Source organism: Pseudomonas sp. NFACC42-2 (genome assembly GCF_900116055.1).
GTDB lineage: Bacteria > Pseudomonadota > Gammaproteobacteria > Pseudomonadales > Pseudomonadaceae > Aquipseudomonas > Aquipseudomonas marginalis.
Genome location: NZ_FOZO01000002.1, coordinates 343080 through 571901 on the forward strand (window position 1 = coordinate 343080; position 228822 = coordinate 571901).

211 protein-coding genes and 1 riboswitch (2 of these 212 running past the window's edge) are annotated in these 228822 nt (G+C 62.0%); of the genes, 75 read left to right on the forward strand and 136 right to left on the reverse strand.

The window, feature by feature from the left end; genetic code table 11:
* From BM416_RS05420 to BM416_RS05440, 5 genes are all read right to left on the reverse strand, one after another.
* Positions 1–1515: the 5' portion of an ABC transporter ATP-binding protein gene (locus tag BM416_RS05420; protein ID WP_092486320.1), read on the reverse strand. It extends 288 nt beyond the left edge of the window; 1515 of the gene's 1803 nt are visible here — the first part of the coding sequence; its start codon is at positions 1513–1515; the stop codon falls past the left edge of the window.
* Positions 1508–2110, reverse strand: coding sequence for a DsbA family protein (locus tag BM416_RS05425; RefSeq protein WP_175539041.1), 603 nt, complete (start codon positions 2108–2110; stop codon positions 1508–1510). Before BM416_RS05425 ends, BM416_RS05420 begins: the two co-directional genes overlap by 8 nt.
* Positions 2111–2146: 36 nt before the next feature.
* The gene (locus BM416_RS05430; protein WP_027603959.1) at positions 2147–3088 is read right to left on the reverse strand and encodes an oxygen-dependent tRNA uridine(34) hydroxylase TrhO; all 942 of its coding nucleotides are present in this window, start codon (positions 3086–3088) and stop codon (positions 2147–2149) included.
* Positions 3089–3206: 118 nt separating this feature from the next.
* A complete protein-coding gene (locus BM416_RS05435) occupies positions 3207–3503 on the reverse strand; it encodes a BolA family protein (RefSeq protein WP_065923917.1) in 297 nt (98 codons plus the stop codon).
* A gap of 6 nt (positions 3504–3509) precedes the next feature.
* On the reverse strand, positions 3510–4028 hold the full coding sequence (locus BM416_RS05440) for a DUF2059 domain-containing protein (protein WP_003236690.1): 519 nt from the start codon (positions 4026–4028) through the stop codon (positions 3510–3512).
* Between the two features lie 192 nt (positions 4029–4220).
* Here BM416_RS05440 and BM416_RS05445 point away from each other — a divergent pair, with 192 nt between their 5' ends.
* Positions 4221–5603, forward strand: a complete 1383-nt coding sequence (locus tag BM416_RS05445) for a class II fumarate hydratase (RefSeq protein ID WP_092486323.1) — start codon at positions 4221–4223, stop codon at positions 5601–5603.
* Here the strand turns inward: BM416_RS05445 and BM416_RS05450 are convergent.
* The 3 genes from BM416_RS05450 to pap all read right to left on the reverse strand — a co-directional run bounded on the left by BM416_RS05450 (position 5600) and on the right by pap (position 9779).
* Positions 5600–6556, reverse strand: a complete 957-nt coding sequence (locus BM416_RS05450) for a DMT family transporter (RefSeq protein ID WP_092486326.1) — start codon at positions 6554–6556, stop codon at positions 5600–5602. The two genes, BM416_RS05445 and BM416_RS05450, sit on opposite strands and share 4 nt — an antisense overlap.
* A gap of 115 nt (positions 6557–6671) precedes the next feature.
* Positions 6672–7856 carry a thiolase family protein gene (locus BM416_RS05455; RefSeq protein ID WP_092486329.1) on the reverse strand — a complete coding sequence of 395 codons (1185 nt, stop codon included), beginning with the start codon at positions 7854–7856 and terminating at the stop codon, positions 6672–6674.
* A 408-nt stretch (positions 7857–8264) separates the two neighbouring features.
* Positions 8265–9779 (reverse strand): polyphosphate:AMP phosphotransferase, encoded by a 1515-nt coding sequence (gene pap / locus BM416_RS05460; protein ID WP_092486332.1) that lies wholly within the window; start codon positions 9777–9779, stop codon positions 8265–8267.
* Between the two features lie 141 nt (positions 9780–9920).
* On the opposite strand from pap, the gene mnmC reads away from it, so the two are divergent.
* Complete coding sequence (mnmC, locus tag BM416_RS05465) at positions 9921–11915, forward strand: bifunctional tRNA (5-methylaminomethyl-2-thiouridine)(34)-methyltransferase MnmC2/FAD-dependent 5-carboxymethylaminomethyl-2-thiouridine(34) oxidoreductase MnmC1 (RefSeq protein ID WP_092486335.1); 1995 nt, start codon at positions 9921–9923, stop codon at positions 11913–11915.
* 8 nt (positions 11916–11923) lie between these two features.
* On the opposite strand, the gene BM416_RS05470 is transcribed toward mnmC, so the two are convergent.
* Positions 11924–16744 carry an NEL-type E3 ubiquitin ligase domain-containing protein gene (locus tag BM416_RS05470; RefSeq protein ID WP_092486337.1) on the reverse strand — a complete coding sequence of 1607 codons (4821 nt, stop codon included), beginning with the start codon at positions 16742–16744 and terminating at the stop codon, positions 11924–11926.
* A gap of 310 nt (positions 16745–17054) precedes the next feature.
* Here BM416_RS05470 and BM416_RS05475 point away from each other — a divergent pair, with 310 nt between their 5' ends.
* The 4 genes from BM416_RS05475 (at position 17055) to BM416_RS05490 (ending at position 22141) form a co-directional block, all read left to right on the forward strand.
* Positions 17055–18827, forward strand: a complete 1773-nt coding sequence (locus tag BM416_RS05475) for an N-acetylglutaminylglutamine amidotransferase (protein ID WP_092486340.1) — start codon at positions 17055–17057, stop codon at positions 18825–18827.
* Positions 18828–18830: 3 nt separating this feature from the next.
* Positions 18831–20579: an N-acetylglutaminylglutamine synthetase gene (ngg, locus tag BM416_RS05480; protein WP_092486343.1), complete on the forward strand. Its 1749-nt coding sequence runs from the start codon at positions 18831–18833 to the stop codon at positions 20577–20579.
* Between the two features lie 90 nt (positions 20580–20669).
* Positions 20670–21854 carry an osmoprotectant NAGGN system M42 family peptidase gene (locus BM416_RS05485; RefSeq protein ID WP_027603950.1) on the forward strand — a complete coding sequence of 395 codons (1185 nt, stop codon included), beginning with the start codon at positions 20670–20672 and terminating at the stop codon, positions 21852–21854.
* 59 nt (positions 21855–21913) lie between these two features.
* Positions 21914–22141 carry a YheU family protein gene (locus tag BM416_RS05490; RefSeq protein ID WP_003236706.1) on the forward strand — a complete coding sequence of 76 codons (228 nt, stop codon included), beginning with the start codon at positions 21914–21916 and terminating at the stop codon, positions 22139–22141.
* Position 22142: 1 nt separating this feature from the next.
* Here BM416_RS05490 and csrA read toward each other — a convergent pair whose 3' ends face one another.
* Both csrA and BM416_RS05500 read right to left on the reverse strand, forming a co-directional pair.
* Positions 22143–22340, reverse strand: a complete 198-nt coding sequence (gene csrA, locus BM416_RS05495; protein WP_092486346.1) for a carbon storage regulator CsrA — start codon at positions 22338–22340, stop codon at positions 22143–22145.
* Positions 22341–22467: 127 nt separating this feature from the next.
* On the reverse strand, positions 22468–23283 hold the full coding sequence (locus BM416_RS05500; RefSeq protein WP_027603948.1) for an SDR family oxidoreductase: 816 nt from the start codon (positions 23281–23283) through the stop codon (positions 22468–22470).
* A 329-nt stretch (positions 23284–23612) separates the two neighbouring features.
* Here BM416_RS05500 and BM416_RS05505 point away from each other — a divergent pair, with 329 nt between their 5' ends.
* Entirely contained in the window at positions 23613–23765 is a 153-nt protein-coding gene (locus BM416_RS05505) for a DUF3309 family protein (RefSeq protein WP_015885095.1), read from the forward strand.
* Between the two features lie 69 nt (positions 23766–23834).
* On the opposite strand, the gene BM416_RS05510 is transcribed toward BM416_RS05505, so the two are convergent.
* The 5 genes from BM416_RS05510 to BM416_RS05530 form a co-directional block, all read right to left on the reverse strand.
* Entirely contained in the window at positions 23835–25922 is a 2088-nt protein-coding gene (locus BM416_RS05510) for an LTA synthase family protein (RefSeq protein WP_092486349.1), read from the reverse strand.
* A gap of 346 nt (positions 25923–26268) precedes the next feature.
* Positions 26269–26460, reverse strand: a complete 192-nt coding sequence (locus BM416_RS05515; protein ID WP_003172956.1) for a PLDc N-terminal domain-containing protein — start codon at positions 26458–26460, stop codon at positions 26269–26271.
* Positions 26461–26527: 67 nt separating this feature from the next.
* Positions 26528–27058, reverse strand: coding sequence for a hypothetical protein (locus BM416_RS05520; RefSeq protein ID WP_092486351.1), 531 nt, complete (start codon positions 27056–27058; stop codon positions 26528–26530).
* A gap of 41 nt (positions 27059–27099) precedes the next feature.
* Positions 27100–27615, reverse strand: coding sequence for an ankyrin repeat domain-containing protein (locus BM416_RS05525; protein ID WP_065940496.1), 516 nt, complete (start codon positions 27613–27615; stop codon positions 27100–27102).
* Positions 27616–27711: 96 nt separating this feature from the next.
* Positions 27712–29538, reverse strand: coding sequence for a long-chain-acyl-CoA synthetase (locus BM416_RS05530; RefSeq protein ID WP_092486354.1), 1827 nt, complete (start codon positions 29536–29538; stop codon positions 27712–27714).
* A gap of 394 nt (positions 29539–29932) precedes the next feature.
* On the opposite strand from BM416_RS05530, the gene BM416_RS05535 reads away from it, so the two are divergent.
* Positions 29933–30211, forward strand: a complete 279-nt coding sequence (locus BM416_RS05535; protein ID WP_027603943.1) for a DUF3509 domain-containing protein — start codon at positions 29933–29935, stop codon at positions 30209–30211.
* Positions 30212–30370: 159 nt separating this feature from the next.
* Here BM416_RS05535 and BM416_RS05540 read toward each other — a convergent pair whose 3' ends face one another.
* Entirely contained in the window at positions 30371–31279 is a 909-nt protein-coding gene (locus BM416_RS05540) for a LysR family transcriptional regulator (protein ID WP_092486357.1), read from the reverse strand.
* 126 nt (positions 31280–31405) lie between these two features.
* On the opposite strand from BM416_RS05540, the gene BM416_RS05545 reads away from it, so the two are divergent.
* Positions 31406–32158 (forward strand): SDR family oxidoreductase, encoded by a 753-nt coding sequence (locus BM416_RS05545; RefSeq protein ID WP_092486360.1) that lies wholly within the window; start codon positions 31406–31408, stop codon positions 32156–32158.
* A 178-nt stretch (positions 32159–32336) separates the two neighbouring features.
* Complete coding sequence (locus BM416_RS05550; RefSeq protein ID WP_092486363.1) at positions 32337–33008, forward strand: glutathione S-transferase family protein; 672 nt, start codon at positions 32337–32339, stop codon at positions 33006–33008.
* A 306-nt stretch (positions 33009–33314) separates the two neighbouring features.
* Here the strand turns inward: BM416_RS05550 and BM416_RS05555 are convergent, their stop codons facing one another.
* The 4 genes from BM416_RS05555 to aroC all read right to left on the reverse strand — a co-directional run bounded on the left by BM416_RS05555 (position 33315) and on the right by aroC (position 36584).
* Positions 33315–33584, reverse strand: a complete 270-nt coding sequence (locus BM416_RS05555) for a response regulator transcription factor (protein ID WP_092486366.1) — start codon at positions 33582–33584, stop codon at positions 33315–33317.
* A 210-nt stretch (positions 33585–33794) separates the two neighbouring features.
* The gene (locus BM416_RS05560; protein ID WP_092486369.1) at positions 33795–34325 is read right to left on the reverse strand and encodes a 1,2-dihydroxy-3-keto-5-methylthiopentene dioxygenase; all 531 of its coding nucleotides are present in this window, start codon (positions 34323–34325) and stop codon (positions 33795–33797) included.
* The gene (locus BM416_RS05565) at positions 34322–35482 is read right to left on the reverse strand and encodes an MFS transporter (protein ID WP_092486372.1); all 1161 of its coding nucleotides are present in this window, start codon (positions 35480–35482) and stop codon (positions 34322–34324) included. The genes BM416_RS05560 and BM416_RS05565 overlap by 4 nt, the downstream gene beginning before the upstream one ends.
* A 10-nt stretch (positions 35483–35492) precedes the next feature.
* Entirely contained in the window at positions 35493–36584 is a 1092-nt protein-coding gene (gene aroC, locus BM416_RS05570; protein WP_027603936.1) for a chorismate synthase, read from the reverse strand.
* A gap of 143 nt (positions 36585–36727) precedes the next feature.
* Here aroC and BM416_RS05575 point away from each other — a divergent pair, with 143 nt between their 5' ends.
* Positions 36728–37690 carry an alpha/beta hydrolase gene (locus BM416_RS05575; protein ID WP_092486375.1) on the forward strand — a complete coding sequence of 321 codons (963 nt, stop codon included), beginning with the start codon at positions 36728–36730 and terminating at the stop codon, positions 37688–37690.
* A 99-nt stretch (positions 37691–37789) separates the two neighbouring features.
* Positions 37790–38599, forward strand: coding sequence for a hypothetical protein (locus tag BM416_RS05580; RefSeq protein WP_027603934.1), 810 nt, complete (start codon positions 37790–37792; stop codon positions 38597–38599).
* A 67-nt stretch (positions 38600–38666) separates the two neighbouring features.
* On the opposite strand, the gene prmB is transcribed toward BM416_RS05580, so the two are convergent.
* Positions 38667–39575, reverse strand: a complete 909-nt coding sequence (prmB, locus tag BM416_RS05585) for a 50S ribosomal protein L3 N(5)-glutamine methyltransferase (protein ID WP_065926617.1) — start codon at positions 39573–39575, stop codon at positions 38667–38669.
* 240 nt (positions 39576–39815) lie between these two features.
* Between prmB and BM416_RS05590 the strand changes: the two genes are divergently transcribed.
* From BM416_RS05590 to BM416_RS05600, 3 genes are all read left to right on the forward strand, one after another.
* Entirely contained in the window at positions 39816–40406 is a 591-nt protein-coding gene (locus BM416_RS05590; RefSeq protein ID WP_092486378.1) for a cysteine hydrolase family protein, read from the forward strand.
* A gap of 141 nt (positions 40407–40547) precedes the next feature.
* Positions 40548–40868 carry a hypothetical protein gene (locus BM416_RS05595; protein WP_092486380.1) on the forward strand — a complete coding sequence of 107 codons (321 nt, stop codon included), beginning with the start codon at positions 40548–40550 and terminating at the stop codon, positions 40866–40868.
* Positions 40869–40943: 75 nt separating this feature from the next.
* On the forward strand, positions 40944–41501 hold the full coding sequence (locus BM416_RS05600) for a Smr/MutS family protein (RefSeq protein ID WP_092486383.1): 558 nt from the start codon (positions 40944–40946) through the stop codon (positions 41499–41501).
* Between the two features lie 51 nt (positions 41502–41552).
* Here BM416_RS05600 and BM416_RS05605 read toward each other — a convergent pair whose 3' ends face one another.
* The gene (locus BM416_RS05605; protein WP_092486386.1) at positions 41553–41741 is read right to left on the reverse strand and encodes a hypothetical protein; all 189 of its coding nucleotides are present in this window, start codon (positions 41739–41741) and stop codon (positions 41553–41555) included.
* Positions 41738–42469, reverse strand: coding sequence for a zeta toxin family protein (locus BM416_RS05610; protein ID WP_092486919.1), 732 nt, complete (start codon positions 42467–42469; stop codon positions 41738–41740). The genes BM416_RS05605 and BM416_RS05610 overlap by 4 nt, the downstream gene beginning before the upstream one ends.
* Positions 42470–42645: 176 nt before the next feature.
* Here BM416_RS05610 and folE point away from each other — a divergent pair, with 176 nt between their 5' ends.
* Together folE and BM416_RS05620 are read left to right on the forward strand one after the other, a co-directional pair.
* Positions 42646–43191, forward strand: coding sequence for a GTP cyclohydrolase I FolE (gene folE, locus BM416_RS05615; protein WP_019826593.1), 546 nt, complete (start codon positions 42646–42648; stop codon positions 43189–43191).
* Between the two features lie 101 nt (positions 43192–43292).
* Positions 43293–43664 carry a glutathione S-transferase N-terminal domain-containing protein gene (locus tag BM416_RS05620; RefSeq protein WP_032888027.1) on the forward strand — a complete coding sequence of 124 codons (372 nt, stop codon included), beginning with the start codon at positions 43293–43295 and terminating at the stop codon, positions 43662–43664.
* A gap of 46 nt (positions 43665–43710) precedes the next feature.
* Here the strand turns inward: BM416_RS05620 and BM416_RS05625 are convergent, their stop codons facing one another.
* The 3 genes from BM416_RS05625 to BM416_RS05635 are packed head-to-tail and all read right to left on the reverse strand — an operon-like array spanning position 43711 to position 46647.
* Positions 43711–44031 carry an AtuA-related protein gene (locus BM416_RS05625; RefSeq protein WP_027603929.1) on the reverse strand — a complete coding sequence of 107 codons (321 nt, stop codon included), beginning with the start codon at positions 44029–44031 and terminating at the stop codon, positions 43711–43713.
* The gene (locus tag BM416_RS05630; RefSeq protein ID WP_092486389.1) at positions 44028–45353 is read right to left on the reverse strand and encodes an acyclic terpene utilization AtuA family protein; all 1326 of its coding nucleotides are present in this window, start codon (positions 45351–45353) and stop codon (positions 44028–44030) included. Before BM416_RS05630 ends, BM416_RS05625 begins: the two co-directional genes overlap by 4 nt.
* 1 nt (position 45354) lies before the next feature.
* A complete protein-coding gene (locus BM416_RS05635; protein WP_092486392.1) occupies positions 45355–46647 on the reverse strand; it encodes a CitMHS family transporter in 1293 nt (430 codons plus the stop codon).
* A gap of 127 nt (positions 46648–46774) precedes the next feature.
* On the opposite strand from BM416_RS05635, the gene BM416_RS05640 reads away from it, so the two are divergent.
* Positions 46775–47671, forward strand: a complete 897-nt coding sequence (locus BM416_RS05640; protein ID WP_092486395.1) for a LysR family transcriptional regulator — start codon at positions 46775–46777, stop codon at positions 47669–47671.
* Between the two features lie 60 nt (positions 47672–47731).
* Here BM416_RS05640 and BM416_RS05645 read toward each other — a convergent pair whose 3' ends face one another.
* Both BM416_RS05645 and BM416_RS05650 read right to left on the reverse strand, forming a co-directional pair.
* Positions 47732–48334: a glutathione S-transferase family protein gene (locus BM416_RS05645; protein ID WP_027603925.1), complete on the reverse strand. Its 603-nt coding sequence runs from the start codon at positions 48332–48334 to the stop codon at positions 47732–47734.
* Between the two features lie 10 nt (positions 48335–48344).
* A complete protein-coding gene (locus BM416_RS05650) occupies positions 48345–49511 on the reverse strand; it encodes an aminotransferase-like domain-containing protein (protein WP_092486398.1) in 1167 nt (388 codons plus the stop codon).
* A gap of 81 nt (positions 49512–49592) precedes the next feature.
* Between BM416_RS05650 and BM416_RS05655 the strand changes: the two genes are divergently transcribed.
* The 3 genes from BM416_RS05655 (at position 49593) to BM416_RS05665 (ending at position 52228) form a co-directional block, all read left to right on the forward strand.
* Entirely contained in the window at positions 49593–50027 is a 435-nt protein-coding gene (locus BM416_RS05655) for a MarR family winged helix-turn-helix transcriptional regulator (RefSeq protein ID WP_092486400.1), read from the forward strand.
* Between the two features lie 191 nt (positions 50028–50218).
* Positions 50219–51565, forward strand: a complete 1347-nt coding sequence (locus BM416_RS05660; RefSeq protein ID WP_092486403.1) for an NCS2 family permease — start codon at positions 50219–50221, stop codon at positions 51563–51565.
* Between the two features lie 12 nt (positions 51566–51577).
* On the forward strand, positions 51578–52228 hold the full coding sequence (locus BM416_RS05665; protein ID WP_092486406.1) for a LysE family translocator: 651 nt from the start codon (positions 51578–51580) through the stop codon (positions 52226–52228).
* Here BM416_RS05665 and BM416_RS05670 read toward each other — a convergent pair.
* The gene (locus BM416_RS05670) at positions 52201–57408 is read right to left on the reverse strand and encodes a dermonecrotic toxin domain-containing protein (RefSeq protein WP_092486922.1); all 5208 of its coding nucleotides are present in this window, start codon (positions 57406–57408) and stop codon (positions 52201–52203) included. The two genes, BM416_RS05665 and BM416_RS05670, sit on opposite strands and share 28 nt — an antisense overlap.
* A 153-nt stretch (positions 57409–57561) precedes the next feature.
* On the reverse strand, positions 57562–57915 hold the full coding sequence (gene uraH / locus BM416_RS05675; protein WP_092486409.1) for a hydroxyisourate hydrolase: 354 nt from the start codon (positions 57913–57915) through the stop codon (positions 57562–57564).
* 379 nt (positions 57916–58294) lie between these two features.
* On the opposite strand from uraH, the gene puuE reads away from it, so the two are divergent.
* The 7 genes from puuE to BM416_RS05720 all read left to right on the forward strand — a co-directional run bounded on the left by puuE (position 58295) and on the right by BM416_RS05720 (position 65295).
* The gene (gene puuE, locus BM416_RS05685) at positions 58295–59221 is read left to right on the forward strand and encodes an allantoinase PuuE (protein WP_092486412.1); all 927 of its coding nucleotides are present in this window, start codon (positions 58295–58297) and stop codon (positions 59219–59221) included.
* On the forward strand, positions 59218–59733 hold the full coding sequence (gene uraD / locus BM416_RS05690; protein ID WP_092486415.1) for a 2-oxo-4-hydroxy-4-carboxy-5-ureidoimidazoline decarboxylase: 516 nt from the start codon (positions 59218–59220) through the stop codon (positions 59731–59733). The genes puuE and uraD overlap by 4 nt, the downstream gene beginning before the upstream one ends.
* A gap of 41 nt (positions 59734–59774) precedes the next feature.
* Entirely contained in the window at positions 59775–60770 is a 996-nt protein-coding gene (alc, locus tag BM416_RS05695; protein ID WP_092486418.1) for an allantoicase, read from the forward strand.
* Between the two features lie 146 nt (positions 60771–60916).
* Positions 60917–61420 (forward strand): ureidoglycolate lyase, encoded by a 504-nt coding sequence (locus BM416_RS05705; RefSeq protein ID WP_092486424.1) that lies wholly within the window; start codon positions 60917–60919, stop codon positions 61418–61420.
* A gap of 51 nt (positions 61421–61471) precedes the next feature.
* Positions 61472–62755, forward strand: coding sequence for a urate hydroxylase PuuD (locus BM416_RS05710; RefSeq protein ID WP_092486427.1), 1284 nt, complete (start codon positions 61472–61474; stop codon positions 62753–62755).
* Between the two features lie 174 nt (positions 62756–62929).
* The gene (locus tag BM416_RS05715) at positions 62930–64279 is read left to right on the forward strand and encodes a nucleobase:cation symporter-2 family protein (protein WP_092486429.1); all 1350 of its coding nucleotides are present in this window, start codon (positions 62930–62932) and stop codon (positions 64277–64279) included.
* Between the two features lie 230 nt (positions 64280–64509).
* On the forward strand, positions 64510–65295 hold the full coding sequence (locus BM416_RS05720) for an outer membrane protein OmpK (protein WP_092486432.1): 786 nt from the start codon (positions 64510–64512) through the stop codon (positions 65293–65295).
* 46 nt (positions 65296–65341) lie between these two features.
* Here BM416_RS05720 and BM416_RS05725 read toward each other — a convergent pair whose 3' ends face one another.
* Both BM416_RS05725 and BM416_RS05730 read right to left on the reverse strand, forming a co-directional pair.
* The gene (locus tag BM416_RS05725; RefSeq protein WP_092486435.1) at positions 65342–66490 is read right to left on the reverse strand and encodes a patatin-like phospholipase family protein; all 1149 of its coding nucleotides are present in this window, start codon (positions 66488–66490) and stop codon (positions 65342–65344) included.
* 31 nt (positions 66491–66521) lie between these two features.
* Positions 66522–67457 carry a lipid A biosynthesis lauroyl acyltransferase gene (locus tag BM416_RS05730; RefSeq protein WP_092486438.1) on the reverse strand — a complete coding sequence of 312 codons (936 nt, stop codon included), beginning with the start codon at positions 67455–67457 and terminating at the stop codon, positions 66522–66524.
* A gap of 119 nt (positions 67458–67576) precedes the next feature.
* Here BM416_RS05730 and minC point away from each other — a divergent pair, with 119 nt between their 5' ends.
* From minC to BM416_RS05760, 7 genes are all read left to right on the forward strand, one after another.
* Positions 67577–68314, forward strand: coding sequence for a septum site-determining protein MinC (gene minC / locus BM416_RS05735; protein ID WP_027603909.1), 738 nt, complete (start codon positions 67577–67579; stop codon positions 68312–68314).
* A gap of 201 nt (positions 68315–68515) precedes the next feature.
* Positions 68516–69328 (forward strand): septum site-determining protein MinD, encoded by an 813-nt coding sequence (gene minD, locus BM416_RS05740; protein ID WP_092486440.1) that lies wholly within the window; start codon positions 68516–68518, stop codon positions 69326–69328.
* A 3-nt stretch (positions 69329–69331) separates the two neighbouring features.
* Positions 69332–69586 (forward strand): cell division topological specificity factor MinE, encoded by a 255-nt coding sequence (gene minE, locus BM416_RS05745; RefSeq protein WP_003175252.1) that lies wholly within the window; start codon positions 69332–69334, stop codon positions 69584–69586.
* A gap of 96 nt (positions 69587–69682) precedes the next feature.
* Positions 69683–70318 (forward strand): RluA family pseudouridine synthase, encoded by a 636-nt coding sequence (locus BM416_RS05750; RefSeq protein ID WP_027603908.1) that lies wholly within the window; start codon positions 69683–69685, stop codon positions 70316–70318.
* A gap of 86 nt (positions 70319–70404) precedes the next feature.
* Complete coding sequence (locus tag BM416_RS05755; protein WP_027603907.1) at positions 70405–71694, forward strand: M18 family aminopeptidase; 1290 nt, start codon at positions 70405–70407, stop codon at positions 71692–71694.
* Positions 71695–71852: 158 nt separating this feature from the next.
* Complete coding sequence (locus tag BM416_RS30545; RefSeq protein ID WP_010208820.1) at positions 71853–72029, forward strand: hypothetical protein; 177 nt, start codon at positions 71853–71855, stop codon at positions 72027–72029.
* Positions 72030–72081: 52 nt separating this feature from the next.
* Positions 72082–74247, forward strand: coding sequence for a mechanosensitive ion channel family protein (locus tag BM416_RS05760; protein WP_092486443.1), 2166 nt, complete (start codon positions 72082–72084; stop codon positions 74245–74247).
* Positions 74248–74367: 120 nt separating this feature from the next.
* Here the strand turns inward: BM416_RS05760 and BM416_RS05765 are convergent, their stop codons facing one another.
* The 5 genes from BM416_RS05765 to BM416_RS05785 all read right to left on the reverse strand — a co-directional run bounded on the left by BM416_RS05765 (position 74368) and on the right by BM416_RS05785 (position 79106).
* Positions 74368–74589 (reverse strand): MbtH family protein, encoded by a 222-nt coding sequence (locus BM416_RS05765; RefSeq protein WP_027603905.1) that lies wholly within the window; start codon positions 74587–74589, stop codon positions 74368–74370.
* A gap of 82 nt (positions 74590–74671) precedes the next feature.
* A complete protein-coding gene (locus BM416_RS05770) occupies positions 74672–76066 on the reverse strand; it encodes an aspartate aminotransferase family protein (RefSeq protein ID WP_092486446.1) in 1395 nt (464 codons plus the stop codon).
* Positions 76067–76215: 149 nt separating this feature from the next.
* The gene (locus tag BM416_RS05775) at positions 76216–76983 is read right to left on the reverse strand and encodes an N-acetylmuramoyl-L-alanine amidase (RefSeq protein ID WP_092486449.1); all 768 of its coding nucleotides are present in this window, start codon (positions 76981–76983) and stop codon (positions 76216–76218) included.
* A gap of 123 nt (positions 76984–77106) precedes the next feature.
* Positions 77107–78429, reverse strand: coding sequence for an ATP-binding protein (locus BM416_RS05780; RefSeq protein WP_092486452.1), 1323 nt, complete (start codon positions 78427–78429; stop codon positions 77107–77109).
* Positions 78426–79106, reverse strand: a complete 681-nt coding sequence (locus tag BM416_RS05785) for a response regulator (RefSeq protein WP_027603901.1) — start codon at positions 79104–79106, stop codon at positions 78426–78428. Before BM416_RS05785 ends, BM416_RS05780 begins: the two co-directional genes overlap by 4 nt.
* 176 nt (positions 79107–79282) lie before the next feature.
* Between BM416_RS05785 and dsbD the strand changes: the two genes are divergently transcribed.
* The 4 genes from dsbD to BM416_RS05805 all read left to right on the forward strand — a co-directional run bounded on the left by dsbD (position 79283) and on the right by BM416_RS05805 (position 84088).
* Positions 79283–81010, forward strand: a complete 1728-nt coding sequence (gene dsbD / locus BM416_RS05790; protein ID WP_092486455.1) for a protein-disulfide reductase DsbD — start codon at positions 79283–79285, stop codon at positions 81008–81010.
* Positions 81010–81861 carry a TlpA disulfide reductase family protein gene (locus tag BM416_RS05795; RefSeq protein ID WP_065927226.1) on the forward strand — a complete coding sequence of 284 codons (852 nt, stop codon included), beginning with the start codon at positions 81010–81012 and terminating at the stop codon, positions 81859–81861. Before dsbD ends, BM416_RS05795 begins: the two co-directional genes overlap by 1 nt.
* A complete protein-coding gene (dsbG, locus tag BM416_RS05800) occupies positions 81837–82598 on the forward strand; it encodes a thiol:disulfide interchange protein DsbG (RefSeq protein WP_092486458.1) in 762 nt (253 codons plus the stop codon). Before BM416_RS05795 ends, dsbG begins: the two co-directional genes overlap by 25 nt.
* Before the next feature lie 146 nt (positions 82599–82744).
* Positions 82745–84088 (forward strand): hypothetical protein, encoded by a 1344-nt coding sequence (locus BM416_RS05805; protein WP_092486461.1) that lies wholly within the window; start codon positions 82745–82747, stop codon positions 84086–84088.
* A 155-nt stretch (positions 84089–84243) separates the two neighbouring features.
* Here BM416_RS05805 and BM416_RS05810 read toward each other — a convergent pair whose 3' ends face one another.
* Entirely contained in the window at positions 84244–97140 is a 12897-nt protein-coding gene (locus tag BM416_RS05810) for a non-ribosomal peptide synthetase (RefSeq protein ID WP_092486464.1), read from the reverse strand.
* Positions 97141–97191: 51 nt separating this feature from the next.
* The gene (locus BM416_RS05815; RefSeq protein WP_092486467.1) at positions 97192–97944 is read right to left on the reverse strand and encodes a thioesterase II family protein; all 753 of its coding nucleotides are present in this window, start codon (positions 97942–97944) and stop codon (positions 97192–97194) included.
* A gap of 302 nt (positions 97945–98246) precedes the next feature.
* On the opposite strand from BM416_RS05815, the gene BM416_RS05820 reads away from it, so the two are divergent.
* The gene (locus tag BM416_RS05820; RefSeq protein WP_027603895.1) at positions 98247–98798 is read left to right on the forward strand and encodes an RNA polymerase factor sigma-70; all 552 of its coding nucleotides are present in this window, start codon (positions 98247–98249) and stop codon (positions 98796–98798) included.
* Positions 98799–98800: 2 nt separating this feature from the next.
* Here BM416_RS05820 and BM416_RS05825 read toward each other — a convergent pair whose 3' ends face one another.
* Positions 98801–99589: a substrate-binding periplasmic protein gene (locus tag BM416_RS05825; protein ID WP_092486470.1), complete on the reverse strand. Its 789-nt coding sequence runs from the start codon at positions 99587–99589 to the stop codon at positions 98801–98803.
* A gap of 93 nt (positions 99590–99682) precedes the next feature.
* On the reverse strand, positions 99683–100306 hold the full coding sequence (locus BM416_RS05830) for a TetR/AcrR family transcriptional regulator (RefSeq protein ID WP_065927221.1): 624 nt from the start codon (positions 100304–100306) through the stop codon (positions 99683–99685).
* Between the two features lie 153 nt (positions 100307–100459).
* On the opposite strand from BM416_RS05830, the gene BM416_RS05835 reads away from it, so the two are divergent.
* The 7 genes from BM416_RS05835 (at position 100460) to BM416_RS05865 (ending at position 108920) form a co-directional block, all read left to right on the forward strand.
* The gene (locus BM416_RS05835) at positions 100460–102238 is read left to right on the forward strand and encodes an acyclic terpene utilization AtuA family protein (RefSeq protein WP_092486473.1); all 1779 of its coding nucleotides are present in this window, start codon (positions 100460–100462) and stop codon (positions 102236–102238) included.
* A 101-nt stretch (positions 102239–102339) separates the two neighbouring features.
* A complete protein-coding gene (locus tag BM416_RS05840; protein WP_092486476.1) occupies positions 102340–103956 on the forward strand; it encodes an acyl-CoA carboxylase subunit beta in 1617 nt (538 codons plus the stop codon).
* A gap of 16 nt (positions 103957–103972) precedes the next feature.
* Positions 103973–105130, forward strand: a complete 1158-nt coding sequence (atuD, locus tag BM416_RS05845; RefSeq protein ID WP_092486479.1) for a citronellyl-CoA dehydrogenase — start codon at positions 103973–103975, stop codon at positions 105128–105130.
* On the forward strand, positions 105127–105888 hold the full coding sequence (locus BM416_RS05850; protein ID WP_092486482.1) for an enoyl-CoA hydratase/isomerase family protein: 762 nt from the start codon (positions 105127–105129) through the stop codon (positions 105886–105888). The genes atuD and BM416_RS05850 overlap by 4 nt, the downstream gene beginning before the upstream one ends.
* 182 nt (positions 105889–106070) lie before the next feature.
* The gene (locus tag BM416_RS05855; RefSeq protein WP_092486485.1) at positions 106071–107954 is read left to right on the forward strand and encodes an acetyl-CoA carboxylase biotin carboxylase subunit; all 1884 of its coding nucleotides are present in this window, start codon (positions 106071–106073) and stop codon (positions 107952–107954) included.
* Positions 107955–108028: 74 nt separating this feature from the next.
* Complete coding sequence (locus BM416_RS05860; protein ID WP_065924152.1) at positions 108029–108571, forward strand: 3'-5' exonuclease; 543 nt, start codon at positions 108029–108031, stop codon at positions 108569–108571.
* 64 nt (positions 108572–108635) lie between these two features.
* A complete protein-coding gene (locus tag BM416_RS05865; protein ID WP_027603886.1) occupies positions 108636–108920 on the forward strand; it encodes a pyrimidine/purine nucleoside phosphorylase in 285 nt (94 codons plus the stop codon).
* 62 nt (positions 108921–108982) lie between these two features.
* On the opposite strand, the gene BM416_RS05870 is transcribed toward BM416_RS05865, so the two are convergent.
* Both BM416_RS05870 and BM416_RS05875 read right to left on the reverse strand, forming a co-directional pair.
* Positions 108983–109789 (reverse strand): MOSC domain-containing protein, encoded by an 807-nt coding sequence (locus BM416_RS05870; RefSeq protein WP_092486487.1) that lies wholly within the window; start codon positions 109787–109789, stop codon positions 108983–108985.
* Positions 109790–109828: 39 nt separating this feature from the next.
* Entirely contained in the window at positions 109829–110764 is a 936-nt protein-coding gene (locus BM416_RS05875; RefSeq protein ID WP_027603884.1) for a chemotaxis protein CheV, read from the reverse strand.
* Between the two features lie 29 nt (positions 110765–110793).
* Here BM416_RS05875 and BM416_RS30335 point away from each other — a divergent pair, with 29 nt between their 5' ends.
* The 4 genes from BM416_RS30335 to BM416_RS05890 all read left to right on the forward strand — a co-directional run bounded on the left by BM416_RS30335 (position 110794) and on the right by BM416_RS05890 (position 113669).
* Positions 110794–111027 carry a hypothetical protein gene (locus BM416_RS30335; RefSeq protein ID WP_139237733.1) on the forward strand — a complete coding sequence of 78 codons (234 nt, stop codon included), beginning with the start codon at positions 110794–110796 and terminating at the stop codon, positions 111025–111027.
* A 287-nt stretch (positions 111028–111314) separates the two neighbouring features.
* On the forward strand, positions 111315–111764 hold the full coding sequence (locus BM416_RS05880; protein WP_174562740.1) for a hypothetical protein: 450 nt from the start codon (positions 111315–111317) through the stop codon (positions 111762–111764).
* Positions 111765–112119: 355 nt separating this feature from the next.
* Positions 112120–113013, forward strand: coding sequence for a sensor histidine kinase (locus BM416_RS05885; RefSeq protein ID WP_092486490.1), 894 nt, complete (start codon positions 112120–112122; stop codon positions 113011–113013).
* Positions 113010–113669 (forward strand): response regulator transcription factor, encoded by a 660-nt coding sequence (locus tag BM416_RS05890; protein ID WP_065940544.1) that lies wholly within the window; start codon positions 113010–113012, stop codon positions 113667–113669. Before BM416_RS05885 ends, BM416_RS05890 begins: the two co-directional genes overlap by 4 nt.
* Here BM416_RS05890 and yegS read toward each other — a convergent pair.
* The 54 genes from yegS to BM416_RS06160 form a co-directional block, all read right to left on the reverse strand.
* Complete coding sequence (yegS, locus tag BM416_RS05895) at positions 113628–114548, reverse strand: lipid kinase YegS (RefSeq protein ID WP_092486493.1); 921 nt, start codon at positions 114546–114548, stop codon at positions 113628–113630. The genes BM416_RS05890 and yegS overlap by 42 nt on opposite strands.
* Positions 114549–114644: 96 nt before the next feature.
* Positions 114645–115190, reverse strand: coding sequence for a hypothetical protein (locus tag BM416_RS05900; protein ID WP_092486496.1), 546 nt, complete (start codon positions 115188–115190; stop codon positions 114645–114647).
* Between the two features lie 33 nt (positions 115191–115223).
* The gene (locus BM416_RS05905) at positions 115224–115550 is read right to left on the reverse strand and encodes a hypothetical protein (RefSeq protein ID WP_065940546.1); all 327 of its coding nucleotides are present in this window, start codon (positions 115548–115550) and stop codon (positions 115224–115226) included.
* A 24-nt stretch (positions 115551–115574) separates the two neighbouring features.
* Positions 115575–115883, reverse strand: a complete 309-nt coding sequence (locus tag BM416_RS05910; protein WP_092486499.1) for a hypothetical protein — start codon at positions 115881–115883, stop codon at positions 115575–115577.
* Positions 115884–116316: 433 nt separating this feature from the next.
* Positions 116317–116709 (reverse strand): DUF2802 domain-containing protein, encoded by a 393-nt coding sequence (locus tag BM416_RS05915; RefSeq protein ID WP_065924146.1) that lies wholly within the window; start codon positions 116707–116709, stop codon positions 116317–116319.
* Positions 116710–117192 (reverse strand): chemotaxis protein CheW, encoded by a 483-nt coding sequence (locus BM416_RS05920; RefSeq protein ID WP_005790025.1) that lies wholly within the window; start codon positions 117190–117192, stop codon positions 116710–116712.
* 81 nt (positions 117193–117273) lie between these two features.
* Positions 117274–118068 (reverse strand): CheW domain-containing protein, encoded by a 795-nt coding sequence (locus BM416_RS05925; protein WP_065924145.1) that lies wholly within the window; start codon positions 118066–118068, stop codon positions 117274–117276.
* Between the two features lie 2 nt (positions 118069–118070).
* Positions 118071–118859: a ParA family protein gene (locus BM416_RS05930; protein ID WP_065924144.1), complete on the reverse strand. Its 789-nt coding sequence runs from the start codon at positions 118857–118859 to the stop codon at positions 118071–118073.
* Between the two features lie 51 nt (positions 118860–118910).
* Positions 118911–119798: a flagellar motor protein MotD gene (gene motD, locus BM416_RS05935; RefSeq protein WP_027603873.1), complete on the reverse strand. Its 888-nt coding sequence runs from the start codon at positions 119796–119798 to the stop codon at positions 118911–118913.
* Between the two features lie 15 nt (positions 119799–119813).
* On the reverse strand, positions 119814–120554 hold the full coding sequence (locus tag BM416_RS05940; RefSeq protein ID WP_027603872.1) for a flagellar motor protein: 741 nt from the start codon (positions 120552–120554) through the stop codon (positions 119814–119816).
* Entirely contained in the window at positions 120554–121699 is a 1146-nt protein-coding gene (locus tag BM416_RS05945; RefSeq protein WP_092486502.1) for a protein-glutamate methylesterase/protein-glutamine glutaminase, read from the reverse strand. The genes BM416_RS05940 and BM416_RS05945 overlap by 1 nt, the downstream gene beginning before the upstream one ends.
* A 49-nt stretch (positions 121700–121748) precedes the next feature.
* The gene (locus tag BM416_RS05950; protein WP_092486504.1) at positions 121749–123965 is read right to left on the reverse strand and encodes a chemotaxis protein CheA; all 2217 of its coding nucleotides are present in this window, start codon (positions 123963–123965) and stop codon (positions 121749–121751) included.
* 11 nt (positions 123966–123976) lie between these two features.
* On the reverse strand, positions 123977–124765 hold the full coding sequence (locus tag BM416_RS05955) for a protein phosphatase CheZ (protein ID WP_092486507.1): 789 nt from the start codon (positions 124763–124765) through the stop codon (positions 123977–123979).
* Between the two features lie 18 nt (positions 124766–124783).
* Positions 124784–125158 (reverse strand): chemotaxis response regulator CheY, encoded by a 375-nt coding sequence (locus BM416_RS05960; RefSeq protein ID WP_160385018.1) that lies wholly within the window; start codon positions 125156–125158, stop codon positions 124784–124786.
* Positions 125159–125328: 170 nt separating this feature from the next.
* Positions 125329–126069 carry an RNA polymerase sigma factor FliA gene (gene fliA / locus BM416_RS05965; protein ID WP_065924972.1) on the reverse strand — a complete coding sequence of 247 codons (741 nt, stop codon included), beginning with the start codon at positions 126067–126069 and terminating at the stop codon, positions 125329–125331.
* Positions 126066–126899: a flagellar synthesis regulator FleN gene (gene fleN / locus BM416_RS05970; protein WP_003192912.1), complete on the reverse strand. Its 834-nt coding sequence runs from the start codon at positions 126897–126899 to the stop codon at positions 126066–126068. The genes fliA and fleN overlap by 4 nt, the downstream gene beginning before the upstream one ends.
* 105 nt (positions 126900–127004) lie before the next feature.
* On the reverse strand, positions 127005–128321 hold the full coding sequence (flhF, locus tag BM416_RS05975; protein ID WP_065940552.1) for a flagellar biosynthesis GTPase FlhF: 1317 nt from the start codon (positions 128319–128321) through the stop codon (positions 127005–127007).
* 12 nt (positions 128322–128333) lie between these two features.
* The gene (flhA, locus tag BM416_RS05980) at positions 128334–130448 is read right to left on the reverse strand and encodes a flagellar biosynthesis protein FlhA (RefSeq protein ID WP_371856044.1); all 2115 of its coding nucleotides are present in this window, start codon (positions 130446–130448) and stop codon (positions 128334–128336) included.
* 237 nt (positions 130449–130685) lie between these two features.
* Complete coding sequence (locus BM416_RS05985) at positions 130686–130892, reverse strand: cold-shock protein (protein ID WP_027603866.1); 207 nt, start codon at positions 130890–130892, stop codon at positions 130686–130688.
* A 116-nt stretch (positions 130893–131008) separates the two neighbouring features.
* Positions 131009–132145 carry a flagellar biosynthesis protein FlhB gene (gene flhB, locus BM416_RS05990; RefSeq protein WP_065946824.1) on the reverse strand — a complete coding sequence of 379 codons (1137 nt, stop codon included), beginning with the start codon at positions 132143–132145 and terminating at the stop codon, positions 131009–131011.
* Between the two features lie 3 nt (positions 132146–132148).
* The gene (gene fliR, locus BM416_RS05995) at positions 132149–132934 is read right to left on the reverse strand and encodes a flagellar biosynthetic protein FliR (protein ID WP_092486510.1); all 786 of its coding nucleotides are present in this window, start codon (positions 132932–132934) and stop codon (positions 132149–132151) included.
* Positions 132935–132938: 4 nt separating this feature from the next.
* A complete protein-coding gene (gene fliQ, locus BM416_RS06000) occupies positions 132939–133208 on the reverse strand; it encodes a flagellar biosynthesis protein FliQ (RefSeq protein ID WP_027603863.1) in 270 nt (89 codons plus the stop codon).
* Positions 133209–133226: 18 nt separating this feature from the next.
* Positions 133227–133970, reverse strand: coding sequence for a flagellar type III secretion system pore protein FliP (gene fliP / locus BM416_RS06005; RefSeq protein WP_092486513.1), 744 nt, complete (start codon positions 133968–133970; stop codon positions 133227–133229).
* Positions 133970–134404 (reverse strand): flagellar biosynthetic protein FliO, encoded by a 435-nt coding sequence (gene fliO, locus BM416_RS06010; protein WP_092486516.1) that lies wholly within the window; start codon positions 134402–134404, stop codon positions 133970–133972. Before fliO ends, fliP begins: the two co-directional genes overlap by 1 nt.
* 1 nt (position 134405) lies before the next feature.
* Positions 134406–134873, reverse strand: a complete 468-nt coding sequence (fliN, locus tag BM416_RS06015) for a flagellar motor switch protein FliN (RefSeq protein WP_027603860.1) — start codon at positions 134871–134873, stop codon at positions 134406–134408.
* A 38-nt stretch (positions 134874–134911) separates the two neighbouring features.
* The gene (gene fliM / locus BM416_RS06020; protein ID WP_065924963.1) at positions 134912–135880 is read right to left on the reverse strand and encodes a flagellar motor switch protein FliM; all 969 of its coding nucleotides are present in this window, start codon (positions 135878–135880) and stop codon (positions 134912–134914) included.
* Positions 135881–135889: 9 nt separating this feature from the next.
* Complete coding sequence (gene fliL / locus BM416_RS06025) at positions 135890–136396, reverse strand: flagellar basal body-associated protein FliL (RefSeq protein ID WP_065924962.1); 507 nt, start codon at positions 136394–136396, stop codon at positions 135890–135892.
* A 260-nt stretch (positions 136397–136656) separates the two neighbouring features.
* A complete protein-coding gene (locus tag BM416_RS06030; RefSeq protein ID WP_092486519.1) occupies positions 136657–137997 on the reverse strand; it encodes a flagellar hook-length control protein FliK in 1341 nt (446 codons plus the stop codon).
* Between the two features lie 86 nt (positions 137998–138083).
* Complete coding sequence (locus BM416_RS06035) at positions 138084–138428, reverse strand: Hpt domain-containing protein (RefSeq protein ID WP_065924960.1); 345 nt, start codon at positions 138426–138428, stop codon at positions 138084–138086.
* 30 nt (positions 138429–138458) lie between these two features.
* The gene (locus BM416_RS06040) at positions 138459–140177 is read right to left on the reverse strand and encodes an ATP-binding SpoIIE family protein phosphatase (RefSeq protein WP_092486522.1); all 1719 of its coding nucleotides are present in this window, start codon (positions 140175–140177) and stop codon (positions 138459–138461) included.
* Complete coding sequence (locus tag BM416_RS06045; protein WP_092486525.1) at positions 140174–140479, reverse strand: STAS domain-containing protein; 306 nt, start codon at positions 140477–140479, stop codon at positions 140174–140176. The genes BM416_RS06040 and BM416_RS06045 overlap by 4 nt, the downstream gene beginning before the upstream one ends.
* Positions 140480–140574: 95 nt before the next feature.
* A complete protein-coding gene (gene fliJ / locus BM416_RS06050) occupies positions 140575–141024 on the reverse strand; it encodes a flagellar export protein FliJ (RefSeq protein ID WP_027603853.1) in 450 nt (149 codons plus the stop codon).
* Between the two features lie 3 nt (positions 141025–141027).
* A complete protein-coding gene (gene fliI / locus BM416_RS06055) occupies positions 141028–142386 on the reverse strand; it encodes a flagellar protein export ATPase FliI (protein ID WP_027603852.1) in 1359 nt (452 codons plus the stop codon).
* Positions 142376–143140, reverse strand: a complete 765-nt coding sequence (gene fliH / locus BM416_RS06060) for a flagellar assembly protein FliH (RefSeq protein WP_065940563.1) — start codon at positions 143138–143140, stop codon at positions 142376–142378. Before fliH ends, fliI begins: the two co-directional genes overlap by 11 nt.
* A gap of 10 nt (positions 143141–143150) precedes the next feature.
* Positions 143151–144167, reverse strand: a complete 1017-nt coding sequence (gene fliG, locus BM416_RS06065; protein ID WP_017527617.1) for a flagellar motor switch protein FliG — start codon at positions 144165–144167, stop codon at positions 143151–143153.
* Complete coding sequence (gene fliF / locus BM416_RS06070) at positions 144160–145938, reverse strand: flagellar basal-body MS-ring/collar protein FliF (RefSeq protein ID WP_027603850.1); 1779 nt, start codon at positions 145936–145938, stop codon at positions 144160–144162. Before fliF ends, fliG begins: the two co-directional genes overlap by 8 nt.
* Before the next feature lie 16 nt (positions 145939–145954).
* Positions 145955–146284, reverse strand: coding sequence for a flagellar hook-basal body complex protein FliE (gene fliE, locus BM416_RS06075; protein ID WP_005790083.1), 330 nt, complete (start codon positions 146282–146284; stop codon positions 145955–145957).
* Between the two features lie 128 nt (positions 146285–146412).
* The gene (locus BM416_RS06080) at positions 146413–147789 is read right to left on the reverse strand and encodes a sigma-54-dependent transcriptional regulator (RefSeq protein ID WP_092486528.1); all 1377 of its coding nucleotides are present in this window, start codon (positions 147787–147789) and stop codon (positions 146413–146415) included.
* Positions 147790–147793: 4 nt separating this feature from the next.
* Positions 147794–149005: a sensor histidine kinase gene (locus tag BM416_RS06085; protein WP_092486530.1), complete on the reverse strand. Its 1212-nt coding sequence runs from the start codon at positions 149003–149005 to the stop codon at positions 147794–147796.
* 110 nt (positions 149006–149115) lie between these two features.
* Positions 149116–150591: a sigma-54 dependent transcriptional regulator gene (locus BM416_RS06090; protein ID WP_027603847.1), complete on the reverse strand. Its 1476-nt coding sequence runs from the start codon at positions 150589–150591 to the stop codon at positions 149116–149118.
* Between the two features lie 168 nt (positions 150592–150759).
* Positions 150760–151056, reverse strand: coding sequence for a flagellar protein FliT (gene fliT / locus BM416_RS06095; protein WP_027603846.1), 297 nt, complete (start codon positions 151054–151056; stop codon positions 150760–150762).
* A 41-nt stretch (positions 151057–151097) separates the two neighbouring features.
* The gene (gene fliS / locus BM416_RS06100; protein WP_065924954.1) at positions 151098–151502 is read right to left on the reverse strand and encodes a flagellar export chaperone FliS; all 405 of its coding nucleotides are present in this window, start codon (positions 151500–151502) and stop codon (positions 151098–151100) included.
* Positions 151503–151643: 141 nt separating this feature from the next.
* Complete coding sequence (gene fliD / locus BM416_RS06105; RefSeq protein ID WP_092486533.1) at positions 151644–153035, reverse strand: flagellar filament capping protein FliD; 1392 nt, start codon at positions 153033–153035, stop codon at positions 151644–151646.
* Between the two features lie 80 nt (positions 153036–153115).
* Positions 153116–153469, reverse strand: a complete 354-nt coding sequence (locus BM416_RS06110; RefSeq protein WP_027603843.1) for a flagellar protein FlaG — start codon at positions 153467–153469, stop codon at positions 153116–153118.
* Positions 153470–153543: 74 nt separating this feature from the next.
* The gene (locus tag BM416_RS06115; RefSeq protein ID WP_027603842.1) at positions 153544–154968 is read right to left on the reverse strand and encodes a flagellin N-terminal helical domain-containing protein; all 1425 of its coding nucleotides are present in this window, start codon (positions 154966–154968) and stop codon (positions 153544–153546) included.
* Positions 154969–155232: 264 nt separating this feature from the next.
* Positions 155233–156162 (reverse strand): ketoacyl-ACP synthase III, encoded by a 930-nt coding sequence (locus tag BM416_RS06120; protein WP_092486536.1) that lies wholly within the window; start codon positions 156160–156162, stop codon positions 155233–155235.
* Positions 156163–156436: 274 nt separating this feature from the next.
* The gene (locus BM416_RS06125; protein ID WP_027603840.1) at positions 156437–158038 is read right to left on the reverse strand and encodes a flagellar hook-associated protein 3; all 1602 of its coding nucleotides are present in this window, start codon (positions 158036–158038) and stop codon (positions 156437–156439) included.
* A 14-nt stretch (positions 158039–158052) separates the two neighbouring features.
* A complete protein-coding gene (gene flgK / locus BM416_RS06130) occupies positions 158053–160101 on the reverse strand; it encodes a flagellar hook-associated protein FlgK (protein ID WP_092486539.1) in 2049 nt (682 codons plus the stop codon).
* A 10-nt stretch (positions 160102–160111) separates the two neighbouring features.
* Entirely contained in the window at positions 160112–161380 is a 1269-nt protein-coding gene (flgJ, locus tag BM416_RS06135; RefSeq protein WP_092486542.1) for a flagellar assembly peptidoglycan hydrolase FlgJ, read from the reverse strand.
* A 4-nt stretch (positions 161381–161384) separates the two neighbouring features.
* A complete protein-coding gene (locus BM416_RS06140) occupies positions 161385–162473 on the reverse strand; it encodes a flagellar basal body P-ring protein FlgI (RefSeq protein ID WP_033901075.1) in 1089 nt (362 codons plus the stop codon).
* Positions 162474–162500: 27 nt separating this feature from the next.
* Positions 162501–163196, reverse strand: a complete 696-nt coding sequence (flgH, locus tag BM416_RS06145; protein ID WP_092486545.1) for a flagellar basal body L-ring protein FlgH — start codon at positions 163194–163196, stop codon at positions 162501–162503.
* Positions 163197–163249: 53 nt separating this feature from the next.
* A complete protein-coding gene (gene flgG, locus BM416_RS06150) occupies positions 163250–164035 on the reverse strand; it encodes a flagellar basal-body rod protein FlgG (protein ID WP_027603835.1) in 786 nt (261 codons plus the stop codon).
* Between the two features lie 72 nt (positions 164036–164107).
* Positions 164108–164848, reverse strand: a complete 741-nt coding sequence (locus tag BM416_RS06155) for a flagellar basal body rod protein FlgF (RefSeq protein WP_065924946.1) — start codon at positions 164846–164848, stop codon at positions 164108–164110.
* A gap of 232 nt (positions 164849–165080) precedes the next feature.
* Complete coding sequence (locus BM416_RS06160) at positions 165081–166643, reverse strand: sigma-54-dependent transcriptional regulator (RefSeq protein WP_065946832.1); 1563 nt, start codon at positions 166641–166643, stop codon at positions 165081–165083.
* 257 nt (positions 166644–166900) lie between these two features.
* Here BM416_RS06160 and phhA point away from each other — a divergent pair, with 257 nt between their 5' ends.
* The 3 genes from phhA to BM416_RS06175 all read left to right on the forward strand — a co-directional run bounded on the left by phhA (position 166901) and on the right by BM416_RS06175 (position 169347).
* The gene (phhA, locus tag BM416_RS06165) at positions 166901–167692 is read left to right on the forward strand and encodes a phenylalanine 4-monooxygenase (protein ID WP_092486548.1); all 792 of its coding nucleotides are present in this window, start codon (positions 166901–166903) and stop codon (positions 167690–167692) included.
* A gap of 105 nt (positions 167693–167797) precedes the next feature.
* Positions 167798–168154 carry a 4a-hydroxytetrahydrobiopterin dehydratase gene (locus tag BM416_RS06170; RefSeq protein WP_010208721.1) on the forward strand — a complete coding sequence of 119 codons (357 nt, stop codon included), beginning with the start codon at positions 167798–167800 and terminating at the stop codon, positions 168152–168154.
* Positions 168154–169347 carry an amino acid aminotransferase gene (locus BM416_RS06175; RefSeq protein WP_092486551.1) on the forward strand — a complete coding sequence of 398 codons (1194 nt, stop codon included), beginning with the start codon at positions 168154–168156 and terminating at the stop codon, positions 169345–169347. Before BM416_RS06170 ends, BM416_RS06175 begins: the two co-directional genes overlap by 1 nt.
* Before the next feature lie 65 nt (positions 169348–169412).
* Here BM416_RS06175 and BM416_RS06180 read toward each other — a convergent pair whose 3' ends face one another.
* Positions 169413–170222, reverse strand: a complete 810-nt coding sequence (locus BM416_RS06180) for a UDP-2,3-diacylglucosamine diphosphatase (RefSeq protein WP_027603830.1) — start codon at positions 170220–170222, stop codon at positions 169413–169415.
* 137 nt (positions 170223–170359) lie between these two features.
* On the opposite strand from BM416_RS06180, the gene BM416_RS06185 reads away from it, so the two are divergent.
* From BM416_RS06185 to BM416_RS06195, 3 genes are all read left to right on the forward strand, one after another.
* Complete coding sequence (locus BM416_RS06185; RefSeq protein WP_092486554.1) at positions 170360–171109, forward strand: helix-turn-helix transcriptional regulator; 750 nt, start codon at positions 170360–170362, stop codon at positions 171107–171109.
* Between the two features lie 99 nt (positions 171110–171208).
* Positions 171209–172093, forward strand: a complete 885-nt coding sequence (locus BM416_RS06190; protein WP_092486556.1) for a DMT family transporter — start codon at positions 171209–171211, stop codon at positions 172091–172093.
* A gap of 131 nt (positions 172094–172224) precedes the next feature.
* Positions 172225–172506, forward strand: a complete 282-nt coding sequence (locus BM416_RS06195) for a hypothetical protein (protein WP_092486559.1) — start codon at positions 172225–172227, stop codon at positions 172504–172506.
* Positions 172507–172547: 41 nt separating this feature from the next.
* Here the strand turns inward: BM416_RS06195 and BM416_RS06200 are convergent, their stop codons facing one another.
* Positions 172548–172835: an Rdx family protein gene (locus BM416_RS06200; protein ID WP_065924939.1), complete on the reverse strand. Its 288-nt coding sequence runs from the start codon at positions 172833–172835 to the stop codon at positions 172548–172550.
* An 84-nt stretch (positions 172836–172919) separates the two neighbouring features.
* On the opposite strand from BM416_RS06200, the gene BM416_RS06205 reads away from it, so the two are divergent.
* A complete protein-coding gene (locus BM416_RS06205; protein WP_027603825.1) occupies positions 172920–175109 on the forward strand; it encodes a patatin-like phospholipase family protein in 2190 nt (729 codons plus the stop codon).
* Positions 175110–175129: 20 nt separating this feature from the next.
* Here BM416_RS06205 and BM416_RS06210 read toward each other — a convergent pair whose 3' ends face one another.
* Both BM416_RS06210 and recQ read right to left on the reverse strand, forming a co-directional pair.
* A complete protein-coding gene (locus BM416_RS06210) occupies positions 175130–175564 on the reverse strand; it encodes a MarR family transcriptional regulator (protein WP_092486562.1) in 435 nt (144 codons plus the stop codon).
* Positions 175565–175685: 121 nt separating this feature from the next.
* A complete protein-coding gene (gene recQ / locus BM416_RS06215; RefSeq protein ID WP_092486564.1) occupies positions 175686–177812 on the reverse strand; it encodes a DNA helicase RecQ in 2127 nt (708 codons plus the stop codon).
* A 279-nt stretch (positions 177813–178091) separates the two neighbouring features.
* On the opposite strand from recQ, the gene BM416_RS06220 reads away from it, so the two are divergent.
* The 3 genes from BM416_RS06220 to BM416_RS06230 all read left to right on the forward strand — a co-directional run bounded on the left by BM416_RS06220 (position 178092) and on the right by BM416_RS06230 (position 182673).
* A complete protein-coding gene (locus tag BM416_RS06220) occupies positions 178092–178679 on the forward strand; it encodes a UPF0149 family protein (protein WP_027603822.1) in 588 nt (195 codons plus the stop codon).
* Positions 178680–178699: 20 nt separating this feature from the next.
* Positions 178700–179083, forward strand: a complete 384-nt coding sequence (locus BM416_RS06225) for a YbaN family protein (protein WP_027603821.1) — start codon at positions 178700–178702, stop codon at positions 179081–179083.
* A gap of 119 nt (positions 179084–179202) precedes the next feature.
* Positions 179203–182673, forward strand: a complete 3471-nt coding sequence (locus BM416_RS06230) for a hybrid sensor histidine kinase/response regulator (RefSeq protein ID WP_092486568.1) — start codon at positions 179203–179205, stop codon at positions 182671–182673.
* A 62-nt stretch (positions 182674–182735) separates the two neighbouring features.
* On the opposite strand, the gene rmuC is transcribed toward BM416_RS06230, so the two are convergent.
* Both rmuC and BM416_RS06240 read right to left on the reverse strand, forming a co-directional pair.
* Positions 182736–184100 carry a DNA recombination protein RmuC gene (rmuC, locus tag BM416_RS06235; RefSeq protein WP_174562748.1) on the reverse strand — a complete coding sequence of 455 codons (1365 nt, stop codon included), beginning with the start codon at positions 184098–184100 and terminating at the stop codon, positions 182736–182738.
* A gap of 175 nt (positions 184101–184275) precedes the next feature.
* On the reverse strand, positions 184276–184599 hold the full coding sequence (locus tag BM416_RS06240; RefSeq protein WP_065940585.1) for an SEL1-like repeat protein: 324 nt from the start codon (positions 184597–184599) through the stop codon (positions 184276–184278).
* Between the two features lie 457 nt (positions 184600–185056).
* On the opposite strand from BM416_RS06240, the gene BM416_RS06245 reads away from it, so the two are divergent.
* The 4 genes from BM416_RS06245 (at position 185057) to BM416_RS06265 (ending at position 188219) form a co-directional block, all read left to right on the forward strand.
* A complete protein-coding gene (locus BM416_RS06245) occupies positions 185057–185362 on the forward strand; it encodes a hypothetical protein (protein ID WP_092486571.1) in 306 nt (101 codons plus the stop codon).
* A 443-nt stretch (positions 185363–185805) separates the two neighbouring features.
* Positions 185806–186027: a hypothetical protein gene (locus tag BM416_RS06255; RefSeq protein ID WP_010563939.1), complete on the forward strand. Its 222-nt coding sequence runs from the start codon at positions 185806–185808 to the stop codon at positions 186025–186027.
* A 279-nt stretch (positions 186028–186306) separates the two neighbouring features.
* Positions 186307–186789, forward strand: a complete 483-nt coding sequence (locus BM416_RS06260; RefSeq protein WP_065946840.1) for a hypothetical protein — start codon at positions 186307–186309, stop codon at positions 186787–186789.
* Positions 186790–186935: 146 nt separating this feature from the next.
* Positions 186936–188219, forward strand: coding sequence for an OmpP1/FadL family transporter (locus BM416_RS06265; protein ID WP_092486574.1), 1284 nt, complete (start codon positions 186936–186938; stop codon positions 188217–188219).
* Between the two features lie 65 nt (positions 188220–188284).
* Here BM416_RS06265 and BM416_RS06270 read toward each other — a convergent pair whose 3' ends face one another.
* The 14 genes from BM416_RS06270 to cobO all read right to left on the reverse strand — a co-directional run bounded on the left by BM416_RS06270 (position 188285) and on the right by cobO (position 199638).
* The gene (locus BM416_RS06270) at positions 188285–188836 is read right to left on the reverse strand and encodes a glutathione peroxidase (RefSeq protein ID WP_027603814.1); all 552 of its coding nucleotides are present in this window, start codon (positions 188834–188836) and stop codon (positions 188285–188287) included.
* 35 nt (positions 188837–188871) lie between these two features.
* Complete coding sequence (locus BM416_RS30785) at positions 188872–188994, reverse strand: hypothetical protein (protein WP_256577461.1); 123 nt, start codon at positions 188992–188994, stop codon at positions 188872–188874.
* Positions 188991–190190 (reverse strand): MFS transporter, encoded by a 1200-nt coding sequence (locus tag BM416_RS06275; protein WP_166655305.1) that lies wholly within the window; start codon positions 190188–190190, stop codon positions 188991–188993. The genes BM416_RS30785 and BM416_RS06275 overlap by 4 nt, the downstream gene beginning before the upstream one ends.
* A 63-nt stretch (positions 190191–190253) precedes the next feature.
* Entirely contained in the window at positions 190254–190658 is a 405-nt protein-coding gene (locus BM416_RS06280; protein ID WP_027603812.1) for a MarR family winged helix-turn-helix transcriptional regulator, read from the reverse strand.
* Positions 190659–190700: 42 nt separating this feature from the next.
* Entirely contained in the window at positions 190701–191429 is a 729-nt protein-coding gene (locus tag BM416_RS06285) for an adenosylcobinamide-GDP ribazoletransferase (RefSeq protein ID WP_027603811.1), read from the reverse strand.
* A 2-nt stretch (positions 191430–191431) separates the two neighbouring features.
* Complete coding sequence (cobC, locus tag BM416_RS06290) at positions 191432–192007, reverse strand: alpha-ribazole phosphatase family protein (protein WP_092486577.1); 576 nt, start codon at positions 192005–192007, stop codon at positions 191432–191434.
* Complete coding sequence (cobT, locus tag BM416_RS06295; RefSeq protein WP_092486580.1) at positions 192004–193059, reverse strand: nicotinate-nucleotide--dimethylbenzimidazole phosphoribosyltransferase; 1056 nt, start codon at positions 193057–193059, stop codon at positions 192004–192006. The genes cobC and cobT overlap by 4 nt, the downstream gene beginning before the upstream one ends.
* Positions 193056–193577: a bifunctional adenosylcobinamide kinase/adenosylcobinamide-phosphate guanylyltransferase gene (gene cobU / locus BM416_RS06300; RefSeq protein ID WP_092355238.1), complete on the reverse strand. Its 522-nt coding sequence runs from the start codon at positions 193575–193577 to the stop codon at positions 193056–193058. Before cobU ends, cobT begins: the two co-directional genes overlap by 4 nt.
* A 121-nt stretch (positions 193578–193698) precedes the next feature.
* Positions 193699–195150 carry a cobyric acid synthase gene (locus BM416_RS06305; protein WP_092486582.1) on the reverse strand — a complete coding sequence of 484 codons (1452 nt, stop codon included), beginning with the start codon at positions 195148–195150 and terminating at the stop codon, positions 193699–193701.
* Positions 195147–196136: a threonine-phosphate decarboxylase CobD gene (gene cobD / locus BM416_RS06310; RefSeq protein ID WP_092486585.1), complete on the reverse strand. Its 990-nt coding sequence runs from the start codon at positions 196134–196136 to the stop codon at positions 195147–195149. The genes BM416_RS06305 and cobD overlap by 4 nt, the downstream gene beginning before the upstream one ends.
* On the reverse strand, positions 196129–197037 hold the full coding sequence (gene cbiB, locus BM416_RS06315; RefSeq protein WP_092486588.1) for an adenosylcobinamide-phosphate synthase CbiB: 909 nt from the start codon (positions 197035–197037) through the stop codon (positions 196129–196131). Before cbiB ends, cobD begins: the two co-directional genes overlap by 8 nt.
* Positions 197034–197684 (reverse strand): 5,6-dimethylbenzimidazole synthase, encoded by a 651-nt coding sequence (bluB, locus tag BM416_RS06320; RefSeq protein WP_065946844.1) that lies wholly within the window; start codon positions 197682–197684, stop codon positions 197034–197036. Before bluB ends, cbiB begins: the two co-directional genes overlap by 4 nt.
* Positions 197681–199030: a cobyrinic acid a,c-diamide synthase CobB gene (locus BM416_RS06325; protein WP_092486591.1), complete on the reverse strand. Its 1350-nt coding sequence runs from the start codon at positions 199028–199030 to the stop codon at positions 197681–197683. The genes bluB and BM416_RS06325 overlap by 4 nt, the downstream gene beginning before the upstream one ends.
* The gene (gene cobO / locus BM416_RS06330) at positions 199027–199638 is read right to left on the reverse strand and encodes a cob(I)yrinic acid a,c-diamide adenosyltransferase (protein WP_065924919.1); all 612 of its coding nucleotides are present in this window, start codon (positions 199636–199638) and stop codon (positions 199027–199029) included. The genes BM416_RS06325 and cobO overlap by 4 nt, the downstream gene beginning before the upstream one ends.
* 72 nt (positions 199639–199710) lie before the next feature.
* A riboswitch (cobalamin riboswitch) is annotated at positions 199711–199968 on the reverse strand.
* Between the two features lie 99 nt (positions 199969–200067).
* Here cobO and BM416_RS06335 point away from each other — a divergent pair.
* On the forward strand, positions 200068–201381 hold the full coding sequence (locus tag BM416_RS06335) for a PQQ-dependent sugar dehydrogenase (protein WP_092486594.1): 1314 nt from the start codon (positions 200068–200070) through the stop codon (positions 201379–201381).
* 62 nt (positions 201382–201443) lie between these two features.
* On the opposite strand, the gene BM416_RS06340 is transcribed toward BM416_RS06335, so the two are convergent.
* From BM416_RS06340 to BM416_RS06360, 5 genes are all read right to left on the reverse strand, one after another.
* On the reverse strand, positions 201444–201980 hold the full coding sequence (locus BM416_RS06340) for a C40 family peptidase (protein ID WP_027603800.1): 537 nt from the start codon (positions 201978–201980) through the stop codon (positions 201444–201446).
* A 144-nt stretch (positions 201981–202124) separates the two neighbouring features.
* Positions 202125–202754: a C40 family peptidase gene (locus BM416_RS06345; protein ID WP_027603799.1), complete on the reverse strand. Its 630-nt coding sequence runs from the start codon at positions 202752–202754 to the stop codon at positions 202125–202127.
* A gap of 209 nt (positions 202755–202963) precedes the next feature.
* Positions 202964–203668 (reverse strand): DnaA regulatory inactivator Hda, encoded by a 705-nt coding sequence (gene hda, locus BM416_RS06350; RefSeq protein WP_027603798.1) that lies wholly within the window; start codon positions 203666–203668, stop codon positions 202964–202966.
* A gap of 203 nt (positions 203669–203871) precedes the next feature.
* On the reverse strand, positions 203872–204945 hold the full coding sequence (locus BM416_RS06355; RefSeq protein ID WP_065940599.1) for an AI-2E family transporter: 1074 nt from the start codon (positions 204943–204945) through the stop codon (positions 203872–203874).
* A 42-nt stretch (positions 204946–204987) separates the two neighbouring features.
* Positions 204988–206028, reverse strand: a complete 1041-nt coding sequence (locus tag BM416_RS06360) for a DUF2066 domain-containing protein (RefSeq protein WP_092486597.1) — start codon at positions 206026–206028, stop codon at positions 204988–204990.
* A gap of 357 nt (positions 206029–206385) precedes the next feature.
* Between BM416_RS06360 and purM the strand changes: the two genes are divergently transcribed.
* From purM to BM416_RS06380, 4 genes are all read left to right on the forward strand, one after another.
* Complete coding sequence (gene purM, locus BM416_RS06365; RefSeq protein WP_014719398.1) at positions 206386–207444, forward strand: phosphoribosylformylglycinamidine cyclo-ligase; 1059 nt, start codon at positions 206386–206388, stop codon at positions 207442–207444.
* Positions 207444–208094 carry a phosphoribosylglycinamide formyltransferase gene (purN, locus tag BM416_RS06370; protein WP_092486600.1) on the forward strand — a complete coding sequence of 217 codons (651 nt, stop codon included), beginning with the start codon at positions 207444–207446 and terminating at the stop codon, positions 208092–208094. Before purM ends, purN begins: the two co-directional genes overlap by 1 nt.
* Before the next feature lie 8 nt (positions 208095–208102).
* The gene (locus tag BM416_RS06375; RefSeq protein ID WP_027603794.1) at positions 208103–208816 is read left to right on the forward strand and encodes a DUF3108 domain-containing protein; all 714 of its coding nucleotides are present in this window, start codon (positions 208103–208105) and stop codon (positions 208814–208816) included.
* Positions 208817–209021: 205 nt separating this feature from the next.
* Entirely contained in the window at positions 209022–209210 is a 189-nt protein-coding gene (locus BM416_RS06380; RefSeq protein ID WP_065940603.1) for a hypothetical protein, read from the forward strand.
* 151 nt (positions 209211–209361) lie between these two features.
* Here BM416_RS06380 and BM416_RS06385 read toward each other — a convergent pair whose 3' ends face one another.
* From BM416_RS06385 to BM416_RS06415, 7 genes are all read right to left on the reverse strand, one after another.
* Positions 209362–209907 (reverse strand): DUF2058 domain-containing protein, encoded by a 546-nt coding sequence (locus tag BM416_RS06385; protein ID WP_010208656.1) that lies wholly within the window; start codon positions 209905–209907, stop codon positions 209362–209364.
* 25 nt (positions 209908–209932) lie between these two features.
* The gene (mazG, locus tag BM416_RS06390) at positions 209933–210766 is read right to left on the reverse strand and encodes a nucleoside triphosphate pyrophosphohydrolase (protein ID WP_092486603.1); all 834 of its coding nucleotides are present in this window, start codon (positions 210764–210766) and stop codon (positions 209933–209935) included.
* 66 nt (positions 210767–210832) lie between these two features.
* Positions 210833–213076, reverse strand: a complete 2244-nt coding sequence (gene relA, locus BM416_RS06395) for a GTP diphosphokinase (RefSeq protein WP_027603791.1) — start codon at positions 213074–213076, stop codon at positions 210833–210835.
* Positions 213077–213199: 123 nt separating this feature from the next.
* Positions 213200–214552, reverse strand: coding sequence for a 23S rRNA (uracil(1939)-C(5))-methyltransferase RlmD (rlmD, locus tag BM416_RS06400; RefSeq protein WP_092486606.1), 1353 nt, complete (start codon positions 214550–214552; stop codon positions 213200–213202).
* The gene (gene cysM, locus BM416_RS06405; RefSeq protein WP_015885254.1) at positions 214552–215454 is read right to left on the reverse strand and encodes a cysteine synthase CysM; all 903 of its coding nucleotides are present in this window, start codon (positions 215452–215454) and stop codon (positions 214552–214554) included. Before cysM ends, rlmD begins: the two co-directional genes overlap by 1 nt.
* Positions 215455–215684: 230 nt before the next feature.
* Positions 215685–216290, reverse strand: a complete 606-nt coding sequence (locus tag BM416_RS06410) for a tRNA-uridine aminocarboxypropyltransferase (protein WP_092486609.1) — start codon at positions 216288–216290, stop codon at positions 215685–215687.
* 5 nt (positions 216291–216295) lie between these two features.
* Complete coding sequence (locus BM416_RS06415; protein ID WP_065924693.1) at positions 216296–217189, reverse strand: LysR family transcriptional regulator; 894 nt, start codon at positions 217187–217189, stop codon at positions 216296–216298.
* Between the two features lie 149 nt (positions 217190–217338).
* On the opposite strand from BM416_RS06415, the gene speB reads away from it, so the two are divergent.
* The 4 genes from speB to BM416_RS06435 are packed head-to-tail and all read left to right on the forward strand — an operon-like array spanning position 217339 to position 221654.
* A complete protein-coding gene (speB, locus tag BM416_RS06420; protein ID WP_027603787.1) occupies positions 217339–218289 on the forward strand; it encodes an agmatinase in 951 nt (316 codons plus the stop codon).
* On the forward strand, positions 218289–218711 hold the full coding sequence (locus BM416_RS06425; protein WP_092486612.1) for a YybH family protein: 423 nt from the start codon (positions 218289–218291) through the stop codon (positions 218709–218711). The genes speB and BM416_RS06425 overlap by 1 nt, the downstream gene beginning before the upstream one ends.
* 21 nt (positions 218712–218732) lie before the next feature.
* Entirely contained in the window at positions 218733–220247 is a 1515-nt protein-coding gene (locus BM416_RS06430; RefSeq protein ID WP_092486615.1) for a purine-cytosine permease family protein, read from the forward strand.
* 24 nt (positions 220248–220271) lie between these two features.
* A complete protein-coding gene (locus tag BM416_RS06435; RefSeq protein ID WP_092486618.1) occupies positions 220272–221654 on the forward strand; it encodes a sodium:solute symporter family protein in 1383 nt (460 codons plus the stop codon).
* A gap of 65 nt (positions 221655–221719) precedes the next feature.
* On the opposite strand, the gene BM416_RS06440 is transcribed toward BM416_RS06435, so the two are convergent.
* The 3 genes from BM416_RS06440 to BM416_RS06445 all read right to left on the reverse strand — a co-directional run bounded on the left by BM416_RS06440 (position 221720) and on the right by BM416_RS06445 (position 224913).
* Positions 221720–223327, reverse strand: a complete 1608-nt coding sequence (locus BM416_RS06440; RefSeq protein ID WP_092486622.1) for an NAD(P)-dependent oxidoreductase — start codon at positions 223325–223327, stop codon at positions 221720–221722.
* A 426-nt stretch (positions 223328–223753) separates the two neighbouring features.
* The gene (locus tag BM416_RS30790) at positions 223754–223876 is read right to left on the reverse strand and encodes a PA1414 family protein (RefSeq protein ID WP_003193089.1); all 123 of its coding nucleotides are present in this window, start codon (positions 223874–223876) and stop codon (positions 223754–223756) included.
* 143 nt (positions 223877–224019) lie between these two features.
* Positions 224020–224913: a putrescine utilization regulator PtrR gene (locus BM416_RS06445; protein WP_092486625.1), complete on the reverse strand. Its 894-nt coding sequence runs from the start codon at positions 224911–224913 to the stop codon at positions 224020–224022.
* Between the two features lie 103 nt (positions 224914–225016).
* Between BM416_RS06445 and BM416_RS06450 the strand changes: the two genes are divergently transcribed.
* A complete protein-coding gene (locus BM416_RS06450) occupies positions 225017–226225 on the forward strand; it encodes an MFS transporter (RefSeq protein WP_092486628.1) in 1209 nt (402 codons plus the stop codon).
* Here BM416_RS06450 and BM416_RS06455 read toward each other — a convergent pair.
* The 3 genes from BM416_RS06455 to BM416_RS06465 all read right to left on the reverse strand — a co-directional run.
* Positions 226137–227579, reverse strand: a complete 1443-nt coding sequence (locus BM416_RS06455; RefSeq protein ID WP_027603780.1) for an NCS1 family nucleobase:cation symporter-1 — start codon at positions 227577–227579, stop codon at positions 226137–226139. The genes BM416_RS06450 and BM416_RS06455 overlap by 89 nt on opposite strands.
* A gap of 197 nt (positions 227580–227776) precedes the next feature.
* Positions 227777–228175, reverse strand: coding sequence for a DUF2177 family protein (locus BM416_RS06460; protein WP_092486631.1), 399 nt, complete (start codon positions 228173–228175; stop codon positions 227777–227779).
* 154 nt (positions 228176–228329) lie between these two features.
* Positions 228330–228822, reverse strand: the 3' portion of a protein-coding gene (locus BM416_RS06465; protein ID WP_092486634.1) for a CvfB family protein. Its footprint extends 344 nt past the window's final position; only the last 493 of its 837 coding nucleotides appear in the window; the start codon falls outside the window, past its right edge; the stop codon is at positions 228330–228332.

Here is a 228822-nt window from a genome sequence, read left to right on the forward strand (position 1 = left end):
GCGCTGGCGCTGCCCACCGGAAAAACGCACCCCGGAACGCCCCACCACACTGTCCAGGCCCAAGGGCAGTGCCTTGACGGTAGCATCCAACTGGGCGATTTCCAGTGCCTGCCAACAGGCCTGGTCGCTGCGCTCACGGCCCATGGTCAAGTTGGCGCGCACGGTATCGTTGAACAGCGCCGGGTGTTGCAGCACCACCGCAACGTGCTCGCGAAGGGTCTCCAGGCCAATCTCCTGCTGGGTGGCACCACCAAAACGGATACTGCCCGCCTGGGGCGTGTAGAGCCCGAGCAACAGTTGCACCAGGGTGCTTTTGCCACCGCCGCTGGCGCCGACGATCGCCACCTTTTCACCGGGCGCGATGGCCAGGTTCAACTGGTCGAGTACGAGGTCTTCGCCGTAGCCGAAGTCCAGGCCGCGCACTTCGATGCCCACGGTGTCGCGCCCGATGAACGGATCAGCACCACCGGCGTATTGCGGCTCATCGGCACGCGCCAGCAGTTCGTTGATCCGCGTCAGCGCCCCGCCTGCCGCGTAGTAGGCGTATTGCAGGTTAAGCAGTTGCTCCACCGGGCCGATCATGAACCACAGGTAGCTGAACACCGCGAGCATCTGGCCGATGGACAGGTCGGAAAACAGCACGGTGAGCATCGCCGCCGCACGGAAGATGTCGATACCGAACTGGAACAGCAACCCACTGGCGCGGCTCGAAGCGTCGGTTTTCCATTGCGAGTGAATGGCGTAGTCACGCACTTCCTGGGCCCGCTGGCCGAGGCGCCCGAGGAAAAAGCCCTGGCGGTTGCCGGCGCGCACTTCCTGGATGGCATCCAGGGTTTCGGTCAGGGCCTGGGTAAAGCGCGAGGTGCTGTCGTTTTCCAGCTTCTTCAGGTGCTTGACGCGCTTGCCCAACTGCACCGTGGCGTAGATCACCAACGGGTTGAACAGCAGGATCAGCAGCGCCAGTTGCCAATGCATCCACACCAGGATCGCCGAGGTACCCACCAGGGTCAGCATGGCCACCAGGAAACGGCTGAGGGTTTCACCGACAAACTTGTCCAGCGTATCCAGGTCGGTGACCAGGTGGGTGGTGACGGTCCCGCTGCCCAGGCTTTCGTACTCGCCCAGGGAGATACGCTTGAGCCGCTCGATCAGGCGCACGCGGATGCGGTACACGATGTCCTTGGCCAAGCGCGCAAACAACCGCGCCTGCACCACGTTGAACAGCAGTGCGCCACAACGCAGAAACAGCGTCACCAGGAGCATCAGGCCGATATAGCCGGCCGCCTTCTGCCAACCCAGGGGCAGTGCGTGGTTCATCACCTTGAGCGCGGCATCGCCGCGTCCCAACAGCACTTCATCCACCAGCAACGGCAACAGCAAGGGAATCGGCACGCTGCACAAGGTCGCCAGCACGGCGACGCCATTGGCGATCCACAGGGACTTCTTGTGTCGCAGGGCCAGGCGGCGAATTTCCGCCCAGGTCAGTCGGTCGGTGCGTGGTGACTGGTCATGCACAGGTTGCTCGCTCCAGCCATCGCCCCAACAACGGTGACAGCTCGGACAGCGGCTGGTAGCCGTTAGTCAGCAGCGCCAACTGGCCGTTACGCTCGGCGAGCAAGGTCGGAAACCCGGCGATGCCCAGGTCCTGGACCCAGGTGAAGTCAGCGGCGGTCGCGGCATGCTGCTCGGCACGGTCGAATGCGCCGGCAAACTCAATGCGCGGGATACCCGCCTCTTCAGCCAGTTCCACCAGCACGCTGGCGAGGGTCACGTCGCGGCCCTCGACATAAAACGCGCGCTGGATCAGCCCTAACAACGTCCATGCGCAATCCGGTGCCAGGCTACGCGCAGTAACAATGGCGCGACACGCAGGCTCGGTGTCGTAGACAAAGCCGTCGGGCAACGCGCCATCGCGCTTGAACGGCTGGCCGGTGGCGTCGGTGACCGCCTGCCAGTGCTCGAGGATGTAGCGCCGCGTGGTCGGCTCCAGTGCCGCGCCGCTGCCGGTGCGCAAGCCGCCCACCACCAGGTGCACGTCCACGCCGGCAGCCTGGGCCTGCTCGACCAGCGCCTGCGCCACCGGGGCAAAGCCCCAGCACCAGGAACACATTGGGTCCATCACATAGAGCAGGCGCGCGGGCATGGGTCAGGCCTCGGAAGGGGTTTGCTTGTAGTTGAAGCCAATCGGGTGCGGCATATTGCGGGCCTTGGCCAGCTCAATCTGCTTTTGCCGGTCGATCGCACTGCGACGGGTTTTCTCCGGCAGCTTATCCCAGCAATGGGGGCAGCTGATGCCAGCCACATAGTGTTCGGATGCGCGGTCGGAGGCGCTCACCGGTGTGCGGCAGGCATGACATTGATCGTAGTCGCCTTCGCTCAGGTCGTGGCGCACAGTGACACGATTGTCGAACACAAAGCAGTCGCCCTGCCATTTGGTTTCTGCCTGCGGCACCTCTTCGAGGTACTTCAGGATGCCGCCCTTGAGGTGGTAGACCTCATCGAAACCTTCGCTGAGCATGTAGCTCGACGCCTTCTCGCAACGAATGCCGCCGGTGCAGAACATGGCGACCTTTTTGTGTCTGGCCGGGTCGAAGTTGGCTTTGATATAGGCGGGAAATTCGCGAAAACTGGTGGTTTTCGGGTCGATAGCGCCTTCGAAGGTGCCGATCGACACTTCGTAGTCGTTGCGGGTGTCGATCAACAGCACTTCGGGGTCGCTGATCAGCGCGTTCCAGTCCTGCGGGTCGACATAGGTGCCGACTTTCTTGTTCGGGTCGACGCCTTCGACGCCCAGGGTCACGATCTCTTTCTTGAGCTTGACCTTGGTGCGGTAGAACGGCTGCTCATCGCAGTACGACTCTTTATGGTCGATGTCGTCCATGCGCGGGTCGTTCTTCAGCCAGGCCATCAGGCCATCAATGCCTTCGCGGCTGCCGGAAACGGTGCCGTTGATGCCTTCTTCGGCGATCAGCAAGGTGCCTTTGATGCCGTTGTCGACCATCGCCTGCAGCAAGGGCTCGCGCAGGGCGACGTAATCTTCGAGGGTGACGAACTTATACAGTGCCGCCACGACAATCGGTTGAGTCATGGGTGTTCTCTCCAGGTGGCTACCCTCGTAAGGGGTGAACCGGATGCAAAAAAAACGCGCCGGCTGAGCGGCGCGCTGCGGATTCTAGCAAATGCAGGGTGTCAGAGACACCCGCGTATCAGCTATGCCCGCCGGCGCAGGTCGGCGAGGCCGGGGCTGCGTCGATTTTCGCCCATTCTTCGGGCGTGTAGGTATGCAGCGCCAGCGCATGAAATTCGCTCATCAGGTCACCCAGAGTGGCGTAGACCTTCTGGTGGCGCTTGACGCGGTTAAGCCCCTCGAACTGCTGGCTGACCAGCACGGCCTTGAAGTGGGTCTGCAACCCACGGCTGTGCATATGGCTTTCATCCAGCACGCTCAAGTGCTCCGGGGCCAGGGCGGCGAGCGCCGTCTCGATACGCTGTTGCATGGTCATTCCTGCTTACTTCTTCTTGGCCGGTGCGGCGGCTTTTGGCGTCAGCTCGTTGGTCATGTCTTCCAACAGTTTGTTCACCACCGGCACGGCGCTTTCCAGCTTGGCCTGGGTCATCTGGGCCGATTGCTGGGTCAGCTGCGGCATTTTTTCCAGGACTTTCTTGCCCAGTGGCGACTGGTAGAAAGCAACCAGGTCCTTGAGCTCGGATTCACTGAAGTTGGTGGTGTAGAGCTTGACCATGTCCGGTTTCAGCTTCGGCCAGCCGATGGCCTGGTCCAGGGCGGCGTTGGCCTTGGCCTGGTAGCTGTCCAGTACGGACTGCTTGGCGGCAGGCGCCTTGGTCTGTTCGAAACGCTGGGCGAACATTTGCTGCACTTGCATGTACACCGGGGTACCCAGCTTGTCGGCATGGGCCAGGGTAAGGAAGGCTTCGGCACTGGCGTTGTGGCTGGCGGTATCGGCAAAAACCTGGCCGCTGGCGCAAACCAGAGCAACCGCGGTACAGATGGCACGAAGACGAGTCATCGAGTTTCCTTTTATAGCAGGCGAGGTAAGACCCCAAGGGCGCCCATTCTGCGCCTAAAAAACGCTGCGGCTCAACCCCGGGCCTGACCGGGCGCGGATTGCAGTGAATGAATCCGATGAAAAGTCTTTTAGGGAACCCCCCAGGCCGATCAGGGCCTAAACTGCGCAAACGAACCTGAAGGAGTGTGCCCGATGAGCCGTATCGAAACCGACAGCCTGGGAGAAGTGGAAGTCCCGGATGACGCTTACTGGGGCGCCCAGACCCAACGTTCGCTGGTGAATTTCGCCATCGGCGAACAGCGCATGCCCCTCGCGGTACTGCACGCACTGGCCCTGATCAAGAAGGCCGCCGCCCGCGTCAACGACCGCAACGGCGACCTGCCCGCCGATATCGCCCGCCTGATCGAACAGGCCGCCGACGAAGTGCTCGATGGCCAACATGATGACCAGTTCCCCCTGGTCGTCTGGCAAACCGGCAGCGGCACCCAGAGCAACATGAACGCCAACGAGGTCATCGCCGGCCGCGCCAACGAGCTGTCGGGCAAGCCCCGTGGCGGCAAGAGCCCGGTGCACCCCAACGATCATGTGAACCGCTCCCAAAGCTCCAACGACTGCTTCCCTACGGCCATGAGCATTGCGGCGGTGCAAGCGGTGCACCAGCAGTTGTTGCCGGCGATCAATACGCTGTCCGGCGGCCTCGCGGAGTTGTCGGCGCGGCATGCAAGGCTGGTGAAGACGGGCCGCACCCACATGATGGACGCCACGCCGATCACCTTCGGCCAGGAGATCTCGGCGTTTATCGCCCAGCTCGACTACGCCGAACGGGCGATCCGCAGCGCCCTGCCCCAGGTATGCGAGCTGGCCCAGGGCGGTACGGCGGTGGGCACCGGGCTCAATGCGCCCCATGGTTTCAGCGAAGCAATTGCTTCGGAGTTGGCGGCCTTGTCGGGCCTGCCTTTCGTCACCGCGCCGAACAAATTCGCCGCATTGGCCGGCCATGAACCGATCGTGACCCTGCACGGCGCCCTGAAAACCCTGGCCGTGGCCCTGATGAAAATCGCCAACGACCTGCGCCTGCTGGGCTCCGGCCCGCGTGCCGGCCTGGCGGAGGTGAAACTGCCGGCCAACGAGCCCGGCAGCTCGATCATGCCCGGCAAGGTCAACCCGACCCAGTGCGAGGCGCTGTCGATGCTGGCCTGCCAGGTGCTGGGCAATGACGTGACCATCGGCATCGCGGCGAGCCAGGGGCATTTGCAGTTGAACGTGTACAAGCCGGTGATCATCCACAACTTGCTGGAATCGATCCGCCTGCTGGCCGATGGCTGCAATAACTTCCAGGAGCACTGCATCGCCGGTCTCGAACCCGACGCCGCGAAAATGGCCGAGCACCTGGAGCGCGGGCTGATGCTGGTCACGGCGCTCAACCCGCACATCGGCTATGACAAGTCGGCAGAGATCGCCAAGAAGGCCTACGCCGAAGGCTTGACCCTTCGGGAAGCGGCGCTGGACCTGGGCTACCTCACCGACGCAGAATTCGACCAGTGGGTACGCCCGGAAAACATGCTGGGCGCCTAGGACGCCATGCGTAGCCGCCGGGCCTTGAGCCCGGCGAGCAACGACGGCGCCAGCGCCACCGCCGCCGACCCCAGCACCACCACCAACGCGCCGAAATAGCCCAGGGCATTGATCTCTTCGGCCTGCACATAGTCCGGCCACAGCCACGCCGCCAACGCCACCGCGACAAAGGTCACCAACGGCGTCAGGGCCAGGGTCGCACTCACCCGCGAGGCTTCCCAGTGGGCCAGGGCTTCGGCAAATGCGCCATAGGCCACCAAGGTGTTCATGCAGCACGCCAGCAACAGCCAGCCTTGCAGCGGGCTCAGTTGCAGGGCTTCCAGCGGATGCGCCCACGGCGTCAGCAGCACGGCGCACGACAGGTAGATCACCATCATCACTTGCAGCGAATTCCACACGGTCAGCAACTGCTTCTGGCCCAGGGCATAGAACACCCAGACCGAAGTCGCCAGCAGGATCGTCAGCACGCCGGCGGTGTAGGCGCCAAGGGACGTCAGCAACTCTTCCAGGCGTTGGTTGAAGAACAGCCCGAAGCCGATGATCAACACCACCAGGCCCACGCACTGCCCGACGCTGAAACGCTCCTTGAACACAAACACGCTGGCGATCATCAGGAAGATCGGGCCCATCTGCACCACCAGTTGCGCGGTGCCGGGGCTGAGCAGTTTCAGGCCCACCAGGTACAACACGTAGTTGCCCACCAGGCCGCACACCGCCATCGCCACCAGCCAGCCGCCCCTGGGGCCGAGTACCTTACGACTGGGCAGGCGCCTGGTCGCGGCGAGGTACACGAACAGGCAACTGCCGGCCACCACCAGGCGAAACCAGGTGACCGTGATCGGGTCCATCACCTGCAACACTTGCTTGAGCTTGATCGGCAGAATGCCCCAGAGCAGCGCGGTCAGCAGGGTCAGGAGAAAACCGTAGACCCAGCGGCCGGAAGAGATGTGCATGAGTGCCCCAGAAAATGCCAGAGGTGGAGGAGCGGCCATTCTAGGGGCAAGTGGACCAATTGGGATATGGCGCTGCTTACCTGTTGGAGGGGGCACGCCCCCTCCAACATTTAACTTAGCGCACGGCTTCGAACAGCCCCGTGGCGCCCATGCCGCCACCCACGCACATGGTGACGATGCCATAACGCACATTGCGCCGTTGCAGCTCACGCACCAGGTGCCCCACCTGCCGCGAGCCGGTCATGCCGAACGGGTGACCAATGGAAATCGAGCCACCGTTGACGTTGTACCTGCCGTTATCGATGCCCAGGCGATCGCGCGCATACAGGCACTGCGACGCAAAGGCCTCGTTGAGTTCCCACAGGTCGATGTCCGCCACCTGCAAGCCCCGCGCCTTGAGCAGCTTGGGCACCGAGAACACCGGGCCGATGCCCATCTCATCCGGCTCGCAACCGGCCACGGTGAAACCGCGGAAGAACGCCTTGGGCTTGAGCCCCAGTGCCAGGGCTTTTTCCAGGCTCATCACCAGAGTCATCGAGGCACCGTCGGAGAGCTGCGAGGAGTTACCCGCCGTCACCGAGCCGTCTTCGGCAAACACCGGTTTCAAACCGGACAGGCTGGCCAACGTGGTGTCCGGGCGGTTGCAGTCATCGCGATCAACGACGCCGTCGAGGATTTGTACGGCACCGGTGTTCTTGTCCTCGACCTTGTACTTGACCGCCATCGGCACGATTTCATCATCAAACAAGCCCTCCGCCTGGGCCTGGGCGGTGCGCTGCTGGCTTTGCAGGGCGTAGAGGTCCTGTTCTTCGCGGCTGACGTCATAGCGGCGGGCGACGATTTCCGCGGTCTGGCCCATGGGGAAGTAAATGCCCGGCACCTGCTCCTTGAGCAGCGGATTGATCAGGTTATCGGTGTTGACGCTTTTCATGGTCAGGCTGATGGACTCGACGCCACCGGCAACGATGATGTCGCTGCAACCCGACGCGATCTGGTTGGCCGCAATCGCAATCGCCTGCAAGCCCGACGAGCAGAACCGGTTGAGGGTCATGCCCGCCGTACCGGTGCCCAATTGCGACAGCACGGCCACGTTGCGCCCGATGTTGTAGCCCTGGGCGCCTTCGTTGGAACCGGCGCCGACGATGCAATCCTCGACGCTGGCCGGGTCGAGGCCGTTGCGGGTCAGCAGTGCGTTGACGCAATGGGCCGCCATGTCATCCGGGCGGGTCTGGTTGAACTTGCCGCGAAAGGATTTGGCCAGGCCGGTTCGCACGCTGTCGACGATCACTACTTCACGCATGGGCTACCTCGATCTTGTCGTTGTGGGGAGATGGATCGAGGATAGATCCAGGCCTGCCCCATCGCGACGATCATTCACCCGGCGTATACAAAAGCATGGTGACGGACATAAACCTGTGGTTAGCGGGCTTGTTGTGGTCAGCAGGCCTGTTGTGGTGAGCGGGCTTGCCCCGCGCTGGGCTGCGAAGCGGCCCCAAAACCAGCCAATAAGGTCTGCCTGAAAGAACGCGGCGCCTTGGTCAGGGCCGCTTCGCGCCCCAGCGCGGGGCAAGCCCGCTCACCACAACAAGCCCACTCACCACAACAACCCTGCTCACCACAACAGGCCCGTTTGCCACAACAGGCCTGCTCACCACCACAGGCCCGCTCGCCACAGAGGACTGCATCCTGAACAACACCAGGCCAGTGGTTATTTCTTTTTCTTCTTGTCGTGCTTGTCGGTTTTCGCGAACGCTTCCTCCAGGGCAAGGTTGAGGGTGCGCAACACCTTGACCCGCGCCCAGCGTTTGTCATTGGCCTCCACCAGCGTCCACGGCGAGACCTCGGTGCTGGTGCGGTCGACCATATCGCCCACGGCGGCGCGGTAGTCGTCCCATTTGTCGCGGTTGCGCCAGTCGTCTTCGGTGATCTTGAAGCGCTTGAAGGGGATTTCCTCGCGGGCCTGGAAGCGTTCCAGTTGGGTCTGCTTGTCGATGGCCAGCCAGAACTTGACCACGATCACACCGGCGTCGCGCAGTTGCTCTTCGAAGTCATTGATCTCGCCATAGGCGCGCATCCAGTCGGCCGTGGTACAGAAGCCCTCGATACGCTCCACCAGCACGCGGCCGTACCACGAGCGGTCGAACACGGTGAACTTGCCCCGTGCCGGGATCTTCTGCCAGAACCGCCACAGGTACGGCTGGGCGCGCTCATCCTCGGTGGGCGCGGCAATCGGCACGATGTGGTACTGGCGCGGGTCGAGCGCGGCCGCCACTCGACGGATCGCCCCGCCCTTGCCCGCCGCGTCGTTACCTTCGAAGACCGTCACCAGCGCGTGCTTGCGCATACGTTTGTCGCGCATCAGGCCGGAGAAGCGCGCCTGCTCGGTAATCAGCTGCTCTTCGTAATCGTCCTTGTCCAGGCTCAAGGTCATGTCGAGGCTGTTGAGCAGGCTCATCTGGTCGACGGCCGAGGGCAAGGGTGCCGGGTTCATGCCGCTGGCCTTGCCCTTGGGCAGCTTCAGGGCGTTCTGCAGGCCTTCGAGCAGGATCTTGCCCACGGTGAGGCTGCGGTAGTTGGCGTCGACGCCTTCAATCACATGCCAGGGCGCATAATCGCGGCTGGTACGGCGCAGGATGCGCTCACCGAAATGCACGAACTTGTCGTAGGTCTCGGACTGTTGCCAGTCCAGCGGGCTGATGCGCCAACTGTGCAACGGGTCGTCGGCCAGGGCCTTGAGCCGTGCCTTCATTTGCTTCTTGGACAGGTGGAACCAGAACTTGAAGATCAGCGCGCCTTCATCGCAGAGCATCTTCTCCAGGCGCTCGGCGCCGGCGATGGCCTGGTCGAGCCGCGCATCCTTGATCTCGCCGTGCACCCGGCTTTGCAGCATCTGGCTGTACCAGTTGCCGAAAAAGATGCCCATGCGGCCTTTGGCAGGCAGTTGGCGCCAGTAGCGCCAGGCCGGGGGGCGGGCCAGTTCTTCGTCGGTCTGCTGGTCGAAGGTGCGCACCTCGATCAGGCGCGGGTCCATCCATTCATTCAGCAGTTTGACCGTCTCACCTTTACCGGCGCCTTCGATGCCGTTGATCAGGATGATCACCGGGAAGCGCTTTTGCTGTTGCAACTCGTACTGCACCTCCAGCAAAGCCTCGCGCAGGGCGGGCACTTCGGCCTCAAAGGTGTCTTTGTCGATGGCGTGACCGATTTCGGCAGATTCGAACATGGGCGGCTCCGTTCCAGAAGTGAGCAAGACTAGCGGATTGGGCAACAACGCGCGGGAGGAAATTCCACCTGGGCTTGCCGTGGGTCAATTCAAAGCCTGTTGATCGGCTAGAATGGCCGCCTTGCCTTTACCGAGCCGCCCATGAACCCCGTAACCCACGCCCAGCTCGACTGGGATGATCAAGGTCGCCCGCACTCGCGGGTGTTCGACGATGTGTATTTCTCCGACCAATCGGGCCTGGAAGAAACCCGCTATGTGTTCCTGCAACAGAACCGCTTGCAGGAGCGCTTTGCCGCACTGCCGGCGGGCGGGCGGTTGGTGATTGGCGAAACCGGCTTCGGTACCGGCCTGAATTTCCTCTGTGCCTGGCAGTTGTTCGAGCAACACGCCGTGGCCGGTGCGCGCCTGCATTTTGTCAGCGTGGAAAAGTACCCCCTGAGCCAAGCCGACCTGCAACGCGCCCTCGCCCTCTGGCCCGAGCTCGCGCCGTTCGCCGAGCAATTGCTGGCGCACTATATCGCCATCCACCAAGGCTTCCAGCGCCTGGTGCTGGACAACGGCCGCGTCACCCTCACGCTGCTGATCGGCGATGCCCTGGAACAGTTGCCGCAACTGGATGCGCAGATCGACGCGTGGTTTCTCGACGGCTTCGCCCCGGCGAAAAACCCCGAGATGTGGAGCGCCGAACTGTTCGCTGAGCTGGCCCGCCTGGCGGCCCCGGGCTCGACCATCAGCACCTTCACCAGCACCGGCTGGGTGCGCCGGCTGATCAACGCCGCCGGCTTCAAGATGAAGCGCACACCGGGCATCGGCCACAAGTGGGAAATCCTGCGCGGGGAGTTTCTCGGCTGGCCGGCCGAGACCCCGGCACCCGCCGCCGCCAAGCCCTGGTTCGCCCGCCCACCCGTACACAACGACGAGCGCCGCGCCCTGGTGATCGGCGGCGGCCTGGCCGGCTGCGCCAGCGCGGCCAGCCTGGCGGCGCGGGGCTGGCAGGTCAGCCTGTTGGAGCGCCATGGCGGTCTCGCCCAGGAGGCCTCCGGCAACCCGCAAGGGGTGCTTTATCTCAAGCTGTCGGCACACGGCACGGCGTTGTCGCAGATGGTCGTCAGCGGGTTCGGGTACACCCGGCGCCTGCTGGAGCACCTGCAACGCGGCGTGGATTGGGACGGCTGCGGCGTGCTGCAACTGGCCTTCAATGCCAAGGAGGCCGAACGCCAGGCGCAACTGGCCCAGGCATTCGCACCGCAGTTATTGCATCTGCTGGACAAGGCTCAAGCCCAGGCTCGCGCCGGGGTGGGCCTGGAACAGGGCGGGTTGTTTTTCCCCGAAGGCGGCTGGGTGCATCCCCCCGCGCTGTGCCAATGGCAGGCGCGCCAGCCAGGTATCGAGGTGCTGGCCCATCATGAGGTGCTGGACCTGCGCAAGGTCGACGACCACTGGCAGGCCTGGGACGGTGATCGCCTGCTGGCCAGCGCCCCCGTGGTGGTGCTGGCCGGGGCGGCTGAGGTCAAACGGTTTGCCGCCGGCGCCGAGTTGCCCCTCAAGCGTATTCGCGGGCAGATCACCCGGCTGCCCCAGACCGCCGCCAGCCAGGCCCTGGCCACGGTGGTGTGTGCCGAGGGCTATGTGGCGCCGGCTCGCCTGGGCGAACACACCCTGGGGGCCAGCTTTGACTTCAACAACGATGACCTCGCCCCTACCGCCGCCGAGCACGCCGGTAACCTTGAGCTGCTGCTAGAGATCTCCCCGGACCTGGCCCAGCGCCTGCACGCCGCCGACCTTGCCGCAGAGACCCTGGAAGGCCGCGCCGCCTTCCGCTGCACCAGCCCGGACTACTTGCCGATTGTCGGGCCGCTGGCCGACAGCCTGGCGTTCGCCCAGGCCTACGACGCGCTGCGCAAAGACGCACGCCAGACGCCACAGGCCGCCTGCCCGTGGCTGGACGGCCTGTACATCAACAGCGGCCACGGCTCCCGGGGCCTGATCACCGCGCCGCTGTCCGGCGAGTTGCTGGCGGCATGGCTGGACAACGAACCGCTGCCCCTGCCCCGCAGCGTGGCCGAGGCCTGTCACCCGAATCGCTTTGCGGTGCGTGGGTTGATTCGCAGCAACGCTGCAAAAACGGCCCCGTAGGCGGCGCTTCAACCCGCCGGCGGCAGTTCGCAGGTGCCCTGCTCCTCGAACCTCAACGCTTCCTGGGTCAGGCGTTTGAGCTCGACGAGCTCGGCACTTTCCCGCGCACTCTGGATCGCGCCCATCTGGGTGTGATAGTCAGCGTCACCCAAGGTTTCCCTTTGCGCCCACACCGCTTCCATGCGATCGCCAAAGGGCTGGGTCAGGGTGTCGAACGAACCGCCATGGGTGCGCCTCAGGTAACTGCTCCAGAATGGCAGCTTCACCATATAGTTCACCAGTTGTGGGGAATGCTCGGCCTCCTTCACCTGCGCTTCGGCAACTTCCAGCATGTGCTCGGTCACCCCAGCCAGGCTGGCGAAGCGCATATGCCGGGGCTGCCCGGGCAAATGAAAGCGCTCCACCAGCCCGGTGCGATAAGCCAGGCTGACCTCCAGCGGATCGAGCATCGGATGCTCGACACTGTGCCGGCTGGCCATGGATTCCAGGCGGTCGAGGCGAAACAAGCCCCTGGCCAACCTGAGCAGCGGCTTGGCCGTGACCCTGCCGCCCTCCACCCGCTGTGAGGCCTCGTGGATTTCAACTAGCACCTCCAGGTCACTGAAGCTCACGGCAGCGGCGTCATCACAGTTCAACGGCGTGGCCGCCCGCTCGAAGACCTCGGCACGCAGTCGGGTATCGGCTGCGGCGGCATCCAGCACGCGCCAGATGCGGCGGTTCATGTCCTCGTGCACGTGGGTGGTGTCGGCGGTACCGCCCAGGCCGGCCAGCAATGTGAACAGGCCATCGGAGCCGGGCTCATCCTTGAGCCCCAGCCAGGTCTCGGCCTTTTCGGCGAAGTGTGCCGCGCGCTCATCGCCCAGCCACAGCTGACGCGCGGTCTGCTCGTTGAGTCGCGCAATGTCATCCTCTACGAAGCCCATGCCCACGCCGATGGTGTCCCGGTAACGGTTCAAGGCTTGACGAGTGCCGGCGTCCAAAGGGTTATGCCGCAAGTTGATGACTTCGGTGTGCTCGCGCGGCGCATTGAACAACCACGCAGGCAAACTGGCGATGTCGTTGTCGCGCAGGTCAAGTTGCTCAAGGTACGGAACGCGGGTAAAGCCAGTAGGCAGGCTGGTCAGCCGGCAGTTGCGCAACACCAGGTTGCGCAACTCGAACATCTTGTTGACGATGGGCGGGTCCACCAGGGGATTGTTGCTCAGGTCGAGCACGGCCAGCCCTTTGAGGTCTGCGAGTTTGGTGCGGGTGTACTCGGTCAGTTGCAGTTGGTTATCGGCCATGTACAGTTGCCTGAGCGACGGCATGTGCTGGAGCACTTCCGGCAGCCGTGTCAGCCGATTGCCGTTCAACTCCAGGCTGCGCAGTCCTTTGAAGTGCTTGAGGAAATACGCAACGTCATCGTTGAGTCCCATGCGTTTCAATGACAATTGCCGGACATGCTCGAACTGCACGTGCGCCGGCAAGGTCGGCAACGCCCCGATGGCCATGCCGTCCAGGGACAGGCTCGGCACCTTCTGATGGAGTTCATCCGGCGCCAGCGACGCATATTGCCAGCAGCGCTCGATGGCCCGTGCGGCCTGGTGGCGAGCCAGGCGGTGGTCTCGCAGCGCGATGTCAGAGTATGGCTGCGCCGGTTTGTCCTTGGCCCACAGCCTCAGCGTCCGTTGCAGTGCGTCATATTGCTGTTCAAGGGCGCGTACGGCCCTGGCCCGGGACAGGTGGTCGCTACCCAAGTCCTGCAGGAAGGTCGACAGGCGCCGGTCATCGAATAACGGGAAGAGTTTGCGTGCCTTGCGTACCAGGCCAGCAGGCTGTGGAGGCAGCGCAGGCGGCGCGCCTTGTACACACGACAAGGGGGGCTCCTCAGGCACTGCACGCTCCGGCCACAAGTAGCGACCGATGCGATTGCGTTCGTCCTGCGCCTTGCCAATCAGTGCATGCCGCAACTGGCTGGCCTTGCCGCTCGCGGTCAGGCGCAGCGCGTCGAGTTGGGCGGCAGACAAACTGTTGAGCAACGCCTCATAGAAACCTTCCGGCCCGCCGGCCAGCGCGCCCAACGCCACACCTTGCCCATCGTGGGCGCGAAACCCCTTGGCCGACTGCACCACGATGCGGCTCATATCAGCATCTGGGTTGCCCACTTGGCCCAGGACTGTGCCCCGCACGCTGTCGCGGCGTACCTGCAAAAACAGATCCTCGGGCCAGCCCGGAACCCGTTGCAGCAACCCGGTGGCCACGCGTCGTGTCGCATCGGTGGCCAGCTCCGGCAAGTACAGGCCGGCCAGGGCGTCGTCTTCCTCCAGCGCTTCCAGGGCTTCCCGGGCCCATTGGCCGACCCGCAGCGGCACACGCCCGGTATGGCGCAAGTGCCAGCGCTCCGCCGTGGAGGCCTGGGTCATGACCTCCCAGGCCACTCGGATCGGCAATTGCGGCAAGCGCTGCTTGAGCTGGCCGTGATCGGTCTGATCGATGAAATCGGCATCCATGCGCAGCCGCTCATAGACCGCCTGATGCGTGGCCTTGAGTGAAGCCGTGAGACGCCGCGCCAGTGCCGCTTGCGCTTCATCGGCGTGGAAGGTACCGCCGAGCAATTGCGCGGTTTCTTCGGGGTCAAGCGCGGCCAGCAAGGTGGGCAGGATCTGCCCGTTCCTGAGTTGTTGCGTGGTGAGGTGGATGCTCAAGTCCTCGTAGTCGAACGGCGCAGTGTCTGGATGGCGCTCAAGCAGGTAGCCCTCGTCGTCGAGCAGTTCGAAAAAACGTCCGCGGGGCCACCCGTCCATCAGTGGCAGGGCCAGCATCTGCACACGGGTGGTAGCCGCATCGAGCGGTGCTTGATGCTCCATTTGCCAGATCAGGTCGCGAACCCCCTGGTTCTGCTTGAACCGCAGCGCACAATCGCGCAGCCGCTCCGGCAGCGGCAGGTTCTGCCTGGCCAGTTGCTGCAAGCGCGGCAAGGTCGAGCCGGTGATAGCGGCGATATCCTTCAAGTGTCCGGCCGGTAAGGCGCTGAGACTGGGGTCCAGCCGCCCCAGGATATAGTCAGGGCTGCGCCATTCATCCGCCTGCTCGAACGAGAACTGCCAGCCGCCCTGGTAGTTGTGGGTCAAGGGCGGCCGATAGGCCGAATCCCGCTGCGGATGCCGGGCTCGCCAGCGCCCGGTGCGGGCGTCAAAGACAATCGAATACAGCGCGCCGTCGACATTCACGTAGGACTGGCCATGGAGTTGGTAGACCCCACGGGGGCTGGCCACTGCGCCGTCAAGCGAGACGGTATGACGATACGGCTCGGTACGACTGCGCCATAAGCGCGCGGACTTGTCGGGCAGCCGTACGGCTTTCATGTTGTCGTAGAATCCAGCTGCCGGAGGCGTGGTTCGCCACAGCCGGCCCACCACTTTCGTACCCGCGGCGAACAATGCCATGGCAGCGAGGTTTTCCGCGATGTTCGTCAGGTGCCTGAGGGCGCCAAGCTTGTCATGGTGCAGCCAGTCATCCACTCCCTCGAACACCTCGCCAAGCAATTGCCCAATGGCCACGCCGGTCATCAGTTGGCCCACCACCGGCACCACGAACCCGGCGACGTTGAGCACCGTCAAGCCGACATCCAGGTAATCCTGGATACGCTTGCGACGCGCGTCGTCATCGGCTTGGGCATTGGGAACCGCCAATACCCGCGCATCCAGCTGGGTCTTGCCGACGCAGGCATTGAAAAAGAACGTCGACAGCTTGCCCGTTACCGGGAGCGGCGCCACCCGCACGACGATTGCCTCCTGGTCAAAACGCTCGAAAAAACCGAAACGCTCGGACTCGTCCAGGTAACCCTTGAAGAAATCGCGATAAGTGCTGACGTGAAGCTTGAGGGTGAGGTAGAGCTTGAAATGCTCCAGTGATTCATAGCGGTACCACGGCCGCACAGGCTCGTTGGGCATGTACACCACGATCGGGCCGCTGGAGAACCCTTCGGCCGATGCACTGGAAAACACCAATACACCCCACAGGCAGGCACCGTCGATGTTCAGGCCTTGCCAGGTCAGCGGCTGCTGGTTGAACCACAGTTGCCGGATGTCCCTGGCGGGCATATCCGCCTTGACCAGGCCCAGCAGCAACGCACGGGTCGGCGCATCAATATCGCCCTTGGCATGGGCCAGATGCAGGTCGATCTGCATATCCACGCAGCGGGATTGGCCGACCTGCGCCACCGAAGGGTTGAAGTCCTGGTCGGGCGCCACCAGGTTGAACACTTCGCGCACATGGGTCTGATAGGCCTCTCCCAGGTTCAGTTCGCGGCAATAGCCGATAAAGGTCTGGGCGCTGAGGGTTTGCGCAATTCGGCGCCTGGGGCCGATGCGCACCACGGCAGTGGTCGGCGAGCCGCCAGGCTCGGCAGCCGCCTGGGAGAAATTCTGCATGGCCGCTTGCAGCAGGCTGTGCTTCTCCAGGGTGACGGTCTCGACCACCTGGCCACCCAGGTCCTGGCTGACACCGCTGAACGAGCGCCGGGGGATTTCCAGGGTGTCGTTTTCGATGTCCAGGCCCCCATGTCCCTTGCCGTCCAGGAATGCCTTGAGCCGTTCGGCACAGAATTTATCCAACGGTTGCAGACGGTTCAGCAATCGGTGCAGGGTTTCACGGGGACGCTCGCTGTCGGCATACGCCTGCTCGATGGCCTGCAGTACGTGGGAATCGGCCTTGACCAACCAGGCCGGCAGCGTGTCATGCAAGACCTGCGCTTTATCCAGGTCGCCGGTGATATCCAGCAGCGCCGCCATCAATTGGTCACCGGCCACAGGCGCGAGCGCCTGGGTCAAATCAGTGGTTTGCGTCATTCGCAATGTTCCTTTATCGCGTTGAACAATGACGCCAGACGATAAGCGCTGCGATCGCATAAAAGGGTTCAAATAGCTGCAGGTTCAGCCCGTGTAAGCGTCGATTTTTTGCATCTCACCTCGACTTAATTACCGCCCCTTTCACCCACGCCGCACAGGCTGCAGGGGTGTTCCGAATGGGAGGCGGCGGTTTGCCATATAACTTATTGATCTAAAACTCCGCGTATAGCCTCGGGTCAGTCCCTAGGTACCCGCCGTTTCGGCGCGTGCATTTCTATCCCTCCCCAACGGAAAAACCGGTAAGGAACCTATGTGCGGATTAGCTGGCGAGTTACGTTTCGATCACCAACCTGCGGACCTCGCAGCGGTGGAGCGAATCACCCATCATTTGGCCCCACGCGGCCCTGACGCGTGGGGCTTCCATGCCCAAGGGCCGATTGCCCTGGGCCATCGACGCCTGAAAATCATGGACCTGTCGGACGGCTCCGCCCAACCGATGGTCGACGCCCAACTGGGCCTGTCCCTGGCATTCAATGGCGCGATCTACAACTTCCCGGAATTGCGCCAGGAGCTTGAAGCCCTGGGTTACGCCTTCTATTCCGGCGGCGACACCGAAGTGCTGCTCAAGGGTTACCACGCCTGGGGCGAAGCGCTGCTGCCCAAGCTCAACGGCATGTTTGCCTTTGCCATCTGGGAGCGCGACGCCCAGCGCCTGTTCATCGCCCGTGACCGTCTCGGCGTGAAGCCGTTGTACCTGTCGCGCACCGGCCAACGCCTGCGCTTTGCCTCGGCCTTGCCGGCGCTGCTCAAGGGCGGTGATATCAACCCGATCCTCGACCCGGTGGCGCTCAATCACTACTTGAATTTCCATGCCGTCGTGCCCGCTCCGCGCACCCTGCTGGCGGGCATTGAAAAACTGCCGCCGGCCTCCTGGATGCGCATCGATGCCGAAGGCAACACCGAGCAGAAAACCTGGTGGACCCTGCCCTACGGTCCCCATGAGGACGAGCGCAATCTCACCCTTGAAGACTGGACCGACCGCGTGCTCGACAGCACCCGCGAAGCCGTGGCCATCCGCCAACGGGCCGCGGTGGATGTCGGCGTACTGCTTTCCGGCGGTGTCGACTCGAGCATGCTCGTCGGCCTGCTGCGTGAAGTGGGCGTACAGGACCTGTCGACCTTCTCCATCGGTTTTGAAGACGCCGGCGGCGAGCGCGGCGACGAGTTCCAGTATTCGGACCTGATCGCCAAGCACTACGGCACCCGTCACCATCAACTGCGCATTGCCGAAAGCGAGATCATCGAACAACTGCCGGCGGCGTTCCGCGCCATGAGCGAGCCGATGGTCAGCCATGACTGCGTCGCCTTCTACCTGCTGTCGCGGGAAGTGGCCAAGCATTGCAAGGTGGTGCAGAGCGGCCAGGGCGCCGATGAGTTGTTCGCCGGTTACCACTGGTACCCACAGGTGGATGGCGCCAGCGACCCGTATGCCGCCTACCGCGAAGCATTCTTCGACCGCAGCTACGACGACTACGCCGCCACCGTCGCGCCCAAATGGCTGACCGCCAACGACGCTGCCGGTGACTTCGTACGCGAACATTTTGCGATGCCCGGCGCGGACGCCGCCGTGGACAAGGCCCTGCGCCTGGACAGCACGGTGATGCTGGTGGATGACCCGGTCAAACGCGTCGACAACATGACCATGGCCTGGGGCCTGGAAGCGCGCACGCCGTTCCTCGACTACCGCCTGGTGGAACTGTCGGCCCGCGTGCCGGGCAAATTCAAATTGCCCGACGGTGGCAAGCAAGTGTTGAAAGAAGCGGCACGCCGGGTCATCCCGAGCGAAGTCATCGACCGCAAGAAAGGCTACTTCCCCGTGCCGGGCCTCAAGCATTTGCAGGGCGACACCCTGAATTGGGTGCGCGAACTGCTGCTGGACCCAAGCCAGGATCGCGGCCTGTTCAACCCGGCCATGCTCGACCGCCTGCTCACTGACCCGCAGGGTCAATTGACCCCGTTGCGCGGCTCGAAGCTGTGGCAACTGGCCGCGCTGAACCTGTGGCTCAGCGAACAAGGAATCTGATTGATGAAACCCCATGCAGCGGCTTACAGCCAACGCTTGTTGAAGGGCCAGGCGCCGACCTACGAGCGCCTGCAAGCGCGCCTGGCCGAAGATGGCAGCCCATTGGCCGCCGAGCCGATTGCGGTGCATTGCGGCTGGGGCCGGCTACTGATCGGCCATACCTTTCCGGACCCGGCCAGCCTGGCCCAGGAACTGCTCAACGAACAGCCCGGCGAGCGCGATATCGCGCTGTATGTGGCCGCGCCCCAGCAGATCCTCGGCATAGATCCGCAGCAGTTGTTCCTCGACCCATCCGACACCCTGCGCCTGTGGTTCAGCGACTATCGCCCGTCCACCCGTGTGTTTCGCGGCTTTCGGATTCGCCGGGTGCAGAGCGAGGCCGACTGGCTGGCGGTCAACCAGTTGTATCAAGGCCGCGGCATGTTGCCGGTCGACGCCGAACGCCTGACACCGCGCCATGAAGGCGGCCCGGTGTACTGGCTGGCCGAGGACGAAGACAGTGGCGCGGTGATCGGCAGCGTGATGGGCCTCAATCATCAGAAAGCCTTCCACGACCCGGAAAACGGCTGCAGCCTGTGGTGCCTGGCGGTCGACCCGCTGTGCACACGCCCCGGCGTGGGCGAAGTACTGGTGCGCCACTTGGTGGAGCACTTTATGAGCCGTGGCCTGAGCTATCTCGACCTGTCGGTGCTGCACGATAATCGCCAGGCCAAGAACCTCTACGCCAAGCTCGGCTTCCGTGCGCTGACCACCTTTGCGATCAAGCGCAAGAACGGTATCAACCAGCCGCTGTTCCTCGGCCCCGGCCCCCAGGCGGGGTTCAACCCGTATGCGCGGATCATTGTCGAAGAGGCCCATCGACGCGGCATCGATGTGCAGGTGGATGACGCCGATGCCGGTTTGTTCACCCTCAGCCATGGTGGCCGCCGCGTGCGCTGCCGCGAGTCGCTGAGCGACCTGACCAGCGCGATCAGCATGACCCTGTGCCAGGACAAGAGCCTGACCCACAAGGTGTTGAAAGCGGCGGGCTTGAAACTGCCTGCGCAGCAACTGGCAGGCAGCGCCGATGACAACCTGGAGTTCCTCGACGAACACCAGCGCGTCGTGGTCAAGCCCCTGGATGGCGAGCAAGGCCAGGGCGTGGCGGTGGATCTGCAGAGCATCGAAGAGGTGCAGCAGGCAATCGAAGCCGCGCGCCAGTTCGACAGCCGCGTGTTGCTGGAGAGCTTCCACCAAGGCCTGGACCTGCGCATCCTGGTGATCGGCTTCGAGGTGGTCGCCGCTGCGATCCGCCGCCCTGCCGAAGTGACCGGTGACGGCCAGCATTCCATCGGTGCGCTGATCGAGGCCCAGAGCCGACGGCGGCAGGCGGCCACCGACGGCGAAAGCAAAATCCCCGTGGATGCAGAAACCGAACGCACCCTGCACGCCGCCGGCTACGACTACAGCAGCATCCTGCCTCGGGGCCAGACCCTGGCCGTGCGCCGCACCGCCAACCTGCACACCGGCGGCTGCCTGGAGGACGTCACCGCGATCCTCCATCCCACCCTAGTGGACGCCGCCGTGCGCGCCGCCCGCGCCCTGGACATTCCCATGGTGGGCCTGGACCTGATGGTGGCTGCGGCCGATCAACCCGAGTACGTCTTTATCGAAGCCAACGAACGGGCCGGCCTGGCCAACCATGAACCGCAGCCGACGGCGGAGAAGTTTGTGGACCTGCTATTCCCCCATAGCCAGCCGACCGCTCAATAACCCTGTGGTGAGCGGGCTTGCCACAACAAGCCCCTTGGCCACAACAGCCCCACTGGCCAAAGAATTTCACTTATTTCATCAGGAGTCTTCATGAGCCGAACCATCCCCGAACCGGATCTCAACTACCTGCAAAAAGTCCTGCTGGAAATGCTCGCCATTCCCAGCCCCACCGGGTTTACCGACACCATCGTGCGCTACGTCGCCGAGCGCCTGGAAGAACTCGGTATCCCGTTTGAAATGACCCGGCGCGGCACGATTCGCGCCACCCTTAAGGGCCAGAAAAACAGCCCCGACCGCGCGGTGTCCGCGCACCTGGACACCATTGGCGCCGCCGTGCGCGCGATCAAGGACAATGGCCGCCTGACCCTCGCCCCGGTAGGCTGCTGGTCAAGCCGCTTTGCCGAAGGCAGCCGCGTCAGCCTGTTTACCGACAACGGCGTGATCCGTGGCAGCGTGTTGCCGTTGATGGCCTCCGGGCACGCGTTCAATACCGCCGTGGATGAAATGCCGGTGAGCTGGGACCATGTGGAATTGCGCCTGGATGCCTACTGCGCCACCCGCGCCGATTGCGATTCCCTGGGGATCGGCATCGGCGACTACGTGGCGTTCGACCCGTTGCCCGAGTTCACCGAGAGCGGGCATATCAGTGCCCGTCACCTGGACGACAAAGCCGGCGTCGCCGCGCTGTTGGCTGCGCTCAAGGCCATCGTCGACAGCGGCGAACCGTTGCTGATCGACTGCCACCCGCTGTTCACCATCACCGAAGAAACCGGCAGCGGCGCCGCGGCGGCCCTGCCCTGGGATGTGAGTGAATTTGTCGGTATCGATATCGCCCCGGTCGCCCCCGGCCAGCACTCCAGCGAGCATGCGGTCAGTGTGGCGATGCAGGACTCCGGCGGGCCGTATGACTATCACCTCTCCCGCCACCTGCTGCGCCTGGCCTCGGATAACGACTTGCCCGTGCGCCGCGACCTGTTCCGCTATTACTTCAGCGATGCCCACTCGGCGGTGACTGCCGGTCACGATATCCGCACCGCCCTGCTCGCGTTCGGTTGCGACGCGACCCATGGCTATGAGCGCACCCATATCGACAGCCTGGCTGCGCTGAGTCGGCTGTTGGGCGCGTATATCCTCAGCCCGCCGGTGTTCGCCAGTGATGCGCAACCGGCCCAGGGCTCACTGGACCGGTTCAGCCATCAGATCGAGCACGAAACGCAGATGGAGAGCGACACGCGTGTGCCATCGGTGGACAGCCTGGTCGGCCAGAAGTCCTGACACTGGCAACTGCGGTCCCGGCGCAGTAGGATCGCCGGGATCCATCATCTGAGGCTTGTATGCTGATTCCCTACGACGCACTTGAAGTCGACACCCTGACCCGCCTTATCGAAGACTTCGTGACCCGCGACGGCACCGACAATGGCGACGACACGCCCCTGGAAACCCGCGTGCTGCGGGTGCGCCAGGCGCTGACCAAGGGCCAGGCGCTGATCGTGTTCGACCCGGACAGCGAGCAGTGCCAGTTGATGCTCAAGCACGATGTGCCCAAGCATCTGTTCGACTGACTCAGGGGTTGGTGGTGGGCTGGGATTGGGAGACTTGACGCTTGAGGATCTTTTGGTACACCTCGGCGCGATGGACATGCACCCCGACGGGCGCAACAACACCAAATTTCACCTGATTACCGTTCAGCTCGAGAATGCGCACGGTGATGTCATCACCGATGGCGATGATTTCGCCTACGGCGCGGCTTAAGACCAGCATGGCGGTTGTCCTTATTGAATGACAGGACCCCGACCATGCGCGCTGGGTGTGGGCACAGCAATGCCTCGCGGCAAAATCAGGCAACACCTACATATGCAGGTAAATTGCCTGACAGACTACTGCCTGATCAGCCCTTAACAGCCTGTGCCTTGGCGCGCATCCTGTCGGCCATGGTGGTCATTTCGTCATAGAGCAACTGCGGGTTCTTCTGCTTCAAGGCCCAGGCCATCCGCCCCTGCTCATGGGGCAGGATCATGAACTCGCCCTGCGCCACACGCTGGTAGATGTAGTCGGCAATGTCCGCCGCCGAGATCGGCGAACTCTCCAACAACTTGCCTACCTGCGCCTTCATCGCCGGTGTGGGCCCACGGAACGAGTCCAACAGGTTGGTCTGGAAGAACGACGGGCACACCACGTGCACGCCGACTTCCTGCTGCTTGAGCTCCACCAGCAAACTCTCCGACAGCGCCACCACACCGGCCTTGGCCACGTTGTAGTTGCTCATGGCCGGCCCCTGCATCAAAGCCGCCATCGAGGCGATGTTGATGATGCGGCCCTTGCTCTTTTCCAGCAGCGGCAGGAACGCCTTGCAGCCCTTGACCACGCCCATCAGGTTGATTGCGATCTGCCAGTCCCAGTCCTCCAGCGACAGCTCGGCAAAGAAGCCGCCCGAGGCTACGCCGGCGTTGTTGACGATCACATCGATGCCGCCCAGCTTCACTTCGCAGGCCTGGGCAAACGCCGTGAGCTGGCTGTAGTCGCGCACGTCGCAGCGCTGGATAAAGCCATCGCCACCGGCTTCACGCACGCGCTTCAGGGTGTCCTGCAAGCCTGGCTCGCTGACGTCCGACAAGGCCAACTGCCAACCCTCACGGGCCCAGCGCAGAGCGATTTCACGACCCAGGCCGGACCCGGCGCCAGTGATCATCATGCGATTTTGCATAGGAAGTAGCCTTGTGGTTCACAGAAGAAGTGACCGGCAGTGTAGCGAAGGTTTTTCCTGCACCCACGCACCATCAGATTGATGAATGCCCCAGGCAAACCGTGGGCCGGGTCGGATGCCTGCCGTCCGCCTAAGTTCAATGTTTTTCAACTAATAAGTGCTGGATGAGCGCGAATTAAAAGAAATAAGCAACTGATCGAAATGCTTTAAAAAAACATGGAATTTTCTGCGAAGCACCAGAGTCGGAGTAGTTAAGGCGTCTGTAATTAACTCTGCAGGCCTATCGTTAAACAACCGGTCTTTGCAGAAAGACAATAAGGAAAAAAACCATGAGCCTCATTCTGATCATTATCTTGATCCTCCTGCTGGTCGGCGGCCTGCCGGTATTCCCGCACTCGCGTAATTGGGGTTATGGCCCGTCGGGTATCCTCGGTGTGGTGCTGGTGGTGCTGCTGGTCCTGTTGTTGCTGGGCCGGATATAACCGCCCCGCGGTAATAACGAAGCAAAAAAAAGAGGCCTTGAAAAAGGCCTCTTTTTTATTGCCGGTTAATTAGTCCGGCTTACCGTTTACAACGCCTGCGGTGTTATCCAGCAAACTCTTGGTCGCGGTTTGCAGGAACGCTTCGAGTTTCTGCTTGAGTGCAGCCTCGTCCGGCGATTCGGCAATCACCTTACCGCTCGGGTTGGCGCCCAGTTCGTATTGCCACAGCTTCGGTGGCATTTCCTTGGGCAGTACCAGAATGCGGTCTGCGGTGACCAAGGCCACGGTCTGGTCGCTGCCCGATGGCTTGATCACGCCAAAGCCCTTGTCGCCTTCCGGCAGGTTCAGCAGGTCGCGGCCCCAGCATTGGTGCAGGGTGTCGCCACCCAGGCGGCCCATGATGGTCGGCACGATGTCGATCTGGGTGCCCACGGTGTGGTCACGCTCGCCGAACTTCTCCTGCACGCCCGGTGCAATCATCAGCATGGGTACGTTGAAGCGACCCAGGTCCATCTCGGTGATCTGCTGTTCGTTGCCGAAGCCGTGGTCGCCCACGATCACGAACAGGGTTTCCTTGAAGTACGGCTCCTTGCGGGCCTTTTCAAAGAACTGGCCCAGGGCCCAGTCGGAGTAACGCATGGCCGTCAAATGCTCGTTGAGGCTGCCACGGTCGGTGACTTTCTCCACCGGCAATGGCGTCGGCAACGCGTACGGCGTGTGGTTGGACAGGGTTTGCAGGAGTGCGTAGAACGGCTTGCCGCCTTCGCGGGCCTTCAACTCTTCCAGGCCACGGTTGAACATGTCCTGGTCGGACACGCCCCACGTCGGGTCGGAGAACACCGGGTCGACGAAGTCGTTGCGACCGATGAAGTTGGTCATGCCCTGGTTGCTGAAGAAACCCGACTGGTTGTCCCAGGCGAAGTCGCCGTTATAGACATACACGTCGTTGAAATCACGGGCGCTGAGCAACTGCGGCAGGCCCGATAGCTTGTGGCTGCCTTCCGGGGTCTGCATCAGGTATTCAAAGCCTGGCAGGTTCGGGAAGCAGGCCATGGTGGCGAACATACCCTGGTGGGTATGGGTGCCGTTGGAGAAGAAACGGTCGAACAGCAGGCCTTCCTTGGAGAGTTTGTCGAAGTACGGCGTGATATTGCCGGGACGACCCAAGGCGCCGACCGAGTGACCGGCGAAGCTTTCCATCAGGATCACGACTACGTTCTTGATCGGCAGGGTCTTCTCGGCCGGCGGCGTGTAGTCGCGGCGCACGGCGGCGATGTCGGTATCGACCAGTTTTTCCTGTGGCAGCACCAGCATGTCACGCACGGTCTGGGTGGCCAGCGGCTGGTCCAGGGTCGCCTTCCAGACGTTGGAGCGGTCTTCACCGAACCGGGCCTTGGCCGCCGCGATCAGCGACAAGGTGCCATTGAGGCCCAACTGGTTGGCGAAGTTCGAATCGGTGGTGTACACATCGCCCCAACGCAGCGGCGGGCCCTGGCGCAGGGTGCCACGGGCGGCAACCACGGCGATCAGCAGGCACACGACGAACACCGCGATGCGGCTGTACCACGGCGCCACCTGGCGCGTGCCGATGCTGCCACCACTGAACGGGCCACGTGGGCGCGTCGCGCGGTCGGCGCCTTTGAACGCGATGCTCAGGATCAGCGTGCCCACGGCCCAGGCCAGCAGGTAGCGCACCACCGGGAAACCGTACCAGAGCATGCTCATCACGGTTTTCGGGTCTTCCTTCACATACTGGAAGACCAGGCCGTTGAGGCGCTGGTGGAACTCGCGGTAGAAGTCCATCTCCATCAAGCCCAGGAACAGGGCGATGCTGGACGCAAGGGTCAGCCAGAAGCGGAATAACCCACGCGCAGCCATGGCCCGTACGCTGAACAGTGCCAGCAGCAGCGGGATCAGCAGGTAGACCACCAGGCGGATGTCAAAACGCAGGCCGTTGGCGAACGCTTCAAGGAAGGTCGAGGCCGGCGTGTCGAGGATCATCTCGCGGTTGTAGACCAGCAGCGCCAGGCGCAGCAGGGAGAACATCACCATCATGACCAGTGCGCAGAGCAGCGTGTACGCCAGATGGGATTTGACGGTCGGTTGCAGCAGGCGATTAGAAGCTCGCTGCTGACTCAGGGCGTCCGGGTTTGCCATGTCGTTTCAGGACCCATTGGAAGTTTAAGTGACGAAGTAGTGCAGTGGCGCGAATGGTGCCCGATCAACGGCATCAAGGCTATTAATTACTGAACGAGCACCGCTGCGCCGCCTTTAAAAGCACCTGAGGCAGGGCCTTGGCAGGGAGATAGAGCCGGCGGATTGTCTTGGATAAGATGTGAAAATTGTGTGCAGCGAATATTTCGATACACAAAATGCAGCGAAGAAACGAGCAAGTAACGTAGCAGCAGCCGAGCCTTGGCGAGGCTGCGTGTGCGGTGTGTCTGATATACCGCTGACGCAGCCTCGCCAAGGCTCGGCAGCTGCTACAAGGAGGGAGCGAGGGTCAGATCCGCACGTTGCCGCGCGGCCCGGCGATAGCCCAGATGATCAGGCCCAGTACCGGCAGCAGCAGGATCAACAGGATCCACAACACCTTGGCCCCGGTGCTTGCGCCGCTTTTGAACACATTGATGATCGCCCAGATATCCAGCGCCAGGATGATCAGCCCGATCAGACCGTTGAAAGTGGAACCCATGGTGTCGCTCCTAAGTGAGGGCATGCCCTTGTAGGATAGCCAGCCCTGGCCGGGGTTCCGTTTTATTTCAGACGTGCACGGCAACCTTCAGCGCTTCCAGGGACGGCTCGGCCTGGATGCCGACTTCGGCACACAACGCCAGCACGCGCGGCAGGTCATTGCCGAACACCAGCACCGCCTGGATCTCGTCGTCCAGCAACTGGCTGAAGTTGAGCAGCACATAACCGCCGTCTTCCGGGCTCAGGGCGCTCATCTGGATCTGGATACGGTTCAGGGCGGTGAGGCCGTCAGTCTTGGCCAGTTGCTTGGGTTTGAGGTTGAACGCCACACCCGGGCCGAACGACGCGACGATCTGCGCAAACAGGTCGCCATAGGTATCGGCCTGGAACAGCACGGTATCCGGCAGGCTGCCGACCACCACCCACTCCCCCAGCGGGATCGGAAAGCTGTCGTCGTAGTTGATATCCGGGTTGTCCGCCAGGAAGGCCGCCGGGTCGGCGTAGGCCTGGGCGGCCTCTTCGGCGATGCGCGCCACCTCATCCTCGCCCATGACCCCGGCGCTGATTTTGCTGATAAGTTCGACGAGGGCGGTTTTCATGGGGTGATCCTGTAGCGGGCTGGTTTTTGAGGGCGCACAGCCTACACCAGTTTCTCCAGCTGCGCCGCCGTGTCCTTCGCCCCCATGGTCTGCGCCGCCGCCAGCGCAGTCGCGCCCTGGGCATCGGTGGCCCTGGGGTTGGCGCCTTGGCTGAGCAGGTAGTCGAGCATCTCGACGCGGTTGAACATGGCGGCCATCATCAGCGCGGTACGCCCGTCGGACGAGGCGGCCTCGATCGGCGTGCCCCCTTCAATCAGCGCCTTGACCACCGGCAAGTGGCCCTTGAACGCCGCGCCGGCGATGGGCAGCTGGTTCTTGTCATTGGCGATCAGCGGGTCGGCCTTGAACTCCAGCAGCACTTTTACCGCTTCGGCATGGCCGTGGTAGGCAGACAGCATCAGCAAGGTATCGCCGTTGTGGTTGCGAAAGTTGGCCGGCAAGCCTTTGGCCAGGAGCGCGGCGAGCATGGCGGCGTCGCCTTTGCGGGCGACGTCGAAGACCTGCTCGGCAAATTCGGCGGCTTCGTCTTCAGTCATTTGTTTGGCTTGGTCTGACATGTGGGGGCTCCTTGTCTGGTGCTTTATAGGCCGCCAGTGTCGCGAGGGAGTTCCCCACTGTCATGCCCTTTTTAGCAAAAGCGGCCATAGACAGAATCAATAGCGGAACTGGCCGCCCTGGATCTGCGCCAACAGTTGCCCGGTGACCGGCACATAGCAGTCCGACCCCGGCAACCAGGCATACACCGGGTCATTACCGGCCTTGTCCGGATCAAAGGCTTCTTCCTTGAGCTTGACCTTCTGGTACTTGAAGGTACCGGTGGTTTCCATCTTGACCTTGATCCGCAGGAAGAGCGGCACCGCATAGTGGGGCAACTGGCCGTGGGCGAATTGCAGCAGCTCGCGCATGTCCAGCGAGGCCAGGGATTCACTCGGGGTGATGGCGACCATGCCCGCGCGGCCATTGGTGTTTTCGATCTCGACGCCATAGGCCACTACTTCGGCGATCTGCGGGTGTTGCAGCAGGACGTTCTCGACCTCGGTGGTGGACACGTTTTCACCTTTCCAGCGATAGGTATCCCCCAGGCGATCCACAAATTGCGCATGGCCAAAGCCGATGCTGCGCAACAAATCGCCGGTATTGAAGTAGCGGTCACCTTTTTCAAACACGTCGGTGAGTACCACCCTGCGATTCTTTTCCGGGTCGGTGTAGCCGTCGAAGGGCGATTTTTCATCGATCCTGGCCAGTAACAGGCCCTGACCGCCCGTGGGGACTTTACGCATAAAACCGTCGCTGCCACGCAGCGGCTCGCCGCTGTCATGGGCGTAGTCCACCAGCGCCCAGTGCTGGAGACAGAAACCGATGGTGTTGTCGAAATTCAGCACATTGGTAAAACCGATATTGCCGTCACTGGCCGCGTACAGCTCGCAGATATGCTCCACGCCATAGCGTGCCTTGAACTGCGCCCACACACCGGGGCGCAAGCCATTGCCAACCATCTTGGTCACGCGGTTATCTAGGTCGTGTTCGCCGGGTGGCTGGTCGAGCAGGTAACGACACAACTCACCGACGTAGCCGAGGGTGGTCGCCTTGAATCGGCGCGCATCGTCCCAGAACTGGCTGGCGCTGAACTTGCGGCGAATGGCGAAGCCCGATGCCCCGACAATCGCCGAGCCCCAGCACACACATAGCCCGGTGGCGTGGTACAGCGGCAAGGTGCAATACAGGACATCGTCCGGGCCCATGTCCAGCGCGATGCTGCCGAAGCTGACGGCGGTCTTGGTCCAGCGGCCGTGTTTCATGATGCCGGCCTTGGGCAGGCCGGTGGTGCCGGAGGTGTAGATATAGAAGCAAGGGTCGTTGAAGAAGATCTGCGCAGTGCTGGCCGGGTTGTCCACTGGGCACTCGGCGCTCGCAGCCAACAGGTCGATATAACCCTGCGGCACCAGGCTGGATGGCTGATCGGCGACGAACCAGGTTCGATCAGCCGCGATGGCCACCTGATCGCGCACCGCGTCATAGGGGGCCACCAGTTCCGCGCCGACAATAATGGCTGCCGGGCTCACCAGGGTCAGGCTGTGCACCAGCGCCGCCTGGGTTTGCGCGGTATTGAGCATCGCGCAGATGCCACCCAGCTTGGCCACGGCCAGCACGTTCAAGAGCAATTCGGGGCGGTTTTCGATAAACAGCGCCACCACGTCGCCCTTGCCGATACCCTCGGCTTGCAGGTGATGGGCAATACGGTTGGCGCGCTGGTTGGCGTCGGTGTAGCTGAGCACACGGTCGCCGTACAGCAATGCGTTGCCGTCGGGGTTGCGCAGGGTGGCTTGCTCAAAGTGCCAGCCCAGCCCGCAAGGCTGCGCGGGGTCGGTGACATTGGCGGCACGCATGCCGCGCACTACACGCGGAAGAGCGCGAACGATGGCCGGCACCTTACTCAGCAGCTTGCCCCAGGTGATCATGTCGTTGTGCAGGTGGCTCATGGAGGAACGTCCTTTTTCTTATTCTTCGTCTGATCCCGAAGCACCGACACCTCCGTAAGCGGAAAGCCGAATGCATTGCAGGAAAATACGTCAGCCGTTCTTCGGCTGTACACGCGGGATTTGAAAAGTTTTGTATCCCGTCGGGTGGGTGCTCAAAAAAGGAATTTAGCTGCCCGCGAGTAGTCTTTATCCGTACAGGGGCGCCAACCTCATCCTATCGAGTAACGCAAAATGCAGGATGCATGATGGCCATTCATGCAAATTGCACGAAAGCGAAAATCTACTTTATTTTCAAGCCATTGATTTATAAGTATATTTTTTAAATCATAAGCTGGCACAATCACTGCACCTATCACTCCATGCTTGCCAACTTGAGCCAACGGAGCTGATAGACATGAGCCTGATCCAAGATAAATTCGCTTCAGTATTCTCCAACTACGACGTCACCACCCAGCCACGTCCCGACGGCGGCATTCTGTTGACCCTGCGCAACAGTGACGGCAAGCAGGTCAAGCGTTCGATCTCTTACCAGCAGTTGCACACCGCCGATCAATTGACCTGGGTGATCAGCGCGATTCGTCGCGACCTGGCCGAACAAGCCAGTGAACTGCCGCAAATTTCGATGTTGCAAAGCCAGAACCGCTTTGCCCTGCCGACCTACCATTCGGCGTAAATACCGCAGTCATAACAAGGCCGCGACGCTCTTGAGCGTCGCGGCCTTTTTGTTTGACGATGACTCCAGGCCGGCACTTCGCTGGACTGCGTCTAAGCCCGATACAGCGGGTTTATCAATCACTTAGGCGAGCTCAACATAGGCCGCTGCCGTCTCGTCCTATAGAGTCGGCACAGGGATACCGCCGTTCAAGGCTGGAATCTTTGAAAACACCTCAGCCATAAAATCCATGAACACGATAGCCCGCGTGGGGAGCAGTCTATTGGCGACATAAACCATCTGCACGGGGACAGGGGGAGCCCCATGGTTGGTGAGAATGAACTGTAATCTCCCGCTGTTCAGCCCGCCCTCAAACAGCCACGCAGGTCCATGCGCCACACCCAGGCCCGCCACGACCGCCGCACTCACAGCGTCGGGCGAGTTGACCCTGAGCCTGCCGGTAATCGGAATCTCCGCGTCCCGGAATCGCCAGGTCGCCCCGGACGACAGTAAGGTGTAGATGATGCAATCGTGGTCGCGTAGATCCTCCGGGGTCTGCGGAACGCCGCGTTTAGCCAAGTAGTCCGTGCTGGCGACGAAGACCCGGTCGTACCACCCAAGAGGCCGGGCGCGCAAGGTGCTGTCCTCCAGCTGTCCTATGCGAATGGCGAGTTCGGTGCCTTCATTGACCAGGTCTACGTATCGATCGTTGAGTTGGAGATCCAAGATCAATTGAGGGTAGCGCTCCAGAAAGGCCGGCACATGCGGCAGCACAAACGCGTGTGCGAGAGCTGTCGGACAGGCTACGCGCAAGAGTCCCGATGGATCGACGTTGTTTCTGAAGGACGATTCGGATTCATCCACCGCATCCAGGATGCGCCGGATGTCCGCATAGTAGCGTTCGCCCTCCGGCGTCAACGACAGCTTGCGCGTAGACCGGTGGAGCAAACGCGTCTGCAAATGATCCTCCAGAGCCGCTACATAGCGGCTTACATTCGGTTGCCCCAGCCCTAGATCCCGCCCCGCCGCCGAAAAGCTCCCGGTTTCTACAGCACGCGCGAAGCATGTCATCAACAGAAATCGGTCCACTTCTCCACCTCAATTCATGCTCAATTTGCATGAATTATATGCGAATAAGCAGTCTTATATAGCATGGGGCATGAGCGCATATTCTCCCTGTCGACCGCGGTGGTCGTCATTCACCGGAGAATTCAAATGTCGCGCTTGCAAGGTAAACGTACGCTCATTACTGGCGGCACCAGTGGCATCGGGCTGGAAACGGCAAAGCAGTTCCTGGCCGAGGGTGCTCGCGTGATCGTAACGGGTGTCAACCCCGATTCGATTGCAAAGGCCCAGGCCGAATTGGGCCCGGAAGTGCCGGTGCTGCGCGCCGACTCGGCCAGCGTTGCGGCACAAAAGGAACTGGCACAAGTCATCAAGGAACACTACGGCCAACTCGACGTTGCCTTCCTCAATGCCGGCGTATCCGTCTGGCAGCCCATTGAGGAATGGACGGAAGATATGTTCGACCGCTCTTTCGACATCAACGTCAAAGGGCCGTACTTCCTGATGCAGGCGCTGTTGCCGGTCTTCGCCAATCCTGCTTCGGTCGTGTTGACGACTTCCGTAAGCGCCCATGCAGGCGCAGATCGCTCGTCCGTGTATGCCGCAACGAAGGCCGCATTACTGAACATGTCGAAGACGCTCTCGACCGAATTGCTGGGCCGTGGCATCCGTGTCAACGCAGTGAGCCCTGGCCCCGTCGAGACTCCGCTTTACGACAAGCTGGGTATTCCGGAAGCTTATCGCGCGCAGCTTAACAAAGAGATCGCGGCAACCATTCCGCTTGGGCGCTTCGGTACCTCCGACGAGGTGGCCAAGGCAGTACTGTATCTGGCATCCGACGAGTCGCGCTGGACGGTCGGCTCTGAAATCGTCCTTGACGGCGGCCGCCTGCTGAATGGCTAAGTGCGCAGCTCAAGAATTACGTGAATGCCACATCGCCCGGGCTGAGTTAATCAGGTGCTGAGCGCCGGCCCCAGCACTTAGGGACGAACCAGTCCAATCCAGACTGCGCACACAGCGGTACGCGGGAAACCTCTGCCGCTGTTTGCGCTTGATAAACCATCCAGGGTCACTAAAAGCAATGAACGCTCTTACGCTGATAAGCCACCCACTATGCCCATTCGTACAGCGCGCCGCGATTGTGCTGCTTGAAAAGGGTATCCAATTCGATCGGATAAATGTCGATTTATCAGCCAAGCCAGACTGGTTCCTGGCAGTTTCGCCAACCGGCAAGGTCCCGGTGCTCAAGGTGCGCCGGGACAATGCAAAAGACGCGATCCTATTCGAAAGCATGGTCATCTGCGAGTACCTCGACGAAACCCAAGGCGGCGCGCCGATGTACCCCGTTGATGCGTTAGCTCGCGCACGGAATCGGGCGTGGATCGAGTTCGCGTCGCAGACGCAAGCTGAAGCCTGGCAGTTTCTCCACGCTCCTGACTCTGCGACCGCAGATGCCAAGCGCACCGCATTTCGCGAACGGCTCGGCAAACTGGAATCAGAAATAGGCGTGGGGCCGTTCTTCAATGGCTCGGCCTTTGGAATGGTCGATGCGGTTTATGCCCCGCTTTTCCGTTACTTCGAGAGTATCGACGCAACTGTCGCACACCAGATTTTCGACGGCCTTCCGCGCATTTCGGCTTGGCGTGAGGCGCTTGAGGCGCGCTCCAGCGTAAGGGATGCCGTTGTCGAAGACTATGCCGCTCGTTTCCAGACGCATCTGCGCCAACAAGGAGCGCTGATCGCTGCCGCTTAGCCGACGCGATCAATCAAAAGACTGACGTCGAGCCCAGCGCCACCAATGCGACGTTAGGCATCGAGCCCGCCGAATGTGAATGGGCGACACGATGATGAGGTCAATTGGGTGCAAGGTCGGGGTTATGGCATTACCGTTATTCCGCGTCAGGTACCGCCTCCGCTACGCCCGTTCATTGACACCCTCCGGAACTGGAGCCGAGTCGGTCGCCGAGGACATTCTGAAGGGGCATCCACGTAAGCACGACTTCGTTATGGCTGGACGATGACGCTTCAAACCGATTGCTTCGGTGGCCGAAAGCTGGGGTCAGCATAAACCTTGGCGTGCCGCCTCATTCATCGCCTGCACTCGGTTGGTCACGCCAAATTTGCCGTAGATATTGCGCAGGTGGAATTTCACCGTGGCTTCGGAGGTGGCGCGAATCTGGCTGATTTCCCAGACGGTCTTGCCTTCGGAGGCCCAACGCAGGATTTCCAGTTCCGTAGGGGTCAGCGGTTTTCCGGACAAACTCAAACGCCTCCTGGCGGCGTTGGGCACCGAATGTGGCGCTGGAGACAGTTCCCTTGGGCCTATCATTAGTTTCACTCCCTTTTATTGGCTATCGCCCTATCACCTTCGGATTCCTCCTATTGACAGGTGATATAAACGTTGATGCCGCAAAGAGTTACATAACCAATGACACTAAGGCGCAGGCCCCGCGATAAACAGCCGGGCCTTACAAGAATAAGAGTTTATTCCCACAACAACTTCCAACATGCGGGGGTTGAAGTTTTCGATATGTCGTAATCAGTCATCCAGCCTAGGAAAGCGTCGGGCGATATCGTCACCCGTCAACTCCGGCACTGGGTTTTGCGCCTGATTGAAGAGTCGCAGCGTTATACAGTGGGGGTTCTCCCCCATATCAAACCAATGCGGCATACCGGCGGGCACCACCAGCAGGTCGTTTTTCTCACAACGCACGGCATACACGTAGTCGCCAACATGCAGGTTGAACAAGCCCTGGCCGGCGATGAAAAAACGCACTTCGTCTTCGCTGTAGCGGCGTTCATCCAGGAACCGGGCACGCCATTCGGCTTTTTGCGGGTGGTCGCTGGTGACACTGAGCACCGCCACCGCACCGTAGCCGAGGGCATCGATCTGCGGCTGATAGGCAGCAATCATCTCAGCGTCGCTGGCGCCCCTCTCGATCAGGCCAGGCTGCCAGCGCTCGAACCGCACACCGTGCTCGGCCAGGGTAGCGGCGATGTCGTCGACATGGGTCAGGACCTTGTTCGGGGTATCCGGTGAAGCGACGGGGTAGACGGCGACATAACTCATTGAAGGGTTCCTTGGTTCTGCTCTTGCAATCGAAAACCGATGATAACGGCAGCGGCCAGGGCGGCGACGCTGGCAAGACTAAAGGTGAAGGTCGGCCCCAGCAGGTTCCAGCTGTAGCCGGAATACAGCGCACCCAGCGCACCGCCGGTGCCGGCCAGGGCGGCGTACAGCGCCTGGCCTTGGCCTTGTTGCTTATCGCCAAAGCTGCGCTGCACAAAGGCAATCGCCGCCGCGTGAAAACTGCCGAACGTGGCAGCGTGCATCACCTGCGCCAGCAACAGCACCCACAGCAGTTCGGCAAATGAGCCCAGCAGCAACCAGCGCAGGGCCGCCAGCAGGAAACTGGCCAGCAGCACCCGGCGTACCGAAAAACGTGTGAGGATGCGGCTCATGCCCAGGAACATCAGCACTTCAGCCACCACCCCCAGGGCCCACAGCATGCCGATCATGCCACGGCTGTAGCCGAGGTGTTCCAGGTGCAGGGTCAGGAAGGTGTAATACGGGCCATGGCTCATTTGCATCAGCGCCACACAGACGTAAAACGCCAGTACGCCGGGACTGCGCAACTGTTTTAGGAAACCATCAGCGGCCAGGCGATTGCCGTGGCTGGCGGGCTGCGCATTCGGCACCCACAGGCTGGCACCGATGATGCCGGCCATGATCACCACGACCACCACCGGGTAGATGTCCAGGCTCAGCCAGTCGAACAGGCGGCCCATGATCACGACGGTGAGGATAAAACCGATGGAGCCCCACAGGCGCACCTGGCTATAGCGCGCGGTCTGTTTTTGCAGGTGAGCCAGGGTGATCACTTCGAACTGCGGCAGCACTGCGTGCCAGAAGAACGCATGCAGGGCCATCACCAGGGCCAGCCAGGCGTAGGTGTGACTGACGAAGATCAGGGAAAAACTCAGCAGGGTGCACACCGCGCCGAAGCGCACGATAGCCAGGCGTCGGCCGCTGTAGTCGCCCAGCCAGCCCCACAGGTTGGGGGCCACGCAGCGCATCAGCATGGGGATGGCCACCAGCTCGCCGATGCGCGCGCTGGAGAACCCCAGGTGGTCGAAGTACAACGCCAGGAACGGCGCCGTCGCCCCGAGCAGGGCGAAGTAGAACAGGTAGAAGCTGGAGAGACGCCAGTACGGGAGGGCTGTCACCGCCGCGCCGTCACAGCTGGCCCAGCACCGGGGTACTCACGCGCACATCGGCGTTTTGCCCGCGATTGCGCAACAGGTGGTCCATCAACACGATGGCCATCATCGCTTCGGCAATCGGCGTGGCACGGATGCCCACGCACGGATCGTGACGGCCCTTGGTGATCACGTCCACCGGGTTGCCGTGCACATCGATCGAACGGCCCGGGGTGGTGATGCTCGAGGTGGCCTTGAGTGCCAGGTGCGCAACAATCGGCTGGCCGGAGGAAATACCGCCGAGGATGCCGCCCGCGTTGTTGCTGAGGAAACCTTCCGGCGTCAGTTCATCGCGGTGCTCGGTGCCACGCTGGGACACGCAGGCAAAACCGGCGCCAATCTCCACGCCTTTCACCGCATTGATGCTCATCAGCGCATGGGCCAGTTCGGCGTCGAGGCGGTCGAAAATCGGCTCGCCCAGGCCCGGCTTGACGCCTTCGGCGACTACGGTGATCTTGGCGCCGACCGAATCCTGGTCGCGGCGCAGCTGGTCCATATAGGCTTCCAGTTCCGGCACTTTGTCCGGGTCAGGGCAGAAAAAGGCGTTGTCTTCCACGCTGTCCCAGGTCTTGAACGGGATTTCAATCGGGCCCAACTGGCTCATGTAGCCACGGATGACGATGCCCTGGGTCGCCAGGTATTTCTTGGCGATGGCGCCGGCTGCCACCCGCATCGCGGTTTCGCGCGCCGAGCTGCGGCCGCCGCCACGGTAGTCGCGTTCGCCGTATTTATGGTGGTAGGTGTAGTCGGCGTGGGCCGGACGGAACAAATCCTTGATCGCCGAGTAGTCCTTGGACTTCTGGTCGGTGTTGCGAATCAGCAGGCCGATGGCGCACCCGGTGGTACGGCCTTCGAACACCCCGGAAAGGATCTCGACTTCGTCGGGCTCCTGGCGCTGGGTGGTGTGGCGGCTGGTGCCGGGCTTGCGACGGTCGAGGTCACGCTGCAGGTCTTCCAGGGACAGCTCGAGGCCGGGCGGGCAGCCGTCGACAATGGCGACCAACGCCGGGCCATGGCTTTCGCCCGCGGTGGTGACAGTGAACAGCTTGCCGAAGGTATTGCCGGACATGCAGGGCGCTCCGTGAAATCAGTTGAATCAAGTCAACCGTAATAACTTAAGGCGGCCAGTATACGCAGGCTAACCGACTAGTTCATCCTCGAAACCTTACCGGTAGACCTTGGTCCAACCGGCACCTTCCTCATGATGGCGCGATGATGCTGCGAGTTTTTCTGTTTACCCTGACCCTGTTTACCGCCGTGGCCCACGCCGCCTCCCCTGTCGTACTGCAACGCCCGATCAGCCTGGACACCGGCAGCGGCAAACTGTTTGGCTCACTGCTGCTGCCCCAGTCCGACAAACCGGTGCCGGTGGTGTTGATCATCGCCGGCTCCGGCCCCACCGACCGCAACGGCAACAGCGCCGACGGCGCACGCAATGACAGCCTCAAGCGCCTGGCCTGGGTGCTGGCCCGGCACAACATCGCCAGCGTGCGCTACGACAAGCGCGGTGTGGCCGCCAGCCTCGCCGCCACGCCCGACGAACGCAACCTGACCCTCGATGCCTACGTGGCCGACGCGGTGGCCTGGGGGAAATTGCTCAAGGCCGACACACGCATGGGCCCGCTGATTGTGCTGGGCCACAGCGAAGGCGCGCTGGTGGCTGCACTGGCCGCACCGCAACTCGACCCGGCCGGGGTGATTTCCCTGTCCGGCAGCGCCCGTCCGGTCGACCAGGTCATCCGCCAGCAACTGGCCGATCACCTGCCCCCTGCCCTGCTGCTGCGCAGCAATGAAATCCTTGATCACCTCAAGGCCGGTCAGGTGGATGCCGATGTGCCTGGCCCGTTGCAGGGCATTTTCCGACCCAGCGTGCAGCCGTATCTGATCAGCCTGTTTCGCGCCGACCCTTCGGCGGCCTTTGCGAAACTGCGCATGCCGGCGTTGATCATCCAGGGCAGCAACGATATTCAGGTAGGTGTGGGCGACGCCCAGCAACTCAAAAGGGCGAAGCCCGATGCCGAACTGGCGGTGATCGAAGGCATGAACCACGTGATGCGCATCGTGCCCAACGACGTAAAGCAACAATTGGCCTCCTACAATGACCCGCAATTGCCGCTCGCCGCTGAGCTGGGTAGCCGTCTGGTGCGTTTTATCGACGGACTTCAACCCCGTTAAGCGACAATTTGCCTCCAGTCCTGCAGAAATCGGCCGATAAGCCCAGGGTCGACGGCAAAAAGACGCTCGACTTGCAGGGCTTGGACAGGATCGCACCGCATGACAACCACTGAAGCAACACCGGAACCGACCGCCGACACCCCGGCTGAAAAAACCGAGGCCATCGACACGGCGGCTCCCCTGCCGTGGGCGGATGTTCAGGCCGAGCATTTCAAGATGCTGCGCCTGGCCCCGCTGGCCACCGACCGTGCCACCGGCCTGCGGCCGCTGCGGTTCGTACAGTTCGGCTATGCCGAGCGCCATGACAAACACCACAGCCTGTTGCGCATGGTCATCCAATTGCCGGGGCAGCGGGTGCGCCGCGAGCAGAACCATCTGGATATCTGGGTGGATCACGATAAACACCGCGTGCACTTCGGCCCGGGCAACAGCCTGGAAATCGAACCTGCCAACCGCGGCATCGGTCGCTTCCTGGTGGCCCAGGGCGCCGCGTGGGCGAAGAAAAAATGGTCAAGTTACCGCGTCGACGGCGTGGACCTGGCCAACAAGGACGCACTCAACGAAGCCACACGCCTGCGCCGCGATCACTTCCTGCGCGTCCAGGGTTTCGATGTGGCCTACGCCGATGTGCAGCACCTCAAAGGCAACGTGCAGCCGGGTAAGGTCAGCGATGTACTGGACAGTTGGAACACCGAGAAGGTGCAGTTCGTGGAGATCCTCGAAGCCGCGCAGATGCTGCAACAGGCCGAGCACAACCTGCTGGAGCAGGAAGTGAAGCTGCGCAAGGAAGAAGAAAAGGTCACCAAGTTCAAGCGTGAGGACAGCGGGTTGCGGTTTACCATCACCTGCCTGGTGGCATTTACCGTGTTTCAGGCGGGGCTGTTGATCTGGATTGCCACGCACCGCTAGCCGGCTGGAAAGCCATCGAAATGCGGGAGGGGCTTGCCCCCTCCCACATTTTCTACCCTAAGGTTGGTTAAACCCGAGCGGCGAAGATTGCCTGGTGTTCCCGGCACTGTTCGGCCGTGAGCATGAACACCCCATGCCCACCCCGCTGGAAATCCAGCCAGGCGAAGTCCACTTCCGGGTACAGCGCGTCAACATGCACCTGGCTGTTGCCCACCTCGACAATCAGCAAACCCTTCTCGGTCAGGTGGTCCGCCGCCTCGGCCAGCATGCGCCGCACCAGGTTCAGGCCATCGTCGCCGCAGGCCAGGCCCAGCTCCGGCTCGTGCTGGTATTCGTCCGGCATATCGGCAAAGTCTTCGGCATCCACATACGGCGGGTTCGACACGATCAGGTCAAAGCGCTGGCCCGGCAGGCCGTCGAAACCGTCGCCCTGCACGGTGTACACGCGCTCGTCGACACCATGGCGCTCGATATTCTGGTTGGCCACTTCCAGGGCTTCGAAGGACAGGTCGCCAAGTACCACTTCGGCGTCCTGGAACTCGTAGGCGCAGGCAATGCCGATGCAACCGGAGCCGGTGCACAGATCGAGAATGCGCGCCGGCGGTTGGGCCAGCCAAGGTTCGAAGCGGTTTTCGATCAACTCGCCGATGGGCGAACGCGGGATCAGCACGCGCTCGTCCACGATAAACGACATGCCGCAGAACCACGCCTCTTTCAACAGGTAGGCCGTGGGCACCCGCTCATGGATACGGCGATGCAACAAACGCTGTACGTGAGAGATTTCCTCTTCTTCCAGGTTGCAATCGAGGTAGCTGTCGGCAATTTCCCATGGCAGGTGCAAAGCGCCGAGCACCAACTGCCGGGCTTCGTCCCAGGCATTGTCGGTACCGTGACCAAAAAACAGGTCTTCCCCATGGAAACGGCTGACGGCCCAACGGATGTGGTCGCGCAAGGTGCGCAGGCGGGATGTGATCACGGGGGGCAGACTCCTGGAAAAAACGACTGGCGATTCTAACAGTCTTCGCCTGTACCGACGATGTACGAAAACCTGTTGCCGTACGTCGGATTTCATCCAAATCGCCATCATTCGGTCAAACAAGCTGCCCACTTGACATGGCTGCACGCCAGCAACGGCGTACCTTACGATAGTAGCGATTCACAGAACCGCTCAGCCAGTGGACAATGACGCAAAAGCCCCCCTCACAGGAGCCCCAGAATGTCCGTTCCAAAGACGATGTTTCAACTCAGCGGTCGTGGTTACGCAGCTGCCAACCTTGCCCATGCGACCCTCGTGATCATCGACGCTCAAAAGGAATACCTCAGTGGCCCGCTCGCCCTCTCCGGCATGGACGCGGCAGTCGGCAATATCAAGCAACTGGTCGCCGCCGCGCGCAACGCCGGGCGCCCGATCGTGCACGTGCGCCATCTGGGCACGGTAGGCGGCCTGTTTGACCCCCAGGGCGAGCGCGGTGAATTTATCCCAGGCCTCGAACCTCAAGGTGACGAAACCATCATCGGCAAGTTGCTGCCCAGCGCCTTCCACGGCACCGGCCTGGAAAAATACCTGCAGGACCTCGGTTCCCTGGACCTGATCGTCTGCGGCTTCATGAGCCACTCCAGCGTCAGCACCACCGTGCGTGCCGCGAAGAACCTGGGCTTTCGCTGCACCCTGGTGGAAGACGCCTGTGCCACCCGCGACCTGCCTTACAAAGGTGGCATCCTGAGCGCCGAGCATGTGCAGCAGACCGAGATGGCCATCATGGCTGACAATTTTGCCACTCTCGCACTGACTAAAGACCTGATCTGATCGCCCTTCGGGTGAGCGGTGCGGCCTGTTGAAGGTCCCGCTCATCCGCAAAGCCCTCTCATTTGGCGCATTTACCTCGGGTACAGGAACAACCTGTGTATCTTCCGGTCGAAGGGCCGATACCCTGGAGGAAAGGTCGGAATGAAGATATCCGATGGTTTTGACGCTCGTCGCTTGCGCCCCAAGGGCCCGAGCAACTGGCGTCTGCGCCTGGTGGCCGGCATTGCCGCGCTGCTGGCGGTAGTAGGTTTGCTGTTGACCGGCGCTGGTGGCGCCGGTTTGTCTGGCCACTCGCCGGCCCTTGGCGAACTGAATGCCAGCCCTGGCGGCTCGGCGATTCTGTTGGGGATCGGGCTGCTGGTGCTGTGGCTGGGCGTGTGGCTGTGGCGCCGCAGTCGTCGGAAGATGCGCCAGCCGTTGTCACTGAACATCGCCTCGCACCTGATGAAAAAGCACGACTGATGGCGCTTGGATAGCGTTTCCTGCGCCCCGGCCGCCGCGATTTAGGTAAACTGCCCGCCCTTCGCGGAGGCTGACATGCAAGACGACGATTTTTCCCTGTTCAAAAACGAGCTGCGCGGCGTCAAGCCGATCAAGCACGACCGCGCCGACACCGGCAAACCCAAGGCCGACCGCGCACAGATCGCCAAGCTGCGCCAGGCTGCTACCGTGCGCACCGATGCCACCACCGTGGATGGCCTGTCAGACCAGTTCGTGATCGACGTCGGCCCCGAAGACGAGCTGATGTGGGCCCGCGACGGCGTACAGGAAAGCCAGATGCGCAAGCTCAAGGCCGGTCAGATCCCGTTCGAAGGCAGCCTCGACCTGCACGGCATGAACGTGGAGAAAGCCCGGGAAACCCTGTGGGCCTTCCTCGCCGAAGCCACCAGGTTCGAAATCCGCTGCGTGCGCGTCACCCATGGCAAGGCGGTGCGCTTGGACGGCAAGCGGCCGATGATCAAGAGCCACGTCAACACCTGGCTGCGCCAGCATGCCCAGGTGCTCGGCTTTACCTCGTGCCAGGCCCGTCATGGGGGCGCGGGTGCGGTGTATGTGATGCTCAAGCGCACGATGATGGAAGGGCGCGACGAATAAGAATAAAAAGCCCAGCAATTGAGCTGGGCTATTGTGGTATTGCCAGTAACGTCAGTTGTCGAAAAGCTCTTTCGCTTTTTTCTCTTTCGCCTGCGAGATCACTGCCTTTTGCATGGTGATCGCAGTATCGGCTGCGCTTCTGTAAACAGCACGTTTTTCTTCTACCGAACCACTTCGAAAAAAATCTGACATGGTGGTGGATGAATATTTTTCTACAACTTCCGTAATTTCGCCTTTCATAAGGCTACTCCGGTCAAAATTTGCTCAAGTTGATCAGGATGGTAGGGCTGTATAACGAGTTCGTCAATTTCCTCAGCCGATAGGTCGATGCCGATGTACGACTCCCCGCCATCAGTGTCCTTGATGAGCACATCGACTTGAAGACGCCCCAGAAACTCACGTTTCAATCCGCACACCGTCGTTTTTGATGCATAAAACTGGCGAATGAACTCTTTGCAAGGAATGTTTCGCCCCTCAACAGTCTCCCGTGCCAATACAAATTCCCACGCCAGCTCAGGCTTCTGGTAGACGTAGATAACCTGTGCAGACCGGTTTTCCTTATCAAGGGCGCGCTGGATATTTTTCCGAGCCACGGCAAAGTTGGCCAGCGTTCCGTCCAACAGGAAAGACTGACGCTGCTGATAAACCAGGTCGACGGTCCTCTCCACCATAGCAGTTACGCCACGTTGAAAAAGACTGGAGTTTGCGCCTGTGTAGTCAGGAAAGTATTCCCTGAAGTCATCTGGGTCGATTCGCAATGCACTGGATCCCCCCTCCTCCATCAAGCGAATAAATGATTTGGACACTTCTGTCTTGCCGGCGCCAGGCGAGCCCGCCATAAACACTGAAACCGGATAATTTTCACCTGGGTACTTAGTCAGGCAGGCAAGTTCACGGGCAATGCGGGTCCGATTTGCTTTGGCAAAGATCAGGGCGCGCTCAGAAATACTTCGCTCCAGCGGGGTCATCACGTCCTCCTCAACGGAGGCCGACTCTAACATCGGTATCGTCCGGGAATACAACTGTCGGCGCACCTACGCTACTATGTGCGCCACATCACCCGCCGCTGTCGCGCGCCGGGCAGCGCTTCACATTGGTACAGGCATACACCGTACCGTTCTGAAACCCATACGGAAACAGTCCTGTGACATTGGAACAAAACTACACCGCGATCCTCGGCCAACTCGGCGAGGACGTCTCCCGCGAGGGCCTGCTCGACACGCCCAAGCGCGCCGCCAAGGCGATGCAGTACCTTTGCCGCGGCTATGAACAGACACTCGAAGAAGTCACCAACGGTGCCTTGTTCAGCTCCGACAACAGCGAAATGGTGCTGGTCAAGGACATCGAGTTGTACTCGCTGTGCGAACACCACCTGCTGCCGTTTATCGGCAAGGCGCATGTGGCGTATATCCCGAGCGGCAAGGTGCTGGGCCTGTCGAAGGTCGCGCGGATTGTCGACATGTATGCGCGCCGCCTGCAGATCCAGGAAAACCTCAGCCGCCAGATCGCCGATGCGGTGATGCAAGTGACCGGCGCCCTGGGCGTGGCCGTGGTGATCGAAGCCAAGCACATGTGCATGATGATGCGCGGTGTGGAGAAACAGAATTCGTCGATGATCACCTCGGTGATGCTGGGTGAGTTCCGCGAAAACGCGGCCACCCGCAGTGAATTCCTCAGCCTGATCAAGTAACAGGCTGGGTAGGGAAAAACCGGCGTTCATCGCCGGTTTTTTTTCGCCTGCAGAATTGAGGTAAGCTGCGGCCCCTTCTTCATGGGCAAGAGGTTTCAGCCATGTTCGTCAAAGCACTTCGAGTGGGCCTCGGCCACGTCATCATCGCCGGCGACTTACTTACCCGTCCGCGCAAAAAGCAGCGCCCTGCCGAACAACAGGCGCAGGTGAACGCAGCGGCCAAGGACCTGACCCTGTATCAATTCCACGCCTGCCCGTTCTGCGTGAAGACCCGCCGCACCCTGCACCGCCTGAATGTGCCGGTGGCGCTGAAGGATGCGAAGAACAACGAGCAGGACCGCCAGACCCTGCTGGAGCAAGGCGGCAAGATCAAGGTGCCGTGCCTGCGTATCGAAGAGAATGGCCAGACCACCTGGATGTATGACTCCAAGGTGATCATCGATTACCTGGACAAGCGTTTCGCCGCGATCTGACAGACCTGGGCAGATCCACTGTGGGAGGGGCAAGTCCCTCCCAGAGTTAATCCAGTAGTGCCAAATCGAGATCGAGCAGTGCCGAGCCGAGGCACTTGCCATGGGCATCCAATGCCAGCGAGCGGGTTACGCCGCCGCGCAATATCCCCGGCAGTACGAAGTTCAGCGCTTGCACATTCGGCAGTTCATAGCGCCGCACCGGGGCCGCGTCCGGCTCCAGCAGGCCGGCAAAAAAGTCGGCCACGCGCTCGGCGGTAAGCTGTTCACACAACAGCAGATAATCCTCGGCCCGGTAAGCAATGATCGAAATGTTCGAGGTGTCGCCCTTATCGCCGGTACGGGAATGGGCCAGCGTGTGCAGTTTCATGCTTCGATCCTCGGGTTGACTGCGTCACGGGGCAGCAGCAACGACGCCACCGCTACCACCTGCCGCACGCTCTTGCTGGCACCGCCGCCGCCGGACGGGCCGTTGGTGTAGAGGGTTTCCACCTCATTGCCGACCCGCACCGCTTCGCTGCGTTCTTCACAGCGGGCCGCCACGCGCAGGCGCACTTCCCAGGGCTCTACGCTGCTGCGCGGACCGTGCAGCGAGTCCGTGCCGATCAGTTCGGCGCGTACGTCCTGCATCTTCACCCCCATCAGCTCCAAACGCTTGAGTACGACATCCCGCGCCAGCTGCGCCCGTGCGACCGCGCCGGGACCGCCGTAGGACATTTGCCCTTCGCCAATCCAGCCATCCAGGTAACCGACGCTCACCTTCAACTGCTCGGGCCGTGCACGGCCAGCAGCACCGTGGGCACGCACCCGATCAACGCCCTCCTCGTCAAACCCCACCTGGGAAAAATCGGCGGTCACGTCCGGGGTGAGATACGCCGCGGGATCATGCACTTCGTAGATCAATTGCTCGGTGCAGGTGGCGCGACTGACCCGCCCACCGGAGCCTGCTACCTTGGTGATCACGGCCTCCCCCTCGGCATCGATTTCAGCCAACGGAAAGCCCAGGCGTGCGAGGTCATCCACATCCTTGAAACCGGGATCGGAAAAATAGCCGCCGCTGACCTGCCCGGCACACTCCAGCAGATGCCCGACCAACGTGCCGCGCCCCAGGCGCTGCCAGTCGTCCATCGCCCAGCCGAATTCAAACACCTGCGGGGCGAGGAACAACGACGGGTCGGCCACCCGCCCGGTGATCACCACATCGGCGTCGGCGCGCAAGGCATCAAGAATGCCGTCGACGCCCAGGTAGGCATTCGCGGAAATCAGTCGCGCGCCCAGTGCCCCCACGGTCTGGCCGTTATCCAGCACCTGCTCGGGGTGCAAGACGTCCAGCACGTCATCGCCGACCACCGCCACGACCTTGAGGCCCAGGCCCAGCTCACGGGCAATCCGCCGCACTTCGAGCGCCGCCGACACCGGGTTGGCCGCGCCCATATTGGTGATCACCCGCAGGCGACGGCGCCCTTCATGCTGGCCGACAAAGGGCAACACCCGGCGCATGCGCTCACTGAGCAGCGGGTCATACCCCCCCTGCGGGTCACTGATTCGCGCCTGTTGCGCCAAGGCGATGGTGCGTTCGGCCAGGCACTCGAACACCAGGTAATCCAGGTCGCCCAGCTCGGCCAGTTCCACGGCAGGTTCGATGCGGTCGCCGGAATAGCCGGCGCCGGAACCGATGCGCAAGGTTTTCATTTCAAATCACTCCCAGGAGCAACGCCGTGAGGGTCATCAACACCGACGCGACAAACAGAAAAGGGATGGTGAAGCGCTGGTGATCGGCCAATTCGATCTTGCACAGGCCCACCAACAGGAAGGTCGCCGGGGTCAGCGGGCTGACCGGGAAACCGGTGGTGTGCACACCCAGTAACGACGCCTGGGCCACTTGCAGCGGGTCGACGCCCAGGGCCTTGCCGACTTCGGCGATCACCGGCATTACGCCGAAATAGTAGGAATCGGGGTCGAACAGCATGCTCAGCGGCATGGACAAGAAGCCCACCACCGCCGGAATCAACTTGCCGTGGCCCGCCGGAATCTGCGCTACCGCCACTTCGGCGATGGCCTTGAGCATGCCGGTGCCTTGCATGATGCCGGTGAACACCCCGGCGGCGAGCAGGATACTGGCCATGGTCAGGGCGGTTTTCGCATGGGCATCGATGCGTGCGCGCTGGGCGTCCACGTTCGGGTAGTTGATGCACAGCGCTACCACGGTGCCGAGCATGAACATCACCACCGGGTCGACCCAGCCGGCGATCATCACCACCATGACCAGCACGGTCAGGATCAGGTTGACCCAGAACAGGCGTGGGCGGCGCAGCTTGATGTCGTCGTCGCTGAGCACCCGCTGCGGCACGGCATCCACGCTGGAGCCGGCACCCAGGCCCAGGCGTTTTTCTTCACGTCGGCCCAACCACCAGGCACAGGCAAAGACGAAGATCAGGCCGACGATCTGCACCGGGATCAGTGGCTGGAACAGGTCCGCCACCGGCACGTGCAAGGCCGCCGAAGAGCGCAGCACCGGGCCGGTCCACGGCAGGAAGTTGACCCCGGCCGCCATCGCGCAGACACAGGCGAGGATGCGTTTGTCGATGCCCAGCCGCGTATACAACGGCAGCATCGCCGGCACCGTCACCAGAAAGGTCACGGCACCGGAACCGTCCAGGTGCACCAACAGGGCGAGGGTCGCAGTCCCAACGACAATCCGTGTAGGACGTGTCCCTACCGTGCGCAGGATGCGATCAATGATGGGGTCGAGCATCCCAGCATCGGTCATGATCCCGAAAAACAGGATCGCGAACACAAACATGCCCACCACGGGGGCCACGTTCTTGATGCCGGTAATGATGAAGGCACTGGTTTGCAGGCCGAACCCACCGAGCAGCGCGGCGATGATCGGCAAGGCGATCAGGGCCACCAGTGGCGAAAGGCGTTTGCTCATGACGGCAGCGAGCAGGCACAGGATGGTAATGACACCCAGGGTTGCGAGCATGGGTTACTCCAGAGCGGCCTTGATGGCCGGTTATTGTTTTCCCTGGAGTATTGGAAGCGCGTTACTCTTTGTAAATTGGAATGTTCAGCCAGTCATGTTCGTAAAAACAAAACGCTCGAGAACAACAATGAAAAATTCGATCCAGCACATTCAGGCGTTCCTTGCGGTGGCCCGCACCGGCAGCTTTACCAAGGCCGCCCATGAGCTGCATCTTTCGCCTTCGGCACTCACCGTGCAGGTGCAACAACTCGAAGACTGGCTCGGCGTCGCCCTGCTCGACCGCAGCCCCCGGCATGTGAGCATCACCGCTGCCGGCCAGGACGCGCGCGGGCCGATGGAAAAACTGCTGCTGGACCTGGACAACATCGTCACCGGCTCCCGCGACCTCGCGGCCTTGCGCCGTGGTGTGGTCACCCTCGCGGCTCTGCCGTCGGTCTGCGCCGGCGCCCTGCCCCCGGCCTTGCGCCTGTTTCGCGAGCGTTTTGCCGGGATCGAAGTACGCCTGCAGGACCTAGTGGCCCATCGCATTCATGCCCAGGTGCGCGCAGGCGAAGTGGATTTCGGTATTGGCGTACGGGCGCGGCTAAGCCATGGGCTGGAGTTCACCCCGGTGCTGAATGATCGATTGTGTGCGTTCGTACCGCTGGATCACCCCCTCGCCCACCATCGCCAATTGACCCTGGAGCAACTGGCGGACCAGCCGATCATCCTCACCGGCCGCGACAGCAGCGTACGCGAGCAAGTCGATGGGCTGTTCGATGAGACGCGGTTGACGATGAACGCCGGGATGGAGGCCAACTACATGTCGACGGTGCTGGCGTTGGTGCGTCAGGGGCTGGGGATCAGCGTACTGCCGGAGTCGGCGGCGGACAGCCTGGAGGGGTTGAAGCGCATCCACATCGATCATCCCGGGGTGAACCGCGAGATCGGCTTGATCAGTCGCAGCGGGATGGGATTGAGCCCGGCGGCGCAGCGCTGTTTCGACCTGCTGAACGATGAATTATCTGGCACGGCATCGAGCTGAATGTGGGAGGGGGCAAGTCGAATCGTCGCACCGCCCTCCCACCGTTTTTGACCGTGGTGATCAGTCGAGCATGGCCACATGCCTGGGATGGCTGGCCACGCGCTTCAACCAGGCCTGCACCGCCGGGTAAGGCGTCAGGTCAAACCCACCTTCATGGGCCACATGGGTGTAGGCATACAGCGCAATATCGGCAATCGAATACTGCTCGCCCACCAGGTATGGCGTGGTTTGCAGCTGACGCTCCATGACCTTCAGAGCCTTGTAACCGCGCTTGTGGGTGGTCTTGTATTCCTCCAGGCGATCTTCCGGCATGTTCAGGTAGAACTGGATAAACCGCGCCACCGCAATGTAAGGCTCGTGGCTGTACTGCTCGAAGAACTGCCATTGCAGCACTTGTGTGCGCAGGCGCGGTTCGGTGGGCAGGAATTCGCTGCCATCGGCAAGAAAGTTGAGGATCGCGTTGGACTCCCACAGGCAGGTGCCGTCTTCCAGTTCCAGCACCGGGATCTTGCCGTTGGGGTTCTTGGCTAGGAATTCAGGGGTCTCGGTATCGCCGTTGAGGATGTCGATATCCACCCATTGATACGGGATGCCCAGCAGGTTGAGCATCAATTTGACCTTGTAGCAGTTGCCCGACTTGTAATCGCCATAAACCTTGTACATGGGGCTCCCCTTATGCCGCTTGCGCGTGCTGTGCTTGACGGACCACCGCGGCCAGGCGTTTGAGCCCTTCGTCCAGGCGGGCCGGGTCGATATGGCTGAAATTGAGTCGCAGTGAGCCTAAATGCTGGTCCGGCTCGGAAAAGAACGGTTCACCGGGCATGAACGCGACGTCCTGATCGAGCGCAGGTGCCAACAAGGTGCGGGTATCGAGCGGCTGTTTCAAGGTCAGCCAGAAGAATAATCCGCCCTGGGGCACTTGCCAGTCGGCCAGTTCGCTGAAGTGGCGTTGTAATGCAGCCTGGAATGCGTCGCGGCGCTCACGGTAGAAACTGCGCAGCTCCACCAGGTGCTGCTGGTATTTCTGCGTGCCGATCCACTGCATGGCCTGCCACTGGCCGACGCGATTGGTGTGCAGGTCCGCCGATTGCTTGAGCTTGAGCAGGTGCGGGAACAGGTCCGGGCTGGCGATCAGGTACCCCACGCGCAGGCCGGGCAGCAAGGTCTTGGAGACCGTGCCGGTGTAGATCCAGCTGGCTTTGTTCAAGCGGCCGACGATGGGCTGCGCACTGCCGCCGTCGAAGGTCAGCTCACGGTAGGGTTCGTCTTCGATCAGGGTCACGCCGAACTCATCGAGCAAGGCGGCGACGGCCTCGCGCTTGGCTTCGCTGTAGCGCACGGCCGAAGGGTTCTGGAACGTCGGGATCAGGTAGACGAACGCCGGGCGATGGCGCTCGAGGTTGACGCGCAGGCTGGCCAGATCGGGACCATCGGCTTCCAGTTGCACGCTGAGGCAATCGGCGCCGAACAGCTGGAAGATCTGCAGGGCGGCCAGGTAGGTCGGGCCTTCCAGCAGGATCCTGGTGCCTTTGTCGATATACAGCTTGGCCGCCAGGTCCAGGGTTTGCTGGGAACCGCTGACCACCAGCACCTGGCTGGCCTGGCACGGCACACCCAACCCACGCGCTTCGGCGGCGAGCAGTTCACGTAACTGCGGCTCGCCTTCGCTCATGCCGTATTGGCCGATGTTCAGCGGCATATCATCCCAGTCCAGCGCCGGCAGCATGGCTTCGGCCGGCAGGCCACCGGCGAACGACATCACTTCCGGGCGCTGGGCGGCCGCGAGGATTTCACGGATCAAGGAGCTTTTGAGGCGCGTAACACGTTCAGAGAAGGCCATAAGGTCACCGCTAGCGAAGCCTGTGGGAAATACGTCAAACTGGTTGACCGAAATTACGACAGCTAGAGTGGATACGTCAACATGCTTGACCTTAAAAACCAAAGCAGCCAGCAACAAGCCATGGAAGCGTTCTTCTTCGGTTACCAGGCGTTCACTGCCAAAGCCGATGAAATGCTTGAGCGCCGTGGGCTGAGCCGGGTGCACCAGCGCATCGTGTTTTTTATTGCGCGTTACCCGGCGTTGAGCGTCAAGGAACTGTTGGAATTGCTCGGTGTGAGCAAGCAGGCGCTGAACATGCCGCTGCGCCAATTGCAGGAAATGCACCTGGTGGACAGCGTCGCGTCGGACACCGACAAGCGCAAACGCCTGCTGGAGTTGACCGAGGAAGGCCTGCGTTTCGAGCAATCGCTGCGCCGTGAACAGGTGAAGTTATTGCAGCGCGCCTTCGCCGAAGCGGGCGAAGAAGCGGTAAACGGTTGGCTCGCAGTCAACCAGGCGCTTGCAGGCCAGCCTTGATCCTCGGTGGCGCCCTGGCTTTGCCTTTCATCCTTTTCATGCAGAACATAGAAAACATTATTTGCTTTATTTGTATACAAAAGCATAATTCGCTTCGTGCGAGTTCCTGACCTATTGGTCAACAAAACCCGCCGGTACCTCACAGCGCCCCGCGCTGGACATAACAATAAAATGCTTGAGGAGTACTCGCTGTGGATAGCCGCAAATCCGAAGCCTCGCCGCTGGACCTTGCCCCCTCACAGAACGGATGGCTCGAACGCCTGTTCAAACTGCGCCTGCATGGCACCACAGTGAAGACCGAGCTGATCGCCGGGCTCACCACCTTCATCACCATGGCCTACATCATCTTCGTCAACCCCAATATCATGGCCGACGCCGGTATCGATCATGGCGCAGCGTTCGTCGCCACCTGCATCGCCGCCGCGCTGGGGTGCCTGCTGATGGGGCTGTATGCGAACTGGCCGGTGGGCCTGGCGCCGGGCATGGGCCTGAATGCGTTTTTCACCTACACCGTGGTCGGCACCATGGGCTACCACTGGGAAACCGCGCTGGGTGCGGTGTTTATTTCCGGCGTGCTGTTCATGGGCCTGACACTCTCGCGGGTGCGCGAATGGCTGCTCAACAGCATTCCGGTGAGCCTGCGCCACGCCATGGGCGCCGGCGTCGGATTGTTCCTCGGAGTGATCGGCCTGAAAACCGCCGGCATCATCGTCGACAGCCCGGCCACGCTGATCAAGCTCGGATCGCTGCACGAGCCGGCGCCGCTGCTGGCGGCGGTGTGTTTCCTGCTGATCGCGATCCTCAGCTACCACCGGGTGTTCGGCGCGATCCTCATCAGCATCATCGCCGTGACGCTGGCCGGATGGGGCCTGGACCTGGTCCACTACAACGGCATTCTCTCCACGCCACCGAGCCTGGCGCCGACCTGGATGGCCATGGACATAAAAGGTGTATTCAATATCAGCATGATCAGCGTGGTATTTGCCTTCCTGTTTGTGCACATGTTTGACACTGCGGGTACACTGATGGGCGTTGCGCAACGCGCCGGGTTGGTCAACGCCGACGGCAGGATCGATAACCTGTCCCGCGCCCTCAAGGCCGACAGCGCTTCGAGTGTGTTCGGTGCCATGGTGGGCGTGCCGCCAGTGACCAGCTACGTGGAAAGCGCTGCCGGTGTGGCCGCAGGCGGTCGTACCGGGTTGACGGCGGTCACGGTCGGCGTGTTGTTTGTGGCGGCCATGTTTTTCGCGCCGCTGGCGGGCATGATTCCGGCGTATGCCACCGCAGGTGCGCTGATCTACGTGGCGATGCTGATGATGGCGAGCATGGCCCACATCAATTGGGATGAGGCCACCGACAGCATCCCGGCCATCGTGACTGCGATCATGATGCCCCTGACCTTCTCGGTCGCCGACGGTATCGCCCTGGGCTTTATCACCTACGTGGCGCTCAAGGCGGGCACCGGCAAGTACCGCGAGATTTCCGTAAGCCTGTGGGTGCTGTGCGTGATCTTTATCGCCAAGTTCGTCTTTCTATAAAAGGAGCATGCAATGAGTCTGGAAACCTGGCTGCTGTTCAGCAGCGCTGCGCTGGTGGTGATCCTGATCCCGGGGCCGCTGTCGTTGCTGATGATCAGCAACAGCCTGAACTACGGCCTGCGCCGCTCGTACCCGGCGTTTCTGGGTGGGGTCAGCGCCTCGATCTGCCTGTTGAGCGCCTCGGCCCTGGGCCTGGGCGCCTTGCTGCTGGCTTCGGAACAACTCTTCAGCGCGTTGAAGATCGTCGGCGCGCTCTACCTGTTTTACCTTGCCTGGCAGAGCTGGCAGCAATCGCGCCAGCCGTCCCGCGGCGCGACTGTCCCGGAGGCGGCGCCGGTGCCGCGTTTTCGCGCGCTGTTCGGCCGCGCCTTCGTGCTGGGGGCCAGCAACCCCAAGGACATCCTGTTTTTCGCCGCTTTCCTGCCGCAGTTCCTCAGCAGCCAGCAGCCGTTCCTGCCGCAATTGCTGATCATGATCGCCACCTGGACGCTCCTGGATCTGCTGTGCAAACTGGCCTATGGTCTGAGCGCCCATGGCGCTGCGCGGTATCTGCGCAGTGGTTCGGGCCAGAGCTGGTTCAACCGCGCCAGCGCCACCCTATTCGGCTGCGCCGGCGTTGTCTCACTGATCAAAAGTCAGAGCGGGTTCACTTTGACAAAATAAACGGTGGGCGGAAGGCTCCCCCAACGGGACCATTGAATACCTGAGACGATTCGAACCAGGCGCTGTTCCTCCATTGCACGTTTGACCGCTACTGACAAGACTGAATCGCTGTGTGCCTTGATCGCCACATTGATCCATTTATCAGTGAGCTTTGTCTGGATCATGATGCTTGCACGTTCAACCCACTGATAGTGCAGGTAATACAGACGGTTTGAATGAGGATGAGTGGCTACGCATTCAAGACTGATGGTGCTACCGCGCGTCACTTTCCATTCCTGGAGTCTGAAGCCCTGCCGCTCCAGCACCGTCCTGACGGCCGCTCGCTGCGCAGCATGCCTTTGTGCCGTAACCTGTGCACCACCAGTTCTGAGCCTCGGATCTAACGCATCAACCAGCCTGAAGTCGATACGGGTAAAACCAGGCGCCTTGCCTTCGTAGCCAATGAGTAAACTGTTACCCTTTCTTTGGAAGGGTCGCAACAACCTCAGCAAGTCATCGGTCTGGCCAAGCCTCACAGGGTTTGGGGTCAACCAATCGTCCAGCGTCGCACGTACGTTGAGCAGATGACTGGCCGTTACCGAGCGGGAAGAGTCTGCCAACTCAATCACCCGTGCGACGGCAAATTCCTGGCTTTTCCTCGTCATGCCAGGAAATGCCCGGCCCACTTCCGCCTCCAACGGCCCGTCGAACAGGGGCGCATGAAGCCGCCATTCACCGGTTGACGTGCGAGATACCGGTATCGGCTGCTCGCGCAACGCGTTGCTTGTCCAACGCTCGATATCAACACGAGCCGCTGAAACCAGTGGTTCGTTCCTGGCGATAAACGCGATATCGCTCAACGGAGCGTGATCGCCCTGGTGAAGCACCCTGTAATAGCCAACCCCCGATTGCGTCGCCGTGTCGTACCTGGATCCAATGTAAATGACATCGTAGGGAAATCCTGGAGGCTCCAGATGAACATGGAACACTCCGGAAGCCGACGAAGCCAGAGACTGGTTTTCGGGCACTTGAGCACGCCAATCGAACCAGTAATTGGCCGGCGCCGATGACCGACGAATCCGCTCTTCTGTCGCGCCGCGCACAATGGGCGGCCGCCAGCCTACAGGCTGGGCACGCCCTTGCCAGGGGCTAAGCACACCCGAGCTCGGTCCGGCTGTGGGCGCATCCGCCCCCAACAGCCATTCTCCAGGTGCATGAATCGTCAGGATCAACTCATCCACTCCCGTTGCATCCTTGTTCTTCAGGCGAAAAAACGATTCGTCATCTCGTCGATGTACCGGATAGTGGTGTGTTTGATCCGTGACGAAGTGCTCCCCACGCTTCACATACACCCCTTTTTCGCCCTGCCCCTTCAACACCACGGCATCTTGAGGCACACCCGCGCGCCTGAAATGTTCCAGCGGTTTGAGGCGAGTGACTGCGGAGGACGATTTGGGCACGTGGGAAACCCCGCCAAACGCCGAGACAGCCGAACGACGGATCCGATTCAAGCCGGCACTTATCGAATGTATCGCCGGACGAACCAACGCTCCCACCTTCAATTTGGGGCCAGGAACAAAGGTCAGCATAAGATCTATCGCCAAGAACACCGTACCAAATGCCACATCCACTGCATCGCGAGGGTCACCATAGTGGTGATAACGCCGCGACGTTAGCAGCAACTCATACAACTGGTTGCCCAATCCGAAAAACGTCACGAACATGGACAGCAATGCCCGCGCACGAATTTCACTCTCGCCTTTCAAGCGCTGTTCGCGGTATTTCTCCAGGGTCTTTGCGGAGTTACTGTTTGCCTGCGCCTGCCGGTGCAAATCAAGCACCCGAGCCTGATATAACAGGGCCATGGCATCACTGTGTGAGGTAGACACCAGTGCCAGCCAGTTCAGCGGATCACTGTCAATCTGTTCCAGAATCTGTTTTTCGACTTCCTCGACAGACGCTGCGGGCACCAGGTGTTTGATAGAGAAAGAACGAACGAACTCGGCACCTCGCCAGAGCCCCTGCAACATGGCATAGCCAGGCAGTAAATAGACCGGACTGAATACACGCGTTTCGCCAGGATGATGAGTGATAGCCTCAAACGCCCAACCGGGCGCGACATGTCGCGCCAATGCCGTGACGTTACCCGGCAATGCACCGATACGGTTCAGGTACTCCCGAGCCTGTTGCAGGCTTTCGTATTCACTGATGTTCGGGGCATCCGGTGCGGTGGGCCAATAAATCACACAACGCCGGGAAAGCTGGTCGTGAATCACCAGGATTCCGCCAATGTAGCGATCATGTTGCAGGGTGTAACCCACCAGATGCACCACGTACAACTGCAATTGATGGCCGTGTTCAAGCAAATCCTGGGGAGCGCGTGCCGCCATCGCCGTGCTGAACAGGCTCTGTGCGTCGGCCGTCAACCCTTGTCGAACCGCCGAATACAAATCAGCGTCGTTACCTGCCTGCAAAAGCCGCCTTAACAGTTCCGGGACACGTCCTTCGCTCAACGTATGCCCACCCGCATCGCGTGGGTAAAAAATACTGTCGATCAGCGTTTCATATCGCCCACCGATATCCAGGGAGGACACCATACTGATCAGATAATCTGCGTTCAGTTGCTGCTTCCAGGTGGGTTCCAGGTATCGGGCGTACTTGAAACGCCACCGAGTGGGTTTCATCTGCGGATCGAGGTTGTGCAGTGCCAGTTGCAGCAGACTGAAGCACGTGCGTTCAGGGCTTGGCGTCAAGATCTCCTTGCGATCACCCACCGTACAGACGCTTTCCCAGCCACAGAACCGGCCATCGACACGGTCAGGCATCTCGATAAAGGGTTTGTCGATGTCCAGTTGCGGGTACAGACCGTCCTTACGCAAGCGGGCAATCAACAGGCCGCGCGCGAAGGTGCGCAGATCAGGCAAGCGCTGTTCAAGGCGATCTTCATACGCAAAGGCGCTACCCAGGTAGCGACCCTGCAAGTATTTGAAACGGTTACGTTGAGCCACCGTCGCCTCGGCCAGCCACGCCGGCAACGTGCTCTTCGCGCCCGCAGCCTTTCTCACCAGATCCAGATGCGCCCGTGCTTGAGTCAAAGCATCGCTGGCCGGCGCGCTCAAGTGTTCTTCCAACTCGACAGCCAACAGCAATCGGCTCAGTCGAGCATCCTGGGTTTCACTGAAAACACTGGCGCTGTCATCAATGCCACGCAGCTGGAGCCGGTACCCTTTGACCAGCCTTTTGAGCGCAAGCAAGACAGGGTTGCCTCTAATGGGTTCGTAGCGCACCGCCAAGGTGTTGCTGGTGACATTGCCGCGCACGGCGTTACGGTTTTTTCGATCGATATAGGCCCATAGTACCGATCCATCACGGGCACCGAAGCTGGCCTTGATGCCTTGGGATAACGCATCGAGACTGGCAAATGTCACCACGCCACCTGCTCGTCCGAAAACACACAGCACAACCGGTAGCCGTCGTTGCGGATCATTGACCGCCGCTGTGCGAGTGACGGCAAACAAGCTATGCAGAGGCTTGAAGCCATCGGATTCGCTGCCCACCAGGACTGACAGCACACACGTGTCACTGTCGTGGCGTTTACTGGCCAGTGGCGTGTCCAGCACTTCGATCAGCAGGTCACGATGGCGTGTGCGAATCAACTGGAGCTGGGCTTGCAACTGGACTTCGCAACGCAGCACCGTGGTCCACCCATGGATAATCGAGGCCAGGCGCATTTGTTTACCCGTGGGACGTGCCTTCCAGAAGGCCGCTTCGAACAGCTGCAGTTGCGCATCCTTCAACAGCGTGCGCAATGTGCCCGCCTGGGCCTTGAATCGATTTTCGAAGGTCACGAATTCTCGAAAAGCTTGGGTCTCTTGCGCGGGGTCCTGGGGGTTCAGCAGCGTCATCAAGCCTTTTTCATAACGTTTTACCTGTTGCCGCACCGTGTTCACTGCCAGCCCCGGGGCCGTGCTGGCGAAAATAATTTCCTTGCGCCGCCGATGCTGATCCCACTCCTGTAATTCACGGCGAATACTCCCCAGGCGTGCCTTACCCACCCAGTGTTTTCTGCCGCGTTCGATATAGGTGAGAAAACGCGCAGCATTCATCACTGAAGGTTCACGCCCGCTGGAAAATACCTGCGCGAGGTTGATCGACACTGCGCAAGCCAACTCGTTTTCCCATTGCCCTTCCAGCACCGCCTGGGCGCTGAAGGCCAGCGCATCGCCTTTCAACGCCAGGCCGCGACCAGCCGTCGCGCCCCCCTCTTCGGGGCGGCACACCTCATGCCGGCGACGCAGCGGCAGGCACTGCCACAGATCGTCCAGCAAGGGACCCTTGACCAGGGCCACCAGGCCACAGTGCAATTGGTCGAACGAGGGATACTCGTAGTAATTGCGCTTCACGCCCGGCAAATACATCACATGTGGCGCCCCGGGAGGGTCGTTCTCACGATAAATATGCAATGCACCCGGAATCGGCATCAGCCGCGAGCCCACGCCCGGCCACATCAACTGGCACACCTGGACGCTGGCCCATGCCGTCCCCGCGCGTTGGCGTGCCTCAGCCGTCGGTGCGTCTACCAGCGCCTGGACCATAGTCATTCCTGCACTCGACAACTGGTCCAGTTGCCTCGCCAGGAAGGCCTGATCGGCGAACAGCTGCTTGTGCAGCTCAACCCAGCGCTCCTGGCGTGTCAGCCAGGAATCCGCTGCCAGCGCCTGCCAATATTCGCTTTGCGCACGGGCGAGCCGGCCAAACAGATTCAGCGCAATGACCCGTTGCAATGCCTCCAGCGGAGTAAAAGGCAGACGGCGTGTCGGCTCCTCCTTGAGGCTGATGGCCGTGAACTGATTGAGGTTGATCGGCACCGAAGGCAGCGCCATCAGCCGCAACGCGCGATCGGTCAAGCTGTCGACCTGCCGCACAGTTGCCGGCGGCTTGGGTTCGGTGAAGAGCAGGCTGTCCGGGTCCAGGTCAAAGGCCTTGCGCAGCTCGGCACGAATCACTCGCAGCACCTTGGGCGCATGCAGGATCAGGCGAGACAGGTGTTTTGCCGACTGGGCGCAGCGCAGGTCGGCAACGGTCAGCCAATTGATCAACAGGCTGGGATGGGGGCTGCGGTTGATTGACCGCGTCAGTTGGCTACGCATGGCCTGCAACGCATCGTCGTCAGCCAGATCGGGATCGGTAGGTGAGGTCACGGCGGTATCTTCATCATGGAAAACACCCAGCCTATGCAGCACACCTCCTAAGGAGGCGCTAGATAATTGAATGCTATGGCGCGCAAAAAAAAGCCCGCAGTGTGGGCGGGCGAAAAACCAACGAAGAGCTTGGGGGTGTAACCAGGTGACGACTCAGCTACCGCGATAGGTGGAATAGCTGTAGGGCGAAATCAGCAGGGGCACATGGTAGTGGTCCTGTTCGGCGCTGATACCGAAGCGCAATACCACCACATCCAGGAAGGCCGGCTCCGGCAATTGCACGCCACGGGCGCGGTAGTAATCGCCGGCGCTGAATTGCAATTGATAGACACCGCTGCGGTAGTCATCACCTTGCAGTAACGGCGCGTCACAGCGGCCGTCGCTGTTGGTCAGCGCAGTGGCGACCAGTTCCAGCTGCGCGCCTTCGACGCGGTACAGCTCAACCTGGATGGCACTGCCGGGGCAGCCGTGGGCTGCGTCGAGTACGTGTGTCGTCAGTCGTCCCATGGGGCGGGCTCCCTTGCATGAAGTGAAATAGGCTGCACCTTTACGGGGCATCAAAAAGCCGTTGATGGGCCGATTAAGACACTTTTAATAAAAATTGTACACAATAAAAATCACAAAGTTTCGCACATGCTGCGACGCCTCGATCCTCGGCGGGAATTCCCAGCAAGCCTTGCTTTTAAAAGACCTTTTGTCCGTTTACTGACCAATCGGGCAAGTTTCTTGCAGTGCTGAACGGCGGCAACTCCACGGAAAAAATGCGGAAATACAGGCTTACAAAGTGACCGCTAAGTTGTATACAATCAGCCCATCGCTGTGACGCCACCCAGTCTTTCCGCTGGCCGCCACACACTTGCTACCACGAACAAGAAGGAAGACTGCAGTGAGCGCTGACTACCCACGCGACCTGATCGGTTACGGCAGTAACCCTCCTCACCCCCACTGGCCGGGCAAGGCACGCATTGCGCTGTCTTTCGTACTCAACTACGAAGAAGGCGGCGAACGCAACATTTTGCATGGCGACAAAGAGTCCGAAGCCTTCCTCTCGGAAATGGTCTCGGCCCAGCCGCTGCAGGGCGAGCGCAACATGAGCATGGAGTCGCTGTACGAATACGGCAGCCGGGCCGGCGTGTGGCGCATCCTCAAGTTGTTCAAGGAATTCGACATTCCGCTGACCATCTTCGCCGTGGCCATGGCGGCCCAGCGTCACCCGGATGTGATCCGCGCCATGGTCGAAGCCGGCCACGAGATCTGCAGCCACGGCTACCGCTGGATCGACTACCAATACATGGACGAGGCCCAAGAGCGCGAGCACATGCTCGAAGCCATCCGCATCCTCACCGAACTGACCGGCGAGCGCCCGTTGGGCTGGTACACCGGGCGCACCGGCCCCAACACGCGGCGGCTGGTGATGGAGGAAGGCGGCTTCCTGTACGACTGCGACACCTACGATGACGACCTGCCCTACTGGGAACCCAACACCCCCACCGGCAAGCCGCACCTGGTGATCCCCTACACCCTGGACACCAACGATATGCGCTTCACCCAGGTGCAGGGTTTCAACAAGGGCGATGACTTTTTCGAGTACCTGAAAGACGCGTTCGACGTGCTGTATGCCGAAGGCGCCACGGCACCGAAGATGCTGTCCATCGGCCTGCACTGCCGCCTGATCGGCCGCCCGGCGCGCCTGGCCTCGTTGAAGCGTTTTATCGAATACGCCAAGGGCCATGACCAGGTGTGGTTCACCCGCCGCGTCGACATCGCCCGCCACTGGCATGACGTACACCCTTTTCAGGAAGCGGCCAAATGAGCACCTTCCAGACCTTGAAACCCTCGACCTTGAGCCGCGACGCCTTCGTCCACGCCTTCGCCGACATCTACGAACATTCGCCATGGGTGGCCGAAAAGGCCTTCGACCTGGGCCAGGACGCTTCGATCGACCAGATCGAAACCCTGCACCAGCGCATGAGCGACATCCTGTTGAGCGCCGATCACGCCAGTCAGCTGGCGTTGATCAACGCTCACCCGGACCTGGCCGGCAAAGCGGCCGTCCAGGGCCAACTCACCCAAGCCAGCACCGATGAGCAAGCTGGCGCGGGGATTCACCACTGCACGGCCGAAGAGTTCTCGCGCTTCACCGAGCTGAACGATGCCTACAAGGCCAAGTTCAAGTTTCCCTTCATCATGGCGGTAAAAGGCAGCAACCGGCACCAGATTCTCGCCGCGTTCGAAACCCGCATTCACAACTCGGTGGATGCCGAGTTCAAGTGCGCGCTGGACGAGATCAACAAGATCGCGTTGTTCCGTTTACTGACCCTCTAAACGACCATCCCCAGCCACTCTATTTAAGGCAGACAAGAAGAATGAAAGCTTACGCCGTACCTTTCGAAAAGTTCGTCAACCTGGCCGACGCCCGCCTGGGCACCAAGATCATCTCCGTGACAGATGACTGGTTCGCCGACGCCAACCGCCTGTTCCAGCCGACCCCGGCCGTGTGGAAGGAGGGCGTTTTCGATGACAACGGCAAGTGGATGGACGGCTGGGAGTCACGCCGCAAGCGCTTCGAAGGCTACGACAGCGCAGTGATCCGCCTGGGCGTACCGGGTTCGATCAAGGGCGTGGACATCGACACTTCATTCTTCACCGGCAACTATCCGCCGTCGGCGTCCCTGGAAGCCTGCTTCCTGGCCTCGGGCGAGCCTGACGACAACACCCAATGGGTAGAAGTCCTGTCGGCCGTCGAGCTGCAAGGCAACAGCCACCACTACCACGAGATCAGCAACGACCAGGCGTTCAGCCACCTGCGTTTCAACATCTACCCGGATGGCGGCGTGGCCCGTCTGCGCGTGTACGGCGTGCCGTTCCGCGACTGGTCGGCAGTGGGCGACAACGAACAGATCGACCTGGCTGCCGCATTGAACGGTGGTCGCGCCCTCGCGTGTTCCGACGAGCACTTCGGCCGCATGAGCAACATCCTCAACCCGGGCCGTGGCGTCAACATGGGCGATGGCTGGGAAACCGCCCGCCGTCGCACGCCAGGCAATGACTGGGTGATCGTCGCCCTGGGCCACCCCGGCGAAATCGAGAAGATCATCGTCGACACCCTGCACTTCAAGGGCAACTACCCGGACACCTGCTCGATCCAGGGCGCCTTCGTGAAGGGCGGCACCGACAGCCAGATCGAAACCCAATCGCTGTTCTGGCGCGAGCTGCTGCCGGCGCAGAAACTGGAAATGCACGCCGAACACACCTTTGCCGAGCAGATCAAGGCGCTGGGGCCGATCACCCATATCCGCCTGAACGTGTTCCCGGATGGCGGTGTGAGTCGCCTGCGTGTGCTGGGTAAAGTTTCGAAGTAAGCAGTGAACCCCTGTGGCGAGGGAGCTTGCTCCCGCTGGGTCGCGAAGCGGCCCCAACAGATGGGACTGCTGCGCAGTCCAACGGGAGCAAGCTCCCTCGCCACAAAAGCAGAACAAACAACACAGAATTCGGATAAGAGACAGCCATGCGCACACTGATGATCGAACCCCTGACCAAAGAAGCCTTCGCCCCTTTCGGAGACGTTATCGAAACCGACGGCAGCGATCACTTCATGATCAACAACGGGTCGACCATGCGCTTTCACAAGCTGGCAACGGTAGAAACCGCACAGCCTGAAGACAACGCGATCATCAGCATCTTCCGCGCCGACGCGCTGGATATGCCGCTGACCGTGTGCATGCTGGAGAGACACCCGCTGGGCAGCCAGGCCTTCATTCCGCTGCTCGGCAACCCCTTTCTGATCGTGGTCGCGCCACTTGGCGATGCACCTGTATCAGGCTTGGTCCGCGCCTTCGTCACCAACGGCAGGCAGGGCATCAATTACCATCGCGGCGTCTGGCACCACCCGGTGCTGACGATCGAAAAGCGGGATGACTTCCTGGTGGTTGATCGCAGTGGCACAGGCAATAACTGCGATGAGCATTTTTTCAAAGAGGATGAGCGGTTGATCCTCGTCCCCCACCAATAAGAGAAGGCCGGATCACCCGACAACAAGGGTGACAGGCGAGAGGTAAAGACTGTGGAAGCACATCTGTTGGAATGGCTGAACCTCAGCGTGCGCTGGGTTCACATGATCACTGGCGTCGCCTGGATCGGCGCTTCGTTCTACTTCGTCTGGCTGGAAAACAACCTCAACCGCGTCAATCCCAAGGACGGCCTGTCCGGTGACTTGTGGGCGATCCACGGTGGAGGTATCTACCACCTGGAAAAATACAAGCTGGCCCCGCCGACCATGCCGGACAACCTGCACTGGTTCAAATGGGAAGCCTATTTCACCTGGATGTCGGGCGTCGCGCTGCTGTGCGTGGTGTTCTACCTCAACCCGACGCTGTACCTGCTCGCCCCCGGCAGCAGCCTCACTGGCAGCGAAGGCGTCTTGCTGGGCATCGGCTCATTGTTCGCCGGCTGGTTCATCTACTCCTTCCTCTGCGACTCGGCCCTGGGCAAACACCCTGCCCTGCTCGGCTTGATCCTGTTCGTGCTGTTGATTGCCGCCGCGTACGGCTTCAGCAAAGTGTTCAGCGGCCGGGGTGCGTACCTGCACGTGGGCGCGGTGATCGGCACCATCATGGTCGGTAACGTGTTCCGCATCATCATGCCGGCGCAGCGCGCGTTGGTGGCGGCGATCGCCGAGAACCGCACGCCCGATCCGGCCCTGCCGGCCAAGGGTCTGCTGCGCTCACGGCACAACAACTACTTCACCCTGCCGGTGCTGTTCATCATGATCAGCAACCACTTCCCGAGCACCTACGGCAGCCAATACAACTGGCTGATCCTGGCGGGGATCGCGGTGGCAGCGGTGCTGGTGCGGCACTACTTCAACACGCGGCATAACAGCCAGAAGTATGCGTGGACCTTGCCGGTGGGTGCGTTGGCCATGATTTGCCTGGCGTATGTGACCGGGCCCAAGCCGGCCGAACCGATTGCCAAGGCACCGGCGGCCATTGAGTACCAACCGTTGCCGGAAACCGCATTGGGCGGTGGCCTGAAACCCGCCGCGCCGGCAGCTCCGGCCGCCGCACCTGCGCCGGCCCAGGCGACCATTGATTTCGACAAGGTCCACGGGGTGATCCAGGAGCGTTGCGCCGTGTGTCATTCGGCCAAGCCCACCAGCCCGCTGTTCAGCACTGCCCCGGCCGGCGTGATGTTCGATACCCCGGCGCAGATCCAGCAACAGGCGGCGCGCATCCAGGCGCAGGCCGTGGCAAGCCAGATCATGCCGTTGGGCAACATCACCCAGATGACCCAGCAGGAGCGGGATTTGATTGGCACCTGGATCAATCAGGGGGCGCGTACCAACTGACTGATTCAAACAGTTCCAATGTGGGAGGGGGCTTGCCCCCGATAGCGGTGTGTCATTTAAAACATCAGTGACTGAACCACCGCAATCGGGAGCAAGCCCCCTCCCACAGGGGACTGCAGTGATTTAGAGATGACGTTCTACACAACACAACAATAAAAAGATCCGAGGTGTTGCATGACCGAGTTAGTCGAACCGCAGATTCCTGCCGCACCCGCCATGGTGCGGCTGCCCCTCTTGCAACTGATTCTGGTAGGCCTGCAACACGTCTTGCTGATGTACGGCGGCGCTGTCGCCGTCCCCCTGATCATTGGCCAGGCCGCCGGCCTGAGCCGTGAAGAAATCGCCTTTCTGATCAACGCCGACCTGCTGGTAGCCGGCATCGCCACCCTGGTGCAGTCATTCGGCATCGGCCCGGTGGGCATCCGTATGCCGGTGATGATGGGCGCCAGTTTCGCCGCTGTGGGCAGCATGGTCGCCATGGTCGGCATGCCCGGTATCGGCCTGCAGGGCATCTTCGGCGCCACCATCGCCGCCGGGTTCTTCGGCATGCTGATCGCGCCGTTCATGTCCAGGATCGTGCGCTTTTTTCCGCCGCTGGTGACCGGCACCGTGATCACGGCCATCGGCCTGTCGCTGTTCCCCGTGGCCGTGAACTGGGCCGGTGGCGGCAGCGCGGCGGCCACCTTCGGCTCACCGATTTACCTGGCGATTGCCGCCCTGGTACTGGCCACCATCCTGCTGATCAACCGCTTCATGCGCGGTTTCTGGGTGAATATCTCGGTGCTGATCGGCATGGGCCTGGGTTACGCCTTGTGCGGCATCATCGGCATGGTCGACCTCAGCGGCCTGGCCCGGGCGCCGTGGGTGCAAGTGGTGACGCCGCTGCATTTCGGCATGCCCAAATTCGAGTTGGCGCCGATCCTGTCGATGTGCCTGGTGGTGGTGATCATCTTTGTCGAATCCACCGGGATGTTCCTGGCGCTGGGCAAGATCACCGGCCAGGACGTCACGCCGAAAATGCTGCGCCGTGGCTTGCTGTGTGATGCCGGTGCGTCGTTCTTCGCCGGTTTCTTCAACACCTTCACCCACTCCTCCTTCGCGCAGAACATCGGCCTGGTGCAGATGACCGGCGTGCGCTGCCGCTCGGTGACGATCATGGCCGGTGCCTTTCTGATTGTGCTCAGCCTGCTGCCCAAGGCCGCGTACCTGGTGGCGTCGATTCCCCCGGCGGTGCTCGGCGGGGCGGCGATCGCCATGTTCGGCATGGTGGCGGCCACCGGGATCAAGATCCTCCAGGAGGCCGATATCGCCGACCGCCGCAACCAGTTGCTGGTGGCGGTGAGCATCGGCATGGGCCTGATCCCGGTGGTACGCCCGGAGTTCTTCGCACAGTTGCCAGTATGGATGAGCCCGATCACCCACAGCGGCATCGCCATGGCCACCCTAAGCGCACTGTCGCTGAATATCCTGTTCAACATTCTCGGCGGCGCCGAACGCCCCGTAGTCGACCCCGCCCACACCTGATACATGCCCCATTGTCGCCCTGTGCGCGCTGTAACGGCGCACTTGAGCCCTGACGTGGGAGCCAGTATTCTCCGCGCCCGCTTGAATCGACGGTTGTTTACCGCCTTGGCGCGGGTCTTGCTGTAGCAATAAAGCTGACCATTCAGACCACTTTTGTAACCACCAAAGGCGCCGCACCAGAGCGCTTGTGTAGAAGAAAAACCATAAAACTTTAACTCGGGAGCAACCGAATGAAACCTCTGTTCAAAGGCCTGATGCTGGCGGGATCCCTGCTGGCCGGCGGCCAGGCCGTGGCCGGTGACTTGTTGCAGTGGCAGAACAACAGCCTGACGTATCTGTGGGGCAAGAGCTTTACCGTCAACCCACAGATCCAGCAAACCGTCACGTTCGAACATGCCGACGCCTGGAAGTACGGCGACAACTTCTTCTTCCTCGACCGCATCTTTTACAACGGCAAGGAAGACGGCAATGTCGGCCCGAATACGTATTACGGCGAGTTCAGCCCACGGTTGTCGTTCGGCAAGATTCTCGACAAGGACCTGTCCTTCGGACCGATCAAGGATGTGTTGCTGGCCTTCACGTATGAGTTCGGCGAAGGCGACAACGAGTCGTACCTGCTCGGCCCTGGCTTCGACCTGAACATCCCGGGCTTCGACTACTTCCAGCTGAACTTCTACCAACGCCAGACCGAAGGCAATCGCCCAGGCGACGGTGTATGGCAGATCACCCCGGTATGGTCGTACACCCTGCCGGTGGGCAACTCCGACATCCTGATCGACGGCTTCATGGATTGGGTGGTGGACAACGACAAGAACGCCCGTGGCACTTACCACGCCAACCTGCACTTCAACCCGCAGGTCAAATACGACTTGGGCAAGGCGCTGCATTGGGGCGACAAGCAGTTGTACGTGGGCTTTGAATACGACTACTGGAAGAACAAGTACGGGATCGAGGATTCCGGCGCGTTCAAGACAACCCAGGACACGGCGAGCTTCCTGGTCAAGTATCACTTCTAAAAGCCACTGCAAGACACATGCGGGAGGGACTTGGTCCCTCCCACATTCAGATAGGCGGCAGGCCCAGGAACCGCATGATCTCTTCACGCTTGGCCAGCGCATCCTTCCTGCCCAACTCAATCAACTCGCTGCAATACCCCGCCTCGAACAGCAAGTAACTCAGCACCCCTGCCCCACTCGTCTTGGTCGCCCCCGGCCCACGCAGGAACAGACGCAATGCCGCCGGCAATTCCTGCCGATGCCTTGCGGCGATTTCGTCGATCGGCTGGCTTGGCGCAATGACCAGCACTTCCACCGGCGCCAGGCCACGGGCCGCACTGTCGGCTGGCTGGTGATGGCTGAACTGGTTCAGACGCTCCAGCAGTTCGATATCGCTTTCCAGGCTGTCAATGAACGTGCTGTTGAGCATATGCCCACCGATTTGGGCCAACGTCGGCTCCTGGCCGGTATAGGTGCGTTGCGCCATCGGTTCATTGCCCCGCGGGTTACCGCTGACACCCACCACCAGCACCCGGGTCGCCCCCAGGTGCAGCGCCGGGCTGATGGGCGCCGACTGGCGCACCGCGCCGTCGCCGAAGTATTCCTGGTCGAGCTTCACCGGGGCAAACAGCAAGGGGATCGCCGAACTGGCCAGCAGGTGTTCAACGGTCAGTTGCGTCGGCACACCGATACGCCGATGGCGCAACCAGGCGTCGATGGTGCCGCCGCCCTGATAGAAGGTCACCGCCTGCCCGGATTCATAGCCGAAGGCCGTGACGGCCACGGCGTGCAGATGCTTGTTGCGGATAGCCTCGTCGATGCCGTCCAGGTTCAACCGCTCGTGCAGCAGGTCGCGCAACGGTGAGCTATTGAGCAACGCCACCGGTACCTGGGCGCCGATGCCCAGCAGGCTGTGGATAAGAAAGCGGCTTGCCTGGCGGATCACCCCAGGCCAATCACTGCGCAACACCAGATGGCTGCGAAAGCCCTGCCAGAACGCCGTAAGGCGCCCGATAGCGGCAGTGAAATCCATGGCGCCGCTGGCCAGGGTCACCGCATTGATCGCACCGGCCGACGTGCCGACGATCACCGGAAACGGATTGGGCGCCCCTGGCGGCAACAGCTCGGCAATCGCCGCCAATACCCCCACCTGATACGCCGCTCGCGCCCCGCCGCCGGAAAGAATCAAGCCTGTAACCGGTTCAGCTGCGCGCATTGCATCACTCCACGTGGGGGGAAAGTCGGTCTTAGCGACGACGTTTTTCGTACAGCTTGGGTTCGCCCGGTGGCCGGCTCTTGAAGCGGCGATGGGTCCACAGGTATTGCTCGGGACATTCACGCACCGAGGCTTCGACCCACTGGTTGATGCGCAGGCAGTCGACTTCATCGCTTTCGCCGGGGAAGTCGGTCAACGGCGGGTGGATCACCAGGCGGTAACCGCTGCCGTCCGCCAGGCGCTGCTGGGTGAACGGCACCACCAGCGCCTTGCCCAGCTTGGCGAACTTGCTGGTGGCAGGCACGGTGGCGGCCTGGATGCCGAACAGCGGCACGAAGATACTTTGCTTGGCGCCGTAGTCCTGGTCCGGTGCATACCAGATGGCGCGGCCGGCACGCAGCAGCTTGAGCATGCCGCGCACGTCTTCGCGCTCGACCGCCAGGGAGTCGAGGTTATGCCGCTCACGGCCACGGCGCTGGATATAGTCGAACAGCGGGTTGCCGTGCTCGCGGTACATGCCGTCGATGGTGTGCTTCTGCCCCAGCAGGGCTGCGCCGATTTCCAGGGTGGTGAAGTGCAGGGCCATGAGGATCACGCCCTTGCCATCCAGTTGGGCCTGCTTGAGGTGTTCCAGGCCTTCGACATGGGCCAGGCGCGCCAGGCGCTGGCGCGACCACCACCAGCTCATGGCCATTTCGAAGAAGGCGATGCCGGTGGAGGCGAAGTTTTCCTTGAGCAGCTTCTTGCGCTCTGCGGGGGATTTTTCCGGGAAGCACAGTTCCAGGTTGCGTGCGGCGATGCGGCGACGTTCGCCGGCCACATGGTACATGCCTGCACCCAGCAGGCGACCAATGGTCAGCAGCGCACGGTACGGCAGTTGGGTCACCAGCCACAGCAGGCCGAGTCCCAGCCATAACAGCCAAAAGCGCGGGTGAAAAAATACAGCTCGAAAACGCGGGCGATCCATTACAGATTCCGGGAAAGACAGGGCCGCGCATTCTACAACGGTTCGACTCGGCTTGCGGCCAGTGAGTGTTCTCGTTATAAGTCTCGACACTTTTCGTGACAAGCCGCTTTTTGCCGACCATGAGCCAAACCGAACCGCTAGACCAAGATCCCGTGTTCCAGCTGAAAGGCAGCATGCTCGCCATCACCGTGCTGGAACTGGCCCGCAACGACCTCGACGCCCTGGACCGCCAGCTCGCCGCCAAGGTCGCCCTGGCGCCGAACTTCTTCAACAACGCCCCGCTGGTACTGGCCCTGGACAAACTGCCGGCCGGCCAGGGCAGCATCGACCTGCCCGGACTGATGCGTGTGTGCCGCTCCCACGGCCTGCGAACCCTGGCGATTCGTGCCAGCCGTATCGAAGACATTGCCGCAGCCATCGCCATTGAACTGCCAGTACTGCCACCCTCCGGCGCGCGTGAGCGTCCACTGGAACCTTTGGTCGGCGAAGTGCAGAAAAAACCGGAAAAACCAGCGGAACCTACGATCAAGCCTACAAAGATAATCACCACGCCCGTACGCGGCGGACAGCAGATTTACGCCCAGGGCGGCGACCTGGTGGTGATCTCGTCGGTCAGTCCCGGCGCGGAACTTCTCGCCGATGGCAATATCCATGTATACGGCCCGATGCGCGGACGTGCCCTCGCCGGCATCAAGGGGGATACCAAGGCGCGCATTTTTTGCCAGCAACTGACTGCTGAGCTGGTGTCCATCGCGGGCCAGTACAAGGTTTCGGAAGATTTGCGCCGCGATCCGCTGTGGGGAGCCGCGGTGCAGGTCAGCCTGTCGGGCGATGTGTTGAACATCATCCGTCTTTAACGGATACTGCCGCATTTTCCAAGCATCTCTAGACTCTGATAGCACAGCGAAACTGGCATTACTTGCGTAGGAACATTTGAAGGTTGGCGTTTTTCCTGCGAAAACCCGTCTTTTTTCCTACAAAGGCTGTCCGCCTGCGGCGAGTTCCAAGAGATGTTTTTCAGGGGCTGAAAAGTCCTTTTTCCTTAGGGGTGAAACACCTTGGCCAAGATTCTCGTGGTTACATCCGGCAAGGGTGGTGTGGGTAAGACCACCACCAGCGCCGCTATCGGTACCGGCCTCGCTCTGCGCGGCCACAAGACAGTCATCGTCGACTTCGACGTCGGTTTGCGTAACCTCGACCTGATCATGGGCTGCGAACGCCGCGTGGTGTACGACTTCGTCAACGTGGTGAACGGCGAAGCCAACCTGCAACAGGCCCTGATCAAGGACAAGCGCCTTGAGAACCTGTACGTACTGGCCGCCAGCCAGACCCGCGACAAAGATGCGCTGACCAAGGAAGGCGTAGGCAAGGTTCTCGCTGAACTGAAGGAAACCTTCGAGTACGTGGTCTGCGACTCCCCGGCCGGTATCGAAACCGGTGCTCACCTGGCGATGTACTTCGCCGATGAAGCCATCGTGGTGACTAACCCGGAAGTGTCTTCGGTACGTGACTCGGACCGCATGCTCGGCCTGTTGGCCAGCAAGTCCCAGCGCGCCGAGAAAGGTGAAGACCCGATCAAGGAGCACCTGCTGCTCACCCGCTACAACCCTGAGCGCGTCAGCAATGGCGAAATGCTCGGTGTTGAAGACGTCAAGGACATCCTCGCCGTGACCCTGCTGGGTGTGATCCCGGAATCCCAGGCAGTCCTGAAGGCTTCCAACCAGGGCGTGCCGGTGATTCTCGACGACCAGAGCGACGCCGGCCAGGCGTACAGCGATGCGGTTGATCGCTTGCTGGGCAAGTCCGTGGAACATCGCTTCCTCGATGTAAAGAAGAAGGGATTCTTCGAGCGTATCTTTGGAGGCAACTAAACAATGAAATTTCTCGACTTCTTTCGCGCCAACAAAAAGCCAAGCACCGCGTCGGTCGCGAAAGAGCGTCTACAGATCATCGTGGCGCACGAACGCGGCCAACGCAGTACCCCGGATTACCTGCCGGCCTTGCAGAAGGAGCTGGTGGAGGTGATCCGCAAGTACGTCAATATCGGTAACGATGACGTGCATGTCGCCCTTGAAAACGACGGCAGCTGCTCGATTCTGGAACTCAATATCACCCTGCCTGATCGTTGATCGAACAGGCGGCCGCCACGGCGGCTCGGTCACCTTTATGCCTTTGCGGGCACCGGGTGGTCGAGCCGCCGTTGGCGTTTGTTACGAGGCTGTTTAATGCCGCTGTCCACTATTCATATCCTGCATCAGGACGACGCTGTCCTGGTGGTGAACAAGCCGACCCTGCTGCTCTCGGTGCCTGGCCGCGCCGATGACAACAAGGATTGCCTGATCACCCGCCTGCAGGAGAACGGCTACCCCGAAGCCCGCATCGTCCATCGCCTGGACTGGGAAACCTCGGGGATCATCCTGCTGGCCCGGGACGCCGATACCCACCGCGAACTGTCCCGCCAGTTTCACGACCGCGAAACCGAAAAGGCCTACACCGCGTTGGCCTGGGGCCAGCCGGAACTGGACAGCGGCAGCATCGACCTGCCCTTGCGCTATGACCCGCCGACCAAACCCCGCCATGTGGTGGACCACGAGTTCGGCAAGCACGCGCTGACCTTCTGGAAAGTGCTGGAACGCTGCGGCGACTGGTGCCGCGTCGAGCTGACGCCGATCACCGGGCGCTCGCACCAGTTGCGCGTGCACATGCTGTCCATTGGGCATCCGTTGCTCGGTGACGGCCTGTATGCCCATGAACAGGCCCTGGCCGCCTGGCCGCGCCTGTGCCTGCACGCGAGCATGCTGAGCTTCACTCACCCGCAAAGCGGTGAGCGCTTGCGCTTTGAGTGCCCAGCACCGTTCTAAAGCTGTAAATACAGTAAATGTAGGAGGGGCGGTGCACTTCTCGCCCTCGAACGGTAAACTCCGCGCATTGCTGTCTGGAGCTATTTATGCGCGAAGCGTTGAATCAAGGCCTGATCGACTTCCTCAAGGCCTCCCCTACTCCTTTTCATGCCACCGCCGCCCTGGCCCAGCGCCTGGAAGCGGCCGGTTTCCAGCGCCTCGACGAGCGCGAGACCTGGGCCACCGAAGCCAACGGTCGCTACTACGTGACCCGCAACGATTCCTCGATCATCGCCTTCAAGCTCGGCCGCCACTCGCCGTTGCAAGGCGGGATTCGCCTGGTCGGCGCCCATACCGACAGCCCGTGCCTGCGGGTCAAGCCCCAGCCTGAGCTGCAACGCCAGGGCTTCTGGCAACTCGGCGTGGAAGTCTACGGCGGCGCGCTGCTGGCGCCGTGGTTCGACCGCGACCTGTCCCTGGCCGGCCGCGTCACCTTCCGTCGCGACGGCAAGGTCGAAAGCCAGCTGATCGACTTCAAGCTGCCCATCGCCATCATCCCCAACCTGGCCATTCACCTGAACCGTGAAGCCAACCAGGGCTGGGCGATCAATGCCCAGACCGAATTGCCGCCGATCCTCGCACAATTTGCCGGTGATGAACGCGTGGACTTCCGTGCCGTGCTCACCGAGCAGTTGGCACGGGAGCATGGGCTGAACGCCGATGTGGTGCTCGACTACGAGTTGAGCTTCTATGACACCCAGAGCGCCGCCGTCATCGGCCTCAATGGCGACTTCATCGCCGGCGCGCGCCTCGATAACCTGCTGTCGTGCTACGCCGGCCTGCAAGCCCTGCTCACCAGCGAGAGCGACGAAACCTGCGTGCTGGTGTGCAACGACCACGAGGAAGTCGGCTCCTGCTCGGCCTGCGGTGCCGATGGCCCGATGCTGGAACAGACCCTGCGTCGACTCTTGCCGGAAGGTGATGAATTCGTACGCACCATTCAGAAATCCCTGTTGGTGTCGGCCGACAATGCCCACGGCGTACACCCCAACTACGCCGACAAGCACGACGCCAACCACGGCCCCAAGCTCAATGCCGGCCCGGTGATCAAGGTCAACAGCAACCAGCGCTACGCCACCAACAGCGAAACCGCCGGGTTCTTCCGTCACCTGTGCATGGCCCAGGAAGTGCCGGTGCAGAGCTTCGTGGTGCGCAGCGACATGGGCTGCGGCTCGACCATCGGCCCGATCACCGCCAGCCATCTGGGTGTGCGTACGGTGGATATCGGTTTGCCGACATTTGCCATGCACTCCATTCGTGAACTGTGCGGCAGCCATGACCTGGCGCATCTGGTGAAGGTGTTGGGCGCGTTCTACGCCAGCCACGACCTGCCCTAAGACCAGGACTGGATGTCGTCAACATGTGGGAGGGGCGGTGCAACGATTCGACTTGCCCCCCTACATTTGGTTTACGTCCACCTGATCTGCATCACCTGCATTTCCTGCAATCCGACCTAGACTTGTCAGTATTCCCACTCCGACAAGGCCGTCGCCCCATGATCTCCATGTCCTCCTTCCACGCCATGCTTATCCCTATCCTGATCGGCATGATCATGCTCGCCGTCGGCTTCAACTTCCGCGACAAGCCCCTGGGCGTGTTCGGCATGTGGATCGGCATGCTGCTGATCCTGGGCACCGTGGTGTACAAGATCCTCGCCAAACTGGCCGAATGACGCCTGCACTCGTACACTCGCTCAACCCGTCGTTTCCAAGGTTGACCGCCTCGTGCTTTCCCGTCTGTTTGCCCTGCCCTGCTGTTTCCTGATCGCCCTGCTCACGCTGCTGCCGTTCTCGTCCGCCCAAGCGGTGGGCCTGCCCGGGCTGCTCGGCACCAACAAGACCCAACCCCAAGCCGAAGTGCCGCTGGGGCAGTCCTTGGACGAGGTGATCAAGACCCTGGAAAACGACCAGCAACGCACCCAGTTGCTGAGCGACTTGAAGAAGCTGCGCGCCGCTACCCAGAAGGCCCAGCCCGCCGCCGAGCAAGGCGTGCTCGGGCTGATCGGCAGTACGCTGTCGGGCCTGGAGCAGCAGTTCTCCGGCGCCGACAGCCCGCTGGGGCGCTGGTCGAATGAAATCGACCTGGCCAAGGATGAACTCAGCGCCCTGATGCTGCCGGCCAGCGAATGGCTACCGATCATTTTCGGCTTTGCAGTGATCCTGGCGGTGTGGAGCCTGCTGGCAGCCGCGTTGATCTGGCTCAGCCACCGGGTACGCGAGCGCTTCGGCCTGCCCGAGGAACTGCCGCAACACCCGCGTACCTGGGACATGCTGCGCTTCGCCCTGCGCAAGCTGGGGCCCTGGCTGATCGCACTGGTGATCACGGTTTACCTGAGCTACGCCTTGCCCTCGTCCCTGGGCAAATCCCTGGCAATGGTGCTGGCGTATGCGCTGGTGGTCGGCACCTGCTTCTCGGCGATCTGCGTGATTGCCTTCTCCCTGCTCGACGGCCCGCACCGCCACCGCGCGCTGTATATCCTGCGCCACCAGGCGTTCCGCCCGCTGTGGTGGATCGGCAGCTTTGCCGCCTTCGGTGAAGCCTTGAGCGACCCGCGGCTGGTGGCTGCGCTCGGCCAGCACCTGGCCCATACGGCGGCCACGGTCGCCAATGTGATGGCCGCGCTGTCCACCGGCGTGTTTATCCTGCGTTTCCGTCGGCCGATCGCCCACCTGATCCGCAACCAGCCCCTGTCGCGCCGCCTGACCCGCCGGGCCCTCAGCGATACCATCGAGATTATCGGCACCTTCTGGTACATCCCCGCCCTGTTGTTGGTGGGCATCTCGCTGTTCGCCACGTTCGTCTCCGCCGGCGACACCAGCACCGCCCTGCGCCAGTCGCTGTTGTGCACGGTGTTGCTGGTGTTGTGCATGGTGATCAACGGCCTGGTGCGACGCCATGCGCTCAAGCCCCAACGGGGGCACAAGCGCCATGCGCTGTACTCCGAACGCCTGAAAAGCTTTGTCTACACCCTCGCCCACCTGGTGGTGTGGCTGGTGTTTATCGAACTCGGGCTGCGGGTCTGGGGCCTGTCGCTGATCCGCTTTACCGAAGGCGACGGCCATGAAATCAGCGTCAAGCTGTTCGGCCTGGGCGGCACCCTGCTATTTGCCTGGTTGATCTGGATCCTCAGCGACACCGCCATCCATCACGCTCTCACCCGCTCGCGCAAAGGCCTGGCCAATGCCCGCGCGCAGACCATGATGCCGCTGATCCGCAACGTGCTGTTCGTGACCATCTTCATCATTGCCGCCATTGTCGCCCTGGCAAACATGGGCATGAACGTCACGCCACTGCTGGCCGGTGCCGGTGTGATCGGCCTGGCCATCGGTTTTGGTGCGCAGTCACTGGTGGCCGACTTGATCACCGGCCTGTTCATCATCATCGAAGACTCCCTGGCCATCGATGACTACGTGGACGTCGGCGGCCACCTCGGCACCGTCGAAGGCTTGACCATCCGTACCGTACGCCTGCGCGACATTGACGGCATCGTGCACACCATCCCGTTCAGCGAGATCAAGAGCATCAAGAACTACTCGCGGGAGTTCGGCTACGCGATCTTCCGGGTGGCGATCCCGTACAACATGGAAATCGACGACGCGATCAAGCTGATGCGCGATGTCGGCCAGAAAATGCGCAACGATCCGCTGCAACGCCGCAATATCTGGTCGCCACTGGAGATCCAGGGGGTGGAAAGCTTCGAGTCAGGCAGTGCGATCCTGCGCGCGCGCTTCAAGACGGCGCCGATCAAGCAGTGGGAAGTGTCGCGGGCGTTCAACCTGTCGCTGAAGCGGCATCTGGATGAAGCCGGGCTGGACCTGGCCACGCCGCGCTTGAGTGTGCAGGTGGTGACGGGGGCTGCGGGGGGGTTGGAGAAAGACAAGAACGCGTAAGGTCATGGCGAATGTGGTGAGCATATTGTGGTGAGCGGGCTTGCCCCGCTCACCACAAAAAGCCCGCTTGCCACAACAGGCCCGCCCACCACGACAGGCCGGCCTACTGCAGGTTTTGCGTCAGGCCAGCGTTGCGCCGTCCATCTTCTGGCGCAGGCTCAACGGACGCATATCGGTCCAGGTTTCTTCGATGTAGGCCAGGCACTCTTTCTTCAGGCCGCTCTTGCCCACGGTGCGCCAGCCTTCCGGCACGGCCTTGTAGTCGGGCCAGATGGAATACTGTTCTTCATGGTTGACCACTACCTGAAAAAGGATGTCGTCGCGGTCAAATACTGAGGTCATTGCTGTTCTCCATCGCTCAAAGGCTGGCTGCGCACCACGCGCAGCGCTGATATCTGTAGAAACGTACCAACACGCCAAAAAATTAGAGGCTGGCGACGGCTGCCGCCAGGGCGCGCCCGAAGATCTCGGCCACGCGGTCGATCTCGGCGGCGGTGATCACCAGTGGCGGCAGGAAGCGCACCACGCTGCCATGCCGGCCGCCCAGCTCGAGGATCAGGCCGCGCTTGAGGCATTCGCGCTGTACCAGCGGCGCCAGCTGGCGATGCACCGGCGGGTGGCCCTGGATATCCAGGGCGCCGTCCGGGTCCACCAATTCCACGCCGAGCATCAGCCCGCGCCCGCGAATATCCCCCAGGTGCGGGTAGTCACGCTGCAGGATGCGCAGGTGTTCGCCGAGGCGCTCGCCCATGGCGGTCGCATGGCCGGCCAGGTCGTGCTCCTTGAGGTAGCGCATCACCGCCGAACCGGCCGCCATGGCCATCTGATTGCCACGGAATGTCCCGGCATGGGCGCCCGGCAGCCAGGTGTCGAGCCAGTCGCGATAGACCACCACCGCCAACGGCAGGCTGCCGCCGATGGCCTTGGACATCACCACCACATCCGGAATGATGCCGGCGTGTTCGAAGGCAAACATCTTGCCGGTACGGCCGAAACCGCTCTGGATCTCATCGACGATCAACGCCACGCCGGCCTGCGCGGTGATGCGCCGCAGGCCGCGCAGCCAGTCGAGATCGGCCGGGATCACCCCGCCCTCGCCCTGCACCACTTCGACAATCACCGCCGCCGGCAGCAACACCCCGGCTTCCGGGTCGTTGAGCAGGTTTTCCAGGTAATGCAGGTTGACCCGCACGCCTTCTGCGCCGCCAAGACCGAACGGGCAACGGTAGTCGTAAGGGAACGGCAAAAACTGCACGCCATTGCCGAGCAAGGCACCCAAGGGTTTTTTCGGCCCCAGGCTGCCCATCAGGCTCAACGCGCCCTGGCTCATGCCGTGATAACCGCCCTGGAACGACAGCACCGTGCTGCGCCCCGTGGCAGTGCGCACCAATTTCAACGCCGCTTCCACGGCATCGGTACCGGTGGGGCCGCAGAACTGGATCTTGGCTTCCCGCGCCAACTCCGCCGGCAGCAGGCCGAACAGGTCCTGCACGAACTGGTCCTTGACCGGCGTGGTCAGGTCCAGGGTGTGCAAGGGCAGTTCGTCGCTCAGCACTTGCTGGATGGCCTGGATCACCACCGGGTGGTTGTGCCCCAACGCCAGGGTGCCGGCGCCGGCCAGGCAATCGATGAAGCTGCGGCCTTCCACATCTTCCACGTAGATCCCCTTGGCGCGCTTGAGCGCCAGGGGAATGCGCCGTGGGTAACTGCGGGCGTTGGATTCCTGCTGGCGCTGGCGGGCCAGCAGTGGGCTTTCGTCGAACTGATAAAGCGTTTCATGCACCTGGGTATCTTCGATACGGCTGGTAGCGACTGACATCTCTCGATCCCTCAATACGCGGATGATGGTGACCAAACTGCCGATCCGTTGGCGTCTGGCCCAAGGGCATGCGCACGGATTTCCTGTTCTGGAAACGCACCAGCGAGAAAAGGATTTAGGGGGCAGTGATGGTTGACTGATGGATGAGGTCAAAGTCCGCGGTACTTTTCATTCAGGGCATACAGGATCGCGCAGGTCTCGGCATCCAACACACCACAATAATCCCGCGCCCGAAAGTGCATCTGAAACGCCCGGGTGCGCTGCTCGAACGCCTGGCGATTCTGCGCCGGCTTATAGCCATAGCGCTGAAATGCCCGCTCCACCTCCACTTCAGGCGGCAGCCCGACACAAAACCGGCGCTGGTACATGGCCCGCGTCGACTCGTCGAACCACGCCCCGACTCCCGCTTCGAACAAACCGCGCCACGGCAGGCGCGGTCCCGGGTCGCTCTTGCGCCAGTACGCCACATCCGAGTGCCCGAGGATGTCGGCCGGTCCGATCTGCGGATAACGCCCAAGGATGTCGCGAAGCAATGCAATCAACACCGCCACCTGCTCCTGGCCGTACGCGGGGAAGGTGAAGACGCCACCGTCATCCCGAGCCAGGTTGACAATCTCGATGCCGATCGCCCGACTGTTGAGGTTATCGCGCCCACCCCAGTGGCTCGCCCCGGCATGCCAGGCGCGCTGGTTTTCGTGCACCAGGCGAAACACGCGCAACTCGTCATACCCGGCGGCGCGGTAGCCGGGCTCATGGGGATCTGGCAGCAGGTAATGCGCGCTGACCCCGTTCCGGGTCAGGGTGCGCAAGGAGGAGGCGAACGGCGCCGCGGTGTAATGCAGGATCACCTGCTGCACGGGTTCGCCGTGACGTTCGTTGAAATCCCTGGCGGGGAAACTGGTATCGATGACCAACATAAGAACCGTCCTTTTCAATACAGGCCGAGTCTTTCGGCCCGTTCAAGCGCAAAAAAATTACCGCCATCCTGAAGGCTTGCACTTCAAGCGGGCGGTAATTATTTGGCTTGTGAAAAAACGCGGTCAGCGCCGCAACGGCATGCCCAGGTCAACGCGCAGGCCATCCGCCTGGCTGTCGAACGTCAACGAGCAGGAACAGCGCTGCACGATCGCCTGCACGATCGCCAGGCCCAGGCCACAACCCTCGCTGTTGCCGTTGCGCCAGAAGCGTTGGGTGAGGTATTGCAGGTCTTCGGGGGAGATCTGCTTGCCGTGGTCGCGCACGCGGAAGATCACGTGGTCGGCGGCGGTGAACACAGTGAGCTCCACCCGTGTGTCTGCAGGTGTATGGCGCAGGGCGTTGTCCAGCAGGTTGCGCAGGGCCGCGACCGCCAGGCCCACCGGCATGTCCACCGGGGTTTCGCTGAGGTTATCCGCCAGGTTCAGGTCGATACGCCCATTATCGCCGGCATTCGCATCCTGGATTGCCAGCCGCGCGACTTCCTCGGCGCTGGACTGCAAGCCATCGTCGAATGACAGGCTGCCTTCCACCCGCGCCAACAGCAGCAATTGCTCCAGGGTGCGATGCAAGCGGTCGGCGCCCTCCTCGGCATGGGCCAGGGACTGGTCGCGGGCCGCGCCCTCGGTCATGCGCGCCACTTGCAGGTGGGTCTTGATCGCCGTCAGCGGGCTGCGCAGCTCGTGGGCGGCGTCGCCGGTGAGGCGGCGTTCGCGTTCGATGGTCTTGGCGATGCGTTGCAGCAGTTGATTCTGGGTGTCGAGCAGCGGCTTGAGCTCGCTGGGCAGCGGGTGGATCTGCAACGGTTCGAGGGAATCGGCACTGCGGCGCATCAGCGCGTCACGCATGCGGTTGAGCGGCAGCAGGCTCTGGCCGATACCCAGCCACAACAGGCACAGGCAACCGAGCATCGCCACGCCCACCGGCACCGAGGCGGCGAGCAGGATCGACAGGTTCAGCGCCTCGCGCTCCACCTGGCGGTCGGCGGTAGTGATCAACAGGTCGCCACGGGACAGGGTAAAACTGCGCCAGCCCACGCCGTCGATGACCTGGTCACGAAAGCCGCTCTTGCGCGACTCCAGGCCCTCATCCGGCGTGGTGTGGCTGCGGGCGAGGATTTCCCCGCGCAAGGAGCTGACCTGGCAGGCCATGCCCCCCGGCACATTCAGTTGCTCGGCGCTGAAATGCGCGCCGCCGCTGACACTGGCCAGGCCCGGCATCTGCTCGGTCAGGCCCGCCACCATGCGCGCCGACGCCACCAGACGCTGGTCGAGGGAGAACATCATCTGGTTGCGCAGGTCGTTGAGCATCCAGGCCGCCGCCAGGGCCCAGATCAGTACAAACGCGGCGCCGAGCTTGAACGTCAGGCGCAGGCGCAGGCTTTTCACGAAACGTTCTCGCCATCGTCTGCCGGGCCGAGGCGATAACCCAGGCCGCGCACGGTCTCGACGATGCCATTGCCCAACTTGCGCCGCAGGTGATGGATATGCACGTTGAGGGCGTTGCTTTCCAGTTCATCGTTGAAGCCGTAGACGCTGTCCTTGAGTTGCTCGCTGGACAGAACCCGACCTTTGTTGTGCAGCAAGGCCTGCAACAGTGCCTGTTCACGCCGGGACAGGTCCACCGGCTGGCCGCCCAACAGGGTTTCGCGGCTGCTCGGGTCGTAGGTCAGCCGGCCGTGCTCGATCAGGTTGACGCTGCGCCCCGCCATCCGGCGCAGCAGGGTTTGCAGGCGTGCGGCCAATTCGCGCAGGTCGAAGGGTTTGAGCAGGTAGTCATCGGCACCGGCTTGCAGGCCGTCGACGCGGTTGGTCACCGAATCCCGCGCGGTGAGGATCAGCACCGGAATCTCCAGGCCCTGGCTGCGCAGCTGTTGCAGCAGCTTGAGGCCGTCTTCGTCGGGCAGGCCGAGGTCGAGCACCATGATGTCGAAGGTCGCCGCCTTGAGCATTGCGCGCGCAGCGGCGGCCGTGGCCACGCGCTCGACTGTAAAGCCCTGGGCACCGAGGCCGGCCACGATGCCGCTGGCGATCAGTTCGTCGTCTTCACAGACCAGTACGTGCATGCTGAACCCTTCATGAAAGATGGGGGGATTAAAAGTGCAGCGGATTAAGCGCAGATTATGCCGTGAAAAGATGCAAGCTCAGATAATCCCTACACTTTAGAATAGCGCCCGGTTAATCATCGGTTAATCAACGCCACACATTGTGTGCCTCACTTGCATCGAACTAAGGCTTGACCATGCGGCATCTGTTTACCTTTCTGCTGGTGTTATTCGCGGGGTTCGCCCAGGCCGCGCCGGGCAATCCGTTTGAGACCAAACCTGATTTCCTCCCGGTGGGCAAGGCTTTCACCTTTACCTCCGAACGTCTTGAAAGTGGCGAGACCCAGCTGTATTGGCAGATTGCCGACGGTTATTACCTGTACAAGCAGCGCATGAAGTTCGATGGCCTGGCCGAAAAGCCCGTGCTGCCGCAAGGCGAAGCCCATAGCGACGAGTTCTTTGGCGAGCAGGAAGTGTATCGCCAGGGCCTGGAAGTGAAGATCCCCGCCGGTGTCACCGGCCAGGTCAAGCTCGGCTGGCAGGGCTGCGCCGACGCAGGGCTGTGCTATCCGCCGCAGTCGATCAGCGTGGACCTGGGCGGCAACCCCGCCGTTGCGGCCACTGCCGAAGCCCAGGACCAGAGCCTGGCCAGCGGCCTGCAACAACGCAGCCTGGGCTGGAGCCTGCTGGTATTCTTCGGCCTGGGCCTACTGCTGGCGTTTGCCCCGTGTTCGTTGCCGATGCTGCCGATCCTCGCCGGCCTGGTGGTGGGCAGTGGCGCCAGCCCGCGTCGCGGCTTTGCCCTGGCCGGCAGCTACGTGGTGTGCATGGCGCTGGTGTATGCGGCGCTTGGCGTACTCGCCGCCCTGCTCGGCGCCAACCTCGCGGCGCTGTTGCAAACCCCGTGGATCCTCGGCAGCTTCGCCGCCTTGTTCGTGATCCTCGCCCTGCCGATGTTCGGCTTCTTCGAACTGCAACTGCCCGTGGCCTTGCGCGATCGCCTGGATAACGTCAGCCGCAACCAGAGCGGCGGCAGCCTGGTCGGCGCCGGGGTGCTCGGCGCGTTGTCCGGCCTGCTGGTGGGGCCGTGCATGACCGCGCCCCTGGCCGGTGCATTGCTGTATATCGCCCAGAGCGGCAATGCCCTGCACGGCGGCCTGATCCTGTTCGCCATGGGCATCGGCATTGGCGTGCCGCTGCTGTTGCTGGTGACCGTGGGCAACCGTTTCCTGCCCAAGCCGGGCACCTGGATGAATGTGCTCAAGGGCATCTTCGGCTTCCTGTTCCTGGCCACCGCCGTGCTGATGATTCGCCCGGTGATCGACGAAAGCCTGTGGCTCGGCCTGTGGGGCGTGCTGGCCATGTCCATGGCCTATTGCGGCTGGCGCCTGGCCCAGGATTTCGGGCGGGTCGCCATGCTGTTCGGCGCCGGTTCCGTGGTCGTGGGGGTGTGGGGCGGCCTGCTGCTGGTGGGTGCGGCGGGTGGCAGCGATGACCTGTGGCAACCGTTGAAGGTCTACAGCGGCTCGCGGACCACTGCCGCACCCAGCGCCCACGAAGCCTTCATGACCATCAATGACCCCGGCGTGCTGCAAGGCCAGCTCGACAGCGCCAAGGCCCAGGGCCAATGGGTGCTGCTGGACTACTACGCCGACTGGTGCGTGTCGTGCAAGATCATGGAAAAACAGGTGTTCGGCAAACCCGAAGTGCTCGACGCGCTGAAGGATGTACGCCTGCTGCGCCTCGACGTCACCGCCGACAACGCCGCCAGCCGCGCACTGCTGGGCCGTTACCAGGTGCCGGGGCCGCCCAGCTTCGTGTGGATCGGCCCTGATGGTGAGGAACGCCGCGCCCAGCGCATCACCGGCGAAGTGGATGCCGCCGCTTTCCTGCAACGCTGGACTCAAGCCCGGGACGCCCTCTGATGCTGACCCTGACCATCGGCACCTTCGCCATCGCCCTGAATCACATCCTGCTGATCAGCGCGTTGATTCTCGCCACCCTGGTGGGTTGGCGCGTGGCCAAGCGTGGCGGTGAAAATCCGGAATCGGTGCTGTTCAGCCTGTTCCTGCTGGGCATGCTGGCGGCCCGCGTCAGCTTCGTGCTGATGTACTGGAGTTACTACAGCAATGACTGGCTGCAGATGGTCGACCTGCGCGACGGCGGTTTTCTCGCCTGGCCCGGTATCGTCGCCCTGATCCTCGGTGCACTGCTCTATGGCTGGCGTCGCCCGGCGCTGCGCAAGCCCCTGAGTGCCGGGGTCATCACCGGGCTGGTGTTCTGGGGCATGACCAGCCTGTCCTTGAGCGTGTATGAAAAAGGCACACGCCTGCCGGACATCACCTTGCGCAACGCCAATGGCGAAGTGGTGCAACTGGCGGATTACCAAGGCGGTCCGCTGGTGATCAACCTGTGGGCCACCTGGTGCCCGCCGTGCCGCCGCGAAATGCCGGTGCTGGAAAACGCCCAGCGCATGCGCCCCGACGTGACCTTCCTGTTCGTCAACCAGGCCGAAAGCATGCAAAGCGTCAGCACCTTCCTCGCCACCCAGGGCCTGACCCTCGACAACGTGTTGTTCGACGCCAGCGGCCGCCTCGGCCAGGCCGTGGGCTCCATGGCCTTGCCTACCACGCTGTTCTACCAAGCCGACGGGCGCCTGATCAACAGCCACCTGGGCGAGTTATCCCAGGCCAGCCTGGCCCGTGCCATGGAACCCTTCGACACCGCCCCTGCCGCCACAAGGAAACCGACATGCCTCGCCTCCGCCACCTGCTGACCCTGCTGCCGCTGACGCTGGCGGCCACCCTGGCCCAGGCCGAAGACTGGCCGGCACCGATCAAACAGATCGAGGCCAAGGGCGCCAAAATCCTCGGCAAGTTCGACGCCCCCAGCGGCCTCACCGGCTACGCCGCGCAGTACCAGAACCGCGGCATGGCGCTGTACCTGACCGCCGACGGCAAGAGCGTAATCGCCGGCAACCTGTACGACGCCCAGGGCAATGACCTGAGCAGCGCGCCCCTGGAAAAACTGGTGTACGCGCCGATGGCCAAGGAAGTCTGGGCCAAGATGGAAAAAAGCAGCTGGATCCAGGACGGCGACGTTAAGGCACCGCGCATCGTCTACCTGTTCAGCGACCCCAACTGCCCGTACTGCAATATGTTCTGGGAACAGGCGCGGCCATGGGTAAAAGCCGGCAAGGTGCAGTTGCGCCACATCATGGTCGGCATCATCCGCGAAGACAGCGCCGCCAAGTCGGCCGCCCTGTTCGCCGCCAAGGACCCGCAAAAGGCCCTGGAAGAACACGAAGCCGCCGGCAAGGGCAGCAAATTGCAGGCGCTGGCCAAGATCCCGGCGGACATCGAAGCCAAGCTCGATGCCAATATGAAGTTGATGGATGAGCTGGAACTGTCGGCGACGCCGGCGATTTTCTACCTGGATGACAAGGGCGGCTTGCAGCAACAGCAAGGGGCGCCGTCGCCGGAGAAGTTGGGGAAGATTATGGGGCCTAAATAAGCGCCTATCACGCCAGTTTACTCAGCGAGCAACCGCTGGTCAGAAGATGTAGATTTTTCGCCCTCCACTGTCAAGTCTGACAGTAGACCAGCACTTTTTTCAGGCATTGAATCGTTGGGGCAAGTCGAGCGCTAGAGCCTTTGCCAATGATTGAATACCTTGAAGGAGTGCTGATTATGAGCAGTGGAAAAGCGAAAAAAACAACCGGTACGGCTACTGATGATTTTCTACCCTACCCGATCATCGGAAATACCCAAAACAACAGCCTGCTGTACCCCCTCGATGCGGCTGATGGAACGACCGCAACGATTACTGTCGCCGGAATGGACCACTCACCCATAACGCTGTTTTGGGCCATCAAGGATCACGAGGATCCCGCGTTCACACCCATTGAATGGCCCGGTAGTCCTACCGGGACTGCCCGTATTCCAATTCCATGGCAATGGGTAAGCCTGAGCGTTGGGCATACCGTACTGATTTATTACACTGCCATGGTTGCGGGGGAACTTAAAAAGTCTCACGTGTTGGAGTTGCAAGTGCAACATATCAGGGAAGCGGATTTACACGATTCGCTACCGGTGGTGCTCGAAGCCACGGGCAATCCAAACGACCGGACCCTGGATATGCATACCTTCGAGGGGGACGCGACGCTCCAGATCCAAGCGTGGCCTTTGATTCAGGAAGGTCAACGCCTGTATGTCAACGTTGCCGGAGATCAGCACAAGCCTGAATACCAATACTCGTGGGTTGCCCAAGGCTATATTGTCAACGCCTCGGAAGCCCATGCCGGTCATGTCTTTACATTCAAGATTCCGCGAGGGTGGATGGCCAGACGTGAAGATTATTCGGCGCTGACGTTTCATGTCGGCGTCATATTCGCCGGCTCCGAACCGCAGCCCCCCGCGCCGGTGCCCGATCCCGCCTATGGTTCTCATCTTCCAGAAAACGCGCATGAAATTACCCCTCGCATTACCGTCAGGCTACGGGTCGACCCGACCATAGAACCTATCGTCGAAAGCGATGATTTCAATAACTACCTGACGCAGCAGTTCCTGCGCGTCGGGAGCAGTATCCATACCCGACTGATGAGGCTTGAGTTACCGTTGGGCTCCTATCATGGTATCGGTCTTCATGTGGTCAGGGGAGCAGGAGAGACGGTGCCGGGAATGGTCACTGGAATGTCATTGGCCTTGCGTTGTGGCCACTCGCCAACCGAACAAAGTCAGTATGTGTTTATGCATCTGAAGTGGAAATGCAAGCGGCTGCGCTTTGCTTACTCCTCCACTCAGATTCACCGCCTGTCAGCAACTTTCTACAATGAATACGATAACGAACTGCACCATGTTGCCGTCACTGCGCCCGGCTGGGTCGAGTTCGCCGCCGCCGGGAATGAGTACATTACAAAAGTCAAACTAGTGAGCAGCCATCACGGATGCGTTGACTCATTGACGATCTGGCATGAGGGAGACGAAACCAAAGAACCACGCTGAGTGCTCACTAAGCACCGGATGGCCGAAGCTCGGCCCTGTCTGCTATCCGGTGACTTACAGGCTTCGGGTGGAACGTGCTTTCGCAGGCCCACCGTCACCCGGGTCCGTGACAGCGCAAGCACGCCCTGGCAGTTAAGCGATGTAAGCGCCAGACCTCATAACCCCTCCAACTCCGCCATCAAATCACTCAACCGATCCACCTTCTCCGCACTGATTTCATTGGCCGCCAGCCCCTCGATGTACTCGGCCAACTCCGCCACCGTGCTGCATTCGAACATCGCTCGCAGCGGCACATCCCGCTGCAGGGTCTTCTGCACGCGCGAGGCAATCTGCGTGGCCAGCAACGAGTGGCCGCCCAGTTCGAAGAAGTTGTCCTGTACCCCTACCCGTTCGACTTTGAGCACCTCGGCCCAGATCGCGGCCAAGGTGTTTTCCAGTTCGTTGCGCGGCGCCAGGTAGTCCTGGCTGTGCAACTGGCCGATCTCCAGTTCCGGCAGGGCCTTGCGGTCGAGTTTGCCGTTGGCGTTGAGCGGCAGGCGCTCGAGCCATAACCAGTGCAACGGCACCATGTATTCCGGCAGTTCGGCACGCAGGCGTTGCTTGATGCGGTCCAGGCGTTCGCTTGAACTCAGTGCTTCATCGGCCGCCACCAGGTAGCCGACCAGATGCTTGCCGTTGACGCCGTCCTGCACGCCCACTGCCGCGTCGCGCACTTGCGGTTGTTCATGCAGGCGCGCTTCGATTTCACCCAGCTCGATGCGGTAGCCGCGAATCTTCACCTGATGGTCGATACGCCCGACGTACTCCAGCACACCATCGCTGCGCCGCCGTGCGAGGTCGCCGGTGCGGTACAGGCGCTCGCCCGGTGCACCGAACGGGTTGGGCACAAACACCTGGGCGGTGCGCAGCGGATCGCTGACATACCCGCGGCCCACCCCGGTGCCGGCCACGCACAGCTCACCGACCGCCCCCTGAGGCACCAATTCCAGCGCGCCATCCACCACGTACAAACGGTTATTGTCCGTCGGCGTACCAATCGGCAGGTAAGTGCCACGGGTGGACGCCAGGTCCACGCGGAAGAACGCCACATCGTCCGAACATTCCGCCGGGCCGTAGGCGTTGACCAGGCCGATCTCCGGGTAACGCAACAACCACTGGTGCGCCAGCTCCGGCGGCATCGCTTCACCGGTCGGCAGCATCCAGCGCAAACCGTCCAGGCTGATGCGATCCTGGGCCAGCATGCCCTGGATCAACGACGGCACGCTTTCCAACACCGTGATGCCGTGTGCCTGCACATGGGCCAGCAAGCCCTGCGGATCGTGGGCGATGCTGTTCGGCACGATATCCACCCGTGCGCCGAACAGCGGCGCGGCGAGGAATTGCCACACGGAAATATCGAAGCTTTGCGAGGCGGTCTGGGCGATCACATCCGCTGGCGTCAGGTCCATATACGGCACCTTGCTCAATTGGTTGTTGAGCATGCCGCGCTGTTCGACCATCACGCCTTTGGGCAAGCCGGTGGAGCCCGAGGTGTAGATCACGTAGGCAAGGTTGTCCGGGCCGCTGTAGATGCCCGGATTTTCCCCACGGGCAGGCACGTCCTCCCAGACCAGCAACTGGCAGTCGACGCCGTCCAGCAGCTCGATGGCCTGCTCGCGGCACGCCTCGGTGCAGACCAGCAACGGTGTGCGACTCAGGTCGATGATGCGGCTCAGGCGCTGGCTCGGCAGGCCCGGGTCCAACGGCAGGTAACCGGCACCGGCCTTGAAGCTGCCGATGATCATGCCCAGCAGGTCGAGGTTACGCTCGGCCAGCAACGCCACCGGTTGGTCCAGGCCGACACCCGCCGCAATCAATGCATGACCCAGGCCGTTACTGCGCCGGTTCAGCTCGTCATAGGACCATTGCCGGCCCAGGCAACGGGCGGCGATGCGCTGCGGATGCGCGCTCACCTGGGCTTCGAACAACTCGATATAGCTGCGTTCCAGCGGGTAGGCATGTTCGCTCTGGTTGCAGCCGTCCAACAGGAACGCACGTTCCTGTTCGCCCATCAGTGGCAGGTCGGCCATGTCGCCATGGAAGCCCTGCACCAGCGCCAGCAGCAGGCGCTTGAATTCACCCAGCATGCCCTGCACGGTGGTTTCATCGAAGTAACGCTGGTCGTAGGACAGGTGCAGGCCGAGGTCATCCCCCGGGTAGCACACGGCGGTCAGCGGGAAATTAGTGTGGGTGCGGCCGGAATCCGAGGTGGCATTCAGGCTGTGGGCGCGGTCCAGCACCGAGACTTCCACCGGGGCGTTTTCGAACACGAACAGGCTGTCGAACAGCGGCTGGCCCTTGGGCAGTTCGCTGTGTTCCTGGATCGTCACCAGCGGCAGGTATTCGTACTCGCGCAGTTGCATATTGCTGTCGAGCAACGCGTTCAACCACTGGCGTACGCTGCAACGCTGGTCGTCTTCGGGCAGCTTCACCCGCAGCGCGATGCTGTTGATAAACAGGCCGACGGTGCGTTGCATCTCGGGCATTTCCACCGGGCGCCCGGCCACGGTGACGCCGAACAGCACGTCACGCTCGCCGCTCAAGCGTCGCAGCACCAAGGCCCAGGCCGCCTGGGCAAAGGTGTTGACGGTGAGTTGATGGGCCTGGGCCAGTTCGCGCAGTTGCGCACCGTCACGGGCGTCGAGGCGGGTGTAGCAGTCACCCACCACCATGCCGCCACTGTGGCCGGCATGTTCGCGCAGGAACGGCCGGTCGCTCGGGATCGGCGTGGTGCGCTCGAACCCTTGCAGGTTCTGCTGCCACCACTGGCGTGCTTCGGCCAGGTTCTGGCGTTGCAGCCAGGCGATGTAGTCGCGGTAGCGCGGCGGCGTGGCCAGCTGCGCCTCACGGCCTTCGCCAAGGGCCATGTAGATATCGAAGAAGTCATTCATCAGCAGCGAACGGCACCAGGCATCGATCAGGATGTGGTGGTTGCTCATCATGAACCAGTAGCGCGCTTCGCCGACGCGGATCAGGCGCAGGTGGAACGGCGCCTGGTTGAGCAGATCGAAACCGGCTTCGCGCTCGGCCTTGAGCAGCGCTTGCAGGCGCGGTTCCTGTTCGCTTTCCTGGTCGGCACTCCAGTCCAGGTACTCGATCGGCGTGCTGCCCGGCTTGTGGATCACTTGCAGCATGTCCTCGCCGACGTTCCAGCAGAACGAGGCGCGCAAGGCTTCGTGGCGGGCGATCACCGCTTGCCAGGCCTGGGCGAAACGCTCGGGGTCGAGGGCACTGTTGATGCGGTAGCGGTCCTGCATGTAGTAGAGGCCGGTGCCCGGTTCCAGCAGGGTGTGCAGCAGCAGGCCCTCTTGCATCGGGGTCAGCGGGTACACGTCTTCGATGGCGCTGGCCGGTACCGGCAAGGCATCCAGTTGCGGCTGGGTCAGGCGGGCCAGGGGGAAGTCGGACGGCGTGAGGCCGCCGGCGTTGTCCTCCAGGCAATGGGCGACCAACGCTTGCAGTTCGGCCAGGTAGGCCTGCGCCAGGTCCTGGATGGTCTGTGGGTCGTGGCGTTCGCGGCTGAAGGTCCAGCGCAGCAGCAGTTCGCCGCCGTACACCTGGCTGTCCACGCTCAGCTCGTTGGGCAGCGGTGCGTCCGGGTCATGGGCCAGGCCCGCCGATTCGTCCAGCGGATGGAACAGTGCATCGGCGCCGAAGCTCTGGTCGAACTGGCCGAGGTAGTTGAAGGTGATCTGCGCGCTTGGCAGCGCGGCCAGGCTTTGTTTGCACGCGTCGTCCGCCAGGTAGCGCAGCACGCCATAGCCCAAACCTTTATGGGGCACAGCACGCAGCTGTTCCTTGATCGCCTTGATCGAGTCGCCCTGCCCAGCGTGCGGGGTCAAGCGCAGCGGGTAAGCGCTGGTGAACCAGCCGACGCTGCGGGTCAGGTCGACTTCATCGAACAGGCTTTCGCGGCCATGGCCTTCCAGTTGGATCAGCGCCGAGGCGTGCCCAGTCCAGCGGCACAACACACGGGCCAAGGCAGTCAGCAGCAGGTCGTTGACCTGGGTGCGGTAGGCGCTCGGTGCCTGTTGCAGCAACTGGCGAGTGTGTTCGGCATCCAGGCGCACGCTGACCGTATCGGCATCGCGATTGCGCCGCGAACCGTGCGGGCGGGCCACGGGCAATGCCGCGTCAGGGCCGGCCAACCGGTCCTGCCACAGGCTCAACTCTTCACGCAGGGATTCGCTGCCGGCATACGCCTGCAAGCGCGCGGCCCAATCGCGCAGGGCGCTGGTCTTGGCCGGCAGGCTGACGGACTGGCCGTCGCTGAGCTGGCGGTAAACGTTTTGCAGGTCTTCGAGCAACACGCGCCACGACACACCGTCCACCACCAAGTGATGGATCGCGATCAGCAAGCGTTGCTGACCTTGCGGCCCATCCACCAGCAAGGCGCGCAACAGCGGGCCGTGTTCCAGGTCGAGGCTGCGCTGGGTGTCGGTGAACAGCGCGGTGCACTGCGCCATATCGCGCACTTGCGCCTGCATCAGCACGCCGCCCTGGGGCACGGCCAAGTGTTCGGCATGCCATTGCGCATCGCGCCGGGTAAAGCTCAGGCGCAGGGCGTCGTGGTGTTCGAGTACCGCCAGCAGCGCTTGCTCCAGGCGATGAGGGTCGAGCAGTTGCAGCGGTTTGAGCACCAGCGCCTGGTTCCAGTGCTGACGCGCAGGAATATCGGTGTCGAAGAACCAGTGCTGGATCGGCGTGAGGCCCGAGCGGCCGGTGAGCACACCTTGCTCAGCGATGACCTGCTCGGCGCGCGTGGCGACCGCAGCCAGGGTTTGCACGGTCTGGTGCTGGAACAGGTCACGAGGGCTGAAATGAATCCCCGCCTGCCGTGCGCGGCTGACCACCTGGATCGACAGGATCGAATCACCGCCCAGTTCAAAGAAGTTATCGTCGAGGCCGACCTGCTGCACGTTCAACACCGCGCACCAGATCGCCGCCAAGGTGCTTTCCAGCTCGTTGCGCGGCGCCACGTAGTGTTGGCGATTGGCCTCGGGGTCGGGTTGCGGCAAGGCGCGGCGGTCGAGCTTGCCGTTGGCGGTCAGCGGCATGCTGTCGAGTACGATCAGGTGCGCGGGCACCATGTAGTCCGGCAGTTGTGCCTTGAGATGGGCCTTGAGCGCGTCACGCAAGGTGCCGTGGTCGGCGTCGCTGACCAGGTACGCCACCAGCTGTTTGCCACTCGACGAATCCAGCGCCAGCACCACCGCTTCACGTACGGCGGCGTGCTCCAGCAGGCGGGTTTCGATCTCGCCCAGCTCGATCCGAAAACCGCGAATCTTCACCTGATGGTCGATACGCCCCAGGTACTCCACCAGGCCATCGGCGCGCTGGCGCACTAGGTCGCCGGTGCGATACAGACGACCGCCAGCGGCGGCAAACGGGTCGGCGACAAACCGCTCGGCCGTCATCCCCGGACGTTCGTGGTAACCCTGGGCCAGACCGGCGCCGCCGACATACAACTCGCCGGTCGCGCCTTGAGGCACCAGTGCCAGGTCGGCGTCGAGAATGTAGGCCACACGGTCGCCGATGATGCTGCCGATCGGCACACTGGCGGCGCCCTCCTCCAGTTGCCGGGGCGCGAGGCTGGCCAGGGGCATGACCACGGTTTCGGTCGGCCCATAGGCATTGAAAAATACCTCGGGCTGGAACGCCGCACGGATACGCTGCAGGTGTTCGCCGGTCAGCGCTTCGCCGCCGGTGATGCACATGCGCACCGGCAAGGTCTGGTGCTGGGTCGCCAGCCACTGCGCCAACTGGCTGCCGTAGCTCGGGGTAAAACCGAGGATGTTGATGCCATGGGTACGGATCAGCCCGCAGATTTCCTCGGCATCCCACTGGCCCTGGGCGCGCAGGACCACCTGGGCACCGCTGAGCAGCGGCACCAGCAGACGCTCGGTGGCGGCGTCGAAGTTGATCGAATAGAAATGCAGCTCGCAATCGTCCGGGCGCATGCCGAAGCGCTCGATCACGGCCTGGCAATGCATGGCGATTTCACCGTGGGACACCACCACGCCCTTGGGTTTACCGGTGGAACCGGAGGTGTAGATCAGGTAGGCCTGATGTTGCGGCAAACTGATAAACGGCAGCTCGCCGGCCGGGTAATTGGCCAGCACCGGCAAGTCATCTTCCAGGCACCAGCAGGCCACGCTCGCCGGCAACTCGCCAAGGGCGTCGAACATCGCCGCATCGCTGAGCAACAGGCCGATGCCGCTGTCTTCGATCATGTAGTGCAGGCGGTCCAGCGGGTATTCCGGGTCCAGCGGCACATAGGCGCCACCGGCCTTGAGGATCGCCAGCAGGCCGATGACCATTTCCAGCGAGCGCGGCAGCGCCAGGCCGACCCGCACCTGCGGGCCCACGCCGCGCTCGCGCAGCATCCAGGCCAGGCGGTTGGCGCGGGCGTCGAGTTCAGCGTAGGTGAGGGTCACACCGGCAAAGGTCAGTGCCGGGGCATCGCCACGCTTGAGCGCCTGCTGGCTGAACAGTTGCTGGAGGCACTGGTCAAGACGATGCTCGCCCGCCTCCACGCCCAGGCTGTCCTGCAACGCACGTTGCTCGGTGGCGCTCAGCAATGGCAATTCGCTGAGGCGTTGTTGCGGGTTGGCAATCAACGCTTCGAGCAGGTTGCGCCAATGCTCGGCCATGCGCGCGATGCGCGGTTCATCGAACAAATCGGTGCTGTAGGTCAGGCAGCAACCCAGGCGGTGGTCGAGGTCGGTGACTTCCAGGTTGAGGTCGAACTTGGTCGCGCGGGCATCGTTGGCCAGGTATTCGACGGTCATGCCAGCCAGTTGGCGGCTCTGCTGGAATTCCCAGCGCTGCACGTTGCACATCACCTGGAACAATGGGTTGTACGCCGCGCTGCGCGGCGGTTGCAGGGCTTCCACCAGGTGGTCGAACGGCAGGTCCTGATGGGACTGGCCTTCGATCACGGTGTGACGGACCTGCTCGAACAGCTCCGCGACACTCATCTGCCCCGTGAGCTGGCAACGCAGCACCTGGGTGTTGAGGAACGCGCCGATCAGCCCTTCGCTTTCCGGGCGAATGCGGTTGGCCACCGGCGCGCCGATGCGCAGGTCGGTCTGGCCGCTGTAGCGGTAGAGCAGCACGGCCAGGGTGGCGGTCATGGTAATGAACAGGGTCAGGCCACGTTCGGCGTTGAAGGCACGCACACGGGCGGCGAGATCGTCGCTGAGGTCGAAGCGGTACAGCTCGCCCCGGTGACTTTGCACCGGTGGCCGTGGGCGGTCGCCGGGCAATTCGAGCAGTGGATGTTCGTTGCCCAGTTGCGCGGTCCAGTAGTCCAATTGGCGTTGGCGTTCGCCGGACTCCAGCCACTGGCGTTGCCACACGCTGTAGTCCAGGTACTGCACCGGCAACGGTGCCAGCGGCGACAGGCGCTCATCGATAAAGGCTTCGTACAGCGCGCTGAGTTCACGGGCAAAGATGTCCATGGCCCAGCCTTCGGTGACGATATGGTGCAGGGTCAGCACCAGGTAGTGCTCCCGCTCACCGGCCTTGACCAGGCACGCGCGCAGCAGCGGCCCGGTTTCCAGGTTGAACGGAGTGTGGGCCTCGTGGTCGGCCAGTCGCTGCAAACGCTGCTCGCGCTCGCCTTCGTTCAACGCCGACATATCCTGCCAGTCCATGCGCAGGCCGGTCTGCGCCGACACCTTTTGATAGGCCACGCCGTCGACACTCGGGAAAGTGGTGCGCAGGGTTTCGTGGCGCATGATCAAGGCCTGCAACGCCGCCTCGAAACGCCCCACATCCAGCACGCCACGCAGGCGCGCCATGCCGCCGACGTTGTAGGCCGGGCTGTCCGGTTCCATCTGCCAGAGGAACCACATGCGCTGCTGGGAATACGACAACGGCACCGGCAGGCTGCGGTCGACGGTGGCGATTGCGGTTTGCTGGTTGCGTTGGCCACTGGCCTGGATCAGGCTGACTTGCTCGGCAAACGCCCCCAGCTCGCTGGCCTCGAACAAGGTGCGCAACGGCAACTCGACGTCGCAGGCCTGGCGGGTGCGGGAGATGATTTGCGTGGCCAGCAACGAGTGGCCGCCGAGGGCGAAAAAGTCATCGCGCAGGCCGATTTTCGGCACGCCGAGCACTTCGCGCCAGATCGCTGCAATTTGCTGCTGCAACGGTGTTTCGGGCTCGATGTGTTCGCGGGTTTGCCACACCGGCGCCGGCAATGCGCGACGGTCGAGCTTGCCGCTGGGGCTCAGGGGCATCGCGTCCAGGCGCATCAGTTGCGCGGGCACCATGTACTCCGGCAGCTCGGCGGCCAGGGCGGCTTTGATGTCCTGTTCGTCCAGGGGGGCATGGGCGGTGTAGTAACCGATCAACTGCGCATCGCGCACCAGCACCACGGCCTGGGCGATACCGTCCAGGGCCAGCAGGCGCGCTTCGATCTCTTCCGGTTCCACCCGAAAGCCGCGCAGCTTGACCTGCTGATCGAGACGACCGAGGTATTCGAGCACGCCATCCGCACTCCAGCGTGCACGGTCACCGCTGCGATACAGGCGTGCGCCCGCCTCGCCCAGCGGGTCGGCGACAAAGCGCTCGGCGGTCAAGCCGGCACGCCCAAGGTAGCCACGGGCCAGGCCGATGCCACCGATGCACAGTTCACCCGGCACACCGGCCGGCAAGGGGTTGAGCTGCTCGTCCAGCACGCGGCAGATCACATTGCCCAGCGGCCGGCCAATCGGCGAGCGCTCGCCATCCTCGGCGCGGCACTGCCAGTGGGTGACGTTGATCGCGGTCTCGGTCGGGCCATAGCGGTTGTGCAATTGCACCGTCGGCAACTGCGCCAATACGCGATTGCGCAACTCGGCGGGCAAGGCTTCGCCACCGGAGAACAGGCGACGCAGGCTGGTGCACTCGGGCACCAGCGGTTCGTCGATAAACAGCTGCAACAGCGGCGGTACGAAGTGCAGCGTGGTCACGCCGTACGCCTGCACCAACTGCGCGATGCGGTGCGGGTCACGATGTTCGCCAGGGCCGGCCAGCACCAGGCGGCAGCCGGTGATCAGCGGCCAGAAGCACTCCCACACCGACACGTCGAAACTGATCGGCGCCTTTTGCATCAGCACGTCGCTGTCATTGAGTTGATAGGTGGCCTGCATCCACTGCAAGCGCTCGGCCAGGGCCGCATGGGTATTACCGACGCCCTTGGGCTGGCCGGTGGAGCCGGAGGTGTAGATCACATAGGCGAGGTTGTCGCCATCGAGGTGCAGGCCGGGCGGCTGGGTCGGCCAGCTGTCGAGGTGCAGACTGTCCATGGCAATCACGCACACGCCTTCGGCATTCGGCACGCGGTCCAGCAATGCGGTCTGGGTCAACAGCAGGTGCACGCCGCTGTCCTTGAGCATGTAGGCCAGGCGCTCGGCGGGGTAATCCGGGTCCAGCGGCACATAGGCACCACCGGCCTTGATGATCGCCAGCAGGCCCACCAGCAACTGCGGCGAACGTTCGGCGGCGATGGCTACGCACACGTCCGGGCCGACACCTTTGTCACGCAGGTAATGGGCCAGGCGGTTGGCCTGGGTGTGCAGTTGGGCGAAGGTCAGGCTGCCGTCCTGCCAGACCAGTGCGGTGTTGTCCGAGGTGTGTTGGTTGAGCAGTTCGGGCAGCCATTGTCGAGCGGGCGCGCACGGTGCCTGGCTCCACGCTTGCTGTTCGTCCTGCTGCATCAGCTTGAGGTCGCCGAGGGCGAGTTGCGGTTGCTCGCACACAGCCTGCAGCAGGTGGATGTAGTGCTCGGCCAGGCGCTGGATGGTCGTGCTGTCGAACAGTTCATCGGCGTAGTCGAAGGACAGGCTCAGGCGCCCGTTGCGGTCTTCTTCGCTGTGCAGCTGGAGGTCGAACTTGGCTTCGCGGCTGTGCCAGGGCAGCTCATCGGCAAGCATGCCCGGCAGGCGGCGCAAGGCGCTGAGGTCGCGCTGCTGGTGGTTGAACATGACCTGGAACAGGCCCTGTTCGCGGGCTTGCGGGAAGGCTTCCAACAGTTGCTCGAACGGCAGGTCCTGATGGGCCTGGGCGCCCAATGCAGTGTGGCGGGTGGCGGCCAGCAGCTCATTGAAAGGCAGGCGCCCGTCCAGCTCGGCACGCAGCACCAGGGTGTTGATAAAGAAGCCGATCAGGCCTTGGGTTTCCTGGCGCGGGCGGTTGGCGTTGGGCACGCCGATGCGGATATCGCGCTGGCCGCTGTAGCGGTAGAGCAAGGTCTGGAACGCCGCCAGCAACAGCATGAACGGCGTGGATTCGTGGGCCTGGGCGGTCTGGCGAATCGCCTCGCTGAGGCTGACACTCAGGCGCACACTATGGCGCGATGCGCTGTGGCGTTGCCGGGCTGCACGCGGGTGGTCGGTGGCCAGGCTCAGGGTCGGGTGCTCGTCGCCCAACTGCGCTTTCCAGTACGCCAGTTGGCGCTGGCCTTCACCGTCGGCCAGCCACTGGCGCTGCCAGCTGCCGTAGTCGGCGTACTGCAAGGCCAGTGGCGGCAACGCCAGGGCCTGGCCCTGGCTTGCGGCGGCGTACAGGCGCGAGAACTCGTCGATGAGGATATTCAACGACCAGCCATCGGCGATGATGTGGTGCAGGGTCACCAGCAACTGGTGATCGTCTTCGTCCAGGCGCACCAGGGTCACCCACAGCAGCGGGCCTTTTTCCAAGTCGAACAGGGTGCGGGCTTCGTCCTCACGGATCTGTTGTGCGCGGGCTTCACGCTCGGCGACAGGCAAGTCGCTGAGATCGATGACCTGCAGGTCGAAATCACTGTTGGCCTCCACACGCTGGAAGCCCTGCCCATCGCGCTCATAGAAGCGGGTGCGCAGGGCTTCGTGGCGCTGGATCAGGTGCTGGAAGCTCGAGCGCAGCGCGTCTTCATCCAGTTCGCCACGCAGACGCAGGGCGCCGGGGATGGTGTAGGCGCTGCTTTGCGGGTCCAGTTGCCAGGTGATCCACAGGCGGTTTTGGGCCAGGGATTGGGGCAGTTCATCCTGGCGCGACAACGGGCGGATCGCACCTTGGGCAATGCCGCCGTCCTGTTGCAGTTGCGCCACGCCGGCGGCGAACCCGGACAGCGTCGGCGCCTCGAACAGCAGGCGCAGGTTCAGCTCCAGGCCGAGGGTTTCCCGCAGGCGCGCCACCACCTGAGTGGCGGTGATGGAGTTGCCGCCGAGCAGGAAGAAGTGGTCGTCGGCCGCCACCGTGGCGACCTGCAACTGCTCGCACCAGATCGCGGCGATCCGGCTTTGCAGTTCGGATTCCAGCGCAACAGCGCTCGCCTGGGCATGCAGATCGGGGAACTGCGCGTAGCAGTCGAGGCTGCCGTCGGCCTGCCGAAGCGCGCACGCCGCACGCTGCACCTTGCCGCTGGAGGTCTTGGGCAAGCCGCCGGGATTGAGCAATACCACCACGCACGGCGCCTCTTGATAGGCCTCGGCCACGGCTTGGCGGATGGCTTTGATCAGCGCTTCAGGCGGCAGGATCTTCTGCACGCTGCGGCTGATCTCTGCGGCGATGCCGACGCCTTCCAGGCCGTTGTCATTCACCGCAAACGCCGCGACCCGGCCCTTGCGCACCACTTCCACTTCGCGCTCGATGGTCTGTTCGATGTCCTGGGGGTACAGGTTATGGCCGCGCACGATCAGCAGGTCTTTCAGGCGACCGGTGATGTACACCTCGCCCTCGCGGATAAAGCCCAGGTCACCGGTGCGCAGCCAGGTGCGGCCGGCATGCTGCACGAAGGTCTTGGCGCTGGCCTCCGGGTTGCGCCAGTAGCCGTGGGCGATGCTCGGGCCGCTGGCCCAGAGTTCGCCGACGCAGTTGTCGGCCAGCTCGCTCAGTGTGTGCGGGTCGGCGATCAGCACCGCGTGTTCCGGCTGGGAGGTGCCGCAACTCATGATCGCACTGCCCTGCCCCGGCTCGGCGCGGTTGGCGGCCAGGGCCTGCTCGTCGACGCGCAGCGCCGGGATGCCATGGCCACGCCGGCCGCCGGCGACAAACAGGGTGGCTTCGGCCAGGCCGTAGGAGGCGAAAAAACTATCCGAGGTAAACCCGCAGGCGGCGAACTTCTCGGCGAAGCGCTCGAGGGTGTCGAGGCGGATCGGTTCGGAGCCGGAATAGGCCACGCGCCAGTTGCTCAAGTCCAGGCGTTCCAGGGCCGACTCACTGACCCGCTCGCTGCACAGGCGGTAGGCGAAATCCGGCCCGCCGCTGATGGTGCCGCGGTATTCGCTGATCGCTTCAAGCCAGCGCAATGGCCGGCCGAGGAAATAGGCCGGCGACATCAACACGCACGGCACGCCGCTGAAAATCGGTTGCAGCAGGCCGCCGATCAGGCCCATGTCGTGGTACAGCGGCAGCCAGCTGACGATCACGTCGTCAGGGTTCAGGTCGATGCCAAAGCCGCGCCGGATCAGCACTTCGTTGGCCACCAGGTTGCCGTGGCTGACTTGCACGCCCTTGGGCAACGCGGTGGAGCCGGAGGTGTATTGCAGGAAGGCGATATCGTCGGGGTGCAGGTCGGGGGCATTCCAGGCGCTGGCGACCTGTGCGTCGAGGGTGTCGACACTCAGCACCGGCGGCGCGTTTTCGATCTGCGCGAGGCCATCGGCCAGGCTGGCGATGGTCAGCAGCAGGCGCGGTTCGGCGTCACCGATAATCGACAGCAAACGCTCCTGGTGATGACGGCGGGTGGATTCCGGCGGGTAGGCCGGCACCGCGATCACCCCGGCGTACAGGCAGCCGAAGAACGCCGCGACGTAGTCCGGGCCACTGGGGAACAGCAGCACCGCACGGTCGCCCTGTGCCGCATTGGCCTGGAGGGCGGCGGCGATGGTGCGGGCGCGTTGGTCCAGGTCACGGTAACTGAGTACCACGTTGTGCTCGGCCGACTCGGCGAGGAAACGCAGGGCGACCTGGTCCGGGGCCAGGGCGGCGCGACGTTGAAGGGACTCGACCAGGGTGCGGGGAAGTTCGAAGGCGTCCATCATGGGGTTCCTGCCTGAAATCGGCTTACGGGAAATTCGGGAATGGGAGAGCGATCAGCCGGCGGCCAGTTGCCGCGCCGCGCCATTGCGCCAGCGGGCCAGGTGTTCGTCGGCATAGCGCCGCACGCATCGCAATACGGCGCTTTCGTGCTGGATAAGGAAGAAGTGGTGGCCGTCGAACATGTCCAAGGAAAAACCGCTGGCGGCATCGAGCTGCCAGTCGAGCAACTGGTCGGCGCGCACGCTGTCCTGCTTGCCGCCGAACACATGGATCGGCACGCCCAGCGGCTTGCGCTCGCCGTAGGTGAAGCTGCCGCACAGCAGGAAGTCGGCGCGCAGGATCGGCAGCATCAACTGCATCAGCTCGGGATTGGCCAGGGCTTCTTCGGCAGTGCCTTGCAGTTCGCGCAGGCGGGCGATCAGTTGCGCGTCGGTCTTTTCGATGGCGTATTCGCTGACATCGCGGCGGGCCGGGCCGGCCGTGCCGGAGGCGAACAGCGCCAGCGGCGCAGGGACATTTCGTGCGTTTAACGCGTGGGCCAATTCAAAGGCCAGCAGGCCGCCGAGACTATGGCCGAACAACGCATAAGGGCCGCTCAAGTCGCGACTGATTTCCTCCGCGAGCTGCGCCGCCAAGGCCTTGATATCGCGCTGCAGGGGCTCGTCCATGCGCATGCCCCGCCCAGGCAGTTCCAGCGGGCACACCTGCAACCACTCCGGCAACGTGCGGCGCCAACGTGCGTAAACCATGGCGCTGGCGCCCGAATAGGGCAGGCAGAACAGGCGCAGTCGAGTCGGCGTAGTCATCCAGCGACGACTCCAAACTGAAACACGCTGTGTGCACGATAAAAACCCATCTCGTCCTCCTGCGGGTGCTGATCCTTGGCCGCTTGACTAACGGCCCTGTCACCCAGAAGAACGGACGGCACCGGCAAATAATTAGTCGCCGGGTACCTGCGAGACGTGGTTCACACCAAACAAGAAAGCATAAGATTAGTTCGCCTTCTCATTTGACAATCATTATCATTCAGCATAATTTGTTGCCCGATGTGTAGGAGGCCTCAGCAAGGACGCCCTCCCCTAACCTCTTTTGCGACAAGGTGATTTCCATGACGGAACAAGTATCCACAGGCAGGTGCGACTCACCGCTTCTCCAGGCATTTGTCGACAATCGGCTGATTCTGGTGAAGATTGCGGCACGTATTACCGGGTGCCGCTCCCGTGCCGAAGATGTAGTGCAGGACGCCTACTTCCGCCTGCAATCGGCGCCGACGATCACGTCATCGTTCAAGGCCCAACTGAGTTATCTGTTCCAGATCGTGCGCAACCTGGCGATCGATCACTACCGCAAGCAGGCCCTGGAACTCAAATATTCCGGGACGGAAGAGGAAGGCTTGAATGTGGTCATTCACGGCGCTTCACCGGAAACCTCCCACATCAATTTCAACACCCTGGAAAACATCGCCGACGCCCTGACGGAGTTGCCCCAGCGCACCCGCTACGCGTTCGAGATGTACCGCCTGCACGGTGTGCCGCAAAAGGACATTGCCAAGGAACTGGGGGTTTCACCGACGTTGGTGAACTTCATGATTCGCGATGCGCTGGTGCACTGCCGCAAGGTGTCCGGCAACCATAGCGATACGTTTGCACGGCGGGTGTGACCTCAGGGTACCGCCATCACATCGATGCGGTACGGCTCGAAAATCTTCAGCATCTCGCCGCTGTCGCGCAAGCGCTTGAGCAACGCCGAAAACGCCTCGCCCGTGATCGGCGCCTTGGGCCGCAGCAACGCGTAGTGGTGATAGACCTGGTCGATGCGCTCCGAGACCAGGAACTGCCCGGCCATATCCGCATTGCGCACCATGAAGTCACTCAGGTACGAACGGGTTACCAAGGCGATGTCCGCACGCCCGCGCGCAACCATCAGCAGGTTGCTGTCATGGGAATAGGTCAAGGTGGCGTTGAAGTGCTCGGCCAAGTACTTGGGGTCGGGGTTGAAGTTGGCAAAGGCGTAGTGATAGCCGCTGAACACCGCCAGGCGTTTCCCGGCAAGGTCGGCGAAATAGCCCTGGCCTCGACCGGGCTCACGCTGGGCGACGAAGATTTCCGCATCTTCCAGGCCCATGTCGATGCTGGTGTGGGCGACCTTCTGCCAGCCCCAATCGGGATTTTCGAAGATGGCCATGTCGATACGGCCTTGTTCGAAATCACGAAAACGCCGAGGGATGGAGGTCGGTACCAGCACAAACTGGTAGTCGGTCTGCGAGGCGTTCAGGGCCTCCACCAGTTGCGGCAACAGACCGGTGTCGGCGCCCTGCTCCGGGCGCACGGTGTAGGGCGGAAAATGCGCCGCGCCGATGCGCACCAATTGCGCAGCCGAAGCCGGCAACCACGCTGCGGTGCCGAGTGCCCATAAAGTAAGTCCTGCAGCCAACCGCCATGGCGAAAACATCAAGGCACACACCGTTCAATACATCGATGTCGATAAGCTAGGCGTTTTTGTCCAGCTAGACAACTTTCCACCGGCAAATTAATAGCTTGCGCCTCAATCGGCCTTCAAAACCATCAACAAGGCTTCTTCGGCCAATTGCTCCAGGGTCAGGTTGCCCTCGGCGCGAAACCAGGTGGTGGTCCAGGACAAGGCTCCGGTGAGGAAGCGTCGCGCAATAAACACATCGCCCTTGATGTAACCCGCCGCCTTGGCCTCGCCCAGCACCTGCAGCCAGATGTCTTCGTACACATCGCGCAACGCCAGCACCTGGGCCTGGGCGTCGGCCGAGAGCGAACGCCATTCATACACCAGCACCGCCATGGCCTCGCCGCTGCCGCCCATGATCGACTGCAATTCGCAGCGAATCAGCGCCAGCACACGTTCGCGTACGGTGCTCGCCTCCTCGAGCGAGGCGCGCATCAAGGCGGTGTTGTAGTGGATGGTTTCCTCCATCACCGCGCGCAGGATCTCGTCCTTGCTCTTGAAGTGATGAAAGATGCTGCCGGACTGGATGCCCACGGCACTGGCCAGGTCGCGCACGGTGGTGCGTTCAAAGCCCTTGTTGCGAAACAGGTGCGCCGCGGTTTGCAGCAACTTGCCCCGGGCACTGTCGGGGTCGGTCAATTGGCCGCCGTCGACCATGGTGCGCATCACCCGCAGGGCTTTGTGCTCATCCATGCTGCTCTCCTCTACTTCTACTGACGTCTTGGCCGGCAATTTAGGCCGTGCCAGTCACCCAAGCAAGCGCTTGGGCAAAACTTGTGACCGGAGTTTACAAACCAAGCGCTTGCTTGGTAGTCTCGTTGCCAGCCATTCGAGGAAGGATTTCTCATGAGCAAGACGGTTCGTATCGGCTGCGCCAGCGCCTTCTGGGGTGACACCTGCAGCGCGGCCGCGCAGTTGGTGCACGGCGGCAAGCTGGACTACCTGGTGTTCGACTACCTGGCGGAAGTCACGATGTCGATCCTCGCCGGTGCACGGATGAAAGATCCCCAGGCCGGCTACGCCACGGATTTTGTCGAGGTGCTCACACCGCTGCTGGCCGAGATCCAGCGCCAGGGCATCCGCGTGATCAGCAATGCCGGCGGCATCCACCCCCAGGCCTGCGCCGCCGCCCTGCAAGCTGCCTGCGATAAAGCCCAGGTGCCGTTGAAAATCGCCGTGCTGCTGGGCGATGACCTGCACCCCCGGCTCAAGCACCTGCGCGGCATCACCGACATGTTCAACGGCGCGCCGCTGCCGCCCCTGTGCGTCTCCGCCAATGCCTACCTCGGCGCACCGGGCATTGCCCAGGCGCTGCAACTGGGCGCGGACATCGTCATCACCGGCCGGGTGGTCGACAGCGCGGTGGTCAGCGCGGCGCTGGTGCATGAATTCGTTTGGTCATGGCAGGACTACGACCGCCTGGCCCAGGCCGCGTTGGCCGGGCATATCATCGAATGTGGCGCGCAGTGTACCGGTGGCAACTTCACCGACTGGCGCGACGTGCCCGACTACGAGCACATCGGCTTTCCCATCATCGACGTGAGTGCCGATGGCCAGTTCACGGTCAGTAAAGTCGAGGGCAGCGGTGGCCTGATCAGCGAACTGAGCGTGGCCGAACAGCTGCTGTATGAAATCGGCGACCCACACGCGTATCTGCTGCCCGATGTGATCTGCGATTTCAGCCAGGTGAAGTTGCAGCAGCAAGGCAAAAACTGCGTACGCCTGCACGGCGCCAAGGGGTTGCCGCCAACGCACCAGTACAAGGTCAGCGCCACGTACCCGGAAGGCTTTCGCTGCACCGCCAGTTGCCTGATCGCCGGGATAGACGCGGTGGCCAAGGCCGAGCGGGTCAGCCAGGCGATCATCAACAAGACCTCGGAACTGTTCAGCCAGCGCGGCTGGGCGCCCTACACCGACGTAAATATCGAACTGCTGGGCAGCGAAGCGACGTATGGCCCCCGCGCCCTGCGCCACGACTGCCGCGAGGTGGTGGTCAAGCTGGCGGTGCACCACCCCAGCAAGCCGGCGCTGGTGCTGTTCGCCCGCGAGATCGCCCAGGCTGCCACGGGCATGGCGCCGGGGCTGACCGGGATTGTCGGCGGGCGGCCGACGGTGTACCCGCTGATCCGCTTGTTCTCGTTCCTGATCGATAAGGCCGCCTGCGAGGTGCTAGTCGACTTCCAGGGCCAACGCCACGTCTGCACGCTGCCCATCGCCGACACGCCGATCCTGCCGGCCGCGCCGATGGATCCGCCCCAGCCCCAAGGCCGCGCCGACGCCAGCGTGGCGTTGGTGAAACTCGCCGTGGCACGCTCCGGCGACAAGGGCAACCACAGCAATATCGGGGTCATCGCCCGCGCCCCCGAGTACCTGCCGTGGATTGCCGAAGCGCTGACGCCAGAGGTGCTCGTCGACTGGATGGGCCATGTGCTCGACCCCGTGCACGGTCGCGTTGAACGCTGGTATTTGCCCGGCAGCCACAGCCTCAATTTCCTGCTGGAAAACGCCCTGGGCGGCGGCGGCATCGCCAGCCTGCGCATCGACCCCCAGGGCAAGGCCTTCGCCCAGCAGCTGTTGGAAATCCCCATCGCCGTGCCGCAACACATCGCCGATCAACTCACATAAAGGAGCGTCGCCGTGGCCTTCGACTCGATCTTCAAAGCCGGCCTGTTCCAGGGTCACACCGTGATCGTCAGCGGCCGCGACACAAGGCGGAGCAATAAACCATGCCGCTGATTGACAGCCTGATCGCTCCCCACAGCCCGCAGTTCGCCCAGAACCGCGCCGCCATGCTGGAAGGCATCCAACACCTGCGCCAGTTGGAACAGACCCTGCTGGGCAAGGCCGAGGAGGCCAGGCCCAAGTTCGAAAAACGTGGCCAACTGCTGCCCCGCGAGCGCCTCAACCTGCTGCTGGACCCTGGCGCGCCGTTCCTGGAACTGGCGAGCCTGGCCGGCTACAAGCTGCATGATGACAAGGACGGCAGCGCCGCCGGCGGTGGGCTGATCGCCGGCATCGGCTACGTCAGCGGCGTGCGCATGCTGGTGGTGGCCAATAACAGCGCGATCAAGGGCGGCACCGTTTCGCCCTCCGGCCTGAAAAAATCCCTGCGCCTGCAACAGATCGCCATGGACAACAAACTGCCGGTGGTGACCCTCGCCGAAAGCGGCGGCGCCAACCTCAACTACGCTGCCGAGATTTTCATCGAAGGCGCGCGCAGCTTTGCCAACCAGGCGCGCATGTCCGCCATGGGCTTGCCGCAGATCACCGTGGTGCACGGCTCGGCCACGGCGGGTGGCGCGTACCAGCCAGGGCTGTCGGATTACGTGGTGGTGGTGCGCGGCAAGGCCAAGCTGTTCCTTGCCGGCCCGCCGCTGCTCAAGGCGGCGACCGGTGAAGTCGCCACCGATGAAGAATTAGGCGGCGCCGAAATGCATGCACAGATCGCCGGCACCGCCGAATACCTGGCGGAAAATGACGCCGATGGCGTGCGCATCGTGCGTGAAATCGTCAGCCTGTTGCCCTGGGATGAGCGCCTGCCGCTGGCGCCAAAACGCGCGTATCAGGAACCGCTGTACCCCATCGACGACCTGCTGGGGCTGATCCCCGCTGACCCGAAAAAACCCTACGACGTGCGCGAAATCCTCGCGCGCCTGGCCGACGGTTCGCAGTTCCTCGAGTTCAAGGCAGCGTTCGACGCCCATACCGTCTGCGGCCATCTGCACATCCAGGGCCGCGCGGTCGGCGTGATCGGCAACAACGGCCCGATCACGCCCAAGGGCGCGAGCAAGGCGGCGCAGTTTATCCAGCTGTGTGACCAGAGCCGCACCCCGCTGCTGTTCCTGCACAACACCACCGGCTTCATGGTGGGTACCGAAGCGGAGCAGCAAGGGGTGATCAAGCATGGCGCGAAGATGATCCAGGCGGTGGCCAACGCACGGGTGCCTAAACTCACGGTGGTGGTCGGTGGCTCCTACGGCGCCGGCAACTATGCAATGTGCGGTCGCGGCCTGGACCCGCGGTTTATCTTCGCCTGGCCCAACAGCCGCACGGCGGTGATGGGCGGTGCCCAGGCGGGCAAGGTGCTGCGGATCGTCACCGAGGCCAAGCAGTTGAAGGACGGCCTGGTGCCGGATCCCAAGGTGCTGGACATGCTCGAACAGGTCACCGCGCAAAAACTCGACAGCCAGTCCACCGCCCTCTATGGCAGCGCGAACCTGTGGGATGACGGGCTGATAGACCCACGGGATACCCGTACCTTACTCGGCTTTCTGCTGGATATCTGTCACGAGGCCGACGTCCGCGAGTTGCAACCCAACAGCTTCGGCATCGCGCGCTTCTAACCGGAGAACAAGAACAATGATCTTCACCCAGGAACATCAGGAATTGCGCCGCACCGTCCGTGCCTTCGTCGACCGCGAGATCAACCCTCATGTGGACGCATGGGAAAAGGCCGGGCGCTTCCCCATCCACGACATCTTCCGCAAGGCCGGCGACCTCGGCTTGCTGGGCATTTCCAAACCGGAACAATTCGGCGGTATGGGCCTGGACTACAGCTACTCGATCGTCGCCGCCGAAGAGTTCGGCACCATCCGCTGCGGCGGCATCCCCATGTCCATCGGCGTGCAGACCGATATGTGCACCCCCGCCCTCGCCCGCTTCGGTTCCGATGAATTGCGCGACGAATTTCTGCGCCCGGCCATCAGCGGCGAGCAGGTCGGTTGCATCGGCGTCTCGGAAACCGGCGCCGGCTCCGACGTAGCCGGGTTGAAAACCCATGCGCGCAAGGACGGCGACGACTATGTGATCAACGGCAGCAAAATGTGGATCACCAACTCGCCCAGCGCCGACTTTATCTGCCTGTTGGCCAACACCTCCAATGACAAGCCGCATATCAACAAGTCGCTGATCATGGTGCCGATGAACACCCCAGGGATCAGCGTCAGCCCGCCCCTGGAAAAACTCGGCATGCACAGCTCCGAGACCGCCCAGGTGTTCTTCGACGGCGTGCGCGTGCCCCAGCGCAATCGCATCGGCCACGAAGGCGCGGGGTTCATGATGCAGATGCTGCAGTTCCAGGAAGAACGCCTGTTTGGCGCGGCCAATATGATCAAGGGCCTGGAGTACTGCATCGACAGCACCGTCGAGTACTGCAAGGAGCGCCAGACCTTCGGCAAGGCGCTGATCGAGAACCAGGTGATTCACTTTCGCCTGGCCGAACTGGCCACCGAAATCGAATGCCTGCGTGCACTGGTCTACCAGGCCACCGAACAGTACATCAAGGGCCAGGACGTGACCCGCCTGGCCTCCATGGCCAAGCTCAAGGCCGGGCGCCTCGGCCGTGAAGTCAGCGACAGTTGCCTGCAATACTGGGGCGGCATGGGCTTCATGTGGGACAACCCGGTGGCCCGCGCCTATCGCGACGTGCGCCTGGTGTCGATTGGCGGCGGCGCCGATGAAATCATGCTGGGCATCATCTGCAAGCTGATGGGCACTTTGCCGGGGAAAAAGCCATGAATACCCTGCTGCTCGAACCCCACAACGGCGTGTTGCACATCACCCTCAACCGGCCCGAATGCCGCAATGCCATGAGCCTGGAAATGGTCAACGAACTGCGCGCGGTGCTGGCCGGGTTGGACAGCCAGGTGCGCGCCGTGGTGATCAGCGGCGCAGGCGGGCATTTTTGCGCCGGTGCCGATGTGAAGGACCTGGTCAGCGCCGGCGATCAATTGCAGGCCCTGAACCGGGCCTTCGGCACGTTGCTGCAAGCGGTGGAAGCCGTGTCGCAAGTGGTCATCGTGGTGCTGCAAGGCGCGGTGCTGGGCGGCGGGTTTGGCCTGGCCTGCGTGAGTGACATCGCGATTGCCGATCACCAGGCGCAGTTCGGTTTACCGGAGACCAGCCTGGGGTTGCTGCCGGCACAGATCGCACCGTTTGTGGTCAAGCGTATCGGCCTGACCCAGGCGCGGCGACTGGCGCTGACGGCGGCGCGGTTCGATGGGTTGGAAGCTCAACGGCTGGGGCTGGTGCACTTCACCGAGACCGATCCGCAGGCGTTGGCCGAACGTCTGGATGAGGTACTGGGGCAGGTGCTGCGCTGCGCCCCCGGCGCCAATGCGCGCACCAAGGCGCTGCTGCTGGCCAGCGTGGAGCAGCCCTTGGGGCCGCTGCTGGATCAGGCGGCGCAGTGGTTTGCCGAAGCGGTGACCAGTGCGGAAGGGATCGAGGGGACGCAGGCGTTTGTGCAGAAGAGAAAACCTCGGTGGTGCAAGTGACGCCCGCTGAGCATGGGTATCTACACAATTTTCTGTGGTCTGTGGCGAGGGCGCTTGCTGCCGTGGCGGCCTTCGGGCCGACCATGTCGTTGGCTTTGAGCGAGTACATATCCGTTGCCGCCGTAAGGGCGGAACCATAAGTGGCCGTTACCTAAATAACGGATATGCACACGGAGCAAAAAATGCCGCAGTTCACAAAAATCCTCATCGCCAACCGCGGCGAAATCGCCTGCCGCATCCAGCACACGGCCCAGGCCTTGGGCTACCGCACCGTCGCCGTCTACAGCGACGCCGACGCCCAGGCCCTGCACGTGCAGATGGCCGACGAAGCCGTGTGCATCGGCCCCGCGGCGGTACAACAGTCCTATCTCAACATCCCGGCCATCCTCGAGGCCGCGGAAAAAACCGGCGCCGATGCCATCCATCCCGGCTATGGCTTCCTCTCGGAAAACCCCGGCTTCGCCCGCGCGTGCCAGGACGCCGGCCTGACCTTCATCGGCCCCAGCGCCGAGGCCATCGAACTGATGGGCAGCAAGCGCCGCTCCAAGCTCGCCATGCTCGAGGCCGGCGTGCCTTGCATCGCCGGCTACCAGGGCAGCGCCCAGGACGACACCTGCCTGCAACGTGAAGCCGAGCGCATCGGCTACCCGCTGATGATCAAGGCCAGCGCCGGCGGCGGTGGCCGTGGCATGCGTCTGGTCCACCAGCCGGAGGCGCTGCTGGAAAGCCTGCACAGCGCCCGCTCGGAGGCCAGGCATGCGTTCGGCAGTGACGAACTGATCCTCGAACAGGCGCTGATCGAGCCGCGCCACGTCGAGATCCAGCTGTTCGGCGACCGCCACGGCAACCTGATTTACCTCGGCGAACGGGACTGCTCGATCCAGCGCCGCCATCAAAAAGTCATCGAGGAAGCGCCCTGCCCGGTGATGACGCCCGAACTGCGCCAGGCCATGGGCGAAGCCGCGCTCAAGGCCGGACGCGCGGTGAATTACCTCGGCGCCGGTACCGTGGAATTCCTGCTCGACCGCAACGGCCGGTTCTACTTCCTGGAAATGAACACCCGCCTGCAAGTGGAGCACCCGGTCACCGAGCTGATCACCGGCCTCGACCTGGTAGCCTGGCAACTGCAGGTCGCCGCCGGCCAGCCGCTGCCGCTCGAGCAGGCGCAGGTGAGCCTGAGCGGCCACGCCATGGAAGTGCGCCTCTATGCCGAAGACCCGGCCCAGGGCTTCCTGCCGCAAACCGGTGAGGTGCTGCGCTGGGAACCGGCCGTGGGCGTACGGGTTGACCATGGGCTGTGCGAAGGCGAAACCATCAGCCCGTTCTATGACCCGATGCTCGGCAAGCTCATCGCCCATGGCGCCACCCGCGAAGAAGCGCGGCGCAAACTGCTGCGGGCGGTGGAGGACACGTTGTTGCTGGGGGTGACGACCAATCAGCGCTTGTTGGCTGAATTGCTCAAGCACCCAGGTTTTATCGACGGTGATTTCAGCACCGGCTTTATCGCCGAGCACTTCAGCGAAATACCGCGCCAGGCCGCGACAAGTGATCAACTCGCCCTGGCCGCCGCGCTGTTTTACCAACACAGCGCCGACCAGCATCCCCCCGGCCTCGCGGGATGGCGCAACAACGCCCGGGTTCCCTGCACCTTTCGCCTGGAGGTCGACGGCGAAATCCACACCGTCACCGCCGCCGCCCTGCCACTCAGCACCGATGGCCGTCACGCCACCCTGGTGCTCAACGGCGTTCGCCGTCGCATCGCCTATCACCTTGAGGGCTCCCGGCTGTGGCTGCCTGGCCTTACCGTCACCAACCGCACCCAGCAGGTTGCCGGGCGCCAGACCGACGCCGGCAGCGGCACGATCAAGGCACCGATGGACGGTGCCATCGTCGACGTCCGCGTCAGCACCGGTGAACAGGTGACTAAAGGCCAACTGCTGCTGGTGCTCGAAGCCATGAAAATGGAGCATCCACTCAAGGCCGACAGGGACGGCGTGGTCAAGGCCGTGCAGGTGATGGCGGGCGAACAGGTACGCAATCGCCAGGTTCTGCTGGAGATCGAATAACCCCCTAGTCGGAACTACAAGGCCGGTCTACGCTCTATCCCCAACAGGAAAGGACGAGTACGGGAACCTGCGCGATGCCTCATTGGCTGATTATTGACCTTGAAGCCACAACGGATGAAGGCGGCTGGCCCGTGACGGAGATGGAAGTCATCGAGATCGGCGCGAGCCTGGTGAACCGCCAGGGCCGCGAGCTGGACCACTTCCAGCGCTTTGTGCGGCCGCTGCGCCGCCCCTTGCTCACGCCCTTTTGTCGCCAGCTGACCCATATCACCCAGGCAAACATCGACGGCGCTGCACCGTTCATCGAGGTGTGGCCGCTGTTCGAGCGCTGGCTGGGCCAGCATCAGGCGCGCCTGGAAGGCTGGGCCAGTTGGGGTGACTACGATCGCGTACAGCTGGAGCTCGAGTGGCAGCGCCATGGCCTGACCAGCGCCATGGCCCCCACGCCCCATGTCAACCTCAAGCAACGCTTCGCCAAGGCCCGGCGCCTGGACAAGCCCCTGGGGCTTAATGGCGCCCTGCAATTGGCGGGGATGCAGTTCCAGGGCCAGCAACATCGAGCGCTGGAAGATGCACGCAACACCGCGCGCCTGCTGCCGCTGATTTTGCCGGTCTAGGCAGCTTCCCTGGCCTTGGGCATACTGGCCGACCTTTCCAGACCCTTTTTCCGAGGATTCGCCCATGTTCAAAGTCAACGAGTACTTCGACGGCACCGTCAAGTCGATCGCTTTCGGCACCGCAGAAGGTCCGGCGACCATCGGCGTGATGGCCCCGGGTGAATACGAATTCGGCACCGCCCAGCGTGAAATCATGCACGTGGTGTCCGGCGCCCTGAGCGTCAAGCTGCCCGACGCCAACGACTGGGAAACCTTCGCCGCCGGCAGCCAGTTCAACGTACCGGCCAACAGCAAGTTCCAGCTGAAGGTCGCGGTAGACACCGCTTACCTGTGCGAATACCGCGGCTGATCGCTGCGCCGCAAAAAAATGCCCGTCTCCTGGGAGACGGGCATTTTTTATGGGCCCATGGTTTATTCGAGGATGATCACCGGCATGCCCACTTCCAGGCGGCCCACGCCATCGTTGACCAGGTTCTGGCCAAAAATCGCGCCGTCCTCGGTCTTGCGGTAGGCCTCCAGCGTCACAAAAGGCTCACGGTCGGGACTGCGCTCGCCGGTGTGCGGATCGATGGTGGTGAGAATGCAGCGTGAGCAGGGCTTGACTGCACGGAACTCCACATCCCCGATGCGCAGGCGCTTCCAGCCGTCTTCGGCGAAGGCGTCGCTGCCTTCGATCACCAGGTTGGGACGAAAGCGCAGCATGTCCATGGGACGGCCGACTTTCTGCGAGAGGTCGTCGAGGGACGCTTGCCCGATCACCAGCAACGGATAACCGTCGGCGAACGCGACCTGGTCATCATCGCGGCCATAACCTGCCTGGGTGGTGCGCGCCCGTTCAAGGGGGATCTGCACCAGCCGCGTGGGCTTGCCGATAAAGGCGCTGACCCAGGCGGCGGCTTCGTCGCCGGCGTCCGGCACACGCAAGGTGTCGCGCCAGATGGTCACGCCACGTAGCTCGGCCGTACTGCCGGGCAGCGCCACGTCCAGCGGCGCGTAGCCAGGCGAACTCAGGGTCAGGCCGCCGCTGCTGTTCCACAGCGCCGACAGTTGGCTCATCTTCGCCACGGCGCGCTGGGTGAGGAAACGCCCGCTGGCCTCATCCACCAGCATCCAGCGTCGATCGCCGTCCAACCCCAGTTTATCCAGGCCGACCTGTTGCAGGGTTTCGGCCTTGCCGGACTTCAAGGGGTAACGGTACAACGCGCTGAGACGAAGCATGGGCCAACATTCCTGAGGGGCAAAGCCGTCACCCTAAGGTCAAGCGGACGCTTCGTCCAGCATCAGGCGCTGACGTACCACATCCACCAGCTTGTCCGGCTGGAACTTGGACAGGAAGTTGTCGCAGCCGACCTTCTTCACCATCGAGTCGTTGAAGCTGCCCGACAGCGAGGTATGCAGCACCACGTAGAGCTTGCGCAGGCGCGGGTCGTTGCGGATTTCGGTGGTGAGGCGGTAGCCGTCCATCTCGGGCATTTCGGCGTCGGTGAAGATCATCAGCAGCTTGTCGGTCATCACGTGGCCGGCGTCGGCCCAGGCCTTGAGCATGTTCAGCGCCTTGAGACCGTCGCTGGCGATGTGCATCTTCACGCCCAGTTGGCCGAGGGTGTCGCGCAATTGCGACAGGGCCACGTTGGAGTCGTCCACCAGCAGCACTTCGCGGCCACGGGCGCGTTCCAGCACCGGGTCGTCGAGTTTTTCGCGGGAGACCTTGGCGTTGTACGGCACGATCTCGGCGAGGACTTTTTCCACGTCGATGATCTCCACCAACTGGTCGTCGACCTTGCTGATAGCGGTGAGGTAATGCTGGCGCCCGGCGCTGGTCGGCGGCGGCAGGATGGCTTCCCAGTTCATGTTGACGATGCGGTCCACGCCCCCCACCAGGAACGCCTGCACCGAGCGGTTGTACTCGGTGACGATAATGGTGCTGTTGGGGCCCGGCACCAGCGGACGCATGCCGATGGCCTGGGACAAGTCGATCACCGGCAGGGTCTGGCCCCGCAGGTTGACCACGCCGCACACGAAGGGATGGCGCTGGGGCATCAGGGTCAGCTTGGGCAGTTGCAGGACTTCCTGCACCTTGAACACGTTGATGGCGAACAGCTGCCGCCCGGCCAGGCGGAACATGAGGATCTCCAGGCGATTCTCACCCACCAGTTGCGTGCGTTGGTCTACCGTGTCGAGAATGCCGGCCATTAAGAGCTCCTGGTGTGCGCTGGAAAGTAATGCGCGAAGTGTTTGTGCAGTTAGCTTGTTATCGGCGGCAAATGCCGGACCTTGACCCCGGTAAAATGCCACGTAAATTCATTGATGTCACACTGACATCATGCTTTACTGCTGAGGCCGGTTCATATGGCGGTGCAGCGACGTTGCGCGACATTCAAATCGACGCAAGGTTCCGCTATGTAAGGGATTCCCCTATACACAATCAGGCCCAACCTGATATTCGCAATATCTAATAGCCATTAATGTGACGCCATTCTCATTGCATGAATGGAGTCAGGCTTTTGTTTGCCATCCCCAGCCCTCGTCTTATGGGTTTTCCAGACGTTCACGTGACGGCAACTGAAGGTGTGCAATCGAGCCCGCTCACGGGGGCCACGCACAGCCGTCGCCGTCATTCAAATAAACGTCCTACTGAAAACTCAGAAGCAACCTACAGATTCCCGTTATCTTTCAGCGGTAGTTTTACGCCATTCACCCGGTGCGACCTCTCATCACCCGACCTTATGTTGTGGAGACTTGCATGATGAACGACGGTAACGAGTGGCAAGTTGCACTTCCTGAGTTCCTGCGCGAGGCTGAAAAGCTGCTGACCAAGTCGGAAGAATGCCTGAGCCACCTGCATTTGATCCGCAACGACAGTGACGCCATCGACTGCATGAAAATCAGCCTGATCAAGCTCGCCGAAAAGGCCGATTGCCTGGCCCTGCAAGCGATCAGCGAATTCTCGCGGCATATCCAGGACGTGATCGCCAACGCCGAAAGTCCTTTGCAGTTACATGATCAAGCCCTGGAAGCCCTGCATGACTGCTTGACATTGCTGGCCTGGCAGCTGGAACTGATCGATGCAAAAACAGGCCAGCTGACCCTGGATAAAGAAGAACAGACCAAGTTGATTGACACGGTCACCCTGCACATTCCGCAAAAGGGTTTCAGTTACAATCCGCAACAACGTATGCACCATTTGTCTTGAAGCGTTATCAGGTCGCATTCAAGCACGGGGTTATCTAAAAACGACGACTCCAACTAATCCACTGGAGAAAAATGGCGATTCAATATCAATTAGCCATTAACGATACAAACCCTTTGAAATAATACAACCTCACTTCATTAACTCTGGGATTATCATTCCTCGAGTTGTTGCGCGTTTAAATAGGCCCGCCAGGCACGGCACCTGGCGACCAACGGTAAGAGTGGTGGTACTATGCACCCGCTTGAAGTGACTCAACTTCAGCCTGCTTGAGAACGATTCAAGAACGTATTCCAAACAGAGCCCGGTCAGCCGCGACCGGTCTTCCCGCAGCGAACCTTCATTGGCTCCATCCGCTATGCATGCCAGCCTCAAGACATTCATCGCAAGGTCCGCGTCCCGCAGTAACGCACGCCGTTTGATCCTCGCCCTGTGCCTCGGCTCGCTGCTGCTGAGCCTGTGGGCCTACAGCCGCTCCGCGCCGTTGCCGCTGCTGGTGCTGCTGCTCAACCTGGCCACCTTGGTGGTGGTTGGCCTGCAACAGTGGCGCTCGCGTAAATCCATCAAGTTCCAGCCCCAGGAGTTGGCCGATCGCCTGCTGCAAGTGCAGGAAAACGAACGTCATCGCCTCAGCCGTGAACTGCATGACGATATCGGCCAGTTGCTGACCGCCGCCAAGCTGCAAAGCGAATGGCTCAAGCGCCGCCTGCCGGATGAATTGCAAAGCCAGTGCACTGTGCTGTGCAACACCTTGAACGAGACCCTGGCCAAGGTGCGCGATGTATCCGCCATCCTCAACCCCCGGCAGCTCGCCAGCCTGGGCCTGGAAGCCAGCCTGCGCGCGCACCTGCTCAAGACCCTGGAAAACACCCCGGTGCACTGGAGCCTCGAATGCCAGCAACGACTGACCGGCATCCCTGAAGAAATGGCCGTGGCGGCCTTTCGCATTACCCAAGAAGCCGTGACCAACATGCTGCGCCACGCCCAGGCGCGCAATCTGCTGGTGCGCCTGCAGCGCCTGCCCGAGGGCCTGTCGTTGACCATCTGTGATGACGGCCAGGGCTTTTCGCCCGCCATCAACCCCGGCCTGGAAGGTCAACGGGGCATGGCTGGCATGTCCGAGCGCATTGACCAGCTTGGCGGTTCATTGTCCGTCAGCAGCCAACCAGGCCACGGCACACGGATCGACGCGCTTTTCCCCTGGGCACCCCGCACTCTCGAACGGGCCAGCGCCCCTAAGGTTATCGAGTGACCTGCACATTACTCCTGGTGGATGACCATGCACTGATCAGGGCCGGCGTACGTGCGCTGATCCAGGATATTCCCGGCTACACAGTGACCGGCGAAGCCAGCGATGGCGCGCAGTTGCTGGAGCAGTTCAATACCTTGCTGCCGGATATCGTGCTGTTGGACCTGTCCATGAAGCACACCAGCGGCCTCGATGCGCTACAGCAACTCAAGCGTGCGCACCCCAGGAGCAAGGTGCTGATCCTGTCGATGCACACCGACCCGGAGCTGATCATGTGCGCGCTGGAAGCGGGCGCCCACGGCTACCTGCTCAAGGACACCACCGCCAACGAGCTGGAACACGCGCTGCTGGCCTTGCGCAACAACGAGCGCTACCTGAGCCCGGCGATCGCCCATACCGTGATCAACCAGGCGCTGGTACGCAGCCAGGAACCCGCCACGCCCGCACGCCACAGCCATAACCTCACGGCCCGCCAACTGGAAATCCTGCGCCTGATCGTGCGCGGCAAATCCACCCGCGAGATCGCCCACGGCCTGGGCCTGAGCATCAAGACCGTAGAAGCCCACCGCTCGCAAATCATGAAGCGCCTGCAGATATTCGATGTGGCGGGCCTGGTGTTATTTGCCGTGCGCGAGCAGATCATCAGCCTGGACGACTAGGGGCGAACCCACCGGCAGATGCACGCGCAGGGCCTTGGGCAAGGCCTCGAAGTGCAGGTCGTCACCTTCCAGCGGCTCGCCATCGAGGTTGATGTACAAGCCCTGCGCGACCTTGATGTTGACCCACGGCAGGCGTGCCCGCACGAACATCGCGTCCAGCTCCCAACCGTTACCCATCAGCTCGCGCAAGGTGCCCACCACTTCCTGGGGCGCCGGCAGGATACTGATGTCGAGCAAGCCATCGTCGGCCAACGCGCCAGGGCACAGCACATGCCCACCGCCCGCCTGGCGACCGTTGCCGATGCCCAGGGCGAGCAGCTCGCCTTTCCAGTGGAAATCCGGCCCGTCCAGCTCGGCATAGGCGGCCTTCAACTCGCTGAAGCGCGTCAGGCCGGTGAACAGGTAGGCGGCGCCACCCAGGACTTTCTTCAGGTCTTCGGAGGTATTGGCGGTGACCTGGCTGCCGAAGCCGCCGGTGGCCATATTCAGGAAGATTTGCCCGCCGACCTGGCCGAGGTCGATCGCACGGGGCGGCACATCCAGCAACGCCAGGGCCTGGGCGGGCTCCAATGGCACGCCGGCAGCCTTGGCGAAATCGTTGGCGGTCCCCAGGGGCATCAGCACCAGGCTGGCCTCACCCTTGGCCTGCGCCATGGCCTCGGCCACATCGCGCAAGGTGCCATCGCCGCCGCCGGCAATGATGTGGGTGTAGCCGCCCTCCAAGGCCTCCTTGACCAGGCGCTTTGCGTCACCGCCCTCCCAGGTCACCCGTACCGCCAACTCCCCACCCTGCCTGCGCCGGGCCAGCACGGCGCTGCGCACGTCCTCGTTGAGGGCCTGCTTGCCGTGGAGGATCAACAGTGCCTTGGGGGTGGTCATGGGTGGCTTACTCCTGGATTCAAAGGTGCTTGAAGGATGTGGACCTTGGGCAACCGAAAAAAAGCCATGAATATTGAAAATTAATCCAGCGACTGATTAGAGGTTATCCATCGCGTTGCACATCGACAGCTTGCCCTTGGACGCAGGCTCCACAGCGACCCATTGCTTGGCGCCCGCCGGCAGTTCATGCAACTGGATCGAACAATTGGCATACATGGACGCCTGCACCATGTAATCCACCCCGGGCCGAGGCACGAAGGCCATGCTGGCGGAGCATTGCCGGGAATACTGCAATTGCCCCAGGTAATGAAAGGCGATCGGCGTGTTAGCCGGCACCACCAATTCCGACGACACCGCAGCCGCCCACGAATAAATCGGCCCAGGCATGCCCAGGCTTTCACCGTTGTGATCGGGGAAGCCCGCTTTCGTCGACGCCATCACCCCGGCGCCCGGCACATTCCAGTCCAGGCAATCCCGCCCCGGCACCGCGCGCACCAGACCATCGGTGATCAACCGCACGCGGGCGGTCTCGCCGGTCTGCGGTGCAACGTAGCCGGTGGACAGGGAGCGGATATTCGCCACCTGGCCGCAGCCGGTCAGCAGTACCAGCAACGCCACGGGAACCACACGTAAAAGGCTCATCAGCAGTCAACTCGCAGAGGAATAAAGGGCCGCTTACGGCTGACGGCAATTCTGGTTGACCGACAGCTCTGGCGCCGGCTCGTACTTCACCTGCTGCAAGCCATCGGCGCCCTGGAAGATGAAGTACTTGATCCGGCAGTCCTTGAACATCGGCGAATAACCCTCAGCCCGGAAGCCTTGGCCATCAACTTGCTTGGTCACAGCGTTGTTTCGGCTGACCACCGCGAGCACCTGGGCGTAGCTCTGGCCCATCTTCACCCCCGGCTCGCCGGTGACCGTCATCGACGAGGCGCAACCGCCCAGCCCTGCCACCGCCAATGCCAGCGCGACGCCGTACAGTCCATTGCGTAGATCGTTCATGCCTTGCTTCCTTTTAGTGATGGATCAGCGACGGCCTTCGCACACTGGAGATTCGCCAACGCGGCCAAGCTTGCACAGGTCCAGATTATCCTTGCGGGTAAAGCCAGCGTCCTTCATGCAATAGAAGTGCTTCAGTCTCTCATCGATTGAGCCGCCGCCCGTGCCCGCCACATTCTCGTACCCGCACGCGAGCATACTGCTCTTGACGCCCTCTACAGAGACCCCGCTCTTTTGCCAATCGGTAAAATCCGGCGGCGGCGGTTGGAAGCCCCTGCCCGTGCACCCAATCAATAACACCGCGTAAACACTCAACAGCAGCCCGCTCCTCAACATCGCGTTCCTCCTCATGGTTTGCGTAGACCGCTCACCCGCCAACGCGTCCCTGGCATGGCCCGTGGCTCAACGTGAGGTCAATGCCGCTGGCACCGATGCAACGTCCTTGCAACGGATCATCGACAGGGTTTACTGGACATCTTCAGCCTGATCGCCACTGAGCACGACGAGGTCGATCTTGAAGCACGGCATTTGATTGCGCGGTAAGCGCGGAGGTGGCGACCCAAGACGGCAGCCAAACAGAGGGTTTTGCTCGAGAGGGGATCAACAGGCATTTCGCATCCTTGTGAGTGAAACGTTCTACATGCGTAGCTTGGTCATCACAAACAAGTAAAAGTGCCACGGAGAACCATGGCACGGTGACGCATCCGACACAATCAGCCGCAGCCGGCATTCAACGCATAGCGAGAAGCGCACGGTATACACGGCACAATCAGCTTTTGTGTAATTTACTCATCAACTGCGCCTCAGCCTGGGTCAAGCCACACGACTGGGTCAGTTCATCCACGGTAGCGCCCATGCCCACCAGCTTCGCCGCCTGGGCAAATGACAGGCTGGAAGGGTCACGCTGCTCGATCTGCGCCAGCTTGTCCGGCAACGGCGCGAGAATGGCACGCAGTTCATGCACCTCGTCCCCGACCTTCACCGCACTCTGCTGGAAGTGATCGACCCGCTTGACCAGCTCCAGCACCCGTCGATCACGCACCGCATCGCGCTCGGCCTGCTGCATCGCCAATTCGCGCTGCTGGCGTATGTAGCGCAGCAGAAAACCCAGGGTCCCGGCCCACAACAGGGCCAGGACAATCACCGCGACCTCAAGGAACAATCAGATGCTCTCCAGTTCCGACCATTCTTCTTCGCTCATCATTTTGTCCAGCTCAACCAGAATCAACAGTTCGTTGTTCTTGTTGCACACGCCCTGGATGAACTTGGCCGATTCCTCGTTGCCCACGTTCGGCGCGGTTTCCACTTCCGATTGGCGCAGGTAGACCACTTCCGCGACGCTGTCGACCATGATCCCGACCACTTGCTTGTCGGCTTCGATGATGACGATACGCGTGTTGTCACTGACTTCGACCGTGTCCAGGCCAAAACGCTGGCGGGTGTCGATCACCGTCACCACGTTGCCGCGCAGGTTGATGATGCCCAGCACATAGCTTGGCGCACCGGGAACCGGAGCGATCTCGGTGTAGCGCAGCACTTCCTGCACGCGCATCACGTTAATACCGTAGGTTTCGTTGTCCAGTTTGAAGGTAACCCATTGCAGGATCGGATCATCCAAACCTTGTGCGGACGCTGACTTGTTCATATCTCTGACCCCTTCAAATGCCGATGTAGGCGGCGTGTGTACTTCTTTTGGCCGCACGCTCGCGCGGCCCTTATTGTCCAATCAACTGCGTTTGTTCACCGGCATCGCCTTAACGGCACCGCTGGCGATCAACTCGGCCAGTTCGGCAACGTCCAGCAACGCGCACATGTGTTCGATCACGGTGCCGGCCAGCCAGGGCCGCTGGCCCCGGTGGCTGCGCCATTTGATTTCATTCGGGTCCAGGCGCAGCGAGCGGCTGACTTGATGCACCGCCAGCCCCCATTCGTAGCCCTGCACCGAGATCACGTATTGCAAGCCTTGGCGGAAGTCATCGCGGTAGCGGTCGGGCATCACCCAGCGCGCGGTGTCCAGCACCTTGAGGTTACCGGCCTGACTCGGCAGGATGCCCAGGAACCATTCCGGCTGCCCGAACAATGGCGTCAATTCCTGGCCTTCCAACGAGTAGATCGAGCCCAGGCACACCAACGGCACCGCCAAGGTCAACCCGGCGACGTCGAACAGCAAACATTCAAATGGCTCGGCCGCCCAGGCCGGCCGATCATCGCCGCTCACCGGCGGTGGCGTGATGCTCGGTGGCAGGTGCACTTCCACGACCGGCTCGACCACCACGGGCACGACGGGCGCGACCACCGGGACGCTGACCGGGACGACGAGTGCATCGCGGGCCTGCTCTTCCAATACAGCCAACTGGAACTCATCCAGGCTGCTCGAGGACGGCACTTCGACCGCCGGCTCCAGCACCAGGATAGGCTCCTGTAATTCTTCGGCGGTCGCGTCCTGCAGCAAGGCATCCAGGTAGGATTCCAGTGCCAGTTGCGGGCGGGTCTTGACCTTGAGTTCGACGGGACGGTTCATCATCAGGCCACCTGCGCCACAAGCTGCTGGGACAGCAGGTGCTTGAGCAACGCCCGGTACGCCAGCACGCCACGGCTTTTGCCGTCGAACTGCGACGGCGTGAGCCCGGCACGGCTGGCATCACGCAGGCGGGTGTCCACCGGAATGTAGCCGTTCCAGATGGTCTCCGGGTAGGCATCGCGCAGGACGCGCAAGGTGCCCAGGGACGCCTGGGTACGGCGGTCGAACAGGGTGGGCACGATGCTGTACGGCAACGCCTGTTTGCGCGAACGGTTGATCATCGCCAGGGTGCTGACCATGCGCTCCAGGCCCTTGACCGCCAGATGCTCGGTCTGCACCGGGATCACCAGTTGCTGGCTGGCCGCCAAAGCGTTGACCATCAGCACGCCGAGCAAGGGCGGGCTGTCGATGATCGCGTAGTCGAAGTCCTGCCACAGTTGCGCCAGGGTCTTGGCGATCACCAGGCCCAGGCCGCTCTGCCCCGGCGACTGGCGCTCCAGGGTGGCCAGTGCGGTACTCGACGGCAGCAGGGAAATGCTTTCGTTACTGGTGGGCAGCAGCAATTGCCCGGGCAGGTCGGCCGGTACGTTGCCTTTGTGCAGGAACAGGTCGTAGTTGCTGTGCTCCAGCGCATCCGGGTCGTAGCCGAAATAGCTGGTCATCGAGCCGTGGGGGTCGAGGTCGACCACGACCACACGCTTGCCCGCCTCGGCCAGCAAGCCGGCTAAAGCGATGGAGGTGGTGGTCTTGCCGACTCCACCTTTTTGATTGGCAACTGCCCAGACTCTCATTCGGATGGTTCCTCCCGGTGGGCACACGCGCGACCGAGACATTGCATAAGGTTATTGAGCCGGCGACGGAGAATTGACGGCACTCTGCTGAACCGGCGGCTTTGCAGGGGCCGGTGCAGTTTGTGTGCCAGCGCGCTTCAAGGCCGCATCCGGTGTTGCATTGGCGGTACCGGTGCCGGTCAGGCTACGGCGCACCTCCAGGTTTCGGGACACCACCAGCACCACCCGACGATTGCGTGCGCGGCCTTCGAGCGTGGCGTTATTGGCCACCGGCTGGAACTCGCCATACCCCACCGACGCCAGGCGTCCAGGGTTCACGCCCTGCATCGCGAGCATGCGCACGATGCTCGCGGCACGGGCCGATGACAGCTCCCAGTTGGTCGGGTACTGCGCGGTACTGATCGGCACATTGTCGGTAAAGCCTTCAACGTGGATCGGGTTTTCAAACGGTTTGAGGATCGCCGCCACCTTGTCGATGATGGTGAACGCCTGGTCGCTGGGCAATGCATCGGCACTGGCGAACAGCAGGCTGGAATTGAGCTCGATCTCCACCCACAACTCATTGCCGCGCACGGTCATCTGGTTGGAGCTGATCAGGTCGCCAAACGCGGCACTGATGTCATCGGCGATGCTTTTCAGCGGATCACTGGTGCCGCCCACGCCGGCAGCGGTTTCGTCGCTGTCATTGACCAGCGGCTTGGCCGGGGTCACGGTCCTGGGCCGCTCTTCGCCAATCGGGATCGGCTTGAGCGAACGGTCGGCGTCGTTGAACACACCGATCAACGCCTGGGAAATGACTTTGTACTTGCCTTCGTTGATCGACGAGATGGAGTACATCACCACGAAAAAGGCGAACAGCAAGGTGATGAAGTCCGCATAGGACACCAGCCACCGTTCGTGGTTGACATGTTCTTCAGGCTCGCGACGGCGACGGCTCATTGGCAATACTCCCCATCAATCCATGAAGCCCTGGAGCTTCAATTCGATGGAGCGCGGGTTCTCGCCCTCGGCAATCGACAGGATGCCTTCGAGCAGCATCTCGCGATAGCGCGACTGGCGCATGGCAATCGACTTGAGCTTGCTGGCCACCGGCAACAGCACCAGGTTGGCACTGGCCACCCCGTAGATGGTGGCAACGAACGCCACGGCAATGCCGCTGCCCAGTTGCGACGGATCGGCCAGGTTGCCCATCACGTGGATCAGGCCCATCACCGCGCCGATGATGCCGATGGTCGGCGCATAGCCGCCCATGCTTTCAAACACTTTGGCGGCGTTGATATCGCGGCTTTCCTGGGTGTAGAAATCCACCTCGAGGATGCTGCGGATCGCTTCCGGTTCGGCGCCGTCCACCAGCAATTGCAGGCCTTTGCGCGAATAGCTGTCGGGTTCGGCATCGGCCACGCCTTCGAGGCCCAGCAGGCCTTCCTTGCGTGCGGTGAGGCTCCAGTTGACCACACGATCGATGCCACCGGCCAGGTCGACACGCGGCGGAAAAATGATCCAGATGAGGATTTGCATCGCACGCTTGAACGAACTCATCGGTGACTGCAGCAACGCGGCGCCCACCGTGCCGCCAATCACGATCAGCGCCGCCGGGCCGTTGGCCAGGGCGCCCAGGTGACCGCCTTCGAGGTAGTTGCCGCCAATAATGGCGACAAATGCCAGGATGATGCCGATCAGGCTCAATACATCCATCAGAGGCAGGCCTCCACCAGATGCCTGCCGATGTCGTCCAGGCTGTAGACGGCGTCGGCCAGGTCAGCCTTGACGATGGCCATGGGCATGCCATAGATCACGCAGCTGGCCTCGTCCTGGGCCCAGATCGCACTGCCGCCCTGCTTGAGCAGGCGCGCGCCTTCACGACCGTCGGCGCCCATGCCGGTGAGCACCACCGCCAGAACTTTGTCGCCGTAGGACTTGGCCGCCGAACCGAAGGTGATGTCCACGCACGGCTTGTAGTTGAGGCGCTCATCGCCCGGCAGGATTTTGATCGCGCCCCGGCCGTCGACCATCATCTGCTTGCCGCCCGGGGCCAGCAACGCCAGGCCAGGACGCAGGATGTCGCCATCCTCGGCTTCCTTGACGCTGATGCGGCAGAGCTTGTCCAGGCGCTCGGCAAAGGCCTTGGTGAACGCGGCGGGCATGTGCTGGATCAACACGATCGGCGCCGGGAAGTTGGCCGGCAATTGGGTCAACACGCGCTGCAAGGCGACCGGACCGCCGGTGGAGGTGCCGATGGCGACCAGTTTATAGGCCTTGCGCTTGGGCGCAGGCGAATGGGCAGCCGCCGGTGCCGACGTCCGCACCGGCGGCGCGGCAGGCCGTGCAACCGGCGCAGGCGCCGGGCGGCCAAACGTGGAACCGGCAGGCGCCGCCGGCGCGGCCACCGGCGCGGCCACCGGTGCCGGCGCAGGGGCTGGCGCGCTGAACAGGCTGCGGCGGTTGCTGCGGGAAATACTGTGGACTTTCTCGCACAGCAGTTGCTTGACCTTCTCGGGGTTGCGCGAGATGTCTTCGAAATTCTTCGGCAGGAAGTCCACCGCCCCCGCATCCAGCGCGTCGAGGGTCACTCGGGCGCCTTCGTGGGTCAGCGAGGAGAACATCAATACCGGGGTCGGGCAGCGTTGCATGATGTGCCGGACTGCCGTGATGCCATCCATCATCGGCATCTCGTAGTCCATGGTGATCACGTCCGGCTTCAACGCAATGGCTTGATCAATCGCCTCTTTGCCGTTGGTGGCCGTGCCGACCACCTGGATGCTTGGATCGGCGGAAAGAATTTCCGAGACGCGGCGGCGGAAGAAACCCGAATCGTCCACCACCAGGACCTTGACTGCCATAAACACTCCGTTAGGTGGGGCGGGCAATACCGCCTATGCCCCACCAGAATCAAATACGCCGAGCGGCGTAACGCTTGAGCATGCTCGGAACATCGAGAATCAGCGCGATCCGACCGTCACCGGTGATGGTCGCACCCGACATGCCCGGGGTTCCCTGCAGCATTTTGCCCAAAGGCTTGATGACCACTTCTTCCTGGCCAACCAGTTGATCGACGACAAAGCCGATTCGCTGGGTGCCCACGGAGAGGATCACCACATGGCCTTCGCGCTGCTCTTCATGGGCCGCCGATGCAACCAGCCAGCGCTTGAGGTAGAACAGGGGCAACGCCTTGTCCCGCACGATCACCACTTCCTGACCGTCGACCACGTTGGTGCGCGACAGGTCGAGGTGGAAGATCTCGTTGACGTTGACCAGCGGGAAGGCGAATGCCTGGTTGCCCAGCATCACCATCAGGGTCGGCATGATCGCCAGGGTCAACGGCACCTTGATGACGATCTTGGAGCCCTGGCCCTTGGTCGAGTAGATGTTGATCGAGCCGTTGAGCTGGCTGATCTTGGTCTTCACCACGTCCATGCCCACGCCACGGCCCGACACGTCGGAAATCTCGGTCTTGGTCGAGAAGCCGGGGGCGAAGATCAGGTTGTAGCACTCGGTGTCGGTCAGGCGGTCGGCGGCGTCCTTGTCCATCACGCCACGCTTGACGGCGATACTGCGCAGGATATTCGGGTCCATGCCCTTGCCGTCATCGGTGATGGACAGCAGGATGTGGTCGCCTTCCTGCTCCGCTGCCAGGATCACCTTGCCGCCACGGGACTTGCCCGAGGCTTCGCGTTCTTCCGGGGTTTCGACACCGTGGTCGACAGCGTTGCGCACCAAGTGGACCAGCGGGTCGGCCAGGGCCTCGACAAGGTTCTTGTCGAGGTCGGTTTCTTCACCCACCAGTTCCAGGTTGATCTCTTTCTTCAGCTGGCGCGCGAGGTCGCGAACCAGGCGCGGGAAGCGGCCGAAGACTTTCTTGATCGGCTGCATCCGCGTTTTCATCACGGCGGTCTGCAGGTCGGCGGTGACCACGTCGAGGTTCGACACGGCCTTCTGCATGGCTTCATCGCCACTGCTCAGGCCCAGGCGCACCAGGCGGTTACGCACCAGTACGAGCTCGCCGACCATGTTCATGATGTCGTCCAGCCGCGCGGTATCGACCCGCACGGTGGTTTCGGCTTCACTGGCCGGTTTTTCCGCGACCGGTGCGGCAGCGGCACGCGCTGGAGCCGGGGCAGCAACCGGCGCAGGCGCAGGCTTGGCGGCGGGCGCGGCGGCTTTGGCGGCAACCGGTGCCGCCGTGGCTGCAGCAGCGGCCGGGGCGACTTCGGTAAACTTGCCCTTGCCGTGCAGATCGTCCAGCAGTGCTTCGAATTCGTGATCGGAGATCAACCCATCGTCCGCCGGCTTGGCGCCGGCAGCGGGTGCTGCCGGGGCCGCGGCCGTAGCGGCGACTGCCGGCAAGGCATCGGCCGCGAAGGTGCCCTTGCCATGCAACTGGTCGAGCAACGCTTCGAATTCATCGTCAGTGATGTCGGTGCTGGCAGAAGCGGCAGGCGCATCCGCAGCACCGGCGGCGGCACCGGCAGGCGCCACGGCGTCGGCGGCGAACTGGCCCTTGCCGTGCAATTGATCGAGCAGGGACTCGAACTCAGCGTCGGTAATGTCCTCGCTGGTCGGCGCGGCAGCCGGGGCAGCCGCAGCCGGGGCTTCGGCTTCGGCCTTGACGGCACTGAGGGAACTGAGCAGTTGCTCGAACTCGCTGTCCGTCACATCCGCTTCAGGTTCCGCCACTGGTTCCGGTACGGCTTCGACCACCGGCGCTGCCGAGGTGTCGGCCGGCTCTGCATAGCGCGCCAGGGCGGCCAGCAGTTCCGGAGTGGCTGCGGTGATCGGGGCACGCTCGCGCACTTCGCTGAACATGCCGTTGACCGCATCCAGTGCTTCGAGAATCACGTCCATCAACTCCGAATCAACGTGACGCTCACCCTTGCGCAGGATGTCGAACACGTTCTCGGCGATGTGGCAGCACTCCACCAGCTCATGGAGCTGGAGGAAGCCGGCGCCCCCTTTTACAGTATGAAAACCGCGAAAAATTGCATTGAGCAGGTTCGCATCATCCGGGCGGCTTTCCAGCTCGACCAGTTGTTCGGACAGTTGCTCTAAAATTTCGCCGGCCTCTACAAGGAAATCCTGAAGGATCTCTTCATCGGCGCCGAAGCTCATGTGGGTGCTCCTTAGAAGCCTAAACTGGATAACAGGTCATCTACGTCATCCTGACCTGACACAACGTCTTCACGTTTATCGGCATGAATCTGCGGACCTTCACCCTTGGCGAGATGTTTTTGTGGATCTTTTTCAGAGAGGATCGCTTCGCGGTCATGTTCGATGCCGGCAAAACGGTCGACCTGGCCGGCCATGAGTACCAATTTGAGCAGGTTGCTTTCCACTTCGGTGACCAACTGGGTCACACGCTTGATCACCTGACCGGTCAGGTCCTGGTAATCCTGGGCGAGCAGAATGTCATTGAGGTTGCTGGAAACCATGCGGTTTTCCTGCTCGCTGCGTGACAAAAACCCTTCGACCCGACGGGCCAGCTCACGAAACTCTTCTGCACCGACTTCACGGCGCATGAAGCGGCCCCAGTCAACGCTCAGGGCCTGGGCTTCCGTGGCCATGCCGTTGACCAGGGGCGTGGCGTTTTCCACCAGGTCCATGGTGCGGTTGGCCGCCGCCTCGGTCAGCCTGACCACATAGGACAGGCGCTCGGTGGCGTCGGTGATCTGCGAAATCTCTTCGGCCTGGGGCATGTGCGGGTCAATCTGGAAATTGACGATCGCGCTGTGCAGCTCGCGCGTGAGCTTGCCCACTTCCTGGTACAGGCCTCGGTCACGGGTCTGGTTGAGCTCATGGATCAACTGCACCGCGTCGCCGAACTGGCCTTTTTCAAGGCTGTCAACCAACTGGTGAGCATGCTTTTTCAGGGTCGACTCAAAGTCTCCCTGTGACGTTTCTTTATGCTCCATAGCTCCCCCGCGATGGCATCAGCCGTGGATGCGTTCGAAGATCTTTTCGATCTTCTCTTTCAAGGCCTGTGCAGTGAATGGTTTGACCACGTAACCGTTGACCCCGGCCTGGGCGGCTTCGATGATCTGTTCACGCTTGGCTTCGGCGGTCACCATCAACACGGGAAGGCTGCGCAATTTTTCGTCGGCACGCACGTGGCGCAACAAGTCGATACCGGTCATGCCCGGCATGTTCCAGTCCGTTACCAGAAAGTCGATGCTCCCGCTGTTGAGGATCGGAATCGCCGTCAGGCCGTCATCCGCCTCGACCGTGTTTGTGAACCCAAGGTCACGCAACAGGTTTTTTATGATCCGCCGCATCGTTGAGAAGTCATCAACGATGAGGATTTTCATGTTCTTGTCCAATTCGACCTCCAAGCAGTCTTAAACGCGCCCAGCACCTGGACGCGCCATTTCAATCAACAGGCATTACACAAAAAGGACTGCCGAGGGCACCACGGCCCGAGCCCGCGAAGGCCTATCACCTTCGCGGTATCGCTTTGCAATGCTCCCCACACTGCCTGTCAGCGCGCTCGCCACTCTCCCAGACGCCCCCGCAAGCGGGCCGCGCACTGGCTGTGCAACTGGCTGACACGGGATTCGCTGACCCCCAGGACCTCACCGATTTCCTTGAGGTTCAGCTCTTCGTCGTAGTACAGCGCCAACACCAACCGCTCGCGCTCCGGCAAGTTGGCAATGGCGTCCGCCAACGCCCCCTGGAAACGTTCATCTTCCAGGTCACGCGACGGCTCCATATGCGTGCTCGCGCCGTCCTCATGCAGCCCTTCGTGTTCGCCGTCCTGTAACAGGTCGTCGAAACTGAACAGGCGGCTGCCCAAGGTATCGTTCAAAATCCCGTAATAATCGTCGAGACTCAATTGGAGTTCGGCCGCAACTTCGTGATCTTTAGCGTCGCGACCGGTTTTTGCTTCAATTGCACGAATTGCGTCACTGACCATGCGTGTATTGCGGTGCACCGAACGCGGCGCCCAATCGCCTTTGCGCACTTCGTCGAGCATCGCGCCACGGATGCGGATCCCCGCATACGTCTCGAAGCTCGCGCCCTTGCTCGCGTCGTACTTGGTCGACACTTCGAGCAGGCCGATCATGCCCGCCTGGATCAGGTCTTCGACCTGGACGCTGGCGGGCAGGCGTGCCAGCAGGTGATAGGCGATGCGCTTGACCAGTGGCGCATAGCGCTCGATCAACTCGCCCTGGCTGTCACGGGCAGACTTCTTGTAAGCGTTATAGCCGTTCGCTGTCATAGCACCGGTCCTGCACTCGTCTGATGCACCAATCGCTCGACGAAAAACTCCAGATGCCCCCGAGGGTTGGCAGGCAACGGCCAGGTATCGACCTTCTGGGCAATAGCCTTGAACGCCAATGCGCACTTGGAACGAGGGAACGCTTCGTAGACTGCACGCTGCTTTTGCACAGCCTTGCGTACACACTCGTCGTAGGGAACTGCACCGACGTATTGTAAGGCGACATCGAGAAAGCGATCCGTGACCTTGGTCAACTTGGCGAACAGGTTGCGGCCTTCCTGCGGGCTCTGGGCCATGTTGGCCAGGACGCGGAAGCGGTTCATGCCGTAGTCACGGTTAAGCAGTTTGATCAGGGCGTAGGCGTCGGTGATCGAGGTGGGTTCATCGCAGACCACCAGCAAGACTTCCTGCGCCGCGCGCACGAAGCTGACCACGGACTCGCCGATCCCCGCGGCGGTGTCGATCACCAGCACGTCGAGGTTGTCGCCGATGTCACTGAATGCCTGGATCAGGCCGGCATGCTGCGCCGGGCTCAGGTGCACCATGCTCTGGGTACCGGAGGCGGCCGGCACGATGCGGATCCCGCCAGGGCCCTGGAGCAGCACGTCGCGCAGCTCACAGCGCCCCTCGATCACATCGGCCAGGGTGTGTTTGGGCGTCAGTCCCAGCAGAACGTCGACGTTCGCCAGCCCCAGGTCAGCATCCAGCAGCATGACGCGACGGCCAAGCTCTGCCAGGGCCAGGGACAAATTCACTGACACGTTAGTTTTTCCGACGCCACCTTTGCCGCCGGTCACCGCGATCACCTGTACGGGATGCATGCTGCCCATTTTATTTCTTTACCTTGTCTTGCTTAGACGCAGGCTACATGGCTTGGCCGCGTGAATCGCTTGCAGACCATCGATGTAGGTACATTTCACGGTGTTCATCGCGCCTCAACCCACCCGCTTTGCCGGGTTGTGGTAAAGGTCGGCGAACATATCGGCCATCGCTTCCTCGCTAGGCTCTTCTTGCATTTGCACGCTGACAGCGCGGCTGACCAGCTGATGACGGCGCGGCAGATGCAAATCATCCGGGATCCGCGGGCCGTCGGTCAGGTAGGCAACCGGTAGTTCATGGCTGATAGCCAGGCTCAACACTTCGCCCAGGCTGGCGGTTTCATCCAGTTTAGTCAGGATGCAGCCGGCCAGACCGCAACGCTTGTAGCTATGGTACGCAGCGGTAAGAACCTGTTTCTGGCTGGTGGTTGCAAGCACCAGGTAATTTTTCGACTTGATGCCACGCCCGGCCAGGCTTTCCAGTTGCAGGCGCAACGCCGGATCGCTGGCCTGCAGGCCGGCGGTGTCGATCAGTACCACGCGCTTGCGCAGCAACGGATCGAGCGCGTTGGCCAGGGACTGGCCCGGGTCGACGTGGGTGACCGGCACATTGAGGATACGGCCCAGGGTCTTGAGCTGTTCCTGGGCGCCGATGCGGTAGCTGTCCATGCTCACCAGCGCGATGTTGTTCGCGCCGTACTTGAGCACATAGCGCGCCGCCAGCTTGGCCAGGGTGGTGGTCTTGCCCATGCCGGCAGGGCCGACCATGGCGATCACACCGCCCTCTTCCAGGGGTTCGATTTCCGGGGTGGCGATCATCCGCGCCAGGTGGGCCAGCAACATGCGCCAGGCCTGGCGGGGCTCTTCGATTTCGGTGGTCAGGGCCAGCAGGTCGCGGGACAACGGGCCGGACAGGCCGATGCGTTGCAGGCGGCGCCAGAGGTTGGCCTGGTGCGGTTTGCTGCCTTGCAGTTGGGTCCAGGCCAGCGAACCCAGTTGCACTTCCAGCAATTCGCGCAGGCCGTTGAGTTCAAAACGCATCGAGTCGAAGACGCGCTGGTCGACTGCGGCGGCCGGGGCTGGCGCGGCAGGACGTGGCGGTTCGATGAACGTTGGCTCAACCAGCGGCTCGGCGGCGGTCAGCGGCAGGCCGGCGAACAACTGGCGATTGGTGGAGGCATCGCTGTCGCCACGCATGCTCAGCTCAGCCTGGGCCGAGACGATGCGCGAAGCGGTCTTGCGCAGCTCGTCTTCGAGTTCCATGTTCGGCACACGCGGCGCCAATGCCGAGGGGGTGTAGTCCAGGGCAGCCGTCAGCTCGACACCGCCGGCAATACGACGATTACCGATAATCGCGGCATCGGCGCCCAGCTCATCGCGGACCAGTTTCATGGCCTGACGCATATCGGCGGCGAAAAAACGCTTAACTTGCATAACCCACTACCCTCAGCCGTTGGGCCCTACTGTCGCGACGATAGTCACTTGCTTGTTGTCAGGAATTTCCTGATAAGCCAAAACGTGCAAATTCGGTACTGCCAGACGTCCAAACCGCGACAACATCGCCCGGACCGGTCCCGCCACCAGCAGAATCACCGGTTGGCCCTGCATTTCCTGGCGCTGTGCGGCGTCGATCAACGAACGCTGCAGTTTCTCAGCCATGCTTGGCTCCAGCAGAACGCCCTCTTCCTGGCCTTGTCCTGCCTTCTGAATACTATTGAGCAATATTTGTTCCAACCTTGGTTCCAAGGTGATCACAGGCAGCTCGGAGTCAAGCCCTACAATGCTTTGCACGATTGCGCGGGACAATCCGACACGCACCGCCGCCACCAGCGCGGCAGTATCTTGACTCTTGGCGGCATTGTTGGCGATAGCCTCGGCAATGCTGCGAATGTCGCGTACCGGCACCTGTTCGGCCAGCAGCGCCTGCAGCACCTTGAGCAGTTGCGACAACGACAGCACGCCCGGCACCAGCTCTTCTGCCAGTTTTGGCGAGGCCTTGCCGAGCAAGCCCATCAATTGCTGGACTTCTTCGTGGCCGATCAGCTCGTGGGAGTGCTTGTACAGGATCTGGTTGAGGTGTGTGGCGACCACGGTACTGGCGTCCACCACGGTGTAGCCCAGGGACTGCGCCTGGCTGCGCTGGCTGATTTCGATCCACACCGCCTCCAGGCCAAAAGCCGGATCTTTGGCGGTAATGCCGTTGAGGCTGCCGAACACCTGGCCGGGGTTGATTGCCAGCTCGCGGTCCGGGTAGATCTCGGCTTCGGCCAGGATCACGCCCATCAGGGTCAGGCGGTAGGCACTGGGTGCCAGGTCGAGGTTGTCGCGGATATGCACGGTGGGCATCAGGAAGCCCAGGTCCTGGGACAGCTTCTTGCGCACGCCCTTGATCCGCGCGAGCAACTGGCCGCCCTGGTTGCGGTCCACCAGCGGAATCAAGCGGTAGCCGACTTCCAGGCCGATCATGTCGATCGGGGTCACGTCGTCCCAGCCCAACTCCTTGGTTTCCTGGGCGCGGGCCGGGGACGGCAGCAGTTCCTGCTGGCGCGCAACTTCTTGCAGGGCCTGGACCTTGACCGCATTCTGCTTTTTCCAGAACAGGTAGGCCCCCCCGCCCGCCATGGCTGCCATGCTCAGGAACGACACATGGGGCATGCCCGGCACGATCCCCATGATCGCCATGATGCCGGCCGCCACGGCCAGGGCCTTGGGCGAGGCAAACATCTGGCGGCTGATCTGCTTGCCCATGTCTTCGGAGCCCGAAGCACGGGTCACCATGATGGCGGCAGCTGTAGATAACAACAGTGATGGCAATTGCGCCACTAAACCGTCACCGATGGTCAGCAGGGCGTACACCTTGCCCGCATCGCCGAAGGTCATGCCGTGCTGGAAGATCCCGACCGCCATGCCGCCGATCAGGTTGATGAACAGGATCAGCAGGCCGGCGATGGCGTCACCGCGCACGAATTTGCTGGCACCGTCCATGGAACCGTAGAACTCGGCTTCCTGGGCGACTTCCAAGCGGCGCGTCTTGGCCTGGTTCTGGTCGATCAGGCCGGCGTTGAGGTCGGCGTCGATAGCCATCTGCTTGCCGGGCATGGCGTCGAGGGTAAAGCGTGCGCTCACCTCGGAAATCCGTCCGGCGCCCTTGGTCACCACCACGAAGTTGATGATCATGAGGATCGCGAACACCACGATACCGACCACGTAGTTACCGCCGATCACCACCTCACCGAAAGCCTGGATCACCTTACCGGCAGCGGCGTGACCGTCCTGGCCGTGGAGCATGACCACACGGGTGGACGCCACGTTCAGCGCCAGGCGCAGCAGGGTCGCCACCAGCAGGATCGTCGGGAATACCGCGAAATCCAGCGGCCGCAAGGCGTAGACGCACACCAGCAGCACGACGACGGACAGGGCGATGTTGAAGGTGAAGAACACGTCCAGCAGGAACGGCGGCATCGGCAACATCATCATTGCCAGCATGACCAGCAACAACAACGGCACACCCAGATTGCCCCGCGAGAGGTCAGTCAGGGTGCCACGGGCCGTGCTGAACATTTGAGAGCGATCCACCACCGGTATTCCTCGTTTCCTTGAAGCAAACTTTTGACGCCGGGAGGCGTCCTGGAGGCGGTGTTGCAAGAAGCCTTCCAACTTTGCTTTTGAGGAGGTGGATCGCTACAGCCGCCCCAGTTCTATCGGATGTAAACACTCCAACTGCGGGAGGGGACAAGCCCCCTCCCACAGTCGGTTCTGTGCACATCCATTGCCGACAGCGAAACTAGCGCCCGCGGGCTAGCTCACAGTTTTAACTTCAGTTGCCTGCAGCCCCTTGGGGCCGTTGGCAAGCACGTATTCGACCTTTTGGTTTTCATCCAGGCTTTTGAAACCGCCGGAAACGATCCCCGAGTAATGCACAAATACATCTTCAGAACCATCGTCCGGCTTGATGAAACCAAACCCCTTTTCTGCGTTGAACCACTTTACGATGCCGGTTGCCATTAACCTTCTCCACCCTGCTTGTTTTAAGACCTGAGCCTTATCAAACGCGCTGGAAATAAGATTGACTACTGTCAAAGTTGACAGGTAGACGGCAGTTAGTGACGAGTGGTAAGAGGTCAGGAATCGCGACGCAACTCCGGCGGAATCGGCAGGTCCTTGAGCGGATCCGGGCGTTTCCCCTTACCCGCGCGATATTGGCGAATCTGATAGACATACGCCAACACCTGGGCCACGGCCAGGTACAACCCCGCCGGGATTTCCTGGTCGAGGTCGGTGGAGTAGAAGATCGACCGCGCCAGCTCCGGCGATTCCAGCAGCAGGATGTCGTGGGCCACGGCGATTTCACGGATTTTCAGTGCGGTAAAGTCGCTGCCCTTGGCCAGCAGCATCGGCGCGCCGCCCTTCTCCGGGTCGTACTTGAGGGCCACGGCGTAGTGGGTCGGGTTGGTGATGACCACGTCGGCGTCGGGCACCGAGGCCATCATCTTGCGCTGGGACATTTCCCGCTGCAGCTGGCGGATGCGTTGCTTGACCTCGGGGCGACCTTCCTGGTCCTTGTGCTCGTCGCGCACTTCCTGCTTGGTCATCAGCAGTTTCTTGTGGCTTTCCCACAACTGGATCGGCGCATCCACCGCCGCGATGATGATCAGCCCGGCGGCCATCCACAGCGCACTCCAGCCCACCACCTGCACGCTGTGGATGATCGCCGACTCCAGGGGTTCATGGGCGATGCGCAGCAGGTCGTCGATGTCGGACGACAACACCATCAGCGCCACGAACAAAATCAGGATGAACTTGGCCAGGGCCTTGAGCAGCTCCACCAGGGCCTTGGCGGAAAACATGCGCTTGAGCCCTGCCGCAGGGTTCATGCGGCTGAACTTGGGCGCCATGCTGCCGGCGGCGAACAGCCAGCCGCCGAGGGCGACCGGGCCGATCAGTGCGGCCAGCAGCAGGGTGATCAGGATCGGCTGCACCGCCAATATCGCGATCTTGCCCGAGTGCAGCAGGTATTGGCCCATGGAGCCGGGGTTGAGCAATACATCGCGGGGCAAGGTGAAGTTGTGCTTCATCAGTTCCATCAAGTCCAGCGCCAGGCCGCCGCCATAGATCAGCAAGGCACCGGATCCGGCCATCATGGTCGCAACGGTATTGAGTTCCTTGGAACGGGCAATCTCGCCCTTTTCCCTGGAGTCCTTTTTACGTTTCTCCGTGGGGTCTTCTGTCTTGTCCTGACCACTCTCGCTCTCGGCCATGGCTCAGCGCGCCCGTGCCAGATCACGTAAGAACTGCAGGGCGTCGGTCGCCAGCGGTTGATACTGATTGAGAATGTCGGCCAGGCCGATCCAGAAAATCCCCATGCCCAGCACCAGGGTCAAGGGGAAACCAATGGAGAAAATGTTCAGCTGTGGCGCCGCGCGGGTCATGACGCCAAACGCGATGTTGACCACCAGCAGCGCGGTGATCGCCGGCAATACCAGCAACAGCGAGGCGCCAAGCACCCAGCCGAGGCGCCCGACCACTTCCCAGAAGTGATTGACCACCAGCCCGGAGCCCACCGGTAAGGTGGTAAAGCTTTCGGTCAACACCTCGAACGCCACCAGGTGACCGTTCATGGCCAGGAACAGCAGGGTCACCAGCATGGTCAGGAATTGCCCGATCACCGCCGCCGACACGCCGTTGGTAGGGTCGACCATAGAGGCGAAGCCCATGCCCATCTGGATCGAGATGATTTGCCCGGCAATCACAAACGCCTGGAAGAACAGTTGCAGGGAAAAGCCCAGCATGGCGCCGATCAGGATCTGTTCGGCGATCAGCATCAGGGCGCTGAGGTCCAGGGCATTCACCGGCGGCATGGGCGGCAAGCCCGGCACCAGCACCACGGTAATGGCCACGGCGAAATACAGGCGCACCCGGCGTGGAACCAGGGTCGTGCCGAACACCGGCATGGCCATCAGCATGGCCGTCACCCGGAACAACGGCAGGATGAACGAGGCCACCCACGTGCTGATCTGGGTGTCGGTCAATGCCAGCAAGGACTGCATCGGGTCAGCCGATCAACTGCGGAATACTGCCGTACAGCTGCAGGATGTATTCCATGAAGGTTTGCACCAGCCACGGGCCGGCGACAATCAGGGTGATCAGCATCACCAGCAGGCGCGGCAGGAAACTCAAGGTCTGTTCGTTGATCTGGGTCGCGGCCTGGAACATCGCCACCAGCAGGCCCACCAACAGGCTCGGCACCACCAGCACGGCAACCATCACGGTGGTCAGCCACAGCGCTTCACGGAACAGGTCGACGGCGACTTCTGGGGTCATGCTGCTTCACCTAACACATCACACCCCTCCGAAACTGCCGGCCAACGTGCCGATAATCAGCGCCCAACCGTCCACCAGCACAAACAGCATGATCTTGAACGGCAACGAAATAATCAGCGGCGACAGCATCATCATCCCCATGGCCATCAGCACGCTCGCCACCACCAGGTCGATGATCAGGAACGGGATAAAGATCATGAAGCCGATCTGGAACGCGGTCTTCAGTTCCGAGGTGACGAACGCCGGCACCAGGATGGTCAGCGGCGCCTGGTCCGGGGTCGCGATGTCGGTACGCTTGGACAGGCGCATGAACAGCTCAAGGTCGCTGGAGCGGGTCTGCGACAGCATGAAATCCTTGATCGGCCCTTGCGCCCGGTCAATCGCGACCTGAGCCGTGATGGTCTCGGCCAGGTATGGCTGCAGGGCTTGCCGGTTCACCTTGTCGAACACCGGCGCCATGATGAACATCGTCAAGAACAACGCCATGCCGGTGAGGATCTGGTTCGACGGCGTCTGTTGCAGGCCCAGGGCCTGACGCAGGATCGAGAACACAATGATGATCCGCGTAAAGCTGGTCATCAGCATGACAAACGCCGGGATAAAGCTCAGCGCGGTCATGATCAGCAGGATCTGCAGGCTGACCGAATACTCCTGGGCCCCTGCCGCGTTGGTACCCAGCGTAATCGCCGGGATCGACAACGGGTCGGCGGCCAGCGCCAATGGCGCGGCCAGCAACAGCATGAGCGTCAATAAAACGCGCATTACTTCTTATCCTTCTGATCCTTGCCCAGCAATTCCATCAGGCGCTGGGCGAATTCTGGCGTGGCGGGCTGGGATTGGGTGGTTGGCACCGGGGTCTTGAGCACATGCAGCGGCGTGATTCGGCCGGGGGTAATGCCCAGCAGGATCTGTTCCTCGCCCACTTGCACCAGCACCAGTCGGTCTCGCGGGCCGAGGGCGCGCGAGCCGATCATTTCGATGACCTGGGCATTGCCCGGGCCGATGCTCTGCACGCGCCGCATCAGCCAGGCCAACCCGAAGATCAAGCCGACCACCAGCAACAGGCCCAGCACCAGCTGCGTCAGTTGCCCGCCAACGCTGCCGCCGACGGGTGCAGCGGCAACCTGGGCCGCCGGCTCCGCCGCCCACGCCACCAATGGCAGCGCGGCTAACAGTCCCACCATCAGCCGTTTCATATCAGCGCAACTTCTTGATGCGTTCGCTTGGGCTGATCACGTCGGTCAGGCGGATGCCGAACTTTTCGTTGACCACCACCACTTCGCCGTGGGCGATCAGGGTGCCGTTGACCAGCACGTCCAGCGGCTCACCGGCCAGGCGATCCAGCTCGATCACCGAGCCCTGGTTGAGTTGCAGCAGGTTGCGGATGTTGATGTCGGTGCTGCCCACTTCCATGGAGATCGACACCGGGATGTCGAGGATCACGTCCAGGTTCGGCCCATCGAGGGTCACCGGGTCGTTGTTCTTCGGCACGCTGCCGAACTCTTCCATGGGCAGGCGATTACCTGCTGGTGCTGTGGCGGCATCAGCGGCCAGCAGTGCGTCGATATCGTCCTGGCCAACATCGCCGGTCTCTTCCAGGGCCGCAGCCCACTCGTCAGCCAGGGCCTGGTCTTCGGCGGAAGTGTTTTCGTGTTCGGTAGCCATTACATGTCCTCGGCGGAGCAAACATTCATAAATAGGGATCAGCGACGGTTGATCGGCTCAACCACTTGCAAAGCGAGGTTGCCCTTGTGGGACCCCAGCTTGACCTTGAACGACGGCACGCCGTTGGCGCGCATGATCATTTCGTTCGGCAATTCGACCGGGATAATGTCCCCCGGCTGCATGTGCAAAATATCCCGCAGGCGCAACTGGCGTCGGGCCACGGTAGCGCTCAGCGGCACGTCGACATCCAGCAGGTCTTCGCGCAGGGCCTTGACCCAGCGTTCGTCCTGGTCGTCCAGGTCGGACTGGAAGCCGGCGTCGAGCATTTCGCGCACCGGCTCGATCATCGAGTACGGCATGGTCACGTGCAGGTCGCCACCACCGCCATCGAGCTCGATGTGGAACGTGGACACCACAATGGCCTCGCTCGGCCCGACGATGTTGGCCATGGCCGGGTTCACTTCCGAGTTGATGTACTCGAAATTGACTTCCATGATCGCCTGCCAGGCTTCCTTCAAGTCAATGAAGGCCTGTTCCAGCACCATACGCACCACGCGCAATTCGGTAGGGGTGAATTCACGGCCCTCGATCTTGGCGTGACGGCCGTCACCGCCGAAGAAGTTGTCCACCAGCTTGAACACCAGCTTGGCGTCGAGGATGAACAGCGCGGTACCGCGCAATGGCTTGATCTTGACCAAGTTGAGGCTGGTGGGCACGTACAGCGAGTGCACGTACTCGCCGAACTTCATCACCTGCACGCCACCCACTGCCACGTCCGCCGAGCGGCGCAGCATGTTGAACATGCTGATCCGGGTGTAACGGGCGAAACGTTCGTTGATCATCTCAAGGGTCGGCATGCGTCCACGGACGATGCGATCCTGGCTGGTCAGGTCATAACTTTTGACGCTGCCGGGCTCGGCAGCCATTTCAGTCTGTACCAGACCGTCGTCGACGCCATGCAACAGCGCGTCGATTTCATCCTGGGACAGCAGGTCCTGCACGGCCATGGGGTGATCCTACTGCAATACGAAATTAGTGAAGAGCGCCTGCTCGATCACGACTTTGCCGAGCTCCTTCTGGGCCACTTCCTGCACGCTGGCAGTGACCTTCTGGCGCAGCATTTCCTGGCCCACCGGGGTGGCCAGGGTGTCGAAACTCTGCCCGGAGAACAGCATCACCAGGTTGTTGCGGATCACGGGCATATGCACCTTGAGGGCATCCAGGTCCGACTGGTTACGCGCCAGCAAAGTGATGCTCACCTGCAGGTAGCGTTGACGACCGTTCTGGTTGAAGTTGGCGACAAAGGCCGGAAGCATCGGCTCGAAGATTGCCGGTTGCTTGGCGTTAGTGGCGGTTTCGGCGGCAGGTGCCGGCTTGCTGGCACTGCTGTGCATGATGTACCAGGTGCCGCCCACCGAGGCGCCGATGGCCAGGAGCAGGCCCACGACAATCATCAGGATAAGCTTGAGCTTGCCTTTGCCTGCGGGTGCGGGTGCTTTTGCTGCGTCGTCGCTCTTCGCCATGCCAATAATCCGTCACTATTCGGGGATTCATAGATCTACGGAAAGGCAAGAGCAAGTGTTATGCCAGAGTTGTCTGGCGGGACACAGACAAAGGAACGCCACAAAAAAATGTGGAAGGGGGGGGGTTGCTGTGGTTGATGGGCTTGTCCCTCGACAACGGGACTGCTGCGCAGTCCAGCGCGGGGCAAGCCCGCTCACCACAGCAAGCCCACCCACTACAGTAAGCCCCCTCCCACATTTTTTCCTATGCCAGACTCACATCAGGCGTAGTAATCGACGGCGCTGGAGCCGATCACCGTCGAAGTCACGGGCGCCACGGCTTCGGCCACTTCAATGTGGCTGCCGCTGTCGCTGCTGTCGCCACCCCGCCCGCTGCGACTAACGCCCCCCGTCTGCGCCTGCTGTTGCTGCTGCTCCTGGCCACGGGACTGGTCGGACACGTTCACATCCACCTGCCCCATGCCCTGCTGGGCGAACATCTCGCGCAAGCGACCGGACTGGCTTTCCAGGGCTTCACGCACCACCGGGTGGGCACTCATGAAGTTGACCTGGGCCTGCTGGTCGGCGGTCATGTTGACCTTGATGTCCAGGCGCCCGAGCTCAGCCGGCTGCAACTGGATCTCCGCCGACTTGAGGTTGGCGCTGGAGAGGTACATCACACGGTTGACGATCTCGTCGGTCCAGCCGCTCTGATGCATGGCCAGCGGCGCATTCGTCACCGGCGGCAAGGCATTCGCGGTTTTCGGCGTGGCCGCCTGGGTCAATGCGGCCAGGCGGTTGGCGAAGTCATCGACGCGGGTGTCGCTGCTGGCCTCCTTCAAGTCCTTGAGGCCGCTTTCGATCAAGCCACTGAAGGCCTTGTCGCCGCCCTGGTCCGTACTGTCCTTGGTGGCTTGCTGGTCGACCATGGTGGCCAGGCCGGCGGCAAAGTTCTGGGCGGCGGTAGGCTGGTCCTGGGTGGTCGTCGGTGCGGTTTTGGCCGGTGCCTGGCTGCTGGCCGACACGTGCCCGCCCTGCTCCATTGCCAGGCGTACGGCCGGCATGGCGTCCAGGGGATCGGCCTCAGGGTCGAAGGCCGGCGTGGCGTCCTCGGTCGCTGCGATTGGCGCCGCAACCACGGGTGCAGCCTTGTCATCCTTGGCAGCGGCAACGGGTGCCGGGGTTTCCACCGGCACTGGCACCACCACCACCGGGGTGACCGTGGCAATCAATGCCGGGTCGACCACCGGGTCCACCGCAGGCTGCTGCGCCAGGGCCGGATCCACAGGTGCAGCGTCATCCTTGCTGGCAGTGTCGTCGGACGATGCCGCAGGCTTGGCAGGCAAGGTATTGCCGCTATCGGCAACCGCTGGCGTGGCGGCGGCAGGTTTGTCGTTGCCCGCCGCAGGCTTGGCGCTGGCATCGACAGGCTTGTCCCGCGTGGGCTTGGCCGAGTTGTCATCAGCCTTGACCGTGGGTTTGGAACCCTGGCTGGCGAACACCTGAGCGAAGCCAGGGCCCTTGTCCCGTGGGTCCGCAGCCACTGCCGGTGGATTGACGGCAGGCGCTTGAGGCTTGGCCGCAGGGGCAGCCTGGAGAAGCGAATTCGGGGCGACTGGCATAGGTAAAGGTCTCCACTGCATGGGGATCGGGGATGCAGTATCAGGAGGTAGAGCAAGAGTCGGGCCAGGTTTTCAAACTGATGGAATCAAATCTGGAACCGCTGCCGCTCCGACTCATACATCGGCTTCACCAAGGCAAACTCATGATCGATCTGGTCCACCAGCGCCCCCAGGTCCGCCGCGGCCTCGACCGACTCCGCCTCCAAGCGCTGGCACAGGTACGCCAACCGCACTGCGCCGAGGTTGCCACTGCTGCCCTTGAAGCTATGGGCGATACGCCCCAGTGCCTTGGCGTCGTCCCGTGCCTTGCGCAACGCTTCGACGCGTTTTTGGGAATCATCGAGGAAGGTATCGAGCAGCTTGGGGTACTCGCCTTCCATGACCTCCTGCAAACCCGACAACACGTCCGGGTCCATATGAATCTCAGCCACTTGCTCGCTCCTTGATCAAGAATCGGCGGATTATGCCAGAGCCCCCCAGCAAAACTCTACGCAGACACTGCGCCCGCCGTCGGACCAGAGCACCTCGCTGCTGAGTTGACGCACCAGGCTCAGGCCCCGACCGGACAGGCAATCAATGTCCAGCGGCCGGGCCAGCACCTGCTCCACGTCGAACCCTGGCCCACTGTCTTCAACGCGCAGGGTCATCTTGCCGCCCGCCTCGGTGGGCACCACCTGCACATGCACGCGCACATAACCACTGTTCAACTGCGCCAGGCGGTCATTGCGCTGGCGATAATACTCGGCAAAGCCCTGGGCATCGCGCTTGAGCCGCGAGTCCAGGCCAAGCACGCCATGTTCCAGCGCATTGGAATACAACTCGGCCATGACGCTGTAGAGCGCCCCGCTCTGCTCGCGCAGCCCCTGGATCTCCAGCAGCAGTTGCAGCAGGTAGGGCAAGGGGTTGTAACGCTTGAGGGTTTCGGCACGAAATTCGAAACTCACCGACCAATCCAGCGGGCACGACTGGCCGCTGTCGGCATACAACGGCCCGGTGGCCCGCAGCGGCTGCCCGGGACGCAGTGTGATTTCCACCATGCTCACATCATCCCGCGTCACACCGCGAAAGGCCGCCAGGGCCTGCTCGATGTCGTCGAAGAGCCGGTCGGGATCACGGTTGGCGGCAAAGACCCGCTGCAAGCGCTCGACGCCAAACAGCTGGTCGTTGGCGTCGGCGGTGTCCAGCACGCCATCGGAGAGCAGGAACACGCGGTCACCCAGCGCCATGGGCCAGACCTCGGTGCGATCATCAAACGCCTCAGCCGACAGCACCCCCAACGGCAAATGCCGCGACTGCAGCGGCACGCGCTTGCCGCTGGCAACTTCATGCACATAGCCTTCGGGCATGCCGCCGTTCCACACCTCCACCACCCGTCGCTGCGTGCTCAGGCACAGCAGGGTGGCGCAGCAGAACATATCCACCGGCAGGATGCGCTTGAGCTTGGCATTCATCTCCCGCAGGATCTGCGCCAGGCCGTAGCCCTTGGCAGTCATGCCGTAGAACACCTCCGCCAGGGGCATGGCGCCCACCGCCGCCGGCAGGCCATGGCCGGTGAAATCGCCAAGCAGCACGTGCATGTCGCCCGACGGCGTATATGCCGCCAGCAGCAGATCGCCGTTGAACAGCGCATAGGGCGATTGCAGGTAGCGGATATTCGGCGCCGCGTTGATGCAGCCGGAATGGGCGACTTTATCGAACACCGCCTTGGCCACCCGCTGCTCACGCAACAGGTACTCATGGTGCCTGGCGATCTGGTCACGCTGCTGCAGCATCGTTGCCTGCAGCCGGCGCAGGCGGTCCATGGCGTTGATCTTGGCCGCCAGGATCAGCTGGTTGTAGGGTTTGGGCAGGAAATCATCGCCGCCGGCATCCAGGCACTCGGCCAGGGCGGCACTCTCGCGCAGGGACGTGAGGAAGATGATCGGCACCAACTCCTCCCCCGCCAACTGCTTGATCCACCGCGCGGCGGCCAGGCCATCCATCACGGGCATGATCGCGTCCATCAACACCAGCTGTGGACGCTCGCGCGCGAATAGCTCAACGGCCTCCTCGCCATTGGTTGCAGTGAGCACCTGGTGCCCCTGGCGTCGCACAATGGTCGACAGCAACAGCAGGTCGGCGGCGCTGTCTTCGGCGATCAGGATCGTCAGCGGCTCAACCGCGGGGGCCAGGGCGCTCAATTGATGTCGAACAATTTGTCGAAGTTGGAGATAGCGAGGATCTTGCGCACATCGGGGTTGGTGTTGATCACCTGGACCTCCGACTCCTCGCCGCCGGCATGGTCCCTCAACAGCAGGAGCATGCCCAGGGCCGAACTGTCCATATAAGTGGTTTCCTTCAGGTCGACCACATACGACTCAGGCACCTTGTAGAAACGCTCGTAAGCCTCACGAAACGCCTGGTGGCTGCTGAAATCGAACCGACCCTTGATTGCGATCGTCAACTTCTTCCCGTCCAGGGATACTTCTGACTCAATTGACATGCGACTGCTTCCTTGTCATAGGCATAGACACAAGGTGTAGCAGGCGAATGGGATACCAGCAACACAGCAGATCAAATGTGGCAGGCGGGCAACCGTCAGTATTGTGATTGGCGCGGCAGGCGCTGGGACAATTCGTCGAGCAGTTTCTGCTCGCGCTTGTCTTCCAATGCCCGCGCTTCGTCGATGTAGCGCTGCACCAGTTTGCGCAGGCCCTCGACGCGGGCGAAGGCTTGCTGCCAGCTCTCGCGGGCCTTGTCGAGGTTGTTCTGGTGCCAGGCCAGGCTTTGGCGCTGCTGGCCGACGGCCGTCTCCAGCTGATTGAGAAAGCCCTGGTAACCCATCAGCCATTGCCCCGACACACCTTGCGTGCCGCGTTCGATCCATTGCTGCTGGTACTCGCCACGAAAGCGCTCCAGGTCGCCCAGCTTGCTTTCCGCCAAACGCACTTGCCCCTGGAAATACCCCAGGCGCTGGACCGCGGTTTTCTCGGCTTTTTCGGCCATGTCGACCACCGGGGCCAGGCGCGCAGCGCGGCTGTTGGCCATGGCTTAGCCGCCCGGCGCAGGAGCGAAGATCGAACCCAGGTGCGCTTCGCTTTCACCCATGCTGATCTTGTCGTTGAGGCCCTGGCGCAAGTAGGTCACCAACTGCGGTTGCAGGGCGATCGCCAGGTCGGTGTCGCGGTCGCCGCCGGCCACATAGGCGCCGACGCTGATCAAGTCGCGGCTCTGTTGATAACGCGACCACAGCTGCTTGAACTGCTGCGCGCGGGCCATATGCTCCGGCGTGACCACCGCCGGCATGACCCGGCTGATGGACGCTTCGATGTCGATGGCCGGGTAGTGCCCCTCCTCCGCCAAACGCCGCGACAGCACGATGTGGCCGTCGAGCACGCCCCGCGCCGAGTCGGCGATGGGATCCTGCTGGTCATCGCCTTCGGACAATACGGTGTAGAACGCGGTGATCGAGCCGCCACCGGCCTCGGCATTACCGGCGCGCTCCACCAGTTTGGGCAGCTTGGCGAACACCGACGGCGGATAGCCCTTGGTGGCCGGGGGCTCGCCGATGGCCAGGGCGATTTCCCGCTGGGCCTGGGCGAAACGAGTGAGGGAGTCCATCAGCAACAGGACATTCTTGCCCTTGTCGCGAAAATATTCGGCGATGCGTGTGCAGTACATGGCCGCGCGCAGACGCATCAGCGGCGCATCGTCCGCTGGCGACGCAACGACGACCGAACGCTTGAGGCCTTCTTCGCCGAGGCTGTGTTCGATGAACTCCTTCACCTCGCGGCCCCGCTCGCCGATCAGGCCCACCACGATGATGTCGGCCTCGGTAAAGCGCGTCATCATGCCGAGCAACACCGACTTACCCACCCCCGTACCCGCGAACAGGCCCAGACGCTGGCCGCGGCCGACCGTCAATAAACCGTTGATGCTGCGAATCCCCACGTCCAGCGGCACGCTGATGGGGTTGCGGTTGAGCGGGTTGATGGTGGGGCCGTCCATCGGCACCCAGTCTTCGGCTTTCATGCCGCCCTTGCCGTCCAGTGCGCGACCGGCGCCGTCCAGCACCCGGCCGAGCATGCTCATACCCATGGGCAGGCGACCGGTGTCGGCCAGGGGCACCACACGGGCGCCGGGGGCGATGCCGGCCAGGCTGCCGACGGGCATGAGGAAAATCTTGTTGCCGGAAAAACCCATCACTTCGGCTTCGACCTGCACCGGATGGTAGCTGTCGTCGTTGATCACCATGCAGCGGCTGCCCATGGCGGCCCGCAGGCCCTCGGCTTCGAGGGTCAGGCCGACCATGCGCAACAGGCGCCCTTCGAGGATTGGCTGGCCGGGCAATTCGGTGGCCTCGGCGTAACCGCCCAGGCGCTTGGCGAAGCTGGTGCGATCAAGGCGCATCGGGGGCGTCCAGGTCCACGCTCAGGTCCGGCTCGGCCGGGTTCAGCGCCTGCTCGTGTTGTTGATCAAGCAGCTTGGCCATGATCTGGCTGATGCGGGTTTCCACCGTGGCATCGATGCGGCTGTGTTCGGTCTCGACCCGGCAACCGCCAGGCTGCAGCGCCGCATCTTCGACGATGCGCCAGGTTTCTTCATGGCGCTCGCGCATCGCTTTGACCTGTTCGAAGTCCTGCGGGTTGATGTACAGCCGCACATTGCCGACGCCCAGGGGCAGCAACTTGAGGGCTTCGCGCATCACGCTTTCGATCTGGCTGGAATCCAGCACCAGTTCGCGCTGGATCACCTGGCGGGTAATGTGCTGTACCAGGCCGACCATGGATTTTTCAATTTGCGAATCCTGCTCGGCGATGGGATCGAACAACGTCCCCATCAGACGCTCCAGGCTCTCCAGCTTGACGCTCAGCGCCGCCTCGGCCTCCTGGCGCACCTTGAGGGTAGTGCTGCGAAAACCGTCTTTCTCGCCTGCGGCGAAGCCTTCGTTGTAGGCCTCCTGACGGATGCTTTCCAACTCTTCCAGGGTCAGTGGCTGGACTTCCTCCAGCGGCACTTCTTCCATTTCCACCGGCGGCTCTTCAACCGGTTCCGGCTCGGGCTCGGGCACATGCGGATCGAAGCTGGGCAACGACCAGATGTCGAACCCACCGACGTCCCGTGCGCGAATCAGATCGCTGGGCGCCTCATCTTTGTTCGACATGGGGAGCGCCTTAGATCATTTCTTCGCCGCCCTTCCCACCGAGAACGATTTCTCCGGCTTCGGCCATACGGCGGGCAATGGTGAGGATTTCTTTCTGGGCGGTTTCCACGTCGCTGACGCGCACCGGACCCTTGGCTTCCAGGTCGTCGCGCAACAGCTCGGAGGCACGCTTGGACATGTTCTTGAAGATCTTCTCCTTGACGCCTTCGTCCGAGCCCTTGAGGGCCAGTACCAGCACGTCGGAGGACACTTCGCGCAGCAACGCCTGGATGCCACGGTCGTCGACATCGGAGAGGTTGTTGAACACGAACATGAGGTCTTCGATCTGGCCGGACAGGGTGTCGTCGATCTCGCGGATCGAGTCCATCAACTGGCCTTCGACCGAGCTGTCGAGGAAGTTCATGATGTCGGCCGCGCGCTTGATACCACCCAGGGTGGTGCGCGAGGCGTTCGAGTTGCCCGAGAACTGTTTCTCGAGAATCGTGTTGAGTTCCTTCAGGGCCGCCGGCTGCACGGTGTTCAGCGACGACACGCGCAGGATGATGTCCAGGCGCACCTTATGGTCGAAGTGGCCAAGCACTTCACCGGCCTGGTCCGGGTCGAGGTAGGCCACCACGATTGCCTGGATCTGCGGGTGCTCGTAGCGGATCACGTCGGCGACCGCGCGCGGTTCCATCCACTTGAGGCTGTCCAGGCCACTGGTGTTGCCGCCCAGCAGGATGCGGTCGATCAGGCCGTTGGCCTTGTCTTCGCCCAGGGCCGAGGTGAGCATCTTGCGGATGTAGCTGTCGGAGCCGACGCCCAGGCTGGTCTGGTCGCCGACGATCTCGACGAACTCGCTCATCACCTGTTCGACTTGCTCGCGGTGCACATTGCGCATTTGCGCCATGGCCACGCCCACCCGCTGGACCTCTTTGGGGCCCATATGGCGCAGCACTTGGGCGGCGTCGGTTTCCCCCAGGGACAGCAGCAGGACTGCGGCTTTGTCGACCCGGGAGAGCTTGGCAACAGCGGCTCGATCACTCATCTGCGTTAATCCACTCTTTCACGACCTGGGCCACACGGCCCGGGTCTTCTGCTACCAGACTTTTGATTGCGTTCAACTGCGCGTCATAGCCTTCGCTCGGGCTCGGCAACAGGATGCTTTGCGGGCCGCCGAGGCTGACGCGGTCGTTGGCCAGTTCGCCGTCCAGGCCGCCCATGCCACCTAACTCGACATCGCTGCCACCGAAGGCCGCCAGTTGTTTCTTGCCGTTGCCGGTGATGTTGTTGAGCACCGGACGCAGCACGCCGAACACCAGCACCAGGATGAACAACACACCCAGCACTTGCTTGACGATGTCCCAAAACCACGGCTGGGTGTAGAACGCCGCTTCGGCGATCACTTCGCCACGCTCGGCGGAGAACGGCATGTTGATCACGCTGACGCTGTCACCCCGACTGGCGTCAAAACCAACGGCGTCCTGCACCAGGCGTGTGAAGCGCGCCAATTCGTCGGCGCTCCACGGCGCACGCGTCACGGCACCATCCGCAGCGTTGACCTTGACCTGGTCATCCACCACCACCGACACCGACAGGCGATTGACGCGACCCTGCTGCTGCTTGGTGTGGCTGATGGAACGGTCGAGTTCGAAGTTCTTGGTGGACTGGTTACGCTTGTCCGCCGGGTACGGCGCAAGCATCGGCTGGCCGGTGGCCGGGTCCATGATCTGCTGGCCGTTGGCATCCAACAGTGGCTGGCCAGGCTGGATCGCGCCCGCGGTGGCTGCGGCGCCACCGGTGGTTTGCGGCGCCGAGGCCGGGGCCGGCGGCTGGTTGCTCAGGGCACCCGGCACACCTTGCGGGCCATTGCTGGCGGTACGTTGTTCGCTGGTCGATTGCTCACTGCGCAGGGCCGGTTGGTCCGGGTTGAACTGCTCGGAGGTCGACTCAACGGCGCTGAAGTCCACGTCGGCAGACACTTCCGCCTTGTAGCGGTCATTGCCGAGCACCGGTTGCAGGATGTTGTGCACACGCTGGGTGAGCATGCTTTCCATGCGGCGGCTGTAGTCGAACTGCTTGCCGGCCTGGGTCAGCGCGGAGTTTTCGGCCATGTCGGAGAGCAAGTTGCCCTTCTGGTCGACCACGGTGATTTGCGACTTGCTCAGTTCGGGAACGCTGGTGGCCACCAGGTTGATGATCGCCATGACCTGGCCAGGCTCCAGGGAGCGGCCGGAAAACAGTTCGACCAATACCGACGCACTTGGCTTGCGCTCATCGCGCACAAACACCGAGCTTTTCGGAATTGCCAGGTGCACGCGGGCACCCTTGACGTTGTTCAGGCTGGAAATGGTGCGCGCCAGCTCGCCTTCAAGGCCACGACGATAGCGCGTGGCTTCCATGAACTGGCTGGTCCCCAGGCCCTGGTCCTTGTCGAGGATCTCGAAACCGATATTGCTGTCGGACGGGGTCACGCCGGCGGCGGCCAGCTTCATACGCGCACGGGCCACATCGTCAGCCTTGACCAGCAGGGCGCCGGAGTTGGGCTCCACGGTGTAGGCGATGTCGGCGGCGGCAAGGGTTTCCATGATCTGCTTGGAATCCATGCCTGCCAGGCTGCCATACAACGGCCGGTAATCGGGCTGCTGTGACCACAACACCACGGCAAAACCAATCGCCACGCTGGCAGCCAGGCCGACCATCAGGCCCACCTGACGCAGCATGGTCATTTCCGAGAGGTTTTCCAGGAACGACAGGCCAAACAGCGGCGGCTTGCCGTCTGTCTTGGCGGGTACGTTGTCGGAGACTGCTTCTGCCATGACTTAAATCTCGCCCTTAAACCGGCATCTGCATGATGTCTTGATAGGCCTGAACCAGCTTGTTACGCACTTGGGTCAGGGCCTGGAAGGAGACGCTGGCCTTTTGCGAGGCGACCATCACATCGGTGAGGTCCACGCCGCTTTTGCCGATTTCGAACGCAGTGGCCAACTGGCTGGAAGCTTGCTGGGTGTCACTGACTTTGTTGATGGCCTGGCCGAGCATGTCGGCGAAGCTGCTTTGGCCCAATTCCGGCGCTGGCGCGACGGATTTCGGTTGAGCCATGGCATCCATCTGCATGGCGCGCATATCCAACATCAACCGATTGAACTCAATACCCTGGCTCATGACCTTCTCTCTCCAACCTGCAATTTTTTGACACTACGCAGCGATTACTAGGGGAGGTAGCAACAAGGGTGCCAGATCCGCATCAACTCGTAAGAAAAGGCGACAAACCTTGTCGACCTTCTTACCGGTTACGTGGCGAATAGATACGCTTCCACATCCATTCCGGCGTCACGCATCTGCGCCAGCTTGTAGCGCAGGGTGCGCGGGCTGATGCCCAGGCGCTCGGCGGCCTCTTTGCGCCGGCCGCGCTCGGCGCGCAGGGTGTCGATGATCATCTGGAATTCGCGGCGACGCAGGTCGTCGCCGAGGGCACCGGCCGATTCAGCCTCTGCAACCACCGGCGCGGGCGCCAACGTCGGCAATGGCGCCGCGCCACTGCCCATGGACAGGCAGAAATCCTGGGGCTGGATCAAGCCGCCCTGCTGCAGGATCAGCGCGCGCTGGATGGCGTTGTCCAGCTCCCGTACGTTGCCGGGCCATGGATAACTGATCAGGCAGGCCTGGGCTTGCGCCGACAGCCGCGCCTGGGCGTGCTTCATTTTTTTGACGTGGTTGTTCAGCAGGCGCTCGGCCAGCGGAATGATGTCTGCCGGACGCTCACGCAACGGGCGCCAGGCCAGGGGGAACACCGAGAGACGGTAGAACAGGTCTTCCCGAAAGCGCCCCGCCGCCACTTCGCCGGCGAGGTCACGGTTGGTGGTGGCGACCACACGGATGTCCAACTGGATCGGCTTGCGCGCGCCCACCCGCTCCACTTCCCGCTCTTGCAGCACCCGCAGCAACTTGGCTTGCAGGCCCAGGGGCATTTCCGAAATTTCATCCAGCAGGATGGTGCCGCCATCGGCCTGTTCGAACTTGCCCGCCTGGGCCGCGATGGCACCGGTGAACGAACCTTTCTCATGGCCGAACAGGGTGGCTTCAAGCATGTTGTCGGGGATCGCCGCGCAGTTGATGGCGATAAACGGTTGCTGGGCGCGGGTAGACTGCTGGTGGATATAACGCGCCAGCACCTCTTTACCAGTGCCGGACTCGCCGGAGATCAGCACGGTGGAGTCACTGCGCGCCACACGGGCCGCCAACTCGAGCAATTGTGCACTGGCCGGCTCGAAGGCGATCGGGCCCTCGCCTTCGTTGGCCGGGATCACCCCCAGGGCGTGACGGGCCACCAGTTCGATCAGGGCTTTAGGCTCGAAGGGCTTGACCAGGTAATCCGCCGCGCCCTGGCGCATCGCGTCCACGGCACGCTCCACCGCACCGTGGGCGGTCATCAGCAGCACCGGCAGTTGCGGCTGACGCGCACGCAAGAGACCGAGCAGCTGATGGCCGTCCATGCCGGGCATATTCACGTCGCTGACCACCAGGCTGAAGGCTTCCTGCTCCACCGCGTCCAAGGCGTCCTCGGCAGAACCGACCGCCCGGTAGTCATGGCCCGCCAACAACAGCGTGTCAGCCAATGCTTCACGCAGGGCGCGATCGTCTTCCACCAACAGAACCTTGATAGCCATATCCTTACTCCGCGCTTGCCGCGCATGAAAACAGCGGCAAGGTCATCAATGCACAGGTGCCACGCCCAACGCGGGAATGCAGCTGCAATTCTCCCTGATGGGCACGCGCCACCGCCTTGACCACGGTCAGGCCCAGGCCCGTACCGTTGGCCTTGGTGGTGAAAAAGGGTTCACCCAGGCGCTTGAGCACCACCGGGTCGATGCCGCTGCCGCTGTCGCTGATGCAAAGGCGCAGGGTTTGTCCGCGGTTGTACAGGTGCACCTTGAGGCGCGCGCCGGGGCCGCTGGCCTGGGTGGCGTTTTCGATCAGGTTGAGCAGCGAGCCCACCAGGGTGTCGCGGTTGCAGAGCAGCTCGCCGAGGTGGCTGTCGCACTGCCAGCGCACGTGCACGTCCTGGATATGGGCAGCGGCCGCCGCCTGCAGGGCCTGCATCAGCTGGGCCGGCGTCACGCGGTCGGTCAGCGGCAATTCGCCGCGGGCAAACACCAGCATGTCGCGGACCTGGTGCTCCAATTCATGCAGGCGCTCCTTCAGGCGCCCGGCAAAACGCTGGTGCGTGGCGGCGGGCAATTGCTCATCAGTCAAATGACTGGCGTAGATCAACGCGGCCGACAACGGCGTACGGATCTGATGCGCCAACGAAGCGACCATCCGCCCCAGCGAGGACAAACGCTCATGGCGCGCCAACTGGTCTTGCAGGTGCCGGGTTTCAGTCAGGTCGTTAAGCAGCACTAACTGGCCCGGCTCCGCATCCAGGGAGCGGGTGGCGATGGACAGGCGGCGCCCGTCCTTCAGGGAGATTTCGTGGCCATCGTCCTCACGCGGCGCAAAGCAGCGGGTGATGACATGGCGCCATAGCTCGCCTTCCAGCGGCAGGCCGAGCATGTCGCAGGCCGCCGGGTTGGCTTCACGCACGCGGCCTTCTTCATCGATGACGATCACGCCACCGGGCAACAGCGACAACAGGTTTTGCAGACGATTGGCCAGGCGCTCTTTTTCGGCCAGCTCTTCCATGCGCTGGGCGCTGACCACCGCCAGTTCGCCTTTCAGCTCGGAAACCCGGGCTTCCAGCAGGCTGTAGGAGTCGGTCAGCTGGCTCGACATCTGGCTGAACTGCGAGAACGCCTGTTCAAGCCCCTGGCGGGTCGGCGGCTCGACAGGCGGAACCAGCCCCTGGATGGCAGGGGCCGAAGATAGTTGGGCGGCGTGGGGCATGATGCTCTCTCGCTTGGCTGACCGTCAGTTAAACGGAACGTTGCGAGGGCTGTAGCAATAGTTGTGCCGAAAAAAAACCGCTGAAATATCAGCGGCTTGGAAAACAGGCGTCAATCATCTGCCTGTTCATCACCTTCTTTGCGACTCATACCGTACTTACGCATCTTCTCCACCAGGGTGGTTCGACGGATGCGCAGGCGCTCGGCGGCACGGGCGACGATGCCGTTGGCGTCGTCCAGGGCTTGCTGGATCAACCCCTGCTCGAGGTTGCCGAGGTAGTCCTTCAAGTCCAGGCCTTCAGGCGGCAGCATGGCGGTGGAGCCGAAGTCCGGGGTGTGGCCGTTGATGGCAACCCGTTCTTCCATGTCGCTGCGCAGGCTGTCGACCAGCTGTTCATCTTCGTCGTCGACGTAGCGGAATTTCTTCGGCAGCTCGACCACGCCGATCACACCGTAGGGATGCATGATCGCCATGCGCTCCACCAGGTTGGCCAGTTCACGGACGTTACCGGGCCAGCCGTGGCGGCACAGGGACATGATCGCGGCCGAGTTGAAACGTATCGAACCGCGCTTTTCGTGCTCCATGCGCGAGATCAGTTCGTTCATCAGCAGCGGGATGTCTTCCACGCGCTCACGCAGCGGCGCCATCTCGATCGGGAATACGTTGAGGCGGTAGTACAGGTCTTCGCGGAAACTGCCGACCTCGATCATGCTCTCGAGGTTCTTGTGGGTCGCGGCGATGATGCGCACGTCGACGCTCTGGGTCTTGTTGCTGCCCACGCGCTCGAAGGTGCGCTCCTGCAAGACGCGCAGCAGCTTGACCTGCATCGGCAGCGGCATGTCGCCGATTTCGTCGAGGAACAGGGTGCCGCCGTTGGCCAGCTCGAAACGCCCGGCACGGCTGGTGATCGCCCCGGTAAAGGCGCCCTTCTCGTGGCCGAACAGTTCGCTTTCGAGCAGCTCTGCCGGGATCGCTCCGCAGTTGACCGGCACAAAAGGCCCGTCGCGGCGCTTGGAGTGGTAGTGCAGGTTGCGCGCGACCACTTCCTTGCCGGTGCCCGACTCGCCGAGGATCAGCACGCTGGCGTCGGTATCGGCCACCTGCTGCATCATCTGGCGCACGTGCTGGATGGCACGGCTGGTGCCGACCAGGCTGCGGAACAGGTTGGGTTCGCGGTGGCGACCGCGCTCGCGGGCCTGGTCGTACATCTCGCGATAGACCTGGGCACGGTGCAGGGAATCGAGCAATTTGCTGTAGCTGGGCGGCATTTCCAGGGTGGAAAGCACACGACGGCGCTGGTCTTCGGGCAGGTCGACAGAAGAAATATCGCCTATTAGCAACACCGGAAGGAACTCATCCCAGGTTGACAGTGTCTTTAACAAGCCCAAAACAGCGCCAGGAGCGTTTACCGTCCCGATCAGCACACAAATGACTTCACGGCTCGATGACAATGAGCTGACTACCTGCTGCCAGTCATGGCTGCCGCAGGGCAGATTTTCTTCGCCAAGAAAATTCAAAATCACCGCTAAATCGCGGCGGCGGACGCTATCGTCATCGATCAGCAGAATTTTGGTTTCACGCCACATGCAATAGCAACTTCCCTAGTAAAACGCTCTGCCCAGTGTAAGGGCAATCGAGACGGCCGTAAGACTTCTTACTTTATAGACGTCTGAAATCTGAAAACAGCACTAGTTAAGTCAAAAAAGCTGGCACGGTCAAATTTATGACGCGCCGTTCGGATTAACTGCGTCTGTTCAGCCGAACAAATGGTAAACCTTTGACGCGTTCTTCGCTTGGTTGATCTGCGACATCTCTTCAAAAATCGCCTGGCGCTCGCCCGTCGTCACCTCAAGCAACTGCTGGTATACCGCCAACAGGCTCTCAAGCTTTTCACGCAACGCATCCTCATCCACCGGCGCTTCGCTGAGCACCTCGTCGATCACGTTGCGACAGCCCATGTCCAGCTCGCCAATGGCGTCCCAGTTACGGTCTGCCAGCGCGCCGATCAGCGCTTCACGGGTTTCATCAATGCGTTGCAGTGCTTGGCTCATGACGTATTCCTCAAGGCCCTCAGGCCCCTCTTTGCTGCGCCCTACTCGGTTGCAGCCTGTGGCGCGGCGATGGCATCCCAGCCTTCTTTCACGGTAATCAGCAAACGGGCGACTTCGTCGATCATGTCGGCGTCGTTATGCAGGTTCGCTTCCATCAGACGGTTGGTCATGTACGCATACAGACTTTCCAACTGCTGGACGTAAGCCGGGTTGTCACTCTTTTCAGCATTCAGGCCGTCGCGCAGGCCGATCACGATATCGATGGCCTTGCCGAGCATCAGGCCCTTCTGTGCGATGTCGCCACGCGCCAGCGCCCCCTTGGCCTGGGCCATACGGTCCAGACCGCCTTCCATCAGCATCTGCACCAGGCGATGAGGGCTGGCTTCGGAGATCTGAGCATGGGAATTGACCTTCTGGTATTGGCGAAGGGCTCTCATGGGATTCATGTTTCTACCTCGTGACAGGCGACAGCGAAAAGGATTCTAGTAACCAATATGTCGACTGGCTCGCGAAAAGCTTTAGGGCCAGTCGGGCTTCGATAAAAAAAGGCCAGGCAGTTTGCCTGGCCTTTTTGCATCAGCAGGGGATCAAGAATTGGTTTTGACGTTGTTCAACGCATTGAGTGTGGTCATGACACTGGTGCTTTGCTGACGCAATTGGGCGACCAGGGTGTCCATGGCGTTATATTTGGCCGACAGGCTGCTGGTGAGCAGGGTCATGCGCTCGTCGAGCGTGGCTTGATCCTTGGTCAGATCCTTCAACGTGTTCGACAAGGAGGTAGAGCGCGTCGCCAGGATCCCGGTGCTCGCCTTGGCAAAGTCATCCGTGGCGCTTTTCATGCGCGCCAACATGCCGTCCTTGCCCGTGAACATGCTGTTGATATCGGCGGCGTTGGTTTTAACTGCCGCATCCCACTTTTTGTCATCAATCGCCAGCAGGCCAGTACTCGAACTGGTGGTCACACCGAACTGAGCCAGGGACTTGAAGGCACCAGTGCCCGACAGCGCGTTGAACTCGTTACGGATCGTGCTCTGCAACGAACGCATGGTCGAGTCACCCGTCAACGCTGCCGCCGTGGTGCTGCCGTCCAGGTTCGTGGTGACCTTGGTTTCAGCGTTCATTGCCGTGATTAGGGCGTTGTAGCTATCAATGAACCCCTTGACCCCGGACTTGAGCGCCGTGTTGTTGGTGCTGACGGTGATGAGCGTGGCGTTCTTTTCAACCGTACTGCCCGTTTTGTAAGTCGACGCAGCTACCAGCTTGATATCCACGCCACTAAGAGCACCAGTGATGGTGTTGGACTTGGACACAGAAGAAACACCATCGATGCTGTAGAGCGCATCCTTGGGCGGATCAACGACCGTGGCCCCCACATCCAGCCCCGAGGTGCCAGACAGCGTAAGGTCCGAGCCCGTCCCCATATTGGTCGACGTCAGGATCAATCGAGAGCCATTGGAGTCGGTCTGGATGTTGGCACTGAGCCCCGAAGTACCAAACTGGGTATTGATCGAGTCACGTACCTGCTGCAGGGTCGCGCCGGCTGGAACGCTGAGATCGTAAGCCTTGCCGGACTGACTGATGGTCAGCGTCGTCGGCTTATCAGTGGTGTTGACCACTGTCGAGGTGCCACCGCTGAAGTTTTTGCTCGACAGCTTGGACGCTTGGGCCAGTTGGTCGACGATCAGCCGGAAGCTGCCGTTCGAGGCCGTGTTGCTGGCCGTCATGGTCGCCGTCTTTTCATCCGACGACGAACCGGTCAAACCGGTGAAACTGCTGTCCTTGGTCATGGAGTCCAGGGCACCACGAAACGCATCCAGTGCAGCTTGAACCTTGCCGATCGAAGACAGCGTGGTGGTCGCTTTCGCGGACGCGGTATTGATCTGCGTCTGCTTGGGCACCTTTTCGGCGTTAACCAAGGATGTCACGATCGCTTGCGTATCGATATTCGAACCGATACCACTTACCGTTGAACCCGCCATCATCTATCTCCTGTTCGGTGGCTGCCGTTATCTTGACTTATTACGCCTCAAGCCACGACAGCAACAAGTTTCATGCCAGCTCAGACTTTGTCGTCAAACAACAGGTTGCTTGCGCTGGAAAGGTTCTGTGCCAGCTTCAATGCCGTTTCCGACGGGATCTGGCGAATCACTTCACCACTGTCGGTGGCGATGACCTTGACCACCACACGGTGGGTGGAGTCATCAATGGAAAAGTCCAGTTTGCGCTGGGCCGCTTGTACGAATTCGCGAATATCAGTGACTGCTTTTTCCAGGTCGGCACGCTCAGGCTCTTTGCCTGTGGCCGGTGTTTCCTGGACTTTGGTGACGCTTTTGTCAGTTGCTGCTATCGGTGCAGGCGCGCTTTTAGGTGCAACCGGCGGATAAGACTGGTTCAGCTTTACACTCATGTCCATGTCCAATCTCCTCTAAACCGAAAAAACGGAAGGGCACGTAGACGCGCCCTTCCGTTAGTTACCAAGCGCTGGAATTACTGAAGCAGCTTCAGTACAGCGGATGGCAGCTGGTTGGCCTGCGACAGGATCGCGGTGGAGGCCGATTGCAGGGTTTGTTGCTTGGTCAGTTCGGCGGTTTCGGAAGCGAAGTCGACGTCCTGAACGGTGGAACGTGCAGCGGTGGAGTTCTTCTGAATGTTCTGCAGGTTGTCTGCAGTGGTAGTCAGACGGTTCTGAGTAGCACCCAGGCCCGAACGAACGCCGTCAATGGTGCCGATGGCCTTGTCGATAACAGCCAGCGCGTTTTGAGCGTTGGTAGCGTCGGTCACGTCGGTGTTAGAGATGGTGGTCTTGGTCGACGAAACGGTAGCAGCCGAGAACAAGTCCGATACACCAGTACCAGCGTCGCTCAGGGAGTAGCCTTTAGCCGAATCCAGGGAAACCTGACCGGTCACAACGATTGCAGCAGCACCCAGAGCAGCCGGGGTGGCGAATGCGCCAGCGCCGTCTTTAGCGCCAACCAGGATGTTGGTCTGGGCGTTGGCATCAGCACCAGAGAACGACAGGTTTTCGCCGGAATCCGACTTAACCGACAGGGTTTTGTTGGATTCGTCGTAGTTAACGCTGATGCCCAGTTTGGCAGCGTTCGATTTCAGCTGGTCAGCCAGGCCGGCCAGGTCCTTCACGCCGACGAAATCAACAGCATTACCGCTACCTACAGCCAGTTTGAAGTTCGACGGAGTGGCAGCGCCTACTTCCAGTTTGACTTCAGTGCTGGCGGTAGCGGTCAGGCCACCGATCGAACCGTTCAGGCCCGCAGCGATGTCTTTAGCCGAAGCGCCTGCAGCGTAAGTTACGGTTTTGGTCTGACCGTTGCCGGTAACAGTGATGTCGCCGCCAGCCAGGCCAGTTGCGCTAGGCACGATGGCCTTGGTTTTGATCTGCTGCGAACCAATGTTGTTGGCTGCAACGTTTTCCAGGCTCAGGTTGATGGTTTCGTTAGCGTTGGCGCCAACCTGGATAGCTTTGGTACCGTACGAACCGTCCAGCAGCTTCTGGCCACCGAAAGTAGTGGTTTGCGAGATACGGGTCAGTTCCGAAGTCAGGGCCTGGTATTCGTCGTTGTTCGACTTACGGTCGTCAGCGCTGAGGGAGCCAGTAGCGGAAGACAGAGCCAGGGTACGCATTTTTTGCAGGATGTCGGTCGAAGCCTGCATCGCGCCTTCAGCGGTCTGAGCGATGGAGATACCGTCGTTCACGTTTTTTACTGCTTGGCCCAGGCCGTTGATTTGGCTGGTCAGGCGGTTAGCGATCTGCAGGCCAGCAGCGTCGTCTTTAGCGCTGTTGATACGCAGGCCGGAAGACAGGCGCTGCATGGAGGTGGCCAGGGCGCCGCCGGCTTTGTTCAGGTTGCCCTGAGTAGTGATCGAAGCAATGTTGGTGTTTACTGTTAAAGCCATGACGAAATCCTCGTTGGATGGATACTGCGGCTTCCGGCCCTGGCAACCGCCGGGTGTGGCCTGAGAACCTACGTAATAGTTATCGTCGTGGTAGCCGGTTGCTTGAGGATTTTTTTGATTTTTTTTACTGGCGCCGTGCCACCCCTTGCAATTCAAGGGTTTACGCCGTCCCAAAACCCTTATTTCATTGGGTTTTCTGGCGCCAAATAAAAAACGCCGATGATCCTTCGATCATCGGCGTTTTTTATATGCCCTGTAAAAGGGTCACGGACGATAAAGAATCGCCGATCCCCACGACAGGCCCACACCAAAACCGCTGATCGCCACGCGCTTCCAGGTGGCATCCATCACATGCTTTTCCAGCAGCAGCGGAATGCTCGACGACACCGTGTTGCCAGTCTCGACCATGTCCTTGATGAACTTGTCCACCGGTGCATCTTCAAAACGGCGGGCGACGGCGTCGACAATCGCCGCACTGCCCTGGTGAATGCAGAACGCATCGATATCGTCAGCCTTGAGGTCCGACTCATTGAGCAGCTCGTGCAAATGTGCCGGCACCTTGAGCAAGGCGAAGTTGAACACCTGGCGACCGTTCATGAAGAACACGCCATCGCTGACCTTGAGATGCGGTGCGCCGGAACCGTCGGTGCCGAACTTGGACTTGCCCAGCAACCACGGCGCGTCTTCGCCCATCCAGGTGGCGGTGGCGGCATCGCCGAACAGCATGGTGGTGTTGCGGTCTTCCGGGTCGACGATCTTCGAATACGGGTCGGCGGTGACCAACAGGCCGTTTTTCAGGCCGGTGGCTTCCATGAAGCCCTTCATCGCGTAGATGCCGTAGACGTAGCCGGAGCAGCCCAGGGAAATATCAAACGCCGCCACGTGGGTAGGCAGGCCGAGTTTGTCCTGGACGATCGCGGCCGTGTGGGGCAAACCCTCTTCATCGCCGTTCTGGGTGACGACGATCAGCGCATCGATGGACTCGCGCTTCAAATCCGGGTTGTTGGCAAACAAAGCGTTGACCGCCTCGACACACAGGTCGGAGGTTTCCTGCGCGGCTTCCTTGCGCGGCAGGAACGCCGAACCGATCTTGCCGATGATGAATTCTTCATCCTTGGCGAACTTGGCACCCTGGGCGTAGTTATCGATCCCGTCTGCCGGCACGTAACTGGCGATGCTTTTTATGCCAATCATTGTGGCTTCCCAATACTAAATAGCTGGAGAACACCCCAGGCGTGGCCTGGAGTGCTGACAATAAAGGGGATAACCCCATAAAAATCTCGCTGAAAGCCGCCCCGCAAGGACCCTGTGACGACTTATCCTTTTCACACGATACAGTGAAGATGCGCTTTATGACTCACAGGTCACTCAATTGTGTGTGCTTTGTGCAAAACCTTCAAACAATTAAGTCCCAGAAACGGCAACGGCCCGCCCTGTTTCCAGAGCGGGCCGCTTGACTTGACGCCACTTACATCTTGTTGAACAGGCTCAACTGCGAGACTTTCACGAAAGCCAGCTGCGAGGCCTCCAGCATGGTTTGCTGCAGGGTCAGGTTGATCGCTGCCTCGCCCATGTCAATGTTGGCCAGGTCACTCATCGTGGTCTTGTTGGCCAGGCCGACACTGGTGTTTTCACTGGACTGCACCGTGAGTGCATTCTGTCGCGCACCGATGGAGCCACGCACGTTGTCCACCTGGTCGGCCGAGTTGGTCAGGTTACTGACCGCGGCGTTCAGGGCGTCCTGAAGCTTGACCCGCGCACCGGGAATACCATCCGCCGGCTGTTCCAGGGCCTGGCGCAGCTGGCTCAGGGTGTCGAGGGCATTCTGGGTTTTCTGGGTGGTGTTGCCGACCGAAAACTGATCGCCGGTGTTCGGCGTACCGCTCAACTCGAAGGTGACACCCGCGGCGGTGATCGTGTCCTTGGCTGGCGGCGTACCGCTGACGATCACGCCATTATCGACAATCGGCTTGCTGTCGGGGGTATACGGCTGGGCATACACCTTATAAGCAGTCGGGTCGACATCGTCGAACTTGATCAGTACGCCGCTGTTGGGAAACGTACTGGAGTAGTCGGCTGCACTGCTGACGCGGGCATTGGTCAGTTGCGCCGCCGAAGTGTTGCTTGCGGTGCGAGAGACATTGAACGCGTCCGGCTTGGCGGCCAGGGTGAACTCACGCCCTGCGACCAACGCATCGGCATCCGGCCCGGTGGCCACGCCGGTGAGGTCCGCGGTGATATCGAATTTGACCCCGCGTACATTGATACTGGCGCTGCCTTCCTTGGTGGAGTCGAACGTACCATTACCTGGAAGCTGCGAAGTAATGTCGTTGTTGTCCTTGTCGGTCACAACGTACTGCGTGCTACTGGTAAAGGTCACCTTATAGGGCTGGCCGTCGGCAAACTGCTTGGTGTAATCGATGCCCGACGTTACCAGGCCTGCCGAGATCGCGACCTTGTGGTCATCCACCGTTGCAGGCGTCGTGTAGGTGGCTTGGGTGCGGCTGGTGTTGACCGCGCCTTCCAGGATGGTCTTGCCCGTATCGCTGGTGCGCACCTTCAGCGTCTCGGAAACCTGCAGGCTCAGCTCGTTTTCGTCGCCTTGATAGCTATAAGTACCATCATTGTTGCGCGAGTACGGCGGCGTGTCGGTCTTGGAACCGGAGAACAGATAGTTGCCCGCCGCATCCTTGCTGTTGAGCAAACCCAGCAACTGGTTTTCCAGCGCGCCCACCTCGACCGAGATGGACTTGCGGTCAGCATCACTGGTCACGCCACCCGCGCGCAGCGCCAACTGGCTGCCGGCCTGGATGGTGGTATTGATCGCCTCCAGCACGCTTTCTTCGTTCGTCAGGGTATTTTGAATGCTGGTGATATTGCCGCTGTACTGGGCCAGCATGTCTTTTTGCTGTTGCAGCATGAGCAGGCGCTGGGCGGCAACCGGATCATCCGAAGCGGTCTGTACACGCACGCCGGAGCTCGCCTGTTCCTGGGCCTTCACAACGCTGGAATAGTTGTTCTGATACTTGACGGCACTGGTGTCGTAATACTGCTGTGTAGAAATGCGCATCGTCCCAGACTCCCTTAAAGACTATTGATCAGCGTGCTGAAGGTTTCTTGCGCAGCCTTGATGATCTGCGACGACGCCGTGTAGTACTGCTGGAACTTGATCATGTCGCCCGCCTCTTCATCCAGGTTCACCTGGGATACGGAGTTGCGCGCGTTCTTGTTGGCGGCCAGCAGCGCACCGGTAGCGGTGTTGTCAGTGCCGGCCGAAGCGGCCTTGGCGCCGACGGTGGAGACCAGCTTGCTGTTGGCGCCCACCAGGCTGGTGCCGCCGCTGCCATCGGCCGCCAGGCCCACGGTTGCCTTGGTCTGCAGGTCGAGCAGTGCCTGGGCGTTGCGATTGTCGGACTTGCCAGTGGCATTGAACGAGAACGAGGTGCCGTCGCCGTTGGCCGGCGAACCGCCCACCGTGGTGTCGAAACTGAAGCTCTTGGCTGGCGACACCAAGGCACCGCTGGCATCACGCATCGGCACGCTGATGCTGATCTTATTGGCCTGTCCCGGAATGATGGTGCCGGAACCGATGGGATCGCCCTGGGCGTTACTCAGCGTATAAGGCTGGGTGCCATCGGCCGCCGGTTTACCGAAAACCATCTTCACCGGCATCGAGTATTCGATGCCGGTACGCAGTTGTGCCGTATCGGCACCACCCTGTATGTCCAGGGGCACGGTGAGCGTCGGCGGCGTGAAGGTGCCGGTGCCCTGGTTGGTCTTGCTGGCCTCGCCCTGCAACGGCGCGGCAAAGGCAATCTTGCTGGGGTCGCTGAGGACCGTGCCGATTTCCTTGGCGCCGTTGGCGGTGGGGCTGACCTTGAAGCTGTCACCGGCCTGCACCGCACCGCTCTTGACCGCCAGGGTGAACCCATCGATGACCGGAGGCGGCGTGGCACTGAGGTCATAGGTGCCCATGGCCTTGCCGTCGGAACGCAGTACCGTGACCTTGTTGAGGTCGGTACCGTCGTTGAAGCTGACCTTGTAATCGAAGTTGGTCAGCTGAGTGGTGTCCTTGATCGTCACGCCCAGGGCACCGTCGCCCAGGTTGCCTTGGGCAGCCAGGCTACGCAGGGCAACCGAGGCAGCGTTGTTGATGTCGGTGAACATCGAGGCGCCGAACTCGCCATTGAGGTCCAGGCCCTGGCCCAACTGGCTGTTGACCGTATCGGCGGTGGCAATCGCGATGCGCCCCAGATCATTGATCGCAGGAATCAACGCGTCGCTGCGATAGCGCAACAGGCCGCCGATGCTGCCGCCGCTGATCACGTTGCCCAGATCCATCGTCGTACCGCCGGCCGCATTGAGCTGGATCGTGTACTGGCTGGTGTCGCTCTTGCTCGGTACGGCGGAAATGGTATTGGACTTATCACCCAGCACCAGGGATTGGCCGCTACCGGTGCTGACGCTGAACACACCGTTCTTCTCAGTGGCGGTCACACCGATCAGCTCATTGAGCGAGCGCACGGCTTCGGCGCGCGAGTCCAGCAGGTTGGCCGGGGTGGTGTTCGACGAACCCTGCACCTGGGCGATCTGCTTGTTGAGAGAGGCAATCGACGAAGTCAGTTGGTTGACCTGATCGCTCATCGAGGACAACTGGCTGTTAATGGTCTCTTTCTGCTGGCTCAACTGGCTGGAAATGGAGTTGAACCGGTTGCTCAGCGTCTGGGCGTTCGTGAGCAGGATCTGGCGGGCCGAGGTATCGTTGGGGTTCGCCGAGGCGGTCTGCACAGCAGCGAAGAACGAACTGAGTACCGCCGACATGCCAGTGGTCTTGTCCGACAAGGTCTTGTCGACGGCACTGACCTGATCCAGGTAAGCCTTGGCATCGCTGTTGAGCGAGGTGCTGTTCTGGTAGGCGGTGTCCAGGTATTCGTTGTACACCCGACGCACGTCGGCCAGGGTGGTGCCGCTGCCGATGAACACGCCGCCATACTGGTTCGACGCATTTGCGCTCTGGGTGGTCTGCTGACGCGAATAGCCCGCGGTATTGGCGTTGGCGATGTTGTTACTCAAGACCGACAACGATCCTTGAGCGGCGTTAAGCCCCGACATCCCGATATTGAGCAAACTCATGGTTCAGACCTTATAAATGAGTGGTCGCGCCCGCGGCAGCGTAATTCTGGTAACTGTTCATGGTTTTTGCGATCTGCGAAATCTTGCTGGCGTAGGCCGGGTCCGTGGCGTACCCGGCTTTTTGCAACTCGCGTACAAACTGTTCGGGGTTATCGGCCGATTTCACAACTTCTTTATAGCGATCATTGCTTTGCAGCAATGTCACGAGATCATGGAAGCTGTCCTGGTAGGAGGCGTAGGAACGGAACTGCGCCGTTTCCTTGACCATCGCCCCATCACGAAACTCGCTGGTGATTGCACGGGCCTGGCCGCCCTGCCAGCTCTGGCCGGCCTTGATGCCGAACAGGTTGTGGCTGCTGCTGCCATCCTCGGCACGCATCACCGACTTGCCCCAACCGGTTTCCAGGGCGGCCTGGGCCACCAGGTACTTCGGATCGATACCGATACGCGCGGCCGCCGCCTTGGCCATCGGCAACATGGTCGCGACAAACTCATCCTGGGAGCTGAACGCCTTCTTCACCGGTGCCAATGGCGGCTGGGCCACGGCGCGGCCGTAGACCTGCATGCGCCCGCTCGGCACGGCAAACGTGCGCGCGGTGCTGTTGACCACATTGTCGGCGGCCGCGCTGTTACGCAACGGTGCCGCCTGGGCAACGGTGGCGGTGTCGGTGCTCGGCACGATACCGGCGAGCAGGCGATCGGTGAGCTTGCTCGGCAAGGCGATACGGCGCTGGTTCATCAGTGCGATGTCATTGCTGTGGGCCGCTGCAGCGCCCGCCTGGGGCTCCGCCACGCGATAGGCCCACAGTGGACGCTGGCCATTGGAACGCCCCAGCGGGCCCTCGGCCTGGGTACCGGCGGCAATTTGCGTCGGCACATCGACTTTCTTGACCGCCTCGGCCGCCGCCGGGCCCTGCAAGGTGGCCGCCTGGGCGTCCACCGGCTTGTTCTTCTGCATCTGGCGCATCAGCACATCGGCCAGGCCGATACCGCCGCCTTCGCGGGACATGGAAACCGCCAGTTGCTGGTCGTACATTTCCTGGTACTGCTTGGCGGCCGGGGTGTTCATCGGGTTGTCCTTGCCCAGGGCCTCGGTGGCCGAGCGCATGGACTTGAGCATCTCGCTCAAGAACAGCGATTCGAATTCCTGCGCCACCTTGCGCATGTTGCCTTCGCTGTTCTTGTCGCCGACCTTCAGTTGGTTCAGGCGATTCAAGTCGGAATACGAACCCGAATCCGCCGTGCTGGTCAGGCCGCTGTTACGCATGTCCATGGCCATGGCCTTAAATCACGATCAGGTCGGCTTGCAACGCGCCGGCCTGTTTCAAAGCTTCGAGGATCGCCATCAAGTCGCCTGGCGCTGCGCCCACCTGGTTCACTGCACGCACAATCTCATCCAGGGTGGTACCGGGGCCGAACTTGAACATCGGCTTGGCTTCTTGCTGGGCATTCACTCGCGAGCGTGGCACCACCGCCGTCTGGCCATTGGACAATGGCCCAGGTTGGCTGACGATCGGGTCCTCGGTAATGGTCACGGTCAGGCTGCCGTGGGTCACTGCGGCCGGCGAGACCTTGACGTTCTGGCCGATCACGATGGTACCGGTACGCGAATTGATGATGACCTTGGCCACCGCCTGGCCCGGATCGACTTCGAGGTTTTCCAGGATCGACAGGTAGTCCACGCGCTGGCTGGGGTCCAGCGGCGCGGTGACGCGGATCGAGCCACCGTCGATAGCCTGGGCCACGCCAGGGCCGAGCATGTCGTTGATCTTGTCGACCACACGCTTGGCGGTGGTGAAGTCCGAACGGTTGAGGTTCAAGGTCAGGCTGTTGCCCTGGTTGAAACCGCTCGGCACCGTACGTTCAACCGTAGCGCCGCCCGGGATACGCCCGGCCGACGGCACGTTGACGGTGATTTTCGAACCGTCGCGACCTTCGGCGTCGAACCCGCCCACCACCAGGTTGCCCTGGGCGATGGCATAGACGTTACCGTCGATACCTTTAAGCGGGGTCATCAGCAAGGTGCCGCCCCGCAGGCTTTTGGAGTTACCGATGGACGACACAGTGATGTCGACCACCTGGCCCGGCTTGGAAAACGCCGGCAAGTCGGCACTGATCGACACCGCCGCGACGTTCTTCAACTGCACGTTGCCCGAACCCGCCGGCACCTTGATGCCGAACTGCGAGAGCATGTTGTTGAAGGTCTGCAGGGTGAACGGGGTCTGGGTGGTCTGGTCGCCCGTACCGTTGAGCCCCACCACCAGACCGTAGCCGATCAACTGGTTGGAACGCACGCCAGAGATGCTGGCGATGTCTTTCAGGCGTTCGGCCTGGGCGACTGCGCTCAGACTCAGCAGGAGTGCCGCCGCCATCAGCTGTTTGAGTTTCAAAGTGGCCACCTAGAAAGGGAACAGCGGGCTAAGGAAGAAACGGTCGAACCAGCCCGGCTGACTCGCATCAGCGAACGAACCCGTACCCGAGTAGGTAATGCGTGCATCGGCAATCCGCGTCGACGACACAGTGTTGTCGGTGGAAATATCATCGGCACGGACCATGCCGGCAATACGCACCAGCTCGTCGCCGGTATTAAGCGTCATCCACTTCTCACCGCGCACGGCGATGATGCCGTTGGGCAATACATCGGCCACCGTCACAGTGACCGAACCGCTCAAGCTGTTGCCCTGCGCTGCCGCGCTCTTGCCGTTGGTGGCGCGATCACCGCTGTAGCCGGCATTCAGACTCAGGTCACCATTGCCCAGGGGGTTATTGGTGTTGGGCACGGCGCCAAACAGCGAGCTCAAACCAATGCTGGCCGTACTGGTCTTGTCGATCTGGGAGTTGGCGTTCTTGCTCGCCTGGGTTCTCTCGTTCAGGGTGATGGTGATGATGTCACCCACGCGGAACGCCTTGCGGTCGCTGTACAGGTTCTGTTCGAAACCGGCCTGGTAGATCGAGCCATTGTTGGCCGCCGCCGGCAACGGCGTGCGCGGCAACACCGGCGCGTAGTACGGGTCATTGGGTTTTGGCGTCGGGGCGACACAGCCCGCGAGCACGGCAATCCCACTCAATGCCAGAACGGAAACATAGCGATTCATGACCCTTACCTCACGGTGTTGCAGGCGCTCTCAGGAGCGCCCCATAGACTTGATTACAGATTCTGCGTTACGAACGAAAGCATCTGGTCGGCGGTGGAAATCACCTTGGAGTTCATCTCGTAGGCGCGTTGAGTGGTGATCATGTTGACCATCTCTTCAACGGTGCTGACGTTGGAGGTTTCCAGGGTGCTTTGCAGCGTGGTGCCGAAACCGTTCAGGCCAGGGGTGCCGATTTGCGGCGCGCCGCTGGAAGCGGTTTCCAGGAACAGGTTATTACCCATCGCCTGCAGGCCGGCCGGGTTGATGAAGTCGGCGGTTTGCAGGTTGCCGATCACTTGCGACGCCGGGTTACCGGCCACGGTGATCGACACGGTGCCGTCGTTGCCGACGGTGAAGGTCTGGGCGTTGTTCGGCACGACGATAGCCGGTTCCAGGGCGAAACCGTTGGCCGTCACGATCTGGCCATTGGAGTCCAGGTGGAAGGTACCGTCACGGGTGTAGGAAGTGGTCCCATCCGGCTGCAGGATCTGGAAGAACCCTTTACCGTTGATGGCCATGTCCAGCGGCTGCCCGGTCTGCTGCAGGTTACCGGCGTTGAAGTTCTTCTGGGTGCCGACGATCTTCACACCGGTACCCAGTTGCAGGCCCGACGGCAATTCGCTGTCCTGGGTCGACTGGGCGCCTGGCTGGCGCTTGATCTGATAGAGCAAGTCCTGGAACTCGGCGCGGTCACGTTTGAAACCCGTGGTCGACACGTTGGCCAAGTTGTTGGAAATGGTGGTCAGGTTGGTGTCCTGGGCGGACAGGCCTGTTTTGGCAACCCATAGAGCCGGAAGCATGCTGTTCTCCTTCGTGCGCCTGTTTGTTGGCGCTGCGCTGCAAAAATTAGTAGTCGGTCAATAACGCGGCTATCAGCTCATCGCCATTACGCGAGTCATGGCCTGGTCGTCTTCCTTGGCGCTGTTCATCATCTTGATGTGCAACTCGAACTGCTTGGAAAGCGCCAGGACCGCGGTCATTTCTTCAACCGCGTTGACGTTGCTCGCCTGCAGGAAACCCGAGGTCAGCGTGACGTTCGCATCGGCGACGGCCGGCTGGCCATCCTTGGTATGGATGGTGCCATCCAGGCCTTTATTCATATTCTTGAGGTCGGGCTGGACCAGCTTGATGCGGTCCACTTCAGCCATCACCCGCGGGCCTTCGCCCATGGCGCGGATGCTGATGGTGCCGTCGGCGCCCACTTCGACTTTCTGCTGCGGCGGTACGGCGATCGGGCCACCGTTGCCCATGATCGGCATGCCATTGCCGGCGCGCAGCACACCCAGCGCATCGACGTTCATGCTGGCACTGCGCACGTAGGCTTCACCGCCATCCGGGGTTTGCACCGCCATCCAGCCATTGCCGTTCACCGCCACATCCAGGTCGCGACCGGTCTCGATCATGGCGCCGGGGCTGAAGTCGGTCGCAGGTCGCTCGGTCATGGCAAACGCACGCGCCGGAAAGCTGTCACCGAACACCGGCATCGAACGCGCCTGTTCCAGGTCGCGTTGGAAACCGTTGGTGGAAATGTTCGCCAAGTTGTTGGCATGGGCCTTCTGCGCCAGTGCATTCTGGCTGGCGCCGGTCATTGCCACATAAAGGTACTTGTCCACGCTCTTTCCTCTTTCTGACGCAGGCTTGCCGCCCACCGCTGTACTGATGAGGCTTAAGCAATTTGCGAACCAACTTTTAAAAACAGGGGAAAGTCCAGGCGGGGCTGGGGTTTGCGGGCAGGCAGCAGGATTTGAAGGACTGGAGATAGTCGAAAAAACGGCGGACTTATGCCGCTTACGGCAAGTACCCGTCTTACGGGTGACAGAGAACCAATGCGGGGGGCGCAGTTGGTTATTTGTCCGCCTTGAGGATTTCGTAATCGCGCAACTTATTGGCGATGGTGGTGTGCGACACCCCCAGGCGTTTCCCCAACTGCCGGCTGCTGGGATGCTCGGCATACAGGCTCTCCAGCACCGCCTTCTCGAAGCGCCCGACGATTGCCTCCAAGCCGCCCTCCAGGGAAAAGTCGCCAAGGGGTTGGCGCACGCCGTAGTCCGGCAGGCGGATGTGTTCGACCTTGACCGTCCCGCCGTCACACAGCGATACCGCCTGGAACAGCACGTTTTCCAACTGCCGCACATTCCCCGGCCAGTGGTAGTGGCTGAGCTTGTCCATGGCGGCAGGCGCCAGCCTGGGCAACGGGCAGCCGATCTGCCGGCTGGCCTGGTCGAGAAAGTGCTCGACCAGGGGCGCAAGGCCGTCGAGGCATTCGCGCAGGGGCGGGATATGCAAGGACAGCACGTTGAGGCGGTGATAGAGGTCCTGGCGGAATTCGCCACGGGCGCAGAGTTCGGAGAGGTCCACCTGGGTGGCGCAGATCACCCGCACATCCAGGTACACCTCTTCGTCACTGCCCACGCGCCGAAAGCAGCCGTCCTGCAGGAAGCGCAGCAATTTCACCTGCAAGCGCGCGCTCATTTCCCCGACACCATCGAGAAACAACGTACCGCCGGCCGTCAGCTCCAGCAGCCCGAGCTTGCCTTCGGCCCGCGCGCCTTCAAACGCGCCGGGGCCGTAGCCGAACAATTCGGTCTCGGCCATCGACTCGGGCAACCCGGCGCAGTTCAGCGCCATCAACGGCGATTGCCCGCGCGGGCTGGCCAGGTGGCAAGCGCGCGCCAGCAGCTCCTTGCCGGTGCCGGTTTCGCCTTCTATTAATAGAGGCGCATCCAACGGCGCCATGCGCCGGGCTTCACGCACCACGGCGGCCATGACCTTGGAGCTTTGGAAGATACTGTCGAAACCGCGCAACTCCTGTTTGCGCACATTGTAGATACGCTCGCCCACGCGGTCGGCACGGTGCAGGGTCAACACGGCGCCGGCCATGGCTTCGCTGTCGTCATGTTCGGAGGATTGCAGCGGTGCGATATCCGCCAGGAACACGTCACCCTTGACCTTCACCCGCAGGCCATTGATCCGCGATTTACTCGCGCGCACCAGTTCCGGCAAGTCGAAATCCTCGGCGTAGCGCGACAGCGGAATGCCCGGCACCTCGTCCACCCGCACCCCGAGCAACTGCGCGGCCGCACGGTTGGCGGCGACGATGGAGCCGCCCATGTCGATGGACAACACCGGAAACTCAAGCGCACCGAGCAGCGCATTGAGTTCCATATGCCGACGCTCACTGGGCATCAGCCCTACCCTTTTGACGCCAAACACCCCGGCAATCGCCTCGAACTGCGGGCGCAACGCCTGGAATTGCATATTCACCAGGTTTGGGCAGAACAGGTAAATGGCGTTGCCATGCTCGCCGCCCACCTCACCCTTGGCGACGTTGACGCCGTACTCCACCAACAGGTTGAGGATGTCCCGCAGGATGCCGATGCGGTTCTGGCAGTGCACTTTGATACGCATGAAAAGGCCCGGAAAGTGGGTAGGCGCCGCGTCTTTTTGTCGCTGGGCGCAGATAGTCGTCAAGATTATGTGACAGCTCGGGGGCTTTTCCCAGCCCAATACGCCAACCAGCCGTGCTTCCGTAACGAATACTTTACGAATATTGGTAATTTTTCCTACGCGCAAGCCCTTGAAGCCGATGGCATCTCGCCGCGTACGGCGTATCAATAGGCTCATCCCAGGACATAACAAGAACGAATGCCTAGCAGGAGAGCCGTATGAAGCAAACGCACTACGTGGCCCGCGAGCCCGATGCGCAAGGTTTTATCCACTACCCGCCGGAAGAGCACGCGGTGTGGAACACCCTGATCACCCGCCAGTTGAAAGTGATCGAGGGCCGCGCGTGCCAGGAATACCTGGACGGCATCGACAAGCTCGGCCTGCCCCTGGATCGCATCCCGCAACTGGGTGAAATCAACCAGGTGCTGGCCGCGACCACCGGCTGGCAAGTCGCTCGCGTGCCGGCGCTGATTCCCTTCCAGACCTTCTTCGAATTGCTCGCCAACAAGCAGTTCCCGGTGGCGACCTTTATTCGTACCCGCGAAGAACTGGATTACCTGCAGGAACCGGATATTTTCCACGAGATCTTTGGCCACTGCCCGCTGCTGACCAACCCGTGGTTCGCCGAATTCACCCACACCTACGGCAAGCTCGGCCTGGCGGCCACCAAGGAGCAACGGGTGTACCTGGCGCGCCTGTACTGGATGACCATCGAGTTCGGCCTGGTGGACACCCCCGAAGGTCGGCGTATCTACGGTGGCGGGATTTTGTCGTCGCCCAAGGAAAGTGTTTACTGCCTGTCCGACCAGCCTGAGCATCAAGCCTTCGACCCGCTGGAAGCCATGCGCACGCCGTATCGCATCGACATCCTGCAACCGCTGTATTTCGTATTGCCCAACCTCAAGCGCCTGTTCGAAGTGGCGCAGGAAGACATCATGGGCATGGTCGAGCGCGGCATGCTGCTGGGCTTGCACGCCCCAAAATTCCCGCCCAAACCAAAGGCTGCTTGAACTGCGTCTTTTAAGGCCAGGTGAGTCTGTTCCCTGGCTCCGCGTTGCTTTAGGGTGACGCCACTGACGACCGTTTTTAAACACTCGAATTCAGGACACCACCACATGACCACCTTGAACCAAGCCCACTGCGAAGCCTGCCGCGCCGATGCCCCGCAAGTCAGCGATGAAGAACTGCCGGTGCTGCTCAAGCAGATCCCCGACTGGAACATCGAAGTACGCGACGGCGTGATGCAGCTGGAAAAGGTTTTCCTGTTCAAGAACTTCAAGTTCGCCCTGGCCTTTACCAACGCCATGGGTGAAATCTCCGAAGCCGAAGGCCATCATCCGGGCCTGCTCACCGAATGGGGCAAGGTCACCGTGACCTGGTGGAGCCACTCCATCAAGGGCCTGCACCGCAACGACTTCATCATGGCCGCGCGCACCGACGAAGTGGCCAAGGACGCCGAGGGCCGCAAGTAATGCATTTCGATGCCATAGGCCGGGTGCCCGGCGACCCGATCCTCGGCTTGATGGACCTGTATGCCCAGGACGCCAATCCGAACAAGTTCGACCTTGGCGTGGGCGTCTATAAGGACGACCAGGGCCTGACGCCGATTCCAGCTTCGGTGAAGCGCGCCGAACAGCGCCTGGTCGACACCCAGGCCACCAAGACCTATATCGGCGGCCACGGCGATGCAGCATTCGGCAGCCTGATCAGCGAACTGGTGCTGGGCGCCGACTCCGCCCTGCTGCGCGAACACCGTGCCGGCGCGACCCAGACCCCAGGCGGCACCGGCGCCCTGCGCCTGAGCGCCGACTTTATCGCCCACAACCTGCCCGGCCGTGGCGTGTGGTTGAGCGACCCGACCTGGCCGATCCACGAAACCATCTTTGCCAAGGCCGGGCTCAGGGTCAGCCATTACCCCTACGTGGGCGCGGATAACCGCCTGGATGTGGCGGCGATGCTGGCAACCCTCTCCACCGTGCCCAAGGGCGACGTGGTCTTGCTGCACGCCTGCTGCCATAACCCGACCGGCTTCGACCTGTCCCAGGATGACTGGCGCCAGGTGCTGCACATCGTGCGCGAGCGCCAGTTGCTGCCACTGATCGACTTCGCCTACCAGGGCTTTGGCGACGGCCTGGAGCAGGACGCCTGGGCGGTGCGCTTGTTGGCGGCTGAACTGCCGGAAGTATTGATCACCAGTTCGTGCTCGAAGAACTTCGGCCTGTACCGCGACCGTGTCGGCGCGCTGATCGTGTGCGCGGCGGACGCCGAGAAGCTGAAGGATGTACGCAGCCAGCTGGCGAACACTGCGCGCAACCTGTGGTCGACGCCACCGGACCATGGTGCGGCGGTGGTCGCGACTATCCTCGGTGATGCCGAACTGAAAAAGCAGTGGAGCGAGGAAGTCGAAGCCATGCGTGCGCGAATCGCGCAGTTGCGCTCCGGACTGGTGGAGGCGTTGGCGCCCCATGGCCTGGCTGAGCAGTTTGCGCACATCGGGGCGCAACGTGGGATGTTTTCCTACACCGGCTTGAGTGCCGAGCAGGTCAAGCAACTGCGCGAGAAGCACAGCGTGTATATGGTCAGTTCGGGACGGGCCAACGTGGCGGGTATTGATGCGACACGCCTGACGCTCCTGGCCGAAGCCATCGCCGACGTCTCCCACTGACGAAACCGGGACTGAAAATGTGGGTGGGGGCTTGCCCCCTCCCACATTTTGACCGAGCACACCCCTCAGCTGGCGACCATCTCGGCTTTCAGCAGCGCTTCTTTCGCCTGGGCATCCGCCAAGCGATACAACTCGATGCTCCCGTCCCAGTGCTCGATCAACGCCGTGCACGACTCCACCCAATCCCCGCAGTTGAGGTAATCCACCTCGCCCACCTTGCGAATCTCCGCATGGTGGATATGCCCGCACACCACGCCATGCAACTCGCGCCGGGTCACTTCATGGGCGATGGCTTCTTCAAAATCGCTGATAAAGCTCACGGCGGTTTTGACCTTGTGTTTCAGGTACGCCGACAAAGACCAGTAGCCATAGCCGTAGCGGGCGCGCCAGTGGTTCAACCAGCGGTTCAAGGTGAGGGTGAACTCGTAGGCCGAGTCGCCCAGGAACGCCAGCCAACGGTGGTAGCGAGTGATCACATCGAACTGATCGCCGTGGATCACCAGCAGATGACGACCGTCGGCCGTCACATGCACCGCCTCATCCACCAACTGGATATTGCCCAGGATCAGCTTGGAGTAGCGGCGCAGGAACTCGTCGTGGTTGCCGGTCACGTAGATCACCTCGGTCCCGCGCTTGGCCATGGTCAGCAGGCGACGGATCACGTTGGTGTGGGCCTGGGGCCAATACATGCCGCCGCGCATTTTCCAGCCGTCGATGATATCGCCCACCAGGTAGACCTTATCGGCGTGGTAGCCCTTGAGGAACTGCGACAGGTGTTCGGCCTGGCAATCCCGGGTGCCCAGGTGCACGTCGGAAATCCACAGGGTACGAACCCGCTGCTTGCGGCTGGGCTTGGTGAACTCGGCACTGGTCATGGGCATCCCTCGACGCTGTTTTCGCGAGCTTGCGCCCTGGCGATTAATAGCCCATGACAGTCGTGCGTCAGTCCGATGACAGCGCCCGCCGGCCGCGAAGCGTTGTAGACTGGCGCCCTGCCGCCCAGGAGACCGCGATGAGACCGTCGCTCACGCTACGCCACTACCTCGAAGCGCCCATCGCCCACAGCCATGACCATGCACAGTTGGTGTTCGGCCTGTCCGGCCACCTGGACCTGGAAGTCGACGGCCGTGGCAGCCAGGTGCGCGAAAGCAGCGTGATGGTGCTGCCCTTCTCCGCCCACCACGCCTGTGGCAGTCGCGATGGCAGCCGCTGCCTGGTGCTGGATGTGCCCACGGAGCATTGGCTCCTGCAATCCCTGGGCGAACACGCCGACGCCAGCCGCCGCCTGCTCGATCAACCGGCACGCCTGGCCCTGGATGCCCGGCAGCACCAACTGGTGCAATGGCTGGCGCACGGCCCTGTGGATGATCCACTGATCGTCCAGCAGGGTGCGGTGCTGTTGCTGGCCAGCCTCAATCATTCGCAGGCCCCGCAGGTGCCGGGCCGGCGCCTGCCGTATGCAGCGTTCAATGGGCATATCGAAAAGCACCTCGCCCACCCCCTTCAAGTCGTTGACCTGGCACGCATCGCCGGCCTATCAGCGGCGCGCCTGCATGCGCGGTTCATGGCCGAGTGCGGGCAGACGCCCATGGATTACATCCGCAGTCGGCGCCTGCAACTGGCCCTGAACCTGCTGCGCGAGACGCCGCTGCCCATCGGTGAAATCGCCGTGCGGGTTGGCTACACCTCACAAAGTGCCTTTGCCGCCGCTATGCTGCGCGAATTCGGCGCCTCTCCCGGCACATTGCGGCGCGCCCCATAGGGCGAGCCTTGCGCTAAAAATCGCGAGTCCCACGACAGACGCACACACCTGTACCCTCTAGACTGCGAACCTGTCACTCCCGTTGGTTCAAGGATCGCAATGACTCCCCGTTCAGCCCTCGGCGCCCTGCATATCGGCGCATTGATGTTTGGCCTTACCGGCGTCTTCGGCAAGCTGGCGGCAGCCTCGCCGGCCATCATCGTCTTCGGTCGCGCCGCGTTTGCCGTGATTGCCCTGGCAGTGTTTGCGCGCTTCGCCAGCAACGCCCCCTGGAAAACCCTGGCGCTGCAGGACTGGCGCCGCCTGCTGGTCAGCGGCGTGTTGCTGGCGGCGCATTGGGTGACGTTCTTCATTGCCGTCAAGGTCGCCGGCGTGGCCGTCGCCACGCTGGGATTCACCGCATTCCCGGCGTTTACCGTGATCCTCGAAGGGCTGATCTTCCGCGAGCGTATCCGCGCCAATGAAATCGTGCTGGTGGCTTTGGTCACCGTTGGCCTGGTGCTGGTGACGCCGGACTTCAATCTCGCCAGCGAAGCCACGGGCGGCCTGCTTTGGGGGATTGTCTCGGGTTTGCTGTTCTCATTGTTGTCGCTGAACAACCGCGCCAGCTCCGGACGGATTCCCGCCGTGCAGGCAGCGCTGTGCCAGAACGTGGTGGTCGCGGTGTGCCTGCTGCCGGTGGCCGCGCCGGGGCTGGCGGACGTGCGCGCGCTGGACTGGTTGTGGATCGGCCTGCTTGGGGTGTTCTGCACCGGCCTGGCCCACAGCCTGTTTGTCGCCAGCCTCGCGGTGATCAAGGCGCGCACCGCCTCGGTGGTGTTCGCCATGGAGCCGGTCTACGGCATCACCGTGGCCTGGCTGCTGTTTGCCGAAACCCCGACCCTGCGCATGCTGCTGGGCGGCGCGTTGATCATCGTCGCCATCGTGCTTTCCGGGATGATGGGCGGCGCCAGCCAGGCCAGACAGCCCGCAGCAGCGACCTGATCTATACTTTAAACATCCGCAACAGTCAGCCGTCGTTCAACGGATACAGACTCCTCGACGACAGCCATGGCGTTTCCTGAAGTTGCTGCACGCGAGTGGTCACTCCATCAACGCGATGCAGGGGTTTCATCATGGAAATGTTCATCAGCTTGTTGGTTCAGATCATCAGCGGTGCCGTCGGTGGCAATTTGGCCGGCATGACCAAACAAAGCCTGGGGACCGGCCTCAATACCATGCTTGGCGGTATCGGTGGGCTGGTGCTGGGCCAGGTTGTCGCGACACTCACGGGCACCTCCGGCGGCGAAGCCCTGGATGTGGCGGCGGTGGGCAGCAACATCGTCGGCGGCGGTGTCGGCGGCCTGCTACTGACCTGGGTCGTGGGCTTCATCAAAAGCAAGATGGCCGCCAAATAGCGGCGCGCCAAGGGGTCACCGCCCGGCTGTGGCGGTGACCTTCATGGCGTACGGTCGTTGTGGCCCAGGTCCCGTTGTGGATCGATCTGGTCGCGCACCCGTTGCTTGAGCACCTTGGCTTCAGGGAAGCCACCATCCGCCTTGCGCTCCCAGATCTGCACACCGTCGCAGGTGATCCGAAACGCACCGCCGGTGGCCGGCTCCAGCGCCACCCGGCCGAGGTCATCGGCAAACGTACTCAACAACTCCTGCGCCAGCCACGCGGCGCGCAGCAGCCACTGGCACTGGGTGCAATAGGTGATGACAATCTCGGGTTTGCTCAGCGACATAATTTGAGAGGCTCCTGGCGTAACGGGCTCGGCGGATCGGATGGCTATAATACCGGCCTTTATCGCCCAGCCTCGAGATTCATGATGCGCCGCCTGTTGTCCTGCCTGTTCCTGTGCCTGCTCCCGCTTCTTGCCGACGCCGTTGAGACGCCCCGCCCCAAAATCGGCCTGGTGCTGTCCGGCGGTGCCGCCCGAGGCCTGGCCCATATCGGCGTGCTCAAGGCCCTGGAGGAACAGGGTATTCACATCGACGCGATTGCCGGCACCAGCATGGGCGCGGTGATTGGCGGGCTGTATGCGTCGGGCTACAAGATCGATGAGCTGGAAAAACTGGCCCTGGGCATCGACTGGCAACAGGCGCTGTCCGACGCACCGCCACGGGAAGACGTGCCGTTTCGACGCAAGCAGGATGACCGGGATTTCCTGGTCAAGCAGAAACTCAGCTTCCGCGATGACGGCAGCCTCGGCCTGCCCCTTGGCGTGATCCAGGGCCAGAACCTGGCGCTGTTGCTGGAAAGCATGTTCGCCCACACCAGCAACACGCGTAATTTCGACAAGCTGCCGATCCCCTTTCGTGCCGTGGCCACCGACATCACCACCGGCGAGAAAGTGGTATTCAGCAAGGGCCACCTGCCCCAGGTGATCCGCGCCAGCATGTCGATCCCGGCCGTGTTCGCGCCGGTGGAGCTGGATGGCCGACTGCTGGTGGATGGCGGCATGACCGATAACATCCCACTGGATGTGGCGCGTGAGATGGGCGTGGACATCGCCATCGTGGTCGACATCGGCACCCCGTTGCGTTCACGCAAGCAACTGGCAACGGTGGTGGACGTGCTCAACCAGTCCATCACCCTGATGACCAGGCGCAACTCCGAAGAACAACTCAAGGCCCTGCAGCCCAGGGATGTCCTGATCCAGCCGCCCCTGGCCGCCTATGGCGTGACGGATTTCGGCCGCGCCAAGGACATGATCGATGCCGGCTACCGTGCCACCCGCGCCCTTGACGTTCGCCTGGCCCATTTGCGCCCCGCCGAGCCGATCGACCCGCAACTGGTAGCCGCGCGTACCCCGGGCGAACGCACCCCGGTGATCACCGCGATCAAGGTGGAGAACGACTCGAAGGTCAGCGACGACGTGATCCGCTATTACATCCGCCAACCGCTGGGCCAACCGCTGGAACTTGGCCGCCTGCAGACCGACATGGGCACCCTGTATGGCCTGGATTACTTCGAGCAGGTGCAATACCGCGTGGTGAAAAAGGGCCAGGACAACACCCTGGTGATCAGCGCGCGCGGCAAACGCAGCGGCACCGACTACCTGCGCCTGGGCCTGAACCTGTCGGACGACATGCGCGGCGACAGCGCCTTCAACCTCGGCGCCAGCTACCGCATGAACGGCATCAATCGCCTGGGTGCCGAGTGGCTGACGCGGGTGCAGATCGGTGATCGGCAGGAGCTTTACAGCGAGTTCTACCAGCCGATGGATACCGGTTCGCGCTACTTTGTCGCGCCGTATATCAGCGCCCAGGCACAGAACGTCGAGCTGATCCTGGACAACGACCCCATCTCCGAATACCGCCTGGAACGCTACGGCTTCGGCCTCAACGTGGGGCGGCAGATCGGCAACAGCGGCGAGATCCGCTTCGGTGTCGGCGAGGCCTGGGGCAAGGCGGATGTGCGCATCGGCGACCGCGACCTGCCAAGTGTGAGCTTCAGCGAAGGCTTCTATGAACTGAAGTACTCCTTCGACTCCCTGGATAACGTGTACTTCCCCCACAGCGGCGAGGACATTGGCCTGGCCTTTCGCGAATTCGAACCGGGGTTGGGCTCGGACCAGCGCTATCGACAATGGGAGTTCAAGCTGGACAAGGCCATGAGCCATGGTCCGGACACCCTGGTACTGGGCGGGCGCTACGGGCGCACCCTGGATGATTCGGACGTGGTGATTTCCAGCTTCCTGCTGGGCGGTGCGCGGCAGTTGTCGGGCTTTCGCCAGGATGCGATTTCCGGGCAGAACATCAGCTTGATGCGCGCGGTGTACTACCGCCGGCTGACACCACGCTCCTACCTGCCGCTGGACTTCCCACTGTACCTGGGCGCGTCCCTGGAACGCGGCCGGGCGTGGAACAACGACAATGAATTCGACAGCGGCTATATCAACGCCGCGAGTATTTTCCTCGGGTTTGATACGCCGCTGGGGCCGCTGAATTTCAGCTATGGGTTCAACGATGATAATCAGAAGGCGGTGTACCTGAACCTCGGGCAAACCTTCTAACCTTTGCTACGGGGCTCGGATCAGGACTTTTCCAGGTTCGCCAGGATGTGCCCATGCACCCGCATGCAGACACGCATATCTTCTTCGTCAACGCCCATAAACAGTTCCTGGCGCAACGCCGTGGCGATAGTCTCGATCTGCTCGATCAACGGCTTGGCGGTGTCGCACAGCAAGATGCGCTTGGCGCGACGGTCTTCCACCACGGCCTGGCGTTGCACCAGGCCCTGGCCTTCGAGGCTGTCGAGCAACCGGGCCAGTGTCGGCCCTTCTACGCCGACGCTTTGCGCCAGCTCACGCTGGGTGGGGGCATCTTCAAAACGGGCCAGGTGCAGCAGCACCAGCCAGCGCGCCTGGGACAATCCCAGCCCGGCCAAGCGGCGGTCGAGCTCGGCGCGCCAACCTCGGGACATTTGCGCCAGTTGCATGCCAAAACGGTGTTGATCGGTTAACGGCATAAAAAACTCATGGTTTAGACTGAAAATAAAGTATGGCTAATTATTAGTCAGCTAAGCATGAGCCATGTCACTAGGCAAGAGTTGCTATGTACTGATTCGTTACATTGTCGTAATTGGCACACTAAATTTCGAATTCAGACTGCAAAGCGGCCCGTACGCAGTACAAAACCCCTTCAGGAACACGCCCGGTAAACAGCGGTGCAATCTCCGCAACCGGTGGCAATTCGCCTTCTCCGTCCAGGAATGCATCCTGGATTTCGCCGAGCAAATCTTCCGGCAAATCAAGGGCCTGCTCCAATGACAACTGCTGCTTGCCGATGGCTTCGGCCAGCAAGGTGTAGACGTTTTTCTCCGAGCATTGCAGCTGGCCGGCGATCTGCATCGGGGTCATGCCGGCGCGTGCCAGGCTGATCAGTTCATGGCGAATATCGGCGATTTCCTTCGGTGCTTCGGCCTGGCCACCGAGCACTTCGAGGAACGCCTGGCCGTAGCGCTCCAGCTTACGCGCACCGACGCCGCTGACCCGCGCCATTTCGGCCATGGTGGTGGGCTGCTCGCGCAGCATTTCCAGCAAGGTGGAGTCGGGGAAAATAACGTACGGCGGCACGCTGTGTTCCTGGGCCAGTTTGCGTCGCAGGGTACGCAGGGCTTCCCACTGTTCGCGCTCCTCACCCCGTACAAGCTGGCTGGCCTGGCTGGTGCTGGTCTTGGCGGTGGTTTGCGGCTTGAGGTCGCGGCGCAGCTCCAGGCTCACCTCGCCCTTGAGCAGCGGCCGGCAGCTGTCGTTCAGGCGCAGGCCGCCATACCCTTCGATATCGATGTCCACCAGGCCGCGCGCGACCATCTGCCGGAACAGCGAACGCCACTCGCCCTCGGCACGGGCCTTGCCGACGCCGTAGACCGAGAGTTTCTCGTGGCCGAAGCTGCGTACTTTTTCGTTGTCCTTGCCCAGCAATACATCAACCAGATGACCGACGCCATAACGCTGGCCGGTGCGATAGATCGTCGACAGCGCCTGGCGCGCGGGCTCGGTGGCGTCCCAGGTCTGCACCCCATCGATGCAGTTATCGCAGTGGCCGCACGGTTGCGGCATGTCCTCGTCGAAGTAGGCCAGCAAGGTCTGGCGGCGGCAGCGGGTCTCTTCACACAACGAGAGCATCGCGTCGAGCTTGTGCTGCTCCAGGCGCTTGTGGCGCTCATCGCCTTCGGAGTTCTGCAGCATCTGCTTGAGCATCACCACGTCCTGCAGGCCGTAGACCATCCAGGCATCCGCCGGCAGGCCATCACGGCCGGCACGCCCGGTCTCCTGGTAATAGGCCTCGAGGGACTTGGGCAGGTCCATATGGGCCACGAAGCGCACGTTGGATTTGTCGATGCCCATGCCGAACGCGATGGTGGCCACCATGATCAGGCCTTCCTCGTTGAGGAAGCGCTTCTGGTGGGCAGCGCGCGTTTCGTTGGGCAGGCCGGCGTGGTACGGCAGCGCCGGGTAGCCCTGCTCGCAGAGGAACGCAGCCACTTCATCGACCTTCTTGCGCGACAGGCAATAGACAATGCCCGCATCGCTGCGCCGCTCGGAAAGGAATGCCAGCAACTGCTTGCGCGGCTGCTCCTTGGGCACGATGCGGTAGAAAATATTCGGCCGGTCGAAGCTCGACAGGAACCGCTCGGCGTCCTGCAGGTGCAGGCGCTCGACGATTTCTTCACGGGTGCGCTTGTCGGCCGTGGCGGTCAGGGCGATACGCGGGACATCCGGGAACAGCTCCGCCAGTTGACCGAGCTGCAAATATTCGCGGCGGAAATCATGCCCCCATTGCGATACGCAGTGGGCTTCGTCGATGGCGAACAGGGCAATTTCCAGGCTCTGCAAAAACGCCAGCATGCGCGGCTGCACGAGGCGCTCAGGTGCCAGGTAAAGCATCTTCACTTCACCGCGCTTGATCCGCGCGGCCAGATCGCGTTGCTGCTCGGCACTGAGGGTGGAGTTCAAGGCGGCGGCGGCAACGCCGAGTTCTTCCAGGGTCGCAACCTGGTCGTCCATCAACGCGATCAAGGGCGACACCACCACCGCCAGCCCGTTGCGCAACAACGCCGGCACCTGGAAGCACAACGACTTGCCACCGCCGGTAGGCATCAGGACCAGGGCATCACCGCCCTTGGCCACGCGCTCAATGATCGCACCCTGGCGGCCACGAAAACTGTCGTAGCCGAAGATGTCCTTGAGGACGCGTTGAGCCTGATCGAGCATGTATAACTCCAACAAAATAGTGCCGAAATCCCTCTGTACAGGCTGGTCGAAAAAATACGGGCTCACGGAAAATAATCCGTAAGCGAAGTTTTCTCGACCTGGCGCTTGGCCTGCAGGGGCATCACAAAACGCGGCAGTATACCCGAGCGTCATCCGGCAAAGGGTGCCGCTGACGAATTGCAGCCCGTCTCTAAAACCTGGCAAATATGCATGCCGACTGGCTTGGCCGCGCAAGAAAGCCTAGAATTCAGCATCGTTTATTCCCAAGGTAGTCCTTCAATGTCCTTCGCTGAGCAACTAACCCGCCTGCAAGCCTTCCTCGACGCCGATGAGCTGCATGACGAGGCGCTGGACTACGTGGCCGCCCACGGCTACCTGACCGCCCTGTCGATCTGCTCCGAGGTCGTTCCCGACCGTGAATGGATCGACGCACTGTTCGCCGAAGAGCCGCACTACGCCGACGCCGCCCAGCGCGAAGAAATCGAATCCACCCTGCTGGCCCTCAAGGCCCACATCTCGCGCCAACTGGCCTCCGATGAAGAGTTCGAGTTGCCGTGCGAGCTGGACCTGGGCGAAGAGCCGGACGACTCCGACCTGCGCGGCTGGTGCATCGGCTTCATGGAAGGTGTGTTCCTGCGTGAAGCCGCCTGGTTCGAAACCGCCGAGGAAGAAGTCAGCGAAATGCTCTTGCCGATCATGGTCGGTTCGGGGCTGTTCGAGGAAGAAGCTGAATTTTCCGACATCGCCGCCGACGCCAACCTGATGGACGACATGATCGTACAGATCCCGGAAGCGCTGACCGCCCTGTACCTGCTGTGCAACGCCCCTGACGAAAAACCGGCGATCCTCAAGCCACGCCACCACTGAGTCGCTTGCCCGTGACACCCATGGGCAATCGCTCGCTGCTCCTGCGCTACGTGCTGCTGGCCATCGGCTGGCTGAGCGTAGCGTTGGGAGTGATCGGTATTTTCCTGCCGGTATTGCCGACCACCCCGTTCCTCCTGCTCGCCGCCGCCTGCTTCGCTCGCAGCTCCCCGCGTTTCTACCAGTGGCTGGTGGAACACCCGCGCCTGGGCCCCTGGATTCGTGACTACCTGGACGGCAACGGCATCCCTCTCAAGGGCAAGGTCTACGCCATCGGCCTGATGTGGCTGAGTATCGGTTTTTCCTGCTACCTGGTGCCGTTGCCATGGGCACGTGGCTTCATGCTGACCAGCGCCGTGCTGGTGACAATCTACATCCTGCGCCAGAAAACCCTGCCACCGCGCTGAGCGCCCCCTGCGACATTAGATCCCACACGACCTTGGTCGACACTGACTAACCCCAGGCATCATGCGAGACTGTCCAACCGGGCCTGGAATGCCTGGGTGTTCTCATGCTCGGAGTTACCATGACGCTGTCCAGCGGGCTGATCGCCGCCGTTGCCCTGGCCTATATGGCCATTATGTTTGCCATCGCCTTCTACGGGGACCGCCGCCGTGCGCCGCTGCCGCCGCGCATGCGTGCCTGGGTCTATAGCCTGTCGCTGGCCGTCTACTGCACCAGTTGGACCTTCTTCGGCGCCGTAGGCCAGGCCGCCGAACAACTGTGGGCGTTCTTACCGATCTACCTGGGACCGGTGCTGTTGCTGGTGTTGGCGCCCTGGGTCCTGCAGAAGATGATCCTGATCAGCAAGCAGGAAAACATCACCTCCATCGCCGACTTCATCGCCGCACGCTATGGCAAATCCCAGTCCCTGGCGGTGGTGGTCGCGCTGATCTGCCTGGTGGGCGTGCTGCCTTATATCGCCCTGCAACTCAAAGGCATCGTGCTGGGGGTCAACCTGCTGATTGGCGCAGGTGCCGATACCACCGGCACCCGAGCCCAGGACACCGCCTTGATCGTGTCCCTGGTGCTGGCGCTGTTCACCATTGTGTTCGGTACCCGCAACCTCGACGCCACCGAACACCACCGCGGCATGGTACTGGCGATTGCGTTTGAATCGTTGGTGAAGCTGTTCGCCTTTCTTGCGGTCGGGGCGTTTGTGACCTACGGCCTGTACGACGGTTTCGGCGACCTGTTCAGCCAGGCGATGCTCGCGCCACGCCTGGAGGAATACTGGAAGGAAACCATCAACTGGCCGTCGATGGTGGTGCAGACCGGCGTCGCCATGATGGCGATCATCTGCTTGCCCCGGCAGTTCCATGTGACGGTCGTGGAGAATATCGACCCCCAGGATCTGCGCCTGGCCAAGTGGGTGTTCCCGGCCTACCTGATCCTCGCCGCGCTGTTTGTCGTGCCGATCGCCTTGGGCGGCAAAATGATGCTGCCCGGCTCGGTGCTGCCGGACTCCTACGTGATCAGCCTGCCCATGGCCGAAGCCCACCCGGCCCTCGCCGTGCTGGCGTTTATCGGCGGTGCGTCGGCGGCCACCGGCATGGTGATCGTGGCGAGCATCGCCTTGTCGACCATGGTCTCCAACGACATGCTGCTGCCCTGGCTGCTGCGCCGTTCCAGCGCCGAGCGGCCGTTCGAAGTGTTCCGCCACTGGATGCTGTCGGTGCGCCGGGTCAGCATCGTGATCATCCTGCTGCTGGCGTATGTCAGCTACCGCCTGCTGGGCTCCACCGCGAGCCTGGCGACCATCGGCCAGATCGCGTTTGCCGCGGTGACTCAACTGGCCCCGGCCATGCTTGGCGCACTGTATTGGAAGCAAGCCAACCGACGCGGTGTATTTGCGGGGCTGGCGGCGGGTACGTTCCTGTGGTTCTACACCTTGGTCCTACCGGTTACCGCGAAAAGCCTGGGTTGGTCCCTCGCCATTTTCCCGGGGCTGACGTGGATGCATTCGCACCCGCTCGGTTTGTCCGTCACCTCACTGACCCTGGGCACCGTGTTTTCCCTGGCGGGTAACTTCACGCTGTTCGTGTGGGTATCGATGCTGTCGCGCACGCGCGTGTCGGAACACTGGCAAGCCGGGCGTTTTATCGGCCAGGAAATCAGCCCGCGCGCCAACGCTCGCTCGATGCTGTCGGTACAGATCAGCGACCTGCTCAGCCTGGCCGCGCGGTTTGTCGGCGAAGAACGGGCCCAGCAGAGTTTTATCCGCTTCGCCTATCGCCAGGGCAAAGGCTTTAACCCCAACCAGAATGCCGACAACGACTGGATCGCCCACACCGAGCGACTGCTGGCCGGCGTACTCGGCGCATCCTCGACCCGGGCCGTGGTGAAAGCGGCGATCGAAGGGCGGGAAATGCAGCTGGAAGACGTCGTACGCATCGCCGACGAAGCGTCCGAAGTGCTGCAATTCAATCGTGCCTTGCTGCAAGGCGCCATCGAGAACATCACCCAGGGCATCAGTGTGGTGGACCAGTCCCTCAAGCTGGTGGCCTGGAACCGGCGCTATCTCGAATTGTTCAATTACCCGGACGGGCTGATCAGCGTAGGCCGACCGATTGCCGACATCATTCGCTACAATGCCGAGCGCGGCCTGTGCGGGCCGGGGGAAGCCGAGGTACATGTGGCGCGCCGCCTGCACTGGATGCGCCAGGGCCGCGCGCATACCTCAGAGCGGCTGTTCCCGAATGGGCGGGTGATCGAGCTGATCGGCAACCCGATGCCCGGCGGCGGCTTCGTCATGAGTTTCACCGACATTACCGCGTTCCGCGAGGCCGAGCAGGCACTCACCGAGGCCAACGAAGGCCTCGAACAACGGGTGACCGAGCGCACCCACGAACTGTCGCAGCTCAATGTGGCGCTCACCGATGCCAAGGGCGTGGCCGAGTCCGCCAGCCAGTCAAAGACCCGCTTCCTCGCGGCCGTCAGCCATGACCTGATGCAACCGCTGAACGCCGCCCGCCTGTTCTCCGCCGCCCTTTCCCACCAGAACGACGGCCTGTCCAGCGAAGCCCGGCAACTGGTACAGCACCTGGACAGCTCGCTGCGTTCGGCCGAAGACCTGATCAGCGACCTGCTGGATATCTCGCGCCTGGAAAACGGCAAGATCAACCCGCAGCGCCAGCCCTTTGTGCTCAACGAACTGTTCGACACCCTCGGCGCGGAATTCAAGGCCCTGGCCCAGGAACAAGGCCTGCGTTTTCGCCTGCGCGGCAGCCGCTTGCGCGTGGACAGTGACATCAAGTTGCTGCGGCGGATCCTGCAGAATTTCCTGACTAACGCTTTCCGGTATGCTGACGGCCCGGTGCTGCTCGGCGTACGCCGGCGCAAGGGCGAGCTGTGCCTGGAAGTCTGGGACCGAGGCCCTGGTATCCCGCTGGATAAACAGAAGGTGATCTTCGAAGAGTTCAAGCGCCTGGACAGCCACCAGACCCGCGCCGAGAAAGGCCTGGGCCTGGGCCTGGCGATTGCCGACGGCCTGTGCCGGGTGCTGGACCATCGCCTGAGCGTGCGCTCATGGCCCGGCAAGGGCAGCGTGTTCAGCGTGCGTGTGCCGCTGGCACGCAACCAGGCCAGCCCGCAGGTCAAGCCTACCCAGGAGAACGGCCTGCCGTTAAGCGGCGCGCAAGTACTCTGCGTGGACAACGAAGAGAGCATCCTGATCGGTATGCGCAGCCTGCTGACACGCTGGGGCTGTGAAGTGTGGACCGCCACCGACCAGGCCCAATGTGCGGCGCTGCTGGAGCAAGGCGTACGCCCGCAACTGGCACTGGTGGATTACCACCTCGACCACGGAGAGACCGGCACCGAGCTCATGGGCTGGCTGCGGGCGCAAATGGCGGAGCCGATTCCCGGCGTGGTCATCAGTGCCGACGGCCGCCCGGAGATGGTGGCAGAGGTGCATGCGGCGGGGCTGGATTACCTCGCCAAACCGGTGAAGCCCGCCGCGCTGCGGGCGTTGCTGAGTCGACACTTACCGCTATAAACCGGATGTACTCAGTCAACATGTGGGAGGGGGCTACACCCCTTCCACCTTTCGGATTGTGTTTATTCGGGAAGGTGCGCCACGCCGTCGGCGTCGGTCATTGCCCGCTCCAGCAAATCCGCCGGCAGGCTTTTGCTGGCACGCGCACCGAGCAACCTTAATTGCTCGGTGCGACTGACCAGGTTTCCGCGCCCATCCGTCAGCTTGTTCCGCGCCGCGCTGTAAGCCTTGTCCAATTGCTGTAGACGATTGCCCACTTCGTCCAGGTCCTGGATAAACAGCACGAACTTGTCGTACAGCCACCCGGCGCGTTCGGCGATTTCGCGGGCGTTCTGGCTTTGACGCTCTTGCTTCCAGAGACTGTCGATCACCCGCAGGGTGGCGAGCAGCGTTGTTGGGCTGACGATCACGATATGCCGGTCGAAGGCCTCTTGGAACAGATTCGGTTCGGCCTGCAAGGCCGCGGAAAAAGCGGCTTCGATCGGCACGAACAACAACACGAAATCCAGGCTGTGCAAACCTTCCAGGCGTTTGTAATCCTTGCCGGCCAAGCCTTTGACGTGATTGCGCAGCGACAGTACGTGCTGCTTCAAGGCTGCCTGGCCGATCACCTCATCATCCGCTGCGACATACTGCTGGTACGCGGTCAGGCTGACCTTGGAATCCACCACCACCTGCTTGTCGCCCGGCAACATGATCAGCACATCCGGCTGGAAACGCTCGCCGTCCGGCCCCTTGAGGCTGACCTGGGTCTGGTACTCGCGACCCTTCTCCAGGCCGGCGTGTTCCAGCACCCGTTCGAGGATCAACTCACCCCAGTTGCCCTGGGTTTTCTGGCCCTTGAGGGCGCGGGTCAGGTTGGTCGCTTCGTCTGACAGGCGCAGGTTCAGCTGCTGCAGGCGTTCAAGCTCCTTGGCCAGGGAAAAGCGCTCGCGGGCCTCGTTCTGATAGCTTTCTTCCACGCGTTTTTCGAAGGACTGGATGCGTTCCTTCAAGGGGTCGAGCAACTGGCCAAGGCGTTCCTGGCTGGTCTCGGCAAAGCGCTGCTCGCGCTCATCGAAGATCTTGCCGGCCAGCTCAGCGAACTGCGCACGCAACTCGTCCCGCGAGCCTTGGAGGTCGGCGAGGCGCTGCTGATGGCTTTCCTGCTGCTCGCGCAGTTCGGCGCGCAAGGCGGCCGACAGTGCGTCGAGGCGGCGTAATTCGGTTTCCTTGGCGCTGCGGTCAAGGTTCCAGGCGTGGGCCGCGTCGCGGGCGTTGTCGCGATCGATCTGCAACAGCTCGACCTCGCGGCGCACTGCAGCCAGGTCCGCTTGCTTGGCGGCGTTGGCCTGGCTCAGATCGCTGATTTCATCGCGACTGGCATCCAATTGAGCGGCGAGGCCTTCCTGGGCCAGTTGCGCAGTGGCCAGGCGCTCTTCGAGCAGTTCCCAGCCGGTGGTCCGCGCTGTCAACCGCCGCTGAATCTGCCAGCACACTGCCAATAAAGGCACTGCGGCGCCAGCCAGGCCCAGGGCAACACTGGTCCAGTCAAAAACCATAGCCATTTCTGCCATCACCGAAAAGGAGCAAGGTTAACCAAGCGTAGAGCGTGAGGACAGCTCAGTCTTCGACCTGACCCAGTTCCCGTTGGGCACGGCGGTCACCGGCACGGGCGGCCAGGCGCAGCAGATCGTGGCCGATGCGGCGGTCGCGGGCGTTGCCGCACTCGCGGCACATCAATTGGCCCAGACGGCTTTGCGCAGCCACTACGCCCTCACGGGCCGGCTGCTTGAGCAAGCGCCCGGCGAAGTGTTTGACGTTGGTGCTATGCCCCAGGCGTGGGCTGTCGAGCAACCACAGGGCGACTTTCAAGGAAAAACGCTTGGGTGCGGTAACAGTTTGGGGGATGTCGGTAACAGAAGGTGATACTGAGCGAAACTTCATAAAGCACTGTGGGACAGAACGGAAGGCGCGCCACTCTACTCTTTTTTTCGCACAGGTAAAGCTGAAAAAACCCGGCACGCCCGTTCTAGAGCAAGCGCTCGGGACAATCCACAGAAGCTGTGGATAACTCAGTGGACAACCAGCCTTTAACGCGCGCAAAGGCCCATGGAACGGGGCCCGCAGTCAAACTGACGATTTTTTCACCAATAAAAAAAAGCCAGATTTTTCATTGACTTAAATTTCCATTGCAGGCAAATGGCGGCCCTGTCCAGCGATTGACAGCCCGGTTACACACGCCGCAACTAATGTGCACAAGTACCGATCCGATGGTTATATCCCCGGCTTTTTTTGAAGCGATAGCCTTCAAAAATGTTACCGCCGAGGCAAAACAGGGACTTTTCAAATCTTTTCCAGCTCGCCACACTGCCCGACGGACAACACAACGCTGAGTGGGCCGATGAAAGGAATTCTGTTATTCGCCGTGTTGTTACTGGCCATCTGTGCCATTTCATTAGGGATCAATGTCGCGCTGCCATCCCCGGATGGGGCGTTGTTTGCCATCGCCATCCTGCTATCGGCCGCATTCACCGCCGTGAGCCTGTGCATCGAGCTGGGCGAAGGGCGTATCGATGACATGGGCGATGTGATGAAGATGGTCGAGACCGGCCAATCCTTGCGCCTGACCCTGGCCGCCTATGGGTTGGGTTTTTCCCTGGCCGCCGCCGTCACGGTGCTGGTGTATCGCGGCCTTCTGGGCGGCTGATTGAAGTTTTTTGATTAACGCGCTTCCATTGCCTGTTTCAATCCGTTACTATCCGCAGCGTTAGTACCAAGCTGAAAGTCAATTCTGGTCGAACAACTCCCCTGAACAACACGGGATCGACCACCTCGATGGTTTCCAGGTATCACTTGCGACGACACTGCCTTTGAACAAGCAAAGGGTGCCGCGAAGTTTTCATACTCTGACCGAACCAGCCTGCAAATTGATCAGGATCTTCACCCCGGGCCCAGAACCTTTGCCCTTGTTGTGTTGCCTGCCCTCCTAAGTACCTACCTGCCAGCCCAAGCGCGCCTAACTTATTAGCGCTTCAAACTGGCTGCTTTGTTCCAGTCGGGTTCTTCGTTCGATCAATGGTGATCAACGTTACTGGAACGTTTTAACGTTGCACGGTTCTTATCCGTGTCATTTGTAGGAACACCAATAATATGTCCGCTATCCATACTCAGGATGCCATTCGCACCCTCACCAACGCTTTTGCTCCAATGAACTGCCTGATCATGGCCGCTCGCAAAGGCTGCTTCAGTTTCACCCTGGTCAACGAACACGGCATCGCCCGTCACAGCGAACGCCTGTACCCCGATCAATACTCCAGCGCTGAACCGCTGCAGGCCGTGATCGAGCGTACCCGTCAGGCACTGGTTGCCTGATCGACCCGAGTCGCTGAAACACAAAAAACCCTGCTTAAAACGCAGGGTTTTTTATTGCCCGTCATTCCTGGCTCGAGTATTTGCACTAAGTTCAAATCGATATAAACGTTATAACTGGATGAAGAAGATGTTTTAAAAACAGTCCTTTACCTCATGAATATGACACTACACTTCAACTCAAGCGGCATGATCCGCTTCCGACGAGCCTGAGAGCCGATTCACTGCTGCCAAGCCCCCTTTCTCAGGGCTCGTCGACCCTTTTCACGGATTGAGGCATGTATGGGTATCGCAGCCAGTGAATTGTGTCGCTATGTGATCCGGCCGACCCTGACGTACCTCGGCCAGCAGAGCCCAACGGCTGAGTCACTGCTGCTGGGTATCGCGGCCAGCCAGTCGGAATTGGGTTCTGCCCTGCATGATCGACGCGGCCACGGCCTGTACAGCATCACCGAACCTCGCCATCGTGCCTTGTGGGATAACTACCTGGCGCTCGACCCCGAGCGTGCCAGCCTGGTACGCGGGCTCGCCAGCCAGCACGCCTTTCTCAGTGCACCCCAACTGGAGCTCACCGTAAACCTGCGTTATGCCACGGCCATCGCCTGGCTCCTGGTCGAACAACACAGCCCTGCCCTGCCACCACCCGGTGATGTTTTAGCCATGGCGCGTATCTGGAAAGAAATATTTCATCCTCAAGGAAGGCTGCGGGATTTCACCCAGGCCTGGCAAACCTGTGTTTCCCCCTTGAATCACGTGGCCTGCTGACCGGGCAATTTGCAAGATTCGGCAAAAAAGCCGAATTTTGGTCGGATTGTCCTACAAAACAGCTCTATCTCCTGCATTACAGCCTATAGCGCGATGTTAATTTTATTGATACTTTCCGCTGCGGTGATCACCACGGAGTTCTAATAATGAAAAAAGTAATGCTCAAGACCACACTTAGCCTCGCCGTTGCCATGGCATCCTCCCAACTGTTCGCAAGCGGTTTCGCACTGAACGAACAGAGCGTCAGCGGGATGGGTACGGGTTTCGCAGGTCGCTCCTCTTCTGCCGATGATGCAAGCACTGTCTACGGTAACCCGGCCGGTATGTCGCGCCTGAATGGCCAGCAAATTACCGGTGGTGTCGCTGCCATTGATGCGTCGACCGATATCAGCAATACCGGAGGCAACTCTCGCGGTTCCAACAAAGGCGACATGGTTCCGTTCACCGCGGTGCCATTCGGTTTCTACACCAACAAACTCAACGATCAGTGGGCTATCGGCTTTGGTGTATACGCACCGTTCGGCCTGGTGACCGACTATGAAAACGGCTTCCAGGGCCGCGGCTTCGGCAGCAAGAGCGAAGTGAAGGTCATGACCTTCCAGCCAACTGTCAGCTATGCGTTCAATGATCGTGTATCCATCGGCTTTGGCCCGACCATCAACCGGATTTCCGGTGTGCTTGAGTCGGACAAGACCCTCAGCCCGCTCGCTTCCGATACCAACGTCAAAATCAAGGGTGACGATACCGCCCTGGGTTTCAACGTCGGCGTATTGGTCCAGGCCACCGACACCACTCGCGTGGGCCTGACCTACCACTCGAAGGTCAAGTACAAGCTCGAAGGCCACACCACCGTCAGCGGGCCAGCGGCCACTCAGCCATTCCTGCGTAACAACCGTTACGACGCCTCGCTGAAAATCGACACCCCAGAGTCCTACGACCTGTCGGTCACCCAAGACCTGACCGACGCCTGGAAACTCTATGGCGGTGCAACCTGGACGCGTTGGAGTCGCCTGAAAGAGATCACCGTCAACAACGAAGGCGTAACGGCTGCCGGCGGCTTGCTGGCGCCAACCCAACTAGGTTCCATCACCGAAGAACAAAATTGGCACGACACCTGGGCCTACGCCGTGGGTACCTCGTATCAGTTGACCAAGCAAGTCGTGCTGCGTACCGGCCTGACCTTCGACCAATCCCCGGCCAACAACACCGATCGTTCGCCGCGCATCCCGACGGGCGACCGTACGATCTTCAGCGTGGGCCTGGGCTACAAAGTCATGGATAACATGACCGTCGACCTGGCGTATTCGTATCTGAAAGAAGAAGACGTCAAGATCAACCAAACTGCTGACGCCCCGTCGACAGCCAGTTACCGCGCCAAGTACGAAAACAGTGCCAACGGTTTCGGCCTGGGCATGACCTACACCTTCTGATCCAGACGGGTGTAAAAAAGCCCCGCACTCCTGCAAGGGAGGCGGGGCTTTTTAGTGACCGATAATCAGGGTTTAGACGCTATTGCCTGCTCCACGGCCTTGATCAGATCAGGGCTGTCCGGTTTGGTGAGGCTGGAGAAGTCGGCAATCACCTTGCCCTGGCGGTCGACCACGTACTTGTAGAAATTCCACTTCGGCGCATTGCTCTGCTGCGCCAATACCTTGAACAGGTGCACCGCGTCCGGTCCCTTGACCTTCTGCGGCTCGGTCATGGTGAAGGTCACGCCGTAATTCACGTAGCAGACCTTGGCAGTTTCTTCGCCGGTCTTGGCTTCCTGCTTGAAGTCATCGGATGGCACGCCGATCACCTCCAACCCTTCGTCCTTGTAGCGCTGATACAGCGCTTCGAGGCCTTTGAATTGCGGCGCGAACCCGCAAAAGCTCGCCGTGTTGACGATCACCAGAGGCTTGCCGGCAAAACGTTGGCACAGGTCGATGGATTCCTTGGCGCGCAATTTGGGCAATTGACCCTCCAGCAACGGCGGGCAATCGGCAGCCAACGCCACACCGCCAAAAGCAGCCATCAGCACAGGTACAGCCAGCCAGCGCATCTGCATGTCGAAAAGTCCTTTAAAAAGTTCAGACACCGAACTTAACAGATCGACATACCCAGTTGCATCAACGCCAGGCCACCGCGCTGCCAGCCCCACCAGGCCAGGGCCAGTAACAGCGCGGACGCGGCTGCCCCGCCGAACCAATACCAGGTCGAACTCATGCCGCCTCCATCTGCGCCTGCAATCGCGCCACCGGCCGCTCACGCACCGGCCAATTCAGGGCTGCGGCGAGCACGCTCAACAGGATCGCCACTTGCCAGATCAAATCGTAGTTACCGGTTCGATCATAGACCACCCCGCCCAACCAACCGCCAAGGAACGAGCCGAGCTGGTGGAAAAGGAACACGATCCCACCGAGCATGGAAAGATTTCGCACCCCGAACAACGTGGCGACCGTGCCGTTGGTCAGCGGTACCGTGGACAGCCACAAAAAGCCCATGGCCATGCCGAACAGGTAGGCCGTGACTTCGGTCACCGGTGCCCACAGGAACAGGATGATCACCACCGCGCGCAGCAGGTACAACCCGGTCAACAGGCGCGGCTTGGACATGCGCCCGCCAAGCCAGCCGGCGGTATAGGTGCCGAAGATATTGAACAGCCCGATCAACGCCAACACCGTGGTACCGACGGTGGCCGGCAAGTGCTGGTCCACCAGGTAGGCCGGCAGGTGCACACCGATAAACACCACCTGGAAACCGCAGACGAAAAAGCCGAAGGCCAGCAGCCAGAACCCGGAGTGGGAGCAGGCTTCCTTCAAGGCTTCACCCAGGGTCTGCTGGCCGGCCATGACCGGCAGCGGGCGATCCTTTAGCATGCTCACCAGCGGCAGGATCAGCGCCACCATCAAGCCCAGCGCCAGCAAGGCGGCCGACCAGCCCAGCCAACTGATCAAGCCCAACGTGCCCGGCACCATGGCGAACTGGCCAAACGAACCGGCGGCGCTGGCAATGCCCATGGCCATGCTGCGCTTTTCCGGCGCCACGGCGCGGCCGACCACGCCCAGAATCACCGAGAACGATGTACCCGACAGACCGATACCGATCAGCAGGCCGGCACTCAAGGACAACGACCACGCCGAATCCGACAGGCCCATCAACACCAGGCCTGCGGCGTACAACACCCCGCCGACAAACACCGCCCTGGTGGCGCCGAACCGGTCGGCCAGGGCACCGGTAAACGGCTGCGCCAGGCCCCAGATCAGGTTCTGCAAGGCGATGGCAAAGGCAAAGGTCTCACGGCCCCAGCCGAATTCGCTGCTCATCGGCGCCAGGAACAGGCCGAACCCGTGCCGCACGCCCAAGGACAACGCCAGGATCAGCGCACTCCCCACAAGGATCCAACCACTGGTGCGCCACATCGACGTCATTTCTTATTCTCCGTTCGCGGGTATATACCCGCTTGTATTCGAACAAACCCGCGTTCAGGCGAGTTCATCCAGCAAGGCCAACAGGGTTTCGCGTTTTTCCGCGCCGAGTTGATCGATCAATTTCTGTTGCGCCGCCTCCCAGGCGGGTAACGCAGCGGCCAGGCGCTCTTCACCGGCGGCGGTCAACAGCACCAGGCGGTTGCGCAGGTCATCCCCCTCCACCATCCGCACCAGGCCCTCACCTTCCAACACCCGCAGGTTGCGCCCCAAGGTGCTGCGATCCAGGCCCATGGCGTCGGCCAGGCTGGAAATGCTCGGTTGATCGAGGCGCTGCAGGTTGCACAGCAAAGAATACTGGGCGACGTTGATCCCGAAGCCGTCGAGGGCGCCGTCGTAGTGCCTGCTGACGCCACGGGCGGCACGTCGCAGGTTGGTACATAAACATTGGGAGGCAAGCATGGAACGTGTATATACCCGCGATTAAGGAAATGCAAGAAAGTGTTACAAGGCCAAACCGACCAGAACAGCCACTTCCAGCAGCTCCAGCAGCGCGCCAGCGGTATCGCCGGTGGTGCCGCCGAGGCGATTGACCATCAGTTGGCGCAGGCCGATAAAACACACGGCCGCGAGCAGCACGGCGAGCCCCCCGCTGAAACCACCGATCAGGATGCAGGCCAGGCCACTGAGGATCAGGACCTGTTGCCCGACGACGCGCGGTAGATGATCCGACAACGCCTGGCCCAACCCACCCGCTCGCACATAACGGGTGGTGAGAAACAACCCAAGCATTGACGCGCGCCCGATCAACGGCGCGAGAATCAACGCCACACCGTTGCGTTGTTCGATCAAAGCCACCAGCGCGGTGAACTTGAGCAGCAACACCAGGCCCAGGGTGACCACCGCAATCGGTCCGCTGCGCGGGTCTTTCATGATACTGAGGGTGCGCTCGCGGTCGCCGAAGCCACCCAGCCAGGCATCGGCGCTGTCCGCCAGGCCGTCGAGGTGCAGGCCGCCACTGAGCAATACCCAGGCCGTCAGCAGCAGCGCGGCGTGCAACAACAGCGGTGATCCGGTCAACAGCGTATTGAGGCCCCACAGCAGCACGCCGAACAGCAACCCGACCACGGGATAAAACAGCAACGAGCGCCCCAGTTCCTGCGGCTGCGGCATACCCGGCAGGCGAATCGGCAAACTGCTCAGGAACTGCACGGCGATCCAGAACGGCAGCATGCTCAGATTCCTTCCTTCAACACGCCATCGGCGCCGACCTGCAGGTTGAACAACCCACCATGAGCGACTTCGACATTCAGCAACTGCTCACGGGGCAGCCCCCGAGCCTGGGCCAACAACAAACGCATCACCCCGCCGTGACTGATCAACAGCACACGCTCACCGGCATATGCCTTATGCAGGCGCAGGACGGCGCCCAAAACCCGCAGGGAAAACGCGCTGACCGGTTCGCCCTGGGGCGGCGTGAAGCTATAGGGATCGGCCCAGAACCGGCCCAGGCCTTCGGCGTCGGTCTCCATCAGCGCCGCCGCACTCTGCCCTTCCCAGGCACCGAAGTGCAGTTCCTGCAGGTCCTTTTCCAGACTCACCGGCACATTCAGCCGCGCGCCCAGTTCATCCGCGAACCGCGCGCAGCGTTGCAGCGGCGAGCTGATCAGCCGATCCCAGGGCCCCTGTGCCGCCACGGCGGCGCGCATCTGTTCCCAGCCCTTGGCGGTCAATGCATCGTCCAGGCTGCCGCGCAGGCCACCCCCCAGTTCGGTTTCGCCATGGCGCAACAGGTCCAGGTGCAAGGTCATGCCGGACGGTCTGCCACGGCCGCTTCGGCAAACGTCGCCATCTGCCCGTGCAGCGCACAGGCCAGGCGCAGCAATGGCACCGCCAACGCCGCGCCACTGCCCTCGCCCAGGCGCAGGCCGAGTTCCAGCAACGGTTGTGCATCGAGGCTCTGCAAGACATGGCGATGGCCAGGCTCGGCGCCGCGGTGGCCGAACAGCAGCCAGTCGCGGCACGCCGGGTTCAAGCGCGTGGCGACCAGCGCCGCGACGGTGCAGATAAACCCATCCACCAGCACCACGATGCCTTCCTGGGCACAGGCCAGGTAAGCCCCCACCAAGGCAGCGATTTCAAAGCCACCGAGATTGCACAGAGTGTGCAGCGCATCCCCACGCTGCGCGGCATGCAGCGTCAGCGCGCGTTCGATCACCGCCACCTTGTGACTGACGCCTTGGGCATTCAATCCGGTGCCCGGGCCCGTCAGCTCGGCAACCTGGCAATCGAGCAAGGCGCAGGCCAGCGCACTGGCGGCGGTGGTGTTGCCGATGCCCATCTCGCCGCCGACAAACAACTGCGCACCGCTTTCACGGGCGCGCAGCACACTGTCGCGACCCGCCTGCAATGCCAATCGGCCCTGGGCGCCGGTCATTGCCGGGCCCTTGACGAAATTGGCGGTGCCCGCGCCGATATTCAGGTGACGGACGCCGGGCAGGCTCAGCGAAGGGGTCACCGTACCGAGGTCGACCACTTCCAACTGCGCATCCAGTTGCCGCGCCAATACACTGATGGCCGCGCCACCGGTGACAAAGTTATGCAGCATCTGCCCGGTCACTTCCTGAGGAAACGCCGATACACCCTCGGCAACCACACCATGGTCACCGGCAAAGATGGCAATCCACAGCCGGTCCACCGACGGCTTGACCTGGCCCTGCAAGCCGGCCAATTGCACCGCCAGCGCTTCCAGCTGGCCCAGGGAACCGGCCGGCTTGGTCAATTGCTGCTGGCGCGCCAGGGCTTGTTCGTACGCCGAGGCGTCAATGGCCTTACAAGGGTTGAGCCACCAGGTGTCAGTCATAACGCAGTACCTTTCAACGTCAGGGGCAGGCCGGCAACCGTCAGGACAACGCGCTGACACCGCTCGGCCAAGGCTTGATGCAGCCAACCGGCTTCATCCACATAGCGGCGAGTCAATTCGCCCAGCGGCACGACACCCAGACCGGTCTCGTTGCTGACAAAAATAATTTCACCCGGCAGCACGGCCAGGCTTTCCAGCAATTGATCGCGCTCGAACGCCAGGCGCTGCGCGTCTTCGAGCATCAGCAGGTTGGTCAACCACAGGGTCAGGCAATCCACCAGCAGGCAACGACCGGGCGCGGCGTTTTCCCGTAGCACACGCGCCAGCTCGACAGGTTCTTCGATCAAACCCCAGTGATCAGGGCGACGCTCGCGATGCAAGGCAACACGGGCATTCATCTCGCCGTCAAGCGGTTGGCTGGTGGCGATATAGATCACGGGCAAAGCGCTGTCGCTGGCGAGCTTTTCGGCCAGGCGGCTTTTACCGGAACGAGCGCCGCCTAAAATCAGTTGAAGCATGAGACACCCCCTACCCACCCACCCATCCACGATGGGAAGCGAGTCGTTTTTGATCCTGCTTTTGATCTGAAGTCGCCCCGTAAACCACGCTGGCCGAACGCAGGAATGGGTAGGTACACCCTTAAACCCCACACAGTTTGCGCAACAAATCAGTGTCCAAATGGTTCTCCACCAGATCCGCCAGGCGCTCGATATCACGTTCGCGCAGGGCGTGGTAGTCCACCGCCTGCACATCCTGCAACCCGGCCCAGCGCAGCAACGCACTGCAGGCCGCCGGGGTCTCGAACAAGCCATGCAGATACGTGCCGAGAATCTGCCCGTCAGCGCTTTGCGCGCCGTCACTGCGACCGTCATCCAGCAGCACGGCGGCGTTCGACAGGGCAGCGCCGCACGTCACGCCCGCATGGATCTCATACCCGCTGACCTCGGCATTTTCCAGCAACAAACGCCCGCGAACATTACGCAGTTGCTTCTCTTCTTCCAGGGTGGTGCTGAACGCCAGCAGCCCCAGGCCGTCGCTGGAACCGGCTGGCCCTTCCAAACCTAACGGGTCGTGCACTTGTTCACCGAGCATCTGCAAGCCGCCGCAAATCCCCAGCACCTTGCCGCCATAGCGCAAGTGCCGCGCCACGGCGGTGTCCCAACCATTGGCCCGCAGGTACGCAAGGTCGCTGCGCACGCTTTTCGAACCGGGCAGGATGATCAGGTCGGCGGCCGGAATCGGCTGGCCCGGCCCGATGAACTGCAAATCCACCTGGGGGTGCAGGCGCAGTGGATCGAAATCCGTATGGTTGCTGATGCGCGGCAGCACCGGCACCACCACCTTGAGCACCTGCGCCGCCTTGTCGGTTTGGCGCCGGTCGATGCCGTCCTCGGCTTCCAGGTGCAGGTCCATCACGTAGGGCAATACGCCGACCACCGGTTTGCCGGTGCGTGCTTGCAACCAATCCAGGCCGGGTTGCAGCAGTGCGATGTCGCCGCGAAAACGGTTGATGATGAAACCTTTGACCCGCGCCTGTTCGCTGGGCGAGAGCAATTCCAGGGTGCCGACCAGATGGGCGAACACCCCACCGCGATTGATGTCGGCAATCAGCAGCACCGGGCAATCCACCGCTTCGGCGAAGCCCATGTTGGCAATGTCGTTAGCGCGCAGGTTGATCTCGGCCGGGGAGCCTGCGCCTTCCACCATCACCACCGGGTAGGTTTCGCTCAACCGCGCGTGGGAAGCCAGCACTGCCTGCATCGCGATGGCTTTGTAGTCGTGATAGGCCACCGCGTTCATGCTGGTCACGGCGCGGCCATGGATGATCACCTGGGAGCCGGTGTCACTGTTGGGCTTGAGCAGCACCGGGTTCATATCGGTATGGGGCGCCAGGTTGGCCGCCTGGGCCTGCACCGCCTGGGCCCGGCCGATCTCGCCGCCCTCGGCCGTCACCGCACTGTTGAGTGCCATGTTCTGTGGTTTGAACGGCACCACGGCAATGCCCTGGCGTACCAGCCAACGGCACAACGCGGTCACCAGGGTACTTTTTCCGGCATCGGAGGTGGTGCCTTGCACCATCAGCGTACTCATGAGGCGTCCTTGTAGGCAGCCAGCGCTTCATCGAGGCGCAACCAATCGGCCTCGGTGTCGGGCAGGCCAAACCGCACGCTGCTGTTGTGCACAAACAGGCGCAGCAAGATGCCGCGCTGGGCCATGAATTCGTGCATGCGCTCGGCGTGCGGGGTGATCAACCACTGGAACAACGCGCAGCCGCCCTGGGGTTGAAAGCCACGGCGTTCGAGCAGTTCAAACAAGCGCTGGCCGGCCTCGATGCAGCGTGCCCGCTGCCGCGCATGGCCGGCGGTATCGCGCAGGCACACTTGGCCCAGCACCCGCGTCGGCCCGCTGACGGCCCACGGCCCGACCTGCTCGGCCAGCAACTTGAGCAGCCTGCGCTCGGCCAGCACAAAGCCCAGGCGCACCCCGGCCAGGCCGAAAAACTTGCCGAACGAACGCAGCACAATCAGGCCGACCTGATGGGCCTGGCTCGCCAGGCTCAACTGCGGGGTGACATCCATGAACGCTTCGTCCACCACCAGCCAGCCACCGCGCTGGGCCAGCCTTGCGTGCCAATCCAGCAGGCGTTGCGGGGCCAGGCTCAGTCCGGTGGGGTTATTGGGATTGACCACCACCAGCACGTCGAGGACGTCGAGGAAGAAGTCGACTTCCTGCTCCTGCACTTCACGCACCACGTAGCCGGCACGCCGCCAGGCCTCGGCATGTTCGGCGTAGCACGGCGACAGCACGCCGACCTTGCCGGCACGGCGCAGGCGCGGCAGCAACTGAATCGCCGCCTGGGAGCCGGGCACCGGCAGGACATGCGCGGCGCCGTAATACTCGCTGGCCGCCTGTTCCAGGCCGTCGTCGGATTCCGGCAAGCGCGCCCAGGCCCGCAGCGGAATCTCCGGGATCGGCCACGGCCAGGGCGCGAGGCCGCTGGACAGGTCCAGCCAATCGGCCTCGGCAATCCCGTACTGAATCGCTGCCTTGCGCAGCCGGCCACCGTGCTCAAGCATAAAATTGCCCCCCCACGCAGAGAATCAGCAACCACAACCATACGCCGCGCTGCACCAGTTGCCAGCCGCGATCGATGGAATCGGCATCCGCCGCCGGGCCTTCGCCCAGTAGCGGACGCTGGTGCACCTCGCCGTGGTAAATCGCGGCGCCGCCCAGCTCAACGCCCAACGCGCCTGCGCCGGATGCCATCACCGGCCCGGCATTGGGGCTGTCCCAGGTCGGCCCCTGGGTGCGCCAGCATTTGAGGGCCAGGCGGGTTTTGCCCAGCACGGCGTAGGTCAAGGCCACCAGGCGTGCAGGCACATAGTTGAGTACATCGTCGATCTTGGCCGCGGCCCAACCGAAACGCTCGAAGCGTTCGTTGCGATAGCCCCACATCGCGTCAAGCGTATTGCTCAGGCGGTAGAGCACCACGCCCGGCACGCCGGCGACGACAAACCAGAACAGCGCGGCAAACACCGCATCGCTGCCGTTTTCCAGCACCGATTCGGTGGCGGCGCGGGCGACTTCGGTGCGGTCCAGTTCACTGGTCTGGCGGCTGACCAGGTAGCTCACCCGTGTGCGGGCCGCGTCGAGGTCATCGCTGCGCAGGGCCTGGGCCACCGGGATCACGTGCTCGCCGAGGCTGCGCATGCCGAGGGCGCAGTACAACGCGAGGATCTCCAGGACCCAGCCGATATACGGCGCCCACGACAATGCAGTGGCCAGCAGGGTCAACGGCACCACGGCGATAACCCACGCGGTCACGCCATGGCTGCGCCAGCCCCGGCCACCGCTGTTGAAACGCTGCTCGATGCGTCCGGCAAAATTGCCGAACGCCACCAGCGGATGCCAGCGCCTGGGCTCGCCCAGCAGCGCATCCAGCGCCACTGCAGCGACACACAGCAAGGCCACACTCATTGACTCACTCCCCACGCATTTTCATACACCATGTCACTCAACGGCCGAGGCTCGGTCCAGCCTTCGAGCTGCAACATCGGTGCCGGGTAAAACTCCGTCACCGGCCCCAGGCACAAGACCGCCAGGGGTTTCGCACCGGGCGGCAGGCCCAGCAGGTCGGCCAGGGCCTGGGGTTCGAACAGCGAGACCCAGCCCATGCCCAGCCCCTCGACCCGCGCCGCCAGCCACAGGTTCTGGATCGCACAGGACAGCGACGCCAGGTCCATCTCCGGCAAGGTGCGCCGCCCGAAGATGTGGCGCTCGCGATCATCCATCAACGCTGCCACCAGCACTTCGGCGCAGTCGTGGATGCCTTCGACCTTGAGCTTCATGAACGCGTCGGAGCGCTCGCCCAACGCCTCTGCGGTGCGCACGCGTTCTTCTTCCACCAGTTGTTGAATCCGGCTGCGCAACGCGCGGTCGCTGATACGGATAAACCGCCAGGGCTGCATCAGGCCGACACTGGGGGCCTGGTGCGCGGCCTGGAGCAGGCGATGCAGCAATTCGGGGGCGACACTGCCGCCGCTGAAGTGGCGCATGTCGCGGCGTTCGGCGATGGCGCGGTAGACGGCGTCGCGGTCGGCCTGGGGGAAAGCGTTGTCGGTCATGACCCTATCGGGGGCAAGCCCCCTCCCACAGTGGATGGGGTTTCAGCTCGGTCCGGGGCAAACAACGCGGCTACCGCCGTCGGATTCGACGGGAAATAGAAGTGCACGTAAGAGGCCGTCATCCGCCCCTGCCGGAACACCGCTTCGGCACCGCGCCCACCGTTCGGGCTCAGGCCACGGGCAATCGGCTGGCACTCGGTGCTGGTCAGGGAATGGTGGTACGTGTGCCCGCGCAGCACGCCTTCCGGCAGTTCGACGCTTTGCAGGGCCAGGGCCGCGAGCTTCTTTTGCATCACCGCATCGCCTTGCAGCAGGCCGACCAGTTCGGCGCGGGTGCCGTCGACATCGGTGAGCGAATCCAGCAGGTAGAGCATGCCGCCACACTCGGCGAGCAAGGGTTTTCCGGCGGCATGATGGTTACGAATGGCGTCAAGCATCGGCGTGTTTTGCGACAGCGCCTGGTGGTGCAATTCCGGGTAACCGCCGGGCAAGTACAGGCTGTCAGCCTCGGGCAGTTGGCGATCATGGATCGGCGAGAAAAACGTCAGTTCGGCCCCCATCGCCCGCAGCAGGTCGAGGCTGGCGCCATAGGTGAAGGCGAAGGCTTCGTCACGGGCCACCGCAATGCGCACACCGGCCAGCAACGGCTCGGCCTCGATCACTTCCGGCGCGGCGAAGGTCACCGGTGGCGGCAATGCGACTTCGCAGCTGCTGCCCAGGGCCTGGGCGGCGGCGTCCAGGCGCACGTCGAGGTCATTCAGCTCACTGGCCTGCACCAGGCCCAAATGGCGGCTAGGCAGTTCGATCCCGGTTTTGCGGGACAGGGCGCCATACCAACGCAAGCCTTCGGTGAGGCTGCCTTCCAGCAACTGCGCATGGCGCAGGGTGCCGACGCGGTTGGCCAGTACCCCCGCAAACGGCAGGTCCGGCTGATAACGCGCCAGGCCCAGGGCCAGGGCGCCAAAGGTCTGGGCCATGGCGGTGCCGTCGATCACACCGAGCACCGGCACGCCAAAATGCCGCGCCAGGTCGGCGCTGGACGGTGTGCCATCGAACAGGCCCATCACGCCTTCGATCAGGATCAGGTCGGCCTCCCCCGCCGCTTCCCACAGCAGGCGGCGACTTTCCTGCTCGCCCACCATCCACATGTCCAATTGATACACCGGCGCACCGCTGGCGCGTTCGTGGATCATCGGGTCCAGGAAATCCGGACCGCATTTGAACACGCGTACCCTGCGCCCCAGGTTGCGGTGCAAACGGGCCAGCGCGGCGGTGACGGTGGTTTTGCCCTGGCCGGACGCCGGTGCGGCGATCAGGACGGCCGGGCAATGACGGGGCTGATTCAAAGTTCGACGCCCTTCTGTGCCTTGATCCCGGCCTGGAACGCGTGCTTGAGCATGCCCATTTCGGTGACGGTGTCGCCCATTTCGATCAATTCAGGCTTGGCGCCACGGCCGGTGACGACCACGTGCTGCATCGGCGGACGCGCTTGCAGGTCGCTGAGGACCTGGTCCAAGTCGAGGTAACCATGCTTGAGGGCGATGTTCAGCTCATCCAGCACCACCAGGCCGATGCGCGGGTCTTGCAGCAGTTCGCGGGACACGGCCCAGGCGGCTTCGGCGGCAGCGATATCGCGCTGGCGGTCCTGGGTCTCCCAGGTGAAGCCTTCGCCCATCACGTGGAAACGCACTTGCTCGGGGAAGCGACGGAAGAACAACTCCTCACCGGTGCTGTTGCGCCCCTTGATGAACTGCACCACACCGCACTGCATGCCGTGGCCCATGGCGCGCGCGAGCATGCCGAATGCCGAGCTGCTCTTGCCTTTGCCGTTGCCGGTCAGCACCAGCAGCAAGCCGCACTCATTGGGGGAATTGGCGATGCGCTCGTCGATCACGGCTTTTTTGCGCAGCATGCGCGCCAGGTGGCGCTCGTCGCGGTCGGGGGTATCGGTCATGGCAGCTCTCCATTGGGGCTGGACAAAAACGGCAGGCAGGAAAAAACAGACAGCCAAGCATCGCCCACCGTGATGCTGTTGGATGATCCAGGCCGGTCTCCGGGCTCATGAGTGGTGCGCTGGCTCATCGACAGAGCGAACACGCCGACGGCGCGCCTTCCCATATCGCGGGCGATACAGTGGCAAAAGGCACCGTCTTGACTCATTTACCGTTGCGGGGGCAGCGCCGGAATCGCGGCAGCACTGTGTACAAGTGCGCTCGCTCACCGGCTTCCCTGTTTCACTCGGTCGACCCATGGGTCACAGAGCACCTGGAACAAGCCGCGAAGGTTAGTGGGTTGGGGGTGGAGCGTCAATTAAAGCTGGCCTTGCACTTGAACCATCGCACCAGCGCCCTCCTCTACCCTTACAGGTATCAAGGAGAACACCATGCATAAAACCAGACTCGCCCTACTCATCATGCTCGCCGGCACCCTCGCCGCCTGCGGTGAAAGCTCCACCCTGCAGGTGTCCGACGGCACCGGGCCGTCGCCGCAGCTACCGGAGCCGAACAAAACCCTGATTCCCACGGTGAACATTGCCCCGGCTATCGGCTGGCCGGACGGCGTTAAGCCAACGGCGGCGGCCGGCACCCAAGTGGCGGCGTTCGCCGAAGGCCTGGACCACCCGCGCTGGCTGTATGTGCTACCCAACGGCGATGTGCTGGTGGCAGAAACCAATGCGCCGCCCAAACCGGATGATTCCAAGGGCATTCGCGGCTGGGTCATGGAAAAAGTCATGGGGCGCGCTGGCGCCGGGGTGCCAAGCCCGAACCGCATCACCCTGTTGCGCGATGCCGATCACGATGGCGTCGCCGAGACCCGCACGGTGTTCCTGGAAAACCTCAACTCGCCCTTCGGCATGACACTGGTCGGCAATGACCTGTACGTGGCCGATTCGGACAAGCTGCTGCGCTTCCCCTATCAAGCGGGCGAAACCGCGATCAAGGGCGCGGGCACCAAGGTGGTCGACCTGCCGGGCGGCCCCTTGAACCACCATTGGACCAAGAACGTGATCGCCAGCAAGGACGGCAGCAAGCTGTACGTGAGCGTCGGTTCCAACAGCAACGTCGGTGAGAACGGCCTTGAGGCGGAACAGGGCCGGGCGGCTATCTGGGAAGTGGATCGCGCCAGCGGCCAGCAGCGCATTTTCGCTTCCGGCCTGCGCAACCCTAACGGCATGGCCTGGGAACCCCAGAGCGGCAAGCTATGGACGGCGGTGAACGAGCGCGACGAGATCGGCAGCGACCTGGTGCCCGACTACATCACCTCGGTCAAGGATGGCGGGTTCTATGGCTGGCCCTTCAGCTATTACGGCCAGCATGTGGATGTGCGCGTCACGCCGCAGAACCTGGACCTGGTGGCCAAGGCAATCGTGCCGGACTATGCGGTAGGGCCGCACACCGCGTCTTTGGGCCTGACGTTCGCCGAGGGCAGCAAACTCCCGGCGCCGTTCAGCAACGGCGCGTTCATCGGCCAGCATGGCTCGTGGAACCGCAAGCCCCACAGTGGCTACAAGGTGATCTTCGTGCCGTTCGAGGCAGGCCAGCCTAAAGGGCAGCCCGTGGATGTGCTGACCGGGTTTCTCGATAAAGATGAGAACGCCATGGGCCGGCCGGTGGGCGTGGTGATCGATCAGCAAGGGGATTTGCTGGTGGCGGATGATGTGGGGAATAAGGTGTGGCGGGTGTCGGCCGCTCAATAAACGCCCCCAGAAGCAACACCGAACCAAATGTGGGAGGGGGCAAGCCCCCTCCCACATTTGGTTCAGGGATTACGTGCCAGGTTTGCTGGCAACACACGCTTGGCGCTCAGATAGGCATTCTGCCAATACGCCTTGGACAAGGTGTCCAGCTTGACCGTACCGCCGGTCTGCGGCGCATGCACGAAGCGGCCTTCGCCCACATAGATGCCGGCGTGGCTGACCTGGGAGCCGCCACCGGTGGCAAAGAACAGCAGGTCGCCGGTCTGCAGGTTCTGCTCGCTGACGTCCTGGGCACGCATCACGATCAGCTCGCGGGTGGTGCGCGGCAGGGAGATGCCGGCGGCGTCGCGGAAGACGAAGCCGATCAGGCCACTGCAATCAAAACCCGAGTCCGGCGTGTTGCCGCCCCAACGGTAAGGCGTGCCGACCAGGCCCAGCGCACGAAAGAGCACGTCTTCGGCCGCAGGCGAGAAATTCTGGGTGGAATAGTTGAATACCGGCTTGGGCTTGACCGCAACGGGAGCGGGCGGCGGCCGGCTGGCGCAGGCGCTGATAAGCGCGGCGCAGAGAATAAGGAGCAGGCGGGCTGAGGTCGACATGTGCAGAACAATCCTGGTCTGGATGCGGCTATCGCTGCCGAACGCTGAAAACCAGAACGCGCAAGCAAAGCTCGCGCGAACGGATTACAACAATGTCCAGGGATTCTAGCGCTTACACGTCAAACTTCAAGTATCACTTTAAGTTTACTTACTGGCGGTAACCGTAGTCGGGGCCATGGCGAGTGCGCGCTTGGCTTCGATGAAGGTTTTGCTCCAGTAGCTGTCACCCAGGCTGTCGACTCGAACACCGCCACTGCGACGGCTGCTGGAGTGGATAAACTGGTTATCGCCCAGGTAGATACCGGCATGGCTTACGCGACCACGGCCCGCAGTACTGAAGAAAAGCAGATCACCAGGCTTGAGGTTGTTGCGCGCGACCAACGGTGCTTTCACGTTGATCATTTCGCGAGTGGAGCGTGGCAGGTTCATGCCAGCTTCTTCACGAAACAGGTAGCCGATGAAACCGCTGCAGTCGAAACCGGCTTCAGAGGTACCGCCGAAACGGTAACGGGTACCGATCAGGGACATGCCGCGTTCGAGGATGCTGTCGGCCAGGACTGGAAGCTGGTAAGGCTTGTTGCCGGAGAAATCGGCCAGTTCCTTTTCGGTTGCCACCTCTTCTTCATAGACAGAAGCAGACTGTGCAGCAACGAATTTTGCCTGGGACTGTTGTTGAGGTTTTTGCTGCTCAACCACCTGTTGAGGGTGGGAGGCGCAACCAAACAACAGGGTAACGAGTGCGAGGGGCACGAGGGGTGCGAAGCGATTTAGCATGGGCACGACCGTGGCTGGTATGTAAAGAAGTCGAGACTATGCCTTCTATCACATCGATTTGCAAATTCAATCGTGATCTATGTGACTTCGCGATTGGACTATGACATCTAAGCCGTAATTCCATTTATCGGTTCACATGCGTAGCCAACGTGGCTTAAACGCAGGATTTCTGGCGCCTGTAAATTGCCGAACCCCGTAGATTCAACCGGTTACCAGCCCAACGTTTCCTTGAGAAAAGGGATCGTCAATTTTCGTTGAGCCTGCAGTGAGGCCTGATCGAGCTGCTCGAGCAAATCGAACAACGCGCTCATGCTGCGGGTGCCACGGGTGAGGATAAAGTGCCCGACTTCATCGGTGAGGTGCAGGCCGCGACGGGATGCACGCAATTGCAGGGCACGCAGTTTGTCTTCGTCGGAGAGTGGGCGCATCTGGAAGATCAGCGCCAGGGTCAGGCGCGACTTGAGGTCGGCCAGCTTCACCGGCAACTCCCGTGGCGAGGTGGAGGCGGCAATCAACAAGCGCCGGCCGCTGTCACGCAGGCGGTTGAACAGATGGAACAGCGCCTCTTCCCAATCCGCCTTGCCGGCCACTGCCTGCAGATCGTCCAGGCACACCAGTTCGTATTGCTCAAGGTTGTCGAAGATCCCGATGCCGCGATCCATCAACTCGGCCAGGGGCAGGTAAACCGCCGGCTCGCCCATCTGCTCGAAACGCAGGCAAGCGGCCTGCAACAAGTGGGTACGCCCGACGCCGTGTTTACCCCACAGATAGATCAGGCTTTCGGTCCACCCGGCGTCGGCTTCGCAGAGCCGCTCGACATAGCCGAGTGCAGCGGCATTGGCGCCTGGGTAGTAATTGATAAAGGTAGCGTCATCACGCAGACGCACACCTAAGGGCAGCTGAATCGGTTTCATGCTGACTGAACGGCTCCCATCGAACCGTTAGTGGCCTCTGTGTAAAGTTTGCAAAGTTTATACCCGTGACGCCGGGCGCACAATGCAGCAGACCACAAGCAAAATCAAAGGTTTGCGTTAACTTGCCGGTTTTGAGCGGATTGTTTGACGCCATACCCCCATAAACAACAAACCCGGCCGAAGCCGGGTTTATGACGCAGCGGTTACAGGTCGGGGTCTTCGACCCCCGTATAGGCGTCGGAATCCTTGTACAGATCGTGCACATGACGCACCAGCACCATGATCACCGCCGCCACCGGCAGTGCCAGCAGAATGCCAGTAAAGCCGAACAGCTCGCCGCCCGCCAGGATCGCAAAGATCACCGCCACCGGGTGCAGGCCAATCCGATCCCCCACCAGCAACGGCGTGAGCACCATGCCTTCCAGGGCCTGGCCGACCATGAACACCGCGACAATCCCCAGCATCGGGTACAGGTCGCCGCCAAACTGGAACAGGCCAGCCACCAACGCCGCGCCGATCCCGATCACAAAGCCCATATACGGCACGATAGCGGCAAGGCCCGCGATCAGGCCGATCAACAGGCCCAGCTCCAGGCCGATGGCCATCAAGCCCGCCGCGTAGATGATCCCCAGTGCCAGCATCACCAGCAGCTGCCCGCGCACAAAGGCACCAAGCACCTCATGGCACTCGCCGGCCAGGGCCACGATGCGCTCTTCACGGTTGCGGGGCAGCAGGCTGCGGATCTTGGCCATCATGATGTCCCAATCGCGCAGCAGGTAGAACGCCACCACCGGAATCAGCACCAGGTTGGTCAGCCAGCCGATCAGCGCCAGGCTGGACGCGGTCGCCTGGCTGAGGATCACCCCCACAATATCGGTGGTCTGGCCCATGTGCTCGCTGATCGCCGCCTTGACCTTGTCGAACTTCCAGAAACCATCCGACAGGCCCAACTTGGCCTGGGCCCACGGCATCGCCGTGTGCTGCAGCCAGTCGAGCATCTGCGGCGCCAGCTCATAAAGACGAAACAGTTGCTTGGCCAGCATCGGTACCAGCACCAGCACCAGCGCGGTGATGATCAACGTGAACAGTGCAAACACCGCAACCACGCCCAAGGTCCGCGACAGACCGGCTTTTTCCAGGCGATCCACCACGGGATCGAACAGATAGGCGAGCAGCAACGCAACCAGGAACGGCGTCAGGATCGAATGCAGCAGGAACACAAAAACACACAGCAGGACGATCCCGCCAAGCCACACCCAACGACGCGTATCCGCCATAAACCACTCCATTATTTGCTTCTATCTATATAGGAAGAACTTTTACCAACGAAAATGCAGTTGCGCCTGGGGCGCAGGTGCCGCTGGCGGTTGTGTGCCATCGACCGCAGGCTGCTGCGCCGGGGCCTCACCGGCAGGCACTTCCTGCAACTTGGCCAGGCTCAACTGGGTACGCAACTGATCGGCGCTGCCGTTGACCCGATACACAATACGATTGCCATCCACCCATTGCGGCTGACCGCCAAACGGCTCAAGCAGGTGCCCCAGGGCCGCGTACCGCTCCAGGTTCATGCCCTGCACTTCCAGCAGTTGCTCGGTGCTCACACCGGGCTTGACCGCAAAGCGCGGCGCCAGTTTTTGGCTGACCGCCAGCATGACTGCATCGGCCAGCGCGCCCGTGTCGGCGCCTTGCGCGGTGCCCTGCTCGCTCTTGTCACCCAGCCACAGGCGCCATTTGGCCTGCCATTGATTGCCTTCCTGGCGTGCATGCACGGCCAGCAAGGCGTCGGCACCGTAGCGCTCGGACGCGGCGCGCAACGGCGTGGCATCGGCGCTTTCAAGATTCGGCGCGGTGGCGACCACCTGTTCATCCAGGTCCCCCAGGGGCAGGCGCAATGGCAAGCCACGGTGCTGTGCCGCACGGCGCAGCGCCTGGGCAGCGGCCTGGCCATCGCCGACCAGGCTGCTGCCTTCGGTGGAGTCGTTCAGCCACCAGCCGAGGATCGAGGGTCGATTGCTGCCCCAGATCGACAGGCCGGCGTCGCGCAAGGCGCGATCAGTGCTGACCGGGTCGAAGTCCACTTGCAGGCTCTCGGGCGGGCCGGCGTCGTAACCGTATTGAGTGATGATTTGCTGCGGATCCTTGCGAATCGCCGCCAGGCCCGGGCCTTGCGCGGCCTTGGCGTCGCCGGTGAGGCGGATCACCAGGGTCTCCACCGCGCGCTGGGTCGCCTGGTCGCGCTCTTGCGGCGATTGGCTGCTGACGGGTTCGAGTACCTGGTACAGGCCATTGAGGGTTTCGGCATGACTCGCCAGGCTGATCAACGACAAGCAGCCTACAAAAAAGACATTACACAGACGCATGGAAGATTCCCGAACGACAAATTTAGCGGCTGGAACAGACCGCGTGAAATCGGTATAGCCAGGCTGTGACCACAGCGACAACTAAAACATTCACGGGGTCCCGGTAAGTTTTCGCCATGTCATTAACGACAGCGGTTTAAAGGCTATACCTTAATACGTGCCTGAACAGACCCGATCAGCATTTTTTTAACCTGCTTTTTTAAATCTATCTGCCCTGCCCGTCGGCCCGAGGATGGCCGCTGCCCCTCAAGCCTGATAAAATCGCGCGCCTTCGCAGACCGTCAACGGCTGGGCCTTTTACCAAAAGTGCCCGCCCGCTCGGTCGTTACCCCTGAATCCCCCCTAAAGGCCTGGATCATGAGCAAGCAACCCTCCCTGAGCTACAAGGACGCCGGTGTAGACATCGACGCCGGTGAAGCATTGGTCGAACGCATCAAGAGCGTTGCCAAGCGCACTGCGCGCCCCGAAGTCATGGGCGGCCTGGGCGGTTTTGGCGCCCTCTGCGAGATCCCGGCCGGCTACAAGCAGCCCGTATTGGTTTCCGGTACCGACGGTGTGGGCACCAAGCTGCGCCTGGCACTGAACCTGAACAAGCACGACAGCATCGGCATCGACCTGGTCGCCATGTGCGTCAACGACCTGGTGGTATGCGGTGCCGAGCCGTTGTTCTTCCTCGACTACTATGCCACCGGCAAGCTGAACGTCGAGACCGCCACCCAGGTGGTGACCGGCATCGGCGCCGGCTGCGAACTGTCGGGTTGCTCCCTGGTCGGCGGCGAAACCGCTGAAATGCCAGGCATGTACGAAGGCGAAGACTACGACCTGGCCGGCTTCTGCGTCGGCGTGGTGGAAAAAGCCGAGATCATCGACGGCTCCAAAGTGGCTGCCGGCGACGCCCTGCTCGCCCTGCCATCCTCCGGCCCGCACTCCAACGGCTACTCGCTGATCCGCAAGATCATCGAAGTGTCCGGTGCCGACATCGAGAACATCCAGCTCGACGGCAAGCCGCTGACCGACCTGCTGATGGCCCCGACCCGCATCTACGTCAAGCCACTGCTCAAGCTGATCAAGGACACCGGCGCGGTCAAGGCCATGGCCCACATCACCGGCGGCGGCCTGCTGGACAACATCCCGCGCGTACTGCCAAAAGGCGCCCAGGCGATCGTCGACGTGGCCAGCTGGCAGCGTCCTGCGGTATTCGACTGGCTGCAGGAAAAAGGCAACGTCAATGAAACCGAAATGCACCGCGTGCTGAACTGCGGTGTGGGCATGGTGATCTGCGTGGCGCAGGAACACGTTGAAACCGCGCTGAACGTATTGCGTGAAGCCGGCGAGCAGCCTTGGGTCATCGGCCAGATCGCCACCGCTGCCGAAGGCGCGGCTCAGGTTGAACTGAAGAACCTCAAGGCTCACTGATGCCTCGGACCTGTGATGTCGTGGTGCTGCTTTCCGGCACCGGCAGTAACTTGCAGGCCCTGATCGACAGCACGCGCACCGGCGACAGCCCGGTGCGCATCGCTGCGGTGATCTCCAACCGCAGCGACGCCTACGGCCTGCAACGCGCCAGGGACGCGGGTATCGAAACCCGCTCGCTGGATCACAAGGCTTTCGAAGGCCGCGAGGCCTTCGACAGCGCCCTGATCGAACTGATCGACGCCTTCAACCCCCAACTCGTGGTACTGGCCGGTTTCATGCGCATTCTCAGCGCTGGCTTCGTGCGGCACTACGAAGGGCGCCTGCTGAATATCCACCCTTCCCTGCTGCCCAAGTACAAAGGCATGCACACGCACCAACGCGCCCTGGATGCCGGTGACAGCGAGCATGGCTGCAGCGTGCACTTCGTCACCGAGGAACTCGATGGCGGGCCTCTGGTCGTACAGGCAGTGGTTCCGGTAGAGTCTGACGACTCGGCGCAGACCCTTGCGCAACGGGTGCATACCCAGGAACACAGGATTTACCCGCTGGCTGTGCGCTGGTTTGCCGAGGGGCGGTTGATTCTTGGTGACCAGGGTGCATTATTGGACGGTCAGTTACTTGCGGCCAGCGGCCACTTGATTCGAACCTAGGAGATTTTATGCGTCGCGCCTTGCTCTTCGCTTTTGCGCTGTTCGCCTTGCCTGCCGTGCAAGCGGCAGATCTACACCCGTTCTCCGCCAGCTACACCGCCGACTGGAAACAGTTGCCCATGAGTGGTTCGGCAGAACGCAGCCTGACCAAGAACGGCGACGGCACCTGGACCTTGAACTTCAAGGCCTCCATGATGATCGCCAGCCTGACCGAAACCAGCGTGATCCTGTTCGACAAGGACACCCTGCAACCGAAGAGCTACGCCTTCGAACGCGGCGGCCTGGGCAAGACCAAGAAGATCAACCTGGACTTCGACCCGTCGACCAAGAAAGTCACGGGCTTTGAAAACAAAGACCCGGTCAATGTGCCCCTGCAAAGCGGCATGCTCGACAAGTCGACCTACCAGTTGGCCTTGCAGCGCGACGTGGCAGCCGGCAAGAAAAGCATGAGCTACAACGTGGTTGAAGGCACTGACGTCGACACTTACGACTTCCGTGTGATCGGCCCGGAAAAGGTCCAGACCAAGGTCGGCAGCATTGACGCGATCAAGGTCGAGCGCGTACGCGACCCGACTCAAAGCAAGCGCATCACCCAGATGTGGTTTGCCAAGGACCTGGGTGGCATCCTGGTAGCCCTGCGTCAGGTGGAAACCGACGGCAAGGAATACAACATCATGTTGCAAGACGGTACCGTTGACGGCAAAGCCATCAAGGGCAGTTGATTGGATTGATGAGCAGAGAAGAGCCTCGCTGAATGCGGGGCTTTTTTTCGTCTGGGGGTTTTGGGTTCAAGTGTCTGCCGTCATCGGGAGCCCAACATGAAACTTCTGTCATAAACCTCTAAAGCGGTTTACTTAGCAAGCTAACAAACCGTATAAAAGACCTGCGACGACTTGCCGCATACCCACCAGAAATTGGAGCAAGCAGATGACTGTAAAAGTAACTGAACGCGACGACGAACATATGTCCCACGAAGCGCTGGGCCATGGGATTCACATCTGGGATGTCCACCAACAGGACCTGCTGGTCGGCATGTTTCACAACGAGAGCGACGCTCATAATTATAAAAACGAGCTCGAAGCCCTCGAGATGAAACGCCAGACGCAAAGCTCCTGAAACTTCGAAATCCTGTAGGCCCCCCAGCCCCACGCAGCTGGGATGCCTGTAAAACACAAACCCCGCCTTTTGAGCGGGGTTTGTGTGTTCTGGGGTTGCTTCGCAGCCCAACGCAGGGCAAGCCTGCTCACCACCATTCGTAGCTACAGCCTTACCACATCAAATCATCCGGGATCTGGTAAGCCGCGTACGGATCATCCTCATCCGGCACCTGGCTTTCGGTGAGGATATTGAGCTGCACGATACGCTCCGGTGCGCGCTCCTGGATCTTCAGCGCGGCTTCACGGGGGATCACCTCGTAGCCGCCACCGTGATGCACGATGGCCAGGGAGCCGTTGCTCAGCTTGTTGCGCATCAACGTGTTGACCGACAGGCGCTTGACCTTCTTGTCATCCACGAAGTTGTAGTAGTCCTCAGTCGTGAGCTTAGGCAGGCGCGAGGTCTCGATCAGTTGCTTGACCTGGGCCGTACGGGCCTTGGCCTCGGCTTTTTCCTGCTGCTGGCGGTTCAGCTCCTGGTCACGCTTGACCTTCTCGGCCTGCGCTTCGGCGGCCAGGCGAGCCTGGGTGTCATCGGCCTCGATCTGGCCCTTGTGGACCAGGCGCTGCTGTTTCTGTTTCTCTTTGCCGACCTGCTTGGCCTGCTTTTGGTTGACCAGACCTGCTTTGAGCAACTGGTCGCGAAGGGAAAGGCTCATGGTGCTTACTCACTTAGGCAACTGCTCAACCGCAGCTGGACACGTTCTTTTCCTGACGTTTGGCTTCGCCCCACAGGGCGTCCAACTCTTCGAGGGTGCAATCTTCTATGGGTTGGTGGGTGTCGCGCAATGCCTGTTCGATAAAACGGAAGCGTCGCTCGAACTTGGCATTGGCGCCACGCAGCGCGGTTTCCGGGTCGACCTTGAGGTGACGGGCCAGGTTGACCGCCGCGAACAGCAGGTCACCGACTTCATCGGCGATGGCCTCCGGGTCGTTGTCGGCCATGGCTTCGAGCACTTCGTCCAGCTCTTCGCGCACGTTATCCACCACCGGCAACGCCGATGGCCAGTCGAAGCCGACCTGGCTGGCGCGCTTCTGCAATTTGGCGGCCCGGGACAGGGACGGCAAGGCGGTGGGCACATCGTCAAGCAGGGACAGCTGCTCCGGCGCGTCGGATTTTTCCGCACGCTCCTCGGCCTTGATCTGCTCCCAACGTTCCTTGACCTGCTCTTCGCTCAGTTGAGGAATATCCAGCGGCGCATACAGATCGCCGGTCGGGAACACATGGGGATGGCGGCGAATCAGTTTGCGGGTGATGCTGTCGATCACCCCGGCAAATTCGAAACGCCCCTCTTCCCTTGCCAGTTGGCTGTAATACACCACCTGGAACAACAGGTCGCCCAACTCACCTTGCAGATGATCAAAGTCGCCGCGCTCGATGGCGTCGGCCACTTCGTAGGCCTCTTCCAGGGTGTGCGGGACAATGGTCGCGTAGGTTTGCTTGATGTCCCACGGGCACCCGTATTGCGGGTCCCGCAGGCGGTTCATCAGGTGCAGCAGGTCTTCAAGTGAATACATCTTTCTGTGTCCGATCAGTGTGGGAGCAAGCCCCCTCCCACATTTAGCCTGCATTCATTCCGCGAATCATGGGGTACGGTTGCGCCGCGTCTCAATGATGTTCGGCAGCTGGGAAATCCGTCCCAGCAATCGTCCCAGTGCGTCCAGCCCCGGAATCTCGATGGTCAGGGACATCAACGCAGTGTTGTCCTCTTTATTCGAGCGGGTATTGACCGCCAGCACGTTGATGCGCTCATTGAGCAGCACTTGCGAGACGTCACGCAGCAGGCCGGAACGGTCGTAGGCACGGATGATGATGTCCACCGGGTAGGTGAGCACCGGCACCGGGCCCCAGCTGACCTGGATAATCCGCTCCGGCTCACGCCCGCCCAGTTGCAGCACCGAGGCGCAGTCCTGGCGGTGAATGCTTACGCCACGGCCTTGGGTGATGTAGCCGACGATGGCATCCCCCGGCAACGGCTGGCAGCAGCCGGCGATTTGCGTCAGCAGGTTGCCGACGCCCTGGATCTGGATATCGCCGCGCTTGCCGGGCTTGTAGCCGGTGGCCTTGCGTGGGATCAGCTCCAGTTGTTCGTTGCCGCGCTCCGGCTCGACCAGTTGCTGGGCCAGGTTGACCAGCTGCGCCAGGCGCAGGTCGCCGGCACCGAGGGCGGCGAACATGTCTTCGGCAATCTTCATGTTGGCCTTTTCGGCCAGCTTGTCGAAGTCCACCTGGGGCAGGCCCAGGCGGCCCAGCTCGCGTTCGAGCAGGGTCTTGCCGGCGGCGACGTTCTGGTCGCGGGCCTGCAGCTTGAACCAATGGACGATCTTCGCCCGCGCCCGCGACGTGGTGATGTAGCCCAGGTTCGGGTTCAGCCAGTCGCGGCTCGGCGTGCCGTGCTTGCTGGTGATGATCTCGACCTGCTCGCCGGTTTGCAGGCTGTAGTTGAGCGGCACGATGCGCCCGTTGATCTTGGCGCCCCGGCAGTTATGGCCGATCTCGGTGTGCACGCGGTAGGCGAAGTCCAGCGGCGTCGCGCCCTTGGGCAAGTCGATGGCATGGCCGTCGGGGGTGAAGATGTAGACCCGGTCCGGCTCGATATCCACGCGCAACTGTTCAGCCAGGCCGCCGATGTCGCCGAGTTCTTCGTGCCATTCCAGCACTTGGCGCAGCCAGGAGATTTTCTCCTCGTACTGGTTGGACCCGGCCTTGACGTCGGTGCCCTTGTAGCGCCAGTGCGCACACACGCCCAGTTCTGCCTCTTCGTGCATGGCGTGGGTGCGGATCTGCACTTCCAGCACCTTGCCTTCGGGGCCGATCACCGCGGTGTGCAGCGAGCGATAGCCGTTTTCCTTGGGGTTGGCGATGTAGTCGTCGAACTCCTTGGGAATGTGCCGCCACAGCGTATGGACGATACCCAGCGCGGTGTAGCAGTCACGCATTTCCGGCACCAGCACGCGCACCGCACGCACATCGTAGATCTGGCTGAACGCCAGGCCCTTGCGCTGCATTTTGCGCCAGATCGAGTAGATGTGTTTGGCGCGGCCGCTGATGTCGGCATCAACCCCGGTGGCCTGCAACTCGGCGCGCAACTGGCCCATCACGTCGCTGATAAAGCGCTCGCGGTCGAGCCGCCGCTCGTGCAGCAGCGTGGCGATCTGTTTGTATTGATCAGGTTCGAGGTAGCGGAAGGACAAGTCCTCCAGCTCCCACTTGATATGGCCGATACCCAGGCGGTGAGCCAGCGGTGCGTAGATGTCGAAGACTTCGCGGGCGACGCGGTTGCGCTTTTCGTCGTCGGCGGTCTTCACCGCACGGATCGCGCAGGTGCGCTCGGCCAGCTTGATCAGGGCGACACGCACGTCGTCGACCATCGCCACCAGCATCTTGCGTAGGTTTTCCACCTGGCCCTGGGTGCCCAGCACCATGGACTGGCGCGGGCTGAGGCTGGCGCTGATGGCGGCCATGCGCAGCACGCCGTCGATCAGCTTGGCCACCACCGCGCCAAAACGCTGGCTGACGGTCGGCAACTGGATGTGCCCTTCACGCACGCCGCGATAGAGCACGGCGGCGATCAGCGAGTCCTGGTCCAGCTTGAGATCGGCAAGGATCTCGGCGATTTCCAACCCGGTGCGAAAGCTGGAAGTGCCTTCGGCCCACAGGTTCTTGGCTGCATTGTCTTGTTGCTCAGACTCACGAGCGAACTCGCAGGCTGCTTTCAAGGCTTCACGGTCCAGTGCCGGGTCGACACTGATGGCATGATCCAGCCATGCCTCGAGATTGATACTGCCGTCGGTGTTGATCGGCTGGTGTGCTCTCACCTGTACCATCTTGCTTACCTTCCCTATGACGCACCTTGGATGCGCCAAAATCATCGCCGACCTTTTTACTGCGAGCTCCGTGGCAGATCATAGGCCTTGGAGAACGCAGGCCAGTCGGATTAAACGGGCATCCTAGCCCGCTTCAAATAACGCCATGGCCTCGACATGCGCTGTCTGCGGAAACATGTCGAGGATCCCGGCACGTTTTAGCCGGTAGCCTTGCTTGACCAGCTCAACCGTGTCCCGCGCCAGCGTCGCCGGGTTGCAGGACACATACACCAGGCGCCTGGCCCCCAGGGTGGCGAGCTTGCGCACAACCTCTTGGGCACCATCGCGGGGTGGGTCCAAGAGTACCGCAGAAAAGCCCTGTTTGGCCCATTCCGCGTCAGTCAAAGGCTGAGACAAATCGGCCTGAAAAAACTGCGCATTATGCAAATTGTGGCTGATGGCGTTCTGCGCAGCCCGGTCCACCATGGTCTGCACACCTTCCACCGCCACCACTTCGCGCACCTGTTTCGCCAGCGGCAGGGCAAAGTTGCCCAGGCCGCAGAACAGGTCCAGCACCCGCTCATCAGGCTGTGGCGCCAGCCAGTCCAGGGCCTGGGCAACCATCGCCTCGTTGACCCCGGCGTTGACCTGGACAAAATCCCCCGGTCGGTACGCCAACTCCAGGTCCCATGGGTCCAATCGGAAACCTAGTGACTGATCAGGCTCAATCGGTTCCGGCTGACCTTCACCCTGCAGCCACAGCTGGGCGTCATGGAAGCTGCAAAATTCTTTCAGGATCAGCAGGTCCGCCTCCGACAACGGCGCCATATGCCGCAGCAACACGGCGACGGACGAGCCACTGAACAACTCCACATGCCCCAGGGCCTGAGGTTTGCTCAGGCGGCGCAGCATGTTCGGCAGGCGCTGCATGATCGGTTGCAAGGCCTGTACCAGCACCGGGCAATCATCGATGGCGACGATGTCCTGGCTGGCCACGGCGCGGAAACCCACCTCAAGCTTCTTCGCCTTGGCATCCCAACGCACCGCCACCCGGGCGCGGCGCCGGTAAGCGAATTCCGGCCCACTCAATGGCGCGGCCCACTCCTGCGGTTCGACACCGGCCACGCGGGACAGTTGCTCGGCGAGCATGCGCTGTTTCAGGGCAAGTTGTTCGGCATGGGGCAAGTGCTGCACGCTGCAACCGCCACAGCGAGCGAAGTGCGCGCACGGTGCCGGGCGACGCAGCTCGCTGGCCTTGAACACGCGCTCGGTACGGGCCTCGACCACCTTGCCGTGGGTGCCCAATACCCGCGCTTCAACCTCTTCGCCGGCCAGCGCACCGTTGACAAACCAGGTGCGGCCTTCAAAGAACACGATGCCGCGGCCGTCGTTGGCCAGGCGCTCGATGGTCAGGCGCTGCTTCTTGCCCACGGGAATCTGTGGGGCCCGGCTGCCGCCCGTCGGTTGGAAGCGCAGGCCTCTCTCGTGCTTGGCCATCAGTTGGGTTCGTCGAAAATGCCGGTCGACAGGTAACGGTCGCCTCGGTCACAGATGATCGCGACGATCACCGCGTTTTCCACTTCCTTGGACAAGCGCAACATACCCGCCACGGCGCCGCCGGACGACACGCCGCAGAAGATGCCTTCTTCACGCGCCAGGCGGCGGGTGGTGTCTTCGGCTTCACGCTGGGCCATGTCGATGATGCGGTCCACGCGGGTCGCGTTGTAGATCTTCGGCAAATACTCTTCGGGCCAGCGACGAATGCCTGGGATCGCCGCGCCTTCCATCGGTTGCAGGCCGACGATCTGGATCGCCGGGTTCTGCTCCTTGAGGTAGCGCGAGTTGCCCATGATGGTGCCGGTGGTGCCCATGGAGCTGACGAAATGGGTGATGGTGCCCTGGGTCTGGCGCCAGATTTCCGGACCGGTGGTGGTGTAGTGCGCTTCGGGGTTGTCCCCATTGGCGAACTGGTCCAGCACCTGGCCACGGCCTTCGGCGGCCATGCGCTCGGCGAGGTCGCGGGCGCCTTCCATGCCTTCTTCCTGGGTGACCAGCACCAACTCGGCGCCATAGGCGGTCATCGCCGCCTTGCGCTCGGCGCTGCCGTTGTCAGGCATGATCAGCACCATCTTGTAGCCCTTGATCGCGGCGGCCATGGCCAGGGCGATCCCGGTATTACCCGAGGTGGCTTCGATCAGGGTGTCGCCGGGCTTGATCTGCCCGCGCAGCTCCGCGCGGGTGATCATCGACAACGCCGGGCGGTCTTTCACCGAGCCGGCCGGGTTGTTGCCCTCGAGCTTGAGCAACAGGGTATTGCTGGTTTCACCCGCCATGCGTTGCAAGCGGACCAGGGGCGTGTTGCCGACGCAATCGGCGATTGTAGGGTACTGCAAGGTCATGGCGTATTCGCAATCCAGACTGCGGGGGCGAACATCATACCGGGAAAGGTCGGCGGGCCATATCACGCAAAGTGTGGTGCTTATGGCTTAAAGGAATAAGCGGAAAAGAGGGTGAGCTTGAGGGCCCCATCGGGGGCAAGCCCCCTCCCACCCTGACCGCATTTTCATGCTGGAACTCGGTCGAATGTGGGAGGGGGCTTGCCCCAGATGGCCGCGCCTCGATATCCCGCCTAGCGCAAATGCCCATCGCCATGATTTCTCCGAAAGACCTCCTCCCCCATCGCCGCAATCTGCCCTTCGATCAATGCATCAAACGGCTTGAGCAACGGCTCGAACGACACCGGCGCTTCCAGCACCTGCAACGCCTGCACAATCGCCTCCACCGTCGACAACGCCCCTGGCCCCGGCGCCTTGCGCAATCGGTAGCGAGACACGGCGCCCTCGACCAGCGTCACCCGAGGCAGCGCCGCCAACAAAGGATTGAGATGCAGCAGTTTGCGCGCCTTGCGCCAGGTGCCGTCGGGCACTACCAGCAACAGCGGCTGGGCGCCGGGTGCATAGGCTTGCAGCGGGTGTGCATCGTCAGCCGGAAACAACAGCCGCGCCTGATAGCCGGGCGGATTCAACAGGGTCGGCAGATCATCAAAGACCTCGCCCACTACCAACTGCGCATTGTTCAATCCCAACGCCGCCAGCCGCGCGGTATTGAGCGCATGGTTGACCTCGCTCGGGTGCTGCAAAAGAAGCACACGTGTGCGGCTATCGAGGCTGGGAATCAGCGCGCACAGGCAATGGGCGGCGGGCCTGAGGCAGCGGGAACAGTGGGGTCGGGACATGGTTTTCAGGCCTGGTTGAGCTGGGCTTTGAGTAGATCGCGGAAGGTCTGGATCAGCGGTTCGCGGCTGCGGCCCCGGCGCATGATCATCGAGAACGGCGCCTGGTAGCCGAAGGTCGCCGGCAGCAATACGCGCAGGTCGCCCTTGTCGGCCCAGGCCTGGGCGTAGTGCTCGGGCAGGTAGCCGATGTAGGCACCGGAGAGCACCAGGATCAGCTGCGCTTCCATACTTTCCACCGTCGCGGCGCTGTGTTTGAAGCCGTGGCGCGCCAGTTCGGCCTGGCTCCAGTAGCCGCGCCCGACCATGCGCTGCTGGGTGATCACCTGCTCGGGGATGCGCCGTTCGCTGAACAACGGATGGCGGGTGCTGCAATACAACCAGTGCTGCTCGCGGTACAGCGGCATGTAGATCAGCCCGCTCATGCGGTTGGAGAAGGCACCGATGGCCAGGTCCAGGCGGTTGTCCTGCACGCCGAGTTGCAGTTCGTAGGGGCTCATCACCGATAGATTCAGGTGCACCGCCGGGTGCTCCAGGCTGTAGGCGCCGATAACCTCGGCGAACGGCAAGGCCTTGTCGCTCACCGTGGAGTCGAGCACGCCGAGTTTGAGCGTGCCGCGCAACTCGCCCTTGAGCGCGGCGGCGTATTGCTCGAAGCCTTCCAGTTCGCCGAGCAGGCGCAAGGTTTCCTGGTGGAACAGCTCGCCTTTGCTGGTCAGGCTGAACCCACCCCGCCCGCGATGACACAGCACCAGGCCCAACGCACTTTCCAACTGGCTCATGTAGGTGCTGATGGCCGAGGTGGACAGGTTGAGTTCGTGCTGGGCATTGGCGAACCCCTGGTGGCGCACGACGCTGACGAAGATGCGCAGGAGTTTCAGGTCGGGCAAGGCGCTGGCCATGGTCGGCTCCGGGTGTAGATGTGGGCAGTCTACCTGCCCGCATTAGTTTAGAAAAACCTGAACTAAGTATTTGCCCCTGCCGATTCTTCCCTTCCTGCGCTTTTCGCAGAATCGGCCCCTGATAAACACAACAACGATGAGGCAATCCCGTGGACAAGATTTTCCACCAACCACTGGGCGGCAACGAAATGCCGCGCTTCGCCGGCATCGCCACCATGATGCGTCTTCCCCACCTGCAATCGGCCAAGGGCCTGGATGCGGCCTTTATCGGCGTGCCCCTGGACATCGGCACCTCGCTGCGCGCCGGCACTCGCTTCGGGCCGCGTGAAATCCGCGCCGAGTCGGTAATGATCCGCCCCTACAACATGGCCACCGGTGCCGCGCCGTTCGACTCGCTGTCGGTGGCGGACATTGGCGACGTGGCGATCAACACCTTCAACCTGCTGGACGCCGTGCGCATCATCGAAGAGGCCTACGATGAGATTCTCGAGCACAACGTGATCCCGATGACGTTGGGCGGCGACCACACCATCACCCTGCCGATCCTGCGGGCGATCCACAAGAAACACGGCAAGGTCGGGCTGGTGCACATCGATGCCCACGCCGACGTCAACGACCATATGTTCGGCGAGAAAATCGCCCACGGCACCACCTTCCGCCGCGCCGTGGAAGAAGGCCTGCTCGATTGCGACCGCGTGGTGCAGATCGGCCTGCGCGCCCAGGGCTATACCGCCGAAGACTTCAACTGGAGCCGCAAACAGGGCTTTCGCGTAGTACAGGCCGAAGAATGCTGGCACCACTCCCTTGCGCCACTGATGGCCGAGGTGCGGGAAAAAGTCGGCGGCGGCCCCGTGTACCTGAGCTTCGACATCGACGGCATCGACCCGGCCTGGGCGCCCGGCACCGGCACCCCGGAAATCGGCGGCCTGACCACCATCCAGGCAATCGAAATCATCCGTGGCTGCCAGGGCCTCGACCTGGTCGGTTGCGATCTGGTAGAAGTTTCGCCGCCCTACGACACCACCGGCAACACCTCGCTGCTGGGCGCCAACCTGCTGTACGAGATGCTTTGCGTACTGCCTGGCGTGGCGCACCGTTGATGAGCGTGCCGCAGGTGTTGAAAGCCGCCGCCGACCTGGTGTCGGCGTTTGCACGCAACGACCGCGCCGCCTACTTCGGCGCGTTCACGGCCGATGCCAACTTTGTGTTCTACACCCTCCCCCAGCCGCTGCTCAGTCGCGATGCCTACCAGGCGTTGTGGGACAGCTGGCGCCGGGATGAAGGATTCGAGGTGCTGTCCTGCACCTCAAGTAACGCCGTGGTCAGCCTGCAGGGTGACGTGGCGATATTTATCCATGACGTGGCCACCGAGCTGCGCATGAACGGGGAGCAATTCTTTAGCCAGGAACGCGAGACCATTGTCTTCAAACGCCAAGGATCTCGCACAGAACAACAAGAAGGCCCGTGGCTGGCCTGTCACGAACATTTGTCCGCTATGCCGGAAGGGCTGCCGCCCCCTTAGCCAATGTGATCGGAGCTGATCATGAATAATAAAAACAACCATAAAAGTATTCGCACAATAGAAACCAACGGGGTCGAACAGATCCCCGACAACGAACGTACCGCCGGTCCCAAAGACCTGTTTCGCCTGATCTTCGGCGGTGCCAATACCTTTGCCACCGCCGTGCTCGGTTCCTTTCCGGTGTTGTTCGGCCTGTCGTTCCAGGCCGGCGTCTGGGCGATTGTGCTGGGCGTAGTGGTGGGTGCGTTGATCCTCGCCCCCATGGGCCTGTTCGGGCCGATCAATGGCACCAACAACGCGGTGTCTTCCGGTGCGCACTTCGGCGTGCACGGGCGGATTGTCGGCTCGTTTCTGTCATTGCTGACGGCGATTGCCTTCTTCTCACTGTCGGTGTGGAGTTCAGGCGATGCGCTGGTCGGCGGTGCGAAACGGCTGATCGGCCTGCCGGAAACCGACCTGACCCTGGGCCTGGCCTACGGCGTATTCGCCATGCTTGTCCTGACGGTGTGCATCTACGGCTTCCGCTTCATGCTGTGGGTCAACCGCATTGCGGTCTGGGCGGCAAGCCTGCTGTTTCTGTTGGGCATCTTCGCGTTCGCGCCGACCTTCGACAGCCACTTCGCCGGCAGCGTAGCCCTGGGCCAGACCGGCTTCTGGGCGGCCTTTATCGGCGCGGCGCTGGTGGCCATGAGCAACCCGATTTCCTTCGGGGCGTTCCTGGGTGACTGGTCACGCTATATCCCACGTGAGACGCCGAAAATGCGCATCATGCTGGCGGTAGTCCTGGCACAGATCGCCACCTTGATCCCGTTCCTGTTCGGCCTGGCCACCGCCACCATCGTGGCGATCAAGGCGCCGGACTACATCGCGGCCAACAACTACGTCGGCGGTCTGCTGGCGGTGGCACCGACCTGGTTCTTCCTGCCGGTGTGCCTGATCGCGGTGATTGGCGGCATGTCCACCGGCACCACCTCGCTATATGGAACCGGCCTGGACATGTCCAGCGTGTTCCCACGCCTGCTGTCACGGGTCAAGGCGACGCTGCTGATCGGGGTGATGTCGATTGCCTTCATCTTTATCGGACGTTTCGCCGCCAACCTGGTGCAGAGCGTATCGACCTTCGCGGTGCTGATCATCACCTGCACCACGCCATGGATGGTGATGATGATCATCGGCCTGATCGTGCGTCGCGGCTTCTACTGCCCGGATGACCTGCAGGTGTTCACCCGCGGTGAAACCGGCGGCCGCTACTGGTTCAGCCATGGCTGGAACTGGCGCGGGCTGGGGGCCTGGATTCCGAGTGCGCTGGTGGGCCTGTGCTTCGTCAACTTGCCGGGGCAGTTTGTCGGGCCGCTGGGCAACCTGGCCGATGGCATCGATATCAGCCTGCCGGTGACGCTGGGGCTGGCGTCGGTGGTGTACCTGACGTTGTTGCGTGTGTTTCCGGAGCCGGCTTCGGTGTATGGCCCCAAGGGTCCGCTTCGCAGCCCTGCGGGAGCAAGCTCCGCTCCCACAACAAGTTCGCCTGTTACCTAAAACAATAATCGGAGACCCGCCGTCATGGCTTTGGATTTATTCGTCGTACTCATCTACGCCGCCGGCATGCTCGTGCTCGGCTATTACGGCATGCGCCGCGCCAGGACCCACGAAGACTACCTGGTAGCCGGTCGCAACCTGGGCCCGTCGCTGTACATGGGCACCATGGCCGCCACGGTACTGGGCGGTGCATCCACCGTCGGTACCGTGCGCCTGGGTTATGTGCATGGCATCTCCGGCTTCTGGCTGTGTGCGGCGCTGGGCATGGGGATCATCGCGCTGAACCTGTTCCTGGCCAAGCCGCTGCTCAAGCTGAAAATCTTCACCGTCACCCAGGTACTGGAAAAACGCTACAACCCCATGGCCCGCCAGGCGAGTGCGGTGATCATGCTGGCCTACGCGCTGATGATCGGCGTGACCTCGATCCTGGCCATCGGCACCGTGCTGCAAGTGCTGTTCGGCCTGCCATTCTGGATTTCGGTGTTGCTGGGCGGTGGTGTGGTGGTGGTCTACTCGACCATCGGCGGCATGTGGTCGCTGACCCTCACCGACATCGTGCAATTCGTGATCAAGACCGTCGGCCTGATGTTTATCCTGCTGCCGATCTGCCTGTACCGCGTCGGCGGCTGGGATGAGCTGGTCGCCAAGCTGCCGGCATCGAGCTTCAGCTTCACCGCGATCGGCTGGGACACGATCATCACCTACTTCATGATCTACTTCTTCGGCATCCTGATCGGCCAGGACATCTGGCAGCGGGTGTTCACCGCCCGTGACGAAAAGGTCGCCAAGTACGCAGGCACTTTCGCGGGTTTCTACTGCATTCTTTACGGCCTCGCCTGTGCGCTGATCGGCATGGCGGCCCATGTACTGATTCCGGACCTGGACAACGTCAACAACGCGTTCGCGGCCATCGTCAAAGTCTCGCTGCCGGACGGCATCCGCGGCCTGGTGATCGCGGCGGCACTGGCGGCGATGATGTCGACGGCCAGCGCCGGCTTGCTCGCCGCCTCCACGGTGTTGACCGAAGACCTGCTGCCACGCCTGCGCGGCGGCAGACAATCGAGCCTGGCAATCAACCGCCTGTTCACGATGCTGACCGGTATCGTCGTGCTGGGCATCGCACTGGTGGTCAATGACGTGATCAGCGCCCTGACCCTGGCCTACAACCTGCTGGTGGGTGGCATGCTGATCCCGCTGATCGGCGCGATCTTCTGGAAGCGGGCGACCACGTCGGGGGCAATCACCTCCATGAGCCTGGGTTTTGTAACGGCGCTGGTGTTCATGTTCAAGGATGGCCTGGATGCGAACACGCCGATCTACTACAGCCTGGCAGTAGCGCTGGTGAGTTTTGTGCTGGTGAGTGTGTTGTCACGCCGGCCCGAGGCGGAGGTGGTTCGGGCGGTGTAAGCAATAACGGGGAGTGGAGCGGTTTCTTCAGCGGGTGCGACGTCGGATGTCGCACCCGTTTTTTATCATGAGTACATTGTGGAAACTGCTGGCGCCTTAGTCTGGATGATTTCCTCGACCAAGGAGGCCCACACCAATCCCTGGGTGGTGCCCCCGGCATACGTCCCGCCGGCGGCAATGCGGTTGTAGGCGGAGCAATAAACTATCGACAGTCCATCAGGCTCCTCTCCTTCCATGGCCGTGACGACGAACTGTTCTCTGCTCAGTTCAGCAATGCGGGTCGGACTCAGATGCTGGGACAGGAACCGAACCCCAGCGCGCCGCAAAAGCGCCTCTATCTCATCCATCAAATGCGCAATGCCCAGATCGTCGCCCGATGCGTCAATTGATGGATTGTCGGCCAGAAACTTTTCAAACAGCTCAATGCCTGCACGGTTGCACTCCACGGCCAGGTACTGGTTTCCAGGCGTCAGATAAGCGTTGTCCAGCGGCTTTGCAGTCATCTCCGTGGCTGAAAGGTGGCGCATGTTCACCTGCTTATGACTGGCGCCATCGATTTGCTGATGTCCTCCGTAGACCGAGACCTGATAATTGGCCAGGCGGAACATCACGGCTTGGAGCAGGCCGTTGATGCCTCGACCGATGATCGATACGCGCGGCGCGCCGGCATCTGCCTGTTGCGCGGGGATCATCAATGAGTGGGCAAGTTTGCGCCGGACCAGGCAGCGCAAGGCGGTCAGGCTCAGTTGAATCGAGACGGCATAGTCAAGGTCGCCGTGGCAGGCTTCAGTCATTGCCGCCTGGGTTGTCAGGGTCGCCGGCTTGCGCCACTTGGAGACACTGCAGCCGAGTGCCTGCGCGCGCCCCCGAAATGCATCCAGTGTCCCAGGCCCGTAGTCCAATACAAGCTGGATAGCTTCAGCCGTTGCCAGGGCCCGCAACGCGTCGTCGCTGAAGACATCCGGCTTGGCGACGCAGACCAGGCGAGCCTGTCTGTGCAGGCACTGAATAAGGGCCCGATCAATGCGATGGGTGGACTCATCATTCAGGGATAAACAGATAGCGACGGCACGGGCCCCCTCCAGCACCTCGAACCAGTCCACGCCAAAGGACACTCGGCTGTCGGAACAGGTTGTGCCGAGAGTGGCCGGCCTCTGAGCGTGCCGATCCAATACCTTGATCCGAACCTCCGGATCTCGATCAAGCAACAACTTGACCAGCTCCCTGCCCACGTTGCCGTATCCCAGCACACAGATGTCGCGCGGCAGGGAGCCATCAGCCAGTGTCAGCCAGCGTGCCATATAGGCGGCGACATGGGGCGCGTTGACCCCCGGCGTATTGACTACGCGGATGTCGTTGGAGCCGCAAAGGTCCAGTCGCACCTTATCCAGGCTCGTACCTCTGCGGATCAAATGGAGGTCGCCAAACGGGTGGGATATGCGCCATTGGGCGATGACGTCTGCATCGATCGCCTGGTCCCCGACAATGATCGCCGATGGACTCAGGAGACCGATCTGTATGAGCAGATCATGTTTGGTCAATGTCGGGGGAAAGAACACCACGTTGCTGGGTGCGTGAGCCTTCCAGGCTCTCGACACGGGTGCGAGATGCAGGATATTTCCGGTTATGGCGATGAGTGACGCGGCGACTGGCGGAATGGAAGAGAGCCTCATAGCTGTTTCTCCAACAATTCTGACGGACTGATGCCTCGCAGAGAGCCCTTCAATAAAGGTGGGGCGTTATTGGAGGGCCGTTGAGAAACTCAACCTACGCTCATGGTTTGAATTGAATAAGCCAGCCACTTCTGATGAACGAGTAGCCTGATTCCGACACGTGAAGGTCAGAGGCCTGACTGACCTGCATGGATTCGGACTACTCGCCCAAGCTACCGAGGGGAGAGTGAGTGTTATGGCGTGAGGGGGCTATCGCGCAGGCCCGAGGCAAGGTGACTGGGGCGGCGGGAGGTAGGACTGGCGTTGGAAACGCTGTATGGACGCTGCGGCGTGGGATGTCACGCCCGCTGGTTTTGCCTGGCGCAAAATAAACGGTGGGAGCGGGCTTACTCGCCCCCACACCTTTAATCCTGCTTCAGCCAGAGATTATCTGCGACGTGGACGACGCTGCTCGTCATCGGTACGAATCGGCACCGGTTGCAGGGGGGGCTCGATCAAGCCCAATGCAACGCCAAGGTCGTGGAGCCAGTTCTGGATTTTCTCTTTCATGGTTTGCCCCCTTTGAGGGTAATGCTGGTCGGCGCAAGTTCTGTCGCCTTTTCCTACATTGATAGTAGCCCTAAGTCCTACGTATTGCTTGAATGAAACCACAACGAACTGTTACTGAATTGATGCAAATCCTGACGGATCGCTCAAGCAATCGCACGTACGTCTTGCAGGACCTCGGTACTGCCCTCTTGCTGCAGGTCGATCCATGCGTTGAGGTTAGCGCCGAGCATACCCTTTCGCCACATCAGCCAGGTGGTCGCAGTGGCAAATTGCCCCGTCAGCGGATGAACGGACACGCTGTCCTTGCCTGGCAGGCTGTCAAGCATGGATTCGGACATCAGCGCCACCCCTGAACCGGCGATGACACAGGCGAGCATGCCTTGATAAGACTCGATCTCAATCGCCCTCCCCATGGCGACGTGCTCGTGGGAAAACCAGGTTTCCAGGCGCGTGCGGTAGGCGCAACTGCGGCGAAAGGTGAACACCGAGCGGCCGGCAACATCCTGTGGCCCGCGCACCGGCGGGTGGTCGGCTTCGCATATCAGCACCAGGCGTTCTTCGCACAGGGCCACACCGTCGAGGGAGGCAATCGTGATGGGCCCGTCCACAAATGCGGCGTCCAGGCGACCGGTGATCAACCCTTCGAGCAGTTCACCGCTGGGCGCCGACAACACCTGAAGGTTCACCATCGGATAGGCCTTGTGATAGCGCGCCAGCAGCTTCGGCAAATGCACTGCTGCCGTGCTGTACATGCTGCCCAGCACAAAATTGCCGGCCGGTTGCCCGCCTTGCACGGCGCCATGGGCTTCATCATGCAGCGCCAGCAGACGGGTGCTGTAGTCCAGCAACACCTTGCCCGCCGGAGAAAGCTGTAAGCGCTGGCGTTCGCGCACGAACAATTCCACGCCAAGCTGTTCTTCCATCTGCTTGAGCCGGGTCGACAAGTTCGACGGCACTCGATGCAGGCGCTCGGCAGCGCGGGTAATGGAGCCCTCTTCCGCCACGGCCTGGAAGATGCGCAATTGACTGAACTCCATGACTTTCTCCAAAACTGAACAAGTTACTCACTATTATTCATTTTTACAGAAAGTCAATCCGCTCTAGCCTGACGGTATTCGCTTACCCGCAGGACACCCGACCATGTCACCCCTCACCCGCTTACTCGCCAGCTTTATCGCCCTGATGATGGCCATGGGCATTGGCCGCTTCGCCCTTACCCCGCAAATGCCCCACTTGCTCAGTGAAGGCCAGATCGACCTGACCGACGCCGGACTGATCGCAGCGGCCAATTACCTGGGCTACTTCGTGGGCGCGGTGGATTCGATTTTTGCGCGCAGCCATCACCATGTGCGGGGTCGCCTGTATGGCGGGCTCTGGTTGTGCGTGCTGCTGACCCTGGCGTCGTACTGGGCCCAGGGTTTCTGGCCACACATGCTGTTGCGCTTCGGTACCGGCGTTGCAAGTGCCTGGGCATTGGTGATGATCACCAGCCTGAGCCAGCCGCTGGCGATTGCCGCCGGGCGTGCACGCCTCGGCGCCCTGGTGTTCGCCGGGCCGGGGCTGGGGATTGTGTTGACCGGGTTGCTGGCGCTGGGCTCCAACCTGTTGGGCCAAAGCTCTGCAACCTTGTGGCTGATCTATGCGGTAGTGGCGCTGGTGATGCTGCTGGCAATCTTGCCCTTTCTGCCACGGCCGTCCGCCGTCACTGCGCCTGTTGCAAGCCACGCCGACACGGCCAGCAACGGCAGCATTACCCACCTGTGCTGGATCTACGTGTTGTTCGGCCTGGGCTACATCATTCCGGCGACCTTCCTGTCACAGATGGCCAGCGCGCAATTCAAGGGCGCCTGGCAGGCTGATCTGTTCTGGCCCTGCTTTGGTTTGGCCGCGGCGATTGGGGTAGTGGTCGCAAGCCTGCGTCCAAAGGACCCGGACACCACCCGCCGCTGGCTTATGACCACATTGTGGCTGCAGGCGGCCGGGGTATTCGCCTGCCTGCTGGGCAACGGTTGGGGCCTGGCGCTGGGGGTGTTGCTGTGCGGCGGGCCGTTCCTGGCCTGCATGCAGTTGGTGATGGCGCGCCTGCGGGACGTTGCGCCCCACGGCTATCAGCGCAACACCGGGCTGCTGACCGCCAGCTTTGCCATCGGCCAATTGAGTGGGCCGTTGCTGGCGTCGGTGAGCAGTCACCTGAGCGGTGGCCTGCAACCGGCGCTGGTGATTGCCGGTGCAGGCCTGTCAGTGGCGGGAGGGGTGTTGGTCAGCCGGCGACCAACGGTGCCGGCGCACGAACCTGCTCACGCCGCGCCAACACCAGGAAAAACAGCCCACCCAGGAAGCAGCCGGTGAACCAAGCAAAGTTAGCCATGCCCTGCAACGCCGGCGTGAAGGTGATCGCGACACCCGCCAATGTAGCGGGCACCAGCGCCTTGACTGCCGTCCAGTTCACGCCGCCGTCGAAGTAATAGCGCCCGCTCGGGCTGTCATCGAACAGGGCGTCGACGTCGATCTTCTGTTTTTTGATCAGGTAGAAGTCCACCAGCAAAATCCCGAACAGCGGGCCGATAAAGGCCGCGAGAATGTCCAGGGTGTAGTGGATCATCAGCGGGTTATTGAACAGGTTCCACGGGGTGATGAAAATCGACGCCACCGCGGCGATCATGCCGCCGGCGCGCCAGCTGATTTTGCTCGGTGCGACGTTGGCGAAGTCGAACGCCGGGGACACGAAGTTGGCGACGATGTTGATGCCGATGGTGGCAGTCACAAATGCAAAAGCGCCCAGCAGCACCGCCATGCTGTTATCAATGCGCGAGACGGTAGCGATCGGGTCATGGAGCATTTCGCCAAACACCGGCAAGGTGCCCGAGACGATCACCACGGTCACCAGGGAAAACGCCAGGAAGTTCACCGGCAGGCCCCAGAAGTTGCCACGCCGCACGTCCTGCATGCTGCGGCAGTAACGGCTGAAATCACCGAAATTCAGGGTCGGCCCGGAAAAGTACGACACCACCAGCGCCGTCGCCACGATCACTTGGCCGAACGCCTGCCAGCCCGACAGGGATTTTTCCGCCAGGGTAAAGCTGATATTTGCCCACCCTGCCTTCCAGACGATCCAGCCGGCCAGGGCAAACATCACCGCATAGACCACCGGCCCCGCCCAATCGATAAAGCGGCGGATGGACTCCATGCCGGCCCAGAACACGGCCGCCTGCAACACCCATAAACTGAGGAAACCAAACCAGCCCAGGTAAGACAGGCCGGCAAAATGCGGCTCTGCAAACACCGCCATCTGTGGGAAAAAGCGCAATACCACAATGATCAGGGCACTCGACGCCAGGTAGGTCTGAATCCCGTACCAGGCCACCGCAATCAGGCCGCGAATGACTGCGGGAATGTTCGCGCCGAACACGCCAAACGCCAGCCGGCAGATCACTGGATAGGGCACGGCGGCCTGCTGGCTGGGCTTGGCCACCAGGTTGGCAATCAATTGCACAATGCAAATGCCTGCCAGCAAGGCAATCAACACCTGCCAACTGGCCAGCCCCAGGGCAAACAGACTGGCGGCGAACACATAGCCGCCCACGCTGTGCACGTCACTCATCCAGAAGGCAAAGATGTTGTACCAGGTCCACTTTTGCGGCAGCGGCCCCAGGTCCTGGTTGTACAGGCGGGGGCTGTAGCCTTTGGGCAATTGTTCGGTCATCGCGGGCTCCTCGTCATACCGGCCTGCGCTACCGTCACGGGGTGCATACGGGAGGCGGCATGGTTTGTATACGAGACAGTCAGCAGAATACGTGCCAATAGCACACAATCCCTCTGAAACCGCGTTCCAAAGGGCTACACAGAGCTTTAGTAACGGGGACTGCGCTCAGCAACGGTGCAGATTAATCCTGTACACAATCACCGGTGCACCCGATGTGCACACAAGTACCCGACCGTGCAGCAGGCCGCTGTGAGGAACGTGCCCCAGGCCATGTCCATCACCGCCAACCCGCCGGACCAGCCTTGCAGCGTGGCCCAGTTGCTCAGGTCATAGGTGCCGTAGGCCACCAGGCCCAGCAATGCACCCAGTCGCGCCGCGCGTTGCCAGCTGGCACTGGGCAAGACCACGAACACCACGCAACCGAGGACATACAGGAGATAGAACAGCACGGCGGGCAACAGGCGAGGCTGATCGAGCATCAGCGGGCCCAGCAGGGATTTGTAGGTCGGGCCCATGAGGACGCCAAGCCAGAGGCCGTCGAGGATCAGGAAGGCAAGCAAGGTGCCGAGGTAGGCGAAGACAGACTTCTTGGACATTGATGCAGCCTCTGTAGGAGCGAGCTTGTTGTGGCGAGGGAGCTTGCTCCCGCTCGACTGCGTAGCAGTCGCAAGCTTTGGGGCGCTTCGCACCCCAGCGCAAGCAAGCTTGCTCGCCACAACAAGCTCGCTCCTACAGAAGAGCAAACCGCACTCAGCTTAGTTCAATGCGATCCGCGTGAATCACGATCTGGCCCTGCTTGTAGAGTGCACCAATGGCTTTCTTGAAGTTGCCCTTGCTCACGCCAAACAAGTTGCTGATCACCGTCGGGTCGCTCTTGTCGCTGACCGGCAAACTGCCGTTGTTTTCACGCAACTTGGCGAGGATCTTCGAGTTGAGGCTGGACGCCGCTTCCTGGCCGACCGGTTGCAGGCTCAGGCTGATGTTGCCATCGGCGCGGATCTCTTTGATAAAGCCTTTTTCTTCCTTGCCCGGGCGCAGGAACTTGAACACTTCGTTCTTGTGGATCAGGCCCCAGTGCTTGTTGTTGATGATCGCCTTGAAGCCCATGTCGGTGGCTTCGGCGACCAGCAGGTCGACTTCCTGGCCCACGACGTAGTTGGCCGGCGTCTTGTCCAGGTAGCGGTCGAGGCGCGCGGTCGCGGTAATACGCTTGGTGTGTTTGTCGAGGTAGACATGCACCACG

What these genes read in the sequence shown, in the direction of transcription:
- BM416_RS05425 (WP_175539041.1), bottom strand. Translation starts at nt 2,110, where the DNA reads ATGTGTTCCTGGTGCTGGGGCTTTGCCCCGGTGGCGCAGGCGCTGGTC.
- BM416_RS05430 (WP_027603959.1), bottom strand. Translation starts at nt 3,088, where the DNA reads ATGACTCAACCGATTGTCGTGGCGGCACTGTATAAGTTCGTCACCCTC.
- BM416_RS05435 (WP_065923917.1), bottom strand. Translation starts at nt 3,503, where the DNA reads ATGACCATGCAACAGCGTATCGAGACGGCGCTCGCCGCCCTGGCCCCG.
- BM416_RS05440 (WP_003236690.1), bottom strand. Translation starts at nt 4,028, where the DNA reads ATGACTCGTCTTCGTGCCATCTGTACCGCGGTTGCTCTGGTTTGCGCC.
- BM416_RS05445 (WP_092486323.1), top strand. Translation starts at nt 4,221, where the DNA reads ATGAGCCGTATCGAAACCGACAGCCTGGGAGAAGTGGAAGTCCCGGAT.
- BM416_RS05450 (WP_092486326.1), bottom strand. Translation starts at nt 6,556, where the DNA reads ATGCACATCTCTTCCGGCCGCTGGGTCTACGGTTTTCTCCTGACCCTG.
- BM416_RS05455 (WP_092486329.1), bottom strand. Translation starts at nt 7,856, where the DNA reads ATGCGTGAAGTAGTGATCGTCGACAGCGTGCGAACCGGCCTGGCCAAA.
- pap (WP_092486332.1), bottom strand. Translation starts at nt 9,779, where the DNA reads ATGTTCGAATCTGCCGAAATCGGTCACGCCATCGACAAAGACACCTTT.
- mnmC (WP_092486335.1), top strand. Translation starts at nt 9,921, where the DNA reads ATGAACCCCGTAACCCACGCCCAGCTCGACTGGGATGATCAAGGTCGC.
- BM416_RS05470 (WP_092486337.1), bottom strand. Translation starts at nt 16,744, where the DNA reads ATGACGCAAACCACTGATTTGACCCAGGCGCTCGCGCCTGTGGCCGGT.
- BM416_RS05475 (WP_092486340.1), top strand. Translation starts at nt 17,055, where the DNA reads ATGTGCGGATTAGCTGGCGAGTTACGTTTCGATCACCAACCTGCGGAC.
- ngg (WP_092486343.1), top strand. Translation starts at nt 18,831, where the DNA reads ATGAAACCCCATGCAGCGGCTTACAGCCAACGCTTGTTGAAGGGCCAG.
- BM416_RS05485 (WP_027603950.1), top strand. Translation starts at nt 20,670, where the DNA reads ATGAGCCGAACCATCCCCGAACCGGATCTCAACTACCTGCAAAAAGTC.
- BM416_RS05490 (WP_003236706.1), top strand. Translation starts at nt 21,914, where the DNA reads ATGCTGATTCCCTACGACGCACTTGAAGTCGACACCCTGACCCGCCTT.
- csrA (WP_092486346.1), bottom strand. Translation starts at nt 22,340, where the DNA reads ATGCTGGTCTTAAGCCGCGCCGTAGGCGAAATCATCGCCATCGGTGAT.
- BM416_RS05500 (WP_027603948.1), bottom strand. Translation starts at nt 23,283, where the DNA reads ATGCAAAATCGCATGATGATCACTGGCGCCGGGTCCGGCCTGGGTCGT.
- BM416_RS05505 (WP_015885095.1), top strand. Translation starts at nt 23,613, where the DNA reads ATGAGCCTCATTCTGATCATTATCTTGATCCTCCTGCTGGTCGGCGGC.
- BM416_RS05510 (WP_092486349.1), bottom strand. Translation starts at nt 25,922, where the DNA reads ATGGCAAACCCGGACGCCCTGAGTCAGCAGCGAGCTTCTAATCGCCTG.
- BM416_RS05515 (WP_003172956.1), bottom strand. Translation starts at nt 26,460, where the DNA reads ATGGGTTCCACTTTCAACGGTCTGATCGGGCTGATCATCCTGGCGCTG.
- BM416_RS05520 (WP_092486351.1), bottom strand. Translation starts at nt 27,058, where the DNA reads ATGAAAACCGCCCTCGTCGAACTTATCAGCAAAATCAGCGCCGGGGTC.
- BM416_RS05525 (WP_065940496.1), bottom strand. Translation starts at nt 27,615, where the DNA reads ATGTCAGACCAAGCCAAACAAATGACTGAAGACGAAGCCGCCGAATTT.
- BM416_RS05530 (WP_092486354.1), bottom strand. Translation starts at nt 29,538, where the DNA reads ATGAGCCACCTGCACAACGACATGATCACCTGGGGCAAGCTGCTGAGT.
- BM416_RS05535 (WP_027603943.1), top strand. Translation starts at nt 29,933, where the DNA reads ATGAGCCTGATCCAAGATAAATTCGCTTCAGTATTCTCCAACTACGAC.
- BM416_RS05545 (WP_092486360.1), top strand. Translation starts at nt 31,406, where the DNA reads ATGTCGCGCTTGCAAGGTAAACGTACGCTCATTACTGGCGGCACCAGT.
- BM416_RS05550 (WP_092486363.1), top strand. Translation starts at nt 32,337, where the DNA reads ATGAACGCTCTTACGCTGATAAGCCACCCACTATGCCCATTCGTACAG.
- BM416_RS05555 (WP_092486366.1), bottom strand. Translation starts at nt 33,584, where the DNA reads ATGATAGGCCCAAGGGAACTGTCTCCAGCGCCACATTCGGTGCCCAAC.
- BM416_RS05560 (WP_092486369.1), bottom strand. Translation starts at nt 34,325, where the DNA reads ATGAGTTATGTCGCCGTCTACCCCGTCGCTTCACCGGATACCCCGAAC.
- aroC (WP_027603936.1), bottom strand. Translation starts at nt 36,584, where the DNA reads ATGTCCGGCAATACCTTCGGCAAGCTGTTCACTGTCACCACCGCGGGC.
- BM416_RS05575 (WP_092486375.1), top strand. Translation starts at nt 36,728, where the DNA reads ATGATGCTGCGAGTTTTTCTGTTTACCCTGACCCTGTTTACCGCCGTG.
- BM416_RS05580 (WP_027603934.1), top strand. Translation starts at nt 37,790, where the DNA reads ATGACAACCACTGAAGCAACACCGGAACCGACCGCCGACACCCCGGCT.
- BM416_RS05590 (WP_092486378.1), top strand. Translation starts at nt 39,816, where the DNA reads ATGTCCGTTCCAAAGACGATGTTTCAACTCAGCGGTCGTGGTTACGCA.
- BM416_RS05595 (WP_092486380.1), top strand. Translation starts at nt 40,548, where the DNA reads ATGAAGATATCCGATGGTTTTGACGCTCGTCGCTTGCGCCCCAAGGGC.
- BM416_RS05600 (WP_092486383.1), top strand. Translation starts at nt 40,944, where the DNA reads ATGCAAGACGACGATTTTTCCCTGTTCAAAAACGAGCTGCGCGGCGTC.
- BM416_RS05605 (WP_092486386.1), bottom strand. Translation starts at nt 41,741, where the DNA reads ATGAAAGGCGAAATTACGGAAGTTGTAGAAAAATATTCATCCACCACC.
- BM416_RS05610 (WP_092486919.1), bottom strand. Translation starts at nt 42,469, where the DNA reads ATGACCCCGCTGGAGCGAAGTATTTCTGAGCGCGCCCTGATCTTTGCC.
- BM416_RS05620 (WP_032888027.1), top strand. Translation starts at nt 43,293, where the DNA reads ATGTTCGTCAAAGCACTTCGAGTGGGCCTCGGCCACGTCATCATCGCC.
- BM416_RS05625 (WP_027603929.1), bottom strand. Translation starts at nt 44,031, where the DNA reads ATGAAACTGCACACGCTGGCCCATTCCCGTACCGGCGATAAGGGCGAC.
- BM416_RS05630 (WP_092486389.1), bottom strand. Translation starts at nt 45,353, where the DNA reads ATGAAAACCTTGCGCATCGGTTCCGGCGCCGGCTATTCCGGCGACCGC.
- BM416_RS05635 (WP_092486392.1), bottom strand. Translation starts at nt 46,647, where the DNA reads ATGCTCGCAACCCTGGGTGTCATTACCATCCTGTGCCTGCTCGCTGCC.
- BM416_RS05640 (WP_092486395.1), top strand. Translation starts at nt 46,775, where the DNA reads ATGAAAAATTCGATCCAGCACATTCAGGCGTTCCTTGCGGTGGCCCGC.
- BM416_RS05645 (WP_027603925.1), bottom strand. Translation starts at nt 48,334, where the DNA reads ATGTACAAGGTTTATGGCGATTACAAGTCGGGCAACTGCTACAAGGTC.
- BM416_RS05650 (WP_092486398.1), bottom strand. Translation starts at nt 49,511, where the DNA reads ATGGCCTTCTCTGAACGTGTTACGCGCCTCAAAAGCTCCTTGATCCGT.
- BM416_RS05655 (WP_092486400.1), top strand. Translation starts at nt 49,593, where the DNA reads ATGCTTGACCTTAAAAACCAAAGCAGCCAGCAACAAGCCATGGAAGCG.
- BM416_RS05665 (WP_092486406.1), top strand. Translation starts at nt 51,578, where the DNA reads ATGAGTCTGGAAACCTGGCTGCTGTTCAGCAGCGCTGCGCTGGTGGTG.
- uraH (WP_092486409.1), bottom strand. Translation starts at nt 57,915, where the DNA reads ATGGGACGACTGACGACACACGTACTCGACGCAGCCCACGGCTGCCCC.
- uraD (WP_092486415.1), top strand. Translation starts at nt 59,218, where the DNA reads ATGAGCACCTTCCAGACCTTGAAACCCTCGACCTTGAGCCGCGACGCC.
- alc (WP_092486418.1), top strand. Translation starts at nt 59,775, where the DNA reads ATGAAAGCTTACGCCGTACCTTTCGAAAAGTTCGTCAACCTGGCCGAC.
- BM416_RS05705 (WP_092486424.1), top strand. Translation starts at nt 60,917, where the DNA reads ATGCGCACACTGATGATCGAACCCCTGACCAAAGAAGCCTTCGCCCCT.
- BM416_RS05715 (WP_092486429.1), top strand. Translation starts at nt 62,930, where the DNA reads ATGACCGAGTTAGTCGAACCGCAGATTCCTGCCGCACCCGCCATGGTG.
- BM416_RS05720 (WP_092486432.1), top strand. Translation starts at nt 64,510, where the DNA reads ATGAAACCTCTGTTCAAAGGCCTGATGCTGGCGGGATCCCTGCTGGCC.
- BM416_RS05725 (WP_092486435.1), bottom strand. Translation starts at nt 66,490, where the DNA reads ATGCGCGCAGCTGAACCGGTTACAGGCTTGATTCTTTCCGGCGGCGGG.
- BM416_RS05730 (WP_092486438.1), bottom strand. Translation starts at nt 67,457, where the DNA reads ATGGATCGCCCGCGTTTTCGAGCTGTATTTTTTCACCCGCGCTTTTGG.
- minC (WP_027603909.1), top strand. Translation starts at nt 67,577, where the DNA reads ATGAGCCAAACCGAACCGCTAGACCAAGATCCCGTGTTCCAGCTGAAA.
- minE (WP_003175252.1), top strand. Translation starts at nt 69,332, where the DNA reads ATGAAATTTCTCGACTTCTTTCGCGCCAACAAAAAGCCAAGCACCGCG.
- BM416_RS05750 (WP_027603908.1), top strand. Translation starts at nt 69,683, where the DNA reads ATGCCGCTGTCCACTATTCATATCCTGCATCAGGACGACGCTGTCCTG.
- BM416_RS05755 (WP_027603907.1), top strand. Translation starts at nt 70,405, where the DNA reads ATGCGCGAAGCGTTGAATCAAGGCCTGATCGACTTCCTCAAGGCCTCC.
- BM416_RS30545 (WP_010208820.1), top strand. Translation starts at nt 71,853, where the DNA reads ATGATCTCCATGTCCTCCTTCCACGCCATGCTTATCCCTATCCTGATC.
- BM416_RS05765 (WP_027603905.1), bottom strand. Translation starts at nt 74,589, where the DNA reads ATGACCTCAGTATTTGACCGCGACGACATCCTTTTTCAGGTAGTGGTC.
- BM416_RS05770 (WP_092486446.1), bottom strand. Translation starts at nt 76,066, where the DNA reads ATGTCAGTCGCTACCAGCCGTATCGAAGATACCCAGGTGCATGAAACG.
- BM416_RS05775 (WP_092486449.1), bottom strand. Translation starts at nt 76,983, where the DNA reads ATGTTGGTCATCGATACCAGTTTCCCCGCCAGGGATTTCAACGAACGT.
- BM416_RS05785 (WP_027603901.1), bottom strand. Translation starts at nt 79,106, where the DNA reads ATGCACGTACTGGTCTGTGAAGACGACGAACTGATCGCCAGCGGCATC.
- dsbD (WP_092486455.1), top strand. Translation starts at nt 79,283, where the DNA reads ATGCGGCATCTGTTTACCTTTCTGCTGGTGTTATTCGCGGGGTTCGCC.
- BM416_RS05795 (WP_065927226.1), top strand. Translation starts at nt 81,010, where the DNA reads ATGCTGACCCTGACCATCGGCACCTTCGCCATCGCCCTGAATCACATC.
- dsbG (WP_092486458.1), top strand. Translation starts at nt 81,837, where the DNA reads ATGCCTCGCCTCCGCCACCTGCTGACCCTGCTGCCGCTGACGCTGGCG.
- BM416_RS05805 (WP_092486461.1), top strand. Translation starts at nt 82,745, where the DNA reads ATGATTGAATACCTTGAAGGAGTGCTGATTATGAGCAGTGGAAAAGCG.
- BM416_RS05810 (WP_092486464.1), bottom strand. Translation starts at nt 97,140, where the DNA reads ATGATGGACGCCTTCGAACTTCCCCGCACCCTGGTCGAGTCCCTTCAA.
- BM416_RS05815 (WP_092486467.1), bottom strand. Translation starts at nt 97,944, where the DNA reads ATGACTACGCCGACTCGACTGCGCCTGTTCTGCCTGCCCTATTCGGGC.
- BM416_RS05820 (WP_027603895.1), top strand. Translation starts at nt 98,247, where the DNA reads ATGACGGAACAAGTATCCACAGGCAGGTGCGACTCACCGCTTCTCCAG.
- BM416_RS05825 (WP_092486470.1), bottom strand. Translation starts at nt 99,589, where the DNA reads ATGTTTTCGCCATGGCGGTTGGCTGCAGGACTTACTTTATGGGCACTC.
- BM416_RS05830 (WP_065927221.1), bottom strand. Translation starts at nt 100,306, where the DNA reads ATGGATGAGCACAAAGCCCTGCGGGTGATGCGCACCATGGTCGACGGC.
- BM416_RS05835 (WP_092486473.1), top strand. Translation starts at nt 100,460, where the DNA reads ATGAGCAAGACGGTTCGTATCGGCTGCGCCAGCGCCTTCTGGGGTGAC.
- BM416_RS05840 (WP_092486476.1), top strand. Translation starts at nt 102,340, where the DNA reads ATGCCGCTGATTGACAGCCTGATCGCTCCCCACAGCCCGCAGTTCGCC.
- atuD (WP_092486479.1), top strand. Translation starts at nt 103,973, where the DNA reads ATGATCTTCACCCAGGAACATCAGGAATTGCGCCGCACCGTCCGTGCC.
- BM416_RS05850 (WP_092486482.1), top strand. Translation starts at nt 105,127, where the DNA reads ATGAATACCCTGCTGCTCGAACCCCACAACGGCGTGTTGCACATCACC.
- BM416_RS05855 (WP_092486485.1), top strand. Translation starts at nt 106,071, where the DNA reads ATGCCGCAGTTCACAAAAATCCTCATCGCCAACCGCGGCGAAATCGCC.
- BM416_RS05860 (WP_065924152.1), top strand. Translation starts at nt 108,029, where the DNA reads ATGCCTCATTGGCTGATTATTGACCTTGAAGCCACAACGGATGAAGGC.
- BM416_RS05865 (WP_027603886.1), top strand. Translation starts at nt 108,636, where the DNA reads ATGTTCAAAGTCAACGAGTACTTCGACGGCACCGTCAAGTCGATCGCT.
- BM416_RS05870 (WP_092486487.1), bottom strand. Translation starts at nt 109,789, where the DNA reads ATGCTTCGTCTCAGCGCGTTGTACCGTTACCCCTTGAAGTCCGGCAAG.
- BM416_RS05875 (WP_027603884.1), bottom strand. Translation starts at nt 110,764, where the DNA reads ATGGCCGGCATTCTCGACACGGTAGACCAACGCACGCAACTGGTGGGT.
- BM416_RS30335 (WP_139237733.1), top strand. Translation starts at nt 110,794, where the DNA reads ATGCGCGAAGTGTTTGTGCAGTTAGCTTGTTATCGGCGGCAAATGCCG.
- BM416_RS05880 (WP_174562740.1), top strand. Translation starts at nt 111,315, where the DNA reads ATGATGAACGACGGTAACGAGTGGCAAGTTGCACTTCCTGAGTTCCTG.
- BM416_RS05885 (WP_092486490.1), top strand. Translation starts at nt 112,120, where the DNA reads ATGCATGCCAGCCTCAAGACATTCATCGCAAGGTCCGCGTCCCGCAGT.
- yegS (WP_092486493.1), bottom strand. Translation starts at nt 114,548, where the DNA reads ATGACCACCCCCAAGGCACTGTTGATCCTCCACGGCAAGCAGGCCCTC.
- BM416_RS05900 (WP_092486496.1), bottom strand. Translation starts at nt 115,190, where the DNA reads ATGAGCCTTTTACGTGTGGTTCCCGTGGCGTTGCTGGTACTGCTGACC.
- BM416_RS05905 (WP_065940546.1), bottom strand. Translation starts at nt 115,550, where the DNA reads ATGAACGATCTACGCAATGGACTGTACGGCGTCGCGCTGGCATTGGCG.
- BM416_RS05910 (WP_092486499.1), bottom strand. Translation starts at nt 115,883, where the DNA reads ATGTTGAGGAGCGGGCTGCTGTTGAGTGTTTACGCGGTGTTATTGATT.
- BM416_RS05920 (WP_005790025.1), bottom strand. Translation starts at nt 117,192, where the DNA reads ATGAACAAGTCAGCGTCCGCACAAGGTTTGGATGATCCGATCCTGCAA.
- BM416_RS05925 (WP_065924145.1), bottom strand. Translation starts at nt 118,068, where the DNA reads ATGAACCGTCCCGTCGAACTCAAGGTCAAGACCCGCCCGCAACTGGCA.
- BM416_RS05930 (WP_065924144.1), bottom strand. Translation starts at nt 118,859, where the DNA reads ATGAGAGTCTGGGCAGTTGCCAATCAAAAAGGTGGAGTCGGCAAGACC.
- motD (WP_027603873.1), bottom strand. Translation starts at nt 119,798, where the DNA reads ATGAGCCGTCGCCGTCGCGAGCCTGAAGAACATGTCAACCACGAACGG.
- BM416_RS05940 (WP_027603872.1), bottom strand. Translation starts at nt 120,554, where the DNA reads ATGGATGTATTGAGCCTGATCGGCATCATCCTGGCATTTGTCGCCATT.
- BM416_RS05945 (WP_092486502.1), bottom strand. Translation starts at nt 121,699, where the DNA reads ATGGCAGTCAAGGTCCTGGTGGTGGACGATTCGGGTTTCTTCCGCCGC.
- BM416_RS05950 (WP_092486504.1), bottom strand. Translation starts at nt 123,965, where the DNA reads ATGAGCTTCGGCGCCGATGAAGAGATCCTTCAGGATTTCCTTGTAGAG.
- BM416_RS05955 (WP_092486507.1), bottom strand. Translation starts at nt 124,765, where the DNA reads ATGGAGCATAAAGAAACGTCACAGGGAGACTTTGAGTCGACCCTGAAA.
- BM416_RS05960 (WP_160385018.1), bottom strand. Translation starts at nt 125,158, where the DNA reads ATGAAAATCCTCATCGTTGATGACTTCTCAACGATGCGGCGGATCATA.
- fliA (WP_065924972.1), bottom strand. Translation starts at nt 126,069, where the DNA reads ATGACAGCGAACGGCTATAACGCTTACAAGAAGTCTGCCCGTGACAGC.
- fleN (WP_003192912.1), bottom strand. Translation starts at nt 126,899, where the DNA reads ATGGGCAGCATGCATCCCGTACAGGTGATCGCGGTGACCGGCGGCAAA.
- flhF (WP_065940552.1), bottom strand. Translation starts at nt 128,321, where the DNA reads ATGCAAGTTAAGCGTTTTTTCGCCGCCGATATGCGTCAGGCCATGAAA.
- flhA (WP_371856044.1), bottom strand. Translation starts at nt 130,448, where the DNA reads ATGTTCAGCACGGCCCGTGGCACCCTGACTGACCTCTCGCGGGGCAAT.
- BM416_RS05985 (WP_027603866.1), bottom strand. Translation starts at nt 130,892, where the DNA reads ATGGCAACCGGCATCGTAAAGTGGTTCAACGCAGAAAAGGGGTTTGGT.
- flhB (WP_065946824.1), bottom strand. Translation starts at nt 132,145, where the DNA reads ATGGCCGAGAGCGAGAGTGGTCAGGACAAGACAGAAGACCCCACGGAG.
- fliR (WP_092486510.1), bottom strand. Translation starts at nt 132,934, where the DNA reads ATGCAGTCCTTGCTGGCATTGACCGACACCCAGATCAGCACGTGGGTG.
- fliQ (WP_027603863.1), bottom strand. Translation starts at nt 133,208, where the DNA reads ATGACCCCAGAAGTCGCCGTCGACCTGTTCCGTGAAGCGCTGTGGCTG.
- fliP (WP_092486513.1), bottom strand. Translation starts at nt 133,970, where the DNA reads ATGCGCGTTTTATTGACGCTCATGCTGTTGCTGGCCGCGCCATTGGCG.
- fliO (WP_092486516.1), bottom strand. Translation starts at nt 134,404, where the DNA reads ATGAAACGGCTGATGGTGGGACTGTTAGCCGCGCTGCCATTGGTGGCG.
- fliN (WP_027603860.1), bottom strand. Translation starts at nt 134,873, where the DNA reads ATGGCTACCGAACACGAAAACACTTCCGCCGAAGACCAGGCCCTGGCT.
- fliM (WP_065924963.1), bottom strand. Translation starts at nt 135,880, where the DNA reads ATGGCCGTGCAGGACCTGCTGTCCCAGGATGAAATCGACGCGCTGTTG.
- fliL (WP_065924962.1), bottom strand. Translation starts at nt 136,396, where the DNA reads ATGGCGAAGAGCGACGACGCAGCAAAAGCACCCGCACCCGCAGGCAAA.
- BM416_RS06030 (WP_092486519.1), bottom strand. Translation starts at nt 137,997, where the DNA reads ATGCCAGTCGCCCCGAATTCGCTTCTCCAGGCTGCCCCTGCGGCCAAG.
- BM416_RS06045 (WP_092486525.1), bottom strand. Translation starts at nt 140,479, where the DNA reads ATGTCAATTGAGTCAGAAGTATCCCTGGACGGGAAGAAGTTGACGATC.
- fliJ (WP_027603853.1), bottom strand. Translation starts at nt 141,024, where the DNA reads ATGGCCAACAGCCGCGCTGCGCGCCTGGCCCCGGTGGTCGACATGGCC.
- fliI (WP_027603852.1), bottom strand. Translation starts at nt 142,386, where the DNA reads ATGCGCCTTGATCGCACCAGCTTCGCCAAGCGCCTGGGCGGTTACGCC.
- fliH (WP_065940563.1), bottom strand. Translation starts at nt 143,140, where the DNA reads ATGTCGAACAAAGATGAGGCGCCCAGCGATCTGATTCGCGCACGGGAC.
- fliG (WP_017527617.1), bottom strand. Translation starts at nt 144,167, where the DNA reads ATGAGTGATCGAGCCGCTGTTGCCAAGCTCTCCCGGGTCGACAAAGCC.
- fliF (WP_027603850.1), bottom strand. Translation starts at nt 145,938, where the DNA reads ATGGCAGAAGCAGTCTCCGACAACGTACCCGCCAAGACAGACGGCAAG.
- fliE (WP_005790083.1), bottom strand. Translation starts at nt 146,284, where the DNA reads ATGAGCCAGGGTATTGAGTTCAATCGGTTGATGTTGGATATGCGCGCC.
- BM416_RS06080 (WP_092486528.1), bottom strand. Translation starts at nt 147,789, where the DNA reads ATGGCTATCAAGGTTCTGTTGGTGGAAGACGATCGCGCCCTGCGTGAA.
- BM416_RS06085 (WP_092486530.1), bottom strand. Translation starts at nt 149,005, where the DNA reads ATGCCCCACGCCGCCCAACTATCTTCGGCCCCTGCCATCCAGGGGCTG.
- BM416_RS06090 (WP_027603847.1), bottom strand. Translation starts at nt 150,591, where the DNA reads ATGTGGCGTGAAACCAAAATTCTGCTGATCGATGACGATAGCGTCCGC.
- fliT (WP_027603846.1), bottom strand. Translation starts at nt 151,056, where the DNA reads ATGAGCCAAGCACTGCAACGCATTGATGAAACCCGTGAAGCGCTGATC.
- fliS (WP_065924954.1), bottom strand. Translation starts at nt 151,502, where the DNA reads ATGAATCCCATGAGAGCCCTTCGCCAATACCAGAAGGTCAATTCCCAT.
- fliD (WP_092486533.1), bottom strand. Translation starts at nt 153,035, where the DNA reads ATGGCGGGTTCAACGGTAAGTGGTATCGGTTCGAATATCGATACGCAA.
- BM416_RS06110 (WP_027603843.1), bottom strand. Translation starts at nt 153,469, where the DNA reads ATGGACATGAGTGTAAAGCTGAACCAGTCTTATCCGCCGGTTGCACCT.
- BM416_RS06115 (WP_027603842.1), bottom strand. Translation starts at nt 154,968, where the DNA reads ATGGCTTTAACAGTAAACACCAACATTGCTTCGATCACTACTCAGGGC.
- BM416_RS06120 (WP_092486536.1), bottom strand. Translation starts at nt 156,162, where the DNA reads ATGATTGGCATAAAAAGCATCGCCAGTTACGTGCCGGCAGACGGGATC.
- BM416_RS06125 (WP_027603840.1), bottom strand. Translation starts at nt 158,038, where the DNA reads ATGCGCATTTCTACACAGCAGTATTACGACACCAGTGCCGTCAAGTAT.
- flgK (WP_092486539.1), bottom strand. Translation starts at nt 160,101, where the DNA reads ATGAGTTTGCTCAATATCGGGATGTCGGGGCTTAACGCCGCTCAAGGA.
- flgJ (WP_092486542.1), bottom strand. Translation starts at nt 161,380, where the DNA reads ATGGCCATGGACATGCGTAACAGCGGCCTGACCAGCACGGCGGATTCG.
- BM416_RS06140 (WP_033901075.1), bottom strand. Translation starts at nt 162,473, where the DNA reads ATGGCGGCGGCACTCCTGCTGAGTCTGAGCGCAGTCGCCCAGGCCGAA.
- flgH (WP_092486545.1), bottom strand. Translation starts at nt 163,196, where the DNA reads ATGAATCGCTATGTTTCCGTTCTGGCATTGAGTGGGATTGCCGTGCTC.
- flgG (WP_027603835.1), bottom strand. Translation starts at nt 164,035, where the DNA reads ATGCTTCCGGCTCTATGGGTTGCCAAAACAGGCCTGTCCGCCCAGGAC.
- BM416_RS06160 (WP_065946832.1), bottom strand. Translation starts at nt 166,643, where the DNA reads ATGCGTATCAAAGTGCACTGCCAGAACCGCATCGGCATCCTGCGGGAC.
- phhA (WP_092486548.1), top strand. Translation starts at nt 166,901, where the DNA reads ATGAAGCAAACGCACTACGTGGCCCGCGAGCCCGATGCGCAAGGTTTT.
- BM416_RS06170 (WP_010208721.1), top strand. Translation starts at nt 167,798, where the DNA reads ATGACCACCTTGAACCAAGCCCACTGCGAAGCCTGCCGCGCCGATGCC.
- BM416_RS06175 (WP_092486551.1), top strand. Translation starts at nt 168,154, where the DNA reads ATGCATTTCGATGCCATAGGCCGGGTGCCCGGCGACCCGATCCTCGGC.
- BM416_RS06180 (WP_027603830.1), bottom strand. Translation starts at nt 170,222, where the DNA reads ATGACCAGTGCCGAGTTCACCAAGCCCAGCCGCAAGCAGCGGGTTCGT.
- BM416_RS06185 (WP_092486554.1), top strand. Translation starts at nt 170,360, where the DNA reads ATGAGACCGTCGCTCACGCTACGCCACTACCTCGAAGCGCCCATCGCC.
- BM416_RS06190 (WP_092486556.1), top strand. Translation starts at nt 171,209, where the DNA reads ATGACTCCCCGTTCAGCCCTCGGCGCCCTGCATATCGGCGCATTGATG.
- BM416_RS06195 (WP_092486559.1), top strand. Translation starts at nt 172,225, where the DNA reads ATGGAAATGTTCATCAGCTTGTTGGTTCAGATCATCAGCGGTGCCGTC.
- BM416_RS06200 (WP_065924939.1), bottom strand. Translation starts at nt 172,835, where the DNA reads ATGTCGCTGAGCAAACCCGAGATTGTCATCACCTATTGCACCCAGTGC.
- BM416_RS06205 (WP_027603825.1), top strand. Translation starts at nt 172,920, where the DNA reads ATGCGCCGCCTGTTGTCCTGCCTGTTCCTGTGCCTGCTCCCGCTTCTT.
- BM416_RS06210 (WP_092486562.1), bottom strand. Translation starts at nt 175,564, where the DNA reads ATGCCGTTAACCGATCAACACCGTTTTGGCATGCAACTGGCGCAAATG.
- recQ (WP_092486564.1), bottom strand. Translation starts at nt 177,812, where the DNA reads ATGCTCGATCAGGCTCAACGCGTCCTCAAGGACATCTTCGGCTACGAC.
- BM416_RS06220 (WP_027603822.1), top strand. Translation starts at nt 178,092, where the DNA reads ATGTCCTTCGCTGAGCAACTAACCCGCCTGCAAGCCTTCCTCGACGCC.
- BM416_RS06225 (WP_027603821.1), top strand. Translation starts at nt 178,700, where the DNA reads ATGGGCAATCGCTCGCTGCTCCTGCGCTACGTGCTGCTGGCCATCGGC.
- BM416_RS06230 (WP_092486568.1), top strand. Translation starts at nt 179,203, where the DNA reads ATGACGCTGTCCAGCGGGCTGATCGCCGCCGTTGCCCTGGCCTATATG.
- BM416_RS06240 (WP_065940585.1), bottom strand. Translation starts at nt 184,599, where the DNA reads ATGAAGTTTCGCTCAGTATCACCTTCTGTTACCGACATCCCCCAAACT.
- BM416_RS06245 (WP_092486571.1), top strand. Translation starts at nt 185,057, where the DNA reads ATGAAAGGAATTCTGTTATTCGCCGTGTTGTTACTGGCCATCTGTGCC.
- BM416_RS06255 (WP_010563939.1), top strand. Translation starts at nt 185,806, where the DNA reads ATGTCCGCTATCCATACTCAGGATGCCATTCGCACCCTCACCAACGCT.
- BM416_RS06260 (WP_065946840.1), top strand. Translation starts at nt 186,307, where the DNA reads ATGGGTATCGCAGCCAGTGAATTGTGTCGCTATGTGATCCGGCCGACC.
- BM416_RS06265 (WP_092486574.1), top strand. Translation starts at nt 186,936, where the DNA reads ATGAAAAAAGTAATGCTCAAGACCACACTTAGCCTCGCCGTTGCCATG.
- BM416_RS06270 (WP_027603814.1), bottom strand. Translation starts at nt 188,836, where the DNA reads ATGCAGATGCGCTGGCTGGCTGTACCTGTGCTGATGGCTGCTTTTGGC.
- BM416_RS30785 (WP_256577461.1), bottom strand. Translation starts at nt 188,994, where the DNA reads ATGAGTTCGACCTGGTATTGGTTCGGCGGGGCAGCCGCGTCCGCGCTG.
- BM416_RS06275 (WP_166655305.1), bottom strand. Translation starts at nt 190,190, where the DNA reads ATGTGGCGCACCAGTGGTTGGATCCTTGTGGGGAGTGCGCTGATCCTG.
- BM416_RS06280 (WP_027603812.1), bottom strand. Translation starts at nt 190,658, where the DNA reads ATGCTTGCCTCCCAATGTTTATGTACCAACCTGCGACGTGCCGCCCGT.
- BM416_RS06285 (WP_027603811.1), bottom strand. Translation starts at nt 191,429, where the DNA reads ATGCTGCCGTTCTGGATCGCCGTGCAGTTCCTGAGCAGTTTGCCGATT.
- cobC (WP_092486577.1), bottom strand. Translation starts at nt 192,007, where the DNA reads ATGACCTTGCACCTGGACCTGTTGCGCCATGGCGAAACCGAACTGGGG.
- cobT (WP_092486580.1), bottom strand. Translation starts at nt 193,059, where the DNA reads ATGACTGACACCTGGTGGCTCAACCCTTGTAAGGCCATTGACGCCTCG.
- cobU (WP_092355238.1), bottom strand. Translation starts at nt 193,577, where the DNA reads ATGCTTCAACTGATTTTAGGCGGCGCTCGTTCCGGTAAAAGCCGCCTG.
- BM416_RS06305 (WP_092486582.1), bottom strand. Translation starts at nt 195,150, where the DNA reads ATGAGTACGCTGATGGTGCAAGGCACCACCTCCGATGCCGGAAAAAGT.
- cobD (WP_092486585.1), bottom strand. Translation starts at nt 196,136, where the DNA reads ATGCTTGAGCACGGTGGCCGGCTGCGCAAGGCAGCGATTCAGTACGGG.
- cbiB (WP_092486588.1), bottom strand. Translation starts at nt 197,037, where the DNA reads ATGAGTGTGGCCTTGCTGTGTGTCGCTGCAGTGGCGCTGGATGCGCTG.
- bluB (WP_065946844.1), bottom strand. Translation starts at nt 197,684, where the DNA reads ATGACCGACAACGCTTTCCCCCAGGCCGACCGCGACGCCGTCTACCGC.
- cobO (WP_065924919.1), bottom strand. Translation starts at nt 199,638, where the DNA reads ATGACCGATACCCCCGACCGCGACGAGCGCCACCTGGCGCGCATGCTG.
- BM416_RS06335 (WP_092486594.1), top strand. Translation starts at nt 200,068, where the DNA reads ATGCATAAAACCAGACTCGCCCTACTCATCATGCTCGCCGGCACCCTC.
- BM416_RS06340 (WP_027603800.1), bottom strand. Translation starts at nt 201,980, where the DNA reads ATGTCGACCTCAGCCCGCCTGCTCCTTATTCTCTGCGCCGCGCTTATC.
- BM416_RS06345 (WP_027603799.1), bottom strand. Translation starts at nt 202,754, where the DNA reads ATGCTAAATCGCTTCGCACCCCTCGTGCCCCTCGCACTCGTTACCCTG.
- hda (WP_027603798.1), bottom strand. Translation starts at nt 203,668, where the DNA reads ATGAAACCGATTCAGCTGCCCTTAGGTGTGCGTCTGCGTGATGACGCT.
- BM416_RS06355 (WP_065940599.1), bottom strand. Translation starts at nt 204,945, where the DNA reads ATGGCGGATACGCGTCGTTGGGTGTGGCTTGGCGGGATCGTCCTGCTG.
- BM416_RS06360 (WP_092486597.1), bottom strand. Translation starts at nt 206,028, where the DNA reads ATGCGTCTGTGTAATGTCTTTTTTGTAGGCTGCTTGTCGTTGATCAGC.
- purM (WP_014719398.1), top strand. Translation starts at nt 206,386, where the DNA reads ATGAGCAAGCAACCCTCCCTGAGCTACAAGGACGCCGGTGTAGACATC.
- purN (WP_092486600.1), top strand. Translation starts at nt 207,444, where the DNA reads ATGCCTCGGACCTGTGATGTCGTGGTGCTGCTTTCCGGCACCGGCAGT.
- BM416_RS06375 (WP_027603794.1), top strand. Translation starts at nt 208,103, where the DNA reads ATGCGTCGCGCCTTGCTCTTCGCTTTTGCGCTGTTCGCCTTGCCTGCC.
- BM416_RS06380 (WP_065940603.1), top strand. Translation starts at nt 209,022, where the DNA reads ATGACTGTAAAAGTAACTGAACGCGACGACGAACATATGTCCCACGAA.
- BM416_RS06385 (WP_010208656.1), bottom strand. Translation starts at nt 209,907, where the DNA reads ATGAGCCTTTCCCTTCGCGACCAGTTGCTCAAAGCAGGTCTGGTCAAC.
- mazG (WP_092486603.1), bottom strand. Translation starts at nt 210,766, where the DNA reads ATGTATTCACTTGAAGACCTGCTGCACCTGATGAACCGCCTGCGGGAC.
- relA (WP_027603791.1), bottom strand. Translation starts at nt 213,076, where the DNA reads ATGGTACAGGTGAGAGCACACCAGCCGATCAACACCGACGGCAGTATC.
- rlmD (WP_092486606.1), bottom strand. Translation starts at nt 214,552, where the DNA reads ATGGCCAAGCACGAGAGAGGCCTGCGCTTCCAACCGACGGGCGGCAGC.
- cysM (WP_015885254.1), bottom strand. Translation starts at nt 215,454, where the DNA reads ATGACCTTGCAGTACCCTACAATCGCCGATTGCGTCGGCAACACGCCC.
- BM416_RS06410 (WP_092486609.1), bottom strand. Translation starts at nt 216,290, where the DNA reads ATGTCCCGACCCCACTGTTCCCGCTGCCTCAGGCCCGCCGCCCATTGC.
- BM416_RS06415 (WP_065924693.1), bottom strand. Translation starts at nt 217,189, where the DNA reads ATGGCCAGCGCCTTGCCCGACCTGAAACTCCTGCGCATCTTCGTCAGC.
- BM416_RS06425 (WP_092486612.1), top strand. Translation starts at nt 218,289, where the DNA reads ATGAGCGTGCCGCAGGTGTTGAAAGCCGCCGCCGACCTGGTGTCGGCG.
- BM416_RS06430 (WP_092486615.1), top strand. Translation starts at nt 218,733, where the DNA reads ATGAATAATAAAAACAACCATAAAAGTATTCGCACAATAGAAACCAAC.
- BM416_RS06435 (WP_092486618.1), top strand. Translation starts at nt 220,272, where the DNA reads ATGGCTTTGGATTTATTCGTCGTACTCATCTACGCCGCCGGCATGCTC.
- BM416_RS06440 (WP_092486622.1), bottom strand. Translation starts at nt 223,327, where the DNA reads ATGAGGCTCTCTTCCATTCCGCCAGTCGCCGCGTCACTCATCGCCATA.
- BM416_RS30790 (WP_003193089.1), bottom strand. Translation starts at nt 223,876, where the DNA reads ATGAAAGAGAAAATCCAGAACTGGCTCCACGACCTTGGCGTTGCATTG.
- BM416_RS06445 (WP_092486625.1), bottom strand. Translation starts at nt 224,913, where the DNA reads ATGGAGTTCAGTCAATTGCGCATCTTCCAGGCCGTGGCGGAAGAGGGC.
- BM416_RS06450 (WP_092486628.1), top strand. Translation starts at nt 225,017, where the DNA reads ATGTCACCCCTCACCCGCTTACTCGCCAGCTTTATCGCCCTGATGATG.
- BM416_RS06455 (WP_027603780.1), bottom strand. Translation starts at nt 227,579, where the DNA reads ATGACCGAACAATTGCCCAAAGGCTACAGCCCCCGCCTGTACAACCAG.
- BM416_RS06460 (WP_092486631.1), bottom strand. Translation starts at nt 228,175, where the DNA reads ATGTCCAAGAAGTCTGTCTTCGCCTACCTCGGCACCTTGCTTGCCTTC.